The following is a 230,686-nucleotide window of genomic DNA, read 5'->3' as shown; positions in this document are numbered from 1 at the left end:
CCGCTCCCTGCAGCTGCTCGAGCGTCAGGCCCGCGGCCATGGACACCACCACGGCATCCTTGGCTGGTTCAAGGCCTTCGAGCAGATCCAGGATGGCGTAGGGCTTCACACACGCGAAGATATAATCCGCGCCGTCTACCGCCGCCGCATTATCGCTGGTGGTGGCGACGCCATAAGCGTCCTGAAGTTCCTTGCTGCGCGATTCGGTGCGATTGGTAACCGTGATATCCGAGCCCGCAAAGCCCGATGCCACGAGTCCCGAGGTCAAAGCCTCACCGATTTGTCCGCCGCCTAAAATTGCAATCTTTGTCATAGCCTCCACCATGCCAAAAATGCGGAACCCCGGCTACCACGTGGGGTAACCGGGGCGTCGACAAGCGAGGGGCTTAGAGCATAACCAACAGCAGCGGGCCGAAGGTAAGGACGAGGCCGGTAAAGCCGGCCAGGAACATAGAGAACCCGTCGCGCGCGGTGCGCAGGGCGTGCGTCACGCCCACCATAATTGCGGTGACGCACAGCGCCAGGATGGCGACGACCAGGCGTGGGAAGCTATCCCACAGAATCTCAAAGCCCTTGAAGATGACAATCGCCAGCAGGATGCCCGCGACAATCATCAGCAGGATGGAAACTGGGTTGAGCTTCTCGTGCTCTTCCTCGATCCACTCTTCGTCGTCCTCGACCTTGGGCAGGTTGCCGGTTTCCTCGGCATCCTTAGCGACGCCCGCCTTCTTCGACGCCGGCACCGCCGCCGCAGCGGCCGCTCCAGCGCCAGCTGCCGCAGCTCCCGCTCCGGCCACCTTCGCGCCCTTGTCGGCCTTCGGCTTTTCGGCAACGGGCTTCGCGGCAGCTGCCTCAGCCCCGGCAGGCTTGGCGGCAGCAGTCTTGGCATCCTCCTCCTTCGCCTTACCCACGCGCTGGATTACCGCGGTGTCATCCGCAGAAGGCTGATTCTTCTTCGGCGCCTCCTGTGCCGCGGCGGCAGCAGACTTGGCTGCGGGCTTGTCCGCGGATTTAGGAGCAGCCTTTGGTGCTGCCTCTGCGGCGGTCTTTGGTGCAGCCTTGGGTGCAGCCTTCGGCGCGGCAGGCTGAGCGGCGGTCGTGGCTGCGGACTGAGAAGCTGGCTTGTCGGTGGATTTCTTTGCGGCGCCGGCATCGGTCGCGTCGGCGGCCTTGGGGGCGCGGATGACGGGAGCGTCCTCGTCGATGGAGACGGAGGTGTGCTTGGCCTCGGCAGGCGAAGCTTCGACCTTCTTAAGGTTGCCGGTTAGCTCGGCAACGGAGATGCCGCCTTCATCCAAGCTGCGGCGGTGGCGGCGCGAACGCTTTTCGTCCTTGCCGCCCTTCTCGCCGCGGGCCTTTTTATCGCGAGCCAGCAGCTCTGCCACGGTCAACTTGTTCTTGTCAGCCATGATCTCTTCCTATTCCAATCCCTTGTCGGTCCGGCGCAAAATGACGCCCTCACGCAGCGCCCACGGGCAGATTTCCAGCTTCTCGATGTCCAAGGCTCGCATGGATGCCTCGGCCACTAGAGCGCCGGCAACGATTTGGTGCGATCGGTTAGAACTTACACCTTCTAGGTCCGCTCTGTCTGCCGCAGTCATGCGAGAGATGAAGGAAATCAACTGGCGCAGACCCGGTGCAGTCAACGTGCGCTTGACGTATGGGCCGGCAGACGAAGGTGCGGCACCGGTCAGACGCGCCAGCGTACGGAAGGTTTTGGAGGTACCCACGGCAAGGCCAGCGGGGCCCATAGCCTTCATCTGCTGGGCGGCGTCCTCAAGCTCCGCATCAATGAAATCGCGCAGCGCGCTTACCTTTTTCTTCTCTGGCGGGTCGGTGTCGAACCAATTATGGGTCAACCGGCCAGCGCCCAGGTCGAGGGAGAAGGCAAGGTCGGGGTGCTCGTCAGTACCGGTGGACAGCTCTAGCGAGCCGCCGCCGATGTCCAGGTTGGTAATACGGCCGGCGGACCAGCCATACCAGCGACGGGCAGCAAGGAAGGTCAGCTGGGCTTCTTCCACGCCGGAGAGGATCTGCAGGCGTACGCCGGTCTGCTTTTCCACCTCATCGAGCACGGCCTCGGAATTGGGCGCAGAGCGCACCGCCGAGGTTGCAAAAGCAATAAATTCAGCGCAGCCCAGCTTATCGCCTAGCTCGCTCGCCTCCGCCACGGCGCTGACCAGCTTCTTTACACCCTTTTCATGGATGTTGCCCTTCTTGTCCAGCTGTTCTACCAGCCGGAGCGGGGTCTTCCAATCGCTCATCGGAGTGGGCCGCCCGCCCGTCGCGGCATCGACCGCAACGAGGTGGACGGTATTGCTTCCGACGTCTAATACACCTAATCGCACACTAATAGCGTAGTAGGTCTACCGTGGTTAGGTGTGAATCGCCCAAAATCTGACACGGTATACCTAGGTTTTCCCGCGAGCTCGCCCGCGGCGGCGTCGATAAGAGCGGGCCGCGAAGAGGCCCCCGATTTCCCGCGGGAGTGGTTCGAATTTACCAACCCGAACGACCCGCACCACGTCTTTTCCATCGACCTGACATGGGTGGAATCGCACTACAGCTGCCAATTTGGGACGTCGGCATGCCGGGGCATCGATAAGAGCCAGCCCGAGGTGGGCTGCTGCGTGCATGGCGCCTATATGGCCGATGAGGAAGACCGCGATCAGCTTTATGACGCCGTCTCGCGCATGCCCGCCAAGTATTGGCAGCTGCGCCCAGCGGGGGTAGATGAGTTCCTCGCGCAGGACGCTACGGACGAGTTGGAGCCATGGCTGGAGTGGGACGAACTCGACGGCGAGGACGGCGAACCGGAACCGGCCCTAAAGACGCCAATTGTGGATGGCGCGTGCATTTTTGCCAACCGCGCCGGCTGGGCAACGGGTACGGGCTGCGCGCTACACCAGTGGGCTGTCGATACCGGCGAGGAGCTCACGGTGGTAAAACCCGAGGTGTGCTGGCAGCTGCCGCTGCGCCGGTACGAAGACTATGAAGAGCGCCCGGATGGGCAGGAGATTTTGCGCACGCAGATCGGCGAGTATGACCGCCGCGGTTGGGGCAATGGCGGCGAGGACTTTGATTGGTATTGTTCGGCCGATGCTGCCTGCCATGCCAACCCGCTGCCGATGTGGCAGTCGCACGAGGACGAGCTGGTAGCGCTCATGGGCCGAGAGTCTTATGAGATTCTGGCCGCGCACTGCAAGGCCCGCGCCGCGGCGGCCGAGCACGGCGTCCAGCTCACGCAGCATCCGGCCAGCGTGAAGGCCGGGAGCCTACAGGCAGAAAACCAACGGGCGGAGAGCTAGAGCTCGAACTTATAGCCCAGACCGCGCACCGTAACCAAGTGTTTCGGACGGGAGGGCTGTTCCTCAATCTTGGAGCGCAGGCGCTTGACGTGGACATCGAGCGTCTTGGTGTCGCCAACATAATCGGCGCCCCAGATGCGGTCAATGAGCTGGCCGCGGGTAAGTACGCGGCCGGCGTTGCGCAGCAGGTACTCCAGGAGGTCGAATTCCTTGAGGGGCATGGAAACCGGCTCGCCCGCCACGGTAACGGTGTGGCGCTCCACGTCCATCTTGACGCGGCCGCCCTCGAGGAGCTGCTCGGTTACTTCTTCCTCCGCCTCGGTATCGGTACCGGCGCCGGAATCGTGGCCGCGGCGCAGCACCGCGCGGATGCGGGCGATGAGCTCGCGGGAGGAATAAGGCTTGGTCACGTAATCATCGGCGCCCAGCTCGAGGCCGACGACCTTGTCGATCTCGGAATCGCGCGCGGTCACCATGATGACCGGCACGGACGAGGTGGTGCGCAGCTGCTTGCATACCTCGGTGCCGGACATGCCGGGCAGCATGAGGTCTAGAAGGACGATATCGATGTCGTTAGCGGCAAACTTTTCCAACGCGGTGGGGCCATCGTGCGCGATGATCGGCTCGAAGCCCTCCTTGCGGAGGAGGAATGCCAGCGGATCTGCCAGCGACTCTTCATCTTCAACGATGAGGATGGTGGTCATTGTGCTTTATCCTTTCGACGTGCTGCAACGCGTGCCACTGCACGCGGGAGCCCAGGCGCCGCCGCAGTGACGGCATCCTTTTTCTCATTATCCTTCATGCCAGCATCCGGCGCTGGCTTTTCTTCCCTGTAGATAGGCAACTCAATGGTGAATGTGGAACCCGTACCGGGCCGGGACCACAGTTTGATGTTGCCGCCATGGTTGGCCACCACGTGTTTAACAATTGCTAATCCTAGGCCAGTGCCTCCGGTCTGCCGCGACCGGGCTTGGTCTACGCGGAAGAAGCGCTCGAAGACGCGCTTTTGATCATCCGGTGCGATGCCGATGCCGCGGTCCGTGACGCGGATGAGCACGACCCCGCCATCCACCACTTTTTGGGAGACGGACACCGGCATTTTCTCCGGCGAATAGTTAATTGCGTTGGAGACGAGGTTAGACAGGGCGGTAACCAACAGGGACCTATCTCCTTTGACCTGCACGCCAACGGAGGCGCCGCGGTTGAGCTCGATGGAGCGGGCCTCCGCAGCCAGTTGGTTGCGCGAGAGTGCTTCCTCGATGAGGTCATCGACGGCCAACGGTTCCATCTCTGGCAGCGCTTCAGCGCCTTGCAGCTTGGACAAGGAAATAAGCTCGCTGACCATATCGGCCATGCGGTTGGCTTCCTTGTAGACCTTATTGCCAAAGTACTCGACGGTTTCCTGGTCACCGGGGTCTTGGAGCAGGGCCTCGGCCAACAGGGCAATGCCGCCGACGGGGGTCTTGAGCTCATGGGAGACGTTTGCCACGAAGTCGCGGCGGGCGGATTCCATGCGGACGTTTTCGCTCTCATCGGTGCCGTAGATGATGACAAAGCGGCCGTCGTTTAGCGTGAGCGGCTTAATGACCGCCTTGAACTGGGTGACGCGGTGGCCCGTGCGGCGCTTGGGAATGGCCAGGTCGACGGTGCGGGTCTCCTTGTCTTCAAAGACCTCCTGCGCGGTCTGCCACACCTCTGGGTTCACGGCGCGATCATGGACCAGGGACATCTCATGGGCGGCCGGATTGGACATGACGATTTCTTGGTTGCGGTCCAACACCGCCAGGGCCGTCGGTGAGCCCTGCACGGCCAAGTGCAGCACCTGGCTGACCGTCGTGACCTGGTTGGCCTCGGCATCGGTGGCTTGGCGGTAGCGCGCAATGCGCCCGCGCAACCAGGAAATCACCGGCAGCGCCAATCCGCAGGCCACCACGCCGGCGGCAAAGGAAAGAATCAATTCCACGTGTCTACCCTATCCACCACAAAGTCCCCAGGGAATACTCCCCGGGGACTTTAGCGCAGTTTCTTACTTACCGCCCTGCGCAGCAACGGCGGCGGCGCCGGCAGCGGCGGCTTCCGGATCCAGGTAAGTGCCACCTGGGTTTACCACGGAGCCGTCCTCGGTGATCTCATAGACCAGCGGGATGCCGGTCGGAATATTCAGGCCGGCAATATCGTCATCAGAGATATTGTCCAGGTGCTTGACCAGTGCGCGCAGGGAGTTGCCGTGAGCGGCGATAAGTACGGTCTCGCCCTTCTTAGCGCGTGGGAGGATTTCTTCCTCGAAGTACGGCACGAAGCGGGCGACGACGTCCTTCAGGCACTCGGTCTGCGGGACCTTGTCCAGGTCCGCGTAGCGCGGGTCATTGGTCTGGGAGTACTCGGAGTCATCGGCCAACTCTGGCGGGCGCGTGTCATAGGAGCGGCGCCATGCCATGAACTTTTCCTCGCCGTACTCTTCCTTGGTCTCGGCCTTGTTCAGGCCCTGCAGGGCGCCATAGTGGCGCTCGTTGAGGCGCCAATCGCGCACTACTGGGATCCAGTGACGGTCGGCGGCGTTGAGTGCGATATTTGCGGTGCGGATGGCACGGCGCAGAAGAGAGGTATAGAGGACATCGGGCAGAATGCCTTCCTGCGCGAGCAGCTGGCCGCCGCGCTTGGCTTCCGCCTCGCCCTTTTCGGTCAGATCTACGTCAACCCAGCCAGTGAACTGGTTGGACTCGTTCCACTTAGATTGGCCGTGGCGAAGAAGAATCAATTTTCCGTTAGTCATGTTTCCAGCATGCCACGAAATGACTACCGGCGTCAGGGTTTAATCCCCAATCGCGCGCCGTTGGTGACAGTCTGGGACCTCGATGCGGCTGGCCTCGTCATAGATTTCTGCGAGCGCGGCGGCGGAGCTGGCCCAACTAAAGCGCGCGGCGTGGGAGACGGCGGCTTCGCCCATGGCGATGCGCATGGGGTCGTCGTCAAGCAGGCGGGCCAAGGCATCGGCCCAATCGGCCGGATCGTGCGAGTGCACCAGCAGGCCAGTCTCCCCATCGGCCACGGCAATGGGCAGCCCGCCAACGGCGGCCGCAACCACCGGCGTGCCAGAAGCCTGAGCCTCCAGCGATACCAAGCCAAAGGACTCGTTATAGCTGGGCACCGCCACAATATCGGCCGCGCGGTAGACCCCCACCAGCTCCTCGGGCGGGCGGGCGCCCAAAAAGCGCACGCGCTTATCGACGCCCAACTCACGCGCCAACTCCCTATAGGCCTCCGGCGCCGTATTGGCCCCCGACGGACCGCCGCAGATCACCACCCGCAGGTTGCGGGCAGGCTCGCGGCGGAAAAGCTCGGCCGTGGCGCGGATGAGGACCTCTGGCCCCTTGAACTTTTGCAGGCGCCCGACAAAAGCCACCACCTTGGTGTGCAGCGGAATACCCAACTCGCGGCGGGAGCGCTCGGTATTGCGGTCCGTGCCAGGGGTGAAAAGCTCTACGTCGGCGCCGGGCGAAACTACGCGGATGATGTCGCGCTCGGCGTCATAGTGCTCGGCTAAGTCGCGGGCTTCTTGCTCAGTATTGACCACGAGCAGGTCCGCGTTATCCACCAATTGCTGTTCGCAGATGCGGCGTGCCTCGGACTCCAAGGTGTCATCCGCCGTCCGCGAGGCGTTTTTCACCGCGGCCAAGGTATGCGCCGTATGAATGAGCGGAATTCCCCAGAGATCCCGCAGCAGCCAGCCCACCTGACCAGAAAGCCAGTAGTGGGAATGAATAAGGTCATATTTTTTGCCCTGCCACTTGGCAAATTGCACCATGCCGCCGGCGAAGGCGGCCAGCTGGGTGGGCAAATCTTCTTTATCCAGGCCCTCGTATGGCCCGGCGACAATATTAATGACGCGCAGATGCGGCTCGACGTCAATGATTTCGCCCTGGCTAGGCCGGGTGGCGCGGGTGTAGACGTCTACCTCGATTCCCCGGCGGGCCAATTGGCGGGCACTGTTGAGGACGTAGACGTTCATGCCGCCGGCGTCCCCGGAGCCGGGCTGTTCAATCGGCGAGGTATGCATAGAGATCATGGCGATGCGCATGGCGCTCCATTCTAGCGGCGCTATACTGGCCCCTGCCAGAAACCTACGCTACCGAAAGGTCACGTTTTGTCCGCATACGAATCACAGGCTTGGCTCCAGTATTACCCGGAATGGACACCACATACGCTGGACTACGGCGACACCACGTTGCTGGATATCTACGACAACAATCTTGAGGTCAACGCCGATAAACCGGCCACCTACTTCTTCGGACGTACCCAAACGTATGCGGAGCTAGACCGCCAGGTTCGCGCAGCGGCCGCGGGCTTGAAGGCTTTCGGCGTGCGGCCAGGTGACCGCGTAGCCATCGTCGCGCCCAACTCGCCGCAGTACATCGCGGCGTTTTATGCCATCTTGAAGCTCGGTGCGCAGGTGGTACTACATAACCCGCTCTACACCGCCCATGAGCTGGAAGGACTCTTCCAAGATCACGGCGCACGCATCGCCATCGCCTGGGATAAGGCCGCGCCGACCTTGGAGAAGCTGCGCGCGACCACCAACCTGGAAACGGTCGTGTCCATCAACATGATCAACGCCATGCCCACCCTGCAGCGCGCCGCGTTGCGCTTGCCCATCCCGCCGCTCAAATCCAAGCGCGAACAGCTTTCTTCCCCGGCGCCCAATACCGTGCCGTGGGAAGCCTTGGTGGGCAACGCCATCGGTGGCGACGGTAGAGATATCACCACGCCGGAAGACGTGGACAAGGACACCATCGCGCTGATTATGTACACCTCTGGCACCACCGGCACCCCGAAGGGTGCCATGCTTTCTCACGGAAACCTGTTTTCCAACCTGATGCAGGGCAAGGCGTGGGTACCGGGCCTGGGCGATAAGCCCGAGCGCATGCTCGCCGCCCTCCCCTTCTTCCATGCTTATGGCCTGACCATGAACGTCACCCTTGCGCAGTTCATCGGCGGCGAGCTGGTCCTCCTGCCGAAGCCGGATATGTCGCTCATTATGCAGCTGATGAAGAAACACACCCCGACCTGGGTACCGGGCGTGCCGACGCTCTACGAGCGAATCGTCAAAGCCGCCGACGAGCAGCAGATCCCTATCAAGGGCGTGCGCGCAGCCTTTTCCGGCGCTTCTACCTTGCCTTCGGACACGGTCAAGAAGTGGGAGAACTATACCGGTGGCCTCTTGGTGGAAGGCTACGGCCTCACCGAGTGCTCGCCGATTATCGTGGGCAACCCCATGAGCACCGACCGCCGCCCCGGCTACGTGGGTATTCCGTTCCCGGATACCCAGGTGCGCATTGCCAACCCGGATAACCTCGATGAAACCCAGCCCGATGGCACCGAAGGCGAAGTTTTGGCGCGGGGACCACAGATTTTCAAGGGTTACCTCAACAATGAAGAGGCCACCGAGGCCGCATTCCACGGCGAGTGGTTCCGCACCGGAGACATGGGCGTCATGGAAGAAGACGGCTTCATTCGCCTGGTTAGCCGCATCAAAGAGATCATCATCACCGGCGGCTTCAACGTATATCCGGGCGAGGTGGAAGAAATCCTGCGCGAGCACCCAAGCATTGATGACGTCGCCGTGGTAGGCCGACCGCGCGAAGACGGCTCCGAGGACGTCGTGGCCTGCCTCGACCTCGCCGATGGCGCTGCCCTGGACCCGGAGGGACTCAAGGACTACTGCCGCGAGCGCCTGACCCGCTACAAGGTCCCGCGCACCTTCTACCACTTTGAGGAGCTGGCCAAGGACCAGATGGGCAAGATCCGCCGCCGCGAGGTCCAGGCAGACCTCATCCGCCGCCTCGAGGCCGAGCAGAATTAACTTGTTCCGCCTAATCGATAGCCCCCTCGGACCCCTGCGTTTGCAGGCGAGCCCGCGGGGGGTTTCCCGCGTCGAATTCACCGCGGCCAGCACCCTGCAGGAAGCGGTGGGCGGTGTAGAGGAAGGGGGCATCGAAAAGCGCAGCGCGGACGTGCTCGACGCCGCCCAGGCACAGCTCGCGGAGTATTTCGCCGGCCAGCGCCGCGCCTTCGAGCTGCCCCTCGACCCGCCTGCGACGACCGACTTTCGCGCCGCAGTGCATGCGCAACTGGCCGAGATTGGCTATGGGGAGACGGTCACCTACCGCGACGTCGCCAAGCTGCTGGGCCGGCCCGGCGCGACGCGGGCCGTGGGCAGTGCGTGCGGTGCCAATCCCCTGCTCATCGTGCGGCCATGCCACCGGGTGCTGCGCAGCGACGGCGGGCTCGGCGGCTATGCGGGCGGTCTGGAAGCCAAACGTTTTTTGCTGACACTGGAAGAAAACTAGAGGGCTTCTTCACGTTTTCTCTATACTGATTTTTTAAAACTAATTATTTACCCAAACGAAAGGTTTCTGCGTGTCCGCTTCTACCTCCCGAGCTTGGCTCGATCACTACAGCGAATGGACCCCACACACGCTGGACTACGGTAATAAAACCATCGTCGACTACTACCGCGATAACCTGCGGGTCAACGCCAATAAACCCGCCACCTATTTCTTCGGCCGCACGCAGACCTACGCGGAGCTCGACGCCCAAGTGCGCGCCGCCGCGGCCGGGCTCAAGGCTTTTGGTATTCGCCCAGGCGACAAGGTGGCCATCGTCCTGCCCAACTGCCCCCAACACGTCGCGGCCTTCTATGCGGTACAGCTACTTGGTGCCACCGTGGTCGAGCACAACCCGCTTTATACCGCCCACGAATTGGAAGGCCTTTTCCGAGATCATGGTGCCCGCGTAGCAATCTCTTGGGATAAAACCGCCTCCACGCTGGAAAAGCTGCGCTCGACCACCCCGCTAGAAACCATCGTATCCGTCAACATGGTCGATGCCATGCCACCACTCAAGCGCCTCGCGCTCCGCCTGCCTATCCCACCGCTGGCTGCTAAACGAGAGCAGCTCACCGAGCATGCACCAAACACAGTAGCGTGGTCTACCCTGATCGGCTCAGCTATTGGCGGCGACGGCAACGCCCTAGAAATGCCACGCATCAGCCAGGATGACGTCGCGCTCATCCTTTACACTTCCGGCACCACCGGAAAACCCAAAGGCGGAATGCTCTCGCACGGTAATCTCATAGCTAATTGCGTCCAAGGCCAAGCTTGGGTTCCAGAAATGGGAAAGCACAAAGAGCGCTTCCTCGCCGCATTACCGATGTTTCACGCCTACGGCATGACCACACTGTGCATTTTTAGCGTGTACATGGGCGCCGAGCTTATCTTGCTTCCTTCCCCACAAATGCCGCTCATCCTGGACATCGTGAAAAAGCGCACGCCTACCTGGCTGCCAGGGGTTCCCACCCTCTATCAGAAGATCATGGACGCAGCCGAAGACAAAGACGTGGACTTAAGCGGCATCCGCAACGCTTTTTCCGGTGCCGCTACACTGCCCGTAGAAATCGTGGAACGGTGGGAGTTCATGACCGGCGGACGACTCGTAGAAGGCTTTGGCATGACCGAGTGCTCCCCCGTGTTAATTGGCAACCCAATGAACGGAAAGAATCGCCCTGGCTATGTGGGGCTCCCATTCCCAGATGCCGAGGTACGCATTGCCAATCCGAAGAATCTGGATGAAACCCAGCCTGATGGCCAGCCAGGCGAGTTGCTCGCGCGTGGTCCGCAAATTTTCCAAGGCTATTTTGGCAACCAAGAAGCAACAGTGGAGTCCTTCCATAACGGCTGGTTCCGCACCGGAGACATGGCAGTCATGGAAGAAGACGGCTGGGTCCGCCTAGTCAGCCGCATTAAGGAAATCATCATCACCGGCGGCTTCAACGTCTACCCCGCAGAGGTAGAAGAGGCAATTGCAGAGCACCCCGACGTCGTGGATGTCGCCGCCGTGGGCCGCCCGCGCCAGGATGGCTCTGAGGATGTCGTCGGCTGCGTCACCCTGCGCGATGGCGCCGTGCTTGATCCAGAAGGCCTGAAGGAATTCTGCCGCGAGCGCCTGACCCGCTATAAGGTGCCGCGCACCTTCTACCACTTCGAAGATCTGGCGCGCGACCACCTGGGCAAAATCCGCCGCCACCAGGTGCGCAAGGACCTACTCGAGCTGCTGGAGGCAAAGGCCTAAACTTAGCGGCTATGGCTGATATTCATTACGGCGCTACCTTGACGGATTTCCTCGCGACGGCCGTCGCCAGGTTTCCGCAGCGCCCCGCCACCTATTTCGCTGGCCACACGCTGACCTATGGCGAGCTCGACGCCCAGGTGGCGGCCGCGGCCGGCGCCTTGCGCGAGATGGGCGTGCGCCCCGGCGACCGGGTGGCGCTCCTGCTCCCTAATTGCCCGCAACACGTGGTGGCGTTCTTTGCCATCCTGCGCCTGGGCGCGGTGGTGGTCGAGCATAACCCGCGCTATACCGCGCACGAGCTCACCCCGCTGCTCGCCCACCATGACGCCCGCGTGGCCATTGCCTGGGAGGACATTGCCCCCACCGTTTCCGCGCAGGTAGAGACCACTATCTCCGTCTCCCTCACCGAGCCGCTTCCCCTCTCCGGTGCCCCGGTGGAGCCGTACCCAGCCACGCTTGCCGACGCCGCCCTTATCCTCTACACCTCCGGCACCACCGCCCGCCCCAAGGGCGTGGTCTTAACCCACGGCAACCTCGCTGCCAACTGCTTGCAGCTAGAAACCCAGGCCCCACTGCGCCCCGGCCATGAGCGCTTCTTGGCCGCTTTGCCCATGTTCCATTCCTATGGCCTGACGATGAGCGTGCTGCTCGCGGTGCGCTGCGCGGCCGAGATTATCCTGCTTGCCGCCCCACACACCGACGCAGTGACGGAAGCGCTTGCCACCCGCCGCCCCACCTGGATGCCGGGCGTGCCGACCATCTACGAACGCGCCATGAACTACGCTGCCACTGCCGCTGATTCCGAGTCTCCCTCGGATCTCGGCGGGGTGCGCTATTCCATCTCGGGCGCCGCCTCGCTGCCCTCGCGCATTATCGACCCCTGGGAGGCACGCACCGGTGGCATGTTGGTGGAAGGTTATGGGCTTACAGAAACCTCTCCTGTGCTGACCATCAATCCCCTTGATGACACCCGGCGCGCCGGAACCATCGGCCTGCCTTTGCCGGACACACAGCTGCGCATCGGTGATCCTGCCGATCTCAGCCGTACCCAACCGGATGGCGTGGCCGGCGAGATCCTCGCCCGCGGCCCGCAGGTTTTTGGCGGCTACCTTGCCGACGCCCCCGCTAACGCAGCCGCCTTCCATGAAGGTTGGTTCCGCACGGGAGACATGGGCGTGCGCGAGCCCGATGGCCATATCCGGTTGGTGGGTCGCATTAAAGAAATCATCATTACCGGCGGCTTCAATGTTTATCCCGGCGAGGTGGAGGAGGCTTTAACCTCCCACCCCGATATCGCCCAAGCCGCCGTCGTAGGCACTCCCCGCTCCGATGGTTCTGAGGACGTCGCTGCCTGCGTGGTCCTGTCTCCTGGTGCCCGGCTCGACGAAGCTGCCTTGCGCGAGCATTGCCGCGGGCTGCTGGCGCGCTATAAGGTGCCGCAACGATTCTTTGCCATGGATAAGCTCGCCGAAGATCAGCTAGGTAAGCTGCGCCGCCGTGATGTCCGGCGCGATCTCCTCGCCCGCCTTCACCGCGATTAGTCTGCGTCGTTTTCTGCTTTACGCACCGCTTGTTTGTAGATGCGCTCGGACCGCTCTTCCAGGTCATGTTGGGCACGGGCTTGGGATTTGGCGGCGGCATCAGAACGCGGCGGGGCCTGAATATGCCGCGCGGCGTGCAGACCCAGTTGCAGCTCTTTGGCTCGCAATACCTCCGCATCGATTTTTATGCCCAAAATGAGCATCGTATTAGATAGCCACACGGCCATGAATACGGCCATGATGAGGCTGAAGGCGCCGTAGACGCTGGCCCCAGCAAAGCGCTGGGTATACAGCGCAAAGGCACCCCACACCACGACATTGGTGCTAAGCGCCACCACGGAGCCGAGAGTTATCCAGCGGAAGCGCGCTGGCCGCACATTCGGGGAAAAGTGGTACAGGATGGCAATCAACGTCAGCACGACCACCACGGTGAGCGGGAAGCGCAGCCAATTCCACACCGGCATAAAGATGCCGCCCAAAAAGTCCGCGGTGCTTTGCATCTCTAGCTTGCCAGCCAACGGTTCAACCACACCGCTGACAATGGTATCGCGCAGCAGGTTCGCAAAAAGCACGATCACCGCGCCGATGACCAGGACGATAGTAAGCCCCCACATGAGTGCCCAGGTGCGGATTATTCCGCGGCCCTCTACCCGCCCGTAGACGGTATTGGCGGTGCGCGAGAAGGCACGCACATAGGCCGAGGCGGCAAAAAGAGAAACCAGCACGGATACCACCAACGCGAAGGTGCCTTGGGCTGTGGAACCAATGATGGAGCCCACGAGGTGCTCGGCCTGCTCCGTCATCGAACTGGGCACGTAATCCGCAATAAACTGCGCGGTTAATTCGTGTACCTCGGCGCGCCGAGAGGAAAAGATGAGCGTGGCTATCGAATAGGCCGCGAGCACCGTAGGGGCAAAGGCCATGAGCGTGAAATACGTCATCGTGGCGGCGCGATCCATCAAGGCATCGTGGAAGAAGTCCGCCCACACGCGGCGGAGCACCAGCCCCCAGCTTTCCTTGCGCAGGCGGTTGCCGCGGGCCAGCGGATCCACATCTTCGGTGTGGCCTTCAATCTTTACCACGGTGGGCGCGGTACTCGGCACGATTTTATCCGCGCCCTCATAGACGGATTCGCTTACCGGAGTGGCCGGGGCGCTCGGCCATGCAGTGGCGGTCGGCTCGTCGACATACGGGGCGTCGGCCGACAGGTCTTCGCCCGCCGTGCTCGCGGCGCCAGGGACCTTGGCGGAATCGTCCAGTGTGCTCATATTATCCCAGCGTATGCGGTAAAGAATCTATTTCAGGAAGTGACACTCAGCTGTGATTACACTGGAGAAGCATGACTGAACAGAATGATAACAAGCTCAACGTGAAGTCCTTCGAACTCGACCACCGCCTCGTCAGCGCGCCGTATATTCGTGTGGCCGACCGCACGGATTTGGGCGGCGGCGTCGAAATCATTAAGTACGATCTACGCTTCTGCCAGCCCAATCAGGATCACCTTGATACCAAGGCGCTGCATTCGGTGGAGCACATGATGGCCAACTTCATGCGCAATTACACCGATAAGCTCATCGGTTTTGCCCCGATGGGCTGCCGTACCGGCTTCTACGCCATCACTAATGGCATGGAACAAGACGAGCTGCTGCGCGCGGTGGAAGGCGCGCTCAACGATATTCTTAACGCCACCGAGGTACCCGCGGCCAACGAAGAGCAGTGCGGCTGGGGTGCGCACCACAGCTTGGAAGGTGCGCAGGAGGCGGCCCGCGCCTTCCTGGGCGCTAAGGATGAGTGGCTTCAGGTCATGGCGGCCTAATCCAGGAGCCTTCGCGGGCGCGACAGGCGCCACGCCCGCAAAGCGGCCACGATAGACCCGAAAACCGTGTGGTTTAGGGAGCTATCGTGGCCGCTTTATGGGTTTTAGGCCCCGGTGTGAAGGGGCAACCTCGCGCTACTCGTCGAGGGAAAGGCCGATCCACACGGGCTCGGGCACGAGCTCCACGCCGAAGGTTTCCTGGACGCCGTCGCGGATGGTGCGGGCGAGGTCCACGATATCGGCGGCTGTGGCCTCGCCGCGGTTGGTCAGCGCCAGCGTGTGCTTCGTCGAGAGGGTGGCCCGGCCGGAGCCCGGATAGCCCTTGGCAAACCCGGCGCGGTCAATGAGCCAGGCGGCGGAGAGCTTTTCCCGGCCGGTCTCGGCAGAGGGGTGGCGGGGCATGGAGTCTGCGGTGGCGTCGCCAAGCGAGGTACGGACCTTGGCCTGGACGGCGTCGGCAAGAGCGGAGTCCACCACCGGGTTGGTGAAGAAGGAGCCGGCGGACCAGGTGTCATGGTCGGTGGGGTCGATCACCATGCCCTTGCCGCGGCGGAGCTTGAGGACCTCCTCGCGGACCTCGGCCACGGGGCGGCGCTCACCCGGATTCTGGGTGAGCTGGCCAAAGCGCAGCGGGCGGGAAAGACCCTCGGTATCGAGCTGCAGCTCCACCTCCAGCACCACGGCGCGGCCGGTGAATTTCAGGTTGGAATAGCGATAGGCCAGCTCTAGATCGGAGGCGGGGACCCACTCATCGGTATCGGTGCGGCGGTTATAAAGGCGCACGCGGCTAAGGACCTCGGAGATCTCCGCACCATAGGCACCCACATTCTGCACGGGGACCGCGCCCACGGTGCCAGGGATGCCGGAGAGGCACTCGATGCCGCCTAGGCCGAGCTGCACGGAGCGAGCCACCACGTCATCCCAGACGGCGCCCGCCTGTGCACGCACCACGCCGGTTTCGGTGTCCATAGAGACCTCGTCGAAGTCGAGGATCACCGCGACGAGATCCACTGCGCCATCGGCCACCAAGAGGTTGGAGCCGCCGCCAACGACGATGAAATTCACTTCGGCGTGATCAAGGGCACGCACCACGGCAACGGCGGCCTCTGGCTGCGAGCAGCGCAGTGCGGCCTGCGGTTTTCCGCCTACACGCAGCGTAGTCAGGTCCGCGAAGGTGGCGGTGGGGTCCAGTTCTACCCCGTCGATCGCTGTGAGCTGTTGCGTCAAAGATTTATCAAGCACGCCTACCAAGGTAGTCTGTTAGGCATGTCAACCCGTAGTGAAAACACCGTAACCATCAATCAGCCCATCGAAAAGGTTCACAAGGCGCTGCTCACCAAGGAATACTGGGAGTACATCGTGGCCAACCTCTCCCCTGAGGCGGGCCAGGTGCACGACTTCAGCGATAACGTAGCCACCCTCTTCGAGGTTCTGCCGACCACCCTGCTGCCAGAGGCAGTACGCGCCATGGTCTCCCAGGACCTGAAGGTCAAGCGCGTGGTTACCGTGGGCGAGCTCAACGGTGAGGCTGCAGACGTTAACTACACCGCGGACGTCAAGGGCACCCCGGTTGATTTCAAGGGCGATATCTCCCTGGCCGGCGAGGGCGAAATGACCAAGCTGTCCTACGTCAACGAGATTTCCGTCAACATTCCGATGATGGGCGCCGCCATCGAGCCGAAGGTGGGCGAGTCCCTGGGCGAGCTCTTCGATAACGAGGGCAAGCTGACCGAACAGTGGATTTCTGAGAACGCCTAAGTTCTCAAGACCCAAAATCTATGGCCGACCACGCACATAATCTGCGCGCCAGCGCAACTGCGGGTCGGCCTTTTGGCGTTATTACCCGCGGCACCACCAACCACAACCGGCTGCGGCGCTGCGATAGGTGGATGCTCGCGCACCCGGAGATTTCCGCGCTGCTGCGGCATGTGGATACGCCGCTGGCACTCGATGTGGGCTACGGGGCCTCGCATGCGACCACCGTGGAGTGGGCAGGCTGGCTGCGCCGGGCGAATCCACAGGTAGACGTACGCGGACTGGAAATCCACCCGGACCGGGTGCTGCCGCCACGCGATGGCGTGCGCTTCGAACTCGGTGGCTTTGAGCTGGCCGGCTACCGGCCGCAGCTGGTGCGCGCGTTTAATGTGCTGCGCCAGTATGACGTGGACCAGGTGGAAGAGGCCTGGCAGACGGTGTGCTCCCGCCTCGCCCCAGGCGGCTTCTTTGTGGAGGGCACCTGCGATGAGCTCGGCCGGCGTGCGGCCTGGTTGCTGCTCGATGCCCATGGTCCGCGGACGCTCACCCTGGCGTGGGACCCGTTTGATGTGGCGCGCCCTTCCGATATTGCCGAGCGCCTGCCCAAAATCCTCATCCACCGCAACGTGCCCGGCGAGCCCATCCACGAGCTGCTTCAGGCCGCCGACGAGGCCTGGGACCACGCGGCGGGGTGGGCACCCTACGGCCCGCGCGTGCGCTGGCGCATGGCACGAGCCGCGCTTGCCGACGCCCCCTTTAACATCCACCCCGTCCGCCGGCGCCTGCGCGATAATGTGCTCACCGTGGACTGGGAATCGGTGGCGCCGCAAGCTTAAAAATGTGCTGCTAACTTCACCGCAGACTTTGCCCCGCGCCGTCTCATGCGCCACACTGGTACGCATGGCTTCGAAGAAATCGGCGGGTTCACTCGCCTGGAAAATCATCATTGGCATCCTCGTAGCACTCCTCGTGCTCATCTTGCTGGCCGAGTTCGGCCTGCGCTGGTTCATCGGCCACCAGATGACCTCGCAGTTCAACGAGGCCGCTGAGCAAGAGGGCATTCAGGTCAAAGAGGACCCCTCCGTCAGCTTCGGCGGCAGCCCGCTCCTGTTGGGGCTGTTTAAGGGCTCCATTTCCCAGATGGATATGACCACGCCGTCCACCCTGCAAATCGACGGCACCGAGATCAAAGGCCAACCTGCCTCCGAGATCCACGTGGAAGACATGAGCACGGACCAGGACAACCCGGTGGCCGGCAAGCTGCGCGCTTCTACCACCGTGCCGGATGACTACCTGCTGGCCTCCTTCCAGAAGGGCATTTCCGAGCAGGCCGGCAGCGACAAGGTAGGCAATATGGTAGTCACGGAGATTACCGCCAATGAGCAGGACCATGTGCTGGACGTGAAGTTCGCCGGCGGCCTGGCCAACCTCTCGCTGGAGCCCACTGCCCACGATGGAAAGCTCGATATCCGCGCCACCGAGGCCTCCATCTTCGGCCTCGAGCTGCCGGAGCAGGCTACCGAAGCCATCTCCTCCGCGCTGCAAAACGGCATGTCGGACCAGTTCGTGGGCTCGGACATGAACGTCGATTCCGTAGAGGTGCTCGATGGCGAACTCAAGCTCACCATCACCGGCACCGATGTTCCGATGAACGACATGGATAAGCTGGCCGGCGGCGGCGAGGGCGCCACCGGCAATGGCGGCGCCAACAATGTCGCACCGCAGCAGGACGCGCAGAAGGAAGCCGTCTAAACCAAAGCGGCGGGAAATTCGAGGACCGGAAGAGTGGCAGCGGCCAACGCCGGTCCTTTTTTCATGCCTTCTTCACCGGTGCCGGAATCCGCGCGGTCCGCGCCCGCGGCCTCGCTGCTGCGCACAATAAGGCGCTGGTAGCCGGCCTGCTGTGCAGCCGTAACCGCGACATCCGCGGCTTCGGCCGCATCTGCGCCCACAGCCTCCGGCACGATGAGGCCCAAGCGGGCCGGATCGGGGCAAGCCTCACGGATGGCGATGAGCTCGGAGAGCACGGCATTGACATCCGTTAAGGTCTCATCGAGGCTGACCCACACCTCGCTGGCGCCCGATTGGATGGCCAGGCGGCCCTCGGAAGCCTTGATGAGCGTGTGGTGGCGGCCGGTGGGATAGCCGGCGACGGAGATGATATCGGCCGCGCCGGCCCTCGCGGCAATGGAAACATGGTGCGGGGAGACCACGACGGTGTTATCGGCGGCGCGGTCCTTGACCATCGCGGCCGGGGCAGCAAGCAGGTTAAGCATTAGTAGCTGTAATCGCCGTTGATGATGGCCTTGAGCTGCGGGCGCACATCAAACCAGTACACGCCGGTAATGACTGCGCCGATCCAGGACAGGAATGGCATGCCGGTGGCCATCGCTACGGCCGAGCCCGCCAGCAGGCCAACCCACACCCACTTGCCCTGACGGTCGCCGGCGCGGAAGGCATCCTCGCGCGTGGCGGCGGCAAGCACCGCACCGACGATGGCGGTCAGGGTGAGGATTCGGAAGATGTAGCCGTCTAGATTCCAGGCAAGTTCATAAAGGAAATACATGCAGATTAATTCTGTGGGTCGTCGGTGTCGATTACTTCGCCATCGATAATATTATCGCCCTGCGAAGGAGCCGAATTCTGGCCGGGGCGCGGCGCATTCTTCTTTTCCGCGCGGCGGGCCTGGGCGGAATTATAGGCGTCCATGACGCCCCCACGGGTCTCTTGATAGGCGGTGGAGAACTTGCCCTTAGCGTCAGCGAACGACGCGGACTCGCGGGTGCCGTCCGCGGCCTTCTTCAAGGAAGCACCAAATTCCTTCGCGGTGGCGGTGGCCTTGTCCACCAAGCCATCCTTGCCGGTGGCGCCGTAGGGGCTGTGTGCCTGCGCGCCTTGAGCGTGCTGGGTGCGCTCTTCTTGCAGGCGCCCACCGAAGTCCTTGGCTACCTCAAAAGCAGCGCTGCCGGCATCCTTCAGGGAATCGAAAATCTTCTTATTATCGCTCATTGCTCATTACTCCTTGTGTTTAAGCACCAAAGATCAGGTGGTTAATCGCGAATATCACCAATCCTGCCAGGGAACCGACGATAGTGCCGTTCAAACGAATAAACTGCAGGTCCTTGCCCACCATGAGCTCGATATTGTGGGAGGCTTCCTCCGCATCCCAGCGCTTGATGGTCTCCGGGATAATCGCGATAATTTCCGGGGCGAATTTCTCCACCGCGTAGCGCGCGGCCTTATCCACGAGGGCATTGGCCTGGGCTAAGAATTCGGAGTCCTCGAGCAGGCGGTGCGCGAGCTCCTTTACCTTCGCCGTAATCTTCTGGCGCAGGAAGGACTCTGGGTCATTGAGCTGGTCAATGAGCGTGGTGGATACCGTGCGCCACATGGCCGCCGGTGCCTGCTGGGCTTGGTCGGAGGCGAGCATCTCTTGCTTGATGCCCTCGATGCGCCCGCGCATGTCCTCGTCCCATTGCAGATCCGAGGCCAGCTTGGACAGGTTGCGTCGAATGGCCAGACGAGCCTCGTGGTTGCCATTGCGGCGCACCTCATCAGCGAATTCCACGAGCTCGGTATAGACCTTCTCCCCCACCATCTCGCGGGCAAAACGCGGCGCCCATCCCGGCATGCGCTCGTCGATGGCGGTGACCACGGTGGGCTCCATGTTCAGAATCTTGCCGTGTGCCCACTCAATGAGGTCGTCTTCCAGCGGACGAGCCTTGCCGTCAGCAATATAGCCCTCCAGCAACCTACCCAGCGGTGGGCCCCACTCAGGCTCGGCCAGGCGATCCATGACTTGGGTGCGGATGAATTGCTCTGCTTCTTCGGGGTCGAGATCCTCCACCACGCTGGCGGCACGCTCACCAATCCATGCGGAGACCTCCTCCGCCTTGCCGGGTTCCACGCCCTGGCGTGCCAGCCATAGCGGCAGCTCCGCCTCGCGAACCTTGGCGCTGAGCGCATCCGCGGTAAGGAAGTTCTCCTCCACAAAGTCACTTAAGGCATCGCCCACGCGGTCCTTATTATTTGGAATCAGCGCCGTATGCGGGATGGGCAGTCCCATCGGCCGGCGAAATAGCGCGGTCACCGCAAACCAGTCCGCCAGGCCACCCACCATGCCAGCTTCGGCCGCTGCACGCACGTAGCCCACCCATACCGGAGCCCCGCTTTCCGACGCCTGCCACCACGAACACCCCAAAAAGATCACCGCGGCACCAATCAGGAACGACAGCGCAATCGCCTTCCACCGGCGCAGGTCCGCACGCCGAGCCTCCTGATTGCCAGCCTGCGGCACCGGAGCAGCACCCGACGATGCCGATGCCGTAGCCGTTTCTAGGCCTTCGTCCGCGCGGTGCGTCATGAGTTCTCCTTGGGATTGTGAAGATGTATTCAGGCTTCGGCCATTAAGACTAGTGCGTACTTAAAAGCACTCGACCTCTGCCTTCAGTAATTAAGTTTATGGACAACAAAGAATCTGAACTGAAGGGGCCCGGTTTTCTGTTAGATGAAGATAAACACCCACCAGCACAAATACTTACTTCGTTTGTCTAAGCAGGCGGTCTTAATGGGGTTGACCAGGTCGCTTCCGAGGCTAAGGATAAGCTCTTCGATGCTGCCGAGGGTATGAAGGATAAGGCCAACAAGGTTATCGGCGGCCTGAAGGACGACTAATCCTCGGCCTCCTCGTCTCTGTCTCTGCACATCGCTGCGCTGACACTCTGCTGGCGCAGCGAATTTATTGATCAAGACTACGTTCGCATCACGAAACGCGGTGACGTGTCCGAGCAGCAGAAGGCTATCCCCCTCGAAAGCGATTGTTGGATAGAGCCCAACCGTAGTGTCATAACCACATCCCCAATTCCAACTTTCCCGGAAGCAGCGTCAGAGGCTTTTAATGCCCAGAAGTACGCAAAGTAAAAATCCGCCCAGGTTCACCCAGAGACACGCATTATCATGTCGATTTGCCCCTTGCTTTCATCTTCTCTAGGGAAACCAGCAGCTAAAACCACAAAATCAGAACATATGCTTTAGCATATGTTCTGATTTATGGCGGGGTCAAGTCCTGGGTAGTGGTGTATCTGTTTTCGAATCTGGGGTTAGTTTCATGGCGGTGGTTTAGGGGCCATCTCGGGGATAAGGGGTGAGGGTATTCACGCGGCGATCTCCTGGTTGTTGTCGCGGTCCTCGTCGATGACCCCAGCGGCGATGATCTCTTTGGTCTGTGCCAGGCTGGTCAGTGACATATAACGCTTCTGTTGGATCCAGTCATCGTGCTGTTCGGCCAACACCGCCCCAACAAGGCGCACAACAGCGTCTCGGTTTGGGAAGATTCCTACGACATCGGTACGCCGGCGGATCTCCCTATTGAGCCGTTCAGTGGGGTTATTCGACCAGATTTTGGTCCACACCGCTCTCGGCGCAGCGGTAAACGCCAACAGCTCGTCGAGACACTCCTCGAGGTAGGTGGCAACGTGAGGGAATTTCTGCTGGCAGAATTCAATAACCTCACGAGCTTGGGCCCACACACTAGCGGCATCGGGTTGCTGAAAGATTGTGTGAAACATCGCTGACAGAGTCGGCCATTGGGTTTTGGGAACCTGGGCCGAGAGGTTCTTCGCGAAGTGCGTTCGACACCGCTGCCAACTAGCCTGCGGCAGGCAGTCACCCACGGCTGCTTGAATACCAAGATGGGCATCACTAGTAACGAGGAATACCCCGGTCAGGCCACGGGCGATGAGGTCCCGAAAGAACCCGGTCCACGACGCGGTAGATTCCGCGGTGGCAACCTGCATGCCCAAAAGCTCTCGGTAGCCGTCAGCGTTGACACCTGTGGCCAGCAACACGCTGGTCTTTACGACACGTCCTCCTTCCCGCACCTTCATTGTCAGCGCGTCGCAGGAGACAAAGTGGTAGGGGCCTTGGTCAAGCCGGCGGGTGCGGAAGTCATCGACCATGTCATCGAGTTCTTTGGCCATCTGGCTGACCTGAGACTTCGACAAGTTGTTGATCCCAAGGGTGGCCACCAGGTCGTTCATCCTGCGAGTGGAGACTCCTTTCAGGTAACAGGTGGCGATGACTGTGGTCAAGGCACGCTCGGTGCGGCTGCGGCGCTCTAGCAGCCAGTCAGGGAAAAATGCGCCGGTGCGTAGCTTCGGGATTGCCACATCAATGCTGCCGACTCGGGTATCAAGTTGGCGATGACGGTAGCCATTACGTGTGTTGGTGCGCTCGGCTGACACGGTGGCGTAATCAGCCCCGCAGACGGTGTCTGCTTGGGCGGAAAGAATCTGGTTGATGAAGTCAGTGAGCATTTGGCGCATCAAATCTGGGGACGCTTGAGTCAGCAGCTCTTCGAGATACGCGGTCGGATCGATATGATGAGGGTCAGCGGCCATCGCAGGGTACTTCCTTTCGAGGATAGGTAAGAGTTGATTCGAAAGGTACCCGCGATGGTCGCCTTCATGCACACCGGCACAAGACTTACCGCGGGCTACAGATACACCACGTTAGGGGACGCAACCTATGGCGGGCTCGGCGAGTGCGCTGATTTACCCTCACCTTGCGTTGTTTACACGTTTTCAATGCTCATTATAAAGAAGGGTTCAAACGGAATTCGTGTAGGCGCAATCAAGGGCTATAAAATATCGCATTCCTTGCATCCAAACCTGTACATCCAGAGAATTGCCTTGGATTGGCGGTAACAGGTACTAGATATGCGTTAGTAAGATTAGCGCGCGTTAATGTCGCTCCACGAAGGTCTGACTCGCTAAGAATTGCGTTCGTAAAATCTGCGTCGGTGAAATCTGCCGATTTCAAGTTAGCCCATGCCACCATGGAGCCGCGGAACGAGCATCCTTTGCATATGCTTCCTTCGAGATTGATATCCGTCAGGTCATAGTTGGACATATCTTTTCCGGAAATGTCTTTACCAGCGAGTCCCGTGACCCACGTTTGGGGCATTGCTCTATACATCTTTTACGTGGTCCGATCTGTTTCGATTGTGGAACTGGCCTATGGCCAACAATATAAATGCGTTTAAAAATACGTTTACTAGAGACAACAAATCGATGTAACCATGACCTAACCCTAGAAATCCTGATAGACCTAGGACAAACGCTAGACAGGTGCTTAAAGAGGCTGCAATAAAAACCCATTTAGCGGTGGTTGTTCTGTACCTGTATAACGCGCACCAAATAATTAGGGTGATTCCAATTAAAACAAGAACTTTGCTATTTTCCATGTCTACTCACGGTGAAAAGCGAAACTGTATTTCTTGTCTCTAGCATCGAGTTGCATACGGGGGTGCTGTTGCAAAGTTGGGTGGAGAACCGCGAACACTCCTTTCTTCGTCGCCTGGCCAGCATTATGGCCCAGCCTGCTTAGATATTCTGGAAGATGTTGTTGAGGTATTTCACCTGCCGGTGTTCCACTGTTGGCGGGCAGATTCCCTCTGACTTCAACTCGGCGATTGCCCTGGCTAGTGAGGGTGCTTTATCGGTGTTGATCACTCTGGGATACCCGGCTGACGCATTGGATCTGAGGGCCTTGGCCAGGAAACGCTTCGCTGCAGCCACGTTCCGCTTCGGAGAGAGGTAAAAGTCCAGGGTCTGACCACCGGCGGTGATCGCCCGATAGAGATAGCACCACCTGCCACCGACCCGGATATAGGTCTCATCCACCCGCCAGGAACTGGCCTGCCAATCAGGTACCTGCCGGTACCACCGTGTTTGCTTGTCCAGCTCAGGGGCGTATTTCTGGACCCAGCGGTAGATCGTGGTGTGATCGACCGGCACGCCCCGCTCGGTCATCATTTCCTCCAGATCGCGGTAGCTCACCCCGTAGCGGCAGTACCACCGCACTGCCCACAGAATGATGTCACGGGGAAATGACGACCGGAGAAGATACCCATGGCTGTGATTATTTCACGTCGCTCTTCCTACTGCCCCAACTTTGCAACAGCACCCACTGATCCGCCTTCGTTCAACTACGAACGCGGGGAGCACCTCTCGATCGCGATCTGGGGGGGCGTTGAAGCAACGGTATGGAGGGAGGCGTCGGCAAGCGCTGCTTAAAGCAACGCAATGTTGGCGCCGTCTTGGGTCCTGGCGGCAGACAGACAACAACCCCCGCCTCCCTGCATGGCGTGCATGCTGTGGAGATCGGGGGTTGTCGGTGCTTGGCTTAAGAGCGAATACTAGTTAGCGCGGCCGGTTTCCTTGCGGTACTTGCGGTAGTAGCGGCGGCCGTAGTGGACGGTGCCTACTGCGGCGATGGCCACAGCCACCAGAGCGATAATGCCGATGATGATGGTTAGGGAGTAGTTGCCCTCACCGGCAGTGCCCAGCGGGGTATCCCACACGCCAAGGCCCCAGATGAGGATGCCGGCGGCTGGGAGGCAAGACAGGATCAGACCCATGCCCACCCAAGTGGAGGTGCGCAGGAGGGAAGAGTGAGGAGCACCGAAGGATACTGGATCGTAGCCCTCAATGTAGGTGTCCTGAATCTTGCCGGAGAACTCCGGGTAGGTCTCGCTGGCGTAGTCAGCGACTGCGTGGGTGTTATCGCTCATGGCGGAGTCTTTCTGTCTTTCTCTCGTTCCTAGTATTCCTACGGAATAACCTTAGCTTAGTCGTCCTTGCCACGGAAAGCAGCACGTGCACGTTCGCGGGTAACCGCAGAAACTGCGGTCAGCGGAACGCCGGCCGGGCAGACATCGGCGCACTCACCGTAGAGGGAGCAGTGGCCAAAGTTGGCTTCCAGGTCGTCGACCATGTTGCGAGCACGGCGGCCACGCTCTTCCTTGCCCAGCGGCATAAGGGAGAGGTGGACCAGCTTTGCGCCGGTAAACAGGTGAGCCGCACCGTTCGGGCAGGCAGCAACGCAGGCGCCGCAGCCGATGCAGGCAGCGTGGTCCAGCGAGTACTCGGCGGTCTCGTGGTTGAGGTGCATGGTATCCGCATCCGGAGCGGTACCAGCGTCCATGGAGACGTAGCCGCCCTGCTCCATTACGTGATCCAGTGCCGCGCGGTCCACGACCATGTCCTTGATGACCGGGTAGGCAGCGGAACGGAATGGCTCCAGCTTGACGGTCTGGCCATCGGTGAAGTTGAACAGGCGCTGCTGGCAGGCAGGGGTGTTCTGGCCTGGGCCGTGCGGGCGACCATTGACGGTCAAACCACAGGTACCGCAAATGCCCTCACGGCAGTCGGAAGCGAAGGCGAAGGGCTCTTCGCCGCGCTCAATGTAGCCCTCGTTAACGTGGTCCAGCAGCTCCAGGATGGACATCTGCTCAGAGGCGTCATCCACCTGGACGGTCTCGAAGTGGCCTTCTTGGGTCGGTCCGGCTTGACGCCAGATCTCAAGTGTCAGTTTCATTACTTGTAGTTCCTTGTCATCAGCGGGATCGAATCAAAGTACAGCGGCTCGGCGTGGCGGATGAACTCGTTCTTATTTGCGCCCGGCTCCCATGCGGAAACGAAGCACCAGTTCTCATCGTCGCGTTCTGCCTCGCCGTCCTCGGTGAGGTGGTCCTCGCGGAAGTGAGCACCACAGGACTCATCGCGGTCCAGGGCGTCAACACACATCAGCTCACCCAAGTCCAGGTAGTCAGCAACGCGTAGGCCGTACTCCAGCACCTGGTTCATGTCATTGGCCTCACCCGGAATGCGGACGTTAGCCCAGAAGTCCTCGCGCAGCTCGCGGATCTTGGTGATCGCGGTCTTGAGGTCCTCGACGTTACGGGAGACGCCGCAGCCGTGGTAGAGGATATCGCCCAGCTGGCGGTGGTAGTAGGACGGACCGTGCGGGTTCTCACCGCGCACGCCCATGAGGCGGTCGATGCGCTCCTGGGACTGTGCCAGGGTTGCCTGTGCCTCTGGGGAGTCCTCAGCCAGCTTCTCCTCGTTGAGGTGGTCAGCCAAGTAGTTCGGGATGGTAAACGGCAGGGTGAACCAGCCATCGACGGAAGCCGAAAGCAGGGAGTTTGCACCCAGGCGGTTAGCACCGTGGTAGGTCCAGGAGCACTCACCGGCGGCAAAGAGGCCGTCGATAGAGGTCATCTCGTTAAAGTCGGTCCACAGGCCACCCATGGTGAAGTGGCAGGTCGGGGCGATGCGCATCGGGGTCTCATAAGCAGACTCGCCAATGGCTTCTTCGTACATCTCGATGAGGTTGGAGTAGCGCTCGCGGATCTTGTCCTTGCCCAGGCGCTCGATGGCGTCGCGGAAGTCCAGGTACACCGAGTTGTGCAGCGGGCCAACACCCAGGCCGGCGTTGATCTGCTGGGAGATGGCACGGGAAGCAACGTCGCGCGGAACCAGGTTGCCGAATGCCGGGTAGCGGCGCTCCAAGAAGTAGTCGCGCTCTTCTTCCGGAATGGTATTCGGGTCGCGGTCGTCGCCCTCCTTCTTCGGGGACCAAATGCGGCCGTCGTTACGCAGGGACTCCGACATCAGGATGGTCTTGGACTGCCAATCGGAGTTGACCGGCAGGCCCGTCGGGTGGAACTGCACGAAGGCCGGGGAAGCCAGGTAAGCACCGCTGTCGTACGCACGCATCATGGCGCTGGCATTGGAGTTCTTTGCCAGGGTGGACATGTGGTAGACGTTGCCGTAGCCGCCGGTACCCAGCACGACTGCGTGGCCGGTGAAGGCCTTGAGCTCACCGGTAATCAGGTTGCGGGTAACTATGCCGCCGGCGCGCTTCTTACCGTTGTCGTTGTAGACGATGATGTCCTGCAGGTCGTTGTGAGCGAAGAGCTCCACGTTGCCCAGGCCAATCTGGCGGTACAGCGCCGAGGTGGTGGACAGCTGCAGCTGCTGACCTGTTTGGCCACGGGTGTAGTAGGTACGGGAGACCTGCACACCACCGAAGGAACGGGTAGCCAGGGTGCCGCCGTACTCGCGAGCGAATGGGGCGCCGATGGCGTTCATGTGGTCGATGACGCGGACGGACTCGTTTGCCAGGCGCCAGCAGTCGGACTCGCGGCAGCGGTAGTCGCCGCCCTTCACGGTGTCCTTGGTGTGGCGGTAGGCGGAGTCATTGTCCACCTTCTTGGCACGGGAAGCGTTGACACCACCCTGCGCGGCGATGGAGTGCGCGCGGCGCGGGGAGTCGTGGTAGGTGAATACCTTTACCTTGTAGCCCAGCTCGCCCAGTGCGGCCGCAGCGGCGCCGGCGGAGAGGCCGGTACCAACCACGAGGACCTCAAACTTGCGGCGGTTCAGTGGGGAAACCAGCTGCATGTGGTCCTTTTGGTGGGACCACATATCCTTCATCGGCACGCCGTGCGGCTCGTGGGATTCCAGAATGTTGCCGGCAGATACGCCCGGAACGATGGACTGTGGGTGCGAGAACTTAGGGTGCTCGCGCTTGAGTTCAGTATTAGTCATGGGTTTCTAACTCCTTTAGCTGACCAAGCCCAGGGCAACGGACAAAGGCATAACGATGTTGCCGATGCAGACAACGGCCGGGATGACGTACGCCAAGATCAGGAAGGTCTGACGCCACTTCGCACCGGTGATACCCAGGTCAGAGGCGGCAAGGCGAATGCCGTGGGTGAGGTGCAGGAACAGGAAGCACATGGCAATCACGTACACGATGGTGACCGGCCAGCGGCTGAAGGTAGCAATCATGTTGGCCTTCACCGCACCCTCTGCGAAGTCACCTGGGGCGATGGGCTGTACGCCCATGGTCAGGTCCAGCAGGTGGAAGATGATGAACAGCAGCAAAACCAGGCCGGAGACCAGCATGGTCTTGGTGGCGAAGGAATCTAGGCCACCCATAAGGTTGCTGCGGCTGAACTTGCCGCGGGAAGCCTTGGAGCGGGCAGTCAAAGCGATCGCACCGTAGATATGGGCAAGGATGGCAACCAGCAGGACGGCGCGGATGATCCACAATGCGCCCCCGTGCGGGAACAGTGGCTCGCCCATGGAGCGCAGGAATGCGCCGTATTCATCCAGCGCCTCTTCGCCGCCGTGCGCCGGCAAGTACAACTTCAGGTTGCCGGCCATGTGGCCAACAACGAAGAGGGCGAAAAGCAGGCCAGTGACGGCCATGATGAGCTTCAGAACCCAGGAGGGCACTCCCGGCTTCTGGCGGATTGGTTCGTTAGTGATGTGGCCGTGAGCTACTGCCTCACGGTCCGGATTTCTTAAAGTCATGACACCTCCATTGTCGCCCTCACTTTAACTGGGCTTAACCGCTGGTTACTAGTCAATTCCTGCAGCGTTTCACCTAACGGTACGGCGGTACGGTTAAAGTCAGAATTCTTTTAGGCAAGGGTTGCCTTAAAAGCCTCGGGACAAAACGTCACTACCTTGGCAGGTCGGAATTCCGCAATATTGACGTTGCGTAAATGTCCACTTGATTGTGAACTTGGTCACCCGCTGTTACTAGAGTGATCGCCTCACCCCTTTATGCGTCAAACTTTCGCATGAAACCCACATGCACCCCACAGGAACGTGAACATTCTTTGCAAGATCTTTGCGATTAGGGTGCACACCCGCAGGCCAGCCAGTAACCTTGCCGGCATGAGTAAGACGTATGTGGGATCTCGCCTTCGCCAGCTTCGCCGTGAGCGCGATCTCAGTCAGGCTTCCCTTGCTGCGACGCTGGGGCTCTCCGCCAGCTACGTCAATCAGATCGAGCACGACGTCCGCCCGCTCACCGTCCCGGTGCTCCTGCGCATCACGGAGGTCTTCGGCGTCGATGCCACCTTCTTCTCCCGTGATGACGACTCCCGCCTTCTTGCCGAGATCCAGGACGTCATCCAAGACAAGGAGCTCTGCCCCTCCCCTGTCGAGCTGCAGGAGCTCTCCGAGCTGGTCTATAACCATCCCACCGTGGCTCGCACGCTGGTAGACGTCCACCGTCGCTACCGCAATGTGCGTGATAAGCTCTCGCTGGCCACCGATGCCCGCCGCACCACCGAGGCCACCCAGGCCCTATCCATGCCGCACGACGAGGTGCGCGACTTCTTCTACGCTCGCCAAAACTACTTGGACAACCTGGACCACCATGCAGAGCAGCTTGCCGACGCCCTCTCGGTCACCCAATTCGGCATTCGCGACACCGAACATGCCCTGACCCAGCGCCTGCGCGATCGCCACAACGTAGATATCCACATCACTTCCCAGATGGATGGCACGCTACACAGCTTTAACCGCGAGACCGGCGAGTTCCGGCTCGCGTCGCGCCTGAGCGAAGGCCAGCGCGCCTTCCGCATGGCCGCGGAGCTGAGCTTCCTCGAGGCCGGGGAGGACATCGCCGCCCTAGTGGGGGAAGAGGCGTTTACCTCGGATGCTTCGCGCAACCTCGCACAGCGCGGCTTGGCCAGCTACTTCGCCGCCGCCACCGTGATGCCCTATGCACTGATGCATTCCGAAGCCGAGCGCTCCGGCTACGACGTGGAATACCTCTGCCAGGTCTTCGGCGTGGGCTATGAATCCGTGGCCTCCCGCCTGTCCACCCTGCAGCGCGATAACCTCCGCGGCATTCCTTTTACTTTTGTCCGCGTCGACCGCGCAGGCAATATGTCCAAGCGCCAATCCGCCACCGGCGTGCACTTTTCCAATAACGGCGGCACCTGCCCGCTGTGGAATGTCTACGAGACCTTCGCCCAGCCCGGCATTATCTCCCGCCAGCTGGCCCAAATGCCCGATGGCCGCAACTACCTGTGGATTTCGCGCGCCGTCCAGCACCACCAAGGGCGTTTTGGCGATACCGATAAGCTCTTCGCCATCGGACTAGGCTGCGAAGCCCGGCACGCCGACCGCACCGTCTACGCCGAGGGGCTCGATCTCAGCGATCTTTCCTCGGCCACCCCCATCGGCTCCGGCTGCCGCACGTGCCCGCGCGAGAACTGCGCGCAGCGCGCCTTTCCACCCATCAACGAGGTCATCAACGTCGATGCCCACCGCTCCGCCGTGGCACCCTACTAGCGTCTTCGGCGCCAATCGACCTACTCGAAAACTACTCGAAAGCTACTCGAAAGAGTTCGTTACGAGTAAATAACGTTATGACCTGCCGGTTTGGCAGTACTCGAAAACTACTCGAAAGCTACTCGAAAAATTTTCGAGTAGCGGTGAGGGTTGCGCGCGTTATGCACACAAAGAGCATCGGCACCGCTGCTTCCCTCCTGCCCCGTGTGGGCGGAGGAGGATCAGCGGTGCCGATGCTGTTGCCGTTGTGGTGTGCCGAGGTCCTAGCCTCCCGCCGCCGCTAGGGCGGTGGTGGGAGAAAGGCCGACGTCGGCAAGCAGCCCTGCTTAGAGGTTAATCATGTGGCCGCCAATACCCTCGGCAGCTTCTTTCATGGCCTCAGAGAGGGTCGGGTGGGTGTGAACGTTGCGGCCGATTTCCTCAGCGGTGAGGTCGAAGCGCTGCGCCAGGGTCAGCTCTGGCAGCAGCTCGGAAACGTTGGAGCCCACCATGTGCCCGCCGATGAGCTCGCCGTACTCGCCGTCCGCGATGAGCTTGACAAAGCCCGCGGTCTCATTGAGGCCAGCAGCCTTGCCGTTAGCGGAGAACGGGAAGGTAGCGACCTTAATGTCGCGGTCCGCGAACTTCTCCTTTGCGGCCTCTTCGGTGTAGCCGAAGGAAGCGACCTGCGGGTTGCAGAAGGTAGCGCGCGGCATGTTCATGTAGTCGCCCAAAAGCTGGGTCTCCACGCCGGCGATGGTCTCTGCGGCGACAACGCCCTGTGCCTCAGCAACGTGGGCCAGCTGCAGCTTCGCGGTGACGTCACCGATGGCGTAGATGTGGTCAACGTTGGTGCGCATGGTGTCATCGATGGCAATAGCGCCGCGCTCGGTGAGCTCAACGCCGGTGTTCTCTAGGCCGAAGCCCTCGGTGCGCGGGGCGAAGCCGATGGAGATCATGGCACGGTCCACGGTCAGGGTGTCCTGCTTGGAGCCATCCTTGGACTCCACCTCAACGGTGACATTATCGCCGTTGTCCTTCACGGAGGTGGTCTTGTAGCCGGTCAGCAGCTTGACGCCGAGCTTCTTGTACTCCTTGGCAATGGCCTTGGAGACGTCCTTGTCCTCGTTCGGCAGGACGCGGTCCATGAACTCCACGATGGTGACGTCCACGCCATAGTTGGAAAGAACATAAGCAAATTCCATGCCGATGGCGCCGGCGCCGACGATGACCATGGACTTCGGGGCCTCATCGTTGAGGATCTGCTCCTCGTAGGAGACGATGTTGCCGCCGAGTTCTACGCCCGGCAGGGACTTGACCACGGAGCCGGTAGCGATGATGCAGTCATCGAAGGTGACGGTCTTGCCCTTGTCATCACCATCGGTGATTTCGATGGTCTTATCGTCCTTGAAGGAGCCAAGGCCGTTGATCTCGGTGATCTTGTTCTTCTTCATCAGGTAATGGACACCCTTGACGATGCCCGCGGAAACCTTGCGGGAACGCTTGTGGGCAACACCGAAGTCGAAGGAGACATCACCGGAGATGCCGAAGTCCTTGGCCTCGTGGTTGAAGGTGTGGGCAACCTCAGCGTTCTTCAGCAGCGCCTTGGAAGGGATGCAGCCTACGTTGAGGCAGACACCGCCCCAGTACTGCTTCTCGATTACGGCAACTTTCTTACCAAGCTGAGCTGCACGGATGGCGGCCACGTAGCCGCCAGGGCCCGCGCCGAGTACTACTACGTCATAATGTTCATTAGTCACGCCCTTTAGGATACGTAACTTTCCCCTCCATGTCGCGCATTGGGTCACACTCTTGTGCCCGAGTACCCCACGCTTCGGGGGTAAAACACGCAAAGGCCCTGCACGGTGGCGTCGGCAAGCGCGCGACGCCCCCACGCAGGGCTATGGAATCGGTGTTTTAGAACAGGCCGAGAGCCAGTGCAGCGGTGGAGGACATGGAAGAACCGGTATGCAGGAACTGGCCCAGAACTTCGTTGATGGCCACGAGGATGGAATCGAAAACGTTCATTATGCTTCTTTCTGTGTTTTTACTTGCCTAGAGCGAGGGATGGGTCCGCGGTTGGGGACCGCATTATTCACACGTTTAGTACTAGCGGAGATTGTAGCGCCACCGTTACATACGCGCCGCGTTCAGAATTATGGCACACAAACCACATGCGTCACAGGTTTTGCTACATTAAAAGGGCTATTAAGGCATAGAGTCTTGCTAACATTCCCGCTTTGCGGAACGATACCTACTGAGAAGATTCTCTTAACTCGAGGAAGCTAAAATATGCATACTTTGCGCTCTATCGGCTCCAGCGTCGCAGGCATCGCCATCGCGGCTGGAGTCCTCTCCGCCCCTATCGCCTCCGCCGTCGAGCCGGCCGAGATCCAGGGCGACGCCACCCCGTCCACCATCCGCGAGGTAAACCTCACCGACTCGGCGGATGCGGAAAACATCAACTACGCCATCACCACCGAAGGCGAAAACCGCGTGGTGGATATTTCCAAGCTGAAAGATAAGGACAAGTGGAAGGGCTACGCCTTCGGTCACAAGAGCGGCCAGGGCAAGCACTACGGCAACCACGTTAAGGCCCTGACCGCCACCTCCGCCGCCATGGGCGGCCGCGAGGTTCCGCTGGCGGTCATCACCCCGGACGGCAACTTTGATAAGAAGCGCCCCACCCTGTACCTGCTCAACGGCGCCGGCGGTGCCGAGCAGGGCATGGACTGGCTGACCGCCACCGCCAACCACGACATCGACCCTAAGGCCGAGGGCATGCAGGACATGGTGGACTTCTACACGTCCAAGGACGTCAACGTGGTCATCCCGCAGGCCGGCGCCTTCTCCTACTACACCGACTGGGTATCCTCCCCGAATAGCGGCTATCTCAAGGGCCCGCAGAAGTGGGAAACCTTCCTCACCAAGGAGCTGCCGGGCGCATTGGAAGACCACATCGGCGGCAATGGCAAGCGCGCGATTGCCGGCATGTCCATGTCCGCTACCTCCTCTCTACTACTGGCGGAGCACAACCCGGGCTTCTACAACGCCGTGGGCTCCTTCTCTGGCTGCGCTTCCACCTCTCGCCCGCTGCCGCGCCTGTACACCCAGCTGACTGTCAACCGCGGCGGTGGCTCGGCCGATCAGATGTGGGGCGCTATGGGCAGCGAGTACAACGTGTACAACGATGCCTTGGTGAACGCTAATCCGAATAACCTGGGCAAGTCCGAGACTTATGTTTCGGTCAACTCCGGCCTGGGCGGCGCCAATGACTGGGGTGTTCCGGGCTCTTCCACCCTCATCGTTGAGGGCGGCGTCATCGAGGCCGCGATGAACTCCTGCACCCATGACCTCAAGGCCAAGATGGACTCCCAGGGCATGAAGGCGGACTGGAACTTCCGCAATACCGGCACCCACTCCTGGCCGGGCTGGCGCAATGATCTCTTCACCTCCTGGGCAACCTTCGAGCGTGGCTTTGCTAAGGACGCCGCAGAAGCACCGGCCGAGCCGGAGGTAAAGCCCAACGAGCTTTCCATCGATGCGCCGCAGGCCGAGGAAGATGCGCAGGTGAAGGACGCCCCGAGCGCCGCTGACCAGTCCCCGGACAAGGACTTTGTCGAGGGCAAGGACGCAGAGGGTGCAGAGGCCGCTGGAGCCGCAGAGGCTGGCGGCGTCGCGGAATAAGTAGCGCAGAAGTATAATCAGCGAGTTCATAACTATAGGAAAGAAGCACTATGAAGCGTCTTAGCTCCATCCTTGCCGCCACCGCCGTGTGTGCAGGCTTGGCTTGCGCCCCGCTAGCGGGTGCCGCACAGCTCACCCCGCAGCAGGTAGCGGGCAACGCCGCCCAGTCCACCCTGGCCCCACTAGAGGTCACCCCGGAGTTGGAGCAGCTGACCTGGTACCAGAAGTACAAGGACGATCCGCGCGTCGAAAAGCTGCAGGCCACCTCCCCTGCCATGAACGGCCGCAAGATTCCGCTGGCCGTCATTCGCGCGACGGATGAGAACCGCCCGACCATCTACCTGCTCAACGGTGCAGGCGGCGCGGAGCAGGACATGGACTGGCTGAAGCTTTCTGACGCCGTCGATTTCTACCACTCCAAGAACGTCAACGTGGTCGTCCCACAGGCCGGTGCTTTCTCCTACTACACCGACTGGGTCTCCGAACCGAACTCTAAGTACCTCAAGGGCCCGCAGAAGTGGGAAACCTTCCTTAGCAAGGAACTGCCGGGTGCCATCGAGGGCCACATCAAGGCCGATAACCACCGTGCCATCGCGGGCATGTCCATGTCCGCAACCTCCTCCCTGCTGCTGGCGGAGCACAACCAGGGCTTCTACGACGCGGTCGGTTCCTACGCCGGCTGCGCAGCCACCGCTTACCCGGTAGAGCACAAGGCCGTTGAGCTTACCGTCAACCGCGGCGGCGCTACCGCGGAGCAGATGTGGGGCCCGTTCGGCTCCCCCACCAACCGCTATAACGACGCAATGATGAACCACGAGAAGCTGCGCGGCACGGAGCTGTACATCTCTTCCGGTTCCGGGTTGGCCGGCAAGGAGGATACCTTCTCCTATCACGTGGGCAAGGGAAATAACCCTGCTATCGCTGCTGTGGGCTCCGCTCAGCTGCAGGTGGAAGGCGGCGCCATCGAGGCTGGCGTGAACTACTGCACCCACAACTTCAAGGCCAAGCTGGACCAGGCTGGCATCCCGGCGACCTACAACTTCCGCAATACCGGCACCCACTCCTGGCCGCACTGGATTGCGGACCTCAAGGATTCTTGGCCGGTCTTCGAGCGCGCTTTCAATAAATAAGCTCGTTTCTTTCCGCGACTAAAAGGGCGGTAGGCTTGCAGCATTATGAAGTTGCTTCCTACCGCCCTTTCGCGTGCCCACACTGATCCTTATACCGGCGTGGATTTTAACCTCGGTTTCGAGGTTTCCCACTACACGCTGGATTTGACCTACCGCGTGGAGCCCAACCTGCTCCACGGCGAGGCTACTTTGGCCATCCGGGCCGATGAAGATTTGGCGTCCCTGACCCTGGATCTGGGCGGGGCGATGGTGGCCCGGCGCGTGACCGCAAAGGGTGCGCCGCGGGTGGCTAAATTCCGCCAGTCCTCCGGCAAGCTGCGCCTGCGTTTCGCAGAAGAGATTGCGGCCGGCACGGAGTTTGAGCTGGTGATTCGCTATGGCGGCAGCCCGCGGCCGATCCGCACCACCTGGGGCGAGATTGGCTGGGAAGAAACCGAGTCCGGTTCGCTGGTGGCCAGCCAACCCAATGGCGCGCCGAGCTGGTTCCCCTGCGACGATACGCCTTCTGCCAAGGCACTCTATGACATCATCGTTACGGCCGATGACCCCTTCATCGTGGTATCTAATGGTGACCTTGTCTCCCGCCGAGCGGGCGGTTCCACCACGCGCTGGCACTACCGCACCCGCGAGCCCATGGCCACCTATCTGGCGGCGGTGCAGGTAGGAGAGTTCTCTACTTTTGATTTGGGGCCTTCCACGCGCGCTTGGGCGCCGGCCGCGCTGCGCGAGCGCGTGCTGAATGAGTTTGCCCAGCAGCAGGAAATGGTGGACTTCTTCTCTTCCCTCTATGGCCCGTATCCCTTTGCGGATTATCAGGTGGTCATCACGGAAGATGAGCTGGAGATTCCCCTAGAGGCGCAAGGCCTGTCCATCTTTGGCTCCAACCACATCAAGGGCGATCACGCCTTCGAGCGCCTCATCGCTCATGAGCTTTCCCACCAGTGGTTTGGCAATTCCGTGGGCCTAGGCGAGTGGAAGCATATTTGGCTCAACGAGGGTTTTGCCTGCTACAGCGAGTGGCTATGGGGCGAGCACAAGGGCGAGACCACCGCGCGCGAGGCGGCGCGTTCCCACTACAACGTCCTGGGACGCAAGGCGCAGAACCTCACCGTTTCTGATCCGGGTGCGCGCGACATGTTCGATGACCGCGTGTATAAGCGCGGCGCCTTGACCGTGCACGCCATTCACCGGCTGCTTGGCGACGCCTTCTTTACCACCCTCCGCAGCTACCTCACCGAACACCAACACTCGGTAGTAGAGCCTTCCATGCTGCTGGATGACTTCCGCGCCGCCGCTCCTGACGCCGCGCTTTTCGACGCCACCGTAGACGCCTGGCTTAACCAGAAGGCCCTTCCTCCCTTCCCGAATTAGTGGTTTTGGCCCCGCTTTGCGGGGTTTTGACTGCGTTTGTTTGGGGAATGTCTAATCTATTGACCAATCCCTTCTTTCCTGTTGACGGGGTGTTTTATCTGGGTAAGATAGAACATGTAAACGAAAAGGAAGGGAGGGATCATGCATACCACCAAGCACGCGGAGATAGACTCCGCCATCGCACAGGTTGCCACTGGGCTGACCCAGCTGCGCAGCCTCATGCAGGATCCTTCCGATCTGTCCTTCGAGCTTCTTCATTCGCATTTCGAACACTTGGAGCGGGCGCTAGGCAATAAGTCCACCATCGACGCCGCCTTCGCTTTCATCGCAGAGCGGGATGACGCCGGCCGCCGCGTTGGTTCTTCCAAGGCCAAGGACTACCTGACCACGCGCCTCGGACTTACCGATGCCGAGGCCGCCGCCCGCCTCCGCAATGGACGCAACCTCTTCGCCCCCATCCCCGATCCGGAGCCCACTCCCCCTGCGGACCCCGATGCGGACGAGGACGCACGCGCCCGAGCCGAGGAAGAATCCCGCCGCCGCGCTGACCGCGAGCGCCGCGAGGAGGAGAAGCGTCGCAAGAAGCTCTTTGAGGAAGAACCTATCCCCGAGCGCATCCTCAACCTCATCGAGAACGAGTTGCGCAGCCTCAGCAAATACGCCATCCCCGGCCCGAGCGAACTGCGCAACCAGGCTCTCGAGCAGGCCAAGCGTCGTTCCTTCGATTCCCTGCGCGAGTGGCTACGCAAGGCCATCCGCAAAGCGAATAAGCACGCTCTCAACCCAGCCGGCGAGCCCGACCCGCACGCCGCTACCCGCAAGCGCCGCTTTAGCATCTCCCGCCAAGATGCTGACGGCGGTGTGCATATCTCCGGCTACCTCGATGCCTCTGCGGCCGCCATCCTCGCCAGCGCCTTTGCCCCCGCCAAAAATAAGGGCAGCGCGGATCTCAGCGCCGAGGATGATACCCGCACCTATACCCAGCGCATGGCGGACCAACTAACCGCTGCCCTGTCGAGCTACCTTTCCGCCACCCAAAAGAACTCCGACGGACTCGGTTCCTTCTTCGTCGCCACCACCTTGGAGGAACTGGAGGCAATGGGCGGCGATACCCGCTTCGCCACCAGCACCGGCATCGAGCTCACCCCGCTCGACATTCTCCGCCTCGGCGGCGCGCGGCACGATTTCTTCTGTGCCGTGGACGACAAGGGCTTCCCCCTCGAGCTTGGCCGCACCAAGCGCACCGCGTCCCTCTGGCAAAAGCTCGCCCTAGCGGCCTCCGAACTCGTCTGCACGCACCCAGAGTGTCACCGTCCGTGGCAGGACTGCGATGTCCACCATCTCCAAGCCTGGTCTCACGGTGGCGCCACCGACCTCAAGAACCTCACTCTGTTGTGCCGCCGGCACCACGTGGACAATAACGATTACCGCGATGGCCGCAACGGAATGGGACACGCCGAACGAGACCCCGACACGGGCCGGGTAGGATACCGAGCCGCCCACGCCAACGGCTTATCGCCCACCGTGGAGGTCAACGACCACCCCGCCGCGGAACAAGCCCCGGCCCGCAGGCTCACTGATCCGCCTTCGCCACCGCCGTCGCCCCCGGGCGCGGCCTGACCGGGGCCCGCGGCCTGCCACAGCCGCGCGCCCGACTGCCCTACACTGGATAACCATGCAAACGATGCTCGTCACTGGCGGCGCCGGTTTTATCGGCGCCAATTTCGTGCGCCTAATATGCCAGGCGCGCCCCGATACCCGCGTTACGGTGCTCGATAAACTCACCTACGCCGGAAACCGCGCCAACCTCGCCGGCCTCGATATTGACCTCGTGGAGGGGGATATCGCCGATCCCGCCACCGTAGAACCGCTCGTCGCCGCTGCCGATGTAGTGGTTCATTTTGCCGCCGAGTCCCATAACGACAATTCTTTGCGCGACCCCTCGCCCTTCATCCACACGAACCTCGTAGGCACATTCACCCTTCTGGAAGCCTGCCGGAAGCACGATACCCGCCTCCACCATGTCTCCACTGACGAGGTTTTCGGCGATCTGGAAATCGGGGCAGACACCAAGTTTACTGAGGACACCGCCTACGCTCCCTCTAGCCCATACTCAGCCACCAAGGCGGGGTCTGACCACCTCGTGCGAGCATGGGTGCGTTCCTTCGGGCTCCGCGCGACCATCTCAAACTGCTCCAATAATTACGGGCCGTACCAGCACATCGAGAAGTTCATCCCCCGCCAAATCACCAATATCCTCTCCGGACACACGCCCAAGCTCTACGGCACGGGCGAGCAGGTGCGCGATTGGATCCACGTCGATGACCACAACAAAGCAGTGCTCGCCATCCTCGAGCGGGGCCGCATCGGGGAGACCTACAATATCGGGGCAGACCAGGAAGATATAAACAATAAGCAGGTCATTGAGCTGATCTGCGAAATCATGGGCCACACCCGCAATGGGCGCGTACTCTATGAGCACGTGGCGGACCGCCCCGGCCATGACCAGCGTTATGCCATGGACGCCGCCAAGCTGCGTCGCGAGCTGGGATGGACCCCGCGGTTCACGGATATCCGCGCCGGTCTCGAAGCCACCATCGCGTGGTATCGCGATAACGAAGACTGGTGGAAGCCCGAGAAAGAAAACGTGGAAGCCCGCTACAAGCAGCAAGGACAGTAGATATGCGTATTACCGAAACCGCCATCCCGGGGCTGCTCATCATCGACCTCGACGTGCACGGCGATAACCGCGGCTGGTTCAAGGAGAATTGGCAACGCGAAAAATTCACCGGACTCGCACCCGAGCTCGCGAGCTTCCAGCCGGTACAGAACAATATCTCTTTCAACCACGCCGGTGCTACGCGCGGACTGCACGCTGAGCCGTGGGACAAGCTCGTCTCGGTGGCGCAGGGCAAGATTTTCGGCGCATGGTGCGACTTGCGCGAGGGATCGGATAGCTTTGGCGAGGTCGTCACCCACGAGGTGGGGCCGGAGACTGCGGTGTTTGTCCCTCGGGGCGTCGCCAATGGCTTTCAGGCGCTGGAGGAAACCTCCTACTGTTATCTGGTCAATGAGCACTGGTCGGCCGAGGCTCGATACGCCGCGGTGAACCTTAACATCGTGGACTGGCCGCTGGAGCCCACCGAGATTTCGGAAAAGGACAAGCAGCACCCCGATCTTGCAGAGGTGAGCCCAATGCCCGCCCGGCGCATCCTTGTCACGGGCGCGAACGGGCAGTTGGGGCGGGCGTTGAAGCGCCTGCTTGCCGACGCCGAATTCTGCTCCCACGCCGACTTCGACATCACCAATCCGCCGGAACGGAATTGGAAGCAGTACTCGGCCATCATTAATTGCGCGGCGTATAACGATGTCAACGGCGCCGAAAACGACCGCGCCGCCGCCTGGGCCGTCAATGCGGAAGCGCCCGCACGGCTGGCGCGCATCGCCGCAGAAAACCAGATCACGCTGGTGCATGTCTCGAGCGACTATATCTTCGATGGGGCGAACGAGGTCCACTCCGAGGAGGAGCTACCGTCGCCGCTCAGTGCATACGGGGCGTCAAAAGCCGCGGGCGATACCGCCGCGCAGACCGCGCCGCAGCACTACGTCATCCGTACTTCCTGGGTCTTTGGCGATGGCGAGAATTTCATGTCCACCATGCGCCGGCTGGCCACTAAGGGCGTGGAGCCGAAGGTCATCCATGACCAGCGCGGGCGGCCCACGTTTGCTGAGGACTTGGCCAAGGGCATCGTCCACCTGCTCAATTCCGACGCGGACTACGGCGTGTATAACCTCTCCAACTCGGGCGATACCGTGGGCCGCGATGAGATTGCCATGGCCGTGTTCATCGGGCTCGGCCACGACCCGGCCGAGGTCACTCCGGTAAGCACCGAGCAGTACCGCGAAATCGCGGGCCCCGAGGCGCCGCGCCCCAAGGAGTCGACGCTTGCGCTAGATAAAATCGAGGCTACGGGCTTCAAGCCGCAGAACTGGCGCGCGGCCCTTGCCCTGTACTTGGCGCTGTACCCGGAGGATTAAATGAAAGGCATCATCCTGGCCGGCGGTTCCGGCACGCGGCTCTACCCGATTACCAAGGGCATCTCGAAGCAGCTCATGCCCATTTATGACAAGCCGATGATTTATTACCCGCTAACCACGCTCATTCAGGCGGGTATTCGGGAGATTCTCATCATTACCACCCCGGAGGATGCGGGGGCCTTCCAGCGCCTCTTTGGCGATGGATCACAGCTCGGACTCATGATCGATTACGCGGTCCAACCGCGGCCGGAGGGGCTCGCGCAGGCCTTTTTGATTGGCGAGGAGTTTATTGGAGACGACAGCGTCGCGCTGGTGCTCGGCGATAATATCTTCCACGGCTTCGGCGGCGAGCTCGCCCACTGTCAAGATCCGGAGGGCGGCATCATCTTCGCCTACGAGGTCTCGGATCCGCAGCGCTATGGCGTGGTGGAATTCGACGCCGCAGGCCATGCACTGAGCATCGAGGAAAAGCCGGAAGTGCCGCGGTCGAACCACGCGGTGGTGGGCTTGTACTTTTATGACAACTCCGTCGTGGAGATTGCCAAGGGTATCGAGCCCAGCGGCCGCGGTGAACTGGAGATCACGGCGGTAAACGAGGAGTACCTGCGCCGCGGCGAGCTCAATGTCCAGCGCCTGCACCGCGGCAGCGTGTGGCTCGATACGGGAACGGTGGACTCGATGAGCGAGGCCTCCGCCTACGTTGAGGTGATGCAAAAGCGCACCGGCATCGTTATTGGCTCACCAGAAGTGGCCGCCTTCGAAGCCGGCTTCATCGACCGCGCCCAGCTAGAAAAACTCGCCGAGCCGTTGCTTAAGTCCGGCTACGGCGAGTACCTGCGGGCGTACTAGAGGCTAGTAGCCGCGCTCGATGTATTCGTCGATGCGCGCGGCCTCCGCGCCCACCGTGGTGGCGTCGCCATGCCCTGGCAGGACCTTGGTGTCCTCCGGCAGGGTGAAGACGACGTTCTTCAGCGACTCGATGATCACATCGAAGTCGGAGTACTTGCGGCCGGTGGCGCCGGGGCCGCCGTTGAAGAGCGTATCGCCCGACAGCAGCGTCTCGCCCACGTGCAGCACCACGCAGCCCGGCGAGTGCCCCGGGGTGTGGTAGACCGTGATCTTCTCGCCGCCAATATCGAACTGACCGCGGTCCGCCAATGGCGTGTACGGAGCATCGCCATTGGACTCCTGCCACAGCATGTCATCGTCCGGGTGCAGGTAGACCTCGGTATCGAAGCGCTTGGCGGCCTCGGGGGCGAGCTCGCAGTGGTCATTGTGCGCGTGGGTGAGCAAGATGCCTTCCACGCGGCGATCGCCAACGAGCTCTGCTACCGCATCGAGATCGTGGGAGGGATCCACCACGTACACACTGGAGTCATCGCCCACGACGTAGACGTTATTGTCCACGTCCCACTCGCCGCCATCGAGGCGGAACTTGCCAGAAGTAACCGTGCTATCGATACGCATTAGAACTCCACCACGGAACGCAGAACCTTGCCGGACTTCATGGTGGTAAAGGCCTGCTCGACGTCGTCAAGCGCAATGCGCTCGGAGACGAACTTGTCCAGCGGGAAGTTGCCGGCCTTGGACAGCGCTACGTAGGCGGGGAAATCGCGCTCTGGGAGGCAATCGCCGTACCACGCAGGCTTGATGGAGCCGCCGCGGCCGTAGAGGTCGATGGCCGGAATGTCCACGTGGTCGGTGAGGTTCGGCACGCCCACCATGACCATGCGGCCGGCGTGGTCGCGGGAGTAAAAGGCCTGGCGCCAGGTGGGCTGGATGCCCACGGCGTCGATAGACACGTCGGTGCCGAAGCCGCCGGTGAGCTCGCGGACGGCGTCAATAACCTCCTGCTCCGAAAGGTCCTTGGAGCAGATGGTGTCGGTCGCGCCGAACTCGCGGGCAGTCTCCAGCTTGGACTCGTCGATATCCACGGCGATGATCTTCGCCGCGCTCGCCAGCTTGGCGCCCGCAATGGCAGCCATGCCAACGCCGCCGCAGCCGAAGACGGCAACGGACTCGCCGAGCTGGATATCGCCGGTATTCACGGCAGCGCCGAGGCCCGCCATGATGCCGCAGCCCAGCAGGCCAGCGGCGGCTGGGTCGGTGTCTTCCACCTTGGTGCACTGACCCTCGTGGACCAGGGTCTTCTCCGCGAAGGAACCGATGCCCAGCGCAGGGGTAAGTTCGGTGCCATCCTCGAGGGTCATCTTCTTCGAGGCATTGTGGGTGTTGAAGCAGTACTTTGGCTCGCCCTTCTTGCAGGCGCGGCACTCGCCGCACACGGCGCGCCAGTTCAAAATGACGAAGTCGCCTTCCTCCACGTGGGTAACCGCAGAACCTACGGTTTCTACCACGCCTGCGGCCTCGTGGCCGAGCAGGAAGGGGAAGGCGTCTTCGATATCGCCATCGCGGTAGGCAAGGTCGGTGTGGCATACACCGCAGGCCTGGACGCGCACGATGACGTCGTTAGGGCCGGGGTCGGGGACAACGATGTTGACGGTTTCGACTTCCGCGCCCTTGGAGCGGGCAATAACAGCTTTTACAGTCATGCGCCCGAGCGTACTATATTTTCAAAACCGGCGCATTATTGAAAATTCTTTTTAAGAGCGGGCAATGACGTTGGCCGCATGCTCGTGGCCGCGCTGGTTCATATGGATGGGCAGGTTGCCGTCGCCAGCACTAAAGTCCACCAGACCAGCCCACATGCGCTGATTTGCATCGGCACACATGCCGTTATTGCGGGTGGAAGGTTTCATATCCAAGAACTGCACGCCGGTGCGCGCCGCCAGATCCACTTGCATCCACTGTGCCTTATTCTCAAAGTCCTGAATACCCGGCAGGAACGTGGAATCAGCCGGGCGCGGGCCGAAGTGGAAGAGGCAGTAATAAGGGCCGGTGCCGATGGTGGGGTATCCCACGATCTGAACGCGAGCGTTCGGGGCCGCGCGCTTAATGCGCTCGATCTGCGGGGCGGTGCGGTCCGCGAACTGCTTGCGAATCTGCGGCAGGCTCATATCGCGGTGGTTGTAAGTGTCATTAAAGCCAGTGGTGATAACCACGCGGTTAGTGGCTGGGCTCAGCGCGCCGGTACGGATGGCCGCATCCACCTGCTGAGAAACCTGCGGACCCTTGGACATGGACACGGCACCGGAGCAGGAGAAATCCCGCACCGGAAGGCGCAGCTTGGCGCCGGCGCGCTTGGCGTAGTTATTGGAGGTAGGGCAATCAACGCCCACACCCTTAGAGGGATCGAAACGGTGAGCAAAGTAGGAGCCGGCGTCTGGATCCGCAAGGACGGAATCGCCGAAGGCTACCAGGTTGCGCTCCGCGGCGGTGGCCTGCGGCGCGACAGCCACGCCTACGACGGCCAGCGCGGAAGCCACCACGGAGAGGACTTTGAGCTGCAGAGATTTCATGAGATCCTTTTCTAGAAACACCAGTAACTTCTGGTAACTGTAGTCACTTCTGTAACATATTTCGAGTTGGCGGCAACACCGCGCGCCTCTCTCACGATATCGTCCATGGTTACCTTTTTGTTATCTTCGCTTATTTGGAGCTACCCCAACCGTGAATTTTTCTGATTTCACATTCCACGCTGCAGCCCTCGGCCGGTTCGTGCCGGCGCTTCTTAACGCCGGACTCGTCAGCCACCAAGGCGGCGCGAAGGCCCAGCTCAACCTGCTGCCGAACCTGGCCCGCTACCGCTTCACCACCGCGCGCGAGATCGAACAGGGCTACCTCGCCTGCCCGGAGCGCTTGGCGCTTATCGACGACGACGGCACCCTCACCTACCGCCAGCTGCGCACCCACACGCAGGGCTTCGCCCGCTACCTCCGCTCGCTGGACCTGCCCGAGATTCGCCTCGGCGTCATGGCGCGCAACGGCCGCGGCATCATCATTCCGCTCGGCGCCAAGGGCTATGTGGGCGCTTCTATTTACCTGCTCAACGTGGGCTCCTCCCCGGAGCAGCTGGCCGGCTGCATCGAGGAGAATGGCATCAATGTGCTCGTCGTGGATGATGAGTTCATCGACCGCGTGGACACCGATATCCCGGTCATCATCGCGCACGATACCGGGGCAAGCGAGCTGCCGAAGTTAGACAAGATTGTGAAGAACCCACCGGCCGTGGAGCTGCCGCGCTTCCCCAAGCACGGCCCGATTGTGCTCATGTCCTCCGGCACCACCGGCATTCCGAAGGGCATTGTGCGACCGGAGCCGACCCTGCCGGTGGTGCTGGCCTCCATCGTGGATACCATTCCATGGCGCGCCGACCAGCGCCTGCAGCTCACCGCCTCCATTTTTCACACCTGGGGCTGGGCCTGCATCAATATCGCGCTGGGCCTACGCAATACCATCGTCACCCGCCGCGTATTCGACGCGGAGCAGGTGCTTGACGATGTCCAGCGCTACCGCCTCGATGGCATGATTTCCTCCCCCATCTTTTTCAAGCGCTTGGTGGAGCGGGACCCAGCTGGCGAGTTCGATACCTCGAGCCTGCAATTCATCGCCTCGGCCGGCAACGCGCTGACCCCGGAGGTGGTCAAGGAGACCAATGAGCGCTTCGGCGCCATCCTGTGCAACGTGTACGGATCCACCGAGCTCGCACTGGCGACGACCGCCACCATGGATCAGGTGGCCGCCAACCCCACCATCGCCGGGCGCGTAGCCTCGGGCACGAAGCTGCGCATCCTCGATAAGGAGGGCCACCCGGTTCCGCGCGGCGAGGTGGGAGAGATTTACCTGACCAACTCCACTGCAATGACCGGCTATACCAACCCGAATCTGCGGCTCAATAAGGTAGACGGGCTCATCTCCATCGGCGATTTGGGCTACATCGACGAGCATGACTTCCTGCACGTGGTCGGCCGCGCCGATGACATGATCATCGTCGGCGGCGAAAACGTCCACCCGCAGTCCGTTACCGAGGTCCTCGAGGCCATGCCCGGCATCCACGAGGTGCATGCTGGCGGCGTAGAGGATAGCGAGACCTTCCAGCGCATCGCCGTGTGGGCGGTGCCTACTGCCGACGCCGCCGGACAGGCCCTCACCGCCGACGCCATCCGCGACTGGGTCCGCACCAAGCTCGCCGATCACTCCGTACCGCGCGACGTACATTTCCTGGCCAAGCTCCCGCGCAACGCCACCGGCAAGGTGGTCCCGCGCCTGCTTGATAACCACGGCGAAGCTTAGCGCGCCGCCCCCCACAACGCGCTTTCCCCAAAACCGCAAAAGGCCGCAGGCTATACACCTGCGGCCATTGTGGAGCCGCCTGCGAGAATCGAACTCGCGACCTTTTCATTACGAGTGAAATGCTCTACCGACTGAGCTAAGGCGGCGCGCTGCTCGGCATGCGCCAGTGCAGCAAGAGAAAGTTTAACCTAGGGGCGCCGCGGAATAGAAATCGGGCCCCACCTACAGGCACGCGCGGCGCAGGCGGCCCACCAACCCATCGAAGGCAATCTGCGTGCCGACGTTTTGGGTGAGCTGCTCGCGGCACAACGTAATGGCCGCTTGGCACTCCAGCAGGCCTTCTTCGCTCACGCGCTGCGCGATCTCACCAGAAAGTCCAGCGAAATCCGGGTGGGTGAGATCCACCTGCGCGCCCACCTTCTGCATGAGCGCATCGCGGTAGACGCCAGAGAGATCAACAAGCACGAGGTCCAGGTTGTCGATCACGCGGCGCTTCGCCCGCTTTTTGTGCTGGTCCTGCAGATCCTTGATGGCGGAGCGGGCGTCGCGCTGCGCCTTGGCCGCACCTTTGCCCTTCGCACCCACGCCGAGGGTCTGTTCCAGTTTCGCCAGCTCAGCCTCTTCTTGTTCCTTGTGCGACTCCTTCGCCTCTGAGTCCACCAATTTCAGCAGCGAGGTCACCGCCTGGAAGCCCTGGGAGCCGTGGAAGACCTCCTCTGCCAGGTTGATGGCCACCGCGCGGCGTTTTTGCACCGCTGGGTCGTTGACCAGGCGCCGCGCCCGGCCGACGTGGCGGAGGGAGGTGAGGGCGGCCAAGTGGGCGTCGTGATCCGAAGCGCCCTCGCTGACCAACTGGGCGGTAATGCTCTCCACCGACGGGGAGGGAATGTAGAGGTGGCGGCAACGCGAGCGGAGGGTCTGGGAGAAGTCCTCGGGGGCGTCGGAAGGCGCGCACATAATGATCACGGTGCGCGCCGGCGGCTCCTCCACCGTCTTGAGCAGGGCATTCGCACCGTTATTGTTCAGGCGGTCGGCGTTATTGAAGATCACCACGCGCCAGGGCGCCACCGTGGGCAGGCTCGCCGCGCGGCCGATGACCTCGCGCACCGTATCCACGGGAATGATGACCTCCTGTGGATCCACGAGGACCAGATCGGTGTGCTGTTTGGTTTCTAGCACCGCGCGGCAGGCCTCGCACCGGCCGCAGCCCGGCTCCTCTGGGTCCGTGCACATGAGCGCGGCCGCAAAATCGATGGCGGCCAAGGAACGGCCCGAGCCCGGCGGGCCGGTAAATAGCCAGGAATGGCTCATCGCCCGCGGGTCTGCCCCCGGCATCCCCCGAGCTGCCCGGGCGGCGCCCAGGATAGTGCGGGCCACACCTGGGGTATCTGCCAATCTTTGCGCAACGCTTCCGGTATTCACTCGCCCTAGCCTACTGGTCTTACTAAAGTATGAAAGCATGAACAGACTACTGCGCGGCGCACGATGGCTCATGGGTACCCAATGGCCGGTCTACGCCGCCTTAGTCCTTGGCGCGAACCTCATCGGCGCTATCGCGATCATGACCTTTGTCCTTTATTTCCTACCGATGCCGGAGATTAAGGACTTTGCCGCCGAGCTGCCCAGCCTGATGGGCGTCGCCGCGGTGTACCTCATCTTTGCCGTGGTCATCGGCATCGCCGTCACCCTGCTGCTATTCCGCCCGGTGCTGGACTGGCAGCGCAACCCGGACGAGCACGATCCGAATATGGTGCGCAACCTGGTGCTGCGCATCCCCGTCTACCAATCCGTGGTGGCGGCCGCGGTGTGGCTCATCGGCATCATCCTGGCCGTGGTGATTTCCGCCCGGGAAGCTGCCAGCCTCGGGCTCGTCGTGGGCGTGTCCGCCACCCTGGCCGGCCTCGTGGTGGTCATCTTGACCTACCTGCAGGCCGAGCGTCTCGTGCGCCCGGTGGCTGCCCAGGCGGTGGCGCGCCGCTTCGAGGACGCCACCCTGGAGCCGCCCATCAAGTACCGCCTCATTTCGACCTGGCTGATGACCTCCGGCGTGCCTCTGGTGGGCATCTTGCTCGTGCTCATCGCACAGCGCACCGGGCTCTTCTCCGGCACCGCAGGAGACCTGGTTCCCGCCATCACAGCCCTGGCACTTACCGCCCTGGCCACCGGGTTTATCGGTACTAGCTTCGCGGTGATGAGCGTGGTGGACCCGATCGTGGAGCTCCAAGACGCCATTAACCGGGTGCGCCGCGGCGAGAACAATGCCGAGGTCGATATCTATGACGGTTCCGAGCTGGGCGTACTGCAGGCCGGCTTCAACGAGATGATGCGCGGTCTGCGCGAGCGCCAGCGCGTGCGCGATATCTTCGGCCGCTACGTCGGCGCCGAGGTGGCGCAGCGCGCCCTAGAGGAGCGCCCCGAGTTGGGCGGCGAGGACCGCAAGGTCGCTGTGCTCTTCATTGACGTCATCGGTTCTACTACCTTCGCCGTCAACCACTCCCCCGAGGAGGTAGTGGAGGAGCTCAATAAGTTCTTCGAGCATGTCGTCGAGGTGGTGCACCGCAATAAAGGCATCATTAACAAGTTCCAGGGCGATGCCGCCCTCGCCGTTTTTGGCGCGCCGCTCAATGTTTATGATTCCGCCTCCATGGCGCTGCAGGCCGCCCGCGAGCTGCGCGGCGAGTTGCGCGGGCTGGAGCTGCAAGCGGGCATCGGCGTGGCGGCGGGGCACGTCGTCGCCGGGCACATCGGCGGCGCGGACCGCTTCGAATACACCGTCATTGGTGACGCCGTGAACGAGGCCGCGCGCCTAACCGAGCTGGCCAAGGACACCCCGGGCCAGGTGCTCACCAATGCCGCCACGCTCAAGACCGCCAATGAGGCCGAGCAGGCCCGCTGGACTATGATGAAATCCATTGAGCTGCGCGGGCGTCACCGCATGACCCAGCTGGCTCGCCCTATCCGCGCTACCCTGGCAGAACGTTCCGAGGTATAACGAGGTTTTTCAGTGAGCTCAGCTCCCCGGCCCCGCATGATCGTGCCCGATGTGGCGCGCGGCATGGCCCTTCTAGGCATCGCCATGGCCAATATGACCACGGCATGGATCATCACCACCGACCAGCCGGGCAGCTATTTCGGCGGCATCATTGATGGCAGCGCGTGGGATAAGGCGGCCGTCGTCTTCGGTGCCTTCTTTGTCCACAACCGCGGCCTACCCATGTTTTCTACCCTGCTCGGCTTTGGCGTGGGGCTCATTGCGATGAGTCTGTGGCGGCGCGGGTTTCCGGTGCGGGCGGCGCGCTGGGTCATCGCCAAGCGCTATGCCTTCTTGGCAGTGATGGGTGCGGTGCATATGGTGCTGCTGTTTTGGGGCGACATCATGTTCTTCTATGGCGCGGCCGGAATCGTAATTGCATTCCTGCTGCGCAAGCGGGATTCCTCCCTCATGCTCGTGGCCTATATTCTATTCGCACTGTGCGCGCTGGGCGGGATTGTGGCCTTCATTTCCGGCGCTATGGATCCCCGCGGCGTGGTGGCTACGGAAGGCATCGGCACCATCGAGTCCTACCCCGATTTGCTGCTCAGCCAGCTTGTCACCTTAGGCAGCCAGGCTTTGGCCACGCCGATCATTTTATTGATGTACCTGCCCGTCATGCTGGTGGGCTTTGTGTGGGCGCGCCAAGGCGTGCTTGCCGACGTCCCCTCTCACCGCTCCACCCTCCTGCGCTGGGTCGCCGTCGCGGTGGTCATTACCGTGGTTATCGGTACCTTGTGGTCTTTGAGCACGCTTGGGGTCATCGAGCAGCGCTGGGCGAATGCAGCCAATAATGCCAACGCTTTCATCGGCGTCTTCACTGGCCCCGGCATCCTGGCCGGGCTCGCGTTGGTGCTGCAGCCAGTGCAAGAAAGGCTCTCGGCTGGCGCACCGCTGCCCGCGGTACTGTGGCCCTTTGCGGCGCTGGGCAAGCGCTCCATGAGCGGCTACGTAGGGCAGTCCGTTCTCTTTTTCTTCCTCGTGCACCCATTCACACTAAACTTCGGCCACGATCTGGGCGCCTTCGGCCAAGCCGCGCTGGCCTTCGCGGTGTGGCTGGTCACGCTTATCGGGGCCTGCGTGCTGGAAGTCTTCGACCTCCGCGGGCCGTTCGAGGCGGTGCACCGCCGGCTGTCCTACGGTCCGACGATGCAGCCGCAGCTACCGCGTGCGGCACAGGCCATCGAGAAGCAGCAGATGGCCGACCGCTAGGGCGCCCGCCTCGGCCGCGCCCACTAGGCGCGCCCCCTGCTTCCGCTTACCGCGATAGTGCTGCGCGAGCGCCGCGCGCAGGGCCGTCAGCCCCTCGGCCGCAACGAGCAGATTGGCGCCGTGGCTGATGCCCTTGCCGGCATCGGTGCGCAGCGCTGGATCTCCCGCCAATGCCGAGGTCGTGAGCACCGCCGCGCCGCCCACCGCGACCGCAGCGGCCGTCGGCTCCTTGCGAGTCGCGGCAACGCCCGCGCCCCATACGGCCGCGCGCAGGCCCCAACCCAGAGCATCATTGCGCGCGCCGCGGCGATATAGGCTCCACGCATAGGCGGCATGGCTCGCCGTTACGGCCGCCACGCCGAGCACCGAAGGACGGGTCAGGGTGCGGGCCTTTTCCACCTGGCCAATAGCTCCGGCTATAACTCCGGCGCCAACGGCGGGCTTTTCGCGTACCGAGGCCCAAAGCTGCGGCCGCGTTTTGATGGTGAGGGCGCGCCGCAGGGCCGCGGCGCCTTCTTGGGTGCGGGCAAGAAAATCGTTCATGCCCGCCACCTTACGCGGTTACTTCTTGCGCGAGCCGGCCTTTACCACGTTCTTCGTGCCGGGCGAAGGCTTCTTAGTTGCTTTCTTGCCAGCCTTCTTCGTGGACTTTTTGGTGGCCTTCTTGGTTGCCTTCTTCTTCGTCGTCTTCTTAGAGGACTTCTTGGTGGACTTCTTCTTGGTCTCCCCGGAAGCTTCCTTGGCGCGGCGCTCGGAAAGGAGTTCGTTCGCGCGGGCGTCGGTAAGCTGCTCCGGGTCATCGCCGCGGCGCAGGGAGGCGTTGGTGGTGCCATCGGTGACATAGGGACCGAAGCGGCCGTCCTTGACGGTCATGGGCTTGCCGGAGACGTCGTTATCGCCCAGCTGCTTAATCGGCGGCTGGGCCGCTGCGCGGCCGCGACGCTTCGGCTCGGCGTAGATGCGGCGAGCCTCATCCAAGGTGACGGTGAAGATCTGCTCTTCCTTGGCCAGCGAGCGCGAATCGGTACCCTTCTTCAGGTACGGGCCATAGCGGCCGTTCTGCGCGGTGATCATCACGCCGTCGTCCTCGCCCACCTCGCGCGGCAGGGAAAGCAGCTTAAGGGCCTCCTCCAAAGTCACGGTGGAGGGTTCCATGGAGCTAAACAGCGAAGCCGTACCCGGCTTGAGCTTGTTCTCGATGTACTCCTTGACGCGCTTTTCCTTCTGCTTCGCGGCCGTCTTGGTTTCCCAATTCTTGGCGCGCTTGCCTTCTTCGGCGCGTTGCTTGTCTTCCTCGGCGCGCTCCTTAGCGACGACCTCCTCAGCCTCGCCCTCGGCCTTCTCCCGCTCATCCTCACGGACGACCTCGGTGACATACGGACCGAAGCGACCCTCCTTGGCCACAATCATGCGGCCGTTTTCTGGGTTCTCGCCCAGCTCGCGGCCGCCCTGCGGGGTGGCGAAAAGCTTTTCCGCCAGCTCCTCGTTCAGTCCATCCGGGGTGACGGTTTCGGACAGGTTAGCGCGCTGATACTCGATGCTGCCGTCGTCGTTAGTGCCAACGGCGCGCTCGATGTACGGGCCGTAGCGGCCCACGCGGACGAAGACGTCGCGGCCCTCGGTGTCAGTGTAGAGGCGCAGGGAGTTGACCTTGCGGGCGTCGATGGCTTCCAGGTTGACGTCGATAAGCGACTTCAAGCCACCATGACGGGCAATAGAGGCCGCCTTTTGCTCGTTGGCCTCGGCGTTGCCAAAGTAGAAGCCGTTAAGCCAGGCGGTACCGTCCTCGATACCGGTGGCAATCTGGTCTAGCTCGTCTTCCATGGAAGAGGTGAAATCATAGTCCACCAACTCGGTGAAGTTCTCCTCCAACAGGCCCACGACGGCGAAGGCAACCCACGAAGGCACCAGCGCATTGCCGCGCGAGACCACATAACCGCGGTCCTGGATGGTCTTGATGATGGACGCGTAGGTAGACGGGCGGCCGATGCCCAGGTCCTCCATCTTCTTGACCAGGCTGGCCTCGGTATAGCGCGCCGGCGGGTTGGTGGAGTGGCCCTCGGCGGAGACCTCCTTGGCGGTCAGGGCGCGGCCCTCCTCCAAGTGCGGCAGGCGGGTCTCGCCCTTCTTATCACCCTTGGCGTCGTCCGCGCCGTAGGCCTTCAGGAAACCGGGGAAGGTAATGGTGCGGCCGGTGGCGGAAAATTCCACGTCGTAGCTGCCCTTATCGGTGGCGGCGGTGCCGGCCACGGTGACCTTCATGGAGGTTCCCTTGGCATCGGCCATCTGGGAGGCGACGGTGCGCTTCCAAATCAGGTCATAGAGCTTAAACTCCTCCGCATCCAACTGGCCAGAGAGCTGGCCCGGGGTGGCGAAGGACTCGCCGGCCGGGCGGATAGCCTCGTGGGCCTCCTGGGAATTTTTCACCTTGCGGTCATATACGCGCGGGGAATCAGAGACGTATTCTGCACCATAGATGCTGGTAGCGGAATTGCGCGCAGCCGACAGGCCCTGCTGAGAGAGCGAGGTGGAGTCCGTACGCATATAAGTAATGTGGCCGTTTTCGTACAGGCGCTGCGCAATGCGCATGGTGCGCTCGGAAGTAAAGTGCAGGCGGCGGCCGGCCTCCTGCTGCAGCGTCGACGTCATAAACGGCGCATAGGGCTTGCGCGTATAGGGCTTGTGTTCGACCCCAGCGACTTCCATGCCCGCGCCTTGGAGCGCAGACTCCAAGGCCTTGGCCTGCGGCTCGGTGATGACGATGACGTCTTTGCTCTTGACGTTTCCGCGATCATCAAAGTCGCGGCCCAAGGCCACGCGCTTGCTATTGACGGCAGTAAGGCGGGCGTCGAAAGTAGCGGGGTTGTCCGCGTCCGCAGCGCCGGTATCCAAGGTGGCAACCAGATCCCAGTAGTCCGCGGGGATGAACGCCATGCGCTCGCGCTCACGCTCGACGATGACGCGGGTGGCCACCGACTGCACTCGGCCGGCAGAAAGCCGCGGCATAACCTTCTTCCACAGCACCGGGGAGACCTCATAGCCGTAGAGGCGGTCGAGGATGCGGCGAGTTTCCTGGGCGTCGATAAGGTTGTAATCCAGATCGCGGGTATTGTCCGCGGCCTCCAGGATCGCGGACTTGGTGATCTCGTTAAAGACCATGCGGCGCACCGGAACCTTGGGCTTGAGGACCTCAAGCAGGTGCCAGGCGATGGCCTCGCCCTCGCGGTCGGGGTCTGTTGCGAGGTAGAGCTGATCGCACTGCTTCAGCTTGGACTTGAGGTCCGCGACCTTCTTCTTTTTATCGGGGCTCACCACATACAGCGGGGCGAAGTCATCTTCCGGGTTCACGCCGAGGCGCGCCCAGGATTCCTTCTTATACTTAGCCGGCACATCCGCAGCGCCGCGGGGAAGATCGCGGATATGGCCCACGGAGGCCTCCACGATGTAGTTATCTCCGAGGTAAGGCTGAATCTTCTTCGCTTTCGTCGCCGACTCGACGATCACCAAGGTCTTTCCCGGCCCGGCTGCTTCTGCCACTTCGACTTCATCCCTTTCGATGATGCGAACAATAAGGTATGCACGCTTTCAGCAATCGCCCCTAGCGTACACAGTTGATCTGCGTTTCCTTTCTCGCACCATATACGCGGTTCTGCCCAAAGGCCGTTTTCAGGGGCACTATGTACCCCCACGGAACGGGTCTATACTGGCCTACTTAGAACGCCCAGTAGCTGTGAAAGCATTGTGGGGCACGATAGCACACCCAAGACGACGCCCGCGGAGGATTCATGGTTGACACCATCACTATGTGGATCGAAACCGTCATGTCCACAGAGTGGATCTACCCGCTGGTCGGCGCGCTGATCTTTGGTGACTGCTTCTTCCCCGTCCTGCCTTCTGAAATCCCGCTCAATATGGCCGGCGCTTGGTCCGGCTCCCAGGGCTTTCCGCACCTGCCCACCATGTTTTTCGTGGCGCTCATTGCCGCCATGATGGGCGATAATCTCTGTTTCCTACTGGGCACGCGCTTTATGCCCCTGCTCCAGCGCGTACCTAAGGGATCGAAGGCCTACGAGGGGCTCAACTGGGTCAAGCGCAATATGCGTCGCGGCGGCGGTGCGGCCATTATTATTGCCCGCTTCATTCCTTCAGCGCGCCTGTTTATGACCATCCTGCTGGGGTCGATGCGCTTCCCGTGGATCGTCTTTGTCTTCTTCGACACCATCGGCGTCGCGCTCTGGGCGGCCCAGGCGCTCGCCATCGGCTACTTGGGCGGCATGGCCTTTTCCAATTCGCCCGTGCTGGCTGTGGTGGTCAGCATCATCGCCGCGGTCATTATCGGCGTGAGCCTGCAGAAACTGCAGAATAAGTTGACCGAGTGGTGGGATACCCGCCGCGGCTACGCCGAAACTCCGTAGCAGGAAGGCCATAGGGGGAAGGCCATAGCGGAAAGGCCTTAGCGAGGGAACGGGCCGCCTAGATGACGGACACGGACTGGGCCTGTTCGCCCTTCGGTCCGGAGCCTACCTCGAAGGTGACCTGCTGGTTTTCTTCTAGGGTGCGAAAGCCGCTGCCCTGGATCTCGGAGTAGTGGACGAAGATATCGCCTTCGCCGTCCGCACGCTCGATGAAGCCGTAGCCTTTTTCAGAGTTAAACCACTTAACGGTTCCTTGTGCCATGGTGTGCAGTCCTTTTCTTGATTAGCGGTGCGGCGATTCCGCGCCGAGGGGTTCGGTAAATGCGTCCTTTAGCAGTACCTTAAAGTGTAAACACCGCACCAAGACATCATTGGCCTCATATCAGTGTGACACGTTCCACGCCAAAGCGATAGGCCTAACCCACGAGGGGGTAGAAATTGGCTCACCCGGAAACGGATAATCCCCTGGGAGAAGAGCTGCTCGAGTTCATCCAGCGCCGCCTCGATGAGTCCACGCTCACATTTCACACCACTCTGCCGCCGCAGCGTGCGCAGTATGCCGAGTGGCCCGAATGGGTGCTGCCGCAGTTGCGGGAAAAGTTGGTAGAAGGGGGCGTCGGCAAGCTGTATAGCCACCAAGCGGAGCTGGCGCAGGCGGCCTGGGCCGGTGAGGATGCGGTGATTTCTACCGGTACGTCCTCGGGAAAGTCCCTGGGCTACCAGCTGCCCATTTTGAGCCGACTGGCGCAGGATCCGACCGCCTGCGCGCTGTATCTCACCCCCACCAAGGCCCTAGGATCGGACCAGCTGCAGGCGGTGCTCGAGCTGTGCCGGGGCATTCCGGCGCTCAAGGGCGTAGTGCCCTCGCCCTATGACGGCGATACGCCGCAAGAATCCCGCGCGGGCGTGCGTGATCATTCACGGTTCATTTTCTCCAACCCGGATATGGTACATATGTCGCTGCTAGCGGCCCATGCGCGGTGGGCGCGGCTGCTGCGGCACCTGGAGTTCATTGTCATCGATGAATGCCATTCCTACCGGGGCGTGTTTGGCGCGAACGTGGCGCTGGTGCTGCGGCGCCTGCTGCGCTTGTGCGCGCACTATGGCTCGCGGCCGACGGTAATTTATGCCTCGGCCACTATGAAGGACCCGGGCCGGCATGCGCAGCGCCTTACCGGCCGGCCCGCCCGCGCGATTACGGAGGACACCGCCCCCACCGGCGCGCGCACCGTGGCGCTATGGGAACCGGGTTTTATCGAGGGGGCCGAGGGCGAGCACGGGGCGCCGGTGCGCCGCGCCGCCACCACCGAGGCGGCCGAGATGATGGCCTCCTTCATCGCCGAGGGCGCGCGCACCATGACCTTTGTGCGTTCGCGCCGCTCGGCCGAGGTGGTGGCCATGCGCGCGGCCGAGGTGCTCTCCGGCAGCCTCGGCCGGCCCGATTTTGCCCAGCGCATCGCCGCCTACCGCGCCGGTTACCTGGCCGAGGACCGCCGCAAGTTGGAGCGCGCGCTTGACGACGCCTCCTTGCTCGGCGTCGCCACCACCTCCGCCCTCGAGCTGGGCATCGATGTCGGCGGTCTCGATGCCGTGGTCACGGCCGGCTTCCCGGGCACCGTCGCGAGCTTTTGGCAGCAGGCCGGGCGTGCCGGCCGCCGCGGGCAGGGCTCGCTCGTGGTGCTCGTTGCCCGCGATGAGCCGATGGATACCTACCTGGTCCACCACCCCGAGGCCCTGCTGGGCCGGCCGGTGGAGGCCAGCGTTTTCAATCCGGCCAATCCGTATATCCTCTTCGGCCACGTCTATTGCGCCGCAGTGGAAAAGCCGCTGGATGATGCCACGATTGCCGCCTGGGGCGCGCAAGACGTGGTTCACCAGCTGGCCGAATCTGGCTTGCTGCGCCGCCGCGCGCGCGGCTGGTTCGCCGTGCCCATCCCCGCCCATGCGCCGGAAGAGCTCTCCCCGGAGACGGCGCATACCGCGGTGTCGCTGCGCGGCGGCGCGGGCGAAGAAGTCATGATTGTGGATTCCTCCGACGGACGCCTGCTCGGCACCATCGACGCCGCCCGCGCTACCAGCCAAGTCCATCCCGGCGCGGTATACCTGCACCAAGGCGAAAGCTTTGTCATCGAGGAGCTCATCCTCAGCGATTACCTGGCCCTGGCTCGGCCCGAGGCCCCGGACTATTCCACTACTCCGCGCTCCACCACGGATATCCGCATCCTGCGCGAGGCCGATAACCTGGTCAATTACTCCCCAGGGCTGTGGGTGGCGGACGTGGAGGTGGAGGTCACCGACCGCGTCACCGGCTACCAGGTGCGGTTTGCCGACGGCACCATTGGCGATGACATCCCTCTCGATCTCCCCGAACAACGCCTAGTCACCCGGGCGGTGGCCTATACCATCGATCCGATGGCGCTTTCCGCCATGGGTGTGACGGCCTCCGATACGCCCGGCACCCTACACGCGGCCGAGCACGCCGCGATCGGCCTGCTGCCGCTTATCGCCACCTGCGACCGCTGGGACATTGGCGGCGTGTCCACCGCGCTGCACCCCGATACGCAGCTGCCCACCGTCTTTGTCTACGACGGCCACCCCGGCGGCGCCGGTTTTGCCGAGGAAGGCTTCCGCCGCTTCCCCGAATGGATCGCGGCCACTTTCGAGGCCGTGCGCTCTTGTCCGTGCGAATCCGGTTGCCCGTCGTGCGTGCAATCGCCCAAGTGCGGAAACGGGAATAACCCGCTGAGCAAGGACGGCGCCATCAAGCTACTGGGTGCGCTGGTCACCATGACGCAGGGCTAGCCGCAGCTTAAGCGGTTTTGCCTTCTTCTTCATTTACTCGCTGCGCCCGCGCGTATTCATAGTCGGCGCTGCGCTGCAATAGCTCCTCACGCCGATGAGGGAACCGCTCCAATATGATGCGCTGAATTTCCGCCGCTGCACGTGCGCGAGTGCGCCGCACTTCCGGATTCGGCTCATAAAAAGGCGAGCCTTGCGGATGCCTCATGGAGCATCGCCTCTTTCTTCTTTCGGGGCAGATTTGTCGAGCTCACCCTCTTTAAACTCTTGGGCAAAATCCCACAGCGTGTTGATAAAAGGGGAATCTCCTTCAACGTCCGATAATAATCCCAGAATTGTGGGGAGAAAATACCATCCAGTAATTCTTTCGGCGGTATTCCCGCCAAGCGATAAAGCCTGCTACGGCTGCCACTGCGGTGGGGATAAGGCGCACTACTGCTTCCTGCCAGGTCATACCGGCCCGGCCTTCGCTTGAGTGGACCGGCCACGGACTGTGGCGGTGACAATGACGTCGCGGCCGGATTCGGTGCAGGCTTCTAAGGTGGCTCCGTTGAGCGCAGCGGTATCGCGCGCGGCGGCACAAGCATCTTCACCCGTAGCGAGGGCCCAGGCACCGGCAACCGCCGCGAGGTCGGCCGCCACCTGAGCCTCGTGGCGCGCGGCCACCCGCGAGCCCACTGCCGCCACGATAAGCAGCAGGCTCACGATGGCGACGATGATGCCGGCCGCAGCAATGGTGGCATAGCCTTCCTCGCCGCAGCGCTGCGGCCTACTCATTTCCGCCCACCTCGGCCGGAAATACCGCCTCGGAGCGCATGGTGCCGACGGGGGCGTCGACGCTTACCGACGCCCTCACCAATCCACCGCTTTCTTCCACGCTGACCTGGGCATCCTCGCGCGGGGGATGGTATTCGACGCCGATGGCGTGCGAACGCGCGGCCGCGCCCGCCATGTCCACCGCGGCGATATAGGATGCCAGCGTGGCAATGGCACCCACGATTCCCGCCGCGACCAAGACCAGGGAGCTTAAAGCCAAGGCGGCCTCGATGGTCACGGAGCCATCGTCATCAAATACCCTGTGCATCTTTCCTCCTTTCTGCCGGCAGGCTGGGCCCGCCGGCCGTGGTTAAAGAGCGTCGCTAGCTCGGGGTGTTCGAGAGGGCGTCGGTAATGATGCCCTCGATGGCATCGACCACCCCGCCGCCGTTGATGACCATGTAGAGCACCCCGGCAAGCGCGGCGGCCGCCAGAGATCCCATGGCATATTCGATGGTGCTCATCCCCTCGTCATTGCGGATGAGCTGGGAATACTTATTAAGTGCGTGCATGATTAGTGTCCTTTCATGTGAGGTTTAGAGAAGTTGTGCGCCCAAACTGATAACTACGGGCGCAAGTCCTAGAACGATGAATGCTGGCAGGAAGCACACCGCCAGCGGGAGGGCGATAAATACTCCTGCGCGCTCCGCCTGCGCCGTGGCGTGGGCGGATGCTTCCGCGCGCAAAGAAGTACAGATTCGTTGACATCCGGCCGCGATGGTGGCGCCGGATTGGCCCGACATGATGACAAGCTGCGCTAAGTCCTCCAGCCCCGCATGGCTCTTCATGTGGCCCCACGCGGACTGCGCGGGAACGCCCACGCCGAGCAGCGCGGCGACGGTCTCCCACAGCTGCTTGGTCTGGGCATCCGCGGTGCGGGCCACCGCGGTGGTGGCGCCGTGCACGGATAGCCCTGCGGCCAAGCATGCTGCAAAGAGCTCGACGTCGCCGGCAACTGCCAGTGGATCCAGCGGTGCGGCGGGCTTGAGCTTGCTTATCAGTCCCCCGCGCGCGGTCGGGCCATCGCGCGGGGTCTTGGCGGTGGTCTCGGTTGCGCTGGCAGGTGCCAAGCGGGCGGCATGCGGCGGCAGGCCGATAAGGGCGGCGAGGGCGATAAAGATGAGCGGGGTCATGCGGCCGCCTTCCGGATAATGACGCGCGACCAGGCGAATCCGCCGCAGGCCAGCGCCACACCCACCACGAGGAGGATGCCGCCTAATCCGCCGCCTAAAAGGAAGCCGAGGGAGTTGGCACCCATGGCCCCGCCCATGGCGATGCCGGCTATGGGCAGGCACGCGAGCACCGTGGCGGTGGCTTGGGGGCCTTGCAGGCTAGCGGCGGTGGATTGCTGGTGGCGTCGGGAAGCGTCGAGGCGGCTTTGGGCTTGGTCGAGCAAGCTGGCCACCGCAATGCCGTGATAGGTAGAAAGCTCTAATAAGTGACCTAAGCGGTGAAGTTCTGGCAGGGCCTTGCCGCTCTGCGCATCTATCAGCGCCATGTGCGGCGGCGCACCGCGCGCGGCGAGAGCGGCCGTGGACTCTAGTGCTGCGGATACCTCGCGCGGGGTGGTAGCTGGCAGGGATTCCACGCCACGGGCGAGCGCCCCAGCTAGCGTTGCCCCCGCACGCAGGTCCGCGGTGACGACGCCCAGGTAGGCGGCCAGTCCCTCGCGGCCGCGCCGCTCTGCCCGCGCGGCCACTAGGTCTTTGACGTACCAGGACACGCACCACGCGATAATGGCGGCGGCGAAAGCGATGCTGATGCGGCCCACTGAGTAGAAGACCAGGCTGCCGCAAAAGACTGCACCTAGGATAACCACGGAGCTGGTCTGTGCCCGGCGCGTGGCTGAGGCCAAGCGGCCGGCACTCGAGGGCGCGGGTATAAGCAGCGCAGCGGCAAGGATGAAGTAACTAAGCATGGCTGGCCTCCCCGGCAGGCTCTCCCAGCAGCTGCGCGGAGAATTCCGCGAAGCCTTCTGCCGGGCCATCTGCGGCGCTCCAGATGATGCGCGGGGTCACTGGGTTTCCCTCGAGCACACCGATATGGGCGAGGCGGCGGCCCTGTGGGGTGCGCTCCATGGTCAGCACCATGTGCACAGCCGCCGCCAATTGCGAGTGCAGAGCCGCGCGGTCCAAGCCGCCGAGGGCGGCGAGGGCCTCCATGCGGGCTGGTACTTCAAAGAGGGAATTGGCGTGCAGCGTGCCGGCGCCGCCGTCGTGGCCGGTGTTGAGCGCGGCGAGGAGATCCACCACCTCGCGGCCGCGGATCTCGCCCACCACGATGCGGTCTGGCCGCATGCGCAGCGCTTGGCGCAGCAGTTGTGACATCGTGACCTCGCCGCTTCCCTCCGCGTTAGCCCGGCGCGAGACCACGCTGACGCAGTGCGGATGGTGTGGGGAAAGCTCGGCGGTGTCCTCGATAACGAGGATGCGTTCGCGCTCGGAGACGGTTCCCAAAAGCGCGGAGAGCAGGGTGGTTTTGCCGGAACCGGTGCCGCCGATGACGAGGAAGGAAATCCGCTTGTCCACCACGGCGCGCAGCAGCGCCGCGATGTCTTCTGGCAGCGTGCCATTGTCTACCAGCTGGGGCAAGGTGGTCTGCGCTTGGCGCAATACGCGCAGGCTCAGGCAAGTCCCGGCAACCGCGGGCGGGCTTAGCAAGGCGTGGACGCGCAGCACGACACCATCGGGGCGAGTAACGCGGCCATCGGCAAAGGGCTGCGCATCATCGAGGCGCGTGCCTGAGGCTGCCGCAAGCCGACTGGCCAGCTGGCGGACCTCGGCATCATCGCGGAAGGTGATATCGGTACGCTCTAGGCCTTCGCCGCGGTCCATGAATACCGCGTGTGGCCCGTTGACTACGACGTCTGTGACTCCCTCGCGCCCCAGCACCGCATCGAGAGGCCCCATCCCGGTGGCGTCTTGGCGCAGGCGGCGCAGCAGGTCAAGCACCGCGACGTCACTAATCACGCCGGCTTCTGCGCGAATGCGCCGGGCCAGGGCTGCCGCATCATGCACCACGTCAGGCTCAGCGGCGATGATGCGCTGCATCTTTTCCAGCGTTTCTTGTGCTGCTTTATGCTCGCTCATGCGCCGACCTCCTCGAGGACCGCGCGGGCGGCCTTACGCAAGGGTGCGGGGAGGCGCTGCGGCAGGCCGCCGATTTCTACCGCGCGCGTGAGGCCCCGGAGCGTCGGCAATTCTGCCAGCACCGTGCTGTGGACGATGCGTTCTACTTCCGCCGCGCTTAACGACGCCCACTGGCGTTGCCGCAGCACCACCACGCACCTGCGCCGCGCGGCATCGAGACGCACCAGGAGTTGCGCGGCCGACGCGGCCGATCGCACCTCCGCGGCCACCACGATGACCACGTGAGTACAGGCATCCGGGATAGTCTCCGGGGTGCAATCCACCACGCATACCCCTTCGCCCGCATGGGCCGCCCCTACCACCCGGGCAAGCAGGTCCTTGTCCAAGCGGAAGGGATCCGCGACGGTGCTGCGCGCGGCCGAGAGCACCGCTACCCCATCAGGCGTGGATGGCAGCGCGCGGTAGAGATCTGCGGCATCGATGCTGCCATCGCCCACGGTAAGCTCCGGCCAGCGCGCCCCCGGTTCCGCTTCTACGCCGAGCAGGAGGTCGAGGCCACCGGAGTATGGGCGGGCGTCGACAAGCAGGGCGCGACCGTCGGCTGCGCACTGGGTGCGGGCCAGCGCGGCCGCGAAGGTCGAAGTACCCACCCCACCGCTCGCGCCCACCACGGCGATGGTCGCGCTGCCCGGCCGCGCTTCCTGCGGCGCGCCCGCCGCGGCAATGCTCGCCAGCAACTCCTTCACCTGGGCGGGGATAATAAAGGCGCTCTCCGCGTGGCAGGCGAGCGCCGCCTCGTAATCGATCGGCCCGGGGTCCGCGGCCAGGAAAAGCACGGGCGCAGACGCAGTGTGGGTGCGCTGCGCTGCTGCCACCACGCGGGCCATAAGGGAATCAACCAGCACCGCATAGGCGCCGGGCAAGCTGCGCGGGACATCGCGGGGATCGGTTACGGTCAGCACATCGTGGCTGGTCGCAGCCGCGGCGTGAACGGCCTCGGCGCGCAGCGCTTCGTCACCAATGGCGACGATGATGACGGCGGAATCAGGGTGTAATGCGTTCATGCCTCATAGCCTGAAGCATTCGCGCCACCGCAGCGAGGCTCCGGCGGCAGTGCTGTGGATAACCCGCCAGAAGTCACCATGTGGACCTAGTTTGGTTGTCGTTTCAACCAAAAATCTGTGGATAACCCGCTCCGCACGGCGGTAGATATAGGTGACGGCCCGCGCATCGGGGGGGTGTGCGCGCGGGCCGTCAGTAACCCGGCCTCGGGGGGGTGAGCCGGGGCAGGCCGCACGGTATATCGGGGCCTTGCACGCATTATTATGACATGTTCGCCACCCAATCACAACAGCTAACAGCAGATTTCCGCGGCCACGGCGCTGACCTGCACCGAATGCATGTTCACTCAGCGCCACCCCCCACGCGGGTTCCTAATCCCACATTAGTGGCATACAAATCACCGTTAACATCAGTCACTTCTACACCAGTACGCGCTTAGGGCGGCTACACTCGGCAGCACATCATGACTACTTCCCGCGAGCCCCGTCATCCCCGCCGCGCCGCCACCACCCGCGCCGGCGGCGACCCCGCACGCACCGCGGCGTTTTTCGATCTGGACAAGACCATCATCGCCACCTCCTCGGCCTATGCGTTTGGCCGCGAGTTCCTCCACAACGGGCTCATCTCGCCGGCCGAAGCACTGCAGTTATCCCTTGCTAAGGCCAGCTATATGTTCTCCGGCCTGACCAGCGAAGGCATGGATTCCACCCGCGACCAGCTCACCACACTGGTCACGGGCTGGTCCGTGGACGAGGTGCGCGCCATCGCCCGCGACACCATGCATCACGTGGTCACGCCCTCCATTTATGCCGAAGCCCGCGAACTCATCCGCGCCCACCGCTCCGCTGGCCACCACGTGGTCATCGTCTCTGCCTCCGCGGCCGTGCTGGTGGACATCATCGCAGAGGAACTCGGCGTCGAGCACGTCATCGCCACCGAATTGGCAGAGGAAAACGGCCGTTTTACCGGCGAGGTGCTCTTCTACTGCAAGGGCCCCACTAAAGCAGAGGCCCTGGAGCGGACCGCAGCGGCAGAAAACCTCGACCTTGCTGCCAGCTACGCCTACTCGGATTCCGCTACCGATATCCCGATGCTGGAAAAGGTAGGCCACCCCGTCGCCGTCAACCCTGACAAGCAACTAAAGCGCCACGCCCTCGCCCACCACTGGGAGATCCGCTCCTTTAAGGACCCGGTGCCGCTCCTGCCTGCACCAACCGCCAAGGAAATTGGAATCGGCGCCTCCGTTCTGGCAGGAACCGCGGCAGTTATTGGCGCTGGCCTGTGGCTCGCCCAGCACCCGGGCCGCCCTAGCCTGCCCAAGCGGGGCCCACGGCGCGCCTCTTAGGCCGCGCGGGCAATCGCGTCGGCTTCTTTGCCACCGGCGGCCCAGGCGGCGAGGTGGGTTAAGAGGGCGTCGGCAAGCGCGGTGCGATAATTGCCCACCGCGGCGGCATATTCGGCGCGGTGGCGGGTGTAGTAGACCTCGGGCACGGCGAAACCGCGCGGGTCAAAGCCCGTATGCACCGCGGCGAGGCGGGAGGCAACGCGGGCGACGAGGCCACTGCGAGGGCCAAAGAACTCGCCGGCGGCAATCTCGGCATGGACCACACTCGGCAGCAAGAGATCGAAAGCGGGACCGCCACCCTGCGCGATGAGCCGGCCTAACCCTTGCAAGCGCGCACTCTCGCCGGCCGGAATGCCGGTACCGCCGGCCGCGACGTCAATGCGCGCCAGTACCTGCAGCGGTGCCCGGGCAAAGGATCGCACCGTGCCATCTAAGAGTTCCGGGGCGGCCACGGAATAGGCGCTGACAGCGCTGGCCAGCGGCCCTTTTTCCATATCTTCCGGTCCCGGATGTGGGGGATGGCGTGGCCGTCCAGCGCCACGCTGGCACGGGCGCCGCGCATGAGGGACTCCGCAGAGATGACCTCAAACTTGCGCAATCCTGCAGGTCGGCGGTGTGCACGAGCAATGGCAGCGGCGGCCTTTTCTGCACTTTCTTTCACCCCCGGCAGGCGAAACAGCGGGGATAACGCGTCATTTTCTGACATATCCATTAGGATAGCCGTGGAAGTCCCTAAGTATGCGTGGCACCATGGGATAATAGTGATTCCATTATTATTGGGGACATTACAAGGTTTAGATAAACGCGAGGAGAATTAATCGTGAGCAACGATGGACTTTTTACCGACGGTACTGATCAATTTGCACCGAAGGTGAACTCGATCCCTTTGAGTGACGTGGATACGTCCTCGTCCGAGACCTCGGTAGGCCAGCTGGTCTCCAACGCCACCGAGCAAATGTCCCAGCTCGTGCGCTCCGAGGTGGAGCTGGCCAAGACCGAGCTGGCAGAGTCCGCTAAGAAGGGCGGCATCGGTGCAGGCCTCTTCGGCGGCGCAGGCACCATCGCGCTGTATAGCTCCTTCTTCTTTTTCTTCTTCCTGGCCGAGCTTCTCGCCGTCTGGCTGGACCGCTGGGCTGCGTTCCTGATCGTCTTCTTGATCATGATCGTCCTCGCCGGCATCCTGGCTTTCGTTGGCCTGAAGAACGTCAAGCAGGTCAAGGCCCCGCAAAAGACCATTGACTCCACCAAGGAGCTCAAGAACCTGGTTCCGGGCAAGGCGCAGAAGTCCTTGGACCGTAAGAACACCCACGGCCTCTACACCTAAACCGGCAGGCGCCACGCGTACGTGCACCCCTCTATCCGCCCTAGCTAGCCTGGGGCGGATTTTGTGTACTTCCTCCCCCTTTTCTCTACCGTTTCTGCCCCAACTATAGAAAGGCGGCACCATGGCCTTCGCACCCCTGCCTCCCTCAACGGTGGAGCTGGATGGACCTTATGCGCATGAGTTCGTCCACACCCGCGGCATCCGCCTGCACGTCGCCACGGCGGGCGATAGCACGCAACCACTCGTGGTGCTCATCCACGGCGCTTTTGGCGGGTGGTTCGATTATCAGGACGTCATAGCGCCGCTTGCCCAACGCGGCTTCCACGTCGCGGCCGTGGATATGCGAGGCTTTGGTATGTCCGATAAGCCGCCCATTGAGGCGGGGCAGGATATCCGCACTTTGGTGGGCGATATTAGCGGGCTCATTCAGGCCTTGGGCCATGACGATGCCTTTGTGGTGGGCGCCGATACGGGCGGCGCGGTGGCATGGTGTTTGGCCGCAGAACGCCCTGAGCGGGTGCGCGGCCTGGCCTCCATATCCTCCGCCCACCCGGTGGATCTGCGCCGCGCGATTGCCGCCCGGCCGTGGGATTTTGGCTGGATTAATCTGCGCTCGCTGCTGTGCCGCCTGCCGCGCGTTACCCGCGCCCAAAACCTGCTGCTTAGCCCCCGCGCCTACCGCAAGGAGCTGGAGCTGGATACGGGGCCTTTGCTTGCCGACGCCACCCTAGACCGCATCCTCGATCTCCGCCTGCGCGCCTCCCGCATCGGCAGCGTCAGCCGTGGAATCTTGTGGAACCACCGCATGCGCACCGCCGTGGTTCCCTTGACCTGGGTGGAACTGGCAGTAGAGCGTCCCGTTCTCTTCATCCACGCCCAACAGCGACTGTGGAACCCTGTGGTCCGCCGCGCCGCCTCGCGCGCCCGCCGCGGATTCACCGCCACGACCGTCCCCGGCGCGAAGAACCTTCCGCACTTGGAAGCACCGGCGGATTTCGTTTCCATGCTGGCGGCCTGGCTACAAGAACATAACTAGTGCGCCACGCACTCCCCGGTATCAACCGGGTGGGTAAGCTGCGTGATGTCTCCGATCTGGGCGTTGACCTCATCGGCGGTTAAGGCATAGCCCGTCTCGGAATCATCCACCGAGGCGCCGAAGACCACGCCGAGGACCTCGCCGGCCGTGTTGACCAGCGGCCCGCCGGAATTTCCTTGTTGGATCTTGCCGCGCACGGTGTAGGAATCGCGTTCCACGCGACCATGCGAGTAGATATCCGGGCCGGAAATGGTGATGCGATCGCGCACGCGCGCCATCTCGGCGTCGAAAGGCCCGGAGTGCGGGAAGCCCATGACCATGGCATCATCGCCCGTCTGGGCCGGGGCCTGGGCCCATGGCAGTGGATCGATGCCCAGGTCGCGCGAGTGCAGCACCGCCACATCCACATCCGGGTTGTAGTAGACCACGGTCGCGTCCTTGAGGCCCACCTTGGTATCCAAGCGCACGGTCTGCGTGCCGGCCACGACGTGAGCATTGGTGATCACGTAGTCATCGGCCGCCACGAAGCCGGAGCCCATGAGGCGGCGGGAGCACTCTTCGGCGTCGCCAAGCACGTGAATGATGGACGGCCGCATACGCAGCAGGAGATCCGGATCCTCCACGTCTGGGTCCGGCTCTTCTACTTCCTCGGTGCTAATCGAGTTTTGCCACGGCGAGACCAGCGGCGGCAGGCCGGACTCGTTGAGCATCGCCGCCACCCCATTGGGCAGCGACGCTACCCGCGCTGGCGCGGCCGAGTTGAGGTTGCTCAAGATGCGGGAATCGCGCAGGCCCTGGCCGGCCGCACCGCCTAAATTGGTGGCCACGGGGATAGAAATGAGCCACATAACCACCAAGGCGGCAAAGGCCTGGAAAATCGCGCCCACGGCAGAATCGAGGCGCTGCGTCTTGCGCGCCTTCATGCGATCGCGCACGCTGCCGCCCAACGAGGACCCGATAAGCTGCCCGATGCCCACAAAAAGCACCAGGATTCCCACCAATAGCAGCAAGCGCAGCGAGGGCTGATCCACCAAGCGCAGGGCGGCCGGGGCCACGGCAATGCCTAGCACTACCCCAGCGCCCACGCCAATGGAGGCCAATACCGCCGCGAGGGCGCCATTGCGCCACCCGCTCAGGAGCGCTATGAGGACGGCGACCACAATCAGGCCGTCAACGATGAGCGCAGGAGTCATGGCTATGGGTTCTTTCTATCTGGGGTTTAAGACGTATACGTACCGCGGCACCAGCGGTTAGGACATCTTCTCATTATTGCGGGAGTTTGTGAGGGAGTCACGCAGGTCCATGACTGAATTGTTATCCCATGGAACGCTCCACCCGGCGTGTTGCAATAGTGCCGAGAGCACGCCGGCGGTAAAGCCCCAAATGACGTAACCATTGGCGTGAAATGCTGGTCCCTGCCACTTTCTAAAGCCCACCATGAAGCGGTTGCGCGGATCGACCAGCTCCCGGATAGGCACGAGAAACACGTCATCGGTTTCATCGGGGCTGGCGGGATAGACCTCCCCCGGCTGGGTCCAATGCGCCAAAATGGGGCTCACCGGATTGCCGGTGGCGCGGATATGCAGCTGCTCCCACTGCTCCAGCGGGGTCACGGAGTTGCGCTGCAGATCCGTTTCCTCCCAGGCTTCCCGCAGCGCGGTATCCACCAAGGAGGTATCGGCGGGATCCCGGCGTCCGCCGGGAAAGGCAATCTGGCCCGAGTGCGAGCGCATGGACGGCGAGCGATGCGTGAGCAAAATACTGGCCTCCTCCGCGCTCTCGCCGCTCAGCAGCATGAGCACGGCTGCTTCCCGCTTGACCGGCACCTGCACATTAGTGCCATTGAGGGACGAAGCCTGGCGGTTGCCAATGAGCTCTTGCACCTGGCTGGGGTCTACCCCCAGCGCCGGCTTGAGCCATTCTGGCGTGCGCTCGGGAAGGAGTTGACTCATGCCGCAATCGCCTCCTTCACGGCCTTTTCAATCTCCGCTGCGGAGCTAAACGGCTGCGCAAATTGCTTGCGCACCTCACCGTCCTTGAGCACCACGGTCACCGGCACCACGCCCGGCAGGCCCAGCTCACCGGCAAACTTATTATCCGAATCCTGGAAGCTCGGCAATTCCACGCCCAAGTCATTCAAGAAAGCCGCACCATTTCCTGCGTTCTTATCCGCGTGCACGCCTACGACCTGCCAGTCCGAGTGCGCGTCCGCCACATCCTGCAGGTAGGGAAGTTCCGCGCGGCACGGATCGCACCACCACGCCCACACGTTAACCACGGCTACGCCCTGATCGGCGGGCTTTCCGGTGGCCGCACCGCCTAGGCACTCCAGCTCTACCCCAGCCACGGTGCCGGCCGGGCAGTCCGGGCGCTGCGGGACTTCTTGCGAAGGAGCCTCGCTTGGCGACGCCTCCTCGGATCCGTCCCCGCCCCGCAACTGCGAGACCCCAGCTACCGCGATAACGGCAATGAGGATCGCGGCAATCACCGTGCCAAGGACGTAGTTCTTCATACCGTTAGCCTAGCGCCCACGAGCGGCTGGACACATATCCCGCAGAACGCATGCTTCGCATTCCGGCGTGCGCGCATGACATACTTGGCGCCCGTGAAAGATCACGCGGTGTGAAAACATCGTCCACTCTTCCTCCGGCACGAGCTTAGCGATGTCCCGCTCAATCTTGACCGGAGTCTTCTCCCCCGTCAGCCCGAGCCGCTGCATGAGGCGGCCGAAGTGCGTATCCACGGTCAGTCCGGGGATCCCGAAGGCATTTCCGAGCACCACCAGTGCGGTCTTGCGACCAACACCGGGCAAGCTGGTCAGTTCCTTGACCGTGCGCGGGACTTCGCCTTGAAAATCTGCCACCAGCTTCTCCCCGATGCCCAAAAGGTGTCCCGCCTTGGCGCGCTGAAAGCCCAACGGCCGCAGGATTCTCTCCAAGTCCGAGCGCTGCGCAGCCGCATACTCCGCCGCCTCGGGGTAGCGGGCAAAGAGTTCAGGGGTCACCGAATTCACGCGTTCATCCGTGCATTGTGCGGAAAGAACGGTGGCAATGAGCAGCTGCAGCGGGGTGTCATAATCCAAGGCACACCGTGCATCCGGATACTCTTGCGCCAAACGCCGATTTACCTCCGGTGCGCGCAACTCCGGCGCGCTGGCCGCTGACAGTGCTGAATTCATGGGGTTTAGCTTAGTAGACTAGGAAAACATGATTTCACTCGTGATTCTGGTACCACTTGCCATCGCCCTTTTCGCCCTCCTGATGGAAAAGCTCGAGGCAGTCGTTTTCGCTGACTAGGCCGCAAAACTGCTGGCCTGAACCGTGCACTAGCACGAGTAGAGTTTCTATAGTGTGACAAAATTTCACTGAAGTACCAAAAGTGACCAATTACACTGTAAGATGAAACGCGTTACACAGTGACCCCCGCTTGTTCCGCATTGTCGAGTGCATGAAAGACCGCACCCAGATGTGGCGCAGGCTCATCTATGGACTTTCGTAGTCGACATCCAAGGAGTAAAACGTGGAAGGCGTACAGGACATCCTCTCCCGCGCCGGAATCTTCCAAGGCGTTGATCCCGTTGCAGTGCAGCACCTAATCGAGCAGATGGAGACCGTGCGCTACCCGCGCGGAACCACCATCTTCGACGAAGGCGAGCCTGGTGATCGCTTGTACATCATCACCACGGGCAAGATTAAGCTCGCCCGCCACGCCCCGGATGGCCGCGAAAACCTGCTGACGGTCATGGGCCCATCCGATATGTTTGGCGAGCTGTCCATCTTCGATCCGGGCCCACGCACCTCTTCCGCCGTGTGCGTGACCGAGGTTCAGGCCGCCACCATGAACTCCGAGCTGCTCAAGAAGTGGGTTGGTGACCACCCCGAAATCGCCCAGCAGCTGCTGCGCGTGTTGGCACGCCGCCTGCGCCGCACCAACGCCAACTTGGCTGACCTCATCTTCACCGACGTTCCGGGCCGCGTGGCAAAGACCTTGCTGCAGCTGGCTAACCGCTTCGGCGTTCAGGAAGGCAGCGCCCTGCGCGTGAACCACGACCTCACCCAGGAAGAGATTGCCCAGCTGGTGGGCGCTTCCCGTGAGACCGTCAACAAGGCGCTGGCCACCTTCGCACACCGCGGTTGGATCCGCCTCGAGGGCAAGTCCGTGCTCATCGTCGATACCGAGCACCTCGCCCGCCGCGCTCGCTAAGACCGCACCAGCCCGCTACCCCGCTTCGGCGGGGTCTCATTGGTTTTGCCCCATTTAACCAGTTCCGCACCGCACTTGTGGCCGCGGTGCGCTCCACTCCGCACCGCCTACGGGCCCCGCCCCACCGCGGCCGTACGTCGGCCCTGCGCGCCTCCTGCCTCAGCCCACAGCACAATTAAGCCCCTCTTCCCACCAAAGAGGAAGAGGGGCGAATGGAGATAGGCTTATTTAACCTCGCCGTCCAAGTACTTCAACGCGGTGCGCGTGGACTGCTCCGCAGCGTGGCGCAGCACCGGGTCCACATCGTCATACATCTCGTTGACCAGGGTATTCAAATCCACATCATCGCCTAGGCGGGAACGGATCTCTTTAATCTGGTCAAGACGGTAGTGGCGGCGGTCAATATACTTGCGGGCCACCTGAGAGGTGTCATCCAAGTCCGGACCGTGTCCTGGGAACAGCGCAATATCCTTACCACGCTCTTCCAAGGTGTCGAGGGTGTGCAGGTAATCGGCCAAGTTACCGTCCGTCTCCGAAAGGAGAACGGTGTGGCGGCCGGCGATGGTGTCACCAGAGATAATGCCTTCGAGGCGGGAATTTCCTACCTCCTCGCTCCACACAAAGAAGCAGGTGGAATCCGCAGTATGGCCTGGGGTGTGCACGACCTCGAGACTTGGGGTGATGCCATCGAGGGAGATGTGCTCGCCATCTTGGAGGGCCTCGGCACCATTGCAGTAGCTCGGATCGAAGGCGCGGATGGGGGCGCCAGTCATCTGCCGCAAGCGTTGTGCGCCCGAAGCGTGGTCATCATGGCGGTGGGTAATCAAAATCAAAGCCACCTCACCTGCGTTGCGGTGCACAACGTTGAGATGGCCTTCATCCTCGGGACCCGGATCTACGACGATCGCCCGAGAGTCTTCAGCGGCGCGAATAATCCACGTATTCGTACCCTCAAGGGCGGTGTAGCTGGGGTTATCACAAAGGACTACGCCAACGGATTGGCTGACGGGACGCAATTGACTATATGCGGGGTGCTCCATAGTTACTAGCCTATCCGATCAAGCAGTAATTTCTACGATTAGTTCGATTTCTACCGGGGCGTTTTTAGGCAACGCGGCCACGCCCACGGCGGAGCGAGCATGCTTTCCAGCATCCCCAAAGACCTCACCGATGAAATCGGAGGCACCATTGATTACTGCCGGTTGCTCCTCATAGGACGGATCGGAGGCCACAAACCCTACGATCTTTACCACGCGGGAGATATTGTCCAGGCCAACTTCGGCATCGATAGCGGCAAGCGCATTCAGCGCCGCGATGCGTGCCTGTTCCTGGGCTTGTTCCGTGGTGACTTCGGCGCCAACCTTGCCGGTGAGCGGCAGGGCGCCTTCCACGAGGGGAAGCTGGCCAGAGGTCCAGACCTGATCACCCACGCGCACGGCCGGCACATAGGACGCTAGCGGCTTGGCGACGCCCGGTAGCTCATACCCCAGCTCCCGCAAGCGAGCATGAAAGCCCATTTACTCTGCCACCTCGCGCTTGAAGTAGGCCACGACGTTTTCCGGGTTAGGACCCGGGGTGACGGTGACCAGTTCCCAGCCATCTTCACCCCAAGAATCGAGGATCTGCTTGGTGGCGTGGGTAAGAACAGGTGCGGTTGCGTATTCCCATTTAGTCATGGGCCCATTCTAACTATTAAATACGCCCCACGCCGTCTAAATTCTTAAATCCCGACGAGCTCGCCACCTTGGGCCAAGTAGTGAGCCCAATCCGTGATGTGGGGGTTCTTGCGCAGCAGGGCTCGGCGCTGGCGCTCGGTCAGCCCGCCCCACACACCGAACTCGACGCGGTTATCTAGGGCGTCAGCGCGGCATTCGGTCAGTACCGGACAGTGGCGGCAAATGACGGCCGCCTTGCGCTGTTCCGCACCGCGAACGAAGAGGGCATCCGGGTCGCCCTTGCGGCATTTGGCCTGGGTGACCCACTCACCACGCTCGGGATTTCGGGCTGTATTAGACATTCCAGCAGTCTTCACACGAACGGTCATGGGTGAGTGTGCTCCTTCCCAGACGGAATACTATGTAACGCATCTAAGTCTATTCATCCGGGTCGAAGATTGTCTAACACGTCACACTTTAGGGGGTGCGAGTGATCTTCCACCTACCAAGGGCGACCACGTAGGGTATGGGGCGTGACTGTCATCAAATCTTTGGCCAAGATAGCCCTGTCTACGGTCTTGGTAGGCGCGCTCATCGCCCTGGCTCTTGCCCCCTTCGCGGGCATTTCCGGCGTGGCGATTGCCCGTACTAACGAAACCATGCAATCTGACCTGCAAGATCTGACTGCCGGCAATATCCCAGGCGTCACCACGATCAAAGACGCCAAGGGCAAGGACATGGCCTATGTCTTCAGCCAGCGCCGCCACCCGGTGGAGAGCAAGAAGATTTCTAAGGCCATGAAAAATGCCATCGTCTCCATTGAAGACGAGCGTTTTTATGATCACGAAGGCGTGGACTTCCAAGGCAATTTCCGTGCCCTGTGGACCAACCTGACCTCGGGCGGCGTCTCCCAGGGCGCTTCCACCATCGATCAGCAGTACGTCAAGAACTACCTCTTGCTAGTCTCTGCCACCACCGATGAAGAGCGCGCCGCGGCCACCGAACAATCCGTGGCCCGCAAGCTGCGCGAGATGCGCATGGCCACCAAGATGGACGAGGAATTGGAAAAGGATGACATCCTCACCAACTACCTCAACCTGGTCTCTTTTGGTAACCATGCCTATGGCGTCGAGGCGGCGGCCCGCACCTACTTTGGCACGCATGCTTCCGAGCTCACGGTGCCGCAGGCAGCGATGCTGGCCGGCATGGTCCAATCCTCTGAGCGCCTCAATCCCTATACCAATGCCGAGGAAGTGACCGAGCGGCGCAACCTCGTCCTGCAATCCATGGCGGATAACGGCTATATCAAGCAACAGGAAGCGGATAGGTATAAGGGGGAGAAGCTGGGCGTCGGCAAGAAGCCCAAAACGCTGGCCAATGGCTGCATCGGCGCCGGCGACCGCGGTTTCTTCTGTGATTATGTGCTGAAATACCTGGATAAGAAGGGCATTAGCGAGGAGCAGCTGGCGCGCGGTGGCTACACCATCAAAACCACGCTGGACCCAGCGGTGCAGGATAAGGCCCTCGAGTCCGTACAAAGCCATACCAATCCTGATGCCCAAGGCGTGGCTGAAGTCATGAACGTCATCAAGCCCGGCAGGTCGGACCGCAAGGTGCTGGCCATGGTCTCCTCGCGCGATTACGGCCTGGACCTTGATAAGAATGAGACCATCCTGCCGCAGCCCTACTCCTTGGTGGGCAACGGCGCAGGTTCCGTCTTTAAGGTCTTTACCGCCGCGGCCGCGCTCGAAGCGGGCTATGGCATCAAAAACACCGTGGATGTGCCCACCCGCTACGAGGCGGAGGGCCTGGGTCATGGTGGCGCCGCCGGCTGCCCGGCGGACCGCTACTGCGTGGAAAACGCTGGTGCCTATAAGGCCACGATGACGCTGCAGGAAGCGCTGGCACACTCCCCCAATACGCCGTTTATCAAGCTCACGGAGCAGGTAGGCGTGGCACCCATCGTCGATATGGCCGTGCGCTTGGGCCTGCGCTCCTACGAGGACAAGGGCAGCTTTGATAAAGACACCTCGATTGCCCAGCACACCAAGGAGGCCAACTCCGGCTCCTTCACCTTGGGCCCGGACCAGGTCAACCCGCTGGAGCTTTCCAATGTGGGTGCCACGCTGGCCGCGGATGGCAAGTGGTGCGAGCCCAACCCCATCTCCCAGGTCACGGATAAGGAAGGCAACGAGGTCTATCTCAAGGAAACCCCGTGTGAGCAGGCCGTTGATAAGGACGTAGCCCGCGCGATGAGCAATGCCTTGTCTGAGGACGCCAAGCAAGGCACCGCCAAGGATGCCGCCCAAGCGGCCGGTTACTCCAGCCCAATCGCGGCCAAGACCGGTACCACCGAGTCCAACCAGTCCTCCGCATTCTTGGGATTCAACGAGGGTATTTCCGCCGCGCCGTATATCTATAACGATGGCACCTCCACCGTCCCGCTATGTACCGGGCCGGTGCGCCAGTGCGCGGGTTGGGGCAACCTCTACGGCGGCTTGGAGCCGGCGCAGACCTTCTTCAGCATGGCTACGCAGCTGCCGATAGCGACCAAGGCCGGGCTGCCGAATTACAACAAGAAGTACGACAACGGCACCACGGCCGATAAGACCCTTGATAGCCTGCGCGGCAAGTCCGAGGCCGAGGCCCGCCAGACCTTGGAGTCCAAGGGCTACGTGGTCAAGACCTCCCGGGTCATTGGCGGAAATGTTCCTTATGGCCGCGTGGTTCGCGCGATTACCGGCAAGGACGGCAAGAAGAAGGGCGCGGAGATTACGCTGCAGCTTTCCGACGGCGCCGGGGCCTCCCAATCCCCCTCCTCCGGCGTGGCCGACGCCAACTCCACCGGCGCACAAAATAGCACCGGCGGCGGTAATGCCGACGGTGCTACGAGCCCGGGCCGCTCGACTGGCGGCACAGGCGACGAAACGGGCAACGGCGGTGGCGGTGGAGGGTTCTCGCCGGAGGACTTTGGCATCCGCCAAGAGGACATCGATAGCTTTGCCAACGACGTCCGCAGCCTCCTTGGCCGCTAAGCCTCGGCCGTTGCGGTCTGGCCCGCTTTAGCTCAGCTGGGACTTGACCTCAGCGGACAGGCGCTTACCATCCGCCTGGCCGGCGGCCTTGGCATTGGCCACCTTCATTACTGCACCCATCTGCTTCATGGTGGGTGCTTCGCCGTTTTCGGCCTCAACCTCCGCGATAGATTCCTTCACTAGGGCCTTAAGCTCAGACTCGTCCAGCTGGCGGGGTTGGTAGGCTTCGAAGAAGGGGACGTCGGCAAGCTCGGCTTCCGCCAGCTCCGGACGGCTGTTTTCCTCATAGACCTCGGCGGACTCGCGGCGCTTTTTGATTTCACGCGCAATCACCTTGAGGATATCGGCGTCCTCCAGCTCATGCCGGGAGCCATTAGTCTCCTCGGCCTGGATGGCAGCCAGCAAGGCGCGGATGGCGCTGGTGCGCTGCTTCTCCTTGGCCTTCATTGCGGTTTTCAGATCTGCACGGATGGTTTGCTTTAGCTCGCTCATGCCTATCAATGTACGCCAGGTAGTGTGGTAGCCGTGAAACTTTTACGTATTCTTGGCGGCCTCACCGCTGCCGGCCTGGGCGCCGCGGCATGGGGCTATAGCGAACTGACCAAATTCGAGCTCAAGGAATATACGCTCCCCCTCCTGCCCAAGGGCACGCTGCGCGGTAAGTCGGAATTTCGGCTGCTGCATCTGTCCGACCTGCATATGATTCCCGGCCAGGAGACCAAGATTGCCTGGGTTTCTGCCCTCGACGCCCTAGAGCCGGACCTCGTGGTCAACACTGGCGATAATCTCTCCGATCAGCAGGCCGTTCCCGATACGTTGCGTGCCCTCGGCCCGTTGCTGGCCCGCCCCGGACTCTTCGTCTTCGGCACCAATGATTACTGGGCACCGCAGCCGGTCAATCCCTTCAAGTACCTGCTGGGCAAAAAGCGCGAGCCTTCCTATGTGGATTTGCCATGGCGCGGTATGCGCGCCGCCTTCTTGGAGCACGGCTGGCACGATGCCAACCAGGCTCGGTATGAATTCAAGGTAGGCAATGTCCGCCTTGCCGCCGCCGGCGTGGACGATCCGCACCACGATCTGGATGACTACTCCGAAATCGCCGGCCCGCCCAACGAGGACGCCGACTTGTCCCTGGCGCTCCTCCATGCCCCCGAGCCCCGCGTGCTGGAAAAGTTCGCGGCCGATGGCTACCAACTTTCCCTGTCCGGCCACACTCACGGCGGCCAAATCTGCCTGCCCGGCTCCCGGGCGTTGGTTACCAATTGCGGCATCGACCGCGACCGCGTGCAGGGCCTCCACGACTTCGGCGCGATGAAGATGCATGTTTCCAATGGTCTGGGCACCTCCAAATTCGCCCCGGTACGCCTTTTCTGCCGCCCTTCCGCCACTCTGCTGAAAATCACCGAGGTGGACTAAACCCAGCCACCTGCCGTTTTGTTGATTGCGCTCAGCTTGCGTTAAAGTATCCAAGTACCGCTTTTCAAGGCGGAACGCCGGGATATGGCGCAGGTTGGTAGCGCGCTTCGTTCGGGACGAAGAGGTCGCAGGTTCAAATCCTGTTATCCCGACCAACAGCCCGCAGCTTTGCTGCGGGCCTTTTCGTTGTTACGCCAGCATTCCTACTTTTCGGCCTAAACGACAGAATGTGTTGTTTTGCGGCGTGTCAGGCTAAACGACATTTTGTGTTGGTGGGGGTTTAGCGTATGTGGCCTTTGCGTATTCCCATAGAGTGGTTGTAGGCAGTGTCGATGGCACTGTCGTAGGTTGCTGGTCGGCCGTCTTCGTGGCCGCTGGTGGCTTGTTTTTCCTGGTTGGCTAGGGTTTGTGCTTTGGCGAGTGCGTCCTGGCCCCAGTTTTGCTGCCTGGCGATCTCTACAGGGTCGTCAGGTAGCTGCGTGTGGAGGTATAACCACCAGTCGCAGGCGATGCGCTGTTGTTCATCGCGCAGTCCGCGGTGGGTGTGCATAAGTTGCTTAATTTGTGAGTTCACCCCGCCTTCTAGCTTGTTGGTCGTGCGTTCAAACCGTTGGCCTTCTTCGGCTTCGGTGAGATAGGCAAAGAGGTGTCCTTGTTGGCTCATTTTCTTTAGCTGCAGGTAGATTCCGCGGTGAGTGTAGTGGGTGTACCACCACTTTTTGTTCCGGCGCTTGGACTTTGGAATCTGGTCGAAAGGGACGTCTTTGACGTAGGTTTTGGCTTTGAGCTCGGTGCTAAATACGGTGCCGAACTGCTGTAGCTTCACTATCCATTCGGCTGCGTCATCCAGGTTGTCAACGGCGAGTAATTCAAAGGAAAGCCGTTGTAATGCTTTACCCATCGGCGAAGTGGGGTGAAGGCCGGTGGCGCGTTGGATATTGCGCTTGACGTGGACAATGCAGCGTTGAACCGGGGTATCAGGCCACAGGTGGTGTAGTGCTTTAAGGCCTCCGGAATCCCCATCGCAGGTCACCAATTGTGGTGGGGCTAGTGAGTCGAGCAGGCGCGTGTAGGACCACGAGGATTCTTTCGTGCACCAGAACCAATTGATGACATGGCTGGAGTCGGCAGCTACAACAAGGCACTTGGTGTTGAAGTAGGTTCCGTCGATGAAGATTTGGTCGTAGATTCGCTGCTTATCAACGCTTCGGGGAGGTTGGATAAGCCAGAACGGTTTAAAGCGTCGTTGCAAAGTTCGCGTTGAAACACCGCAGGTTTTAGCTGTTTCTTCCAGGCTGTTGCTGGATGTGAGCCAAGAAATGAAAAGGCGGAACCATTTGGCGTGCACGGCATCGTTATTCGGGCGGGTGAAGGTGGCCTTGCAGGTGCGGCATCGCCATCGTTGGCGCCCAGCACTCGTTGTTCCGTGTTTCGTGCATGTCCCGCCGCAGACGGGGCATCGAGGATGATTTTTACTCATCCCCTCATCGTGAACCTAGGTGCCTAGCACACCGGCATTCCTTTGGCGGTATTTCATGGTCGAAGCTGGAATATCCCTCTGGATAAGTGAAATAGTCCTAATATCAGCACGCCAGACCGGCTAACCGTACAACCTCCCCAACACATCCTGTCGTTTAGGCCTACTTTTCCCCGGGGGCTCTTGAGCGCTGAATTTAAACCTCGCTGAAAAGTCAGATTTTTTCACCTAGACCAAATCCACGTATCAAGGCACCAACGACGGGTACCAGCGCCGTAGAAATAACGGGATTTACTCGGCCGCGGATCACAATTCCCACCGCCGCAGAAGTGAGGGTGGGACCCATGTCCGCGAGCCCGAACAGCGCCTCCTTAGTGTCCCTTCACACGCTGACGACCTGCCATGCCCTACGCTACGCGGGCAGGCCAGTATGACGCAGGTTAAGCCCCAACAATTAGCGGCGCTGCGGCTACCCCCAAAGTCAACACCGATTTAAATTGAATTGCCTATAGATAATCGTCACCGCGAAGCAACTTGAGTTCAGAGGGTCGTTGCAACACTTTCCCTTAGGAGGGTGTTGTTGTGTCTGGGGTTGTTGGCCCGTTTCATTCGTTGTCTGAATCGGATCGTCGTGGCTTAGTTGCCTTGGTTGGCAGTGGGCGTAGTGTCCGTTCGGCGGCTGGTGAGCTTGGCTGTCATTACGGGCATGCTTTGAATTTTTGCCATGCCTTTGGATTGCCAGTCGTGTATAAAGCCAAACGAGTTGATCGCCGCGGCAGCCAGGCTGTCCAGCTTGTAGAGCTAGTCCGAAGCGGACTGTCGGTACGCCAAGCTGCTAAAAGATGTGGGATGCATCTTACCGCTGCGTATGCCGTAGCTACGGAAGCTGGGTGCCATATCCGGTTAAGTCAGTATGCTCGGAAAGTCCGCCAGACGCAGTTAAGAGTGGAATACCTGCGCCTTCGGCTGGCGAGCCTGCCTGGTGGTGATGCTGGCGCGGCAGTAGGAATTGATCGTCGACTGCGTTTAGATTTCGAAAAAGGACTCACCAAATCCCAGGGTCGACGAGAAGAGTTCATACCCGTCGGCGAAGACGCCAGCACGTATAACAGACTTATGAAAGCGCTGCGCCAACGCCATGATGTCATCGAATCCGGAAGGCTTGCCCCTCCCGCCTTACCTAGCGGGGTAGATCCGTATAAACGCATCAGCAATCGCTACATTTGCTTCGAAGAACGCGTCATTATCGCCGATCTTCTCCGCGAAGATGTGCCGCTGCGTGAGATTGGGCGCCGTTTAGGGCGAAGTGCATCGTCAATTCAGCGTGAAGTACGCAGAAACCACAGTGCGGAAGGCCCGTATCGTGCAGAAACAGCCCAGTTAAAGGCCTGTGCGCGGAGGTTGCGGCCGAAAATACCGAAACTACTAGCCAACAAAAGACTATGGGACTATGTATGCGCACAATTGCGGGCACAATGGTCACCTGAGGAGATTTCTAATCGCCTGCCCATCGACTACCCCACTGATAAGGACATGCGCATTAGTCACGAAACGATTTATGACGCCTTTTACCTGCAGGCCAAAGGAAGACTCAAAGACCTTGGCCTGGACTTGCCGACCGGTAGAAAGAAACGCAAGAAACGCCAAACCCGCTCCAGCACACCTGCCCAGCAACGCTTCGTCGACGACATGATCCTCATAGACGACCGGCCAGATGAGGTAAGTGAACGTATTTTGCCAGGCCACTGGGAAGGCGACCTCATCCTCGGTAAAAACAACCAATCAGCGGTAATCACGCTAGTAGAACGCGTCAGCCGATTTGTTGTCCTTGGCCACTTACCGGGAAGGCATACCAGCAAAGAAGTATTCACAGCCCTGCACAAGGCAGTTACAGGAATCGATAAAGCTATCTGGTCATCAATTACCTGGGACCAAGGAAGCGAAATGGCTGGTCATAAAGCTTTTACCATGGCCACTGACATTCCCATCTACTTCTGCCATCCAGGATCACCATGGGAACGCGGCAGCAACGAAAACACCAACGGCAGGCTCAGAAGAAACCTTCCCAAAAACAGCGACCTGTCCATCTACAGCGCCGAGGACCTAGAAATGATCGCCAACATTCACAACCACAAACCACGCAAAGCACTCAACTGGCGCACCCCAGCCGAAGTCATGACCAACGCCCTCACACAAACCGGTAGCATCAAACCAAACTAACCATCATCGTTGCAACGACCCCTAGAATCCGCCCAATTCGCACTGCTTGAAAAGTCCCCACCCCAGCAAAAGCATTCATGAAATTGCACGGAAATTTCCGCAAAAATTGCAGCTAGACACCCCACATATGGGAAACGACGCGGTGCCCCTACAGCGCCGCGTCGTCCCTATTCCCTATCACTCACAACGGATTGGAGAAACCGTTCGCCTACCCCCTAAGTAGGCTTTGTGAGCAAGACCAACTGTAGCACTCGCACAATGCAAACGGTAGCGCGAATCAAAATTCCCAGTTTCCACCAATGTTTCTTATTCTTAGGTGTGCTTTTTCAGACCTAATGAACCGTAGGTTTGAATTTTCCTGTGGATGGAGCCCACCACTTTGCACTCAGCCCAATGAGAGTGATGGCGAGCAATACCGCAACGCCGGTCCACAAGACGGCCTGTTCGCCTTCGTTACCCGCCGCCGTGACGGCCGCGGTAGTCCAATTCAGTGGCAAAAGATTAGAAACAATCTGCCAAACCTTAGAAACACCGGCAATTGCCGCGGATTTCCACAGCCACCCCACCAGAGCGGTCTGGCCTATGCCAAAGAGCGCCGCGAGGATGCTGCCGGCAGTAATACCGCATAGCCCGAGTAGGCCACGGGTGATGACCGCCATGGACAGCGCGCCCAGAAGGAGCGCCGCGCCGGCCCACACCGCCGCCACAGGGGTAAATCCGGTGGCAAGCACAAAGAGGAGGATTTCGCCGATGGCGACCGCGGCCAGCGTGCCGCCGAAGACCGTCAGCCATGGGCGGAACCCCACCTGCCAGGCCACACCGGACGCGGCGCCTGCGAGCAGGACCAAAGCGGAGACCAGCATCGCCACGATAGGGCTGAGCAGATGTGCCGGGCCGTCGGTCGCGGTATGCGCCGGCGGCAGGGCGCGCTGAATGTCACCCACGTTGGTCTGGTTTTGGGCTGCCATGGTGGAAAGCCTGCCGGCGCCGTCGTCAAGCTTGTCCACGCCCTCCTGCGCCTCACCGACGCGCTTGTTGAGCTCCGCAATTCCCTCATTGAGCTCCTGCGCACCGGATACGGCCTGATTCACGCCATCGTGATAGGCATAGCCGTTGACCGCCAACTGATTGGATAGATCACGCGAGCCGTCCTTGAGCTTCTTGAGCTGATCGGTCACCGAATTATCCAGGCGGAAATTATTCACCTGCGCACGGAGATCGCCCAGCTGCGAGCGAATTTCCTTCGCTTCCTTGGACTTATTGCCTTCCAGATCGCGCATCGTGCCATCGATGGCCTGCAGAATCTGCCCTTGGACGGCGCCGAGGCCCACCACCTGGTCCACGGCACCGCCGACACCATTGGCCAGCTCCGTTGCACCGCCACCGAGCGTATTAGTTCCGGACTGCAGCTGATTGAGGCCGGCCACCAATTCTTGGGAGCCCGTCGCCAGCTTGTCGATGCCCCCTCCAAGCTCATCCGCCCCCTTATTCAGCTCTCCCGTGCCGTCGTCAAGCTGCGTGGCGCCCGATTTAAGCATGCTCGCCTGTGCCTGCGCGCGACTGGCCGCCTCGGCGGCTTCCTTTACCTCTGGCGAGGCGGAATTTTCCCGCGGCGCGCCAAACGGCTGCGCGGCACTAGACCAGGTGTGGGCGGGTTCCCACTGCGCAAGACCCGCCACCGCAGCGCCGATAATGAGCGGCAGGGCGAGCAGGAGGATCAAGAGAACGCTGCGCCACCGGGAGGGGGACGCAGCGTCTGGGGAGGCAAGGCGTGAGGTCATGGTACTGAACCTATCCGTGCAGGTCACTCCCCTGTTGCAGGCGCGCCGAGCACCCCCGCAATAGCAGTTCCTCTACGATATATGGCATGTCCCACAATTATTCCCTGGCCCCTTCCCGCTACCTCGCCGCCGCGGCCATCGCGCCGCTGTGCTTCAGCCTTATTGCCTGCTCCAACGACGCCGATACGTCCGCAGAACCAGAGTTCTCCGACGCCACCGCCGCAAGCTCGTCGGCCGAGGAGACCTCATCCGAAGAAACCACGAGCGAGCCCGCTACCTCGGAAGCCGAAGACACCGTCACCGAGACCGCAGCGGCCGAGCCCACTTCTGCGGAGGCAGCTCCCGCTGAGGAGACCGCGGAATCCGGCAACGCGGAAAGCGAAGCCCCGGCCGCCGTACCCGCCGACACCGGCCGCGGCGACTGCTCCCCAGAAGCGCTACAGCCCGCAGCTCCCACCATGACCAATATCCGAGTCAATAACTGCGATGGCCAGTGGGCCCACTTTGGCAAAGACAGCACGGACTGGACCGCCTGGGCACGCTATGAGGGCGGCCAGTGGGTAGCCATTGAATCCATTGGCGAGGCAACCTCCGGCATGGCCGCCCCGTGCTACGACGTGGATAAGTGGGCCGCCGAGGGCGCTCCCGCCTTTGTTACGGAAAAGATGCGCCGCTGCGACTAGCCACACAGCAAGAAACCGCCCCCGTACCGTGCAGTAAAGCAACTCGGTACGGGGGCGGCGTCGTTAGCGCACAAGCGCTGCCGGGAAAAGATTACTTCTTCTCGGCGTAGACCTCGCGCACGCGCTGGCCAAGGGCTGGGTGCACGTTGGTCCAGTATTCGTAGACGCGCTCCTCGGTCTCCTCGGATACACCGGCCATCGCGTTGGTGATATTGGTGACCAGGCGCTCCTTGGCGGCATCGTCATAGACGTTCTCGTACAGGTCGCGCGCCTGCACGAAGTCATCGTCCTCGGCGTGGCGAACATACGGTGCACGCACCAAGTCGCTGCCGTGGGACTCCGGATTGATATAGAGCTCCGCCGCGGTGGTGGTCTCGAGCTGGGAGCGGTCGTTTACAGCGGCGTCGTCAAGCACGCCCGTACCCTTCTCATGGCGGTTGGGCGAGTAGACCGGATCCTCCGGAGCATTGAAGAGGAACTGCATGCTGCCCTCGTGCTCGTAGGTATTGACCTCGTCCACATTCTGCGGCTGGTTAACCGGCAGCTGCTTGTAATTCGCGCCGATGCGGTAACGCTGCTGGTCAGCGTAAGCAAAGACGCGGGCCTGCAGCATCTTATCCGGAGACAGGCCAACGCCCGGCACGATATTGGACGGGTCGAGTGCCACCTGCTCAATCTGCGCGAAGAAGTTGCGCGGGTTGCGGTTGAGCACAAAGTAGCCCACATCGTGCAGCGGGTAGTCCTTCTTGGACCAGACCTTGGTCAGGTCGAAGGGGTTAAAGCGGTACTTCTCCGCCTCATCCAGCGGCATGATCTGCACCTTGACGTCCCAGATCGGGTAGTTGCCCTCCTCGATGGCGTTGTAGAGATCCTCGCGGTGGCAATCCGGGTTCTGGCCGGCGGTGGTGGTGGCCTCTTCATCGGTGAAGTTCTCCACGCCCTGGCGGGACTTGAAGTGATACTTGACCCAGAAGGCCTCGCCTTCTTCATTGACCCATTGGAAGGTGTGGGAGCCGTAGCCATTCTGGTGGCGGGTGGACTTCGGGGTGCCGCGGTCACCCATCAGATAGGTGACCTGGTGTGCAGACTCCGGGTTGCGGGTCCAGAAATCCCACTGCATATCGGCATCGCGCAGGCCATTGGTGCCCAGGCGCTTTTGGGAGTGGATGAAGTCTGGGAACTTAATGCCATCGCGGATGAAGAATACCGGGGTGTTATTGCCCACGATGTCGAGGTTGCCCTCCTCGGTGTAGAAGCGCAGGGCAAAGCCGTGCACATCGCGCCAGGTATCCGGGGAGCCCTGCTCGCCGGCCACGGTGGAGAAGCGGCCCATCATCGGGGTGACGGTGCCCTTCTGGAAGACCTTGGCCTTGGTGTAAGCAGAGACATCTTCCGTGATGTGCAGCTCACCAAAGGCGCCGTGGCCCTTAGCGTGCGGCGTGCGCTCCGGCACGCGCTCGCGGTTGAAGTGCGCGAGCTTTTCAATGAGATGGATATCATTGAGCGCCACTGGGCCCTGCTGGCCGGCGGTCACCGAGGTATTTTCGGACGGCACCGGCTGGCCCGAGGGACGAGTGGTATTTCCCTTGCCAGCGGGGCGCTGGCCCTTGTTCAGGATGTCATCAGCGGTAAAGTCACTCATTTTTGCCTCCTGGCAATTCGCGGTCAGTTCTTCCCAGTGTGGCAAAACTTTGCACGGTTGTCAGGGCTCGCCAAAGAGAGTAAAGGGTGCTGGTAGATTCATTCAGGTGACTCACCACTCCGCAGCAGACGACGCCCGCGTCACCGACCTCGCCCTTCGGGCCGGTCGCGGCGACCGCGCGGCGCTGACGGAGTTTATCAAGGCCACCCAGGATGATGTGTGGCGCTTGCTGGCGCACTTGGGCGGGCCCGAGGGGGCCGACGATCTCACTCAGGAGACCTATCTGCGCGTCATCAGCGCCCTGCCGCGCTTTGCGGCGCGGTCCTCCGCGCGCACGTGGCTGCTCTCTTTGGCCCGGCGCGTGTGGGTGGACAATATTCGCCACGATATGGCCCGGCCGCGAAAGTCTGCCACGGAGTATGAGGACGCAATGGGCGCGGCGCCGGAAGAATCCGCGGCGTGGAGCGAGTGGATCGACGCGCGTACGCTTATCGACGCCCTCCCGGCCGACCGCCGCGAAGCCCTCATCCTTACTCAAGTGCTGGGCTATACCTATGAGGAGGCGGCCAAGATTGCCGGCGTGCGCGTGGGCACCATCCGCTCCCGAGTGGCGCGCGCCCGCAAGGATCTCATTGCGGGGACAGGTTAATACCCCCAAATAGTCCCCTGTGATTGCGGAGTTAATTTCACTCCCAAATTGTTACGCTCTGGTTACCTTGTATCCCACGGGCCCCAAAATTTGGCACTTAGCTGCGCTTTGCGTACTACGGCCGGGGTGAACGAGACCACAATTGTGGCGATTCTTGCCCGAAATACCTGTCCGATGTGTGGTTTATTAGATGTGAACACACGTGATAAATCGACCGTCGATCCGGGCCCGCGCGATACCAATGGCGGGCCCGGCGCGTGTGAGTAAGAGAGTTTCTCCCTTTCATGTTAAAACGCGCAATCGGAATTTCCATGGCGTTTATCGGCGTCGTCGTGGGCGCAGGCTTCGCCTCCGGCCAGGAGGCCATGCAGTACTTTGTGGCCTTTGGTAACTGGGGCCTGTGGGGTATCGCCCTAGCCGCTGGTTTGATGATGATCACCGGCATCTCCATCCTGCAGCTCGGCTCGTATTTCCAAGCCGAGGAGCACACCGCTGTCTACGACAAGGTCGCATCGCCATTTACCGCCAAGATTTTGGACTGGTCCACCCTGGTGACCTTGTTCGCCATCGGCTTCGTCATGTTTGCCGGCGGTGGTGCGAATATCAATCAGCAGTTCCCGTCCATCCCCGTGTGGGTGGGCGCCACCGCCATGCTGATTTTGGTGCTGCTCGTCGGCCTCATGGATGTCGACCGCGTAACCGCGGTCATCGGTACCATCACCCCATTCATCATCATCTTTGTGGTGATTGCCACCGGCTATACCATCTTGAACGCAGACGTTGATTTCTCTGCCATGAATGACTGGGCGGTCAACAATGTTGATACCTCGCTGCCTAACTGGTGGCTAGCCGCACTGAACTACACCGGCCTGAACGTGATGACGGCAGTATCCATGTCCATCGTTATTGGCGGTAACTTCCTGGATAACCGTGCAGTTGGCGTCGGTGGCCTCATTGGCGGCCTGCTTTATCTCATCCTGTTGGCACTGTTGGTATTCGCCCTCTTCTTCGAAGCAGAGACCGTCAACGGCCAGGACATGCCGGTACTGAGCCTGATTACCAGCATCCACCCAGTCTTGGGCGTGCTGATGACCTTTGTCATTTATGGCATGGTCTTTAATACCGCCATCGGCATGTTCTACGCGCTGGGCAAGCGCTTGACCCGCAATAACCCCAAGCGCTTCTACCCGGTTTATGCCGGCGCCTGCATCATCGGCTTCATCTTGTCTTTCGTGGGCTTCCAGGCCTTGGTCAGCAACGTCTACCCGATCCTGGGCTACCTCGGACTGCTGATGATCGTGGTGATGGTCTTCAACCGCATCAAGAACGGCAGCAAGCTCTCAGATGAGTCCGACCGCCGCATGCGCGCACACGAGCTGGTGTCCCGCCGCTTGGACCCGCGCAAGCGCTTTACCAAGAAGAACGAGCGCGAGCTGCGCAAGCTGGCTGCAGCATCCAATATGGAAACCACCGAGTTTGTCACCAATATCGCAGAAGAGATCCACGAGGAGCTCGAAAATGATGATGATATTGAGTACGACCGCGAAGATCCGGAGCCGTCCGTGACCTACGTGCAGCACACCAAGCCGGAGGTTCCGTCGTCCACTAGCGACCTCGACTTTGGCAAGAAGAGCACTGGTGCCGACTCCGGCACTGGCACCGCCAAGCCGGTTTCTGAGGACTAGCCCCCTCGTCCACGGCTGATAGGCCAAAAGCTCGGCGCCCTCCTTCCCTTGCTATTAGGAAAGGAGGGCGCCGAGCTTTGTAGTGCAACAGGTGGCGAAGCGGCGCTTGTTTAAACGAGCAGCTCTGCAATCTGGATGGTGTTGAGAGCAGCGCCCTTGCGCAGGTTATCGCCGGCCACGACGAGTACCAGGCCCTTGTTATCGTCCACCGTTTGGTCCTGGCGGATGCGGCCGACCAAGGACTCGTCGATGCCGGTGGCGGCGAGCGGAGTGGGGACGTCGGCAAGCGTAACGCCCGGAGCGCCACCCAAAAGCTCGGTGGCCTGCTCTGGGGTGATGGGCTTATCGAACTCGGCGTGAATGGTCAGAGTGTGGCCGGTGAAGACCGGGATGCGCACGCAGGTGCCCGCTACCTTCAGCTCCGGAATATCCAGGATCTTGCGGGATTCGTTGCGCAGCTTTTGTTCCTCATCGGTTTCCAGGGAGCCGTCATCGACGAGGTTGCCGGCCATCGGCAGGGCGTTATAGGCGATAGGTGCCACGTACGGGCCAAAGTCTTCGTCATTAAGCGCGGAACCATCGTGAACCAAGCCCACATTGTGCTCGCCAACGGAATAGACCTGTGCGGCCAGCGCCTGCACGCCAGCCAAACCGGAGCCGGACACCGCCTGGTAGGAGGACACGTGGAGCTTATTCAGGCCAGCGGCATCGTGGAGGACCTTCAGCACCGGCATGGCCGCCATGGTGGTGCAGTTCGGGTTCGCGATGATGCCCTTCGGGGTGTTCTTGGCTGCCTCGGGGTTGACCTCGGAAACGATGAGGGGAACCTCTGGGTCCTTGCGATAAGCCGAGGAATTATCCACCACGGTCGCGCCGGCCGCGGCGAATACCGGGGCCCACTGCTTAGAGGTGGAGCCGCCGGCGGAGAACAAGGCAATATCGACGTCGGCAACGGATTGCTCGGTGACCTCAGCGAGGTCTTCTACGGTAATCTGCTCGCCGCGAAAATCCAGCTCGGTGCCGGCGGAGCGAGACGAGGCGAAAAAGCGCACCTTATCCGCCGGGAAATTGCGTTCTTCCAAGATGGAGCGCATAACGCGGCCGACCTGGCCGGTAGCGCCTACGACTGCAACAGTGGTCATGACTTAAAAATCCTCTGTAGTTGCTTTTTGGGTATTTAACGTCCGGTTCCAGCATAAACCGTGGCTTCTTCTTCGCCACCGAGCTGGAACTTATCGTGCAGCGCACGAGCTGCCTTATCCAGGTCAGCCTCGCGGGTGAGCACGGATATGCGGATTTCGGAGGTGGAGATGAGCTCCATATTGACGTCGACGTCGCGCAGGGCCTCGGTGAACTCGGCGGTCACGCCTGGGTGGGACTTCATGCCGGCGCCAACGAGGGAGACCTTGCCCACCTGGTCGTCGTAAAGCACATTGGCCCAGCCGCCCTCGGACTTCAGCTTGGTCAACAGCTCCATGGCGCGTGGGCCGTCGGCACGCGGGCAGGTGAAGGTGATATCGGTGGTGCCATCCTCCAGGGAGGAGACGTTTTGCAAGACCATGTCAATATTGATCTCTGCATCAGCAATGACACGGAAAACCTTCGCCGCCTCCCCGGGGCGGTCCGGGATGCCCAGGACAGTGACCTTTGCCTCGGACTTATCGGTTGCTACACCAGTGAGTACTGCTTCTTCCACAGGAATATCCTCCATCGATCCGGTAACTAGGGTGCCGGGGTCATTTGAATAAGACGAGCGAACTCGCAAGGGTACATTGAACGCGCGGGCATATTCCACGCTGCGCAGAACCAAAATCTTGGAACCTACCGCGGCCATCTCCAGCATCTCCTCAAAGGAGAGCTTGTCTAGCTTCTGCGCGTCCGGGACGATGCGCGGGTCTGCGGTATACACGCCATCGACATCGGAGTAAATCTCGCACACGTCCGCATTCAGCGCGGCCGCTAGCGCCACCGCGGTGGTATCGGAACCGCCGCGGCCCAGCGTGGTGACATCGCGCGATTCCTTATTAACTCCCTGGAATCCGGCGACGATGCAGATCTTGCCCTCATCCAGCGCTTCAGTCAGGCGGCCTGGGGTAACGTCCACGATGCGGGCATTGCCGTGGCGCTCGGTGGTAAGCACGCCGGCCTGGGAGCCGGTAAAGGACTGGGCATGGGCACCCAAGGATTCCACGGCCATGGCCACCAGCGCATTGGAGATGCGCTCGCCGGCGGTAAGCAGCATGTCCATTTCGCGCCGTGGCGGAACGGGGTTGACCTGGGCGGCAAGGTCGAGCAGCTCATCGGTGGTATCGCCCATGGCGGAGCACACCACGACGACGTCGTTGCCCTGCTTCTTGGTGGCCACGATGCGCTCCGCAACGGCGCGAATGCGGTCTGCGGATTCGAGGGATGAACCGCCATATTTTTGCACGATCAGGGCCACGGTAAGGATGCCGCCTTTCGTCTTTCAAGGCACCCCTGGCGCGCGTCTGCACACCGCCAGAAATACCTGTCGGTCACTAGTCAAATACCCATGCTACCCCGCAGGGGTCTAGTCCTCATCATAATTCCTAGACAATGCTTGCTTTTTATTCACACGCCCCGAGCATAAAGCGCGCCATGCGCCGGCCGCCTCCAAGGAGAAAAACGCGCGCCCCGCAGCGGAGAATATGCATATAACAGGAATCTTTACTACCGTTGAGCGGGTGTTAAGCAACCTCCTCGCCATCTTTTTCGCGCTCGCATCCGCGCTGACGGTTGCTTGGGGCACGGTCATCCGCCACCGCATTGCCCTCGACGCCGATGATTCGGTCATGCGCGCCGCCATGTCTAATCCCTTGTGGTGGGTGGGCACCGCGGCCGCGATTGGCGCCTATGGCCTGCAGGTTATCGCGCTCGGCTTCGGCACCTTGCTGGTGGTCCAGCCCATCTTGGTACTGTCCTTAATGTTTACCCTGCCGCTATCGGCGTGGTACTCCGGCCGCAAGATGCCCTTCCACGAAGTTTTCTGGTCCATTGCGCTGACCATCGCGGTGGGCATCATGGTCATCTACGGCAGGCCGGTCGCCGGCAATCCCCGCCCAGAATGGAGCGATTGGTGGCCGGCGCTCCTCGTGGGATTGGCCACCCTCGCAATCCTCGGCGCGGCAGCCGCGAAGCTGCCGGATCAGCGTCCCTTGGCATTGGGCACCGCCTGCGGCGTTATCTATGGCTTCGTCGCCCTGCTCTCGAAGGCCGTGGTGGATATTTTCACCCACGAAGGCCTCACCACCCTGCTGGCGAGCTGGCAGTTCTACGGTCTCATCGGCCTCGCGCTCACCGGCACGGTGGTCCAGCAATATTCCTTTAACGCCGGCCCCCTGGCCCATTCCCTGCCGGCCATGACCATCTTTGAGCCCATCGTGGCTTTCGGCTTGGGATACATGGTTCTGGGAGAGAAATTCCTCATCGATACGGCCGTCGGTTGGGCAATTATGCTCATCGCCCTGACCGTCATGGTGCTGTCCACCATCGTGCTCTCCCGCAGCCCGGTAAGCCAGCGCGGCTAGATGGCCCACTCAAATACGCCGAGCATGTAGGCCGAAAACCACGCGCCAAACAGGGCCCAGGCAAAAACCGCGACGCTTGCCGACGCCCCCTTTTTCACCCACGGCAACAACGCGATCACCGCCGGCAGGAGCAGCCGGGGCCGCGAGTGCATAATGCCATCAGAAAGCAGCACATTGGCCATGAGGACGGCAGAAAATAGCCAGGCCGCCAACGGCAGGCGGCGCCACGCCAGCACCAGGCATACCGGGGCAGCGATCATTACGCCGGCGCTGAGCAGGTAGCCGCCATTGGTGGCCCCGGTGAGCGTCTCCCACAGCCAAATGGCCGTGGCTTTGCCGCCATCAAAGCCGGAATTCCAATGTTCCTTCTGAATGCCAAAGTAGCCGCCGACATCTTTCAAGTGGCTGCTCGACCACCACAAATAGCCCACCAGCGGCACGACCGAAAACGCCACCGCGGCCCAGGCTCGCCAGTCCTTTCGGGCCCGCAGCAGCACCATAAGCCCAAAGACCGCAACGAGGTCCACCGCGGTAAGGCGCACGAGCCCGGCCACAAAGATATACGCCGCGGCGGCCCACCAGCGCTCGCCCACCAGCGCCACCACCGCCCAGATAGCCAGTGCCCCGAAAAGCGCCTCGGTATACGGCATAGAAAACACGATGGACATCGGCGCGCTAGTTACCACTACGGCGCTGAGTACCTGGGCCCACTTCCCCATGCCCATCTGCGCGGCCAGGGCCATCACCCCGGCGGCCAGCGCGATGCTAAAGAGCACGTTGAGCGCGATGGCAGTGCCGGCCTCGCCGGTTCCCAGGATGCCGCTTACCGCACGCACCAGGAAGGGAAAGCCTGGAAAGAAGGCCATAGTTGTCTCATGGACCGGCCCATCCGTAGAGATATCCGCACCGAAGTACCCGCCGCGGGCGATTTCTACGTAGTGCTTGGCGTCCCACTTATTAAGCAGCCCCCAGAGCTTGTCGTCCTGCACGGCTGCCACCGCGGCGAGCACGCCCACGCGCAGCGCGGCGCCGATGAGCGCAACGAGTGCGGCAGGCGCCCACAAGGAGCGCAGTAAGGACGGTGAGGTGGGTGCGGCATGGCGGGCTGTAGACACGAAAGGCATAGTACCGTACCGCCGCCGTGTCTCATTGAATGAAATCTCTTGCCACATAGTGAGAGAGCCTGTAGTGTGACCGATATGACACAGCGGATTGACCTACTCCTTATCTGCCGCGGCGGGATTTCGGCCTAAGTACTGGCCAGCGCCCCCGTCGCGGAGTCCGGCTACCCAAGCCCAGCTGGCCGTCTCCCCATAGACACCACAGAAAAGGAAACCGCACCATGTCCCCCACTGACTCTTTTATCAGCGCCCCTCGCGATATCACCACCCCCAACGGCCCACGCCGCGAGGGACAGCCCGCGTGGAATAAGCAGCGCGGCTCCGCCATGCCCCACGAGCGCTACCAGCCCTTCGCCGTCGAAGTGGAAGACATCGACCTGCCGGACCGCACGTGGCCCAGCAAGAAGATCACCCACGCCCCACAGTGGTGCGCGGTGGATCTGCGCGATGGCAACCAAGCGCTGATTGATCCCATGAGCCCAGAGCGCAAGCACCGCATGTTCGACCTGCTGGTCAAGATGGGCTACAAGGAAATCGAGGTCGGCTTCCCGTCCGCCTCCCAAACGGATTTCAGCTTCGTCCGCGAAATCATCGAGGGCAATAAGATTCCCGATGACGTCACCATCCAGGTCCTAGTCCAGGCCCGCGAGCACCTGATCCGCCGCACCTTTGAGGCCTGCGAGGGCGCCAAGAACGTCATCGTGCACTTTTATAACTCCACCTCGAAGCTGCAGCGCCGAGTGGTCTTCCGCAAGGACAAGCCCGCCATCAAGAAGCTGGCTACCGACGCCGCCGCACTCATCAAGTCCATCGCCGCGGACTACCCAGACACCACGTGGCGCTGGGAGTACTCCCCCGAATCCTTCACCGGCACCGAGCTAGACTTCGCCCGCGAGGTCTGCGATGAAGTAGTAGAGATCATGGATCCCTCCCCTGATAACCCAATGATCATCAACCTGCCCTCCACCGTGGAGATGATCTCGCCCAATGTCTACGCCGATTCCATCGAGTGGATGCACCGCAACCTGGCCCGCCGCGAAGACATCTTGCTCTCGCTGCACCCGCACAATGACCGCGGCGAGGGAATCGCCGCCGCCGAGCTGGGCTTTATGGCCGGCGCGGACCGCATCGAAGGGTGCCTGTTTGGCAATGGCGAGCGCACCGGCAACGTTGACCTCATTACCCTGGGCCTGAACATGCTCACCCAGGGCGTGGACCCACAGATCGATTTTTCCGATCTGCCGCAGATCCGCGAGACCGTCGAATACTGCAACCAGCTGCGCGTGCCAGAGCGCCACCCCTACGGCGGCGAGTTGGTCTTTACCGCCTTTTCCGGTTCCCACCAAGACGCCGTCAACAAGGGCCTCGATGCGCTGGCGGCCACCATCCGCCCCGGCGCGAACAATACCGAGGTCTCGTGGGAAGAACTGCGCGAGGCCATCTGGGAGGTTCCCTACCTGCCCATCGATCCCAAGGACGTGGGCCGCGACTACCAGGCGGTCATCCGCGTCAACTCCCAGTCCGGCAAGGGCGGCGTTGCCTACATCATGAAGACCGACCACGGCATCAATATGCCGCGCGCCATGCAAGCGGAATTTTCCACCGTGGTGCAAGAAATCACCGACTCCGAGGGCGGCGAGGTCAATTCCAAGAATATGTGGGACATCTTCGCCACCGAATTCCTTGACCGCGAGACCCCGCTGGCCGTGGAGGCCTTCCACGTAGACAACTCCCCGGCCGCTGACGGCGACGTCGCCGTGACCGCCACGGTGGCCTTCCGCGGGGAAAAGTCCACCGTCTCCGGCACCGGCAACGGCCCCATCGCGGCGTATGCCAACGCGCTGGAATCCCTGGGTATCGACTTCGAGGTCATGGAATACTCCCAGCAGTCCCGCTCCGCTGGCGACGACGCCGAGGCCGCCTGCTATATCGCTGCCGACGTCAACCAGAGCAAGGTGTGGGGCGCCGGAATCGCCGGATCCACCACGCGGGCTTCCATTAACGCGATTAACTCCGCCGTCAACCGCGCCTTGGCCTAAGCCCGCTCGCCGGCACTGCACACCAGTGCCGCGCCCCGGCGTGGTAGAAGGGTGGGTATGCCTTCTTCTACCTACCTCATTCCGCACCGCGGCCTGGGCGCCGTGCAGGCCCTGCCCATCTATGGTGCGCAGACGAAGGAAAACCAGGAGTTCACCGTCACCTTGGCGCCCCGCGAGGACGGCGGCCTGGAGGTGCGCACCGACTCCCCCATCGGGCACATCACCAGCGCCGACCGCGCCGAATACCCCGAGATAGATCTGCTCTTTCGCGCCGGGCTCACCCCTGCAGCCACAGCCGCGCCGCAGCCCGATGGCTCCTTGTCCCTGCTATTGCCCCGGCCGGGCCTCTGCCTGCCGGCCAATAACCCACCGGCCGGCCCGTGGACGATGCTGGGCTATGCCCCGCCCATCAACATCACCGACCTGCCCGCGGATGTGGATATTCCCGCCCACGCGCGCATGCACGTATTGGTGACGCTTTCCCCCAGCCCCAGCGGTTCCGGCGCCGATGCTTATTTGGGCCCGCAGTGGGTGGGGCGGCTGGATGGGGTGGACGTCGCCAAGCAGGGCATAACCCTGGCCCATGCCTACCATGCGCCGCGCAGCACCGGCCGCGTACTCAGCATCTATGCGGGTGCGCCGCTGCCGGATTCAAAGGAAGCCTCGCTTGCCGACGCCACCCCTACCTCCCCCGCCGCCACCGAAACCTTCGAAACCACGAGCTTCCGCGCCGTCAACGTCGATGACTCCGCACCGCGCCGCCAGCAGTGGTGGCCCACCCTCATTGCCCTGCTGGTAATTGCAGCGCTTATCGCCGTGCTTATTTTTATTCTGTAGAAACTTTTGGGGCAAGATAACACCCCTTTCTCGCCGGGTTGGGAAATTGGAAATCGCCCCTAGAGACGCTTAGAATGCAAAATAACTATTGTTTTGCATGGAAAGGCCCCAATGACTTCGCTGGATTCCGCCACCTACGTGGTCCCTGACCACGGTTTTGGCGTGATCCATAACCTGCCCGTCGGGGATGTGTCGCCGGAGATTTTCAGCGGCTTGCTCGAATCCACAGCCACGGAAGATGGTTACCTATCCGCAGAACTCGGCCCCCGTACCGCCGAGGAAGGCTTCGCGGTTCGGATCGATGACTCGCTTGTGGGCCACCTCAGCGCCGCCGATTCCCAGGCCTACGCTCTCTTTGACTGGATTCTCAGCGCCGGCCTGCACCCGCGCGCCACCGCCCATGTGAGCATGACAGATGCCTCCGGCGAAGAATGGCCCACGCTCAACCTGCTCCTGCCGGCGCCGCACCTGTGCATCCCCGCCAATAACCCGCCAGCGCAGCGCTGGACCATGCTGCCCGGCGAGACCACCGCCACGATGACGGAGTTTTCCAAGGACGTCACCGCCTTTCCGCACACCGACGAGCACTACCTCGTTTCTTTGCGCACCCGCGGTTTCCTGCGCCGCAATACCGTCGACGTCTATATCAATAGCACCTTCTTGGGCTCCCTTCCCCGGGAGGCCGCCCGCGAGATCGCCTCTGCCGTGCTCGACTGCACCAAGACCGGCCGCCTCGCCATTGCCCACGGTTACTTCCACTACAACGCCGATGACCGCCCCGCGCTCACCGTCTACGCACACAACGCCGCCAATAGGCACCACGCCGGCCTAGTCTTGGGCGTAGTCGCCGGTGGCGCCGCCATCATGTCCGCAGCCACCGCAGCCCGCGCACAGGCCGCATCCGCTGTTCCCGGCGGCACCACTGCCGGCGCCACTACCGCCGGCGCTTCCGCAACCAGCGGTTTCAGCGTCGCCTCTGCTGCCGGTGCTGCTGGCGCTTCCGGTGCCGTGACCTCGAACCTGCTGGCCGCAGCCGGCGTCGCCGTGCTCGTTGGTGGCGGTGCCACCGTGGCCACCAACCTGCTGAGCGACGACGAAGCCCTTTCGGACACCAACGCGCATTCCACCGCGCCCGCTCCGGAAGGCAATCACTCCTCCCTCGATTCTTCCCACTTCGACGGCAATGGCCCCAAGCGCCCCGCGCACCCCACCACGCCGCGCATCCACGATGCCGGCCCCACCAGCGGTGCCTCGGCTCAGCCCCCGCTTGCCGACGCCCCCTCTTTTCCAGCACCGCACCACCACACCTACCCTTCGCAGACCACGAAAAAGCCCAGCGCGACGCACTCTCCTCACGCTGACCGTGCCCAGGCCCCTGCCGCCGACAACCGACGTGGCTATCACAGCGAACCCCGCGGCGGCCAGCACGTCGAGGATTCCCAGGCAATTTCCCGCGCCGCCTCCGCCGCGGCCGCTGCCGCCAGGGACGCAGCCAATAACGTCGCCTCAGCCCGAACCTCAGCCCCGGCACCGGTACCGGCAACGCCTCAAACCACGTCTGCCGCGGCGCCATCCTCCAGCTCGGCGCCCGCACCCCAGATAGCGGCCAAGGCGCCGACCGCAACCTCCTCGTCCTCCCAGTCTGCAGAGCCTTCCCAGACCACGGAGTCCACGAAGAGCACGACATCTGCGGAGCCTTCCTCTGAGGCATCCTCGCCTGCCGAGCCGTCCAATCTGCCGACCTCAAGCACGTCTACCTCGGAAAAGACAACTTCCAAGAAAACGACAGCTGAAACTACCACCGCAGCCTCGACGGAAAAGCAGACCGCAGAGCCTTCCAGCTCCGCCACCAGCTCCGCCACCAGCTCCGCCACAAGTTCTGCCACGAGCGAGCCAACGTCTAAGCCGACCCAGGCTGCAGAGCCTTCCCAGACCACCGAGTCCACGAAGAGCACGACATCTGCGGAGCCTTCCTCTGAGGCATCCTCGCCTGCCGAGCCGTCCAATCTGCCGACCTCAAGCACGTCTACCTCGGAAAAGACAACTTCCAAGAAAACGACAGCTGAAACTACCACCGCAGCCTCGACGGAAAAGCAGACCGCAGAGCCTTCCAGCTCCGCCACCAGCTCCGCCACCAGCTCCGCCACAAGTTCTGCCACGAGCGAGCCAACGTCTAAGCCGACCCAGGCTGCAGACTCGTCTACGTCTACCTCTACCTCTGCGTCCTCTACGTCCACTTCGGCACAGCCCGAGCCCGAATCTTCAGAGCCTGCGTCCTCGGATTCAAAGCCCTCGGAGTCGACCGCACCTACCACGACGTCTCCGTTGCTGACCTCGGAGTCCGAGCCTGAGCCTAAGCCGGTGCCGGTTACCACCGCGCCAAGCACCACTATCGCAGGTTCCGAGCTCGAGCCGACGCCAGAGCCGGAGACTACTGCTCCTACGACGACGATCCCTGGCTCAGAAATCGACCCCACCCCCGAACCAGAGATCACTGTAGAGCTCGAACCGGAGGTGCCGCTGGTACCGTCCGAGCCGGAAGAGCCGGAAGAACCGGAGAAACCGGCAGAGCCAGCAGAGCCCGCAGAGCCGGAAGCACCGGGGCGACCTGAGGAGCCCGAAGAGCCAACGACTCCGCCGAAGGTCATTGTCGTCGTGGAAAATTAAGCGGCGCGCCCTGTCCCCCTGCACGAAATGCGGGATACTACACTGAGTTTAATGAACAACACACCTGGCTCCTCCCCGCAGCACACGCCGGCGTCGGCCCCAGCGCCGTCGCCCGCGACGGTGGCTTCGCGCCACGCGGCCAGGTCCACAGCGCCCAAACCGGGCACAGAACAGCGACGTACCCGGCCGCGCCGCGCAGTGCGACCGTCCGGCGAACCGGACGCCGCAAAGCCCAAGCCAAAACCGAAGCCGAAGCCGCACCCACCTGCCCGTCACGAGCGGCCTGCCACGCCAAAAGAGGCTAACAAGAAGCCGCAGCAGCCGCAGCAGGCCGACTCATCCACCGATGCGGCCGACTACCCCTACGTGGCGCTGACCCTACAGACCACCGGCATCCACCCCAGCACCGGGCGCATCGTGACTATCGACGCCATCGCATTCAACGACGCCGGCGAACAAGGCCAGCTCTTCCACGCCGTCCTCAAGCCCGATATCGACGCCGGGCCGCGCCACCTCCACGGGCTGAGCACCACCGATATTGAGCAGGCACCGGCTTTTGGCAAGATCCTTAAATCGCTAGACAAGCTTATCGACGGCCGCACGCTCATCGTCCACGATCTCCCCTATACCTGGGGCTTTCTCGTCGCCGAGGCCCGCCGCGCCATGATGGCCGCCGCGCGCCAAAACCGGGCGCGCAACCGCGGCCGCAATAAGGGCCGCCGGCGCCGCCAAAAGGTCGGGCACGTCCCCACGCCGGTTCGCATTATCGATACCTTGGCCACCTCCTACGCGCAGCAGGTGCGGGCAAATGATGTGCGGCTGGGGGGCGTCGCCAAGCAGAGCGGCCTGGACGCCACGCCGCAGGCCTCGGTGGAGCGCGCCGGCCGGCCCGAGCCAGAAACCTCGCGCGAGAACACCGAGCTGCTCATCGCGCTCTACCGCCAGCAAGAAGGCGGCACTGTGCGCAGCTATGCGCCGGAGGACGTGCGCGCCGATCGCTTTGGCCTGCAACGCTCCCACGTGCGCGTCGACGCCGCCGAGGCCCCCGTCCAGCACCACAATCCCGGCAAATATGAACCGGGCAAGGAGCTGCGCCGCGGCATGGAAATCGTCGTCGCACCGGAAATCCTCGAGGACCCAGACACCATCATCGCCGCGCTCATGCGCGAAGAGCTCAATTATTCGGAAAAGCTCACCCGCGAGTCCTCGCTGGTTGTCTGCAATGTCACCACGGATCTGGTGGGAAAGCCCATGCATGCCCACCGCAAAGGCATCCCGCTGATGTCGGACGCCGCGTTTCTTGACGCCCTCACGCGCATCGAAGACGCCGAGCCCGAACCCGAACCCACTAAGCCTGCGCCGCGCGCCCAACGCTCGCCGCAGAACAACAAAAAGGGCGGCGGTAAGAACAACAAGCGGCGCCGGCGCCGCGGTGGCCGCGGTGGTCGCGGCAGAGGCCGCCGAAATTCTGGCGGCTCGGCGGCGAAAAAGAACGACTAAGCCGCCCGCCCGACTACCCTAGGGGACATGAGTTTTAGAGTCCCGGGTGCGCTGAAGAAGTTGCGCACCACCACCGCCACTACCGCCGCGAAGTTGGCCACTACCGCTTCCCGCGCCACCGGCCGTGGCGCCGGCGGAATGATCGGTGGTCTAATCGCCAATGCCATTGACCCTTCGATCATGACCAACCTGGGCGGTGGGCGCCCGGCCGTGCTAGTTACCGGCACCAACGGCAAGTCCACCACCACCCGCATGTTGGCCGCCGCGGTTCGCGCCGAGCACACCGTAGCCACCAACGACGGCGGCGATAACATGGACGCCGGCATCATCTCCGCGCTCATGGCCGGCAAAGACGCCTCGCACCTAGTCCTCGAGGTGGACGAGCTCCACGTGCCCCACGTGGCCGATAACCTCAACCCGCAGGCCCTGGTTCTGCTCAACCTCACCCGCGACCAGCTGGACCGCGTGGGTGAAATCAACAAGATTGAGCGCGCGCTGCGCGGCGCCGTGGAGGCCCACCCGGACATGCTCGTCATCGCCAATTGCGACGATGTGCTCATGACCTCCGTGGCCTACGACGCCAAGAATGTCATTTGGGTCTCGGCCGGCGCCGGCTGGCTCGGCGATTCTGTCACCTGCCCGCGCACCGGCGGGCACGTCGTGCGCACCGAGGATGACTGGTATGCCGTTAAGCCGCTTGCCGACGGCCGCGAATTCCGCCGGCCGCAGCCTACCTGGGGCGTCGATAAGCATGGCATTATCAGCCCCACCGCCAAGCGCCCGCTGAACCTGGCGCTGCCCGGCCGCGCGAACCGGGGCAACGCCGCGCAAGCCATTGCCGCGGCCGTGCAGGGCTTCGGTGTGGACCTCGATAAGGCCATTGCGGCCGCTGAGGGCATCGACGACGTAGCCGGCCGCTACTCCACCATTCATTGGCGCGGCCGCGAGATTCGCTTGCTGCTGGCCAAGAACCCGGCCGGCTGGCAAGAAGCGCTGTCCATGGTGGACCGCAGCGCCGATGGCTTGGTCATCGCCACCAACGGCCAGGTGGCCGATGGCATTGACATGTCCTGGCTGTGGGACGTGAAATTCGAAGGCTTCAATGGCCTCAGCGTGAAGGCCGCCGGCGAGCGCGGCACCGACCTGGCGGTGCGCCTGGTCTACGCCGATATCTCCCACGAGCTCATCCCGGATCCGCTCGATGCGCTCGCCGCCTGCCCGGAGGGTCGCATCGAGGTCCTCGCCAACTACACTGCCTTCCGCGATTTGAAGAAGGCGCTTTCCAAGGAGGCCACCAATGCTTAATATCGGCCTAGTGCTTCCCGACGTCCTCGGTACCTACGGCGACGACGGCAACGCCCTCGTCCTGCGCCAGCGCGCCCGCATGCGCGGCTTCGAAGCGGAGATTCACCCGATCCGCTTGGGCGAGCCCGTGCCCGAAACGCTGGATATCTACACCCTCGGCGGCGGCGAAGATACCGCGCAGATCCTGGCCGCGGACCACCTAATTTCCGATGGCGGCCTTACCCGCGCCGCTAACGCCGGCCGCCCGGTCTTTGCCATTTGCGCCGGCCTGCAGGTCCTCGGCGAATCCTTCCGCGCCTCCGGCCGCATCGTCGACGGCGTCGGGCTGATCGACGCCACCACGGCCGGCATGCAGGACCGCGCCATTGGCGAGGTAGCCTCCGAGCCCACCCGCGCCGGAGTCACCGCGGACCTCACCGAGCCGCTGACCGGCTTCGAAAACCACCTAGGTGCCACCATTCTCGGCCCGTCTGCGCAGCCGCTCGGCACGCTCACCCGCGGCAATGGCAACGCCGACCAGGCTGCCACCGCCGATCTCAGCGACGGCTCCGCCCAGCGCACCTACGAAGGCGCCGTCCAAGGCAGCGTCATCGCCACCTATATGCACGGCCCGGCGCTGGCCCGAAACCCGCAGCTGGCCGATCTCCTCCTCGCCCAAGCGATGGGTGTGGCCCTCGCGGACCTCGAGCCGATTGAGATCCCGGCCGTTGACCGCCTGCGCGTCGAACGTTTCAACGCCTCCGAGCCCCCGCGCTCCCAAAGATAGGCCCGCGCCTGTGGATAACTTCGCCCGGCAGCCCCGGAACCCCCGAGTTATCCACAGGCTCGGCCGCCTGCCCTTGTAGCCGCCTGCCCCCGCCCATAGGCTGCGGGGCATGACGTTATTGGAGCAGCTGGGCGACATCGCTAAGCGCGGCGTGGAACTTCTCGAAGAGGCCCACGCCGCCTCCAGCCTGCCCCTGCCCGCGGACCAAGCGCGCACCGTGCGCCGCACCGCCGCGGCCTTCCTCTCGCCCACCAGCCACTCGCGCTATCAATCCCGCGCCCTGGCCGCCGCGCGCCGCAACCAACACAGCCTGGAAACCCTCGCGCTCATCGCCCGCCGCTCGCGCGGCATTTCTGACCCCACCAAGCGCTGGCAATTCCGCGAGAAGCTATGCGCCACCGCCGGCACCACCGCGCAGGTCTCGCGCGCGGCGACGCGGCTGCTGCGCGAAATCAACCCGCCGCCCGAGCGCGAAGACGGCGGCCGCCGCATCATGCACGGCGAGAAAACCACCCTGAGTTTCACCGGCCCCGCCGCGCAGATGGCCGATATCTGGGCCGCCGCCAAATCCGACCCGCTGGCCTGGCTCACCGGTTCCCGCGCCGCCGCGCCCGCGACCGTGACCACCAATGTCATCATCGAGCTGCCGGATTACCTGAAAATCCTGGCCGGCGACGGCGACGACATCCGCCTCGCTCTCACCAACGGCGCTACCATCACCGGCGCCGAACTCGTCCGCCGCACCCTCGCCGGCGCCGGCCTTTTCACGCTCATCCACCCCGAGCGCGGGCCGGTCAACCTCTACCGCACCCGGCAGGCCTCCGCGAAGCAGCGCCGCATGCTCGAGGCCGAAGGCGCCCGCTGCGCCTGGCCCGCTTGCCGACGCCCCGCCTCCGAATGCCAAGCCCACCACCTCTTCGAATACTCCCGCGGCGGCCTCACCCACCCCGAAAACATGACGCTGCTGTGCCCATATCACAACTCCATCAACGGCCTGCCGGGCCGCGGCCGCATGGCCCGCGTCAATGGCCGAATCGCCTGGCTTCCGCCCGCCAGCCGGCACAACGCTTCGCCAAGCAGCATGCATAGCGGCCACAGCGGTTTACACAGCAGCGCAGATAACGGGACGGCAAGCAAAGCACACGGGCCGCCAGTGTTCACCGGCCGCGGGCGAACCGGGCCCACGGCCGCCGTCCCCTAGTCCGCGCTCGCGCGCTCACCCGCGCTAAATGGTCAGGCGGCCAGAGAGCGCGCGGGACAAGGTGAGTTCGTCCACGAACTCCAGATCGCCTCCGAGCGGCATGCCGGAGGCCAATCTGGTGATCTTCAAATCAGGGAAGTCGCGCAGCAACCGCACCAGGTATGCGGCGGTGGCTTCGCCCTCCGTATTGGGGTCGGTGGCGAGGATGACTTCGTGGATGGTGGGGGTGACGTCGTAAAGCGGGGCTTCAGGAGTGGAATCCGCCAGCTCGCGGTCCGGCAGCACACCACCGAGGCGCTGCAGCAGCGTGGAAATATTCAAATCGCGCGGGCCCACATTCGCCAGTGGATCTAGCGCGCCACCCAAGACGTGGTAGCGGCCCTCATACTCGCCGGTGCGCTCGATGACCTGGATATCCTTCGGCTCTTCCACCACGCAAATGGTCGAGGCGTCGCGCTGCGAGTTAATGCAGATGCGGCAGACATCCTCGCGGGAAATATTGCAGCAGATGCGGCAGAAGGTCACGCCGTCGCGCACCGCGCCCAATGCGTTCTGCAGCCGCTCGATGTCCTCAGGCTCCATGTGCAAAACGTGAAACGCGATGCGCTGCGCCGACTTCGGGCCGATGCCCGGCAGGCGCGAAAACTCGTCGATGAGGTCTTGCAGAGGTCCTTCAAACATCAATTACTCCCAAAATCAGCAAAAGGCCGCGGCCCCAACGCGGGGCAACGGCCTTTTATCGTATCGTGCGGGCTACTGGTTGCCGCCGAAGACATCCTCAAAAGACGGGCCACCCTGGCCGCCCATGCCCTGGGACAGCGGGCCAATCTTCTCCTGTGCCAGGCGGCCGGCCGCAGCGTGGGCCTCCTTGAACGCGCCCATGACCAGGTCCTGCAGGGTGTCGACGTCCTCTGGGTCCACGACGGACTTATCGATCTGCAGGTCCACGAGCTCGGCGCCGCCGGTCATGGTCACCTTAACCAGGCCGTTGCCTGCCTGGCCCTCGACGTTGGTGGCGAGGATTTCTTCCTGCGCCTTCTGCAGGTCCGCCTGCACCTGCGCGGCCTGCGCGATGAGGTCGTTCATGTCATTTGCCTGCTGCATTGGGTCTTGGTCAGCCATGTCGTTTCCTTTCTAATTCAACTGTAAATTTCGCTACCGCCCGAGTGTACCGTGCTTGCCGGTTAGGCACGCCGTGCGCCCAGCTCGCGCTCCAGCAGCTCCATAGCTACCTCGGTAGCGCTGCGATGATCCATCTCGCCGGTCGACTGCGCGGCCTCCATCATGTCCCGCTCCTCGTCGTCGCGGGTGTAGGCCGGCGGTTCCTCCGGCGGAGCGGCAAAGTCCGGCTCAGGCTCGGGCGGCAGCGGCACACCATTGCTGAACTGCGATTCATCGCGCTGCTTAGCGGCCTGCGTCGCCCGTGCGATGCGCGAGCGCCAGCCAGGCTTGCTTTCTGGTTTACTCTCCGCCTCCTGATCGTCGGCCGGCTCGCGCGCCGGCTGATTCGGCGTCCACGCTTCCTTGCGCTGTGGCGGCCGCGGGGCATCGAAACCGGCGGTCTTCGGGTCGGTGCCCACCACGCAGTTCACGGCCACATCGCGCTGGAACTCTTCCTTGAGCACCTCCACAATGACGGCGTTATTGGCGGGCGCGTTGATGCGCTCGGCCAGCGCGCCGGTGGTGTGTCCCAGCGTCAGGGTGCCATCGCGGAAGCCAAGCACGCGGGCTTCGGCCAGCATGATTTCGGCCACCTTATTCCGCTTTCCGACGCTCCCCCTCAACGCCACCCATTTCTCCCTCACGGCCTCTGCGAAGTCACCCGCCGGCTCCTCCGCCGCCTGCGATTGCGCGGCAGGTTCCGGCGCAGTTTCCGTGGCGGATTCCTCTGCACGGGCCGGCACAGGCTTCTCCAGTGGCTCGCGACGCTCCTGCTGGTCCGGTGCCGGCTGCGCCGATTGCTGCTCGGGCACCTCTGCCTGCGGGATTTGCCGCTCACGCTGCCACGGGTCTCCAGCCTCTTGCTGCTGCGGTTGCGGCTGCGACTCTTGGTTCTGAGGCTTCTGCGTGCGTTGCGGCTCAGCGGCCGCCGGCTGCTCGGGTTGCGCCTTCGGCTGCGCATCCGGTTGCGGCTGAGCGGCCGGTGCAGAGGTTGGAGCAGAAGACGGGGCAGAAGCCTGCTGCTCCTGGGACTTGGCGCGGCGGCGAGCGATGATGGCAGCAGCGGCGGACTGGGGGTCTTGGGCACCGGCGACGGCGGAGTTGGCCGCGGGAGCACCGCCCGGGGTCGCAGGGCCAGCCGGCGCGGGCGAGGCCGCGGCAGCATTGACAGCGGAGGCGGGAGCGGGGGCGGAAGCCGCTGCGGGTGCAGGCGCGGCAGCAGCGGGGCCGGTGGACCCGATAAGCAGGTGCGCGCACATGATTTCTAGCAGCAGGCGCGGTGAAGTAGCACCGGTGAGGTCGCTGATGCGGTCATTGACCGTGGATGCCAGGTAGGTCAGCTGCGGCCCGGAAAAGCGCTGCGCCTGGGCGGTAAGCACCGAGGCGCGGTCGGTGGGCGCGGAGACGAGGCCGGCGTCGATGGCGCCGGGCACGGCCTGCAGAATCATCAGATCGCGCAAACGATCGAGCAAATCGACGGCGAAGCGGCGCGGGTCGTGGCCGGCCTCGATGACGTGGTCGACCATCGCGAAGAGGCCGGGTTTGTCCTGGTTGGCGAGGGTTTCGATGGCGTCGTCAAGCAGCGAGACATCGGTGACGCCCAACAGCGGCCGGGCAAGGTCATAGGTCAGGCCATCGGGCCCGGCGCCGGCCAGTAGCTGGTCCAGCAGAGACAAAGTATCGCGCGGGGAACCGCCGCCCGCCTCAATGACCATGGGGTACACGGCGTCCTCGACACGCACACCCTCGGCCGCAACGGTGCGCTGCAGCAAGCCCTTCATGGCCGGCGGGGTCAGCAGGCGGAAGGGATAGTGGTGGGTACGCGAGCGAATGGTGCCGATGATCTTCTCCGGCTCCGTGGTCGCGAAGATGAAAATGACGTGCTCCGGCGGCTCTTCCACCACCTTGAGCAGCGCGTTCGCACCGGAGGGCGAAATCATATGCGCCTCGTCAATGATGAAGATGCGGTAGCGCGATTCGGCCGGCGCGTAGTAGGCGCGGTCGCGCAGCTCGCGCATGTCCTCCACGCCGTTGTGCGAGGCGGCGTCGAGCTCCGTCACGTCCAGGTTGCCGGGGCCGCCGGGAGCGAGGGAGACGCAGGAATCGCATTTGCCGCACGGCGTCGAGGTCGGCCCGTGCTCGCAATTGAGCGAGCGGGCCATAATCCGCGCCGAGGAGGTCTTGCCGCAGCCGCGCGGGCCGGAAAAGAGGTAGGCGTGGTTGATGCGCCCTGCATCAAGGGCGGCGGATAGCGGCGTGGTGACCTGCTCTTGGCCCACGACCTCCGCGAACGTTGCTGGACGATATTTCCGGTATAAAGCCACGGTTAGCCAGTTTACCGGCTAACCCTCGCGCGACCAGTCCAGCAGGTCAATGCCCTGCTCGGCCACCGCTGCCTGCAGCTTGCCGACGCCCTCTTCTACCCCAAACGCATATTCCGAATCCGTCAGCATGACTAGCTGCAGGATGAGGGTCAGGCGGCCCTCCTCGCGAAACTGCGGGGTCTGCCCGCCCCACAGGTACGGCGCGATGAAGAGCCCATGGTGCACGGTGACGTCAGGGACATCGAGGATGGACGGCAGCATCACGCCCGGCTGCGCCGGCAGCAGGCCGCCGGCTTTTTCGAAGGTGTCAGCCGCGGCGTTGATGGCGGCGGCCACCTCGGGCTGCCCGGTGCGCGCCACCGTGAGCAGCTCGCAGCGCACATCGGTGCCGTCGTCCTGGCTTTGCAGGCCGGTATCGATGGTGCTGAAGGTGGTGGTGAGGGCGAGCGATTGGGCGTCGGCAAGCGAGGCAAGGCCTAGCCGGCGCTTATCGACGTAGCGGAACTCCAGCGGCGCCGGGATAATCTCGCTCAGCCACAGGGCAGACTCGTCGGCGTTGATTTTAGGCCCCCAACTTCTCCACGGCGGCGAGCAGCACGCAGGTGGCAACGCCGTCCATCGCGGCCTCGACCTCTTCCTGCGGCGGCAGGGTTGGGGCGAGGCGGATATTGCGGTCATTGTCGTCCTGGCCGTAGGGGAAGGCGGATCCGGCCTGGGTGAGCAGGATGCCGGCATCGCGCGCGAGCTCCCAGACACGGTTGGCGGTGCCGTCGACGACGTCGAGGGAGATGAAGTAGCCGCCCTTCGGATTGGTCCACTGCGCCACCTCGTACTCGCCGAGGCGCTTGTCCAAGATGCGCAGCACGGCATCGAACTTGGGCTTAATCAGCGCGGCGTGGCGGCGCATTACCGCGCGCACGCCCTCGGCAGAGCCGAAGAACTCGTGGTGCGCCAGCTGGTTAATCTTATTGGGGCCGATGCCGCGGATGCCCGCGTGCTCCAGGTACCACTCGAGGTTGTCCTCCGAGGTGCCAAAGAAGCCCACGCCCGCGCCCGCGAAGGTGATCTTCGAGGTAGAGGACATGGCCCAGAAGCGGTTCGGGTTGCCTTCTTCCGCAGCGATATCCAGAATCGGCAGGATTTCCGGGAAGTCCTCGGTCAGGGTGTGCACCGCGTAGGCGTTATCCCACACGATGCGGAAATCCGGCGCGCCGGCCTGCATCCGCGCAAGGCGGCGGGCCTTGTCTTCAGAAATCACGGCGCCGGTGGGGTTAGCGAACATCGGCACTACCCACATGCCCTTGACTGCCGGATCCGCCACCAGCTTTTCGACGGCCTCTACATCCGGCCCGTCTTCCTCCATTGGCACGGTGACCAGCTCGAAGCCGAATTGCTCGGTGATGGCAAAGTGACGGTCGTAGCCCGGCACCGGGCAGATCCACTTAAGCTTTTCTTCTTTGCTCCACGGCTGTGCGGAATCATTGGTACCGAAGAGAAACGCCCAAGAAATCAGGTCGAACATGATATTCAGCGAGGACGAGTCTGCGGCAATCAGCAGCTCTGGGTCCATGTTGGTCAGCTTGCCCCAGATATCGCGCAGCTCTTTGATGCCCTTTTGGTTGCCGTAGTTACGCAAGTCGTTTCCGGCCGCATCGGTGTAATGGCCCGGGCCGGGCAGCGCCAGCAAATCATTGGAGAGGTCCAGCTGTGCCTTGGCCGGCTTTCCGCGGGTCAGGTCCAATTTCAGGCCCTTAGCCTTAAGGTCCTCGTAGTCCTTACGGACCTGGGCGGCGAGCTCCGCGAGTTCGGACGATTCCAAAGTAAGAAGCGACATGCGTATGTCTACCTTCCATGTATAGGGCGACTTTTAGCCCCCAATAGTAACGCACGCCATACAAAAAGGGGACCCCGCGCACCCGCCAGAGCCTCCTGACCCTTGCTGCATTCCTGCCCTGGGGGAGTTCAGAGGATGGACGCCACGCGGAATCCTGCCCCATACTTTAACGCCCGCGCGCCGGTTTAGCCAAATGAGCCTCCGGCCGCATGGGCCGCCACCGCCCACCGGCGCGCAACCCAAGGACCATTCGACGGATAACGGCTTAAGATCGCCGAAAATAGGCCCTGACCTGGCGATTGGTAAAATAATTGCCACGGCTGCTAATGTTTCTTCTCGGAGGATTCGACTAGCGGCCTATGTCACACGCCTGGAACGCGTGCGGGGTTCACGCCCCTCGTGGGTTCAAATCCCACATCCTCCGCCATTATGAAGTCTCGAGACATCGTTACTATTTCGATGTCTCGAGACTTTCTTCGTTTTGGGGATTAGTTTGGGGTTAAGGGGCAGAAAGGGAGGGTTAAGCGACAAAATGTGTGTCTGCTATCGGCGTGTCGCGGGGTTAGATGTGGCCTTTTTGGATGCCGATTGAGTGTGTGTACTCGGTATCGATACCGTTGTCGTAGAGGGCTGGTTGTCCTGTTTCATAGTCGGCTTGGTTCTCGTTTCGGGTCAGGGTTGTAACTTTGGCGAGTTGGTTCTGGCCCCAGTTGGACTGTCTGGCGATTTCTATTGGATCGCCAGGCAGTTCCGTTTTCAGATACAGCCACCAATCCAGCATTTTGCGTTGGTGCTCACCGCGTCTGCCGCGATGAGTTCTTGCAAGGAGCTTCAGCTGGGCGTTGATGCCGCCTTCAAGACTGTTGGTGGTGGATTTGATCCGGTGCGGCTCGAGCACACCTTTCGGGGGCTTGAGGTAGACAAACAGCAGGTCATTGCGCCACAGGTGGTTGAGACTGTTGTAGGCCTTGCGCACGTTGACATGGGTCCACACGAGTGTGTCTTTTGCTGTTTTCGGGTCTTTGACCTGTGTCTTTTCGTTGAGCCAATCCTTGTAGAGCGTGTGAAACTCTTGCAGTTGTGCACCCCATTGTGCAGCCTCGTCCAGGGTGGTGATGCGGGTGAGTTTCAGCGCGAGTCGGTAGATGGTGCGGCCAGCATCAGTGCGTGGTCGTGAGGTGGTGTAGCGGCGTACTCTGCGTTGGGCGTGCACGAGGCAGCGTTGGATTTTGGTGTTTGGCCAGCACGTTTTAATTGCGCTTGTGGCTCCTCGGCCACCGTCGATCACAGCGATCAACGGTGCTTCGATGCGCTCGAGCAGGCGCTTGTAGTCGTGTGTGGTTTCTTGTTTGCACCAGTGCCAGGCGATGACGTGGTCGAGCGTTGCCGCCACGATCAGACAGCCACCTGCGGTGTAGGTGCCGTCGATGAAGATCTGGTCGTAGACCCTGCCTGTATGGCCGATGGTCGGGTCAGGCACGTCAACCAGCCAAAAGGCATCGAATTTGCGCTGCAGCGTACGTGTCGAGCAGCTCATGTTGCCGGCGATCGCCGCAAGACTGGTCCCGGCGGTCAGGTGCTGGATGAACGCACGAAATAGGGCTGCGTTGGTGATATCGCTGCGCTGCTTGGTCAGTGAAGCACCGCAGATTTTGCACCGCCACCGGGTCGTCCCGTTGCTGGTGGTGCCGTTTCGTTTCATATCGCCGCCACAATGGCAGCGTGGTCGGTTCTTTGGCATTGGGCAACCGAACCACCGCTCCGTAGCACACCATGGCAGCCACACCGGGGATTTTCGCAAGAGAGGGCCAATATATGCTTTTGGAGCATATATTTTCCGCAAACGCGGAGTTCAGAGCATGAAAATCAACGATTCCGGACACACATTTTGTCGCTTAACCCGAAAGGGATTAAGCATCAACCAACGCCGACGCAAGCTGCTACTTTCACAATCCTAAAAATGTCGGCACCCCCAGATGTCCCTCAAGCCGGGGAACGAACCCTGCCGAGGGTGTAGAAGTTATAACGACTTTCGCTTCACGGTTTAGAGTATGTGAGTCCCCTATGGCGCGAGCGCCATCCCCTACGTGTACCTTCATTCGAGGAGTTACCCGAACATGCCAAGACCGGTTGATTCACACACCTCCTATGTCCCGGCCATCGACGGCCTTCGGACCGTCGCCGTGCTCGGTGTTTTGATTTACCACCTCAACCCTGCATGGTTGCCAGGTGGCTATTTGGGTGTCGGCATGTTTTTTACGTTGTCGGGCTACCTCATCACCGCAAACTTGATGCGAAGCTACCGCCGTGGCAAAGGCTTGGGCTTGCCCACGTTCTGGTTGCGCCGCTTCCGCCGACTCGTTCCGGCGGTTGCGCTCATGCTGGTAACGGTTTTGCTACTCACTATCTTCTTCGACCTGCCCAAACTGGGCGAAAATGCCAGGTTCTCCTTAAGTTCGCTGTTTTATGTCAATAACTGGCATGTCATCGCAGAAGGCCAATCCTATTTCGACCGCTTTGCTGGACACGCGCCGCTGGACCACATGTGGTCGCTGTCCGTGGAGGAACAGTTCTACCTGTTCTGGCCGCTCGTGTTGTTTGTGCTTCTTAAGCTCACCGGCGGCAAGCGCGCCCCATTGGTCGTCAGCACGCTGGTACTGGCTGCTGTGTCTTTTGGTTGGATGGCCTTCCTCTTCAACACCGGATCCGATGCCACCCGCGTCTATGAGGGCACCGATACCCGCGCTGGCGGGATCCTCTTGGGCGCCGCGTTGGCCATCGCGCTGACTAACGCGCAGGGTTACCGCATTCCGCCGCGCCTGCTCACCATCCCCGCCGCGCTGCTCGGCGTGCTGGGCATCGCCGCCCTCTTCTGGCTGCTGCCAGATTACTCACCGCACCTGTACAACTGGGGCCTTCTAGCCCTCTCAGCGGCCAGCGTCGCAGTGATCACCGCTGCCCTAGACAAGCGGACACTGACGTCCAAGTTCTTTGGCCTCACGCCGCTGCGCTGGATTGGTGAGCGTTCCTACGGCATCTACCTGTGGCACCTGCCCGCCATCGTCTTCATTCCCCAGTGGGAAAACCTGCCGTGGGCTCATCCTGCGCTGGTCACCGTGGTGGCCGTTGCGCTGGCACACATTTCTTGGACGCTGGTGGAGGATCCGGTCCGCCGCTACGGCGTACTCGCGCCCTTGAAGCAATGGTGGGGCAAGCGCCATACGCTGCCGCGCATGGCCCTCGCCATTCCGGCTACGCTGCTTGCCGCGGTGGTATCCATGGGCGTTCCCGCTGCGTGGAATAATTCCCTCAACCAGGCCGAGCAGCCCGGCGCACAGCAGATGGGCGTCCAGATTGGCGGCGACGGCCCGGCCCCGTCCGACTCAGAGGAGAAAGATTCCTCCGCTGAGGCTACCGGACAAGCTTCTCCTTCCGCGGAGAATGCGACCCCAGAGGACGGCAAGACCCGGTGCACCACCGTCATTCACGTCGGCGATTCCACGTCCATCGGAATGTTTGATGATGACTACCTCTCCGATCCCCAGCGCAACGCGCAGGTGACGTACAAGAACGTCGGCGCGCACGAAGTGGTGGCTGATGTCACCGGTGCACGCTCCACTGTGGAGTCTTTGGAGGGCGATCCCTCCATCCGAGATTCCGTCCAGCGTCTTCTGGACCAGGGCTACGGCGAGGACGCCTGCTGGATCATCGGTGCCGGCGTGAACGACGCCGCCAACCGCGCCGTGGGCGGATCCGGCGAGGAGGACTGGCGCGTGGACCAGATCATGGAACTATTGGGGGATGCCCCCGTCCTGTGGCCGACTGCCGCGACCAACCTCAATTCCGGCCCCTACGATAATGCCAACATGGCGCCCTTCAACAAGGCACTCCTTGCCGCCCGGGATCGCTACCCAAACCTTATTGTCTATGACTGGGCTTCCGACGTTCGCCCCGAATGGTTCCTCCCAGGCGATGACGTGCATTACCAGACTGAAGGTAATGAAAAGCGCGCGGAGTACTTCGCCAAGGCACTCACGTTGGCCTTCCCCACGGATGGCTCCGCACCGGACGATCAGATAGTCACGGTAGATAAGTAGGCGTGGCCACGTCAGTTGACGACGGCTTTCATTCCACCAGCATCAAAAGCGTTGAGAACCTGATGGACGCGCTGCCGGGAAATACCGCATTGCTTAGCTACCTTTGACGAACTGCGACCTGGATGGCGTACAGCTTTGACTATGGCCATAGTGCCGTTGCTGTTGCATAGCAACGAAGCCGGTATTTCTGTTGTATACGGGCGCGCGGCCGCGCTTGCCGACGCCCCTCTCCCCTAATCGATGACCGGTGGCTCGTAGCCATCCGCCTTCAGCCAAGCGACGTGCGGCGGCGTATTCATCCCCCATTCGGTGCGCGCCCAGAGGAAAGCCTGGGAGACCTCGGCTTCGGAATAGCCCCCATCGCGCAGGTATTGCCGGAAACCATTCGGGCCTGGGTCTTTGATCCAGAGCCAGACGTAGTCGTCGAGGGAGTCGTCGGCAAGCAGGCCCTCCAGCCCGGCCGGGACATATTCGCGCTCGGCGCGCACGCGGTCCGCTAGGTCCTGGTCGAGGAAGTCGTAGAGGTAATCCAGCGCGTCCTCAAGCTGCGCATAATCGAAGGGATCCATGCCGCCCAGCCTAGTGGCGCTTGGTGCCCAAGACCATGCGGTCAATTTCCTCGAGCACCTCATCCACGATGGCCGGATTATAGGCCCGGTAGCCGCGCATGCGCAGCAGCTCCTCCTGTGCGGCCGCCAGGGCAGTCCGGCGGGCCTCCAACGCCACGTGGCGGGCCTGCCAGGCGCGCTGTACGCGGGAATCATCGGAGACATCCTCGCCATCGCCCAGCCGGTCCTCGAACCACTTGATAACGTTGGCGGAAATTTCGGGGTCGACCTTTTCGGCGTCGGCAGTAATGTGGCCGTCCGGCCGGAAGTGCGACAGGGCCTCGATGCTGGCCGCACGCGCGCGACTCACCACGGCGGCGCGCATCTTATCGCTGGCAATCTGGGAGGCTTCCGTAAGGTCGAGGCGCTCCATCAGCCATGGCAGCAGCAGGCCGGGCACCACCATCGTGACCAGCAAGACGGTCAGCGCGATGACGGCAAGCTCGTGGTGGAAGCTGAACACGCCGGCCGGGATGGACAAAACCAGCGCCAGGGTGACGAGGCCGCGCATGCCGGACCACGTCATCAGCAGCACCTCCTGCAGGCGCAGCGGCGCCACGCGCGGGCGGCCGCGGGAGACGTTGATGCGGTAATAGATGTACATCCACACCAAGCGGACGACGAAGGCCACCAGGGACAAGATGACGCCCACCACCACAGAGTGCCACAGGTCCGAGCCTACTTCGCCGATGGCGGTATTGACCGTCAGGCCAATGAGCCCGAAGGCCACGCCGGTAAAGAGCAGCTCGATGGTCTCCCAGAAGGACTGGCCGGACAGTCGGTCCTCGGCCTGAATATCGGCGCGAGAATTAAGCTCCACGGCCGCAATGACCACGGCGATAACACCGGAGGCGCCGAGTTCCTCCGAGATGAGGTAGACCGCAAACGGCGTCACCCAGGTCAGCGCGTTGCGCGCGGTGACGTCGTGGACGTGGGTGATAAACAGCGCCACCAGCCGGCCGACGACCCACCCCAGGCCGCCCGCGACGAATGCGGAGTAGAAGAAGTTGAGCACGCCACCGCCGAAGGAGAGCTCATCGCCTTGGGTTACGGCCGTCAGCGCGAGATTGAAGGCGACGATGGAGGCGGCGTCGTTAAACAAGCCCTCGGTCTGCAAGGTGGTGATGATGCGGCGCGGGATGCCGGCGGGCTCGGCCACGGCGTCAACGGCGACGGGGTCCGGCGGGGCGATGGCCGCACCGATAAGGATGGCCGCGGCCAGGCTGATGCCGGGCAGGAAGGCATAGGCCGTGAAGCCAACGGCCAGCGTGGTGGCGACCACCAGCAGCACGGACAGGCTCAAGATGGTCACCCATTGCTCGCGGATAACACCCCACGAGGTGCGCCGGGCCAGCGCCCACAGCAGCGGCGGCAGGAAGATGGGCAGGATGAGCTCGGTAGGCGGCTCGAACTGGGGCAGGCCCGGCACGAAAACCGCGCAGGCGGTAATGATCGTCAGCAGGGCCGGCCACGGCAGCCCAATCTTGTCACCGATGGCGACGACGAACACGGTCAGCAGCATGAGCCCAATGAGCACCAGAAGAACATCCATGGGCCCAGATTTTACCCGCGCCAGGTATAGGGCTCAGGGCTTAAGCGGTCGGGCGCGAATTGCGCGAGCAGATCCGCGGCACTGTGAGCTTCGTACCCCAGCGAGGCCGCCAGCTGCTTGACGACGTCGCCCTCCTCCCCCATCTCCCGCATGGTCACCGCGCCATCGCGCTTGGCCAGGCGCTCGCCGGATGCATTGAGCACGAGCGGGACGTGGATATACTCCGGCGGTTCGATGCCGAGCAGCGAGGCGAGGTAAGCCTGCCGCGGCGCGGAGGAGAGCAGATCATCACCGCGGACCACTTGGTCGATGCCTTGGTAGGCATCATCGACGACGACGGCCAGGTTATAAGCCCAGCCAGTGTCTTGGCCGCCGCGGCGCAGGATGAAGTCATCCACGTCGCCCGTATAGGTGCCGTGGAGGGCGTCGTGGATGGTGAATGTGGGGGCGTCGGCAAGCAGGCGAAGAGCAGGCTGGCGATTCTGGGCCGCAAGCTCGGCACGCTTGACCGCGCGCTGGTCTTCGGTGAGGTTGCGGCAGGTGCCCGGGTACTGGCCGGGAATGGCGTGCGGGGCGCGGGAGGCCTCACGGATATCCTTGCGGGAGCAATAGCACTCGTAGGTGGGCAGCTGGGCCAGAGCCTGTTCATAGGCGGCGTCGCGGTCGTGCTGGTAGATGACCTCACCGTCCCAGTCCAGCCCGAGCGCGCGCAGATCCGCCAGCTGGCGCTCGGCCGATTCCTGGGAGGAGCGCTGCTTATCGATGTCCTCCACGCGCACCACAAAGCGCCTGCCCGTCGACCGGGCGAAAAGCCACGCCAGAAGCGCCGTGCGGAGGTTGCCAAAGTGCAGATCGCCCGAGGGGCTTGGCGCGTAGCGGCCGGCGCCGGTGGTCGCGGAATTCATGCCCACAGTCTACGGGCTGGCACAATGGCGGGCATGGAAAAATCAACCGGCGCTGAAGTGCGCTTCATTCCCGTCCGTTCCACCCTCTACCCCTGGCTGGTCACCGTGTTTGTGGTGACCTTCCTCATTTCCAATATCAACGCCACTAAGGGCGTGCAGCTCGGCCCGCTGGTTACCGACGGCGCCTTCTTCCTCTTCCCGCTGGCCTATATCGTCGGCGACGTGCTCTCCGAGTGCTATGGCTTCAAATCCACCCGGCGCGCGGTCTACATCGGCTTCGCGATGGCCATCCTGGCGGCCGTGTGCTTCTATATCGCCATCTGGCTGCCGGCGGCCGATTTCTACGAGGGCCAAGAGGCCTTCGCCGCCACGCTTGGCCTGATGCCGCAGATTCTGCTCGCCTCGCTGGCTGGCTACGTGGTGGGCCAACTGCTGAATGCCTGGACGCTGACCGCGATGAAGAAGCGCTCCGGCGAAAAGGGCCTCTTTGCGCGCCTCATCGCCTCCACCGTGGTGGGCGAGTTCGGCGATACGCTGCTCTTTTGCGCCATCGCCGCGCCGGTTATCGGCGTGGACACCGTGGGCGGGTTCATCAATTACGTCATCGTGGGCTTTGTGTGGAAGACCCTGATGGAGGCCGTCATGCTGCCGGTGACGGCCGCGGTCATTAAATGGGTGAAGAAGCGCGAGGATTACTTGCCGGCGTAGTAGCGGCCGAGGAATTCATCGCGGTAGGCCTCGTAGTAGCCGCCGTCGATGGCGGCGCGGATATTATCCACCAGGCGGATCATGAACTCCACATTGTGGATGGTGCACAGCGTGCCGGCGAGGAATTCCTTCGCCTTGAGCAGGTGGTGCAGGTAGGCGCGGGAGTAATTCTCGGATACGTAGCCGCCGAATTCCTCGTCGACCCCAGCGAAATCGCGCTTGAAGCGCGCATTGGTGAGGTTCATGCGGCCGTCAAGGGTGTAGACGCCGCCGCGGCGCGCTAGGCGGGTCGGCGCCACGCAGTCGAAGGTATCGGCACCGGCCTCGACGGCGGTGAAGATATCGTCCGGCTCGGAGATGCCGAGCAGGTGGCGCGGCTTGTCCTCGGGTAGCTCATCACACACCCATCCGACAATGGTGCCCAGGTTTTCCTTCTCCAGCGCGCCGCCGATGCCGAAGCCGCCGAAGCCGCGCTTGCCGTCTTCGCGGGCGGCGCGGTCGAGGTCGAGCAGGCCGCGAGTGGCCTGGCGGCGCAGGTCCTCGTACTGCGCGCCTTGAACAACGCCCCACAGGGACTGCTTCGGCCGGTGGGTGCGCTCGCGGGTGAGGCGGTCGTGCTCATCCAGGCAGCGCTTGGCCCAGCGGTGCGTGCGCGCGACGGATTCTTCCTGGTAGGTACGCGTATCAACGAGCGTGGTCAGCTCGTCGAAGGCGAACATGATGTCTGCCCCCAGCCCGTGCTGGATCTGCATGGACTTCTCGGGGGTAAAGCGGTGCTTGGAGCCATCGATGACGGATTTGAAATCCACGCCATCCTCGTCCACCTGCGCCATGCGTTCCTTCTTAGCGGCGCGGATGTCCTTATCGCTGAGATCCGCAATATCCATCGCAAGGACCTTTTTGAACCCCACGCCCAGGGACATGACCTGGAATCCGCCGGAGTCGGTGTAGGTCGGGCCATGCCAATTTTCAAACTCGGCCACGCCGCCGGCCTCGTCCACGATGTCGTGGCCCGGCTGCAGGTAGAGGTGGTACGCATTCGACAAGATGGCCTGCGCACCAGTGGAACGAATCTGCTCCGGGGTAAGCGTCTTGACCGTGGCTTTGGTGGCCACCGGGATGAAGGCCGGGGTCTGGATATCACCGTGCGGGGTGTGGATGACACCGCTGCGGCCGTGCTTGCCGGGGCCTTCGGGCAGACGCTTGCCGACGTCGAAACTCAAGTCCATGATTATTCTTCTTCCTTGTGTGCAGGGCTAGGGGTTGGGGCCGGGGTGGCGTGTTTAGCTTCCCATTCTTCTTCCAGGGCGGTGCCTTCGATATCCAGGGTGGGCAGAATCTTCGCCAACCACTTCGGCATCCACCACGTCGCGCGGCCCATGAGGAACATGGTGGCGGGGACGAGGGTCATGCGGATAAAGAAGGCGTCGAAAAGCACGCCGGCGGCCAAGGCAAAGCCGAAAATCTGGATGAAGGGCAGGGGCTGGTTAATAAAGGCCACGAAGACCGAAATCATGATAATGGCCGCGGCCGTTACCACGCGGGCGCCTTGAGTAAAGCCGGTGATGGTGGCCTCGTCGACGGCGCTATACCGCCCGCCGGTGCCCTCCGGGTGGCGAGAAATGTGCTCGCGCATGCGGGTGACGAGGAAGACCTGGTAATCCATCGCAAGGCCGAAGGTCACGCCGATGAGGAAGATCGGCATGAAGGAAATCAGCGGGCCCGGCGCGGGGACTAGGTCCCACAGGCCTTCCTGCCAGACCAGGACGGTCAGGCCGAAGGCGCCGCCGACGGACAGCAGGAAGCCCAGGCCCGCAACCAGCGGCACCAGGATGGAACGGAAGACCAAAAGCAGTAGCACGATGGCCAGGCCTACGACGATGGCCAGGTACGGCGCCATGGCTTCCTCGAGGCGCTCGGTGATATCGAGCTGCACGGCGGTCAGACCGGTCAAGCCGATGTCGGTGCCGGTGGCGTCTTCAATCTCGCCGGTGGCCGAGCGCAGCGCGTGCGCAACGTTGACCGTCGCGGCGTCCGTCGGCGCGGTTTCTGGGGTGACCATTATCTGCGCGGCGCGCTGGTCCTGGCTCAGGCCGACGATCTGTGCGTGCTTCACGCCGCCCAGCCCCTTGAGCTGGTCCGCGGTGTACAGGAAGGACGCGAGCGCGGCCTTATCCTCCGGCGAGGAATTGTCCGCTGCGTCTGCGGAGGTGTCTACTACCTCGGCGGCCGGGGCGATTTCCGGCTCAGCCTCGGGCTGGTCCGGCTGCAGCTGCTCAGGGGCTGCGTCCTGCGGTGCAAAATCCTGCGGCGCACCGTCCTCTGGTGCAGCGCCCTCGGGCGCGGCCTCCGCGTCTGGGGCGGGGGCGGGCGCGGGGGCTGGTTCGGACTGGGATTGGGCGTCGACAAGCGGGGCGAGGGCGCCGGCATCTGCGTTGACCGTATGGGCATCGACCACGGCGAGGAAGGGGCCGTTGACGCCGGGGCCGAAGCCCTCGGACATGATGTCGGCGGCCTTGCGCTGGGTGGTATCGGGATTGGAGGTGGTATCGGCCGGAAGGGCGAGCTCCATGTGGAGCACCGGCGCGGTCATCGCGCCCAGGGAGAGCACAACCAGCGCCATGGCCAGGCCGGGGACCTTCTGGACCAGGCGCACCCAGCGGTTGCCCATGGTGGGACCACGGCGGCGCTTGCCCTTGCGGGTCGGGTTGCCGGCCACGCCGGGGATGCGGCCGTTGAAGGCCTTATCACCCAGCAGACCAAGCATCGCGGGGATGAGCGTAAGCGAGACCAACACGGCGATGGCGACGGTGCCGGCGGCGGCCAAGCCCATGGCCGTCAGGAAGCCAATGCGCGCAATGAGGAGCGCGAAGAGCGCGGTAAAGACCGTCGCGCCGGCAAAGACCACGGAGGAGCCGGCGGTTCCCACCGCCATGCCTGCGGCGTCAGGCCCGTCCATGCGGCGGCGCTCGGCGCGGTAGCGCGAAAGGATAAACAGCGCATAGTCAATGCCCACGGCAAGGCCAATCATGATGGCCAGGACCGGGGTCATATTATTGAGCTCAATCCAGTGGGTGGCAATGAACATGCCCAGCGCGCCTAGTCCCACGCCGATGACGGCGGACACCAAAGGCATACCCGAGGCCACCAGGGAGCCGAAGGTAAAGATGAGCACGATAAAGGCAACGCCGAGGCCGATGATCTCAGAGGTGGAATTGACCGCGATTTCATCGCCGAAGCCGGCACCATTGCCTTCTACCGTGAGGCCGCGGTCGCGGGCAATATTCATTGCCTCGGTAACGGTGTCTTTATCGGCCTGCTCCACGCTATAGGGCGACTCGGCGTCGAAATTGAAGGTGGTATAGGCAATGGTCTCCTCATCATTGACCATGGCGAGGTTGTCCGCGTCCGCGCGGGCGGATGCTTCCGGCAGCCCCATGTCCGTGAACTGGTGGATGACCTGATCCTGCAATCGAGGCGAGACCTCAAGCGGGTTGCCAAAGCGCGTGGTATCGCCCATCTCTAGGTTGTCCTCGAGGTAGGAGATGGTGGCGTCGATGGCCTCGCGGTTTGCGGGATCAGAAAGCTTCTGGCCGTCTGGGGCCTTGAAGACCACGTTGACCGAGGGCGAGTTGGCAGGATTGCCGCCCTCTGGGAAGAGGTCCATGGTCTTGTAGGTGGCGTCGATGGACGGGGTTCCCTTGATGGAGAACTCGCTCGTCATCGGTTTCATCAGCAAGGCGGCGGCACCGCCGACGGCGGCGAGCAGCAGCAGCCATGCCACGATGACCTTCCACTTATGGAGGAAAGACCAGCGCCCAAGACGATAAAGCAGTTTAGCCACGGGTAGATGTACCTTCGCATTCGCGTGGGGGACGGGTTGAACTTTGCCCTAGTGTAGTGGCCTTACCCCACAATCCCCTATCACGAAGCCACCTGCGTCCCAGTTTTCACAGCTGGCGGCCAGCCAGCCGGATTCCCCGCGCCTGCCGGAAAAATGGGCAAAACAAAATCCCGACCTGCGCAAACAGGCCGGGATCCCGGTGCGGTGGCGGCGGGATTTGAACCCGCGGTTGGGGGTTACCCAACAATCGCTTTCGAGGCGATCACCTTCGGCCGCTCGGACACGCCACCGCGTTCCAGATTACGGGAGTGGGCCCGAGCGACAAAATCGCTGCGCCGGCGGGGTGCCAGCGCAGCGATATGAGAAACGGGGACGAGGATTAGTCGTCCTTCAGGCCACCGATAACCTCGTTGGCCTTGTCCTTGATGCCTTCGGCAGCGTCAGACAGCTTGTCCTTAGCCTCGGAGGTGACCTGGTCGGCCTTGCCCTCGTTAGCTACGTCCTTGTTGTCGGTAGCTTCGCCGTAGGCTTCCTTTGCCTTGCCTACAAGGCCATCCTTCTTGTTTTCCAAATCGCCCATGTTCACTCCTTTGAGTAGACGGTTGTTGTATGACAACCAGTGTACGCACGTTTAGCGCAGGCCGTCGAAGAAGTTTCGGAGCAACCCAGCGCATTCGTCTTCGAGCACGCCGCCGCGGACCTGCGGGGTAAAGGGGGCGGTGGGGGCACGCAGGACATCGATAAGCGAGCCGCACGCGCCGGTCTTGGGCTCGAAGGCGCCAAAGACCACGGAAGAAACACGGGCAGCTTGCAAGGCGCCGGCGCACATGGCGCAGGGTTCTAGGGTGACGACGAGTTCGCAGCCGGAAAGCCGCCAGCCATCGCCGTGCACGCGAACGGCCTGGCGAATGGCCTCGACCTCGGCGTGGGCGGTCGGGTCCGCAAGCTCTTCGCGGCGGTTGACGCCGGTGGCAAGTTCGGTTCCGGTGGCGTCGTAAAGCACCGCACCCACGGGGACGTCGCCGGCCGGCGTACGCTTGGCGACGTCGAGGGCGCGGCGCATCCGAGCCTCAGCGCGCAGCAAGGGCTCAGGCGTTATCAATGACGTCTTCTAACTCATCGCCAAAGCCGAGCTCGCCGGCGATGCGCAGCAACATACCGGAAGGCCAGTCCTCATCATTGTCGATGATGTAGCCCACCTGGTCCTCGGATAGGCCAAGGTCGGCGAAGATATCGAAATCGCCCTCGCCATAAGGATCGGCCTCATCGGGGTCCACATCCGGGATTTCATGGTCGTTGATATCCATGAAATCGGCGGCGAAGTCATCGTCCACGCCGTAGGTGGCATCCGAAATGAGCATCTTCACCCCGCCCGGCACCGGGCGCACGGCAATAAAATAGGCATCCTCCACGCACAGCAGCGCGAACGCAGCGCCCTCCGAACGCAGGCTGCGCACCGCATTGATGGAGGTCTGCGGATCCTCAAAGTCATCGTTGAAGCTGCGCACCAGCCATTGGCCCGCGTTGCGGGCGACGGTTACCGCGAAGGAGTAATTTTCGTTGCTCATACCTCGTGAGATTAGTCGTGTTGTGCCACAATTGTCATCGTGAGTTCTCAAGATGTTCAACGCCCCATCTGCATTATTGGCCTCGGCCTCATCGGCGGCTCTTTGCTGCGCGATCTCGCCGGATACAATCACCACGTTTTTGGCTACAACCACTCCACGTCTGGCGCCCGCACTGCAGTAAAGCAGGGTTTTGACGTCACCGATGATCTTCCCGCCATTTTGACCCGCGCGGAAACGGAGAACGCGCTCATTGTCATAGCCGTGCCTATGGGCGCGGTGGGCGAGGTGCTCGACGCCATTCAGGAGCACGCGCCGAGCTGCGGTATTACGGACGTCGTTTCCGTTAAGACGGCCGTACGCCAGCAGGTACTGGAGCGCGGAATGGAGTCGCGCTATGTGGGCGGCCACCCGATGGCGGGCACGTCCCAGTCCGGCTGGGATAACTCGCAGAAGGACCTGTTCCGCCGCGCGGCGTGGGGCATTACCTATGACTACGCCGCCGAGTGTGAGGCGCGCGGGGAAAAGATTCCGAAGCAGTGGATTGAGACCTTCACCGAGGTCGTGCGCATGACCCAGATGGTGCACGCAGAGGCGGTTCCTATCCGCGTGGCTAATCACGATGCCGCGGTGGCGCGCATTTCCCACCTGCCACACGTCTTCGCCGAGATCCTCGCCGTCGTGGGCGATAACGGCGGAATCTTGGCGCAGTCCCTGTCTGCCGGTTCCTTCAAGGACGCTACCCGCGTGGCTGGCACGCACCCGGAGCTGGTGCAGCAGATGTGCGAGACCAATGCGCCGGCGTTGGTGGAAGCATTGGACGAAGCCATGGACCTGCTTCGCGACGCCCGCGAGAAGCTCGACTCCCCCGAGCCTTCCATCGCTGAGCTTACCGACGCCGGCTACCGCGCCCGCACCCGCATCGATGCCCGCTCCGGCGCGCGCAAGGAATCGGTCTCCCCGATCAAGATTTCTTCCCGCCCGGTGCTGCGCCTGCACCCAGGCGGCCCGAAGTGGGTGGCGCAGCTGCGCCAATCCGAGTCCCTGGGCGGACGCATCGAGATTTTCTAGCCCTTGCGGCCGCGGTTGCGCAGGCGGGGAATCCGCGCCAGCACCGCGGCGGCGATAAGGCCGATGGCGGCTATGCCCGCATAGAGCCCCACACGATCTGCACTGGTCTGCGGGGTTTTTGGCGGTTCAGGGGTGGTCTTAGCGGAGAGGACGGCGTCTTTATCGCGGCCGCTCACCACGCCTTTTATCCAGTCCTTGGTGCCGGCCAGCGTGGTGATTGCCGCGCTTGGCGAGGGCAAGTCCGGATCCCCATTCGCCGTGCCCGCGGTGGCCAAACCGGCAAGCTTTCCGTCTACAAAGAAAGGCCCGCCAGAGTCGCCGCCCTGCATGCCGGCCCGGCCGGTGGAGTGTACGTCGAGGATGGCGCTTTCAATTAGTGGCATCGGACCATCTGGCGCCCCACCCGGCATCGCTTCGCCGGCCGGTACGCTTTCTGTCCCCTCTGGTGCACTGAGCCCCGGCATGGCCTCGGCCGCGGGAATGCTTTCTCCGCCAGCGGCATCCTCGGCGCCATCCTCGGCCGCGTCTGCGGCGCCTGGTTCGGTGGAGCTAGCGGGGCCAGCAGGGCCGACGCCGAGGAGCTCAGCCACTTCCATCTCCGCCTGCGGCAGCTGGCCGCGGCGCGCCATGGAGGAACTGCTGCTCCAGCCGTAAAGCGTACCGCGCTGGCCAGGTTCTGGCACGTGAGCGGAAATCTCAGCCGGGGTGGTGTCGGTGACGGGGGTGGTGAGGTGGAGAAGGGCGGCGTCGGAAAGCGGGGATAGCGCCCACGAATCGGCGTCGTAGGTGGTGCCATTGATGCGGGCCTGCGTGCCCTCGTTATTGACGGACTCGAGGCAGTGGCGGGCGGTGAGCACCCACTGGGCGGCCACGAGGGTGCCGGTGCAATCGCCGAAGCTGCCCACGCGTCCTATCTTGAGTTGGGCGACGGTACGGGCTTCCGGGGAGTCCGGAGCTGGTTCGCCGTGTTCGAGTGCAGTGGCCGGGGCGGCAGTCAGTGCCACGATGCTGGCGGCGAGCAAGGCAGGGAAGATTTTGTGCTGCATGATTAGTCCTTCTTTCCGGCAGGAACGGCGATGGCGATAACTTTGGCGACGGCCCATTCGGCCGGCCCCTTCCCTATCAGGCGGCGCCATAGGCTCGCGAAGACGAGGAAGAGGGCGATGAACGCGCAGGCCCAGGCGGTGTTGTGCAGGGAGACGTGGCTCTGCCAGTAGTAAGCGGTGAGTACATGCAGGATGTAGATGCTCAGCGACATTGCCCCCAGCGCAGCAAAGGGATACGCCAGCTTAGGCACCACTCGACCGATAAGCAGGCATAAGTGCAGGACGATCGCGGCGACGGCGATGGATAGGACAATCTCTCCCAGCACGCCGGTGTGGCCGGTAAAGCGCAGCCAGCCAGGCATGTCCGGGGCAAAGCGGAAGTAAAAACCGGCAGCGGCGACCACGGCGGCGATGCCGGTGGACACCCACTGGGCAGCGGCACGGGAGCTGCGGATATAGACCTCATAGAGCAGCATGCCAGCGAGGAAATAGGCGCAATAGGCCAGCAGCGGATAGACCTGCGGCAGGGTCAGCGGCGCATATTTTATGGTCGCGGCGGCGGTGGCAGCGGCGAGGAGCAGGAGCTTCCACCACCAGCGCAGCGGCGGGACCCAGGACACCAGGATCATCGTGATACCGATGACCACGAGGACGATTTGAATCTCTCCGCCCACGGGCAGCAGGACGAGGCCGATAAGCGTAATTATGCAGCCGCGAGCGATGATGCGCAGGAACGTCGTCGCCGTGAAATCGCGGGACATAAGCATCAACGTGACGCCGGCTAGAACGGCGAATAGTGCGGCGGGCAGGCCATTTAAAATGACCTTGGTATGCCACACCAAGGAGGCCATATGCAGAACTATCATGCCGATAATCGCAAGTGAACGGGCTATATCGAGCCCTACAATGCGCGAGGGTGCTAACACCTAGCGTTCTCCTTCAAGACGGAGGGGAACGCGTCGCCGCACTCCCCTTGTTAATAAAGACTTTCTTTTTCTACTAAGTCTGTCTGGAAGGTTGCTGCGAATATTTTATACTTGTCCTGCATTTTATAAGTGGATTGCGTGAGACTTGTGCCTGACTTATGCGGGTGCCGTGAGGAGCGGCGTGGTGCGGACCTAGTCGCGGAAGGAACTATCGCGGCGCTTGCGCGAACGAGAAGGATCGGCGGCCAGTTTTAGGAGCGGGGTTGCAGCGACCCCAATGCCTAGGCCAACCAGGAAGAGCCAGAAAATGCCGGACCCCAGCCATAGCATGAGGCCAAGGATGACACCGGCGATGAGGCCGGAGACGAGGGCGGAAGACTTCATAGATCGAGACCTGGGTGGGACGGGCTGAGATACAAGAAAAGCCGCCCGAAGGCGGCTGATTTTGTGCGCCCGGAGGGATTCGAACCCCCAACCTTCTGATCCGTAGTCAGATGCTCTATCCGTTGAGCTACGGGCGCAGACCGTTGGTAAGCAGTGCGTGTGCTCTGCTGTGCAACGAGAATTTACTATACCCACGGTACGGAAAACTAACAAATCGCCTGTTCACCCGGTGTTTACCTGGCTGGAATGAGGGCGGTTAGGATCGGTTTTCCCGCTATCTAAAAATTCAGCCAGCACAGTAACGGATGTAGCCATTCCCGAATGACGCTGGTGCTCTTTAGGGAATGGCTACGGACTCCGCTCTGGAACTAGATGGACAGGCCGAAGATTGGCACTGCCAGCAAGTACACCGTCAGGGTGATGAGGACGATGCCGATGATATTGAGACCAAGGCCACCCTTGATCATCTCGCCAATCTTGACGTAGCCAGAGCCATAGGCAATGGCGTTCGGCGGGGTGGCAACTGGGAGCATGAATGCGCAAGTTGCCGCGAGGGCCACCGGAATGGTGAGGAGAAGGACGTTGATATCGCCATCGGCAGTAAGCCCCACACCCACGGCGACGCCACCCATAATCGGAATGAACGTAGCCGCCGTCGCCGTATTGGAGGTGATCTCCGTCAGGAAGAGCACCAGCGCAGCCACGGCAGAGACGATGAGGACAACGGGCAGGACGCTAAGCCCCTTGGCCATTTCACCAATCCACAGGGACAGGCCGGAGGAATTAAAGACCGAGGACAGCGACAGGCCACCGCCGAAGAGCAGGAGGACGTCCCACGGCATTTCATTGGCCGTCTTCCAGTCCAGCAAACGGATGCGGCGCTGGTTATCCGCGGGGAGGATAAAGAGCAGGATGCCGGCGGCAATGCCCACGATGGCATCGTCGTAGTTCTCAAATTCCTTGAGCACCAGCGGCAGGGTAACCCAGGCTGCGGCGGCGAGGATGAAGATGATTCCGGTCATGATTTGGGGGCGGGTCCAGGGGCCGAGGGCTTCAATTTCGTCGTTGATAAGCTCGCGGCCGCCTGGAATATCCTTCATCTCCGGCTTGAAAACGGTGATGAGCAGTGCCCAGGCAATCAGCAAGAAGATTGCTGCAAGCGGCACACCGACCGCCATCCACCGCCCGAAGCCAAGGGTAACGCCCCAGGTATCGGCCATATATGCGTTGAGGAAGGCATTCGGCGGGGTGCCGATGAGCGTACCCAGCGAACCGATGGAGGCGGAATACGCGATACCCAGCATCAGTGCCGTGGCAAACTTCTTCTGTTTATCCCAGCCGCCTACAGTTTCCGCGGTCAGTGCCAGCACCGAGGTGCCGATCGGCAGCATCACCACTGCCGTAGCGGTATTAGATACCCACATGGACAAAAAGCCGGTGGCCAGCATGAATCCCAAGATCAGGCGCTTGGGCGAGGTACCGATGATCTTCACCACGTACAGCGCTAGGCGGCGGTGCAAATTCCAGCGCTGCAGGGCAAGCGCAATAAGGAAGCCACCCATGAACAAGAAAATGGTGGCGGACGCGTATGGGGCACCCACCTCTTTAATCGTGCCCACCCCGGCGAGCGGGAAGATGACCAGCGGCAGCAGCGCGGTGGCAGCGAGCGGGATGGCCTCGGTCATCCACCACACGCCCATCAAGATGGTTACGGCGGCCACGGTGCGGATGGCACTGAGCGTGTACTCGGCCTCCGGATCCGCACCCGCGGAGCCCTGTACGGTCTCGATCGCATTCGAGGGGAAGATAAAGAAGACCAGTACGGCCAAACCCAAGCCGATGAAGAGGCCGATGAACTGGCGGCGCCACTCGCTGCGCGGCGCTCCGGGGGCCTCGTCACCTTCGGTGTGGGCGGTAGATTCGTGAGTATGCGGGGTGGTCATACCGCGCGCTCCTTCACATAGAGAGGATTGTGCTGTGGGATATGCTCCGTATTTCCCAGTTTATTAGCTAGGCCGAAGCAGCAGACTGAAAGTTATCCAGTTCACTGCGAAGCATGCACTGACCATACAAAACATGTGACGCAGAAACCATATCCCGCCACACGCAGCCACCCCCGCACCCCCGTAGAGCACACACTACACCTGCCCGAAACCAGAAATGACCCCACCACTTCCCCACCCCCGAACCGTAGGGAGGCGCGCTAGATACCCAGCACGGTCTTGGCAATCAGGAAGTAGATAATCAGGCCCGTGGCATCACAGAAAGTAGAAATGAAGGGGTTGGAAAAGACCGCCGGATCGGCGCCGATGGTCTTAGCCACGATGGGCATAAGCCCGCCCACGGTCGCGGAAATGGAACAGATCAAAAACAGCGTCGAGCCGATGACGAGGCCGATGCTTAGGCCATAAACCAGGGTGGCCAGCGCCAGGCCAGCGAGTCCCAGCACGGCGCCGAGCAGCATGCCGACGCGCAGCTCGCGCCACATGACGGCGAGGAGGTCGCGCGTGCGGACGTCGCCCAGCGCCAAGGCACGCGTCACCGTGGTAGCCGCCTGGTTGCCGGTATTTCCACCGGTACCGGTCAGCAGCGGAATAAAGAGCGACAGGACCACGGCCTTGGCCAGTGTGCCTTCAAAGGAATCCAACACCTGCACCGTCAGCAGCGCAGAGACGGCCAGCACGAGCAGCCACACGATGCGCGAACGCACCAGCTTGAGCAGCGGCGTGGACAGGTACGGCTGCTGGAGGGCCTCGGTACCGCCGGCGCGAGCGGAGTCCTCGCTATCTTCTTCCTCCACGATATCGGTAGCATCATCCCACGTCAGCAGGCCGACAAGGCGGTGCGACTCATCCACAACGGGCAGCGCCAGCATATCCAACGGCAGGAACCAGCGCGCGGTTTCCTCCGCATCATCGCCGGCCTGAGCAAAGACGGGTTCCTGCATGATATCGGCCATGGTGAGAGCGGCATCGGCAGTAAAAATCTCGCGCAGACTGACCACGCCCACCAAGCGCCGATCCTCGCGCGTAATGGGCACGGTATAAATGGTCTCTAGCTCGTGCGCGATTTCCCGCAGCTTGTACAGGGCATCCCGTACGCTCATCTCTGGGTGGATGACGGGAACCTCGGGCGACATGCGGCGGCCCACCGATCCCTTGTCATAACCCAGCACCACGCCCGTGACATCACGCTTGGATTGGGTGAGCGAGCGCAGCAGGCGATCTGCGATTTCCGCGGGAAGCTCATCCAGCAGGGCTACACGGTCTTCCGGGTCGAGCTCATCAAAGAACTCATAGACATCGGCATTGCCCAGCTCATCGATGATATCCGCCTGGTGCTTAGCATCTAAGGCATCAAAGACGGCGATCGATTTTTGGCGCGGCAACAGGCGCAGGGCCAGCGCCGCGCGGATGGCATTTTGCCGCTCGACGACGGCGATGAGATCCTGCAGCGGCACCTTATCCAAAAGTTCTTGCAGGCGCGGGGCCTTTTGTGGATCAATGGCGTCTTCTTGTTTCAGCCACGCCTCGACGATATCGCTAGCCTGCTCGGTGGTCTCCGCCATCGTCCCTGCCCTGCCTTTCTTGCCTCTGGGATTAAGCTCCCTGAGTATTAGTTACAGCCCATTTAGACTACGCCATGCTGCGGGGAATGCCGCTAGCCGGCAACCTGCCGGTGACCGGTTACCGCAAGGTGCGGCGTATCCCCGTCCAGCGTGAGGTTTCCGGTGAATTCTTGGGTGGCGCAGCAGGCCGGGTCATCATCAGCATAGGCACGCCAGGTAACGGTGACCGTGTCCTTGGTCCACTGCAGCTGCTGGATATGCCCACGCGCTGGTGGCATTCCCTCGCGTTCCCAATCATCCACCTTGGTGATGTAGTTCAGGTCGTTGTCATAGATAAGCAAGTTATCCGGCCATCCCGTACCGCCCTTATTGCAAACGTAGGTAATAACGGCTTCGTCCCTGCCATCGCCGTTGATATCCGCGTAGGCGCCCTTCGGCGTATCGTCCTGATTCAACTTCAGGCCCGCCGCGGCGACGTCGAAAAGCATCCCGGTCTTAAGATGCTGTGGCAGCTGGCCACCTTCCAAGTTGCCCGCTTGGTTATCGCACAACGCCGGCACCCACAGGGAATCGAGGGCCTCTACCGGGATGATTTTATTTTCCCCACCACCCTCGGTGCCCTTGTCTGCATCGTTTGCATCTTTAGCCGCTGCGGCTTCGGTGGTGGTTTCTTCTGCTGGGGAGTCCGTGGCCGAGGACTGAGACTCGGCCTCGGTATCGGACGCGGCCGCCGCAGAGGAGCTCGGGGCAGTGCCGGTGAAATTCGGCTTATCCGCAGGCCTAGCGGACTCAGGGGAATTGGAACACCCACCCAAGGCGGCGACGGCGGTCGCCGCGAGGACGACAAGAGGGAGAGATAGGGATTTAGGCATAGGCATAATATACAGCGCCACGGCTCCCTGAGCCGGGAAAAACCTAGAAGAAGAGCCCCCACAATGCGAAAGAGGCCAGCAGGGACACGAGTCCCGCGGTGCTCGCAAGGATGACCGCGTGCGGGAGGGAACGGTGGGTGGATAAGGCGGCGTCGACAAGCGAGGCACGCTGCCACACCGCCAAGGCCAACGTCACAACGCCGGCGGCGAGGAATACCAGCGGCAAAAAGACATGCACGCTTACCGCCCGCATTACGCCCAGCACCACCAAGGACAACGCCAAAAGGGTGCGCTGCCACGATAGGCGGGTGCGTTCGGGCTGCAGGCCGGGATCAAAAAGTGGGTTAGCCAAGGAACTCGCCCACTACGAGCGCGCCCGCTACCACCATGATCGCCACGACGAGCACCGGGATAGCAAAGCTAAAGGGCAACGGGCGTTCCTCGCGCATTGCGCGTTCGGACTGCTTCCAATGCACCCACGCCACCAGCGGCAGAATAATGGCGACGACCAGCATGAATACCGACACCGCAGAACGCAGGCCGGCCGGCAGCGGAACGTCAAAGGCCTCGAGCGCCACGCCGCCAGCAATCAACGCCAAAGACGTGCGGATCCAAGCCAAAAACGTGCGCTCATTAGCGAGCGTGAAACGCGGATCAGGGTCGGTGCCAACCGCAAACACCGAGCGGGGAAACCTCGAGTCACTCATGTCCACCACCTTATATTCATTTTCGGTTTGAGTCCCAATAAAGGCGCACTGCGCAGCATCCTCCCGTATTCTCAACAGTGCAGGCCAGCCCCTACGCGAAGGAGCACCTCGCTATGTACCTGCCCCAAAGCCCCCTGCAATTCGATACCTCGCCGGGCCTGCGCTTCGCGCGTTCCGCCCGCATCGCGGGCGTACACAAACCACACCCACACCCCAAGCGCTCGGCCCTGCGTGAGGCCATTGCCGCCGCCGGTCCGGCGCCCGGACGCAATGCCTCCCTATCCCTCTTTATGGTCGTAGGGATGGTCTTCGGGCTAACTGGCATCCTCACCTCCGCTTTTCCTCTGGTGCTGCTGGCTGCCCGTGCGCCCCTTATTGGATTCTCCTTGCTCGGGATAATCCTTTTTGCAGCTATCTGGGGTATCCGCCGCGCATTGTCGTACCGCAAGCGAATCCAGCAAGCCTGGGATAATAACTGGCTGGTCTTCTACCCGGCCCTAGTAGGAAACCTGGTCAAACGCGGTTCCCAAACCAGCAACGGCAAGACCACCTATATGTACAGCACCTGCCTCATGGTGCTGCGCCCCGATGGCGGCACCGACATAGTAGAAGGCCTGAGCGCCACGGGCCTGCCGAGTCCCGCTCAATTAGAAAGCTCCGGCGCCTGCCTAGCTGGCTACTCGGAGGAGCTACGCGTGGATTTTGAACATAATAATGGCTGGACCCTCTACGCGGTGATAGACGGCGCCCCGATCGATTCCGGCACCATCGGCCATGGCTTAACCCACGAACAGATTGCCGCCGCCCTTACCGTAGCTGAACGCGACTGGGTTCCCCGCTTCATGAATTAAAGAGCACCACCAGGCACCACATCTAAGTTCACCGCCTGCACGCCGCGAGGTTATAGTCGAGCCCATGATTGAAGTTGCCGCCGTAGTTTTCCGTAATTCCTTTGGACATGTCCTCACCGTGCGCAAGGAGTCTTCCACCAAGTTCCAGCTGCCCGGCGGCAAGCTTGAGGCCGGCGAAACCCCAGTACAGGCCGCGGCCCGCGAGGTCGCAGAAGAAATCGGCGTTGACGTCCGTCTTCCTGAGCTTTCCCCACTCGGAACCTTCGATGCGCCGGCCGCCAACGAACCCGGCGAAACCGTGCGCGGACGCATCTTTATCTATCCGCGCCCCGTCCTTGCCCGCGCTGCCGCAGAAATTGCCGAAATCGCGTGGGTAGACCCGACCAACCCGGATCGCGAGCTCGCCCATCTCTTGCGTGACGAGGTCTTTCCTGCCCTAGAATCCTAAGGCCCCGCTTAGTCTCTTGGGAATTTCCTATTGCGGCTCTTAAGAGGGCAACCTAGAGTTATTTTCATCAGAATTGAGTGATGAAAGGACTGACCCCCATGCCGCAGCAATCCACACCGGGACCTATCGTGACGATTACTTTCCTCGCCCTAGGAGTCATTAGCTCTGTTATCGCCATTCTCATGGTGCCTGCCCTCTTCCACGAGGTCACTTCCCTACGCGCTGCGGCTTTTACCGGAAGCTTCATCTTCGGCGTTGGCATGCTCACGCTCTTCCGCCGCTGCGCCAAGTACCAGCGCAAATAGCAGATTTCTCCGCTGCACGGAGCCGACGAGAATAGAAAACGCGAATTAAAAAATCCCGAGCGCGCTCGCTCGGGATTAAATGGCGGAGATGAGAGGATTCGAACCTCCGGACCCCAGAAGGGTCAACTCCTTAGCAGGGAGCCCCATTCGGCCGCTCTGGCACATCTCCACGGTTCTCAAGGAACCTCGTTTGAGAATACCTGCCTGCCCCGCTGCTGCCAAACTAGCCCCCTGCTTTCACGCCCGCAGCAAAGACGCAGGCCCTAAAGTGGGAGGCATGATTCGCCCAGACCTGAAAGCCATCCCCGCCTACGCCGCCGGCGCGCGCAACGATGACGCGCTCAAGCTCTCCTCCAACGAGGCCGCGCACCCGCCGCTGCCGGAGGCGGCCGCGGCCATGGCGGAGGCCGTGACGAAGGCTAACCGTTACCCGGATATTGCGGCCACCGCGCTGCGCGAGGACCTCGCCGCGCACCTAGGTGTGGATCCCGAGCAGGTAGCGGTGGGCACCGGATCGTCGGCGCTGTGCCAACAGTTGGTAGAAATTGCCGCTACCCCTGGTGAAGAAGTCCTCTTCCCGTGGCGCTCCTTCGAGGCCTACCCCATCTTCGCCCAGGTAGTCGGCGCCCACCCCATCCCGGTTCCGCTAGGTGCAGACCAGCGCGTGGATCTGCCGGCCATGGCGCAGAAGATTACGGACAAGACCCGGCTTATCTTCGTGTGCAACCCCAATAACCCGTCCGGCACCACGGTGACCAAGGACGAGTTCGCCGCTTTCATGGATGCCGTGCCTGCCGACGTCCTCGTTGCCCTCGACGAGGCCTATATCGAATACAACCGCGCCACCAACATTCCGCTGGGTACGGAGCTAGTGGGCACCTATCCCAACCTGGTGTGCCTGCGCACCTTCTCAAAGGCTTATGGCCTGGCCGGGGTGCGCATCGGTTATGCCTTTGGCCCGGAAAATATTATTGAGGCCCTCAATAAGGTGGCCATCCCCTTTTCCGCCAGCACCGTGGCGCAGGTTGGCGCCCGCGCAGCCCTGGCAGCGCAGGATTCGCTGCGGGAGCGCACTGATGAGGCCGTCGCCCAGCGCGAGCGCCTAGAAGAAGCCTTGCAGGACTGGGGAGTGCCGCATTCCGAGGCAAACCATGTCTGGCTGCCGGCCGCGAATCTGGCCCGCCTTGGTACCCCGCAGGAAGTGGCCGCTCGCCTGGCCGAACGCGGCGTGCTCGTGCGCGCGTTTAGCGAAGGCATACGCATTACCGTGACCACCGAAGAAGAAACCGACACCCTGCTGCAGGCGTGGAACGCAACCATAGGAGGCTAAATGCGCTCACTCATCAACTTTGCCCTGAATGTCTTTGCCATCGCGGTGGCGCTGTGGGCGGTAGTTGCCGTCATTCCCGGCATCACCATCACCCCAGCAGAGACCGGCAACTTCATCGCCATCGCCATCGTCTTCATCATTATTAATGCCGTGGTCATGCCGGTCCTGCGCGTCCTCGGCGCGCCGCTGACCTGCCTGACGCTCGGACTTTTCTCCCTCGTCATCAACGGCGCCGCGCTCATCATCGTGGAGTGGACGCTCAATTCCCTGGACCTGGGAATCGGCCACCTCGTCATCGACTCCTGGGGCGCCGCGATCATCGGCGCCATCGTGCTGTCCATAGTCAGCAGCGTCATCAACTTCTTTACTAGCCCGCTGCGGCAGCGCGACTAGCCGCCCGCAAACGGCGGCAGGACGTCCACCCGGGTAACACCAGCCAGCGGGGAATCCATGGCGGTGTTCCCGGCGCCGTCGATAAGAAAGCTACAGCGCCCCAAGACCTCTTTCAGGCTCATGCCGGCCTCGGTGGTGCCGGTATGCTCCTCGCTCAGCTGCGCCACCAGATCACCCAAGGTGGCGGGGGCTTCTACCTGCTCAGAAGCCACGCCCGCAGCGGCGCGGGCGGCGGCGAAATAGTGAACGGTCAACATGCCCTCTACTATGCCCCGCACGCCCATGCCATGTCGAGACCGCGGGTAAACTAGCCGCCATGCGCACACCCGAGACTCACGCGCGCGAGGTCGCAGCGGCCCTGCCCGCACGCCAAGCCACCACCGTGCCCCTCACCCAGGCGCAGGATATGGTTCTAGCTGCAGACATACACGCCGGCTTCCCCTCCCCTCGCTTTGATAACTCCCAGATGGATGGCTACGCCCTCCCGCAGTGCGCGGCCGGGACCTACCCGGTGGGCCCCACCATCGCGGCCGGCACGGAGCCCGCCCAGGTACTCGACGGCCCGCTTGCCAGCGCCTGCCCCATCATGACCGGCGCCAAGGTGCCGGATGGAACTGCAGCAATCGTGCCCATCGAGCGCTGCGAACCACAAGAATTCCTCTCCCCGGGCGGCCGCATCACCGTGCCAAAGACGTCGCCAGGCCAATTCATCCGCCGCACCGGCTCGGACCTGGAAGAAAGCGCCCTCCTCGCCGCCCGCGGCGATAAGCTCACGCCGGTGCGCTTGGCCGCCCTCGCTTCCCAAGGAATCGACGAGGTAGAGGTCTACCGCCCCGCCCGCATCCTCATCTGCACCGGCGGCGCGGAAATCGGCCACGGCAGCGCCGCCATTCCGGATGCCAATGCGCCACTCTTAACGGCAATGGCCCGCCGCGCCGGCATCGACGTCGCGGGCTATATCACTACCGACGATGACCCGCAGGCCCTAGAACTAGCCTTCACAGAAGCCATCGCGCAGCACCGCCCGGACGCCATCATTACCTCAGGCGGAATCTCCGCCGGGAAATTTGAAGTAGTCCGCCAGGTGCTCGATGGCTGGTTCGGCCATGTGGACCAGCAACCCGGTGGCCCGCAGGGCATCGCCACTTTCCACAACACCCCAGTGATCTGCTTGCCCGGAAACCCCATTTCCACGTTGGTAAGTTTCCGCCTCTTCGTCGCGCCTGCGCTCGGCTGGGCACCAGAGCCTTTCCACGTCCCCCTGGCCGCGGGCATCGAGGGCCTCCCGCACAAGGACCAATTTCGCCGCGGGCGCGTCGATTCCCACGCCCATATCCTCGGTGGTGCCAGCTCCCACCTGCTCGCCCAAGCGGCAGACGCCACCCATCTCATCCGCATCCCTGCCGGTCAACGCCTTGAAGAAGGCCAGGAAGTGGAGGTTTACCCACTATGAGCGCACAGCGCACCGCCATCGTCATCGTCGCCTCTACTCGCGCCGCCGCGGGCATCTACGACGATCGCTCCGGCCCCATCGCGGTGGATTTCTTGCGCCGCAAGGGCTTTGACTGTCCCGACGCACGCATCGTCCCCGATGCCGAAATCGCCGCCGCCGTTGCCGCCGCCTTCGCCGAAAAGCCCGCGGTCATCCTGACCTCCGGCGGCACCGGGCTGACGCACGATGACCGCACGGTAGAGGCCGTCGCCCCACATATCACCCGCGAGCTGCCCGGCATAGCGGTGGCCTTCTGGCAGAAGGGATTGGAAAGCGTACCCACCGCGGTAGCCTCCCGCGCCATCGCCGGCGTCAATGACTCCACCTTTGCCATGACGCTTCCCGGTTCCACCGGCGGGGTAAAAGACGGCTGCGCGGTTTTGGAAGAATTAATCGTTCCGATCGTCGATATGTTAGAAGGAAAACATGAGCACTGATCCCTCCTATGTGGCCGAGCAAACCGGTTGCACCATTGGCACGCTTCTGAGCGATCAACCCCTTGAATCCCTCCTTGCCGCTGCCAAGGAAGAGGCCGCCACTGCCGCCATGGGTGCCGTCGTCACTTTTGAGGGCATCGTCCGCGATCACGATGGCGGCCGGCCGAATGTCACCCTTCTTTCCTATAGCGCCCACCCATCCGCGCCGGAGAAGCTACAAGAAGTCACCGATTCCGTCGCTGCCAACCACCCAGTGCGCCTGTGGGCCGCCCACCGCACGGGGGATCTCAAGGTCGGCGACCTCGCCTTTGCCGTAGTAGCGGCCGCCGCGCACCGCGGCGATGCCTTCCGGGCCGCCGAGGAATACGCCGATCGGGTCAAGGCGGAAGTCCCCATCTGGAAGGAACAAAGCCACGGCGATGGCTCCACCAATTGGGTGGGTCTGGAATGAGCATCCGCTATGCCCGCCAGGAAGCGCTCTGGGGCGAGGAAGGCCAGCGCAAGCTCAGCGACGCGCACGTAGCGGTCATCGGCGCCGGTGGCCTGGGATCCCCGGCCCTGCTTTACCTCGCCGGCGCGGGGGTGGGCCGCATTTCGCTTTTCGACGACGACGTGGTCTCCCCCTCCAACCTGCACCGCCAAGTCATCCACACCACCGCCGCCATCGGCACACCGAAGACCGATTCCGCCGCGGCCGCCGTCCGCGCACTCAATCCAGAGGTGGACATCACCTGCCACGGCCGCCTCGAATCGGCGACGGCGATGAAACAATTGCGCGGCTGCGATCTCATCCTCGATGGCACCGATAATTTCGACGCCCGCTACCTCAGCTCCTGGACCGCCCACGAGCTCGGCATCCCGCACGTATGGGCCTCCATCCTCGGCTTCGATGCACAGCTCAGCGTTTTCTGGTCCGGCCACGGCCCCGTCTACGAGGATGTCTTTCCTACAGCTCCCGCACCCGGCGAGGTTCCCTCCTGCTCGCAGGCCGGAGTCCTCGGCCCAGTGGTCGGCGTTGTCGGGTCAGCCATGGCGCTCGAAGCCCTCAAACTCATCACCGGCGTAGGCACCCCACTCATCGGCACGCTCGGCTACTTCGACGCCCTATCGGGTACCTGGGAATATATCCCGCTCCAGCCCACCGGCGCGCAGCCTACCCAGCCTGCCGACGCCCCCGAGGTCCGCGAGGTTCCCCCACACGCCCCCCTTATCGACGTCCGCACCTCCCCCGAGCGTGCCCAATCCGCGATCCCCAATTCCACGCATTTTGAGCTCGACCGCATCCTCGCCGGCGAAGACCCCGACATCGAACCAGATGCTGCGGCCGTTATCTATTGCGCCAGCGGCATCCGCTCCGCCCAAGCGGTGGATATCCTCCGCAAACGCGGCTTCCCCCACGTCGTGTCCTTGCGCGGCGGCATCAATTCCTGGCTCGAGCAGCAGTAACCGAATGCCCCTTGGCAAGACCGCAGCCTAACGGTCGATTTTGGTCTTATGTTCCTTATTCCTCGCAAAAAGGAACCATACGAGTGGCCCGAGGAACGGGTAGGCAAACGCCGCCATCGCCAGCAATATCTTGACGCCTCCGCTATATCCCGAACGGATGATGGAAATGAGAGAGGCCACCCAAAAGACCAACAAGGCGATGACGATGACGGCTCCTAGCCCGCTCCATAGCCAGTCATACGATGCCGGTATCTGGTCCTCGGCCAAGTAGGAAATATAATTTGTCATAATCGCCTCAAGGTTAAGGGTGTTTGCAAGTCCGTAACTCAAGGTAGGAGATCAATGTAAACGCTTTATGGCTCCTGACTTAATTTTCACTGTCTCCCGGCACATCCGTCCCAAAACGTGAGTAGGCACCCTACCGAATCGGTAGGGTGCCTCAATACTGCACTCCCTCACTCAGAAGCTAAAAGCTTCTATGCTCCTTTAACTTAGAAAGGAAGCTTAGGCAGCTGCGGCAGCTGCAGGTTCAGCTGCTTGCCCAGGAACGGGAAGATAGCAGCGATTGCGCCCAGCACGCCAACTACGATGCCAGCGATGCCCAGCGGGGACAGCTTGGAGGAGCCTTCCTTGCCCTCGCCCTCGGTCTCGCCCTCGGTCTTACCGCCCTCGGTCTCGGTCTTACCGTTTTCTTCCGGAGCCGGGGTGTTGTCCTTGTTCTTGTTGTTGATAGCTGCGATGAGCTGCTCTAGGAGCTCCTGCTGCTTAGCGGACTCCTCAGCGCGCTTCTCTTCCTGAGCCTTCTGAGCCTCGTCCTGTTCGGACTCCTTCAGCTGCTGCGCGATGATCTTGTCATCCTCGTTGGAGACCTTCTTAACGGCCTCTTCCCAGTCACGCTCAGAGTCGATGGCCTCGTATGCCTTACGCTGTGCGTCTTCCTTCATGGCGTCGTAGACCTTCTCTTCGCCTTCCTTTGCCAGGGAGCCGTCGAAGTTATCCAGGTCGCCGTTCCAGCCCTTCAGAGCCTTGACATCAGCATTCTTCAGGCGAGCGGTGGTGTCGTCAATAGCTACGTTCAGGATGCCCTTAGGACCACCGGTGATGAGTTCAGCGTAAGCGGTACGCAGGGTCTTGGTCTGACCATCGATGACAACGTTCTTGTTCTCTGGGGACTCACGCAGCTCAATCTCGCGGGTGGAGACAGCGAAGCGAGCCTCGAGAGCGCGCAGAACGCGAACCTGAGCGAATGCACGGTTCAGGAAGCCCTGGCGAACCAGAACGTCGGACTTCTGAGCCTCGCGGGTAGCGTCCTTAGCAGCTGCAACAGCCTCGTCGTAAGCAGCCTGAGCTGCCTCTACCTTGCCCAGCTCATCCTTGGTGGTGGAGATCAGGGTCTCCAACAGACCGATGTAGTCGCGCGGAATGAAGTCGCCTGCTGCCTGGTCTGCGTCGCGCTCACCAGCGTGGTCGTATGCGCCTTCGTAGGTCTTGAGTGCAGCCTTGAGGTCAGCAACGGAACCGGTTGCCGGAACCTGCAGGTCCGGCTGGCCGCCCTGCTGGCCCTCAGCGTTGGCAGCCTTTACGGCCGGAGCGATAGCGGAAACAGCAGCAGCCTCAGCAGCGTTCAGCGCAGCCTTCTTGGAATCTGCGTTGTCCCAAGCCTTGTTAGCTGCCTCGTCCTTCTCCAGTGCGTAAGCAACGGAAGCACGTGCGTCCTGAACGTTCTGCTCAGCCTGTGCCAGCTGCTTGCCAGCGTTCTCAGCCTCGCGCTTCAGGTTCTGGAAAGCAGCCTCTTCGGACGGGTCGAGGCCGTCGGTAGCTGCCTGTGCAGCGTTGTGGTACAGGTCGTACCACTGGTTGTGGTTCACGATGTAGTTCGCAGTAGCGTCGGTCTTGTTCAGCAGGTCACGCTCAGTGACGTTGTTAGCAACTACACCCTTAGCAGCGGAGTTGTCAGCCTCGTTGAAGCCGCCACCGATGGTGTTAGAAACAGCGTTGTCTTCTGCGAAAGCGGGAACAGCCAGACCGGAGATACCGGTAGCAACTGCAACAGCGCCGGCAAGAGCGGCGGTACGAACACGGTTCTTGAACATATTTTCCCCTAAAGAGATTTGAGTTTGGGTCAGTGAGAATTATCTTTCGATAACCGTCGTGTAGGGCGACGCGAGCAATGTTCCAACGAATGAACTTCTCATTCTCAACATTCAGTGCAGCTTTTGTCGCTGGAAATGACACTATCCAACAAGCAAGCTCGCTTCCAGCCCAATCCAATCGCGTTGGCAGGTAATTTTCAGGCAATCTAGACGGAAAATCCTCCATTTTTGCTGGTCATTGCACACAGGACTGGAAGGCCCTGGAAAAATTGGAACCGCCACCCGTGCGATAATTGTGAATATTGAGACACAATTTTACCCCCATACGGGGAGTGCATAATTTATTTCTTGTTATACATTTTCGACCAGCTGAAGCCAAGGCGCCCCTCCCGGGAACACACTTCAGACCATCCAGACCGGCCATAAAGATGGGCACTGTAGATCTGTATGCAGGCATTTTATTTCCTGTTTCACTTATGCAGACTTAAAGACTACTTAACTTCACCTCTATTAAAGTTGCATGTTTGCATACCTTCGAGCGCAAACTATGCACTCAATTGCACCTTCACCAGCACCAATGTACCTAGTGGTGCAGGATTTGATTTGACATAGAATCTCACAGGCCTCTTAGGTAGCCGTTTCTCTTTCTAATGCTAAATAGCTAAACGTATTAAAGAACTAATGCATACCGCCGAATAGGTATTCTAATAACACATATCGACGTCGAGTTTGTCTGTTGATAGCTCAACTACCGGGCTCGGATTGATGTAATAGAAAGTCCCATTTGGTAGCGCTATGGCATCGTCACGACCTTAAGCCGGCACGCAATAGAAAAAGCGCAGTCCCTAGCCATCACTGACTAGGGACTGCGCCTGCGGCGGAGACGGCGGGATTTGAACCCGCGGAGGTATTACCTCGCCGGTTTTCAAGACCGGTGCATTCGGCCGCTCTGCCACGTCTCCATGATGTTCTTCGAAAACACCCATCGTGCCTACGAAGCAACTTGGTCAGTGTACTAAATAGATAGCCCGGTTTCCCAAAAAGCCACCTGCAGCACTAGATGTCGTCGCTGGATACTCCGAATTTCGTGGCACAGGACACACCAGGTTCGTTAAATTGGGCCCATGACTACAACACACATGAAGGCCATCGTTCAGACCGATCCACAGGATCGTCGGTCCTTAGAGCTCCGCGAAGTCGCTCTCCCACAGCTGCGTCCAGGCGAAGTGCTTGTGAAGGTGCAGGCGGCCGGCGTTAACCGCGGCGATATCCTGCAGACGATGGGTGCCTATCCGCCGCCACCGGGGGCGTCGGAAATCTTGGGCTTAGAAGCAGCAGGCACCATTGCCGATGCCGGAGATACGAACTGGGAGGTAGGCACCGAGGTGGGCTGCCTGCTTGCCGGTGGTGGCTACGCCGAATACGTCGCGGTTCCGCAGGGCCAGCTGCTTCCCGTGCCCAAGGGGTTGAGCGTCGAGGAAACTGCAGCGGTGGTTGAGGTCGGATGCACCGTGTGGTCCAACCTAGGCATTGAGGCAGGCCTTCACGAGGGCCAGCGCGTCCTCATCCATGGCGGAGGCGGCGGCATTGGCACTTTTGCCATCCAGGTAGCCAAGGCCCTCGGCGCAGAGGTGGCGGTGACGGCTGGCTCGAAGGAAAAGTTGGAGCGTTGCCGCGAGCTAGGCGCCGATATTCTCATCAACTATAAGGAGCACGACTTCGTAGAAGAGTTGAAGGGAAGCTGCGATGTCATTTTGGACATCATCGGCGCGAAATATCTGGAAAAGAATATGAAGTGCCTGGCCAAGGACGGCAAGCTCATCATCATTGGCATGCAGGGTGGCACCAAGGCGGAAATCAACTTGGGCGCCATGCTGCCCAAGCGCCTGACCGTCCAGGGCACGACGCTGCGCGCCCGCGACTTAGAAGACAAGGCACAGATTGTGGCGGGCACGGTAGAAAATGTGTGGCCCATGTTGGAAGACGGCCGCGTAAAGCACGCGCTGCACGCCACTTACCCGCTTGCCGACGCCGCCCAGGCCCACACCGCCCTAGACAGCGGCGAGGTCACCGGCACCTTGGTTCTTACCGTTTAAGCCAGCGAGGCTACGACGCGGATGAGATGCTCAACGTCGTGATAGGTGTTGAAGGGGCCGAGCGCAACAGTAACGGCACCGCCAATTTCTTCCACGCCCATCTCCGTGAGCAACGGGGTCTGCGGGGCAAGCGTGGTAACAAGGCCGTTATCAAAGAGGCGCTTGTGCACGGTCTCGGCCGGAACACCCTTTACTGCGAAGGTGAGGCGCGGCAGGCGATCGTCGGAGGCGCCTGCGGCAGCCTCCCCGGTCACGCCAAGAATATGCACGGCGGGCAGGGTGCTCAAGAAGGAATAGAGGTCAGCGCGCAGATCCTCCAAGTAGACGCTGAGCGCATCCATGGAGGTGCGCAGGCGCTTGCGGCGCGAGCCGCTCTCCCCACCGGCGAGGGCGGCAAGATGGTCCACGAGCGGTCCGACACCGCCGGCCAAGCCAGAGGAAATGGGTGTTTCCAGCTTGCGAGAACCCTTGCCGGTATGCACCGGATCGAGGGCGTCGAGGCGGCGGAACATGCGGGTATCGCGGAAGACAAGCGCCGCTAGCTGCGGTCCGCCCAGCAATCCCAGGTCGAGGCCTAAGATATCGGCGCCGAGATCATCGAAGTTGATGGGGCGGTAGGGAGCGATCGCAGAGACGTCGAGAAGCGTCCAGGCGCGGGAGCGCTCATGGACGGTGTCAATGATCTCAGCGGCCGGGGATACCGTACCCAAAAGCTCGTGCGCGGCGGAGAAGGCAACGAGGCGCGTGGAGCCATCGACAAGCTCGGCAAATTGGAAACCTGGCAGCTCACCCGTGCCCAAGTCTGGCTGGGCCCAGCGGGTTTCTGCCTTGACCTCAGAAAACGCCGAGTACAAAGACGGCGGATCCAGCTTGGAGAGCACTACCGAGGAATTGCTGCCCAATAGCGGGCGGGCTGCGTGCGCCAAGGACTGGTACAACACGGGCAAGGACGGGCCAAGCACTACGCGGTCTGCCTTGGACCCGGTCAGATCCGCTACAGCCATGCGTGCGGCGGTGTAATTACCTTCGCCTTCCAAACGGCCCGGCGCGGGCGTGGCAGAGTGGGCGCCGCCTGGGCCCTCCTGGGTGGCCACTGCAGTGGACATCCGGAAGGATCGCGCCACGCCGGAGGCGACGCGCTCAGAGATCTGGGGGACCACGTGCGCGTTGAGGTAGGTCCAACCATCAGATAGCCCGGTGTATAAACCGCGCACACTGAATACGTCGTAGTGTGCCGAAGCTCCTGCTGGCATTACGGTCCCCTTCTTTATCGCGCTAGGCATCGCCACACAGTGGCGGTCGGTTCCCTACTGTATACGCGTTTGGCCCAAGTTTCCCAAATTTGAATTTTCGCTGGATACCGCTGTTTTCGCAGGCTGGCGGCGTGTAGTTCCCGTTTGCCCAGCCCGCGCGCTAGGGTGTTGAGCGTGCAAGATAACAATCAACTGCGCGCTGATATCGCCCGCATGACCTCCCAGCCAGACGGCGAGGCCACCCCAGCGTCCCAGTCCGAGACCCTCAAGGCCGCCTTCGCGGACCTGGTGCAGGGTGCACAGCAGCGCGAGCTGTGGTTCAAACTGGGCATTCAAGATATTAAGCAGCGCTACCGCCGCTCTGTCCTGGGCCCGTTTTGGATCACCATCGCCACCGGCGTGATGGCCCTCGCCTTGGGCCTGTTGTATTCCATGCTCTTCCAGATTCCCGTCGCGGAGTTCCTCCCCCACGTCACCGTGGGCCTTATTATGTGGACCTTCATTTCGGGCTGCATCAAAGAAGGCTCCACGGTCTTCATTGACAACGAGGGCTTGATTAAACAGCTCCCAGCCCCGCTGTCGGTGCACGTTTACCGCTTGGTGTGGCGCCAGACGCTGTTTTTGGGCCATAACCTCATCATCTGGTTGCTGCTTATCCTTATCTTCCCGCGCAACTTGGGATGGGAGTTCTTCCTCTTCCTCCCCGGCTTGGCCTTGTTGCTGGTCAACGGCGTGTGGGTCACGATGTTCTTTGGCATCATCGCTACCCGCTTCCGTGACGTCGCTCCGCTGCTTGAAGCACTGACCCAGCTGCTGTTCTACGTCACCCCGATTGTGTGGATGACCAATACCTTGAAGGACCAGGGCGGTGCGGTGTCCAGCCGCGCCCGCATCGCGGAAATCAACCCGCTCTACCACTACCTGGAAATCGTCCGTGCGCCCATGATCGGTGAGCCGGTGGCCGCCTACCACTGGTGGATCGTTATTGGCTGCACCGTTCTTGGCCTGCTCATCGCCGGCTTGGTCATGCGCAAGTGGCGCTTCCGCGTCAGCTACTGGGTTTAAGCCCACGCTCTGCACTTCCTGAGATTCCTCGAAAGGATACAGACTGATGGTCTCGATTGATACGTATAACGCGTGCGTGGACTTTCCCATCTTTGATGCCAAATCTCGCTCGCTCAAGAAGGCCATGCTTTCTTCCGCCGGCGGCGCCATTGGCAAAAATGCCCAGAACACCGTCGTGGTGGAGGCGCTGAAGGATATTAACCTGCACCTGCGCGAGGGCGACCGCGTGGGTTTGGTGGGCCATAACGGCGCCGGCAAGTCCACCTTGCTGCGCCTTTTGTCTGGCATTTACGAGCCCACCCGGGGTTCTGCCGATGTGCGCGGCCGCGTGGCCCCCGTCTTTGATTTGGGCGTAGGCATGGACCCGGAGGTCTCTGGCTACGACAACATCATTATCCGTGGCCTCTTTTTGGGCCAGTCCATCAAGCAGATGAAGAAAAAGATGGATGAGATTGCGGAGTTTTCTGAGCTCGGCGATTATCTCTCCATGCCGCTGCGCACCTATTCCACCGGTATGCGCGTGCGCTTGGCGCTCGGCGTGGTGACGTCCATTGAGCCGGAAATCCTGCTGCTGGATGAGGGCATCGGCGCCGTCGACGCCGCTTTCATGGCCAAGGCCCGTGTACGCCTGCAAGAGCTGGTGAAGCGCTCCGGCATCTTGGTCTTTGCCTCCCACTCCAATGACTTTTTGGCCCAGCTGTGTAATACCGCGCTATGGATCGACCACGGCGAAATCCGCTCGGTGGGCGAGGTTTCCGAGGTCGTCGGCGAATACGAAGGCCCCGAGGTGGGCGAGTACGTGCGCGACCTGCGCGAGCGTTTTGAAAATGAGGACACCAGCGGCAACTAGCTGAGCATACACAGCAGCTGGTCGCCCACACCGGTTACCTCCAGCTGCAAGCCATCCGGCCGGTGATAGTCCGCGGCGCTAAGGCGCGCGCTGACCACCGGCCGGTTAATCTTTTCTGGGCCGGCAGGCTCTTCCTTTTTCTCGGTAGTTATGCGGTAGCCCATCTTTTCACTCACCCGGGCCGAGGCAAGATTGGTCTCTATCCAACTGGTGCGCAGCGAATGCGCATCGAGGTGGGTAAAGGAAAACTCGGCCATCGCTTGGCGGATAAGCGTGCCATAGCCTTGGCCTTGGAAGCGGTGCAGTACCCATGATGCGGTCTGCACTTCCCGCGCGGCCGCAAAGTTTTCGGCCGATAGGTCCACCACACCCACCAATTCTTGGGTTTCTGCGTCGCGGGCAATGAAATCCAAGGTCCAATTATTGGCGCGCAGCTGCGCCCGGTGCTCCCACCGGTGCTGCGCCATGGCAGCGGGAGTATTCCTCTTTTCATCAAAGAGCCAGGGAAAAGCATGCTCTGGGATATTCGCGCCATAGATATCTGCCGCACACACAGTGGCCACGCACGCGATGTCTTCATCGCGCATGACGCGCAGGTCGACTCCACGGCCAGTATCATCGCTGGCCCGAATGGTCACCGCAAAAGGCGGCCAGATATTTTCCATACACTTCACAGTATCCACAAAGCTGCGGCCATATCTAGTTTTCGCTTCACCCGCACGGAGTGTTTCTGCGCTGGTCCCCCTACCCCGGTGGCAAGATAGAATCCATGACTGCCTCCCTGACTTCCACCGGTTCCACCGCCGCCGTCATTGTTACCCATCAGCGCGCCGAGCTACTGCGGGCCTCGCTTGAACAGGTAGTCCACCAAACCCACCCCGTGCAGTGGGTAGTCGTGGTGGATAATGGCGCGGAAGATGCGGTGCGCGAACTCGTCGAATCCATGGCGGGTGACCGAGGCGTCTACGTGCCTTCGGAAACCAACCTGGGCGGCGCTGGCGGCTTTGCACTGGGCTTTCTCACCGCCCTTTCCTTGGGCGCCGATGCCGTGTGGTGCGCCGATGATGATGGCCGCCCCGCCGATCACACGGTACTAGCGGAGCTGTATCGAGTGGCCGAAGCCAACCGCCTGCATGAGGTCTCCCCGGCGGTATGCAATATCAACGATCCCGGCCGCCTCGCCTTCCCCTTGCGCCAGGGGCTGGTATGGCGCCGCCGGATGGACGAACTGGAAGGCGATTTCCTGCCCGGCATCGCCTCGCTGTTTAACGGCGCGCTGATTTCCGCCGCGGCCATGGAGATCATTGGTGTGCCGGACTACCGGCTGTTTATCCGCGGCGATGAGGTGGAATACCACCGCCGGCTGGTTAATTCCGGGCTCTCCTTCGGCACGGCGCTGACCACCAGCTACCTGCACCCGGACGGATCGGATGAGTTCAAGCCCATCCTGGGTGGCAAAATGCATACCCAGTACCCAGAAGGTGAGTTCAAGCGCTTTTTCACCTACCGCAATCGCGGCTACCTGCTGTGGCAGCGCGGCATGCGCAAGCTACTGCCCCAGGAATTTGCCCGCTTTGGCTGGTTCTTCTTAGTCCAGCGCCACGACCCGGCCGGCTTTATCGAATGGCTCAAGCTCCACAACCGCGGGCGCCAAGAAGATTTCCGCCGGCCTAACCAGGGCTAGGACGGATCCTGCTTGGCGACGACCCGGACCCCCGCCTTCCTAAAAATAATCCAGCGTTGCACCGCAAAGTTCACCACGGTGGCGGTGCCCTGCGAGACGGCAAAGGCCACCATATTGACCACGAAGGTCACGCCATAGGTGGCAAGTACCCCGGCAAAGCGCACCGCGGTGGCTTTGGCCTGGAAGGTCCAACGGCGATTGAGCAGATAGGCCGCCCAGGTACCGACGATAAAGCCCACCGCCCGCGCCGGATCGGCGCTCAGCAGGCCGAAGCCGATCTGCAGGAGCCAGGTTAAGGAGACGTCGATAAGCGCGGCAAGTGCCCCCGTCACCGCGAACCTGGCGCTTTGCGCGCGCAGGCTGGTCGAGCGCGAAGCCCGCTGGGCCGCGCCGCGCCACGTCCGTGGGGAGGCTGCTGCCATCTATCTTTCCTTAAAGATAAAGGCCCTTTGAATGGCAAAGTTGGTCACCGTGGCCACGCCTTGGGCGATGACGAAGGCGATGGTGTCTTTCACCGCCCCCTCAAAGCCGAGGGCCATAAGCGGCTCATTGAGCACCCAGTACAGGAAGTTTTGGACCGCAAAGGTAGAGGCGTACAAGATGCCCACGGTCGCGGCTGTGCGGCCAGACACCTTGGCCCCAAAGGTCCACCGCGCATTGGCTAGGTAGGCAGCGATGGTGCCAAAGACCCAACCGATGGCCTTGGCGGCGGAACGGTGCAGCCCCAGATAGGTCAATAGCAGCGTGAGACCATAGTCAATGGCGGCGGTAAATACGCCCACGGAAATGAAACGCACCAGCTGGGTGTGCAGCGAGGTGGACGAAGGCTTTACTTCTACGGCGTCGTCAGCGGAATTAGTCACGAGTGAGTAGCCTACCCGCGCAAGAGCGCTCGGTACATGTCCAACCGATCCACCGGCGCGGCGGATTCGGCACCATAGGCGCCTATCCCGGCCAATTGCTGCAACGAGGCCGCACACAATTCCCGCACGTCGGCGCCGGAGAGCGCCGTGCCATCGTCATTGACCCAACCGAGCGCATCCATGGTGGTCTCCACAACGGAATCGGTCAGCTCCGCGCCGCCCATGCAGGATAGGGCGAGCGCCATGGACCAAAAAGCGTCTTTGCCTTCATGGGTCACCTCGCGCGGCAGGCTGGCGAGCACGCGGGAAGTATGCGGTGTGAGGTCGGTTTCCCTGCCCAAGTCCATCGCTTGCAGCAGCGGGACAAAATCATAGAGTTTGGTGCGCTCAATCAAATCGCGCACGGGGGACGATACCGCGGAAAAAACTTCATCGGTAACCTCTTGCCCGGTCAGTTCGCGGTTGACGCTGGTCAGCTCAAAGGGCTGAAAGAGCGATCCGGAGCCGCCCACACACAGCGCCTCTGGGGTGCCATTATCGCGGGGATAAATCTCGGCTACTACCAGCTCGAAGTCCCACAGTCCCCAAGCGAAGTCGATTTGATCGCCCTCGCGCCAGAGGAATTCGGAGGCCTGGCGCTCCGGATCGATGCGCGGGCCACGGGCCTCGGTATGTTCATAAAAGTGCCAGGGAGATTCCTCCTCCGGCAGGCCAAAGCAGATGCGCAGTACGCGGTGCAGCTCGGTGAAGGTCAGGGCATCGCTAAAACCAATCTGTCGGTGCACCTCGCCATCGGCGCGAATATTCGCGGCTTGGCAAATGATGGTGAGGGGCTCGCGCTTGAGGGATACCACGCTATCGGCGCGTTTGGCCCGCGCCTGTGCGATATCGGTGACCCCTGCGTTCATGAGCCCCACCATACGCAAATTTTAGGAAGCTAGTTTTGCAATATCGCGAGCTTCCAGCTCACTAATAAGGAACGTCAGCGCCGCCCCAATGGCGCCCAAGAGGGTCCACGGACGCTTGGCACCGCGCTTGCGCAGGAACTTCACCATGCGGCGGGAAAGGGCAACGTTCATCCAGCCGCCCAGGATGAGCAGCAGCACCACTGCGGCAAAAATGGCCCACGGCTTGAGGCCTTGATCGTCACTATCCTGCGGCGAGCGCGGCTCATCGCCGTCCTGCTCGGCGTGCGCGTTGGTATAGGCCACTAGGGCGCTAAAGCCAAAGAAAGACAAGGTATACGCGGTGATCAAACCGCCCTTGGACTTGATCCAATCCGGATAGGAGGTCGCAATGCCCACGGCGGCGGCCTGGGTGATGCGGCCAGCCAGCGTGTCATCGAGGGCGTAGTTGTCTTGGCGCTGATCATGCGTCTCACGGTTGTTGGTCATAGCGACTACTTTAAGCGGCGGTAAGCTAATGCGCATGTACTCGGAAAAGACAAAGCATATGACGCCGGCGCAGCAAGCGGCACAGGATGTGCGCGCAGAGGACGATAAGCGCAACGGCCACTTCGAGGCCACAGAACATACCGATGTGCCGTTGAGCCCTTTCATGACTCGCCTGATGGCAGAGGAATTGCCCATGCTGGATTCCTCCTCCCGCGCTCGCGTCTATGAGCTTTTGCGGGAGTACGACGGCCCGATTATTGAATCCCAAGAGGAACTGCCGGAGGAGATCCGCGCGCTCATGGATCTGTAAACGGTCACATTCGGGCAGTACAAGCGTCCGTTTTGTTCCGAATATCACTCGCGCCACTCCAGCCACCCTCCTGTGAGCTAGGTAGGCTAGAGAAGCGACATAAATCCGTCGAGCAAAGAGTAAGAGATGGAATTACATACTACTGAAAAGTCCCTGCACGGCTGGGGCCGCACCGCCCCGACGACCGCCCACGTGCTCGCCACCGAAGACGTGGACGTCATCAAGAAGGCCGTGGCCCAGGTTGCAGAAGATAACTCGGATAAGCCCGCCCACCTGCGCCGCGGCGTCATCGCCCGCGGTATGGGCCGCTCCTACGGTGACCCCGCCCAAAATGGCGGCGGCCTGGTCATCGACATGCAAAAACTCAATAAGATCCACTCCATCGACCCAGAGTCCGCTCTGGTGGACGTCGATGGCGGCGTCACCTTGGACCAGCTGATGAAGGCCGCCCTGCCGTATGGCCTGTGGGTTCCGGTTCTGCCGGGTACCCGCCAGGTCACCATCGGTGGCGCAATCGGCCCGGATATTCACGGCAAGAACCACCACTCCGCCGGTTCCTTTGGTGACCACGTGGTCTCCATGGAGCTGCTCGTGGCCGATGGCCGCGTGCTGCACCTGACCCCGGAGGGCTCCGAGGATGACCCGAGCGGCGACCTCTTCTGGGCCACCGTTGGCGGCATGGGCCTGACCGGCATCATCCTGCGCGCCACCATCCGCATGACCAAGACGGAAACCGCCTACTTCATCGCGGATACGGACCGCACCGATAACTTGGATGAAACCATCGCCTTCCACTCCGATGGTTCCGAGCACAACTACACCTATTCTTCCGCCTGGTTCGATGTCATCTCACCAGAACCAAAGCTGGGCCGCTCCACCATTTCCCGCGGCTCGCTGGCCACCCTGGCACAGCTGGAAGAGCTCGCCCCGAAGCTGGCCAAGGATCCACTGAAGTTCAATGCGCCGCAGCTGATGACGGTGCCGGATATCTTCCCGTCCTGGACCATGAATAAGCTCTCCCTCTCCGCCGTGGGCTTGGCGTACTACACCATGGGTGCACCGGCGAAGAACCAGGTCAAGAACCTGACGCAGTTCTACCAGCCGCTGGATCTCATCGGCGAGTGGAACCGCGGCTACGGTTCCAAGGGCTTCCTGCAGTACCAGTTCGTGGTACCGACCGAGGCCGTGGAGCCGTTCAAGGAGATAATCCGCGATATGCAGCGCTCCGGCCACTACTCCGCCCTCAACGTGTTCAAGCTCTTCGGTGAAGGCAACCGCGCACCGCTGTCTTACCCGATGCCGGGCTGGAACGTCTGCGTGGACTTCCCCATCCGTCCGGGCCTGGGCAAGTTCCTGGATGACCTGGACCGCCGCGTGATGGAATTCGGCGGCCGCCTCTACCTGGCCAAGGAATCCCGCACCTCTGCGGAGAACTTCCACAAGATGTACCCGGGCATGGAAGGCTGGCTGAAGACCCGCAACGAGATCGACCCGACCGGCGTCTTTGCTTCCGATATGTCCCGCCGCCTCGAGCTGCACTAATCACTGGAAATAACACCTTTAAGGAGATTTACTGACCATGCTTAATGCAGTAGGCCAAGCACAACACATCCTGCTTCTGGGCGGCACCTCTGAGATCGGCCTCGGCGTCGTCTCCGAGTTCCTGCAGCGCGGCCCGGCCAAGGTCACCCTGGCCGCCCGCCCGGAGTCCCCACGCATCGCCCAGGCCAAGGCTGACCTGGAATCCCGCGGCGCTGACGTAGAGGTCCTGGACTTTGACGCCACCGACTTCGACTCCCACCCAGACGTTATTGATACGGCGTGGGCACGCGGCGACGTCGACGTGGCCATCGTTGCCTTCGGCACCCTGGGCGACCAGGAAGAGCTGTGGCAAAACCACGACAAGGCCGTCGCCTCCGCACAGACCAACTACACCGCACCGGTGTCCGTAGGCGTGCTCTTGGGCGAGAAGTTCAAGCACCAGGGCCACGGCACCATCATCGCTATGTCCTCCGTGGCAGGCATGCGCGTGCGCCGTTCCAACTTTGTCTACGGCGCCTCCAAGGCCGGCGTGGACGGCTTCTACATCAACTTGGGCGAGGCCCTGCGCGGCACCGGAGCCAACGTGCTGGTTGTGCGCCCGGGCCAGGTGCGCACCAAGATGTCCGCCGAGGCTGGCGACGCCCCACTGACCGTCAACGTTTCCGACGTTGCCGAGGCCACCGTCAAGGCCGTGCTCGAGGGCAAGCAGTCCATCTTCGTACACCCACTGTTTGAGTACGTATCTTTGGCATTCAAGTTCATCCCGCAGGCCATCTTCCGCAAGCTGCCGTTCTAAACGCCGCGGCTTTCCGCGTAGGCGTAGCCGCCCCGCCCCCGCTCTTCCACTTCGCCGCACGCCCGCGGCGAGGGAGGTGACGGGGGCGGTGGTGTATCAGGGGGATGCCGCCAAGCAAGTGCTGTCCTGCCCGCGCCAAATCTGGGCTGTGGGGCTTGGGTATGCGAAACTAATGAGCATGACAAGCACCGCTGTACCCGCCCAGTCAACGCCCGTGAGCGAGGATAACCGCACCGAGGCCTACCGCGCCGATGCGCTGACCCCTCGCGCGACCTTGCTGGGTATTGTGCTGGCCGCTCTGGCCGGTGGCGTGGTAACGCTGCTGGGCTGGTTTGCCTTCAAGACGGTCTCGCTGCCGTCCTTTAATACCTCCATGGTCACCCGCGCGTTGACCACGGTGGGGGTGGTGCTCACGCTGGCCTTGGCCGGCGGGCTGTGCGTGTGGTGGCTCTATGACCACTACAAGGATTCCTTTACCCGGCCGCGCTGGCGGGCCTGGCTGACGTATGCGGTCACCTACCTCTCCCCGGCCCTGTTGACCCTGGCCGCCGTGGGCCTGCCACTGTCCGCCTCCCGCTTGTGGCTCGATGGCGTGCAGGTGGACCAGGCCTTCCGCACCCAGTTCCTCACCCGTTCGGTGGATGAGATGGGCTATGCGGACATGAACTACCAGGACATGCCGTCCTTCTATCCGATCGGCTGGTTCTGGTTGGGCGGCCGCTTGGGTGCGCTCATGGGAATTCCGGGCTGGGAGGTCTACCAGCCCTGGGCGCTCATCTCCATTGCCGTGGCCGGCTGTATTTTGGTGCCCATCTGGCAGCGCCTGACCAGTTCCTTGCCGGTCGCCACCGCCATCGCCCTGGTGACCACCGCGATTACGCTCACCATCGCGGCCGAGGAGCCCTATTCCGCGGTCATCGCCATGGGGCTGCCCACCGTTGCGGTGCTCAGCGCCCGCGCGTTCTGCGGCTCCTGGCTGGCCACCCTGGGAGTGACGCTCTACCTGGGCATTTCCGCCACGTTCTATACCCTTTTCACCGGTGCGGCTGCGCTCACCGTGGTCAGCCTCATCGCGCTGTTTACCGCGCTCTATGAGCATACGTGGCGCCCCATCCTGCGCCTGGCGATCATAGCGGTAGGCTCCATTGCCATCGCGCTCATCGCCTGGGGACCTTACGTATGGTCGGTCATGCACTCACCGGTGCCGCTGCAAACCACCGCGCAGCACTACTTGCCGGAGGAAGGCACGCAAATTCCGGTGCCCTTCTTGTCCTTGAGCATTGTGGGCTTCCTCTGCCTCATGGGGCTTATTTACATAGTCATCCGCCTCAATGACGCAGAGGTGCGCGCGCTGGGCATCTCCCTCCTTGGCATCTACCTGTGGACCGTGGTGTCTATGGTGGCAACGCTGGCCGGCACCACGCTGCTCAGCTTCCGCCTCGAGGTCATCGTGGTGCTCCTCTTTGCCACCGCCGGCATCCTGGCCCTGGCAGAGATCCGCCTGCTCAGCGTGCACCGTCTCTACCCTGCGCGTTTCTCCCACACCACCAATAAGCAGATCACCGCGGTCTTTGGCATCATCTTGGCCCTGGCCGGCGTCTTCTATGCGCAGCAGATCCCAGAGGCCAACGAGGACGCCATCGATCACGCCTATAGCGACACCGATGGCTACGGCGAGCGCGCGGACCGCTTCACCAGCGATTCCGCCCACTACTATCTGGATATTCACAACTTCATTCAGGACCAGGGCTTCACGCCGGATGAGACGGTGGTGCTCACGGATGAAAAGACCTTCATGTCTTATTACCCGTACTGGGGCTTTAACGCCTTTACCAGCCACTACGCCAATCCCTTGGGCGAGTTCAGCACCCGCAACGAGCAGATTGAGACCTGGGCCAATGATTCCTGGGATATGCAGCCGGAGGAGTTCCGCAAGGCCTTGGATTCTGCTCCCTGGCGCGGCCCGGATGTGATGATGTTCCGCGGCGACCTGGAAAATAAGGACGACGGCTTCAAGTTCCACCTGGCAGAAGATATCTATCCCAACCAGCCGAATATTCGCTACCGCGCGGTCTTCTTCAATGCGGATGTCTTTGACGAGGGCTGGAAGTTACAGCAAACCGGCCCCTTTGTAACAGCCGTTCGCACCAAGTAAGTTCACCCACACTTCCCGCCCGCGGCAGGGTGTGCCCGCGGGCCGAGGGGGTTATCTGACGTAAACTAATCGCCGTGTCAGATAGCCTCACTACGAATACCACCCAAGCGCGACCTGCCGCTGCCGGCTCCCGCTTCACCGCCGCCCCTGCGGGCCTGCGGTGGACCGCAATCATTGCCGGGCTGATTGGTTTCCTGTGTTTTGTAGCGACCCCGCTACTGCCGGTGACCCAAACCCAGTCCTCTTATGATTGGCCGCAGCATGATTCCGTGCAGTCCATCAACGCGCCGCTCATTTCCGTCGCCCCGGAGGACCTGAAGGCCACCATCCCTATCTCCGCAGTCGATGCACTGCGCGAGGGCCAGTCCATGGTTTACGGCACCGTCCCGCCGGAGTCCAAGAAGGCCTCCAACCGCGGCCTTTTCGTCCGCGCGAATGACGAGGGCCTGTCCGTTGTGTCCTTGGATGAGGTACTGCTTACCCTCAACGCCAAAGAGGTAGCCAAGCTCCCCAAGGACGCCACGATTGAAATTTCCGCTACGGGCGATGGCACCTCCGTGAGCGTGGGCGAGCATGAAAAGACCACCGAGGAGGATCTGCGCCCGCAGGTCACCGGCGTCTATACCGAAATCGACGAGAAGGCTGATGTGCAAGCCCTGCTTGACGACGGCCTCAATGTCCACGTCGATATCAACTCCCGCTTTACCTCGTCCCCGACGTTGCTCAAGACCATTGCCATGTGGCTGGGCATCGCCATGGTGGTCGTGTCCTTGTTCTGCCTGTGGCGCATCGACCGCCTCGATGGCCGCCGCTTCGGCTTCATGCCTGAGACGTGGAAGAAGGTACGCCCGCTCGATGGCGTGGTGGCCGCCATTTTGGGATTCTGGTACATCCTCGGCGCCAATACCTCGGATGATGGCTTCATCTTTTCCATGAGCCGCGTCTTCGATCACGCGACCTACATGGCCAATTACTACCGCTGGTACGGCGTGCCAGAGGCGCCCTTTGGCTCCCCCTATTACGACCTGGTTGCCGTACTCTCCCAGATTTCTACCGCCTCGGTCTTCGTGCGCCTGCCGGGCCTGATTTCCGGGCTCATCATCTGGTTTATCCTTTCCCGCGAGATGCTGCCGCGCTTTGGCCAGCTTGTCGACGGCCGCCGGGTCGCCCACTGGACCGCCGCGCTAATGTTCCTGGCCTTCTGGCTGCCGTATAACAACGGCACTCGCCCAGAGCCCATCGTGGCGCTCGGCGTGATGTTTACTTGGGCTTCCTTCGAGCGCGCCATTGCCACCCGCCGCCTGCTTCCGGCGGCCGTGGGCACCATCGCCGCAACCATCACTCTGGCCGCCGGCCCGACCGGCCTTTTTGCCGTAGGCGTCTTCCTCGTCAGCCTGCCGCACCTCTTCCGCGCCATGGCCGAGCGCGTGCCGTCCATGGGTGGTGGCGCCCTCGGCTGGCTTTCGCTCATTGCGCCATTCCTGAGCGCTGGCACCGCCATCATGGTCGCCGCCTTTGGCGACCAGACGCTGTCTACCGTGCTGGAGTCCACCCGCGTGCGCTCCGAGGTCGGACCCTCCCTGCCGTGGTACGCCGAGTACGCGCGCTACTCCACCCTCTTCCAGGAATCCGTGGATGGCTCGCTCACCCGCCGCTTCGCGGTCTTCACCATGCTCTTCTGCCTGGTGCTCATCGTGGCGGCCTTTATCAAGAACCGTCGCGTCGTCGGCGCTGCCGTCGGCCCGACCCAGCGCCTGCTCATCATCGTGGCGCTGTCCATGTTCTTCCTCATGTTCACCCCCACCAAGTGGACCCACCACTTTGGCATCTACGCCGGCGTGGCCGGTGTCATCGCCGCCCTCGGTGCCGTGGTGCTCTCCCAGTTCGCACTGCGTTCGCCGCGTGCTCGCACCTTCGCTATCGCTGCGGTGGTCTTCTTGCTGGCCATTTCCTTCGCCGGCTGGAACGCCTGGTGGTACGTTTCCTCCTTTGGCATCCCGTGGTGGGATCGTACGGTGCAATTCAAGGCCATCGAGGCCAATAAGGTGCTCCTCGCCATCGCGCTGGTCATCTTCGCCATCGGCATAGTGCAGTCCCTGCGCCATAGCTACCGCAAGTCCCAAGCAGAAGAGGCCGGCACCCTGGCGGAATTTGAGAAAAATGCCGCCGCTAAGGTTTCGCGCTCCGCCGGTATCATGTCCGCGCCCATCGCCTTGGCCTGTGCCATCGTGGTAGCGCTATCGTGTGCTTCCTTTGCCAAGGCCACCGTCTCGCAGGCGGATTCCTACTCCGTGGGCAAGGGAAACGTGGCCTCCCTGCGCGGCAATACCTGCGCTCTGGCGGATCAGACCATGGTGGAGACCAATACCAATGACTCCTTCCTGACCCCGGTCGAAGGCGACTTGGGCGATTCCCTGGTGGACCAGGACGAGACCCACAAGGGCTTCGATCCAAACTTCATCCCTGAATCCATCGAGCCGGAAAACCAGAATTCCGCCTCCGTAGGTGCCATCGCGGATGGCTCCAGCGACTCCTCCTCCGATAGCGCGGAGACCGCTACCTCGGGTGCGGATACCGAATCCGGCGGTAACAGCGATTCCGCTGATTCCCAGGAGACAAAGAATAAGCAAAACAAAAAGGACAAGAAGTCCAAGGAAACCACCAATACCTCGGAGGGTGGAGTACGCGGCACTGAGGGTGTCAATGGCTCTACCATGCACCTGCCGTTCAACCTGGATTACACCAAGGTCCCGGTGCTCGGCTCCTATTCCGAGGCGCAAGACTCCACCTCTGAGGTGACCACCAAGTGGTACAACCTGCCGGAGGCCAAGGACAATACTCCCGTGCTCGCCGTATCTGCAGCCGGCAATATCTACCACCACGACGTCAACGGGGTAGAGCAGGAAGGCATGAAGCTTAGCCTCGAATACGGCACCATCGATGGCTCCGGAAAGGTCACCAATACTGGCGAGGAAGAACTCTCCGCCGTCGGTGCCACGCCAAAGTGGCGCAACCTGCGCCTGCCGCTGGATAAGTTGCCAAAGGATGCCAACGTGGTGCGCCTGGTAGCAACGGATGATTCCACCGATGAGGATGACTGGCTGGCCTTTACCCCGCCGCGCGTGCCGGAGCTGGACACCATCAATAACCAGTTCTCCAAGGACACCCCGGCGCTCTTGGACTGGGCCGTAGCCCTACAGTTCCCGTGCCAGCGCACCTTTGACCACTTCGCCGGCGTCACGGAAATCCCGGAGTATCGCATCCTGCCGGATTCCTCGGCCCAGACCTCGCTGACGGACTTCCAGTCCTTCTCTGGTGGTGGTGCCATGTCCACCGCGGAGGCGGTCAACTACTCCTATGAGATCCCGAGCTACCTCAATAATGATTGGGCACGCGACTGGGGTGCCATCGAAAAGTACGAACTGCGTACCGATTCACAGGGCAATGCCCCAGTCCCAGCCGAGATTGATTATGAGGACATTACCCGTTCCGGACTGTGGAAAGACTCCGAGATGAAGATTCGCCCCGAGGGCGAGGAGTAACCTCCCCAGCGGCCGCGCCCCGATCCCGCTTCGGGGCGCGCAGGCGCCGCACGATCCAATCACCTACGAAAAAGAGCAATAGTGAAACGCCAAAGAGCGGCGCAATGATTGAGTAGGCCACCGCCCCCGCCAGCACGGCGGGGGTAATTTTTAGCTCGGGCAGGCGGCGGCGCGGTTTCTTCCACCACATCCACAGGCCCGCAATGCTCACCACGAGCAGGCCGAGGGCGAGTACCGCCAATGCAACCTGGCTATAGATTCCAAAAAGCGTACCCATGTGCAGCTGGATGAGCCACGAGGTTAGCTGTGCCGCAAGCGGCCAGTCGGCCGAATTGATGCGGTCGATGACCTCCCCGTTCGGAGTAACCGCCACGGCGTCGCTGCGTAACTTGAAGGCCGCACGAGCCTCCCGCACGCCCCACGCATCGCCGGGCTTTTCCGGTGGGGTCATTTCCAGCACTCCGGTCAAACCCTGGCTACGGGCGGTCGATTCTGCAGTTTGGGCTCCGGCGAGTTCTGCGGCACCGTGGTGTCCCGTATGCCCGGCGTGACCCGCGTGCCCGGCGTGACCCGCGTGCCCGGCGTGGTTGGCATGCTCCCCCGCCCCAGTACTAGCCCCCGCTTCTGCAACGGAGGTCGCCACGGACGGTTCCTTCCAATTAAGTTCCTCCCGCACCTTGCCAATACCTGTGCCCGCCACCAGCGACCATGTCAGGCCGGTAACGGTAAGAAAGAGGAAGCCCGGCAACAACCAGGCACCCACGCGGGCGTGCAGCGCCAGTACCGTGGAGCGCTTCTTCTTATTCCTTTGTTTACGCTTGAGCCACAGGTAGAGACCGAGGATGCTCAGCGCGCCGAGCCACGAGGCCGCAAGTTCGGCATAGAGGCGGCCAGGCTCGCCCAACCATAGGGTGCGGTGGCCATTAGAGGCCCACGTACGGAAAGGCAGCGCCCGCGAGCCGCCATATTGTTGTAGTTCGCCAGTGATGTGCAGGTCCACCGGGTCTACAAAGACGGCGTGGGTATAGCTGGAGTTGGGGGCGGTGGGGTCGTCGAAAAGCACGCGGGTGGTCTCCTGCGGGTCTTCGGAAGGCTCGACTCGAACTACGTCCCCGTCTGGGTGCTCGCGTTGGGCGGCGGCAATCTGTTCATCGAGGCTGCGCGGGCTGCCTTGCGCGGTGGCGGTTACCTCATCGTGGTAAATCCACGGTTCAAAGGTGGGTGCCAAGGCATAGAGAAACCCGCTTAATGCTGCGACTATGAGGAAGGGCGCAATGATTACGCCGGCGAATTTATGCAGGCGCGATAGCGCGCCATGAGTGGATATGGTCATGCGGAACTAGTCGCACTCCTATTGAAACTAGTTCCTTTTTAGCATGGAACCTCCAGGGAATTGTTATTTTTCTAGCTCGCCTGCCAGGAACGCGGCCGCATCCCGCACGCGCTGCCGCGCCACCGCCGGGGTGGACACGCGGTGGGTGGAAACATAATCGCGCGCGGCGGCGCCGGGCACGGAAACGCGCGCGGCAATCTCATCCTCGGTGGCGGTCTGCACGAAGGTGTGCGGACCTAACTCAGATAGGTCCGCCGGGATGTCGTATCCGGCGCGCAGCTCCTCCGGCAGATTTGCCAGGGCACCGAAGTCGGGGAAGGTGAGCAGGAGGGCGTCGGCAGGCACGAGCGCCGCCAGCGCCCCGCCGGAAGAATACCCCCAGGTAGTAACGCTAGAAGCGCCCTGCGCGCGGGCATAGTCGATGGCCTGCTGCACGGCAGTGACCATCTCCGCCACGGTGTGCTCGGGGGCGAGCGGATAATCCACGTCAATGATGGTGGTGCCGGATAGCTGCGCGGCGGCGGCTACCTCGGGGCGCCACTGCATCTCCAACGCCTGACCACTGCCGCGCCACCAGCCGCCCGAATGCAGCGAGACCGCCCACCGGCCAGTTGGCTTTGTGGGTTGGAAGATGGCGCCCATCTCAGACTCTTCTACGCTAATGCCCTCCGTGTACGCAGTGCCCGGTAGCGCATGGTCCACCGCAGTACCGAGCACCATCATTGCCGCATGGGTAATGCGATCCGGCAAGAGCGCGCAGTACTGATCCGCCTCAGGGAAGCCGCCCCCGGCCCACGGCGGGCGAAAATCCGGGGTGTCATAGTGGGCATCGATATAGGCAACGAGCTGCTCGAGCTGTTCCTTTTCCTCCATCTGGCGGTCTTGGCCGCCGATGTGCCACTCTTGGCCGGGCTCCAGCGGGCGGTGCGGGTCCTGGTTAGCATCTGCGTTAGTCATGCCACCGAGCCTACGCGCACCGCCTACCGGCTAAAAGGGCTACCAGATGGTGACGCGATCCTCCGGCGCAATATACATGGCAGAATCCTCCGCTACGTCAAAGGCCTCGTAGAACTCCGCAATATTGGCCGCGATGAGGTTGCAGCGGAACTCCGCCGGCGAGTGCGGGTCAATGGCTAGGTACTGCGTGGCCATCTCCGGACGGATGGCGGTACGCCATACGCGGGCCCAGGACAAGAAGAAGCGCTGCAGGCCGGTGTAGGTGTGCTCGGCCAGCTCTGGCTCGGCACCGTCTACCTCGAACTTCTCCTCCTTGCCCTGCAGGTCAATGCCCTTATCGGCGCAGTAGTTCTTAAAAGCCACCACAGCGATACCCAAACCGCCTAGATCACCGATATTTTCACCCAGGGTGAAGCTGCCGTTGACTCCGGTGGAGTCGATGCCGGCCTCCTTGAGCACCGTCGGTACCTGGCCATTGAACTGCTCCACCAGCTTGGCGGTGAGCTTGTCAAAGGCGGCGCGGTCCTCCTCGGACCACCAGGAGTTCAGGTTGCCCTGGCCATCAAATTGCGAGCCCTGGTCATCAAAACCGTGTCCAATCTCGTGGCCGATGACGGCACCGATGGCGCCGAAGTTTTCTGCGGCATCGGCCTCTGGGTTATAAAACGGCGGGCGCAGGATGGCGGCCGGGAAGGTGATGTCATTGACCACCGGGTTATAAAAGGCGTTGACCGTCTGCGGGGTGGTCACCCATTCATCGCGGTCGGCCGGCTTGCCAATCTTGGCCAGCTCAAAGTCGTGAGAAAAGGCGGAGCCGGCACGCGCATTAGCCAGCAGGTCTGCGCCCTGGCCAGAGACCTCGAGCCCGGAGTAATCGCGCCAGGAATCCGGGAAGCCAATCTTGGCCTTGAACTGGGAGAGCTTTTCCAGCGCGCGCTCGCGGGTGGCCGGCGTCATCCACTCCAGCTGGGAGATGCGCTCGCGGTAGGCGGCGATGAGGTAGTCCACCAGCTCATCCATCTCACGCTTGGAGGAGGCCGGGAAGTGCTTTTCCACGAATACTTGGCCAATCTCTTCGCCCACGAGGGATTCGGCCAAGCCCACGGCGCGCTTCCAGCGGTCGCGCTGCTGGGTAGCGCCGGAGAGCTTGGTGCCATAGAACTCGAAGTTCTTCGCGCCTACTTCCTCGGGCAGCATGGCCGCGCGGGAGCGCAGGATGTGCCAGGTGGCCCACAGCTGCCAATCGGCCATGCGCTCGGAGGTAAAGAGGCTCTCGAAGTGCTCGAGGTAGGACGGCATCATATTAACCACGCGGTGCTCTGGCAGGTTGCCGCCGGAGAGCAGAGCGCGGGTCATGGTGGGCAGCTCGCTAAATTCGCAGGGGTTATAGGTCTTAACCGCATCGCGGGTGGAGACCACGTCCCAATGGCCAGCGGCCAGCTCCTTTTCCAAGGCGACGATGCGATGGGCGGCTACCTCGGCGCCCAGGCCAAAGAGGCGGGCTGGGTCGAGGAATTCCAGCATCTCGGCCACGTGCTTTTCATAAGCGCTCAGCGTTTCCGCGTGGGCTTCCTCGCGGTAATAAGCCTCATCCGGCAGACCCAAGCCGGATTGGATGACATAAGCAATGGCGTCCTCGGAACCGGAGTCCTTGGACACCCAGAAGGTCACCGGGGAGCCAACGCCGGTGCGCTCAAGCTCACCCAGGCGCTGCGCCAGTTCTTCCGGGTCGGCCGCGCTCAGGCGGTCCAGATCCGCGTCCAATGGAGCCATGCCGGCCGCGTTGACTCCCTCGGTATCCATAAAGGAGGCATAGAGCTTGCCCGGGCGGCCGGTGTCCTTTTCCACGATCTCATGGACGAGTTCTTCGGCTTCGTCGCGCAGCGTGTGGAAGGTGCCATCCACGCCGCGATCATCGGGAATGACGTGGCTTTCCAGCCAGGGTCCATTGACTAGTTGATAAAGATCTTTCATGCTTGCCACTCTAGGTCAAAGCAGCAAGATAAGGTGTGGGCTATGGAATTTTATCGCTTTCCTCCAGCGCATCCGCGGCGCCTTTTCCTCGCCGTCATTGCGTTCGTGGCGGTGGTTCTCGCTCTGCCCACAATTGTGCAGGCGGCGCTGGCGGATTCCTCCGCGGACGTCGAGCAGGTCACCCTGACCGAGCCCAGCCAGGATTGGGAGATTGACGTTCCCGATCTCTACTGCGAGCGCGATTATGAATCCCTCGCCAGCATCGGCTGGACTTGCGGCGATGTCAGCGTACAGGCCACTCTCACCGAGGATGCCAAGGACGATGCCACCACCTTGCGTCGCATGGTCCGCGCCCTCGCCATGGCTTCCCTGCCGGCCGACGCCCCTATCTTCGACGGCACGAATGGAGCACTCCTGCTTGCCGACGCCCCCTCCTCCACCGCCGCCCTCTCCCTCGACGGCACCGGCGAAGACGAAAACAAGGATTGGGTGGTCACCGTGACCGGCAAGGGCGATCAGGCCCGGGCCACCGCCTCGCGCATCTGGCGCGCCTTCGGCCAAGAGGAACTGCCCGCCGATGCTAATGCAGAATTCGCTGACTTCTCCGGGGAGTTGATGTACTAGATGTCCAAGCTCTTTCGCACCACGCTGTGGATCCTCTCCGGCATTGGACTCATCGCGTTCTTGGTCCAGACGCTGAGCACTTTTTTGATCTCTCCCATGATGGGCCTGCTCAGCCTGCTCATCGCCGCCGTGCTCGTAGCGCTGGTCATCTACCTATTGCAACGCAGCCCCATGTGGGCACGCCCGGCGCGCCTGTGGGCCCTACTGGCTTTCCTTTGGGGCGGCGGTGTGGCCGTAGCCCTGGCGCTTATCAGCTCCGGTCCCGTCATGCAGCTCGCCATCGGCACCGGCTGGGTCGATGCCATGATGTCTTGGAGCGGCGCCTACCCAGAGGAAATCTCCAAGGCTACCGGCGTTATCTTCGTGCTCATGTCCTTCCGCCAGCTCAACCGCCCGTGGCATGGCTGGATGGTGGGCGCAGTGGTAGGCCTTGGTTTTGAAGCTTGCGAGAATATCCTCTACGGCGCCATGGGCGCTACCATGCACCCTGATAGCGATATCCAGGGGCTTTTTGAGATGTGGGGTCTGCGCCTAATCGCCGGCCCTGGCCTGCACGTATTGCTCACCGCACTGGCTGGTTGGGGCATCGGCTGGGCGCTCTATGCCGCCGCCAAACCGCTGTGGTGGCGCCTCGGTGTCTTCCTCGGCTGCCTAGCCGCCGCTTTCCTCCTGCACTTTTGCTGGAATTACCTGCACGATTCCGAGGTGGCCGCCATCATCCAGGCCGTCACGGTAGCGCTTATCCTCTACCCGCTGAGCATGTGGCTGGTGCTGCGCGGCAATAAGCTCGCCAGGTCCGATGAGAGCTATAGCCACAGCACTGCCGACGACGCCCTCGCCTTCGTGGACTAAAGCCACCGTTTCTCCTAGTTGCACACACGCATCGGCGTTACCTGCGCCAATGCCTGGTTCGCGCTCGCGCAGGCTTGACGCTCGTAGCTCGCTGCCGTGCGGGTGGCCTCTCGGATAGCCTGTCGCGCTGGGCCTTGCAGATGCAGATCATGCTCGATACGAGCTCCAATGGCTTGGCTAGAACCACCCGGTGCGGGAAGTGCGCTTGGGGAATTATGTACGGCGCGGGTGACATCTGCGGTATGAGTACCCGCATCACCGTAGGTATTGGCAGCGACGGTAAAACCAGGGGCGGTGGATACCGAGGCGTGGATGCGGCGATTGTCTGACCAGCCAAACTTGGTACCAATAACCCCGGGAATCCGGGAGGTACCAAAATCTTGGCGGTAGCCATCGGCAGCCACAGGGGCGGCATTAGCCATGCCGGTCATAATGGGTGCGGCAAGGGGATCGTGCTGGATACGCGAGGTAAAACGCGCTACGTCCTCGGTGGACGTAGTGGTCGTTCCCCAATACCCGGTGTAATGAGTTTCGCGCAGGCCAAACTCGTGGATGGTACTGGGGATGGCCTGCGGGTAGCGGCGATCCAAGTCGGTAGCCACATTGTCATCGCTCACACGAATCATATGCTCCACGCGGGCCTTGTCAGCCGGTGCACCGTATTTGAGGACCCAATAGCCCAAGTAGAGCTTGCTCAAAGACAGCGCGGGACGAGACTCATGGGCATTAGCGGTGGAGACAGTCGCACCAGAATCATGTCGGACGGTGATCTGGGTGCGCGCGGGCACAGCGTGCGGGTCGAGCGTGACAGCCTGGGCGGCGGGGGTGGTAACGAAGGAGAGTGCGGTGACCAAGGAACCTACCGCCAGCTTTTCATCATGAAAGTATCGTAGCCTCCCCGTGGACGCTACGCACCGGATTCTACGAGCAGCACTCCCCCGACAATGAGCACCACGCCGAGGGATTTTAGCCAGGTGAATGGCTCCTTGAACAGGAGGTATGAGGCGATAGCAGTAAGCGCAACGCCGGTAGCCGCCCAAATGCCGTAGGCTACACCCAAATCCATGCCGGCCTTGAGCACGAGCGCCAAGAACCCATAGGCGCTGACATAACACAGGGCGACGAGTACTACCCAGAAGCGACGGCCGGTTACCGCGGACATGCGCAGGCACAGCGTGCCGGAAACCTCGATAGCGGTGGCGAGGAAAAGAAGGAACCAGATCATTGCGGTGCCACCTCCACCGTTCGGTCTTCCTCCTCGTGCGGTTTCGCGCCCATTTCCACGCAGAATACGCCGGCCATAATGAGCGCGATGCCAGCGAGTTTTACTGCACCGAGCGGCTCGTCAAATAGCGCGGCGGAAAGCAGCGCGGTAGAGATGACTCCACCGGATGCCCAGAGGCCGTAGGCCACGCCCACGTTGACGCCTTCTTGCATCACGCGGTGCAGGAGCACGAAGGCGAGGATGAAGCAGAAGGCCGCCACGCCGTAGATCCAGAAATGGTCCACTGCATATTTCAGCGCGACGGTACCCACGACTTCGCTCGCGATCGCGAGAAAAAGGATGACCCAGGCCCTCACTCCATCAACTCCTGTAATTCGCGGGCGTCGATTCCGTGCTCGTGCATTTTAACGCGGCCGTTGGCGTGCGCGATGGCCTCGCGATCCCACAGTTCTGCAGCGCGGGCGGGATCGTGGGACGCGCCATCGGCGCGGACCACGCGCCACCAGGCGGTACCGGCGCCGTGGCGTTTTAACACGGTACCGACATTGCGCGCGCCGCAGCCAGCGACCTTAGCCACCTCACCATAGGAGGTGACGTTGCCGGGTGGGATTACGGCAACGACCGCCAATACGCACTTGACCAGCGGCGACTCACTCATCGCAATTACTGCGGGTCGAAGCCCAGCACGTCATCCGCTTCGGTTGGCTCCTCTTCAGGGGCGTCTTCGACCTCCGTGAGGGTGATGGTCGCACCGGTGGAATCGGCCAAGAGGCACATGCGGCCGAAGGGCGAATCCCATGGTTCACGGATGACCTCGCCGCCTAATTCCACGGCCTTCTTCGCAGCGGCGTCGATATCGCGCACACCCAAGTAGGTCTGCCAAAAGCTCGGCACCTGCGGCGGGAACTGGCCTTCGGCGTTCCACAGGCCTGCAAACGGCGCACCGTCTTCTTCCGCAGTGGCGTAAATGAAGTTCTCATCCTCGGACTGCATGGCGCGAATTTCCCAGTTGAATAGCTCGCCATAAAAGTCCATGGCGCGCTGGAAACCCGAGGTAGCGGTGAGCTCGTGCCATACCGGGGTACCGGGCTCACCAGCGGCCACAAAGTGTTCTGGGCCGGCGGGTTGGATGAGGCCGAACATGCCTCCGGCGGCGTCGGCAAGCAGGGCCATATGACCTAGCTGCACCTGCTGTGGCTGCACCAGGATGCGCCCACCCAGGCTCTCGACGCGCTGGCAATCACCCGCGATGTCCTTGGATAAGAAGTAGGTCACCCACGTATCCGGCATGGGTGCCTCTTCCGGCTGCGGAATAAGCCCGGCGATGGGCAGGCCCTGCAGGCGCGCCATCTGATAGGGCTTTTCCTCTGCGGACTCGGCGGAAACCTCCCAGCCCAGTACCTGCTCGTAAAAGTGTGCGGACTTGCGCGGATCCGAGGTGGTCAGGTCAATCCAGTAGGGCATGCCCACTTCAGCTTCGAATGCTGGCATCTACATATTCCTCCACTTTTCCGGGTCGAAGTCATCGTCGGCCGTTGCTTCATCGAAGTAATCATCGTCATCGTCCGGCTCGCCCACCCGCGCGCAGGCATCCTCAATGCACACCTCATCGCCCGGGTGGAGCATGGCACCCCGGCGCGTCTCGGGCTCGCCATTGACAGTAACCACGCCTGCCGCGATGAGTTCCTTGGCCTCGCCGCCGGTAGCCACCAAGCTGGCCAGCTTGATGAACTGGCCCAATTTGATGGAGTCGCCGTTGATAGGAATGTCTAGCATGCCGCCCAGCTTACCCAGCCCGCGCGCGGCTATAGCTACGGGTGGGCGATATGGAAGAAATCCAGGACCGTATCGGTAGTCCACTCCGCCCTGACCAGGCCGGAATGGTCCGTGGCCCCGCCATTCCACGTGTGCGTGCCGCCGTGGATGGTGTATTGCTCGGTGCGCGCATCACATACCCGCCAGGTGAAGTGCTCTACTGCTTCTTTCCGACGCCTCTTTGGAAACGGATTACACCCATTCTCCCTGGCAATCCCGCGCAGCGATTGTTTGACCGAGTGGTAATGCGCACCATGCTGGCGCCCACCGCTATATTTCATCAACACGTCCTCGGTGCCGTGGATATCCAGGTAATCGGTAGGCTCGCTGGCGCAGTCTTTTTCCACGCGGTCATACTTGGCCGCCGAGACCGTGGCCACCGCATCAAATAACCCCGGCCGCTTGCAGGTCACCGCGCGAGCGAATCCACCACCATTGGAAAAGCCCACGCCGTAGGTGGTGTCCGTGGCAGGATAGTGGCGCCGGACGAAATCGATGGTGTCATCGACGTATTTGAGGTCATCTTCCAAGCTGGTTACCGCATACGGCGCCGGTGCCCACGCCTTACCCGCACCCTGGACGAACACGGTAATGGCATCGCCCTGGGATAAGTCAGTGCCTTTAAACATATTGCCGGCATCCATTTCATAGCCGTGCATAGCCACGACCACGGGCAAGCGATGGTGCTTGTCGGCATTAAACGGCACATGCACCACAAAACTGCGGTTATTTTGCAGGTTAATGATCTGGTAGCGGCCATTGGCCGTTGTGCCTTGGTCCGGCAACGTAGTGATATAACCATCGGCCGCACCTTGGGATTCATTCGGCACGCTTCCCGGCAGCGGCGGCTCGTCCTCGCACCCGGCCATGAGCCCGGCGGCCGCGCATAGCCCAGCGCACAGGGCCAATGTCTTCTTGCCTACCTTAATCACTAGCGCGCAGCTTCACCGCCGTGCCGGTAGCCGTGACCATCAGCATGTCATTCGACGTCCCCATGGGCGAATAATCGAAGGCGATGCCCACCACACCATCGGCCCCGAGCTCCTGCCCGCGGCGCCACAGCTCATCAAGTGCCGCCTCGCGCGCCTTGATGGCCTCGCTCTCGTACCCGGCGGAGCGCCCACCGGTGATATTGCGGATGGATGCCCCGAAATCCTTTAGCATATTGATACCGATGACCGTTTCCCCGGCAATAATGCGGATATAATCCGTAATCTCATAGCCGTCGACGGTACTGGTAGTGGTAAAAATCATGGCCCCAGATTACATGGCTATAAGCCCACGCACTCCCTCGAAAAGAATGATGACACCCAGCAGAAGGAAGACCACGCCGCTGACAATATCCACCCAGGCGGAGTTCTTAGCCATCCACTTCGATACCGCGCGGGTACTCAAGGCCACGCCGACAAAAAGCACGAGGCTTTCCAGAATCAATACGGCACCCACCATGAGATTGGCGCCGATGCCCATGCCGGGATCAATGAAATTGGCAAAGATGGCGCCGAAAAAAATGACCACCTTCGGGTTCGAAAGATCGCAGATAAACCCCATGCGATAGGCGGTGCCCGCCTTGATGATGCCGTCCGGCGTAAACCCGCGCGGCTGCGGGGCGCGGGTTTCGGTGCCCACGACGGTTGCGGGCGCGCGACGCTCCTTGATGCCACCGGTAATGGCAGTATAGGCCATCCACAGCAGGTAACAGCCACCGAGAACCTGCAGCGCCACGAGGATGCCAGGGTGCGCGGAAATCAGCGCGGACAGTCCCGCCAAGGAGGCCACAGTCCAAATGGTAAGGCCGGTGGTACTACCAAGCGCCGCCCATACGGCTGCGCGCGTAGAACGCGCACCTAAGCGAATGATTTGCACTACGTCTGGCCCCGGCGAGGCCATCGCCGCGAACCACACGCCCATCAAGGTCACGAGGGCGCTAATAGCCACCTAACACCTCCATACTCGCATGCTATTGGATTAACGCATGCCACTATAAGGGCCCTCTCACCTGCAGCGAAACAGGTAAGTTCTGTGATTTAGGTAGCTCCTATATCAGTTCTTTTATGGAAATCCGCCACCTGCACTAACCGAAGAGCTCGATAGCGCCCTCGACGGCCATAACGAGTCCCAGCACCGCAAAGATGAGACCGGAAACGATATCGATGGCCGCGGAATGATGCGCAATCCAGCGCGATGCCGCGCGCACAATGAGCGCAAAGGTAGAAAACCACACCAAGGACATCACCAGCAGGATGGCCGCCACCGCGATGGTCCATGCGGCCGACATATCGGGGCGAATAAACTGCGCGAAAACCGCACCAAAAAAGACGAGTGCTTTCGGATTGGACAGGTTCGTGACCACCCCGAGCTTATAAGCGCGCCACACGGTCATGTCATCGATGCTGCCGGCCGCAATGGCCTGTTCCGTGTAATTCTCAGTGCCCGCCACCACGGTAGGTACGCGGCGGACGTAAAGCCGGAACGAATCTAAGACACGCCCGTATAGACAAGAAAAGCCCGCCAATGAGTTGCAGCGCACCCAACACACTAGGCCGTGCAGTGATCACCGCGGAGCGCCAGCCAAGGATGCCGTCACCCAAAACTCTGTGCCGCTGCACACCCCAACGCACACATCAACCCGGCGCGGGTCGCCCGCGGGGTCACACGGATGACTTGAACCAAGTGGAATTTCGTTTCAATGCAACGTCTGGGGGTAGGAAATGAATTCTGCAACCGCGACCCGCAAGTCCCAGCGTTCGACGATTGTAGAGGTATTATTGACGCGCTTACGAGAGGCGCGGGAGTTGGCGGGGTAGTTCGCAGAAGAGTTTAAGTGAGTTAATTCTGGCGCTGGTTGGGTGTCCAGCTTCGAGGTGAATGTGAAGATCATACCCGACCAGGCTCACTGTGAATTTCTCATTCTGAATGCCTCCATTGATGCCGGAGGGCGCAGCACTGAGGATAGCGCGTTTGTGGGGGGTCGGTGTACTCGGCTGTGGGATTCTCCCCAATTTCGACACAATTATTTAGCCACTGCCCTAAGCAGTACCGGTGACAATTGCACCTCGGCTGTCAACAACAAAAATTCCGGTCTCGGACTTTTATGGCAGGAACCAGGCCCACCGACTCAGTTATGAACGTCGTACCTGTGTACTCCTTGCTCTTTACAGCCTCGAAGTCCCTATCAACCTGGAGTTCCCACCCTTGGTTACGACGGAGTGGACGCGGGATGCGCCGGAGACGTGACTGGTGACAGCGTGGCCGTAGGGAGGGTCGTCGATCAACGTCAGACCACGTGTGTCGGCCCCTCGGGGATCTCTGCGACTATGCGTCAGATGCAACTATGGCCCCCACTCCCCTCGGTCGCCTTGCGTGGTCCTGATAGCCCTGCGAAGGTGCGATGCAATGTCTTTCGTGTTCGAGCGTAGCCAGTAGAAATGCAACGTCACCAATGGTGGCAAATCGCGAATAGATTACAGGTGAACACGCTAGTTCCGATTCCCCCGTCAAGTAACCATCCTTAGTGCTATTTCCAGTAATGTGACATTCAGGAGTTGAGTTTTTGAATAGTGCAGCTTTGAGGCTGCAGCCGCTTGACCGAAACTCATGGACTAAGGAGATAACTACCGGATGGTTGCTGAGCAGAGAGACCTGATGGATGCTGAGCAGAGAGAAGTGTTCCGCGCGATCGCCCGATGCCCAATTGCCGACGAGATTTTAAACCATCTTCTGGACCCCAAGTCTGGTAACGACGGCCTAAGTAAGGAAGCCCGCGCCTGTCGCGATATCTGTAGCTATCAGCAGAATGAAATTAGCAAAATTACAGAAAAATATGGTTCTGAATATCAAGTTGAGTTCAGCAAGGAAACGTTCCATATGCCTGAGCCGTGGAACGGAAATCTAGGAGAGGCTGAAATTCTATTCGTCAGCTCAAACCCGAGCTTCGACATTCTCGAGACGACAGGGGCGCTTGCTAAGAAGAAACCAGAAATCACGGGGAGTTCAGAAGAGGCCGAGGTCGTTCCGAAGTTCCAGAGTAAAGACTGGCCCGACGACCGCGTTGAGGATTTTTTCGTCGAACGCTTCTCTCGAAAGCAATATAGGAACAATTATTGGCGCAATATCCTCAAGTACGCTGGGTACATCCTCGGCAAGACCGACTCCGTCAAATTGATTGAAGACGAAGCTATAAAGAATGAGATCGCCAAAAAGATTGCGATCACAGAAGTTGTGCATTGCAAGTCTCCGGGGGAAGAAGGGGTAGAAGAAGCCAGAAGTACGTGCTTTGATGAGCACACTAAGAAGGTCATTGACGCGTATTTGGTGGCAAGGTCGCGCGCTGGGAAACCCGGGACAGTCGTGTTTGTTGGGAAACATAGTCGTGATATTGTCTGCGGCACAAGCTTTCGAGACGAATTAAACAAATGGCTTGAAAAGGCGTCTCTTTTATTTATACCGGGCCCCAACGGAAGAACCTGGAAATTGCCGAAAGCGCCTGATTGGAAAGTAGACAAAGGTGTGCTCTACCCCAAAAGCAAAACCCAAAATGTTCTAAAAGACACAGACCGTCAGGAGTTGATCGACGACCAACGCATTCAGCATGTTTAAAGGGGAGCGGTGCTGGAAGTATTGGAGACGCAGTGGAGAGTTGTCGGGCATCAACTGTCTCCTAGCGACCCTGATTCGCTTTACATAAGCGAAGCAGCAACCTAAACATGACGCAAGTAGCAAACGCATCGAGGAATCGAAACCAAGGCAAAGCTCGCGCTGCGGGTGCTCCTCGTCAAGGTGTGCTTTGTAAACGCACCCCGTAGTGGCTGTCGTAATTGAGTCCTCCGGTTCGATGCCGTGTTTTCAGCGCTTCGTCGGACCTCGATGTCAGACGGCATTTCTGGGGGCCTCGCGGATCGCACGCGAACGTGCCCACCCGTGAGAGGCGGCGTACGCATCAAGGTTTGAGATTTCGCTTGGGGAGAGACGAATAGAGATAACTTGCGCTGCTTCCTCATCTCGTGGTTTCCGTCCGCGCTTTCGCAATACGTCCACGTCGTAGCCCGCTTCGGCCTCAGTTACCCATGCATCGATTTGATCTCCGCTTACCGGCTATCCATTTATCGTCTTCATGCGTTCATCGTAATACGGAATTAGAAATTGTCCTTCGGCAATACGTCACCCGCCACTTGAACTCGGTGGAGTTCAAATTAAACGTGTAACGCGGGGCGTTGATGACGCTTCGCGTTATTGGGGGTAGGTTGAAGCGCGGCCTGTTCGTTCGCCGACGCGGCCGCCGCCGGATTCTCGGCGGCGATTCCGGCCCGAACCTCGGGGACATCCCCCATCTTCGATAGCTTTAGTGAGCACGACCATCTGATCTGGTGCGCTGGTTTTCGTTCGGCTCTCGGTCTATTCCGCCACCTCATGCGCGGCCGCGAAACCGCGGTGAAGAATCTGCATCTAGTCGGTTACGGCAACTGGAACGGCGAGGGCTCGTCAATGCTGATGAGGGTGGGGTCCTTTGTCAAACACACTCCCCAGGTAGTCACGGGCTGTGTCGATGAGACTCGGCAGCACTCCGAATGGATGTCCGCGGTATCAAGGCCGCTGAACTATTCAAGTTGCGGGACGAAAAGAGTCTCGCAGTGACGCTTGGTCCCTGCGCAAGTTCGATCCTTCCGCGATCTGCGCTGGAGACGCCGAGCACTCGGGGGCTCTTGACCGGCTGGGGCACGTGTCGGGTGGTGGCTCGCCCACAGCTCCCGTGCCCACCCGCACCGAGAAGGGACAGGTCACCGAGTACGATCCCGATTCCACGGAGACGGACCGTGAACTCGAATGACGTGCCTGGCCCAAGGTGTGTCCGCTCGGCGTGTGGTTTAACCCTTATGAGACTTGCCGGTCACAGCCTCAGCGCTTCGCTTGCGCAGCCCGCAGGCCGTTCAAGATCACGATCACTTCGGCGACCTCGTGAACCAACACGACGGCGGCCAGGCCTAGCACGCCGCTGATCGCCAGTGGCATCAACACGATGATGATGGCCAGAGACAGCACGATGTTCTGGTTGATGATCCGGCTTCCTCGGCGGGCGTGCTGCAGCGCCTTCGGGATTAGCCGGAGGTCGTGGCCGGTGAAGGCGACGTCAGCGGACTCGATCGCGGCGTCAGAGCCGGTCGCTCCCATCGCTATGCCCACCGTCGCGCCCGCCAGTGCCGGCGCGTCGTTGATGCCGTCGCCGATCATCGCCGTCGGCGTCTTGGAGGAGAAATCGGCGACGATGCTTGCCTTGTCCTCAGGGCGCAGCTCGGCGCGCACGTCGTCGATTCCGGCGATTCCAGCCAGCGCCCGGGCGGTGCGAGTGTTGTCGCCGGTGAGCATGCTTACTTCCACGTCGTTGGCGTGCAGGGCCTGCACGGCTTCGGGCACCTCGGGCCGCAACTCGTCGCGGACCCCGATCGCCCCGGCGAGAGCGTCATCGACGGTGACCAGGACGCAGGTCTGGCCCTCGGACTCCATGCGCTCAACGTCCGCTTTCAGTGGCCCGGCGTCGATCCATCGGGGGCTGCCCACCAGCACCCGTCGGCCTTCGACGGTGCCGCCGATGCCATGCCCAGCTTCCTCACTGATGTCCGAGGCAGTGGGCGCTTCGGACCCCGCTGCCGCGATCGCCGCGGCGAGGGGGTGCGTCGATTGCTGCTCAACTGCTGCCGCGAAGGAAAGCACCTGCGTCCGATCGAATCCGTCTGCCGGGACCACTCCGGTAACCTCAGGCTGGTTGCGGGTAAGGGTTCCGGTTTTGTCCACTGCCAGGTGACGGATACTGCCGAGTCGCTCGAACACCGCGCCGGACTTGATGACCACTCCGAACTGGCTGGCCGCGCCGATCGCGGCCACGACCGTCAGCGGCACGGAGATTGCCAGCGCGCACGGCGACGCTGCGACCAGGACTACCAGCGCACGGGTGATCCACGTCTCAGGGTCGCCCAGCAGTGAGCCGATAACGCCGACCAGCACCGCCAGGATCATCACCCCGGGCACTAGGGGTTGGGCAATCCGGTCGGCGATCCGGGCGCGGTCGCCCTTTTCCGCCTGCGCTTGCTCGACTAGGTCCACGAGTGTGGTCAGCGAGTTGTCCGTCCCAGCTGCGGTCGTCTCGACCTCCAGCACCCCGGCGGAGTTGATCGCTCCCGCAGGCACTTCGTCGCCGGGCGCAACCTCCTCCGGAATGGATTCTCCGGTGATCGCTGAGGTGTCAAGGCTGGAGCGCCCGGATCGAATGATGCCGTCCGTGGCGATCCGCTCCCCGGGGCGCACGAGCATTAGCTCGCCAACCTCGAGGTCCTTCGCTACGACCTCGGCCGCTGTGCCGTCGCGCAGCACCGTCGCGGTCTGCGGTACCAGCTTCAACAGTGCCCGCAGTCCGCCTTGGGCCCGATCCATCGCCTTGTCTTCCAGTGCCTCGGCGATCGAGTACAGGAACGCTAGCGCCGCGGCCTCTCCGACGAATCCGAGGATCACCGCGCCGACCGCGCTGATCGTCATTAGCAAGCCAATGCCGAGCTTGCGCTTCGTGACAAGGTTCCGGATCGCTCCAGGCGCGAACGTGTAAGCGCCCAACAGCAGGCCAACCCAATACAGTACCGTCGCGGGCGTCTCCAAGTCGGACCAGTCCAGCGCCAGTCCTGTTATGAGGGCTACCCCGGAGAAGATCGGCAGCAGTAGCTCAGGGTCCTTCCACCATGGCCGATCGAGCTCGTCAATCTCCGTGACGGGTTCGTGTTCGCATCCACATGCTGAACTCATGCGTCCGCTCCTTTCTCGCCGCAGTCGGGCACCGAGCACTCAGTGTCGATGCAGGGGGCATTCTCGTCGACGGCCAGCGTCGCGTGGACCAGCGCTTCGAGCGCTGCCGCGAGGTGGGGATCGGCGATTTCGTAGCGGGTCTTGCGGCCCTCCGGCTCAGCGACGACAATGCCACAATCGCGCAGGCAGGACAGGTGGTTCGAGACGTTCGAGCGGGTCAGATCCAAGCTTTGCGCGAGCACGGCCGGGTAGCTCGGACCGTCTAGTAGGGTTAGCAGGATTCGGGAGCGCGTCGGATCAGCCATGGCCCGGCCGAGCCGGTTCATGACGTCGAGGCGCGAAGCAATAGTCAGCATGCGCTGAATTATACAGTATGCGATGAACTATTTAAAAGGGGCTGAACTAACAGTCACGCGAAAGTCCTGCCACCTGCAAGAATTAGTCGATGGGATAGCCGATGACTGGTCTTTCGCGGTTCGGCTGCCAACCCAACGCCGGGGGCGACGCGGGCGGCGAAGTTCTCCAGAATCTTCACGTGGATGTCCACACCCACCCCTGTGGGGATGGTGATGAACAGGGTGTCGGCGGACATGACGGCGGCGTAGGTGCGGCCAGCGACACTGACACCAGGTTCTCCATCAAGGGCTAGACACTCACGGACATTGCGTACGAGTCGAACCACACGTAGCGAAGCTTTCTAATAGCCAAATGACTAACTTTTTTCGCTGGTATCCAGGAATGATACTTCCTTGAAGTCGGCAGTGTTGGCTACCCCGCGTACGAAGTACTGGAACTGCTGCTTGGAAACCACTTTGCTCCATGAAGCCATAGCCTTCAAGCTACATCGCAGGAAAATTCCATTTCACGGTCGGTATGGGCCTTTTGCAGTTGGTTAATTCGAAATTCGTCCACCATCTCCTTAGCCACCCGCACGATTAACGCGGTGTTTCGCCATCTTCTCTCGAAGCGAGCAGCTCCTTTAGGTGCTTATCTATGTCGTCGAGTTTTTTAATAACGGCCAAGGCAGCAATGACCATCGCGATAAGAATTAGCATCCACAGGCTCCTTTTCTCTGACGCTTCGATTCACTGGGGCAATCGCTTGCCAGGGTATTAAACCATGGCTCTTACCTAGACGTTAGGGAGACGGTGGGAACAAGGGGACGTCGGCAAGCAAAAGCGCCGCGCCCCAGGGAAGGGAAACGCGGCGCTAGAGCAATCCGGCGGGAGGCTGCTTAGTGGTCAGCGCCCTGGATGGAGTGCTTGTGATCGCGGACTGCCTCGCCCTCAGCGTAGAGCGGCATATCCTGCTTAGCCTTGTACCACTCGGCGTGGTTTGGCTCGAGCGGGGTACGGCCGGCGATGAGGTCAGCGGCCTTCTCGCCCACCATCATGGTTGGGGCGTAGATATTGCCGTTGGTCACGGATGGGAAGACGGAGGCATCCGCAATGTAGAGGCCTTCGACGCCCCACACGCCCATGGTGTCTGGGTTAACCACGGCCATCGGGTCAGACTCTGCGCCCATCTTGGCGGTGCAGGATGGGTGCAGCGCGGTCTCGCCATCGTTGCGGACCCACTCCAGGATCTCCTCGTCGGTCTGGACATCCGGGCCCGGGCTGAACTCGCGGGCGCCTATCTCTTCCATGGCCTTGGTATCCAGCAGGGAGCGGGCAACGCGTACGGCCTCAACCCACTCGCGGCGGTCCTGGTCGGTCTTCAGGTAGTTGAAGAGGATGGACGGCTTGTCGTGGATATCGGCGCTCTTGATGTGAACGTGGCCCTTGGTATCGGAGAACATCGGGCCCACGTGCCACTGGAAGCCGTGCTTGACGTCCGCCTTCTGGCCGTCGTAACGCACGGCCATCGGCAAGAAGTGGAACATGAGGTTCGGGTAGTCCTCGTTCTCATTGGAGCGCACGAAGCCGCCACCTTCAAAGTGGGAGGTAGCAACTGGACCCTTGTGGGTCAGCAGCCACTGCAGACCCATGAACGGCCAGCGCCACTTATCCAGGTAAGGCTGGGAGGAAGCGGTGGACTTGGTGGTCTCATACTGGATGTAGACCTCGAGGTGGTCCTGCAGGTTCTCGCCCACACCTGGCAGGTGCTTGACGACGTCGATGCCGTGCTTCTCCAGAATCTCGCGGTCACCAATGCCGGAGATTTCCAGCAGCTGCGGGGTGTTAATGGCACCGGCGGACAGCACGATCTTCTCGGCGTAGACGCGGTGAACGCCGCCCTGCCACTCGTACTCGACGCCGACGGCCTTCTGGCCCTCGAAGAGGATCTTGGTGGTGAAAGCGCGGGTGCGGATCTCGAGGTTCTCGCGATCCATGTTGGGGTACAGGTAGGCGCGGGCAGCGGACCAACGCTTGCCGTTCTTAATATTGCGATCGAACGGAGCGAAGCCTTCCTGGCGGTAACCATTGACGTCATTGGTCAGGTTGTAGCCGGCTTCCTGCACAGACTTGAACAGGGCCTGGAAAAGCTCGGAGGTAGCCGGACCGCGGGAGAGGTACAGCGGGCCATCGTGGCCACGGCGAGGATCGTTTGGCTCAGCCGCAGCGGCGGTTTCCATGCGGTTGAAGTACGGCAGGCAGTGGGCGAAGTCCCAGTTCTCCATGCCCGGGTTCTGACCCCACTTCTCATAGTCCATCGGGTTACCGCGCTGGTAGATCATGCCGTTGATGGAGGAAGATCCGCCAAGAACCTTGCCGCGAGCATGGTAGACACGGCGGCCGTTCATCTCTGGCTCTGGATCGGACTCATACATCCAGTCATAGTTCTTTGCGCCGATTGGGAAAGAGAAGCCGGATGGCATGTGAATGAACAGATCCCACAGGGAATCTGGGCGGCCAGCCTCAAGGACCAGCACGCGGGTGTTCTTGTCTTCGGTCAGGCGTGCGGCGATGACGGAGCCTGCGGAGCCACCGCCAACGACGACTACGTCGCTTACTTCATCGGTGACCTTTTTAGCGGAACGCTTCTTGGTCAGCTTGTCCATAAAACCCATAAATCCCCTTCTTTCTGTGAAATATTTCACACGTCAAGATTGCCCCACCGGAAGTGAAAATATTGTAATTTATACAAAAGTCTGTAATTATTCACATCGCCTTATGTGCGGGCACCGCCTCCAGAGTACACATCCCGCTAGAAGTTTGCCCATCTTAATGTATATTTACCTTGTCCGGATGGATTTCTCTGGAGATGAAATCCGCAGTCTTTGCGCATAGTTCGCCCGAATATGATTCATTTCACTCACCTATCTCTCCCTGCGATCTTGTGAGACTTTTGGGGCACCCGTGCGAAAGATTCGGCCCAAACCAACCAACACTAGGAGAAGTAGATGGCTAACTTTGACCCTCACGATCCTGAGGAGTCCCACACTTCACGTAAAGACCCCCAACAAGGGGGTAAAAACACCTCTCTCGCAACCCCCTCTGGGGAGACCAAAAAGCGCAGCCCGCGCTACCAGGTCCGCGCCCTCGTCGGCAGCTATAAGGCAGAAACCGGCGATGCCGTAGGCGCAGATCAGGTCCCTGCTCCCAAGACCAACTGGCCGGTATTTATCATCTCCGGCGTGCTCATCGTAGCCATGGCACTCTACGCCGGGTTTGGCCGTGATTCCGCGGCAGAAACTTTGGCCAATGTCACCGGCTGGATCGGCACTAATCTCGGCTGGTTCTACGTTCTCACCGCCACCATCGCTGTGGTCTTCGTCCTTTATATTGCCATCTCCAATGCCGGCAATATTCGCTTAGGCCCGGACCACTCGCGGCCTAAATTCAATACTTTCTCCTGGGTATCCATGCTCTTTGCCGCTGGCATCGGCGTGGACCTTATGTTCTTCGCCGTCGCCGAACCGGTCACCATGTACATGGCGCCGCCCGTGGGCGAGGGCGAGACCATGCAGGCCGCCAAGGAAGCCGTGGTCTACGCCATGTTCCACTATGGCCTGACCGGCTGGGCCCTCTACGCCCTCATGGGCATGGCTTTCGGATACTTCGCCTACCGCCTCAATATGCCGCTGGCGATTCGCTCCGCGCTCTACCCGCTCATCGGCAAGCGCGTGCACGGCCCTATCGGCTCCGCAGTAGACGTCGCGGCCATGCTGGGCACCGTCTTCGGTGTCACCGCCTCCCTGGGCATCGGCGTGGTGCAGCTATCCTATGGCTTCCACCTCATTTTCGGCTTTGAGCAGGGCCTCGGATTGCAATCTGCGCTCATCATTATCGCCGTGGCCATTGCCACGCTATCTGCTGTATCCGGCGTCGATAAGGGCATTCGCTTCCTCTCCGAGCTGAACGTCTATCTGGCCATCGCGTTGATGATTTACGTCGTCGTCTTTGGCAAAACCGTCTACCTCTTCGATGCCATCGTGACCAATATCGGCGACTATGTCTCGAAGTTCCCGTCCTGGACCATGGAAACCTTTGCCTTCGCCGAGGACCAGGCTGCCGCCGATACCTGGATGCAGTCCTGGACCCTCTTCTTCTGGGCATGGTGGATTGCTTGGGCAACCTTCGTTGGCCTCTTCCTGGCCCGCATCTCCCGCGGCCGCACCCTGCGCCAATTCATCTTTGGCACCCTGACCTTCCCGTTCCTGTTCATCCTCATGTGGATGTCCTTCTTCGGCAACACCGCCTTGGACATGGTCCGCTCCGGTGACTACCCCGAATTCGCCGAGAACGCGATCAACGTCCCTGAGCAGGGCTTCTATGACATGCTGCACGAGTTCCCGGGCTCTGGCATCGTCATCTTCTTGACCACTTTTATCGGCCTGCTGCTCTACATCACCTCGGCCGATTCCGGCGCGTTGGTGATGTCCAACTTCACCTCCCGCATCACCGATAACCGCCAGGATGGTTCCCGCTGGCTGCGCATCTTCTGGTCCGTAACCGTAGGCGCGCTGACCTTGGCCCTGCTGCAGATCGATGGCATCGCTACCGTGCAGTCCGCGACCGTCGTCATGGGTCTGCCTTTCGCGTTCGTGGTTTACCTCATCATGTTCTCGCTGTGGAAGTCTCTGCGCCTGGAAAATATCCAGCGCGAGGCCCGCACCACCGCTATGCATGGCGTGATTTCTTCCCGCACCGAGCGCGAACCGGCCAACGCCGACCTCTGGAAGAGCCGCCTCGACCGTGCCAATACCTTCCCCTCCAAGCAGGAGATGGATACCTACCTGCGCGAGACCGCTACCTACGCCCTCCAGCAGGTGGCAACGCACATGCGCAGCCGCGGCTACGATGCCCTCTTGCTCACCAGTGAGCTTCCCGACGTCGAACTTCCCCAGCTCGACCTCGAAGTTAGGCTGCACAATGAGCGCATGTTCCGCTATCAGCTCTTCCCGGTTGCGGCCGAGCGCCCCGACTTCAGCACGGGCGAAGGAGACGAATACTACCGCCTCGAGGTCTATGACATGACTGGCTCCTTGGGCTATGACGTCTACGGTTACTCCGAGAACCAAATCATCAATAACGTGCTGGACCTTTATGAGCGCCACCTGGCATTCCTGCACATGCAGCAGACCCAGCCGGGCGAGTCCGATGTCTCCGATGGCGCCGAGCCCGAGCGCACCTGGCGCGAAGATAGCTAAGCTGGCCAGTACAACTACCTCTATGAGAGAAAGGTTGCTTTTCACTTGAGCACCCAGAACACTCTGTTCGACCCCACCCAGACCGATTTGCTGAAGGGCGTGCATGCCGACGGCGCCCCGAAGTCTCTGTTCATCAACGGTAAGTGGGAAGCCGCCCAGAGCGGCGAGACCCGCACCATCATCTGCCCGGCCGATGGCTCCACCGTGGGCCTGGTGTCCGAGGCATCCGATGAGGACACCGAGCGCGCCATCAAGGTTGCACGTGAAACCTTTGACAACGGCGAGTGGGCTAATACCCCGTCCGCCGAGCGCGGCAAGCTCGTCATCCGCGTGGCCGATTTCATCCGCGAGCACAAGGAACTTTTCGCTCAGGCCGAGTCTGCCGATACCGGCAAGCGCTACGAGGAATCCCTGGGCGATATGGATGACATCGCCAATGCCTTCGAGTTCTTCGGCACCCTGGCCCAGCACCAGGCCGGCCGCGTAGTAGACCCGCAGGATCCCAACCTGCGCTCGCGCATCGACGCCGAGCCTGTTGGCGTCTGCGGCCTGATTACCCCGTGGAACTACCCGCTGCTGCAGGTCTCTTGGAAGGTTGGCCCGGCCCTGGCCGCCGGCAATACCTTCGTCCTCAAGCAGGCGGAGCTCACCCCGCACACCGCCATGCTGCTCATGGCCGCCCTCAAGGAGTGCGGCCTGCCGGACGGCGTAGGCAACCTCATCACCGGTGCTGGCGCTAACTGCGGCAACCCGCTCTCCCAGCACCCGGACGTGGACATGGTCTCCTTCACCGGCGGCCTGGTCACCGGCAAGATCATCGCCAAGAATGCGGCTGAGACCGTCAAGCGCACCGCGCTCGAGCTCGGCGGCAAGAACCCGAACGTCATCTTCGCCGATGCCGATTTCGACGTCGCCGTGGACAACGCCCTCAATGGCGCCTTCTTCCACTCCGGCCAGGTTTGCTCCGCCGGCTCCCGCATCGTCGTAGAAGAGTCCCTGCACGATAAGTTCGTCGACGCCCTGGTAGAGCGCGCCAATAAGATCAAGATCGGCGGCCCGACCGATGACAAGGCAGAGACCGGCCCGCTCATCTCCGCCGAGCACCGCGAGAAGGTTGCCGCCTACGTGGACAAGGCTCGCGAGCAGGGCGCCAAGATCCTCACCGGTGGCCGCGCCGCTACCAGCGAGGACACCAATGGCCAGCATGGCACCGGCGCCACCGACCTAGGCGCTGGTGTGTACTACCTGCCAACCATCATTGACGGAGCTACCCGCGAGATGGACTGCGTCCACGACGAGGCCTTCGGCCCGACCGTGACCATCGAGACCTTCACCAACGAGGAGGAGGCCATCGCCATCGCGAATGACACCGAATATGGTCTGGCAGGTGCCGTCTACACTTCCGACGCCGGCCGCGCCGAGCGCGTTGCCCGCGCCCTGCGCCATGGCACCATCTGGATCAACGACTTCCACCCGTACCTGCCGCAGGCAGAGTGGGGCGGCTTCAAGCAATCCGGCAACGGCCGCGAGCTTGGCCCCACCGGCTTGGCCGAGTACCAGGAGCACAAGCACGTGTACCAGAACCTCTCCCCTGCCGCTTGGGATCAGTTCGGCCTGCAGTAACTAAGCCGGCCACATAAAAGCCAGTCCCCGCTGCTCGGAAAGAGCGCGGGGGCTGAAGTGTATCTGGCCAACGTGCGGCCACGCTATCGGTCTCGTTCGTCTATTGCGGGGCCAGAACGTGGCCGCTGTGCGAACTGATTATGCAGTGACGGAGTCTTCCAGTTCGGCCAGCAAGGAATTGGTACGTTCCACCTTGGCATCCACGGGGCGGAATTCGCCGTCGGTCCAGTCAGTAAAGAAGCCGAAGTCGAGCTGATTGCGCAGCTGCGGCATGGAGAAGTTGACCACGATGGTGCGCCATGCTTCCACGCCGCGGATTGCGCCTGCCGGACCGTAACCGGCGAACGCAACCGGCTTAGCGGTCCACTCCCCGGCCAAGCAGTCGAAGGCATTCTTGAATGGACCCGGCACCGAGCGGTTGTACTCCGGGGTAACAAATACGAAACCATCGCAGGCATCCACTGCATCGGACCACGCCTGCACCTTTTCATCCGCATACTGCTTATTGGCGGTGGCAGGAATGACGTCAGTGGTCAGCAGCGGAACATCAAACTCCTTGAGGTCCAGCAGGGTGTACTCCACCCCATCCTGGCGCCCCTGGGCAAGATCATAAATCCACTCACCTACTACCTTGCCGGCCGAGTTATCGCGGGTAGTGCCGATGATGATGCCGATGCGAGACATAAGAGAACCTTCTTTCCTTCAAGCTTTATGTAACATCCCTAGCTTACCGCTCGTGCAGATACTTGTCTGATAGTGATGTTGATACGTCCTTCACTCAACCCGCACCCCTCCGGCAACGTGCCGTCATTAACGCGCACCACCCCGTGGTAGGCAAAGCGCTTTGGCCCACCGAAGACCACCAAATCCCCACTACACAGGGTGATATCATCCCACGGCCGCGTGCGCGACTCGGTATGCCCCATGCGGAAAAGAGCCTCATCCCCAATAGATAGCGAAATCACCGGGGCGGGTGACTCCTCCGAATCATCCACGTGCATGCCCATGGCCGAGCCCGGCGGATAGTAATTAACTAGCGCCATTTCCGGCACGAAGTTCTCCACCCACGGCTCTAGCTCGGGCGCTACCTCAGCCGCGGCGCGCAGCGCTCCCGGAGCAATCTGCCGCAGGCTCTCCGGCACCGGCGGAACCCGCGTGCCATCCATATTGTCCACATACCGATAGCTGGGATAATGCCAATACCTGCCCAGATGCAGCTGAAATACGCTCATTTGCCCGCCGGATTTCAGCCGCGGCCGCACCATCGCCATCGGCGTACCCGCATACTCGCGCGCAATGCCGCGCATCTCTTCTACCAAAGCCTTTTGCTTTTCGACGCCCACCCATTCCGGCACATGCCCCACCCCCGGAGCCACACGCACACTCGGTCGCGGCAGCGAATCAAAAAGCATGACCTCAGCCTAAACCCCCTAACCACCTAGAATTAAACTAGCCCAGCCTTCGGGAGCTAGTTCAGTAGAGTTATGCCCACCTTGGATTTAGGACAATGCCATTACGCCCAAAAGATCATTTCGATTTAAAAGACGCTGCATTCTATTTGGCAGAAATCCTCACTGAGGATGCCTTGAGTGAGAATAGGTTCAGAATGGAACCTGCCGCTTCCTTGCCGAAATTTCATGGCGTTGCCACGTGGATTAATAAATTCCTATACATCGTTCTGAAAATGGAAACACCTAGTGGAACGGCCTTTGTAGGCTTTGAAGCCGTCTTTCAGCCTAGGGGAACTTTTCACAAATACTCGGTCGAGTATGAAAATGTCCATGACTTATGGGCATACGACATTGCCGGAGAATCGCTCCTCAAGAACCTTGATTTTGATGATCCGGATCGAATTATTTGGTTCAAAACTGATAGCAAACATTTCGTTCCATCTACATGGAGCGATGTGCTGGATCTGGAACACGCCTCAACACGAATATGGATACGGGATTAAAGGACTACGAGGTTACCCACACATCGTGGATACGTAGCGACACTTCTTCGCGGTAGGACAGCTGCTTCAATTTCATAAATACTTGAGTTCAGAGGGTCGTTGCAACACTTTCCCTTAGGAGGGTGTTGTTGTGTCTGGGGTTGTTGGCCCGTTTCATTCGTTGTCTGAATCGGATCGTCGTGGCTTAGTTGCCTTGGTTGGCAGTGGGCGTAGTGTCCGTTCGGCGGCTGGTGAGCTTGGCTGTCATTACGGGCATGCTTTGAATTTTTGCCATGCCTTTGGATTGCCAGTCGTGTATAAAGCCAAACGAGTTGATCGCCGCGGCAGCCAGGCTGTCCAGCTTGTAGAGCTAGTCCGAAGCGGACTGTCGGTACGCCAAGCTGCTAAAAGATGTGGGATGCATCTTACCGCTGCGTATGCCGTAGCTACGGAAGCTGGGTGCCATATCCGGTTAAGTCAGTATGCTCGGAAAGTCCGCCAGACGCAGTTAAGAGTGGAATACCTGCGCCTTCGGCTGGCGAGCCTGCCTGGTGGTGATGCTGGCACGGCAGTAGGAATTGATCGTCGACTGCGTTTAGATTTCGAAAAAGGACTCACCAAATCCCAGGGTCGACGAGAAGAGTTCATACCCGTCGGCGAAGACGCCAGCACGTATAACAGACTTATGAAAGCGCTGCGCCAACGCCATGATGTCGTCGAATCCGGAAGGCTTGCCCCTCCCGCCTTACCTAGCGGGGTAGATCCGTATAAACGCATCAGCAATCGCTACATTTGCTTCGAAGAACGCGTCATTATCGCCGATCTTCTCCGCGAAGATGTGCCGCTGCGTGAGATTGGGCGCCGTTTAGGGCGAAGTGCATCGTCAATTCAGCGTGAAGTACGCAGAAACCACAGTGCTCAAGGCCCGTATCGTGCAGAAACAGCCCAGTTAAAGGCCTGTGCGCGGAGGTTGCGGCCGAAAATACCGAAACTACTAGCCAACAAAAGACTATGGGACTATGTATGCGCACAATTGCGGGCACAATGGTCACCTGAGGAGATTTCTAATCGCCTGCCCATCGACTACCCCACTGATAAGGACATGCGCATTAGTCACGAAACGATTTATGACGCCTTTTACCTGCAGGCCAAAGGAAGACTCAAAGACCTTGGCTTGGACTTGCCGACCGGTAGAAAGAAACGCAAGAAACGCCAAACCCGCTCCAGCACACCTGCCCAGCAACGCTTCGTCGACGACATGATCCTCATAGACGACCGGCCAGATGAGGTAAGTGAACGTATTTTGCCAGGCCACTGGGAAGGCGACCTCATCCTCGGTAAAAACAACCAATCAGCGGTAATCACGCTAGTAGAACGTGTTAGCCGATTTGTTGTCCTTGGCCACTTACCGGGAAGGCATACCAGCAAAGAAGTATTCACAGCCCTGCACAAGGCAGTTACAGGAATCGATAAAGCTATCTGGTCATCAATTACCTGGGACCAAGGAAGCGAAATGGCTGGTCATAAAGCTTTTACCATGGCCACTGACATTCCCATCTACTTCTGCCATCCAGGATCACCATGGGAACGCGGCAGCAACGAAAACACCAACGGCAGGCTCAGAAGAAACCTTCCCAAAAACAGCGACCTGTCCATCTACAGCGCCGAGGACCTAGAAATGATCGCCAACATTCACAACCACAAACCACGCAAAGCACTCAACTGGCGCACCCCAGCCGAAGTCATGACCAACGCCCTCACACAAACCGGTAGCATCAAACCAAACTAACCATCATCGTTGCAACGACCCCTAGAATCCGCCATACGGCGGGTCATATAGAAATCCCCTCCAGCGTGTGCGTTCACACGCTGGAGGGGATTCGCAGTGATTAAGTCGCGTCAGCGATACAGGCTACTTAATGTAGCTCTGCATGCCCGGCTCAAGCTCAGTTGCGCCGGAAGGTACGGACTTAATGTCGGCACGCGGGGCGTCGGCAGGCAGTGCATTGCCAACCTCTCCAGGTTCTTGACCCTCAGCATCGCCGCTGCCGTTGTCATGGCCGGAGTTTTCACCCTCAGGAGCATCCTGGTGGTTAGGCTGGTGGCCCTTGCCACCATGGCTATCATTCGGATTTTCCTCTTGGTGGCCGACCTCATCGAAGTGGTCCTTGATGATCTTGCCCAGGCCAATGCCCGGAATCAGGATGAGCCACCATGGGGTCTTTCCGCCATCCTTCTTAGAGGTGACAGTCTGATCCTTGTCGTTGATGTCCTTGTGGTCAGCGATGTGGTTCGGCTTCTCCGAAGTAGTACCCGGAGTCTCCTCGCCCTTGTCATTGACTTCGGTGGAGGTGAGCTCTTCGAAGGCAACCGCAGCCTGTACAGGCTCCTTCACATCATCGTTCACGGTGATGGTCACAGGAACCATGCCGTGGGACTTCTCCGGCGTGAAGGTCTTCTCACCAGTACCCAGAACAGACTTGCCGTCCTCCTTGTTAATGAGCTCAGCCTTCAAGGTGTATTCCTTACCCGGAACCAGACCCTCATAGGTCACATCATCAACAATCTTGGCACCAGCAATAACCTCGTGGGAACCCTTCTCGAAGTCAGCGTTAGTGGTGATCTTCGGGGTCTTCTCAGAAGCCTCCTTCGGAACAGTCTGATCCTTGTCGTTGATGTCCTTGTGCTCACCAACGTGGTTCGGGTTGTCCTTATCGGTCGGCTTCTCCTCACCGTGCTTATCCACCTGGGTGGAAGTCAGCGTCTCGAAAGCAACCGCAGCCTCAACAGGCTCAGTTACCTTCTCATCGACAACGATGGTGACAGCCTCAGTACCATTAGCGCTCTCCGGAACGAAGGTGTGACCCTTGGTCTCACCAAGAACGGTCTTACCGTCCTCCTTGGAAATCAGCTGCGCATCCAGAGTGTACTGCTTACCCGGAACCAGACCCTCATAGGAAACCTGGTCCACAACCTTGGCACCAGCAACAACCTCACGCAGGCCGCCCTCGAAGTCCGCATTAGTGGACACCTTCGGGCCTTCCTCAGAAGTTACAGTCTGATCCTTGTCGTTGATGTCCTTGTGATCAGCAATCTCATTCGGGGTCTTAGAATCGGCAGGCTTATCCTTACCGTTCTCATCAACCTCGGTAGAGGTCAACTCCTCGAATGCAACCGCAGCCTCAACCGGCTCCTTCACATCATCGTTCACGGTGATGGTCACAGGAACCATGCCGTGGGACTTCTCCGGCGTGAAGGTCTTCTCACCAGTACCCAGAACAGACTTGCCGTCCTCCTTGTTAATGAGCTCAGCCTTCAAGGTGTATTCCTTACCCGGAACCAGACCCTCATAGGTCACCTCATCGACAATCTTGGCACCAGCAACAACCTCGTGAGAACCATCCTCGAAGTCAGCATTAGTGCTGATCTTCGGAGTCTTCTCCTCGTCACCCTCACCAGGGGTACCCGGCTCCTCCGGCTTATCCGGAGTCGTCGACCCGCACTCCGAAGGCTCCTCAGTCTTAGAAGTCTCGGAAGCTGCAGAGGACGTGGTCTCTACAGACTCGGTTCCAGAAGGCTCACTGGATTCAGACGAAGACGGTTCCTCAGACTCAGAAGGGTTCTCGCTCTCAGAGTCACCCGGCTCCTCAGACTCGCAGGTCTCACTGGTCTTCGAGGTAGAAGATTTCTCCGAGGAAGAAGACGCAGAGGTCTCACCCTCGCCACCATCACCAGGCGTACCTGGAACCTTTTCGGTAGTGGTGGTGGTCTGCGGAGTGGTGGTCTCGGAAGGCTTCTCAGACTTTACAGTCTGAGCCTCGTCCTTGATATCCGTGTGCTCAGCAATCTTATTCTCATCGCCAGACTCGGAATCCTTACCAGACTTATCCACCGCAGTAGAAGTCAAGTACTCAAAGGCAACACCCTGGTCTACAGAACCAGCCTTAACATCCTCGTTAACAGTGATCTTGACATCAACATCACCCGAAGCAGACTCCGGAGTGAACTTCACCGGCTCCTCGGACTTACCAATAACAGACTCATCAGCCTTGTTACGCAGCTCAGCATTCAGAATGTATTCCTTATTCGGAACCAAACCCTCATAGTGAACATGGTCAGTCACAACCGTGCCACCCTTCAGAGCCTCATGCTCACCAAGCTGCTCAACCTTCGTACTAATCGAAGGCTTCAACTCCTCATGAGAATCAACAGTCTGAGCCTCGTCCTTGATATCCGTGTGCTCAGCAATCTTATTCTCATCGCCAGACTCGGAATCCTTACCAGACTTATCCACCGCAGTAGAAGTCAAGTACTCAAAGGCAACACCCTGGTCTACAGAACCAGCCTTAACATCCTCGTTAACAGTGATCTTGACATCAACATCACCCGAAGCAGACTCCGGAGTGAACTTCACCGGCTCCTCGGACTTACCAATAACAGACTCATCAGCCTTGTTACGCAGCTCAGCATTCAGAATGTATTCCTTATTCGGAACCAAACCCTCATAGTGAACATGGTCAGTCACAACCGTGCCACCCTTCAGAGCCTCATGCTCACCAAGCTGCTCAACCTTCGTACTAATCGAAGGCTTCAACTCCTCATGAGAATCAACAGTCTGAGCCTCGTCCTTGATATCCGTGTGCTCAGCAATCTTATTCTCATCGCCAGACTCGGAATCCTTACCAGACTTATCCACCGCAGTAGAAGTCAAGTACTCAAAGGCAACACCCTGGTCTACAGAACCAGCCTTAACATCCTCGTTAACAGTGATCTTGACATCAACATCACCCGAAGCAGACTCCGGAGTGAACTTCACCGGCTCCTCGGACTTACCAATAACAGACTCATCAGCCTTGTTACGCAGCTCAGCATTCAGAATGTATTCCTTATTCGGAACCAAACCCTCATAGTGAACATGGTCAGTCACAACCGTGCCACCCTTCAGAGCCTCATGCTCACCAAGCTGCTCAACCTTCGTACTAATCGAAGGCTTCAACTCCTCATGAGAATCAACAGTCTGAGCCTCGTCCTTGATATCCGTGTGCTCAGCAATCTTATTCTCATCGCCAGACTCGGAATCCTTACCAGACTTATCCACCGCAGTAGAAGTCAAGTACTCAAAGGCAACACCCTGGTCTACAGAACCAGCCTTAACATCCTCGTTAACAGTGATCTTGACATCAACATCACCCGAAGCAGACTCCGGAGTGAACTTCACCGGCTCCTCGGACTTACCAATAACAGACTCATCAGCCTTGTTACGCAGCTCAGCATTCAGAATGTATTCCTTATTCGGAACCAAACCCTCATAGTGAACATGGTCAGTCACAACCGTGCCACCCTTCAGAGCCTCATGCTCACCAAGCTGCTCAACCTTCGTACTAATCGAAGGCTTCAACTCCTCATGAGAATCAACAGTCTGAGCCTCGTCCTTGATATCCGTGTGCTCAGCAATCTTATTCTCATCGCCAGACTCGGAATCCTTACCAGACTTATCCACCGCAGTAGAAGTCAAGTACTCAAAGGCAACACCCTGGTCTACAGAACCAGCCTTAACATCCTCGTTAACAGTGATCTTGACATCAACATCACCCGAAGCAGACTCCGGAGTGAACTTCACCGGCTCCTCGGACTTACCAATAACAGACTCATCAGCCTTGTTACGCAGCTCAGCATTCAGAATGTATTCCTTATTCGGAACCAAACCCTCATAGTGAACATGGTCAGTCACAACCGTGCCACCCTTCAGAGCCTCATGCTCACCAAGCTGCTCAACCTTCGTACTAATCGAAGGCTTCAACTCCTCATGAGAATCAACAGTCTGAGCCTCGTCCTTGATATCCGTGTGCTCAGCAATCTTATTCTCATCGCCAGACTCGGAATCCTTACCAGACTTATCCACCGCAGTAGAAGTCAAGTACTCAAAGGCAACACCCTGGTCTACAGAACCAGCCTTAACATCCTCGTTAACAGTGATCTTGACATCAACATCACCCGAAGCAGACTCCGGAGTGAACTTCACCGGCTCCTCGGACTTACCAATAACAGACTCATCAGCCTTGTTACGCAGCTCAGCATTCAGAATGTATTCCTTATTCGGAACCAAACCCTCATAGTGAACATGGTCAGTCACAACCGTGCCACCCTTCAGAGCCTCATGCTCACCAAGCTGCTCAACCTTCGTACTAATCGAAGGCTTCAACTCCTCATGAGAATCAACAGTCTGAGCCTCGTCCTTGATATCCGTGTGCTCAGCAATCTTATTCTCATCGCCAGACTCGGAATCCTTACCAGACTTATCCACCGCAGTAGAAGTCAAGTACTCAAAGGCAACACCCTGGTCTACAGAACCAGCCTTAACATCCTCGTTAACAGTGATCTTGACATCAACATCACCCGAAGCAGACTCCGGAGTGAACTTCACCGGCTCCTCGGACTTACCAATAACAGACTCATCAGCCTTGTTACGCAGCTCAGCATTCAGAATGTATTCCTTATTCGGAACCAAACCCTCATAGTGAACATGGTCAGTCACAACCGTGCCACCCTTCAGAGCCTCATGCTCACCAAGCTGCTCAACCTTCGTACTAATCGAAGGCTTCAACTCCTCATGAGAATCAACAGTCTGAGCCTCGTCCTTGATATCCGTGTGCTCAGCAATCTTATTCTCATCGCCAGACTCGGAATCCTTACCAGACTTATCCACCGCAGTAGAAGTCAAGTACTCAAAGGCAACACCCTGGTCTACAGAACCAGCCTTAACATCCTCGTTAACAGTGATCTTGACATCAACATCACCCGAAGCAGACTCCGGAGTGAACTTCACCGGCTCCTCGGACTTACCAATAACAGACTCATCAGCCTTGTTACGCAGCTCAGCATTCAGAATGTATTCCTTATTCGGAACCAAACCCTCATAGTGAACATGGTCAGTCACAACCGTGCCACCCTTCAGAGCCTCATGCTCACCAAGCTGCTCAACCTTCGTACTAATCGAAGGCTTCAACTCCTCATGAGAATCAACAGTCTGAGCCTCGTCCTTGATATCCGTGTGCTCAGCAATCTTATTCTCATCGCCAGACTCGGAATCCTTACCAGACTTATCCACCGCAGTAGAAGTCAAGTACTCAAAGGCAACACCCTGGTCTACAGAACCAGCCTTAACATCCTCGTTAACAGTGATCTTGACATCAACATCACCCGAAGCAGACTCCGGAGTGAACTTCACCGGCTCCTCGGACTTACCAATAACAGACTCATCAGCCTTGTTACGCAGCTCAGCATTCAGAATGTATTCCTTATTCGGAACCAAACCCTCATAGTGAACATGGTCAGTCACAACCGTGCCACCCTTCAGAGCCTCATGCTCACCAAGCTGCTCAACCTTCGTACTAATCGAAGGCTTCAACTCCTCATGAGAATCAACAGTCTGAGCCTCGTCCTTGATATCCGTGTGCTCAGCAATCTTATTCTCATCGCCAGACTCGGAATCCTTACCAGACTTATCCACCGCAGTAGAAGTCAAGTACTCAAAGGCAACACCCTGGTCTACAGAACCAGCCTTAACATCCTCGTTAACAGTGATCTTGACATCAACATCACCCGAAGCAGACTCCGGAGTGAACTTCACCGGCTCCTCGGACTTACCAATAACAGACTCATCAGCCTTGTTACGCAGCTCAGCATTCAGAATGTATTCCTTATTCGGAACCAAACCCTCATAGTGAACATGGTCAGTCACAACCGTGCCACCCTTCAGAGCCTCATGCTCACCAAGCTGCTCAACCTTCGTACTAATCGAAGGCTTCAACTCCTCATGAGAATCAACAGTCTGAGCCTCGTCCTTGATATCCGTGTGCTCAGCAATCTTATTCTCATCGCCAGACTCGGAATCCTTACCAGACTTATCCACCGCAGTAGAAGTCAAGTACTCAAAGGCAACACCCTGGTCTACAGAACCAGCCTTAACATCCTCGTTAACAGTGATCTTGACATCAACATCACCCGAAGCAGACTCCGGAGTGAACTTCACCGGCTCCTCGGACTTACCAATAACAGACTCATCAGCCTTGTTACGCAGCTCAGCATTCAGAATGTATTCCTTATTCGGAACCAAACCCTCATAGTGAACATGGTCAGTCACAACCGTGCCACCCTTCAGAGCCTCATGCTCACCAAGCTGCTCAACCTTCGTACTAATCGAAGGCTTCAACTCCTCATGAGAATCAACAGTCTGAGCCTCGTCCTTGATATCCGTGTGCTCAGCAATCTTATTCTCATCGCCAGACTCGGAATCCTTACCAGACTTATCCACCGCAGTAGAAGTCAAGTACTCAAAGGCAACACCCTGGTCTACAGAACCAGCCTTAACATCCTCGTTAACAGTGATCTTGACATCAACATCACCCGAAGCAGACTCCGGAGTGAACTTCACCGGCTCCTCGGACTTACCAATAACAGACTCATCAGCCTTGTTACGCAGCTCAGCATTCAGAATGTATTCCTTATTCGGAACCAAACCCTCATAGTGAACATGGTCAGTCACAACCGTGCCACCCTTCAGAGCCTCATGCTCACCAAGCTGCTCAACCTTCGTACTAATCGAAGGCTTCAACTCCTCATGAGAATCAACAGTCTGAGCCTCGTCCTTGATATCCGTGTGCTCAGCAATCTTATTCTCATCGCCAGACTCGGAATCCTTACCAGACTTATCCACCGCAGTAGAAGTCAAGTACTCAAAGGCAACACCCTGGTCTACAGAACCAGCCTTAACATCCTCGTTAACAGTGATCTTGACATCAACATCACCCGAAGCAGACTCCGGAGTGAACTTCACCGGCTCCTCGGACTTACCAATAACAGACTCATCAGCCTTGTTACGCAGCTCAGCATTCAGAATGTATTCCTTATTCGGAACCAAACCCTCATAGTGAACATGGTCAGTCACAACCGTGCCACCCTTCAGAGCCTCATGCTCACCAAGCTGCTCAACCTTCGTACTAATCGAAGGCTTCAACTCCTCATGAGAATCAACAGTCTGAGCCTCGTCCTTGATATCCGTGTGCTCAGCAATCTTATTCTCATCGCCAGACTCGGAATCCTTACCAGACTTATCCACCGCAGTAGAAGTCAAGTACTCAAAGGCAACACCCTGGTCTACAGAACCAGCCTTAACATCCTCGTTAACAGTGATCTTGACATCAACATCACCCGAAGCAGACTCCGGAGTGAACTTCACCGGCTCCTCGGACTTACCAATAACAGACTCATCAGCCTTGTTACGCAGCTCAGCATTCAGAATGTATTCCTTATTCGGAACCAAACCCTCATAGTGAACATGGTCAGTCACAACCGTGCCACCCTTCAGAGCCTCATGCTCACCAAGCTGCTCAACCTTCGTACTAATCGAAGGCGTCTTAGTAGACGGATTGGAGCCGCTTCCGCCATTCTCATCCGGTAGACCCGGCTGATCCACCGGCATAACAGTTTGATCACGGGAATGGGGATTGTTGTTGGGATGTACAACGGTTATATATGCATCTGTAGGCTGCTTTGCAATCTCCACCGTCGAATCTTTTACAAGCTTCGGAACATCGACGGAACCTTCAATTTTATAGCCCGTAAGTTCCGTAAATTCTTCGTGCGATCCGGTAAAGTTCGGGAATTTGCTCTTATCACCCGTCGTGATTGCGCCGGCGGGCCAGCTCTTTGGGTTCGCCGACGAATCAAGAAACATCAGTAGGTAAACGTAATAGTTAGCAGCCGAACTGCTGTCCCCCCGATCAACTGCACTTTCCATCTTCCGCGCGAGATTAATTACAGCATCATGATAGGACTCGTCAAACTTGAGCTTCGTAGCGTTCTTTTTTTCATACTTTTCGAACGTTTGAAGTGGGGGCTTAGCATGTGGCTCAATGCACCACGCCCAGCCGACGTCATTTTTTTCATTTGGGCCTGTCCCGGTACCTCTCCCAACTGGTGCTCCGGCCCAAACTAGCAGACCCCAGTTATAATCCGCGGCGATATGACCTTCTTTCTCGCCTGTATCGTCCCGGCTTTTTTCTTCCTTTTTATCCTCGTTACCCAGTGTTGTGTTGGGCACAAAGTCGGTAGGCTCCGCCGCGCTGGCCTTATTCAATGGCACAGTAAGCAGGGCCGCGATCACCGCAATTGTTGCGAGAATTGCAGTTAAGAGCGTCCACCCCTTTCGAGGCATGCTTCTTGATATACTCATTTTTCCTCTTAGATTGGCAAAATATATCTTCCTGATCAGCAGTAAATCTCACTGTTGACAGCCAGTTTCCATGCTGAACGCACCGCACCTGATCACGGCCCTGAAGCCAAACTATCGATCAGTCTTTTAGTACAGCTTGTACATTATCACCATTTAAGTAGCTGTGCATAGGTCATTTTTCAGCATCGACACAGCTACAGGGCATGTTGTTGACATTTTCATAGACAACCTTCAAGAGGTTGTCATGCCGCCGTCGGTCAGTTGCAAAACCTTTTGAAACGGTTTCCATTTGTACATCGGGCGTCCCCAAAAGGCCGATATCCCGCCTGTCTTGATTCCGCAGGATTTGGCTCTTGTTAGAACGGCACGACTGAAGCGTCCTGGGTTTAGTTCCTACCTCAGCTAAGGAAGGATTGAACTATGCCTAGAAAGTATTCCGTCGAGTTCAAGGAGAAGGCGGTCCATCAGATCATCGAAATGGTCCGCCTGGAGTCTTGCTCACTGCAACGCGCCTACACAGAGGTCGGTGAGCTGCTTGGAGTATCTCACCACACGTTGCGGGCCTGGTACCGTGACAGCGCCTCAGTACGCGATAATTCTGACGCTTCAGGCGGCGAAACAATGGAAGAAGAACTCAGGCGTCTGCGCCGCGAAAACCGCGAACTGAAACGAGCAAACGGGATTCTTAAAACTGCTTCGGCTTTTTTCGCAGCGGAACTCGACCGACCCACGACCAAATGATCTCCTACATCGACGCGTACAAAGATCAATTTGGGGTCGAGGCCATCTGCCGAGTCCTTAAACAAGCAGATCGTGGATTCATTACTTCACGCGGCTACCGCAAAGCCACCACACGTGTTCCCAGCGCAAGAGCCTTAAGCGATAGCCTGCTCATCCCAGAGATACAGCGTGTGCATGCGGAGAATTTCTCGGTCTACGGCATCCGCAAAATGTGGCACGCGATGAACCGCGAAGGCTTTCATATTGGTCGCGACAAGACCGCACGTCTGATGAAACTTGCAGGTGTTTCTGGCCGCAGACGTGGGCGAACCCCAATAACAACGGTAAGCCCGAAGACACCGGATCATCGCCCGGACCTAGTGCGCCGAAACTTCCGTGCGCAGGCACCAGGCAGGCTTTGGGTTGCCGACATTACCTACGTTCGCACCCTGTCAGGATTCGCCTACACCGCGTTTGTCGTGGATGTCTTCAGCCGAAAAATTGTTGGTGTTGCTACACGCTCGACAATGCGCACCGATGCGCTGCCCATGGAGGCATTGGAACATGCGTTAACGACTGCAGGACGAATCCATGGAAACCAACTAATTCACCACAGCGATCGGGGCAGCCAGTACGTGTCACTGAAGTATTCCACCGCGCTAGCTGAGTCAGGAATCCGCCCGAGTGTGGGAACAATCGGCGATTCTTACGACAATGCACTAGCCGAAACAGTCAACGGTCTCTACAAGGCGGAACTGATTCATGCCCAGGGCCCGTGGACGTCGGTCGGAGAAGTCGAACTGGCCACCTTGCGGTGGGTGCATTGGTGGAACACTAAGCGACTTCACGAAGCATTGGACTACGCCACCCCACAGGAAGTAGAAACCGAGTACTATCTCACCCAGCCCATCAACACAGGGCCGTAAAAGAAGCGGAACTAAACCCAGGACGCTTCACGACTGCCTAATGCAGCTGTATATCCGGAGCGTGTCCGTTAATGCCGGAGGGAGGGCATCACGGGTCGTGGGCGGTAATGCCATTCCAGTCCCTCCTCGCTCTTGGTTTATAACTCCAACACTGCGGGCGTCACTTAGCCCAAATTTGTGGTGTTCAGTAAGGATCCTCCCCCCTGGATCTTCGCGCCGTAGGTGTTGCAGTTGTCGTGGATAAATGGAGGGCCTGCCAGGGTCCCCACCGATGCTTCTGTCATGTTCAGCAACTTGCTCGAGACTATCCATGCTCTTCCTACCCTAGAGCTGCACTCAGTCTGAGCCACCAGAAGCGTTAACGATGGAAGCATCACCCCGTTTCTAATGCCACAACGATCCTCGTCAGGGGTAACGGTTTAGGTTTCTTCCCTATTGTTTCGCATGTGCAACATCCCAGATTTTCCCAAGCTAATGACGTGCGCTGCGTTGTGTTCCTAGGTATCGGTATTTGCTTTCAGTTCTGAAAGGTTTTGGTTTGTAGCTTTAGAACTCTGAATAAGCTTCAGCAGGGTGCAGCAGCTTAGGGACTGCGAAGCTTGGAATCTTCGGCCATTTCATCTATTCAAACGTCGCGAATTTTTCGCTAACGACGCTGTACATCGGGGCATCAACGGACCATTGGCCACAGCAGTGGCATTTCAGGTACCGGGTGTCCGTCGGTAAAAGCGGCGGTGCGGTGCTCAGCAAGCTTTCCATTGTAAGCAGTACTGACGTACTGCTTCCCGCGATCCGAATGTTGAAAAGAACCTGCGGTTTTCTTGGTCTACATAATGGCTTGGTTGAGTTGCTGTGGTGGCCAAGGTAAAGAGCATATCGGATCCCTGATAGTGCCCAGCCGGCAATCTTGCGAGGATAACAGGCGGTGTATGCGATTCCTTTCCTCATCTGTAATATGTATTGTCCACTTCCCACAAGTCTCCTGCTCCCGATACTGTGAATTCATCATTGGCAAGGCCGAGTCATATCTCCGTTTCCTCTTTATTTACTGTGTGGTGCCAGGTGGACCGCCCTCTGCCTGCGACGACCAGACACCGGTCATACACAGCGGCATAACAGAATCTGTATGAGCCGATACCAATACTTTTCACTGGCTAAGGGGATGCCGTATTGGCCGCACACCATAAACACCGGAATCTGCGTGGTTGACCAGGCGACTATGTTCCAGAGGGTTTCCTCCTACCAAGAGCGCGGAAACTATGCCCGCAGGAAAGTATTTAAGTAATTTTTCCTTTGCGGCAGGCTTTCTGTGGCTAGTGCCAGGGTGCGGTCTAGGAGTTTTCCCGGTTTCGGTGCGGCTCCGTGGCATGTGGGCTGCCTTGAAGACGCGTCTACCTCGCCACGATCCCCCACCAGGCGGATACGGTTTCCTTGCATCCTGATCACGCTTGTTGGACATAGTCGCAATGGCCCCAAGATCTTAGGGAAAACTAGGGGCGCCTCACCCTCTACAATGACACCCATGGATGAACAGGGGCGGCAGGACTTGGAACGCTACGGCTCATGGGAGCGGATGACCGGTGGGCAGTGGTTCCTGCCGAGCATGCCGGAGGCTAAGGACGAACATCAGCGTACCTTCGGCTTGGTTAAGCAGCTCAACGAACTACAGAATACGGACCAAGAGCGTGCCAAAGGCATCCTGCGCGAGATACTGCCGGAAGAATCAGCGGTGCCGGGCCTGCACGTGCCGTTGAATTTGGAATATGGCTGCAATCTGGTGTGCGGCGAGCGCGTCTTCATTAATTTTGGCGCTACGATCTTGGCCCAGGCCAAGGTGACGCTGGGTGATGGCGTCATGGTGGGCCCCAATTGCTCCCTGATTACGGTGGGGCATCCGGTCAACGATCATGAGATGCGCGCCGGCGGCTGGGAGATAGCCAAGCCCATCGTCATCGGTAATAACACCTGGTTCGGTGCCAATGTCACCGTGCTGCCGGGCATCACGATTGGAAAGAACTGCGTCGTCGGCGCGGGCACGCTTATTACCACCGATATTCCGGATAATTCGCTGGTCCTCGGCACGCCCGGCCGCGTGGTGCGCAAGCTGGAGAATAACGAGGACGCCTGGGAGCGCCAGGATCTCAACGGTCCTGTCGAAGGTTTTGGAGCCGCCAAGTAAATGTTTGATCTCGCTCGCATCGGCGCGGGACTGCCCGTAGCCGAGACCATCGATTCGCTGCCTAGGACCGGAAACGTTGTCATCCAGGCCCCGCCCGGCACGGGTAAGACCACGCTCGTGCCGCCGGCGTTGGCCAATCATGCGGCAGGACGCGGAAAAGTTATTGTCACCGCCCCGCGGCGTGTGGCCGTGCGTGCGGCCGCACACCGCTTGAGCACGCTCAGCGGCACCCCGGACAAGGTCGGCTTTGCCATCCGGGGCGAGTCCCGCAAGGGCAGCGAGGTCGAGTTCGTCACGCCGGGCGTGCTGCTGCGCCGCTTGCTGAAGGATCCGGAGCTCGAGGGCGTTGCCGCCGTTGCCATTGATGAGGTCCACGAGCGCCAGCTCGATACGGATCTGATGCTGGGCATGTGCCTGGAACTAGCCGAGCTACGCGAGGACTTTCGCGTCATCGCCATGTCCGCGACCGTGGATGCGCAGCGCTTTTCCCAGCTCATGGATGCGCCCGTCCACGTGACCGAGGCGGTCACCCATCCGCTCGATATCCACTACGCCCCCATGCTGGGCAGGGCGGCGGGAACGAGGGAGTTTTACGGGGACGTCGCCAAGCAGGCAGCTCGCCAGCAGGAATCCACGCTGGTCTTTGTGCCCGGCGTGCGCGAAGTCAACCTCGTGTGCGATGCCTTAGCAGGCCATAATGTATTTCCCCTGCATGGCAAGCAAACCACCGCGGAGCAAGACGCCGCGCTGTATACCGAGGAACAGCGCATCGTCGTGGCTACCTCTATCGCGGAGTCCTCGCTTACCGTGCCGGGTGTGCGCGTGGTGGTCGATGCCGGGCTCTCCCGCGTTCCCCGGCGCGACGCCCAACGCGGCATGTCCGGGCTAGTGACGGTGTCAACCTCAAAATCGAGTGCCGATCAGCGCGCTGGTCGTGCCGGCCGTGAGGCGCCCGGCACCGTAATCCGCTGCTACTCGCAGGATGATTACCAGCACTTTTCCCCGCATACCACCCCGGAGATTCTGTCCGCGGATCTGACCCAGGCCGCGTTGTTTTTGGACTGTTGGGGCGCGGGCCCGGACTTCCCGTTGCTCGATCCGCCGCCGGCCCAGGCTCTTGCGGCCGCACAGGCGACGCTTCAGCGCATTGGTGCCACGCAGGAGCTCGCCCTCCTGCCCACCGATCCGCGCCTCGGCGCCTCCTTGCTCCGCCACGGCAGCCAGGCCGCGCCCATTATTGCCTCGCTTGCCGACGCCCCCTTAACCCCCAACCTCACCCGTCACCGCCCACCCCACAGGGAGGTCAAGCGGCTCGCCCGCCTCGTCGAGGATCTTGGCCCCGCCGATCCCGGCGAGGTCGTCGCCACTGCCTTTCCCGAGCAGGTGGCCAAGCGCGTGGGCGAGGATTACCTGCTGGCCAGCGGCACCCGCGCCCGCCTGCTCGATAACTCGGGCCTCACCGGCGCCCCGTGGCTCGCCATCGCGGAGGTCTCCCTGTCCAATGCGGGCAATGCCATCATCCGCTCGGCCGCGCGCATCGAGGAGACCGCAGCGCTGGACACTATCGGCGTCACCGAGGAGACCCGCGCCTTCCTGCGCGATGGCCGTGTGCGCGGCGTCAAGGTCAAGGCCGCGGGCGCCATCACCCTTTCTGAAACCCCAGTCAAGGTCACCGGCCCCGCAGCCGAGGAAGCCCTTGCCGCCGGCATCCGCGAGGAAGGTTTGGGGCTTTTCACCTTCAGCGAGAAAGCCCAAAGCTTAAAAGACCGCCTGCGCCACCTGCACGCCCACTACGGTGAGCCGTGGCCCGATGTCGATTCCGCGGATCCCGCCGAGTGGCTCGGGCCCGAATTACATCGCATCGCCGAGGGCACTCCCGCCGCGAAGCTAGACATGTACCCCGCGCTGCAACGCCTACTTCCCTGGCCGGAAGCCACCCACCTGGACGAGCTCGCCCCCGAGCGCCTCCCAGTCCCCTCCGGCCGCGATGCCATAATCGACTGGTCCGGCGATCGCCCCGTGGTCCACATCAAGCTGCAGGAATGCTTTGGACTGGCCGAATCCCCCGAATACTGCGGCCACCGCGTGCAATTCCACCTGCTCTCTCCCGCCGGCCGCCCGCTCGCGGTGACCGATGATCTCGCCAGCTTCTGGTCTGGCCCTTATGCCGGCGTGCGCGCCGATATGCGCGGCCGTTACCCCAAGCACCCCTGGCCCGAGGACCCGTGGAATGCGATTGCTACCGCGCGCACCAAGAATCGGATGTAATTAGCCCCACTGCTGCCAGCCCAGGTAGCAGCTCATGACCACGACCAGGGTAAGCAACGCGTAGCGGATGAATTTGGCCCCGCCACCGAGTACGGTACGTGCACCGAGGAGCGCGCCGGCGATATTGGCTACGCCGAGCACGATGCCGAGCGTCCACCACACGTGCCCGCCAATAATGAACACGACGAGCGCACCGAAGTTGGTAGCTGTATTGACTACCTTGGCCATAGCTGCAGAAGTCAGGAAGTTCTGCGCAAAAATAGAGGTAAAGGCCATGATCAAAAACATTCCGGTACCCGGACCGAAGATGCCATCATAAAAGGAAATGATGCCGGAGAGCACCAAGACCACGACGGTCCGCCACCCACCACGGGTACCGGCCGAATCGCTGCTGCCAAAATCTGGCTTGAAGGCCACGAAGATGCCCACGGCCACCATGAGCACGATGATGATGGGGCGCATGACGTCCTTATCGAGGCTCGAGGCCACGCTGGCCCCCAAGCCGGAGCAGACCAGCGCGATGAGGAGGAACCGCGCCATTTCTGCTTTATCCAGCTTCACCTTGCGCGCAAGCGTTACGGCCGCAGAACCAGTGCCGGTCACCGCGGCAAGCTTGCTGGTACCCAGGGCCGCCGCGGGCGCGAGGCCGGGCAGAACCGCCAGCAGCATCGGAATCAGGATCAATCCGCCACCGCCAATGACCGCATCAACCCACCCCGCGGCCGCGGTACCGAAGAAAAGAATCACCCACTGCGCTACATCGATTTCCATGCCCACGATCATAAATCTTGAACGATGTAAGGTGATAACCCGCCTATCGCCCTCTCCGTAGTAGAGCAGAAAGAGGCACTATACTTTTGTCGCAGCAGAACTAGGAGGCTCGCATGGCCGCACAGCAGGAAGGCGCTGGGCTCAGTGCTCATACCGTGGCACGGTGGGCCATTGTCGTTCCGGCATCGGTCGTACTGGGCTGGCTCTTTAGCCTGTGGCACGTACCCGCGGCCTGGATCTTGGCAGCGATCCTCTCCTCCGGCGCCATGGCGCTTTTTACTGGGGAAGATCTGCGCGTGAACCGCAGTTTTTATAGCATGTCGCGTGGTTTTATCGGCATGATGGCTGCCATTCCGCTGACCGTTGTACCGGTGGGCCACTTGCTTGGCTTCCTGCCTGCCGCCCTGACAATCTCCTTTGTCACACTGATGGTGGGAGTTATCGGCGGCCAACTCTTACACCGCGCGCAGCCAGACGATGTCTCCTCCGAAACCGGTATTTTATCCATGCTGCCGGGTGGTGCTTCGATCATGCCCGCGCTTGCCGACGAACTCGGTGCCGACTTCCGCTACGTCGCCCTTACTCAATACCTGCGCCTATTGGTGGTTTCGGTATCGCTACCGGCCGTGGTCGCCTTATTGGATACGCCCGCCGGCGAGGGAGCGGATCTTTCGGTCGACGGCGAAACCACCTGGTGGATAGTTGCCCTAGTGATCGTTATTGCGTTCTTAGGAGAAAAGGTAGGCAAGTTCCTCCATCTCCCTGCCGCCGCGGTGCTCGGCCCCTTGCTGCTGACGGTCCTAGCCTCCTTCCTGCTGCCGGAGGGCCACACGCTCGAGCCGCTCTACGTCTTTAAGGTGATGGCGTTTTTGTCCATTGGCTGGGTCTGTGGCGGCGGGCTTTCGCTGCCCGCACTCAAGGCCTTTGCCAAGCAATTGCCCGCGACAGTGCTTTTCATCGTGGCCATCATCGGCATCTGCGCGGCCACCGCCTGGCCGCTAACCAAGTGGCTGCATATCACCTACTTCGAGGCCTACCTGGCCACCAGCCCCGGCGCGCTGGAGACCGTTCTCGCGCTCTCAGCCGAGGGCGGAGCCGGGCCCGCGGTCATCGCAGTCCAGCTCACCCGACTCATCGCGGTCCTGGTCGTAGCGGGCTACCTGCCGCAGCTGCTGCGGCTGGCGAAGCGCCTGCTGCGCCGCTAGTTGCCCAGCACGGCCTCACGCAGGACGGACATCGGCACGGAGCCCAGGGCGAGGGCCTCCGAGTGGAACTCGCGCGCGCTCATGCCCTGCTTCTCGGCCTCGGCGCGGGTTTCCTGCCACAGGCGCTGGCCCAGCGCATAGGACGGCGCCTGGCCCGGCCAGCCCAGGTAACGGTTGACCTCAAAGTTGAGGTTGGCATCATCCATAGCGGTGTTTTCACGCATGAAGGTCTTCACGTGCGCCTTGTCCCACACGCCGGAGGTCGAGCAATCCGGCAACTGCTTGCCCAAGTGCAATCCGATGTCCACGACCACGCGGGCAGCGCGCAGGCGCTGCGCATCCAACATGCCCATGCGGAAGCCCGGATCATCCATGTATCCCAGCTCGGCCATGAGCTGCTCGGCGTAGAGCGCCCAGCCTTCGCCGTGGCCGGAGTTCCACGTCACGGCGCGGCGCCACAGATTGAGATCCTCCTGCACCAGCGCGGAGCCGAGCTGCAGGTGGTGTCCCGGCACACCCTCGTGGTGGACGGTGGTCAGTTCCTGCCAGGTGTGGAAGGTGTCCTGGCCTTCCGGCACGGACCACCACATGCGGCCCGGGCGGGAGAAGTCATCGCTCGGCGGGGTATAGAAGATGCCGCCGGTGCCGGCCGGATCGATGCAGCACTCGATCTCTTCTACTTCCTCCGGAATATCGAATTCCTTGCCGTTGAGCTCAGCAATGACGCCATCGGCGGTGGACTGCATCCACTCCACCAGCGCATCGGTGCCGCGCAGGGTATAGCGATCCTCGTGGTTGAGCTTGCGCATCGCCGAACGCACCGAGCACTCAGAGCCGTAGAGCTCGTGGGCAATCTTTTCCTGCTCCGCGCGCAGGCTGCGCACCTGGTCCAGGCCCCATTCATAGGCCTCGTCGAGGTTGACGGCATCGCCGACAAAGAGCTTGGAAAAGCGCTCGTAGCGCTCGCGACCCACGGCGTCCTTGGTGGGTGCCTGGGGCTGCAGGTCATTGGAGAGCCAATCGGAGAACTCGCCAAAGGCTTCCTTGGCCTGCTGCACCTCGGCGCAGTCGGCGTCGAGGCCGAGGGACTCGAGCATCGAGTCGGCGTCGGCAAGCCGCTCGCACTGCACAATAACCTCGGAGATCTGGCGGTGTGGTGCCACCATGCCGTGGGAGGCTGCCTCTTCCAGGGAGCTGCGGTAGCCGGCCAGGGAGGTCTTCACCTTGGACAGGCGGGAGCGAATGGCATCGCGGTCCTCGTCCGTGTCCTGCGGCATAAGCAGCAGGGTATCGCGGATGGTCTGGACCGGGGAGGCGATGTTATTCAGGCAGCGCACATCCTCGCTGTGGTGGTGCAGATCTAGTTCAAGGCAAAGGCGATCGCGCAGGACGGCCGCGGTGACATAGTCCACGTCATCAAAGTCATCCTCATCATCAGACTCATCGGTGGTGTCATCCAGGGCATCCAAGTCCGCCACCATTTCACGGGTGCGGTCTGCAATGGCGGTAAAGTACTCGGGGGAGAAATCCTGCAATTCGCCCTCGTAGCCGTCAATGCCCCACGCGGTGGCATCGGTGGGGGAAAGCTCGGCTAGGTCGTGAACGAAGTTATCGCACGAAGCGTCCAGTAGAGAGGGCTGGCGCTTAGCGGTCTGCTCAGAACTCATAACGAGGAAGTCTATCCCTAAGTATCGCCTATAGGCCACCCAGGCGGGCCGAAGTTGCGAACTTGTTAACTAATCGTTGTCCCACTTTGTTCCGGGGTAGCTCCAGCTGCTGAATTTATCCAGGATATCCTGCGGTTTCTCTTCCATCACCAAGGCATCGACAAAACGCGGCAAGATGAAGCCGGACTCGGCCATGGCGGCGTACATGGCATGGAACGGGCGCCAAAAGTCCTCCGTATTAACTAGGCCTACCGGGCCGCGGATGTGGCCCAGCTGCTGCAGGGTGAGCACCTCGGTGAGCTCTTCGAGGGTGCCGACGCCGCCGGGGAGGCAAATATAGGCGTCGGCAAGCTGCTCCATGCGGGTCTTGCGCTCGGCCATGGAGCCGACCACCTCGAGGGTGGTCAGGCCGGGGTGGGAAATCTCCAGATCCACCAGGGACTGCGGCATCACGCCGGTGACGGTACCGCCGGCGGCCAGGCAGGCCTCTGCCACCTCGCGCATCAAGCCGATATTGCCGCCGCCGTAGACCAAGGTGAGACCGCGTCGGGCCAGCTCCGTACCCAATTCCTGTGCCGCCTGCGTATAGGCCGGGGAGTTTCCTGTTGCTGAACCACAATAAACCGCTACTGACTGCATGCTCTCCAGCATAGATATCTGCGCGCCCACCACCACCGTTAGACCATTCGGTACACGGTGAGTTTATGAGATTAGACAAAGCAGTCTGGAATATTTATACTTCTTTTTATGATCAAACCTGGCCCAGTGTTCACGCGTCCCCGCACACCGGCCGCAAAGTGCCTTCATTTGGTGCGCCTGAACCCGATCATCACCCGGAGCGAGCTGGTGGAAGCCACCGGACTTTCCCAGCCCACCATCACGCGCGCTACTACTTCCCTACTCAACGCGGGCCTCATCCAGGAACGCACCGACCTCACCCAGTCCCGCGGGCGCGGCCGGCCCACCGTGCCGCTTGAGGCGGCCGATAATGACTGGGCGCTCGGCGGCATCGCCGTGGGCACCAAACAGACCTACATCGGCCTCTATGACACCAAAGGCCGCACCCTGAGCGAAGAGGAATTGACCACGCCGGTGGCAAACCTCAGCGAAGATGACTTCCTCGAGCACATCATGGCCGGCATCAACCGCATGATGACCAGCCTGAACCACCGCTTGGTCTCCCTCGGCGTGACCACCTCCGGCACGGTGGATGATAACGGCCTGGTCACCGCGGAAAACCTCAATTGGCACGGCGTGGACATTGCCGAGCGCCTGCGCTTCCAGTTCGGCGTACCCGTGGTGGTCTCCTCCGCCATCCCGGCCATCCTCGGCTCCGAAACCCAAGCGGCCGAGATTGGCACCAGCGAGCGCGTCCTGGTGCTCTTCGCGGACGATTCCATCGGCTCCGCCCTCTCCGTGGAGGACGAGGTCAGCCCCATTATTCCCGTGCCTGCGACTCACTCCGAGCTGCTGGGCCACGGCACCTCCGAGCACCTGCTGGCCACCCAGCACATCCTGGAGGCGGTACGCCACGAGGGCGTGGAGGCAGCCTCGCTTGCCGACGCCGCCCAGGTAGCCAACTCCCACCCCGCCGTCCGTGCCATTTTGGACGAGCGCGCCCGCCAGTTGGGCGCCATCGCTACGGAACTGGTCAAGGCTCACTCCCCGGCCACCGTGGTCATCGCCGGCGGCGCGTTTACTGATGACCCACAGGCCCCCAAGCAATTCGCCGCGACCGTCCGCGCCTCCGCGGGCGATGAGCTGCAGCTGCGCATGATTCCCGGCCATAAGGAGATTGTCCGCGCGGTAGCCCGCACCGTGGCCACCGATCAGCTCCTGCGCCAACCGCTGGAGCTGGGCCGCTCACTCCAGTGTGCTTAGCACCTCGCGTACCGAGTCGATGCCGCGAAAGAGATGCGCATTGAGCCCGCAGTAGCTAGCGCCCTCCACGTAGTCGACGCGGTCATCAAAAAAGTGCGTATCCTTCGGCTGCGCGGAGAGCGCATCCACGGCTACGCGATAGGCCTCCGGGTGCGGCTTGGCCACGCCAATATCGCAGCTAAAAGTCACCGCCGCACAGTCCTCTAGCCACGTCTGCTTCTTTCGCACCTGGCCCGCCAGCGTGGTGGGGATATTGGATAAGATGCCCACACTATAGCCTTCCCCGATAAGCCCCTTGACCAGCGCCACCATCTCCGGATCCGCCTCCAGGAGGCCACTGTTTTCGCACGCTACCGCCTCCGCGACGGGAACCTCCCCCAGCCCGGCGCGGGCCGCTACCTCGTTCCAATAGTGACTATCACTAAAGATGCCGGCATCGTAGTCCGGCCGATAAAACCCGTAGGCCTCCCGCATCGCCTCCACATCTGGCGGCGCGAGGAGGCGCTCCAAGTCCGCATGGCTTTCTGGGGTGGCCGGGCGCATGAGCACGCCGTACATATCAAAGAGGAGTTTGGGCATAACAGGTGCCAGTTTATGCGCGCTTCGGCGCTTGGGTCAGCACGGCCACGATTCCCACGCCCGCACCAGCGACAAAGAGAGGCAGCATCGCAGGAGCCTGGTCCATGGACAAAGCGAAGATGCCGCCGATGGCGCCGAGGAGCAGCATGCCGCCGAGGCTATAGAGCGAGCGTGTGACTACCCCACGCTTGCCGGCGACGCCATAAACCAGCAGCGCGAGCCCGGCGAATGGGCCGAGCATCAGCGCCGCGGTGGTCAAAAATACCCCCAAGGCCACGTGCGTGGACATGATTGCCGCTCCTACGATGAGAAAGAGCGCCAGAACTAACAGGCTTATGGCGCACAAAGCCTTGCGTTGCGTTGACATAGAAACAATCCTCCCACCGCACCGCAGTGCCGTGGGAGGATTGCTCTAAATCTTGATGGGTTTGTTATTCACCCACGCGGGCTTAAGCGCCGCCTTCGGTGCGACCAGCCAGGCGCTCATCGATGCGCAGTAGGCCAGAACCATCATTGCCCACCAGCTTGATCTGGTCCAGAATCTCAGAAACGGTAGCCTCTTCTTCCACCTGCTCGCTCAGGAACCAGTCAACGAGCTGGCGGGATTCCAGATCCTGTGCGTCTAGCGCCGCGCGAGCGATGGTGCGGATCTCCTCGGAGACCTTCTGCTCGTGCTCCAGGGAAGCCTGGAAAGCATCCTGCGGGTTAGCAGCCTTCACGGAACCAACCGGGATGTCAGTGAGCTCTACGCGATAACCGCGGGAGAGCAAGTGGTCCGCAATCTTCTCGGCATGCACGCGCTCTTCAGCGGCTTGGCCCATAAACCAATCGCGCATACCCGGGAAGGAGAGGTTGTCCATCTCGAAGGCCAGCTGGGTATAGACCATGGAAGCGCCGTACTCGCTAATGACCTGGTTATTCAGGAGGGTTTGCAGTTTCTCGTCCATCGTAAAAACCTTTCTGTGCAGGGAAATCAATAAGTGCTAAACACTACACTACCGAAGATTCTCCCGTGATCCAGCAAGGCCTACTTAAGTAAACTTGCACGTCATTATGCTTTTTTAGATTGGATAACCTAAGTTAGCCAAGACAAAGCTAGCCCCCAAGCGCGGGCAAAGTTCCCCTAAGAACTCGAGGTCATCGCGGATACTCTGCTTTTATCCCGACGCGAGTCCGCGGCCAGTTCGGCATCTACTACTTGAGCCTTCGCACCCTAGGCTAAAAATGTGATGTTAATCACCCAAGCGGCCGCTCAGGCGATTCAGGCGCTGCGCGCTCGCCCCTTCCAGGCCACGGAACTCTACTTCGATGCCACGCTCGGCGTATTTCTTCTGCACCGCATCCAGCGTCGCCACGGTGGAGGCGTCCCATACCTCGGCCTTGCTCATATCAATCACCACGCGCTGGGTATCCAGCGTGTAATCAAAGGCATAGACCAAATCATTGGAGGAGGCGAAGAAGAGCTGGCCGCGCACCGCATACTCGGCATCGCCTACGTGCTCCACCTCCACCAGGTGGGCCACGCGGCGGGCAAAGCCGATCGAGGCTGCCACCACGCCGAGCACCACGCCCACCGCCAAGTTATGCGTGGCCAGCGTGCCTACCACCGTCACCAGCATCACGAGCGTTTCTGATAGCGGCATGAGCTTCAGAGTGCGAGGGCTAACCGAATGCCAATCCACCGTCGTTGCGGCCACGATGATCATCACCGCCACCAGGGCGGCCATCGGAATGCGACCGACGGTCTCGCCAAAGAGCAGGCAGAGGATGAGGAGGAAGACGCCCGCGAGGAACGTCGACAAGCGCGTGCGCGCCTGGGATGCCTTCACGCCGATCATGGTCTGGCCAATCATGGCGCACACGCCCATGCCGCCAATGGCCGCGGCGAGGATATTGCCCACGCCCTGGCCAAAGGACTCGCGCGTCTTATCGGAGTGGGTATCCGTAATGTCATCGACCAGCTTAGCCGTCAGCAGCGATTCCATCAGGCCCACCAATGCCATGCCAAAGGCATAGGGCGCAATCAGCTGCAGGGTATCTAGATTCCACGGAATATCCGGCACGAAAAGCCCCGGCAGCGAGGTAGGCAGCTCGCCCTGGTCCGCCACATCGGGCACCTTCCACCCGGCCGCCACCGCAATAATGCTGACCACCAGAATGGTAATCAGCGGGGCGGGAATCACCGTGGTCAGCCGCGGCAGCCCCAGCATGATGGCCAGGCCAATAGCCACCAGCAGATACACCATCCACGGCACATCAATAAGGTGCGGCAACTGCGTAGTAAACATCATGATGCCCAGCGCATTGACGAACCCCGTCATCACCGAGCGCGGGATAAAGCGCATGAGCTTAGCGACGCCCACCGCGGCCAACACCACCTGCATAATTCCCGCCAACAACACTGCGGCGACCACATAATCATGCCCATGCTCATGCGCGAGCGGTGAGACAACGAGTGCCACCGCACCGGCCGCGGCGGAAATCATCGCCGGCCTGCCGCCAGTAAAGGCGATAGCTATGGCCATCACCACGGAGGAAAACAATCCCACCCGCGGGTCCAAGCCCGCAAGGATGGAAAAGCTTAAGACCTCCGGGATCAAAGCAAGCGCCACCGCGAGTCCGCCAAAGACTTCCTTGCGCAGCCGCGCAGGCGAGGAAAATGCATAACGGAAACTGGCGATGACGCCGGTAGGAGCAGGCTGTTCTTTAATCACGCCTGCACATCCTAGTAGACTTTAGGAGCCTTCCTTAAAGGAGCCGTCCGCAGTGATGACCGGCAGCACGGACCAGGCGAAGTTGATCCACTGATCGGTCTTCTTCCACGAAAAGTCCGGTTCAAAGATGGTCTTCGGCTTGGTATAAATGACGGCCGAGCGCACCTCGTCTGCGGTTTCCTTAAGCAGATTTACCACCAGATCCAGGGTCTTTCCGGAATCCGCGACGTCATCGACGACCAATACCTTCTTGCCCTTCAGCGAATCCGTGTCCAGTTGCGGGGACAAGATGATCGGCTCCTCCAGGGTCTGTCCGATATCGGTATAGAACTCCACATTGATAGCACCCATGGCCTTGACACCGATGGCATAACCAATAGCACCGGCTGGGATCAGGCCGCCGCGGGCGACGCCCACGATGAGGTCAGGGAACCAACCAGATTCCACAATCTGTTCCGACAGGTTACGGCTCGCCTCGCCGAAGACCTCCCAGGTGAGGTTTTCCCGGTCCGGGTGGATCCAATTTTCAGTCACGATTGTGTGGCTCCTTTTGCGTCATGGGATTTCTTTGTAGTTTAACGAGCATTGCCTGCCAAAGAAAAGGCACCTACCGGAATGGAACCTCACCCAAAGTCCGGCGCAGCTTGCGCGTGCGCAGGCGCTCCGGATTTTCGGCTAGATGCTCCATCGCACGCACCGCGCACATCACGTGAGCTTCCTTCGAGTTGGAGTAGAAGGCCTGTGCCTGGGCCGGCAGCTTCGGCACCGCGTGCAGCGGCAGGTCAGAGACCGAAAGGAGTGTGCCGTAGGGAACGCGGTAGCGATAGCCATTGGCCGCGAGCGTGCAGGATTCCATATCTACAGCCACCGCGGTGGAGGTACGCAGCCACTCCCACAGATCCCGGTTAGTGCGCCACTCCCAATTGCGATCATCGGTGGAGAGCACCGTACCGGTTCGCATGAGCGAATTATCGTCGCCGTAAACCGCCTTCACCGCAGACTCGAGCATGCGCTGTACCTCCGGAATCGCCGGGATGGGAGAGGTCGCCGCAACCTTTTGGTCCAAGATGTGGTCATTGCGCTGGTAGGCATTGCCCAAAATCAAATCCCCGATGCGCATGCGCCCATCCATGCCAGCGCAGTGGCCGATCATGATCCAGGCCTCCGGCCGCAGCACCGCCAAGCAATCCGTAATGGTTTTGGCATTCGAGGGGCCTACGCCGATATTGATCATCGTGATGCCATCACCACCGGCAGTAATCAGATCAAAGCGCGGCATTTGGTACCGAGAGGTCAAGGTCAGACCATCCACATCGAGGTCCACCGCATCGTTGGGGTGGATGGTCTCCCCATTGGGCAGCACCAAGGCGGTATAGCGCGAGTCTTCCCTGGTTAGCTCGCGCAAACCAAATTTCACAAACTCGGTGGTGTGCATCGCGTAGTTAGTAAACAAAATGTATTTCTGCACCGTATCGACCTCGATGCCGGTGTAATGCTCAATGCGTGCACACGCGATATCAAAGCGCTGGGCGCCAAAATGAAAAAGCGGCTTTTCCGCACCGTGGAAGGCATCCCATTCGCCATCAATGATTGCATCATTGACCTCATCCAGCGTCGGACGCGGAATAGGCCCGCGTTCCTGCGGGGCTTTCCTTGTGTCCTTGATGTACTCCGGTGGAATGCGCTGGTCGGATTGGCCAACAAAGATATCGCACGGATAATTCCCCGCCAAACGAGTCAGCTGCTCGTGCAGGTAGTCCCGAATGATGTGCGGCTTGGAGATTACCGCCGAGTACTTGCCGGCCTCGTTAACGTAGCCGAAGGGCTCGGAACGATCGATCGGCTGCCATTTGCGGATATCCACCGTGACCTTGGGATAAACCACATAGCGATAGTCATCAAGGTTTCCTGATTCCAAAGTCTTGCGCGCGAGCTCGCAGGAATTCTCGTAAATCTCGATCAGGCGGTTTACCGCCTCATCAACGGAGTGGACATGCTGCAGATCGGTCATAAGCGCGAGTGTAGCGGGGACTTCGCAGCGCGGCAGCGGTCCGCGCATTTCATTATTCTTTTCCGCGGTAACTTCAGTGATACCAATACTGACATGATTTACTGCGAGAAAATCAAAGACCTAGGATCAGCCCTTTTAGCTGCTAAGAGTGTCAAAGCAAAGGTCTCAAAGGGAATGCGACGAAGAGCTCGACTATGTCAATTCGGGCATCGTCCCATCAATCCGAAGTATTCCTAATTCACATTGTCCCCAGTATGAGAGCGAGAAGAGGCACTAGCCCCAATACTGCAGACGATTCCTACTAGGACTGCACCTAATGCTCCTAACAGGATTCCCGTGGAGGAGGGCAACAGTAATCCACCCGCTGCGGAGCCGACTGCCGAGCCAAGGTAGTTCGCAGATGCATTAGCAGCAACAGCAGTCGCCCCTTCATCAGGGTTTGCACTGAGCATCGAATGCTGCTGCGGTGCCATAGACGACCACCCCAAAAGCCCCCAAGCAAAAAGACACACCACTGCCACCACGTGGCTCGAAGGGAAGAGCAGCAGTAGAGCGAAATCAGTCACGAGTAATGCAATGATAGTGACCGTTAGTTTGCGTGAACTATTAACCTTGTCAAGCACCCTCCCAATCCCAAAAGCACCCACTGCCCCGCCGATACCCCAGACCCACATGCCAGCAATGGTGTCTACCTGCACACGATCAAGCACTACAAGAATATAGGTGTACAACCCCAGCGAACCCACTCCCACAAAGAAAGTAACTAAGGTCGTCAGGAAGTTATCCACTCGGCCGATGACTCGGAGTCGCTGCCCCAACGAGGAGGAGGGCACAGCTGGTACCACACTCGCTTTGCGCAATGCTAGACCCGCTAACGCCACTATTCCAATGGCCGAGACCAAACCGATGGTAGCCCTCCAGCCTAGCTGTTTAGCTACCCCCAATCCCACCGGTACGCCCACGACAGTTCCCACCGCTAAGCCAGCCAGCACCATAGACAGTGCGCGCCCGCGATACTTTGCTGGGACAGACATCCCCGCTACGGCTGAGGACAACGGCGAGTAAATTCCCGCTGCCGCACCTGCGATTAAGCGCGACACGAGAAAAACGCTCACTGTAGGCGAGACTGCAGTCACGACATTCGCCAAAGAAAACACAGCAACAGCTCCAAGCAGACCACTCCGCGGATCTTTGCCTGCCCTACCCGAGAACAGCGGACCAGATATTGCGTACGCGCCGGTGAAGGCGGTAACGCCCAAGCCGATCACACTGCCACTTGTACCCAAGTCGTTTGCAATCTGTGATAGCAGCCCAGCGATAACATATGCGTCCAATCCGAGCGCTACACTGCCCAAAACTAACGGCCACAGCTGTTTAAGCATTCGAAATCACCATATCGAGCAAACCAGGGAACCGTTCGTCTAGATCGCCTCTGCGCAAAGAGATAACACAAGTTCGTCCCTGGCTTCTTGTCCACGTCACACCGGCTTCACGCAGCTGCCGAGTGTGGTAGGTCAGGGTAGATCGAGGCAGGTCATCAGCGAGCGTCAAACTATCGTGCTCCTGACCGTCTGCCAGGCGCCTAACCATCTCTAACCGGATGGGATCACTTACCGCAGCCAGAACACGGACGAATTCAAGGTCCTCGGTGGCCGGATGCTCATACTTTCGTGGGCTCATCACAACTCCAATCGTGCAAGAATTCCTGAACGATCGACCACAGTAAGCTACCCGAGAGATTCGTGCAAGATTTCTTGCACGAATGCAGGTGCGCAGATAAAGCCCCACCCAGACAGCGATAAATGAACACCGGAGTCTTGAGGAGCTCTATTTTTAGATACCAAGCTTTCAACCCCAGACGTCTCTAATTCATAACCTTCAACGTTGGCACAATAAATCGAGCCAAGTTTATGAAAGTAGAGAGCCCTATTCCTTCTTCTAACGGTGCGTACAACGTAGCTTGATTTAATAGACCCTTCTACCCAAAAATATGCTCGAAGGTTCTTTGGTCAGGAAAGCATGACAGACACCGTCACCCCTTCAGGGAAAAGCAACTAATCTGCAGCACCAGAAATGATTTAGAGAACGAACAATCGCTGGTGACCAGTTGAAATATTTAGTTCTCACGCGCTTGCAGTTGGTTAAATGCGCAGGGCACACCGAAGCCCTCGACGCATAAGCGTTATGGATACCAACTCGCACCCCTCCACTGCACAGAATTGCCACTGCAAGAGTAGTTCCCTGCAGAAAATGACGTCAGCTACTCCTAGACTCCTGGGGAGGTAACAAAGCGGTATCCCAATCCAGGTTCAGTAAGCAGATATTGGGGATCAGAGGGATCGGTTTCCAGTTTGCGGCGCAGCTGCGAGGTGTAGATGCGCAGGTAGTGGCTTTGCCCTTCGAAGCCCGGGCCCCAAATCTCTGCGAGCAGATCTTCTTTGCGCACCAAACCGCCGTGGGCACGCAGCAGCGTCGTAAGCACGCCCCACTCAGTGGGGGTCAGGTGAAGGGGCTTTCCTGCCTTGGTGATGGAGTGTCGAGGGACGTCGATAAGCACATCGCCCGCCCGCACCATCGTGGCTTCCCGCTGGGCAGATGGATGCTGGGGGCTGCCATGCCGCAAAGCCACGCGCACACGGGCCAAGAGCTCTTCCATGGAAAAGGGTTTGGTCACATAATCGTCAGCACCGCGATCTAGAGCCGAGGCACTAAAAAGGGGATCGGACCGGGCCGTAAGAATCAGAACGGGGATTGCTGACCATCCACGAATCCCATCGAGGACCTCCCGCCCATCCATATCCGGCAGACCCATATCCAAAATCACCACATCGGGCTGGTGCAGGGAAACCACCTGCAGACCCTCCGCCCCAGTGCTGGATGCATACACCTCGTATCCTCGCGCCTTAAAGTTAATGCTCAAGGTGGTGAGCAAACGCGGATCATCATCCACAATGACAATCGTGGCCTTTTTATCAGTCATGGCTTTTCTCCTCCCGCAGCGGGAAACTCAGGATAAAGGTCGCTCCTGGGGTGGCCTCTACGGTGATAGTACCGGCCATGGCCTCCACAAATCCGCGAACGACGGAGAGGCCTAAACCTACCCCGTTGTCATTGCTGGTATCTCCCAAACGCTGAAAAGCTTGGAAAAGCTCTCGCTGCTTTTCCGGTGAAATTCCCGGCCCCTCATCACTCACGCTCAGCTCCACGCGCTCATCCCTAACCTGCGCATCAACGTTGACTGGTCCGCTCGGCGCGTAACGTAAAGCGTTATCGAATAGATTCGCCAGCACACGTTCAAGCAAAACGCTATCCGCGCAACAGGTGCAGCCGCGGAGTCCAGAACCAATATGAATGCGACCAAGTTGGTCCTTGCTATGTCCAAAGGCACAGGAGGCAATAGCTCGATTGGCTACCTCATATAGTTCCACAGTATCCCGGCGTGCGGTTACTGCTCCTGCGCTCAAGCGCGAGTGGTCCAATAGGTTGGTCACGAGCAACGTGAGTTGATCGATGCTAGCCGCAGTTTCCGCCAGCAGTACTTGTTGGTCCTCTGGACTGAATTCGATTTCGGAGTTCTGCAAAGATGACACAGCCAGCTTGGCCGTTGCTAGGGGCGTGCGCAGATCGTGGCTCACGCTCGATAGCAACGCACGACGCAATTCATCAGCGGCAGCAATGGCATCGGCACGTGCGGCCTCAGCCGAAAGCTTGTCGCGGCGCACGATGCCGGCTAGGTAGCCGGCCACAACTGCCACCAAAGCACGGTCGCGGGCGGACAACGCTGGGCCCTCCATCACAATCTGCACCGTAGTGTCCTCGCTGGAGACCAACGTTTCTACCTCACGTTTATGAGTCTTAGCGGGGATATGCAGGTGTTTACTCTGCCGGGGCGAGGCCGCCGAAGCGTGCCAGGTAGACAGTACGTCCCCGGAGGCGTCAAGAAGCACAGCCTTATGGCAGCCGAAAGTTTCTCCTAGCTTGCGAAGCACTACATCGATGGGAGATACGTCCGCACGGCGGTTAAGGGCTGCGCGGGAAAAGACCGTCAAGAGCTCAGCATCGCGCGTGGCAATGGCCGCATTATGGCGCTCTATCTTGGTGCGTCGCACCTGTAGGCCAACGGCCAGGGCAATGGCTACCATGACCACGAGGATGACAGCGTTAGCTGGCTCAGCAATATCGAAGGTGTACAGGGGTTCGGTAAAGAACCAATTGACCGCCAAGCCTGAGGCACACGCAATAATTACCGCGGGCCACAGGCCAGCGAGCATGCTTACGAGAAGGATCAGCGCAAAGTAAAAAGCGGAACACGTGCCTGTTCCCAAAGCTGAGCCGTCGATGCCTTGCAACAGTGCGGTCAAAGCGACGAAAGCGACAGCCGCGCCCACCCAAGACACCGCCCGGCGCGGAAGGGAATGCAATGGTCGCAGCAGTGGTGAAAGAGGCGAGGGCTTATCAGACGGAAGATTAACAATGTGACAATCAATCTTGCCTGAATCCCGCAACACGGCCTCAGCAACGGTGCCGCGCCAGTGCAGGCCTAAGCGACGCCGTGGTGAAACCCCCAGGACCAACTGGGTGGCGTTAACGCTGCGGGCAAAATTAAGCAGCGCTTCTGGCACCGAGTCACCGGTGACCTGATGCAAACGGGCACCCACGTCCTGAGCCAAGGATTGTAATTTGGACAGTTGTTGAGCGGAACCTGCAACAGAAGATTCACCGGAAGAAAAGGAGTCCCCAAAAATTACGTGGACGACATGTAGCTCGGCTGAGGATTTGGATGCGATGCGGCGCCCGCGGCGAATGAGCAGTTCTGCGTGCGCGACGTTCTGAATGGCCACAACCACCCGTTCCCGCGCTTCCCAGGTATCGGTAATGTCCTGCTCAGAACGGTAGGATGCGAGAGCCTCATCAACCTGGTCCGCCAACCACAACAGGGCAAGCTCCCGCAATGCAGTCAGATTGCCCACCCTAAAATAATTATTCAAGGCTGGGGCAATGCGCGCTTCTTTATAGACTTGGCCATCCCTCAAGCGGGTGCGTAAGAGCTGCGGGGATACATCCACCAACTCGATCTCGTTCGCCGCACGCACCACCTCGTCTGGCACCGTCTCCTGCGGGGAAATACCGGTGATCTGGTTTATTACGTCATTGAGGCTTTCAAGGTGCTGGATGTTCAGGGTAGAAATCACATCGATTCCTGCGGCTAGGAGTTCCTCTACGTCCTCCCAGCGCTTAGCGTGTTCCTCACCGCGCGGATTGGAATGGGCAAATTCATCGACCAGAACGGTTTCCGGCTGGCGCGAGATGATGGCTGCAGTATCGAGTTCTCCGGTAGATAGCCCGGCGGCGTAGCGCCGCGGGATGGTCTCAAGGCCATCACACAGCGCCCGAGTGAATTCGCGCCCATGATCTTCCACGATGCCAATGACCACATCGCGGCCGGCCAGCACAAGGCCGTGCGCCTCGTTGAGCATTGCACAGGTCTTACCAGACCCAGGCGCCGCGCCGAGGTAGATCTTCAAAGCGCCACGCTTGGTGCGCGCCGGAACTTTCTTGTCGTTCATATGGCACTCATCTTATGAGCAGGACGGGGGATTGGGCAGCGCTCGGTTGAGAGTAGTGACGTTGACTGCGTCTTCGCCCAGGAACCCGAGGCTGGCATGCTCCGTGTTGTCCTCGATGAGGCTTCGCACCTCTTCGGTGCTCATCCCCTGCTCTCGTGCGACACGCGGAGCCTGTAGTTCAGCGTACGCAGGGCTAATGCCAGAGTCGACACCAGAGCCGGAACCGGTTACCGCATCGGTGGGAACATCTTCTGGGGCGGCGCCTTCGCGCTTGGCGATGTCCCCGCGCCGCTCCTGCACGGCTTTTTCTAGCTCGGAGCTACTAGCGCCGTAATTGCTCATGCCTTCGGAACGGGGGAAGAAGTACGGGCCTTCGGTCTGGCCATCTTGGAGCTGGGTCGAGCCAGCTAGGCACTCACCTTGGTAAATGAGGTTGCCCTCGGCGGAGTCCGGCTTGATGCGGGAGATTCCCCACACGGCAGCGGGATAGATCATTCCTAGTGCGACAACGCACAATAGTACGGCTACGAATCCAGCGGCGAGGTTACGAAAATAGACACGCATTTTTGGTCCTTCTTTTTCTATATACCTGGAAGCAGGTTGACTACCTGGTCAATGAGCCAGATGCCTAGGAATGGGGTGATAACGCCGCCCAGGCCCCAGATGCCCAGGTTACGGCGGAGCAGGGACGAAGCAGAGGCCGGCTTATAGGCCACGCCCTTGAGCGCCAATGGGATAAGAGCAACGATGATGAGCGCGTTGAATACGACTGCAGACACAATGGCGGATTGCGGCGAGTGCAGGTGCATCACGTTGAGGCGCTCAAGGTGCGGAAGCTGGGTAGAAAACAGGGCCGGCAAGATGGCGAAGTACTTCGCTAAGTCATTGGCCAAAGAGAAGGTGGTGAGCGCCCCACGGGTGATGAGCAACTGCTTGCCAATGCGCACGACATCGATAAGTTTGGTCGGATCAGAATCCAAGTCCACCATGTTGGCGGCTTCTTTCGCTGCAGAGGTACCAGTATTCATGGCCACGCCCACGTCCGCCTGCGCCAGCGCCGGCGCATCGTTGGTACCGTCACCGGTCATAGCGACCATGCGGCCGTGCGCCTGCTCCTCGCGGATCCTGGCCAGCTTGTCTTCTGGGGTGGCCTCCGCGATGTAATCGTCGACGCCTGCCTCTTGAGCAATGGCCGCTGCCGTCAACGGGTTATCGCCGGTCACCATGATGGTTTTGATGCCCATCTGGCGCAGTTCGGCGAAGCGCTCCGCCATGCCCGGCTTGACGACGTCACTGAGCTGCACCACCGCAATAACCCTGCGGGTGCCGTCGGATTCTTCCACAGCAACGGGCAGCGGGGTTCCACCACCTTCAGCAATCTGGGTCACGGAGTCTTCAATTTCTTGCGGCCAGTGGCCACCCGCCTCGGTTACCCACCGGCGTACAGCATCGCCGGCGCCTTTACGCAGCTTTCGGCCTCTGAGGTCAAGCCCAGACATGCGGGTAGAAGCGCTAAATGGAATGACCTCAGCGGTCTTTTCTTCCTCTCCTGCTGCGGTAGAAAGGTGGTAGTTTTCAGTCAACCACGACACGATGGAGCGCCCCTCCGGGGTCTCATCGGCAACCGAAGCAACGCGGGCTATCTCCGCAGCTTCCTGCTCATCGACACCGCGCGCAACGATAAGCCCGGTAGCCTGCCGGTTGCCATAGGTGATGGTGCCGGTTTTATCCATGAGTAGGGTCGCTACGTCTCCCGCCGCCTCCACCGCGCGTCCGGACGTAGCCAGAACATTGTGGTGCACGAGGCGGTTCATTCCCGCGATTCCCACTGCGGATAGCAGGGCAGCGATGGTGGTTGGGATGAGGCAGACCAACAGGGCCACCAGCGAGAGCGGGGAGAGCTCCGCGCCGGTAAACAACCCCATTGGGGCCAGTGCGGTAACCGCAATGAGGAAGAGGATAGTCAAGGTAGACAGGAGGATGCTCAGCGCGATCTCATTCGGGGTCTTGCGGCGCTCCGCCCCCTCCACCAAGGCAATCATCGTATCGACGAAGGTTGATCCCGGCTCCGAGGTGATCTGTACCAGGATGGAATCAGACAAGACCACGGTACCGCCGGTCACAGCACAGCGATCTCCACCGGCCTCGCGAACCACGGGAGCAGACTCGCCGGTAATGGCAGATTCATCGACGGTTGCCGCGCCTTCAATGACGTCACCGTCGCCTGGGATAGTCTCTCCGGCTTCCACGCGCACGATAGCGCCCTTGGTGAGCTCAGAAGCGGCGATGACCTCGATGCCGCCATCGGTGACTAGGTTCGCGGTGGCGTCATCGCGCACGGCGCGCAAGCTATCCGCTTGGGCTTTACCGCGGCCTTCGGCATATGCCTCAGCAAACGCGGCGAACGCAATGGTAAACCACAACCATACGGTCACCACCCAGCCATAAACGCTGGGGCTAAAGATGGACCACAGGGTAGTCAGCGCGGCGCCTACCCACACCACGAACATGACGGGGTTGCGGGCTTGGGCGAGCGGGGACATCTTGTGCGGCAACGATTTAAACGCTGCCGCAGCCAACCCACTGTTTTTGGTGGCAGAGCGCTGAGGAGTGCGTTGCTCAGTGGTCATAGTTGATGTTGTCATGAGAGTGCCTCCGAAATGGGACCCAAGGTAAGAACGGGGAAGAAGGTAAGGGCGGCGACCAACACAATGACGCCGATGGTAAGCAGCGCGAAGGTCACGCCGGACGTCGGCAAGCTGCCGGCGGTAGTGGCCTGCCGGCGTTGACCGGCTAGGCTGCCCGCCAAGTACAGGGTGAAAACGATGGGGAGGAAGCGGCCCAGCAGCATGGCGATACCGAGGGTGACTTGCCACCAGGGCTCGGTTACCGTCAGGCCCGCGAAGGCCGAGCCGTTATTATTCGACGCCGAGGTAAAGGCATAGAGCACCTCGGAGAGACCGTGCGCGTTATCCGGGGTTCCCGGCGCGCCGTAGTTGGTCGCGGAAAGCTCTACCAGCTTGCGCTGAGCCACCGATGCGCCCACGCCTACCAGGACGAGGACCGGCATGGTGAGGATGTACAGGCTCACCGCGGAGATTTCCTTGCGGCCGACCTTATTGCCCATGAACTCCGGTGTGCGCCCAACGAGCAGGCCGCCGATAAATACGGCGAGAATTGCTACCATCAGCAGACCGTAGAGACCCGTGCCCACGCCGCCTGGTGCAATTTCGCCCAGGAGCATATTGAGGATCAACAAGCCACCACCCAATGGTGAGTAGCTATCGTGCATCGAATCGACCGCGCCGGTAGAAGTGCCCGTGGTAGACACCGCAAAGAGTGCGGAAGCGTCAATACCTAGGCGCTGTTCGATGCCCTCCAAGTTGCCGCCAGCTGCCTGAGCTGCCGCACCGGTGGTAGTGTGCTGTGCCCATACCACCAAGGCAACCATAATGGTCCAAATGCCGCCGATGACGCCAAGCAGGGTCCAGGCATGCTTCTGCGATTTCAGCATTACCCCATAGGCACGGATAAAGCAGAAAGAGATAACCAGCAAGGAAAAAATTTCTACCAGGTTGGTAAAACCAGTGGGGTTCTCAAAAGGGTGCGCCGAGTTGGCACCGAAGATGCCACCACCATTGGTTCCCAGCAGTTTAATTGCCTCCTGGCTAGCTACCGGAGCGCGCGGAATATCCACGCCCGCGGAGCTCACCAGGTTGGACCCGAAGGTTTGCATGGTTCCGCCCAAGATGAGGACGAAGGAAATCAGTAAAGAAAGCGGTAAGAGAATGCGCACCAAACCGCGGGTGAGGTCAACCCAGAAATTTCCGATGAGGCGCTGTCCGCTCTCAGAGCCCAGCTTGTCACGGCTATATCCCAAGTGACCGATACCGCGAATGAGCGCAACCGCCACACACATGCCGACAGCCGCGGAGGCAAAGTTCTGGACGGTCAGGCCAAGCATCTGCGCAGCATTGGTCAGAGTTTCTTCGCCCGAATAGGACTGCCAGTTGGTATTGGACACGAATGACGCCGCGGTATTAAACGCCATCCACGGTTCCACCGCTGCGGAGCGGGAATTGCCAAAGCTAGGCACAACGGTTTGTAGGCGCTGCACCGCGTAAAGAACGAGTACGGATGCCAAGCTGAAACCAAGCAATGCACGGCTGTAATTCTTGCTGTTATGCCCGCGGTTTGGGTCAACGCGCAGGACCTTATACACCGCACGCTCTATCGCCCAGTCCTTGTCAGAGGTGTAGCTGCGTGCGATCCAATTGCCCAAAGGAACATATGCCGCCGCGAGCAAGACGACGAGGGCGAGGAACTGCGGTAACACCGCCCCAATGCCGGCGATCATGCGAAACGCTCCGGATCAACTAAGGAAATGATGAGGTAGGTCACCAACGCCACAACAATGACGAGGCCAATGACCGCTGTAATGGTGTTCATGGTTATGCATCACCGTCCAGAAGCTCGTTGAGGACGGAGGGACAGCCAACCGTCAGGATGGCTATCAGGATTGCCACAATGTCTAACATGTGGGAAACCCCCTTGTGCGAGTGAAACTTTCCTGTGCCTGACAGGTATGCCTGCCAGGTGCCGGTACCAAGGCAGCACCTGCTAAGCACAAACGTTAGGACCACAGCCCCGCTGCCCTAGGCAATCTTTGCGCTATCTTTACGCCTCCCGCTCGCAATTTTTATATTTCCTTTACACCCCTTTTTGCGCCACCTTTTCTTCAGGCCGGGAACCGCCCTTTATCCACAACGAAGGCCCGCCGACAGCACATCGGCGGGCCTTCTCCCCATGACTAATCTCTCGGTGCCCAAGGAGGGAGTGGAGCGCACCCTCCTGCAAGCACCGCCCGTGATTAGGCAAGCCTAAGTTTATAAACCTTTCGTAGGATGGTCAAGGGTTTGCCCATAAATTTCTTCACCGCTGATAAAAACACAGTTAACCTGCAATAACGAGTACAATCCGGAACCATGGCTGAGTTGAAATCCACCATTTCCGAGCAACTCCGCAAATTCTGGCGTGCCAATGAGAAGGAATTGACCGATTCCCCGCGTCGCGGCATCGCCTCCCCTGCCGAGGCCACGGCACTGCGCGAGGAGGTCGCGGCCGAGATTGCGGACCTCATCAAAGCGCAGAAGGTCAAGACCAGCCCCGGCGATACCGCCCTCGACGCCGATGCCGCCGCTACCCTTCCCCTTGGTGCCCGCATTAAACCGCGCGGCGTCTTTGAAGATGACTGGGGCGCGCGTCCCACTGCGGAGCGGCCCTGGCCGGTCATCCTCATCCACGGCACCTGCGATACCAAAGGCGTATGGCAGCTCCTAGGTAATGAACTGCGCCAAGACGGCTGGGCCGTCTTCGCCCCCGATTATGGACACCGCGCCACCCAACCCCTTGCAGAATCCGCCCAGCAACTCGATGCTTATATCCGCACCGTGCGCATGGCCACCGGCGCGGACAAGGTCATCCTCATCGGCCACTCGCAAGGCGGGCTGCTTGCCCGCTATTGGATGCGGATGATTGGCGGCGCCGAAAACGTCCTGCACCTGATGTGCATTAGCGCGCCGAATCATGGGACCACCTATGGTGGCATCGTCAGCCGCCTCATTCGTACCCCGCGCCAAGAGGCGGTAATGCGCTCCGTCATCGATGGCTGGTTTGGACCAGCGGGAATGGACCAAATTGTCGGCAGCGAAGCCCTACGCGAGGCCAATCGCGATGGCGACTTGGAATCAGGAGTGAGCTATACCTGCATTGCCACCCGGTCTGATGCCGTCGTGGTTCCACCCGAAACCTGCTTCCTCGACCCCCGCGGCGTCGCAGAGGGCACCGTGCGAAATATTTACGTCCAAGACTTCGACCGCCGAGCAGTGGTCATGCACGAGGATATGCCGATGGACAAGCGCGTCCACGCCATCGTGCGCACCATCTTGGAATTAGTAGAGACTATCCCACGCTAGTTAGAGCTCCAGCTCATCAAGCACCGCGTCAAAAGCCGAACCCACCTGCGTGCGCCACAGCGTATCCACTTTCTTATCACCCCGGCCGGGCCCGCCATTGATGACGGCCACGCGCTTGCCCTGTTTCTTTGCCTCCAGCACAAAGCGATACCCGCTCATTACCGCCAGCGAAGACCCAGCAACCAGCAGCGAGCGCGCCTGTCCTAACACGGCGAAAGCGGCATCGCGGCGCTCGAGCGGCACGGGCTCGCCAAAGTAGACCACGTCCGGCTTCAACAATTCAGAACCACACCGCTCGCATCCGGCCATGCGAAACGCCGCCACGTCGGATTCATCCAGGGTCACGTCACCGTCCGGGTTCACTTGGTCCGCCTCCACGACGAGGCGCTCCAAGTACCCCGGGTTCGCTGCGGCTAGGCGCGCATCGAAGTGCGGCCGCGCCTCCCGCTGCCCGCACATTAAGCACACGACGGTTTCCATATCGCCATGCAGCGCAACCAGGTTCATGGTTCCTGCCTGTTTATGCAGGCCGTCTACGTTTTGCGTGACCACACCATTGACCAGCCCGGCGCGCTCTAATTCCACGAGCGCATAGTGCGTGCGGTTCGGCACCGCGGAATCCATGACCCGCCACCCCACAAAGCTACGGGCCCAATACCTATGGCTCGCGGCCGGGTCGTGGCGAAACTCCTGATAGGTCATCGGCCGGTGCCTACTAAGCGAGCCGCGCGGGCCCCGATAATCCGGCACGCCCGACTCCGTCGACACTCCGGCCCCCGTTAGCACCATTACCGGACCCTCGCGCAGCTGCTTGACGACGTCCCCTAAAGCCCGCCCTGGCTCCGTATGCGGCGCCGATTCCTCTACCACTCGGGTGATCGAGCGCAGCGCGGACTGGTGAGCAAGGGAGACGGCTGGATCCATGCTCCCGATGCTAGCTTTCGGGCAAGTGCTCTACGTATAGCCACTCCGAATCCAGCTCCCCGTGGCGCGAGCACTTGGTATGCCAGCCATCGGGGCGTACCTGGGCCACCATGCGCCGGCCACAAATTTGGCAGTAGCGCGGCACATCGAGGCCAGCGGCAGCAGCGGGGTGCAGCGTGAAGGCCTCTTCGATCGGCTTGCCGGTATTCGGATGGAAAATCGGCTCATCCCCAGCCAGGACGGCAGCAGCCAACTCGGACGTCGGCTCGCATAAGCCAGGCACTACAGGGCCTTAATAGGCAGATCGATGCGGTTCAACATGTCCACATCCTTTTCAATCTGCTGGCCCAGGGTGGTCAGGTAGTTGCCGGCAATGATGGCGTTGATGCCGCCGAGCAGGCCGCGCTCCGTGCCGTCGTCGCCAAGCGAAAGCTCGCGGCCGCCAGCAAAGCGCAAAGTGGTAGACGGCATAGCCAAGCGGAATGCCGCCACGGCGCGCAGGCCCTCACCCAGCGGAACCAGCGGGCGATCCGCAAATGGGGTGCCCGGGCGCGGATCCAGGAAGTTCATCGGCACCTCGCAGGGATCAATTTCTGCCAGCTGCGCGGCGAACTCGGCGCGCTGCTCCAAGGACTCGCCCATGCCGATGATGCCGCCGCAGCAAACCTCCATGCCTACCTCGCGTACATAGTCGAGGGTCTGCTTGCGTTCCTCCCAGGTGTGGGTGGTGACCACATTGGGGAAGAAGGAACGGGACGTCTCCAGGTTGTGGTTATAACGCTGCGCGCCCATGTCCTTTAGGCGCTGCGCCTGCTCGCGGGTCAGGGTGCCCAGGGAGCAGGAAATCTCGATATCGACGGCGTCATTAATCGCGGCAATCGCCTCGCCTACCTGGTCCAGCAAGCGATCATCCGGGGACTTCACCGCAGCGACGATGCAGAACTCAGTAGCACCGGTCTTGGCGGTCTTCTGCGCCGCCTCCACCAACTCCGGGATGTTGAGGCGCACGGCGCGCACTGGGGACTCGAAGAGGCCGGACTGAGAACAGAAGTGGCAATCCTCTGGGCAACCACCGGTCTTAATGGAGATAATGCCTTCCACCGATACGTCTGGACCACACCACTTTAGGCGGGTCTGGTGGGCGATATCGGCGATTTCCTCCAATTGGGAATCCGGGACCTGTAGTACCTGCAGTAGTTCTTCCTGGTTGAGGCCCTTGCCTTGCTCCAGGGCTTTCTCACGGGCGATGTCAACAATGCTCATAGTGTGAACCATACTTGAACAGCGTTCAGCTTTGGTTAAAATCACATAAAATTTTTCCCAGCGTTAGGCTCGGTAGCATGACGCTTTATGATGACACCCTCTCCCTCCTCCAAGAGCTGATCCGCAATGCCTGCGTTAATGACCTCACGCCAGACTCCGGCCACGAGGTACGCAATGCGGATAGCCTGGAAAAATTCTTCGCAGGTGAAGACGTGCAGATTGAGCGCTTCGAGTCCCACCCGGGCCGTGTTTCCATCGTGGTGACCGTCCCCGGCGATCCGGACAAGGAACCGCTGACCCTCATGGGACATACCGACGTCGTCCCCGTGGACGAGCCGAAGTGGACCAAGCCGCCTTTCGAGGCGCTTATCGAGGACGGCAAGCTCTACGGCCGCGGTTCCGTAGACATGCTCTTTATTACCGCCACCATGGCCGCCGTCACGCGAGAGGTCGCCCGCGCCGGTAACACGGGCGGTACCCTCGCCTTTGTTGGCATGGCCGATGAAGAGGCCCGCGGCGGGCTTGGCGTGCGCTTTATGTCCGAGAACCACCCCGATGCCTTTTCGTGGAAGAACTGCCTGTCTGAGACCGGCGGCAGCCACCTGCCCGGCGCGGTGGGCTTCAACGTGGGCGAAAAGGGCGCCGGCCAGCGCCGCCTGCACGTGCATGGCGATGCCGGCCATGGCTCTACCCCTTATGGCAAGGACTTTGCCATCGTAAAGATCGGTGAGGTGGCCCGCCGCATCGCCGCCGCTGAGCCGCCCACGGCCTCCAATGAGATCTGGGAGGGCTTTGTGCGCACCTTCAAGTTTGACCCCCAGACGGAGCAGGAGCTTATCGACGGCACCGGTGACTACTCCAAGTTCGGCAACCTCGACGCCTACGCCCACGCCTTTAGCCACACCACCATCGCCGAGACCGTCCTGCGCGCCGGCGGCGCCATCAACGTGCTGCCTTCGCATGCCTACCTGGAAATGGATGTGCGCCCCTTCCCCGGCCAGACCCAGGAGGATCTGGATGACTTCCTGCGCAGCGCACTCGGGGACATGGCCGATGAGGTAGAAATCGAACACCTCATCACCGAAGATGCCACGCAATCCTCCACCGATACCGAGCTATGGCGGGCGATTGAGGCCACCTCCAAGGAATTCTTCCCCGACAAAGCCGTTGTCCCAGTTCACGCCACCGGCGGCTCGGACCTGCGCTTCGCCCGCCGCAAGGGTGGCAATGCCTATGGCTTTGCCATGCACGCCGAGGGCCGCGATATGGCCAGCGCCAATTCGCAGCTGCACAGCCACGACGAGCACCTCTACCTAGAAGACCTCGAACTGACCGTGCGCGCTTACCACAGCTTGGTCAATCGCTTCCTAGGCCTGTCACAGGAGTAACATTTATGGCAAGATGTCTGGCATGAGCTTTGCACGTAAGTCCGCGCTGCTATCTGCAGCTACCGCCCTGACCGTAACCCTCGCCGCCCCTGCCGCTGCCCATGCCGACGCCGTCGACACCCTCCTCGACAAGATGCCCGCCGGCCAGATTTCCTGCTCCCAGGCCAAGCAGTACTGGACCAACTCCGCTGACTACAACCAGAAGAAGTCCCAGGCCCTGGCCGTTGCCACCGTGCACCCACGCGGCAACGAAGTCCGCGGCGCCATCGGCCGCATGGATGAGGCTATTGCCCGCTGCGGCCTAAACGGCACCACTGGCCAGGGCAAGCCGGTCAACACCGGCGGCCAGCGCGGCAATGCCCCCGCACCAAAGCCAGCTCCGGCACCGGCACCGGCACCGGCACCAGCCAAGAATGCCAAGGTCATCGAGCTGGGCACCATCCCGGGCCAGCCAACTGTTGACGTCCCATTCCTGGGCCAGACCTTCCGCATCCCGGACGCGGCCAAGATTGCCCAGAACGCCGTATCCCAGTTCCAGCTGCCACAGATCCCGCAGATCCAGCAGCTGCAGCAGCTGTCTTCCTTCTAAGACTCTCACTTGGCCGGACCGCTTAGCGGTCTAGCTGAAAATAGATCCCGGCATGCGCACTGCAGCCGGGATTAAATTTATGCCCACAGTGGGGACACGCAGGCGCGGCGGAGTAGGCATGATAGTTCATTTCGGTGCGGCAAGCGCCGCAGAGTACTGAGGGGGCGTCGACAAGCATGGGCCCAAACTCATGCTCAGTGAACTCGGCGTGGCACAGCGCGCAGGCAAAATACTCGCCACAGGTGGCGCACTTATTGGCCACCACATCCAGCGGCGAATGCCAATGCTTGCACCGGCCCTCCGCATCAATCGCGCCGTGAATCTTCATGGCCGTCAGCATACGCGCCGCCCTGCTGCCACTGCTGCTTCTTTTCTTCAGACTTTTTGGCATTGCGCACTGCCTGAATGCCCACCACGATGGCGATGATGAGTGGTACCCACACCTTGCTGTAATCCATGAGGAATACGAGCCAGTCGGGCAGATCGATGTCGATGTTGAAGTCGAGATTCGGCACCGGAAGCTCTATCTGCGGAAACTCCGGCACCGGGAGCGCGATATCCGGCAGGTTAATCTCCGGCAGCTCCCAATCCGGCAACAACCGGGACAAGATGCGGCTGATGATCGGGCCAAGCACGATCACGCCAATGGCCCAGCCGGACTTTCCCAAGCCACCCAAAAGCGGATACAGCACCCGCTTGAAGGAGCTTTCCTCCATGGCCTTGCGGCGCTTTTCTCCCAGTGAGCCGGCCGGCGGATCGAAGGCGACTGCCTCCTCCCCATTGCGGTAGTAGACGTCTAAAAGCTCGCCAAAGGGAGAGGCTTGGATATCCAGATATGGTTTGCTGCGCGGGGCGGAGTTCTCGAGCAGGGTGAGGTCTTTTTCTATCTTCTTCTTGAGCGAATACCGGCCCGCGCGGGGCCGATCGTGGCGGCTGCGTACCTGACCGTTGACCACAATCTGCAGGCGCGGGCTGGGATTCTTCCGCCAGAGCCGGAGGCGTTCCTGCAGGGTGGCATCGCCTGGAACCGGGGTGAAGTCCTTCGCTTTCTTTGGCCACTCTCCCAGTTCAGCGAACTCGGCATCATACCCGCGCTGCACCTCAATGGTGCCCACCTCGGGGTGCTCTAGGCGCCACGTCTCCATTAGCTCTTCCCTGCCTTAGAGCCCACCACGGCACCCAGCTTGCTCGCGGCCCATGCCAGGAAAACAAACACTGGGAGGTAAATCCACGTTCCTTCATTGAAATACAGTGACATGGCGGCAAAATAGGCCAGCCCAGCCACACAGAAGATGGTCCAGGAGGCGCGGAAAGTGGCGCCGTCGACAAGAGCAATGATCACCGTCAGCACGGCCATGAGGATGAGCAGGGCAAGGCCGGGGACAAGGTGGTAGACAGCGGGCGGAATAACGATGAAAACAGCAGCGATGGCGATGGGTGCCCACCATTGCCACCAGACGCGGCTGGGCTCGTCTTTTGCTTCTGCTTCTGCCTCTAGCTCCTCAAACACGCACCCAACCTATCACAGGGCTTAAGGAAACTTATGGGGAAGAAATCCTCCCTGCGACCGGCCTAATCCTCCCCGCGGAGGATACCGCGCTGAGCAGTGCGTACCTAGCGTTGAAGGCATGAAAAGCACACCACTCATCCTCGCGGCGGGCGTAGTATTTGGCGCCATCTACGGCACCAATGCGCTCCTGCCAGACATGTATGACAACCCCACTTCTGAAGTGGAGGCCGGAAAGGCCCGCATCCCCGGATTATCCTGCACGGAAGAAGATGGCTCTACCAGCAGTGAACCACGCTGGGACTGTGACGGCACCCAGATCCGCGCTAAAGAAGTCGGTGTACAGGACAAAGACCAAGCCACTCGGCGCTACCTCCGGGCAATGGGTGAGAGCACGGCCATGCCAGAAGGAGACATCGACCGCGACGGGGATAAGCGCACGCTTAGCGATGGCGACCTCGTAGCCATCAGCATTGAGGGCGATGGCCTCACCACGTTCCTCTCCTTGCACGGACCGCGGGCTGAAGAACTTGCCCAGGAGGTAGAAAAAGCATGAAGAATCTGTACTGGCTATCTATCGCTTTCGGCCTGGTAGTTTCCGGCTTTTTCTTTGTTGATCGCCGTTTTACCGAGGTCGGACTCCTCGGCGCGCTCATCTGTGCGGGCCTGACGCTTGGACTGGGATTCTGGTGGTTTAGGCCGCGGCCAATGTGGCAGGGCATCCTATGGGGCGCGCTCGCCCAGCCGGTAGTGGTAAGCCTCAACGACCAGATGGTGGGGATTTCAGACAAGCTGGGGCTCACCTACCTGGACGGGGCCTTTTACTCGCCGCTTCCGGAGGAAACCATCAAGCTCCTTGGCGTCGTCATTATTATTGCGGCCTTTGGGAACGTGCGGCATCCGTACCAGGCCGCCGCGATCGGCATGGCGGTAGGCCTGGGCTTCGATGCCATGGAAAACGTGCCGTTCATCCTCAACGCGGCCATCGATGACCTGGATGGCGATCTCTGGGGCGTACTCATTACCGGTACCGGGCGAATCTTCACCGGCGCCTTTGGCCATGCGCTGTATACGGGGGTTGCGGCGTGGGGCGTCGGCAAGCTCTATGCGGGTGCGCGCCACGGCTACTGGCAGGTGGCCGGATTCTGGCTGGCCGCCATCGCCCTGCATACCCTATTCAATGCCTCGACCATCATTGCGGGTGATTGGCCGGTGACCATTCTCCTTATCGCCCTCATCACGTGGACACTGGTCATTTGGGGCCTGCGATTCATGCGCAAGCAGGACAAGAAACACGCGGCACAAAGCAGCGAAAATTCCCTCCCAACTAAAGATCCGGAATATAGCTCCTGAGCTGGTTCAATGCGGAGAAAAAGGCTCGTGTCCGAGGGGTGTTATAAGGTGTGAATCGTACACAAGTTCACACGATAATTTAGGTACGATGCGCCATGGAAGAACCCTACTTTTCCACGACCAACACCACCGACCCCACCACACGCTTAGCCTTTGAGATGCGAAAGACGGAGTACGAGTTCTGGGTGAGCCAAGTCCCGGATCTCGACTCTGATTTCGAATTAGTCACCCAGTCCCTCTACCGCACTACCGGCGTTAATGAAAGCCGGATCGGCCATATCCTCATGGCGCTGCACCGCTTGGAAGAGCTACCCGAGCTCCAGGCGCTGCAGCACCGCCTCTATCACTTGGACCTCGACCGCATTATTGCCATCAATAAGTCCCTCAACCGCTTGGGCAACCCGACGCCGGAGGTGGTGGCGCGCATCGATGAGCAGCTCACCGCCTACCTCACCCCTACCCGGCCGAACCAGGCCATGCGCACGCAGGCGCAGATCAAGCGCAAGCTCAACGAGCTCATCAACCTCGCCGATGACACGCTGGCCGTCACCCAGGGCCCTACCCAGCCGCGCTACACCATGGAAAACTGGGGCGATAACACCTCGGCGGTGACTTTGAGTGCGGACCCGGCGGTTATCGCGAGCGTCGATAAATGCATCCGGCAGACCGCGCTGGAGCTAGATTGCTCGCTTGCCGACGCCGCCGTTGCGCTCCTTACCGGCCGCACCCAAGCCCCCGAGATCATCCTCAACGCCTACAAGGCCACCGATGTGCCCAATTCCCCGGCCTTTATCGAGTCCGTGGGCTGGCTCGACCCGGCGCGCTCCAACGCGCTGCCCTACACCAAAATCCGGGAGATGGACCCTAACCACGAGGTCAAGGGTTATGTTACTCCCGCCGCCATGACTGCGTACCTGGAAGGCGTCGATGGCACCTGCCGCTACCCCGGCTGCAACCGCCCGGCATCTGCCTGCCAGAAGGATCACCGCATCAACCACGCGGACGGCGGGCCGACCACGTCTTCAAACCTCGCCTGCCTGTGCCAGCACCACCACAACATAAAGACCGATGGACGCGTCTTTTATGTCATGGATCCACACACGCGCGACATCATCTGGCTTTTTGAGGACGGCACCTGGACCACCACCGAGCCCTCCGGCCCGCTGGCGCCCAAGAACAAGAATTGGGTGCAGACATTTGCTCAAACCATGACTGCCCACCGCGCCCGAGCATATGAGGAGGCGCAAGAACTCATGCGCCAGCAGAAAACCACCCCTAGGGAGGAGGAATAAAACCAGCAGCTTCCCTACAGTGGCTGGTATGACGCAAAATTTATTCACACTTGACGAGCTCGTAATTACTCAGACCAAGTCCTTCCTCAACGATCAGTTCATGATCACCGATCTAGACGGCACCCCTGTGGGCACTATCCTGCAATCCACCAGTCTCAAAGACATGGTGTTTAAATCCTCCCGCAGCTTGGAGGTTGCCATCACGGATGCTGAAGGCAACCCGCTACAGACGGTCATGACGATTTCGGACCCGCCGAATTTTCTGCGGGATACCTATGAGGTGCACTTGCCGGGAATCGAAAAGCCCATGGCCGTCATTACCAAGCGTTTCTCCATGCTCAAGACAAAGTTGGACTTGACCATGGAGGGCTTTGCCGACGTCGAAATTCACGGCGACTTCTGGGATTGGAATCTTTCCATCACTTCAGAAGATCGCCTGCTTGCTGACGTCTCTAGCGAATGGACTGGCATGGGTAATTTCTTCATGGGCAAAAACACGTATCGCCTGCGCATCACGCCGGGCCTCAATGAGCAACATCACGCCGCCATCATCGGCGCCGTGATGAGCATGGATATGCTGCGCACTAAGCAGAAGAACAGCGACTAGAAGGTGTTGTTGCAAAGTTGGGCGGAGAGCAGCGAAGACTCAGTTTCGCATTCCCTGACGGCCGCTACGTGTGGGCATTGTTAGGCCGTCTCAAAGACCCGGTTGACGATCACCGCGTCCGGGGTCGGTTGCCCGTAGGCAAACATCACGCCTTGCCCTTTCCGCAATGAGTGCATCGCCTCCATCCCTTTCAACGTCCGATATGCAGATGTCCGGTTCTTAAACGCGCCTTTCGGCCCGAGGATCCGCTTCAGCCGACCATGGTCGCCTTCCAGGATGTTGTTGAGGTATTTCACCTGACGGTGTTCCACTGTTGGCGGGCAGATTCCCTCTGACTTCAACTCGGCGATTGCCCTGGCTAGTGAGGGTGCTTTATCGGTGTTGATCACTCTGGGATACCCGGCTGACGCATTGGATCTGACGGCCTTGGCCAGGAAACGCTTCGCTGCGGCCACGTTCCGCTTCGGAGAGAGGTAAAAGTCCAGGGTCTGACCACCGGCGGTGATCGCCCGATAGAGGTAGCACCACCTGCCGCCGACCCGGATATAGGTCTCATCCACCCGCCAGGAACTGGCCTGCCAGTCAGGTACCTGCCGGTACCACCGTGTTTGCTCGTCCAGCTCAGGGGCGTATTTCTGGACCCAGCGGTAGATCGTGGTGTGATCGACCGGTACGCCGCGTTCGGTCATCATTTCTTCCAGATCGCGGTAGCTGAGCCCGTAGCGGCAGTACCACCTACCGCTCACAGAATGATGTCACGGGGGAAATGACGACCGGAGAAGACACCCATGGCTGTGACTATTTCACGTCGCCCTTCCTACTGCCCCAACTTTGCAACAGCACCTTTCAGGGTCATATGGGGGCAGTGGAGAGAAGTGGTGGATCAGTGGACGGCGGTGGATGCCGGAGTAGGCGTGGCGTGTTCCTCCTTCGACTCGGCCGGAGCCAGGTGAGCCGGATCCAGATCAATGCGGCGCAGCAGCTGGGCGTTCAGGGCCACCACGATGGTCGAGGCAGACATCAAGATCGCGCCCACGGCCGGAGACAGCACGAACCCGATCGAGGCGAGCACTCCGGCGGCCAGCGGCACAGCGAGGATGTTGTAGCCAGAGGCCCAGATCAGGTTCTGGATCATCTTGCGGTAGCTGGCCTGGGACAGCTCAATCATCGACAGCACTGCCCGCGGGTCATCACTGGCTAGGACCACCCCGGCAGATTCCATGGCCACATCCGTGCCGGCACCGATGGCGATACCGACGTCCGCGCGGGTCAGAGCGGGGGCGTCATTGACACCGTCACCGACCATGGCCACGCTCAAACCCCGGTCCTGCAGCTGCGTGACCTTGGTGTCTTTGTCCTGGGGCAGGACCTCGGCGAAGACCTCATCGATCCCCAGGTCCTGACCAACCGCCTGGGCCACCTGCTGCGCGTCGCCGGTGATCATCGCGACCTTCACCCCGCGGTCCTGCAGGGCTTTCACAGCGGCGCGGGATTCGGGGCGGATCTTGTCCTCGACGGCCACCGCACCGATGATCTGACCGTCGCGGACAATATGGAGCACACCGGCCCCACGCCCGGTCCAGGCGCTGATGGTGTCAGTGAGCTCGGCCGGGGTGGTGAGGTTGAACTCGCGCAGCATGTTCGGCCCGCCCACGAGGATCTCAGCGCCATCGACAGTGGCTCGGACCCCCCGCCCGGAGGCGGCGTTGAAACCAGTTGCAGGGATTTGCCGACGGGCGGCCTCGGGATGGGCGGCCGCGGCCGCCACGATGGCGCGGGCCACGGGGTGCTCGCTGTCGGCCTCCGCGGCGGCGGCCAGGGCCAGCAGCTCTCCCTCGGTGACGCCGACAGCTGCCGCGACACCGGTGACCGCGTGCGCACCCTCGGTCAGGGTGCCGGTTTTGTCGAAGAGCACCACGTCGATGGTGCGCATCCGCTCGAGCGCCATACGGTCCTTGATGAGCACCCCGGATTTCGCGGCCCGCTCGCTGGAGATCGCAATGACCAGCGGAATCGCCAGGCCCAGGGCATGCGGGCAGGCGATGACCAGCACCGTGACCGTGCGCACGACGGCATCGTCCGGGCTGCCGATAATGGTCCACACCACCGCGGTGATCAGAGCGGAGATCAGCGCGAACCAGAACAACAACGCCGCCGCCCGATCCGCCAGGGCCTGGGCCCGGGAGGAGGACTCCTGGGCGTCGGCAACCATGCGTTGGATCCCGGCCAAGGCTGTGTCACCGCCGGTAGCCTCCACCCGGATGCGGACGGTGTTGTCGGTGGCCACGGTACCAGCGACCACCTTGTCACCGGTGTCGCGGAAGACGGGACGGGATTCGCCGGTGATCATCGCCTCATCGAATTCGGCGGCTCCATCGAGGATGG

At 60.9% G+C, this 230,686-nt stretch carries 206 protein-coding genes, 7 tRNA genes, 1 other RNA gene and 3 pseudogenes (2 of these 217 running past the window's edge); 83 read left to right on the top strand and 134 right to left on the bottom strand.

Annotated elements, in window-relative coordinates; genetic code table 11:
• From proC to ACKFRX_RS01875, 3 genes are all read right to left on the bottom strand, one after another.
• Positions 1-313: the 5' end (the start) of a pyrroline-5-carboxylate reductase gene (gene proC, locus ACKFRX_RS01885; RefSeq protein ID WP_005327218.1), read on the bottom strand. Its footprint begins 479 nt before the window's first position; the window shows 313 of its 792 coding nt (coding positions 1-313); it begins with the start codon at positions 311-313; the stop codon falls past the left edge of the window.
• A gap of 73 nt (positions 314-386) precedes the next feature.
• Positions 387-1,409: a tripartite tricarboxylate transporter TctB family protein gene (locus ACKFRX_RS01880; RefSeq protein WP_408919287.1), complete on the bottom strand. Its 1,023-nt coding sequence runs from the start codon at positions 1,407-1,409 to the stop codon at positions 387-389.
• Positions 1,410-1,418: 9 nt separating this feature from the next.
• On the bottom strand, positions 1,419-2,348 hold the full coding sequence (locus tag ACKFRX_RS01875) for a Ppx/GppA phosphatase family protein (RefSeq protein ID WP_005327216.1): 930 nt from the start codon (positions 2,346-2,348) through the stop codon (positions 1,419-1,421).
• A gap of 33 nt (positions 2,349-2,381) precedes the next feature.
• Between ACKFRX_RS01875 and ACKFRX_RS01870 the strand changes: the two genes are divergently transcribed.
• A complete protein-coding gene (locus tag ACKFRX_RS01870) occupies positions 2,382-3,308 on the top strand; it encodes a hypothetical protein (RefSeq protein ID WP_005323012.1) in 927 nt (308 codons plus the stop codon).
• Here ACKFRX_RS01870 and ACKFRX_RS01865 read toward each other — a convergent pair.
• The 4 genes from ACKFRX_RS01865 to mshA form a co-directional block, all read right to left on the bottom strand.
• Positions 3,305-4,012: a response regulator transcription factor gene (locus ACKFRX_RS01865; RefSeq protein ID WP_408919288.1), complete on the bottom strand. Its 708-nt coding sequence runs from the start codon at positions 4,010-4,012 to the stop codon at positions 3,305-3,307. The genes ACKFRX_RS01870 and ACKFRX_RS01865 overlap by 4 nt on opposite strands.
• Positions 4,009-5,271 carry an ATP-binding protein gene (locus tag ACKFRX_RS01860; protein WP_250409486.1) on the bottom strand — a complete coding sequence of 421 codons (1,263 nt, stop codon included), beginning with the start codon at positions 5,269-5,271 and terminating at the stop codon, positions 4,009-4,011. The genes ACKFRX_RS01865 and ACKFRX_RS01860 overlap by 4 nt, the downstream gene beginning before the upstream one ends.
• A 63-nt stretch (positions 5,272-5,334) precedes the next feature.
• A complete protein-coding gene (locus ACKFRX_RS01855; RefSeq protein WP_250409487.1) occupies positions 5,335-6,081 on the bottom strand; it encodes a phosphoglyceromutase in 747 nt (248 codons plus the stop codon).
• A 39-nt stretch (positions 6,082-6,120) separates the two neighbouring features.
• A complete protein-coding gene (gene mshA / locus ACKFRX_RS01850; protein ID WP_408919289.1) occupies positions 6,121-7,386 on the bottom strand; it encodes a D-inositol-3-phosphate glycosyltransferase in 1,266 nt (421 codons plus the stop codon).
• A 66-nt stretch (positions 7,387-7,452) separates the two neighbouring features.
• Here mshA and ACKFRX_RS01845 point away from each other — a divergent pair, with 66 nt between their 5' ends.
• The 4 genes from ACKFRX_RS01845 (at position 7,453) to ACKFRX_RS01830 (ending at position 12,976) form a co-directional block, all read left to right on the top strand.
• Complete coding sequence (locus tag ACKFRX_RS01845; protein WP_408919290.1) at positions 7,453-9,168, top strand: long-chain-fatty-acid--CoA ligase; 1,716 nt, start codon at positions 7,453-7,455, stop codon at positions 9,166-9,168.
• Position 9,169: 1 nt separating this feature from the next.
• Positions 9,170-9,655, top strand: coding sequence for a methylated-DNA--[protein]-cysteine S-methyltransferase (locus tag ACKFRX_RS01840; RefSeq protein ID WP_023020466.1), 486 nt, complete (start codon positions 9,170-9,172; stop codon positions 9,653-9,655).
• A gap of 70 nt (positions 9,656-9,725) precedes the next feature.
• Entirely contained in the window at positions 9,726-11,435 is a 1,710-nt protein-coding gene (locus ACKFRX_RS01835; RefSeq protein ID WP_408919291.1) for a long-chain-fatty-acid--CoA ligase, read from the top strand.
• Between the two features lie 11 nt (positions 11,436-11,446).
• Positions 11,447-12,976: an AMP-binding protein gene (locus ACKFRX_RS01830; protein ID WP_408919292.1), complete on the top strand. Its 1,530-nt coding sequence runs from the start codon at positions 11,447-11,449 to the stop codon at positions 12,974-12,976.
• Here ACKFRX_RS01830 and ACKFRX_RS01825 read toward each other — a convergent pair.
• Entirely contained in the window at positions 12,973-14,244 is a 1,272-nt protein-coding gene (locus ACKFRX_RS01825; RefSeq protein WP_408919293.1) for a YihY/virulence factor BrkB family protein, read from the bottom strand. The two genes, ACKFRX_RS01830 and ACKFRX_RS01825, sit on opposite strands and share 4 nt — an antisense overlap.
• A 71-nt stretch (positions 14,245-14,315) precedes the next feature.
• Between ACKFRX_RS01825 and ACKFRX_RS01820 the strand changes: the two genes are divergently transcribed.
• Positions 14,316-14,792: an S-ribosylhomocysteine lyase gene (locus ACKFRX_RS01820; protein WP_408919294.1), complete on the top strand. Its 477-nt coding sequence runs from the start codon at positions 14,316-14,318 to the stop codon at positions 14,790-14,792.
• A gap of 135 nt (positions 14,793-14,927) precedes the next feature.
• On the opposite strand, the gene ACKFRX_RS01815 is transcribed toward ACKFRX_RS01820, so the two are convergent.
• Positions 14,928-16,034, bottom strand: coding sequence for a UDP-N-acetylmuramate dehydrogenase (locus ACKFRX_RS01815; protein ID WP_408928037.1), 1,107 nt, complete (start codon positions 16,032-16,034; stop codon positions 14,928-14,930).
• A 24-nt stretch (positions 16,035-16,058) separates the two neighbouring features.
• Here ACKFRX_RS01815 and ACKFRX_RS01810 point away from each other — a divergent pair, with 24 nt between their 5' ends.
• From ACKFRX_RS01810 to ACKFRX_RS01800, 3 genes are all read left to right on the top strand, one after another.
• The gene (locus ACKFRX_RS01810) at positions 16,059-16,550 is read left to right on the top strand and encodes a DUF2505 domain-containing protein (RefSeq protein ID WP_179387320.1); all 492 of its coding nucleotides are present in this window, start codon (positions 16,059-16,061) and stop codon (positions 16,548-16,550) included.
• A 20-nt stretch (positions 16,551-16,570) separates the two neighbouring features.
• Complete coding sequence (locus tag ACKFRX_RS01805; RefSeq protein WP_408928036.1) at positions 16,571-17,383, top strand: class I SAM-dependent methyltransferase; 813 nt, start codon at positions 16,571-16,573, stop codon at positions 17,381-17,383.
• Between the two features lie 64 nt (positions 17,384-17,447).
• Entirely contained in the window at positions 17,448-18,299 is an 852-nt protein-coding gene (locus ACKFRX_RS01800; protein WP_408928035.1) for a DUF2993 domain-containing protein, read from the top strand.
• Here the strand turns inward: ACKFRX_RS01800 and ACKFRX_RS01795 are convergent.
• From ACKFRX_RS01795 to ACKFRX_RS01745, 11 genes and pseudogenes are all read right to left on the bottom strand, one after another.
• On the bottom strand, positions 18,296-18,823 hold the full coding sequence (locus ACKFRX_RS01795) for a deoxyribose-phosphate aldolase (protein WP_408928034.1): 528 nt from the start codon (positions 18,821-18,823) through the stop codon (positions 18,296-18,298). The two genes, ACKFRX_RS01800 and ACKFRX_RS01795, sit on opposite strands and share 4 nt — an antisense overlap.
• Complete coding sequence (locus ACKFRX_RS01790; protein ID WP_408919299.1) at positions 18,823-19,113, bottom strand: DUF2516 family protein; 291 nt, start codon at positions 19,111-19,113, stop codon at positions 18,823-18,825. The genes ACKFRX_RS01795 and ACKFRX_RS01790 overlap by 1 nt, the downstream gene beginning before the upstream one ends.
• 5 nt (positions 19,114-19,118) lie before the next feature.
• Positions 19,119-19,556: a CGLAU_01105 family protein gene (locus ACKFRX_RS01785; protein WP_408919300.1), complete on the bottom strand. Its 438-nt coding sequence runs from the start codon at positions 19,554-19,556 to the stop codon at positions 19,119-19,121.
• 19 nt (positions 19,557-19,575) lie between these two features.
• The gene (locus ACKFRX_RS01780; RefSeq protein WP_408919301.1) at positions 19,576-20,910 is read right to left on the bottom strand and encodes a DUF445 domain-containing protein; all 1,335 of its coding nucleotides are present in this window, start codon (positions 20,908-20,910) and stop codon (positions 19,576-19,578) included.
• A 790-nt stretch (positions 20,911-21,700) separates the two neighbouring features.
• Complete coding sequence (locus ACKFRX_RS01775) at positions 21,701-22,945, bottom strand: IS256 family transposase (protein WP_049377104.1); 1,245 nt, start codon at positions 22,943-22,945, stop codon at positions 21,701-21,703.
• Between the two features lie 232 nt (positions 22,946-23,177).
• Positions 23,178-23,456 carry a pentapeptide repeat-containing protein gene (locus ACKFRX_RS01770; RefSeq protein ID WP_367239367.1) on the bottom strand — a complete coding sequence of 93 codons (279 nt, stop codon included), beginning with the start codon at positions 23,454-23,456 and terminating at the stop codon, positions 23,178-23,180.
• Between the two features lie 482 nt (positions 23,457-23,938).
• Positions 23,939-24,459: pseudogene (locus ACKFRX_RS01765) on the bottom strand (IS6 family transposase); the annotation flags it as partial.
• 285 nt (positions 24,460-24,744) lie between these two features.
• Complete coding sequence (locus ACKFRX_RS01760; RefSeq protein WP_250409501.1) at positions 24,745-25,119, bottom strand: hypothetical protein; 375 nt, start codon at positions 25,117-25,119, stop codon at positions 24,745-24,747.
• A gap of 56 nt (positions 25,120-25,175) precedes the next feature.
• Positions 25,176-25,925 carry a succinate dehydrogenase/fumarate reductase iron-sulfur subunit gene (locus ACKFRX_RS01755; protein WP_005323073.1) on the bottom strand — a complete coding sequence of 250 codons (750 nt, stop codon included), beginning with the start codon at positions 25,923-25,925 and terminating at the stop codon, positions 25,176-25,178.
• A complete protein-coding gene (locus ACKFRX_RS01750; protein ID WP_005327184.1) occupies positions 25,925-27,940 on the bottom strand; it encodes a fumarate reductase/succinate dehydrogenase flavoprotein subunit in 2,016 nt (671 codons plus the stop codon). The genes ACKFRX_RS01755 and ACKFRX_RS01750 overlap by 1 nt, the downstream gene beginning before the upstream one ends.
• Positions 27,941-27,955: 15 nt before the next feature.
• A complete protein-coding gene (locus ACKFRX_RS01745) occupies positions 27,956-28,711 on the bottom strand; it encodes a succinate dehydrogenase cytochrome b subunit (RefSeq protein ID WP_408919303.1) in 756 nt (251 codons plus the stop codon).
• A 369-nt stretch (positions 28,712-29,080) separates the two neighbouring features.
• Here ACKFRX_RS01745 and ramB point away from each other — a divergent pair, with 369 nt between their 5' ends.
• Together ramB and ACKFRX_RS01735 are read left to right on the top strand one after the other, a co-directional pair.
• On the top strand, positions 29,081-30,490 hold the full coding sequence (gene ramB / locus ACKFRX_RS01740; protein ID WP_408919304.1) for an acetate metabolism transcriptional regulator RamB: 1,410 nt from the start codon (positions 29,081-29,083) through the stop codon (positions 30,488-30,490).
• Positions 30,491-30,651: 161 nt separating this feature from the next.
• Positions 30,652-30,774 (top strand): hypothetical protein, encoded by a 123-nt coding sequence (locus ACKFRX_RS01735; RefSeq protein ID WP_005327178.1) that lies wholly within the window; start codon positions 30,652-30,654, stop codon positions 30,772-30,774.
• 42 nt (positions 30,775-30,816) lie between these two features.
• Here the strand turns inward: ACKFRX_RS01735 and lpdA are convergent, their stop codons facing one another.
• Positions 30,817-32,229 (bottom strand): dihydrolipoyl dehydrogenase, encoded by a 1,413-nt coding sequence (gene lpdA, locus ACKFRX_RS01730; RefSeq protein WP_005327177.1) that lies wholly within the window; start codon positions 32,227-32,229, stop codon positions 30,817-30,819.
• Positions 32,230-32,761: 532 nt separating this feature from the next.
• On the opposite strand from lpdA, the gene ACKFRX_RS01725 reads away from it, so the two are divergent.
• The 7 genes from ACKFRX_RS01725 (at position 32,762) to rfbA (ending at position 41,544) form a co-directional block, all read left to right on the top strand.
• Positions 32,762-34,156 carry an alpha/beta hydrolase gene (locus ACKFRX_RS01725; RefSeq protein ID WP_408919305.1) on the top strand — a complete coding sequence of 465 codons (1,395 nt, stop codon included), beginning with the start codon at positions 32,762-32,764 and terminating at the stop codon, positions 34,154-34,156.
• A gap of 50 nt (positions 34,157-34,206) precedes the next feature.
• Positions 34,207-35,286: an alpha/beta hydrolase gene (locus ACKFRX_RS01720; protein WP_408919306.1), complete on the top strand. Its 1,080-nt coding sequence runs from the start codon at positions 34,207-34,209 to the stop codon at positions 35,284-35,286.
• A gap of 45 nt (positions 35,287-35,331) precedes the next feature.
• Complete coding sequence (locus tag ACKFRX_RS01715) at positions 35,332-36,657, top strand: M1 family metallopeptidase (protein WP_408919307.1); 1,326 nt, start codon at positions 35,332-35,334, stop codon at positions 36,655-36,657.
• Positions 36,658-36,798: 141 nt separating this feature from the next.
• Positions 36,799-38,277, top strand: coding sequence for a DUF222 domain-containing protein (locus ACKFRX_RS01710; RefSeq protein ID WP_408919308.1), 1,479 nt, complete (start codon positions 36,799-36,801; stop codon positions 38,275-38,277).
• A gap of 64 nt (positions 38,278-38,341) precedes the next feature.
• Positions 38,342-39,337, top strand: a complete 996-nt coding sequence (gene rfbB, locus ACKFRX_RS01705; RefSeq protein WP_408928262.1) for a dTDP-glucose 4,6-dehydratase — start codon at positions 38,342-38,344, stop codon at positions 39,335-39,337.
• 2 nt (positions 39,338-39,339) lie between these two features.
• Positions 39,340-40,695: a dTDP-4-dehydrorhamnose reductase gene (gene rfbD, locus ACKFRX_RS01700; RefSeq protein ID WP_408928033.1), complete on the top strand. Its 1,356-nt coding sequence runs from the start codon at positions 39,340-39,342 to the stop codon at positions 40,693-40,695.
• Complete coding sequence (gene rfbA / locus ACKFRX_RS01695) at positions 40,696-41,544, top strand: glucose-1-phosphate thymidylyltransferase RfbA (RefSeq protein ID WP_200435941.1); 849 nt, start codon at positions 40,696-40,698, stop codon at positions 41,542-41,544.
• A 3-nt stretch (positions 41,545-41,547) separates the two neighbouring features.
• On the opposite strand, the gene ACKFRX_RS01690 is transcribed toward rfbA, so the two are convergent.
• From ACKFRX_RS01690 to ACKFRX_RS01680, 3 genes are read right to left on the bottom strand one after another with little or no spacing between them, the layout of a single operon-like run.
• Positions 41,548-42,162: an MBL fold metallo-hydrolase gene (locus tag ACKFRX_RS01690; protein WP_005323087.1), complete on the bottom strand. Its 615-nt coding sequence runs from the start codon at positions 42,160-42,162 to the stop codon at positions 41,548-41,550.
• On the bottom strand, positions 42,162-43,247 hold the full coding sequence (locus ACKFRX_RS01685) for an S-(hydroxymethyl)mycothiol dehydrogenase (protein ID WP_200435940.1): 1,086 nt from the start codon (positions 43,245-43,247) through the stop codon (positions 42,162-42,164). Before ACKFRX_RS01685 ends, ACKFRX_RS01690 begins: the two co-directional genes overlap by 1 nt.
• Before the next feature lie 51 nt (positions 43,248-43,298).
• The gene (locus tag ACKFRX_RS01680; protein WP_040424914.1) at positions 43,299-44,114 is read right to left on the bottom strand and encodes a GDSL-type esterase/lipase family protein; all 816 of its coding nucleotides are present in this window, start codon (positions 44,112-44,114) and stop codon (positions 43,299-43,301) included.
• 151 nt (positions 44,115-44,265) lie between these two features.
• On the opposite strand from ACKFRX_RS01680, the gene ACKFRX_RS01675 reads away from it, so the two are divergent.
• Positions 44,266-45,888 carry an AMP-binding protein gene (locus ACKFRX_RS01675; protein ID WP_408928032.1) on the top strand — a complete coding sequence of 541 codons (1,623 nt, stop codon included), beginning with the start codon at positions 44,266-44,268 and terminating at the stop codon, positions 45,886-45,888.
• 70 nt (positions 45,889-45,958) lie between these two features.
• Here the strand turns inward: ACKFRX_RS01675 and ACKFRX_RS01670 are convergent.
• Positions 45,959-46,034 (bottom strand) — tRNA-Thr (locus tag ACKFRX_RS01670).
• A 76-nt stretch (positions 46,035-46,110) separates the two neighbouring features.
• Positions 46,111-47,349, bottom strand: coding sequence for a DNA polymerase III subunit delta' (locus ACKFRX_RS01665; protein ID WP_250409513.1), 1,239 nt, complete (start codon positions 47,347-47,349; stop codon positions 46,111-46,113).
• Here ACKFRX_RS01665 and ACKFRX_RS01660 point away from each other — a divergent pair.
• Positions 47,348-48,880, top strand: coding sequence for an adenylate/guanylate cyclase domain-containing protein (locus ACKFRX_RS01660; RefSeq protein WP_408919312.1), 1,533 nt, complete (start codon positions 47,348-47,350; stop codon positions 48,878-48,880). The two genes, ACKFRX_RS01665 and ACKFRX_RS01660, sit on opposite strands and share 2 nt — an antisense overlap.
• 12 nt (positions 48,881-48,892) lie before the next feature.
• Positions 48,893-50,131: a DUF418 domain-containing protein gene (locus ACKFRX_RS01655; RefSeq protein WP_408919313.1), complete on the top strand. Its 1,239-nt coding sequence runs from the start codon at positions 48,893-48,895 to the stop codon at positions 50,129-50,131.
• Here ACKFRX_RS01655 and ACKFRX_RS01650 read toward each other — a convergent pair.
• Together ACKFRX_RS01650 and topA are read right to left on the bottom strand one after the other, a co-directional pair.
• The gene (locus ACKFRX_RS01650) at positions 50,081-50,674 is read right to left on the bottom strand and encodes a hypothetical protein (protein ID WP_408919314.1); all 594 of its coding nucleotides are present in this window, start codon (positions 50,672-50,674) and stop codon (positions 50,081-50,083) included. The genes ACKFRX_RS01655 and ACKFRX_RS01650 overlap by 51 nt on opposite strands.
• Positions 50,675-50,692: 18 nt before the next feature.
• A complete protein-coding gene (gene topA / locus ACKFRX_RS01645; RefSeq protein ID WP_408919315.1) occupies positions 50,693-53,668 on the bottom strand; it encodes a type I DNA topoisomerase in 2,976 nt (991 codons plus the stop codon).
• Positions 53,669-53,916: 248 nt separating this feature from the next.
• Here topA and ACKFRX_RS01640 point away from each other — a divergent pair, with 248 nt between their 5' ends.
• Complete coding sequence (locus ACKFRX_RS01640) at positions 53,917-54,546, top strand: DedA family protein (RefSeq protein WP_408919316.1); 630 nt, start codon at positions 53,917-53,919, stop codon at positions 54,544-54,546.
• Between the two features lie 58 nt (positions 54,547-54,604).
• On the opposite strand, the gene ACKFRX_RS01635 is transcribed toward ACKFRX_RS01640, so the two are convergent.
• Positions 54,605-54,808: a cold-shock protein gene (locus tag ACKFRX_RS01635; protein ID WP_005323097.1), complete on the bottom strand. Its 204-nt coding sequence runs from the start codon at positions 54,806-54,808 to the stop codon at positions 54,605-54,607.
• A gap of 176 nt (positions 54,809-54,984) precedes the next feature.
• Between ACKFRX_RS01635 and ACKFRX_RS01630 the strand changes: the two genes are divergently transcribed.
• A complete protein-coding gene (locus ACKFRX_RS01630) occupies positions 54,985-57,348 on the top strand; it encodes a Zn-binding domain-containing protein (RefSeq protein WP_408919317.1) in 2,364 nt (787 codons plus the stop codon).
• 7 nt (positions 57,349-57,355) lie between these two features.
• Here ACKFRX_RS01630 and ACKFRX_RS01625 read toward each other — a convergent pair whose 3' ends face one another.
• From ACKFRX_RS01625 to ssd, 8 genes are all read right to left on the bottom strand, one after another.
• Positions 57,356-57,553, bottom strand: a complete 198-nt coding sequence (locus ACKFRX_RS01625; RefSeq protein ID WP_005327148.1) for a hypothetical protein — start codon at positions 57,551-57,553, stop codon at positions 57,356-57,358.
• A 242-nt stretch (positions 57,554-57,795) separates the two neighbouring features.
• Positions 57,796-58,122, bottom strand: a complete 327-nt coding sequence (locus ACKFRX_RS01620) for an Rv3654c family TadE-like protein (protein ID WP_408919318.1) — start codon at positions 58,120-58,122, stop codon at positions 57,796-57,798.
• Positions 58,115-58,429, bottom strand: coding sequence for a hypothetical protein (locus tag ACKFRX_RS01615; RefSeq protein WP_005323101.1), 315 nt, complete (start codon positions 58,427-58,429; stop codon positions 58,115-58,117). Before ACKFRX_RS01615 ends, ACKFRX_RS01620 begins: the two co-directional genes overlap by 8 nt.
• 55 nt (positions 58,430-58,484) lie before the next feature.
• Complete coding sequence (locus ACKFRX_RS01610) at positions 58,485-58,673, bottom strand: DUF4244 domain-containing protein (RefSeq protein WP_005327144.1); 189 nt, start codon at positions 58,671-58,673, stop codon at positions 58,485-58,487.
• Positions 58,674-58,697: 24 nt separating this feature from the next.
• Positions 58,698-59,294 (bottom strand): type II secretion system F family protein, encoded by a 597-nt coding sequence (locus ACKFRX_RS01605; RefSeq protein WP_408919319.1) that lies wholly within the window; start codon positions 59,292-59,294, stop codon positions 58,698-58,700.
• Positions 59,291-60,079: a type II secretion protein F gene (locus ACKFRX_RS01600; protein ID WP_408919320.1), complete on the bottom strand. Its 789-nt coding sequence runs from the start codon at positions 60,077-60,079 to the stop codon at positions 59,291-59,293. The genes ACKFRX_RS01605 and ACKFRX_RS01600 overlap by 4 nt, the downstream gene beginning before the upstream one ends.
• Complete coding sequence (locus tag ACKFRX_RS01595; RefSeq protein WP_408919321.1) at positions 60,072-61,250, bottom strand: TadA family conjugal transfer-associated ATPase; 1,179 nt, start codon at positions 61,248-61,250, stop codon at positions 60,072-60,074. Before ACKFRX_RS01595 ends, ACKFRX_RS01600 begins: the two co-directional genes overlap by 8 nt.
• Positions 61,247-62,314, bottom strand: coding sequence for a septum site-determining protein Ssd (gene ssd / locus ACKFRX_RS01590; RefSeq protein WP_408928031.1), 1,068 nt, complete (start codon positions 62,312-62,314; stop codon positions 61,247-61,249). The genes ACKFRX_RS01595 and ssd overlap by 4 nt, the downstream gene beginning before the upstream one ends.
• Positions 62,315-62,775: 461 nt before the next feature.
• Here ssd and ACKFRX_RS01585 point away from each other — a divergent pair, with 461 nt between their 5' ends.
• Complete coding sequence (locus tag ACKFRX_RS01585) at positions 62,776-63,657, top strand: HAD family hydrolase (protein WP_408919323.1); 882 nt, start codon at positions 62,776-62,778, stop codon at positions 63,655-63,657.
• Here ACKFRX_RS01585 and ACKFRX_RS01580 read toward each other — a convergent pair.
• Positions 63,654-64,369 (bottom strand): annotated as a pseudogene (locus ACKFRX_RS01580) (oxidoreductase). The gene ACKFRX_RS01585 and the pseudogene ACKFRX_RS01580 sit on opposite strands and share 4 nt — an antisense overlap.
• Before the next feature lie 108 nt (positions 64,370-64,477).
• Between ACKFRX_RS01580 and ACKFRX_RS01575 the strand changes: the two are divergent.
• Both ACKFRX_RS01575 and ACKFRX_RS01570 read left to right on the top strand, forming a co-directional pair.
• Positions 64,478-64,981: a phage holin family protein gene (locus ACKFRX_RS01575; protein ID WP_005323120.1), complete on the top strand. Its 504-nt coding sequence runs from the start codon at positions 64,478-64,480 to the stop codon at positions 64,979-64,981.
• Between the two features lie 121 nt (positions 64,982-65,102).
• Positions 65,103-66,017, top strand: a complete 915-nt coding sequence (locus ACKFRX_RS01570; RefSeq protein ID WP_408919324.1) for an alpha/beta fold hydrolase — start codon at positions 65,103-65,105, stop codon at positions 66,015-66,017.
• On the opposite strand, the gene ACKFRX_RS01565 is transcribed toward ACKFRX_RS01570, so the two are convergent.
• From ACKFRX_RS01565 to nth, 4 genes are read right to left on the bottom strand one after another with little or no spacing between them, the layout of a single operon-like run.
• A complete protein-coding gene (locus ACKFRX_RS01565) occupies positions 66,014-67,210 on the bottom strand; it encodes a MarP family serine protease (protein WP_408919325.1) in 1,197 nt (398 codons plus the stop codon). The genes ACKFRX_RS01570 and ACKFRX_RS01565 overlap by 4 nt on opposite strands.
• 57 nt (positions 67,211-67,267) lie before the next feature.
• On the bottom strand, positions 67,268-67,969 hold the full coding sequence (locus ACKFRX_RS01560) for a CoA pyrophosphatase (RefSeq protein WP_200435925.1): 702 nt from the start codon (positions 67,967-67,969) through the stop codon (positions 67,268-67,270).
• Positions 67,966-68,529, bottom strand: coding sequence for a TlpA family protein disulfide reductase (locus ACKFRX_RS01555; RefSeq protein WP_408919326.1), 564 nt, complete (start codon positions 68,527-68,529; stop codon positions 67,966-67,968). Before ACKFRX_RS01555 ends, ACKFRX_RS01560 begins: the two co-directional genes overlap by 4 nt.
• Before the next feature lie 9 nt (positions 68,530-68,538).
• On the bottom strand, positions 68,539-69,195 hold the full coding sequence (nth, locus tag ACKFRX_RS01550; RefSeq protein WP_408919327.1) for an endonuclease III: 657 nt from the start codon (positions 69,193-69,195) through the stop codon (positions 68,539-68,541).
• 341 nt (positions 69,196-69,536) lie between these two features.
• On the opposite strand from nth, the gene glxR reads away from it, so the two are divergent.
• A complete protein-coding gene (gene glxR, locus ACKFRX_RS01545; RefSeq protein WP_408919328.1) occupies positions 69,537-70,220 on the top strand; it encodes a CRP-like cAMP-activated global transcriptional regulator GlxR in 684 nt (227 codons plus the stop codon).
• 224 nt (positions 70,221-70,444) lie between these two features.
• Here the strand turns inward: glxR and ACKFRX_RS01540 are convergent, their stop codons facing one another.
• From ACKFRX_RS01540 to ACKFRX_RS01525, 4 genes are read right to left on the bottom strand one after another with little or no spacing between them, the layout of a single operon-like run.
• A complete protein-coding gene (locus ACKFRX_RS01540; protein ID WP_005327120.1) occupies positions 70,445-71,260 on the bottom strand; it encodes an MBL fold metallo-hydrolase in 816 nt (271 codons plus the stop codon).
• Between the two features lie 18 nt (positions 71,261-71,278).
• Positions 71,279-71,737, bottom strand: a complete 459-nt coding sequence (locus ACKFRX_RS01535) for a RidA family protein (protein WP_005327119.1) — start codon at positions 71,735-71,737, stop codon at positions 71,279-71,281.
• Positions 71,738-71,896 (bottom strand): DUF4177 domain-containing protein, encoded by a 159-nt coding sequence (locus ACKFRX_RS01530; protein WP_005323131.1) that lies wholly within the window; start codon positions 71,894-71,896, stop codon positions 71,738-71,740.
• Between the two features lie 44 nt (positions 71,897-71,940).
• Positions 71,941-72,264: a WhiB family transcriptional regulator gene (locus ACKFRX_RS01525; RefSeq protein ID WP_005323132.1), complete on the bottom strand. Its 324-nt coding sequence runs from the start codon at positions 72,262-72,264 to the stop codon at positions 71,941-71,943.
• A gap of 144 nt (positions 72,265-72,408) precedes the next feature.
• Here ACKFRX_RS01525 and ACKFRX_RS01520 point away from each other — a divergent pair, with 144 nt between their 5' ends.
• Positions 72,409-74,910, top strand: a complete 2,502-nt coding sequence (locus ACKFRX_RS01520; protein WP_408928030.1) for a transglycosylase domain-containing protein — start codon at positions 72,409-72,411, stop codon at positions 74,908-74,910.
• Between the two features lie 27 nt (positions 74,911-74,937).
• Here the strand turns inward: ACKFRX_RS01520 and ACKFRX_RS01515 are convergent, their stop codons facing one another.
• Positions 74,938-75,402: a GatB/YqeY domain-containing protein gene (locus ACKFRX_RS01515; protein WP_005323134.1), complete on the bottom strand. Its 465-nt coding sequence runs from the start codon at positions 75,400-75,402 to the stop codon at positions 74,938-74,940.
• Between the two features lie 33 nt (positions 75,403-75,435).
• Between ACKFRX_RS01515 and ACKFRX_RS01510 the strand changes: the two genes are divergently transcribed.
• Positions 75,436-76,326, top strand: a complete 891-nt coding sequence (locus ACKFRX_RS01510) for a metallophosphoesterase (protein ID WP_408919331.1) — start codon at positions 75,436-75,438, stop codon at positions 76,324-76,326.
• A 78-nt stretch (positions 76,327-76,404) separates the two neighbouring features.
• Positions 76,405-76,481 (top strand) — tRNA-Pro (locus tag ACKFRX_RS01505).
• Between the two features lie 125 nt (positions 76,482-76,606).
• Here ACKFRX_RS01505 and ACKFRX_RS01500 read toward each other — a convergent pair.
• A complete protein-coding gene (locus ACKFRX_RS01500; RefSeq protein WP_408919332.1) occupies positions 76,607-77,806 on the bottom strand; it encodes an IS1249 family transposase in 1,200 nt (399 codons plus the stop codon).
• Positions 77,807-78,748: 942 nt separating this feature from the next.
• Between ACKFRX_RS01500 and ACKFRX_RS01495 the strand changes: the two genes are divergently transcribed.
• The gene (locus tag ACKFRX_RS01495) at positions 78,749-80,023 is read left to right on the top strand and encodes an IS30 family transposase (protein ID WP_408928029.1); all 1,275 of its coding nucleotides are present in this window, start codon (positions 78,749-78,751) and stop codon (positions 80,021-80,023) included.
• Positions 80,024-80,355: 332 nt separating this feature from the next.
• Here the strand turns inward: ACKFRX_RS01495 and ACKFRX_RS01490 are convergent, their stop codons facing one another.
• Positions 80,356-81,804 (bottom strand): hypothetical protein, encoded by a 1,449-nt coding sequence (locus ACKFRX_RS01490; protein ID WP_408919333.1) that lies wholly within the window; start codon positions 81,802-81,804, stop codon positions 80,356-80,358.
• An 86-nt stretch (positions 81,805-81,890) separates the two neighbouring features.
• Between ACKFRX_RS01490 and ACKFRX_RS01485 the strand changes: the two genes are divergently transcribed.
• Positions 81,891-82,487, top strand: coding sequence for a hypothetical protein (locus ACKFRX_RS01485; RefSeq protein WP_408919334.1), 597 nt, complete (start codon positions 81,891-81,893; stop codon positions 82,485-82,487).
• A 91-nt stretch (positions 82,488-82,578) separates the two neighbouring features.
• Here the strand turns inward: ACKFRX_RS01485 and ACKFRX_RS01480 are convergent, their stop codons facing one another.
• Positions 82,579-84,129: a catalase gene (locus ACKFRX_RS01480; protein ID WP_408919335.1), complete on the bottom strand. Its 1,551-nt coding sequence runs from the start codon at positions 84,127-84,129 to the stop codon at positions 82,579-82,581.
• A 106-nt stretch (positions 84,130-84,235) separates the two neighbouring features.
• On the opposite strand from ACKFRX_RS01480, the gene ACKFRX_RS01475 reads away from it, so the two are divergent.
• Both ACKFRX_RS01475 and ACKFRX_RS01470 read left to right on the top strand, forming a co-directional pair.
• Positions 84,236-84,778, top strand: coding sequence for an RNA polymerase sigma factor (locus ACKFRX_RS01475; protein WP_005323148.1), 543 nt, complete (start codon positions 84,236-84,238; stop codon positions 84,776-84,778).
• Positions 84,779-85,062: 284 nt separating this feature from the next.
• Positions 85,063-86,463, top strand: a complete 1,401-nt coding sequence (locus tag ACKFRX_RS01470; RefSeq protein WP_250409876.1) for a hypothetical protein — start codon at positions 85,063-85,065, stop codon at positions 86,461-86,463.
• A 110-nt stretch (positions 86,464-86,573) separates the two neighbouring features.
• Here the strand turns inward: ACKFRX_RS01470 and ACKFRX_RS01465 are convergent, their stop codons facing one another.
• Together ACKFRX_RS01465 and ACKFRX_RS01460 are read right to left on the bottom strand one after the other, a co-directional pair.
• Positions 86,574-87,605: an aspartate-semialdehyde dehydrogenase gene (locus ACKFRX_RS01465; RefSeq protein WP_005327109.1), complete on the bottom strand. Its 1,032-nt coding sequence runs from the start codon at positions 87,603-87,605 to the stop codon at positions 86,574-86,576.
• A 35-nt stretch (positions 87,606-87,640) separates the two neighbouring features.
• A complete protein-coding gene (locus ACKFRX_RS01460) occupies positions 87,641-88,906 on the bottom strand; it encodes an aspartate kinase (protein WP_005323151.1) in 1,266 nt (421 codons plus the stop codon).
• 226 nt (positions 88,907-89,132) lie between these two features.
• Here ACKFRX_RS01460 and ACKFRX_RS01455 point away from each other — a divergent pair, with 226 nt between their 5' ends.
• Positions 89,133-90,011, top strand: coding sequence for a DMT family transporter (locus tag ACKFRX_RS01455; RefSeq protein WP_005323152.1), 879 nt, complete (start codon positions 89,133-89,135; stop codon positions 90,009-90,011).
• On the opposite strand, the gene ACKFRX_RS01450 is transcribed toward ACKFRX_RS01455, so the two are convergent.
• Positions 90,008-91,135 carry a mannosyltransferase family protein gene (locus ACKFRX_RS01450; protein WP_408928028.1) on the bottom strand — a complete coding sequence of 376 codons (1,128 nt, stop codon included), beginning with the start codon at positions 91,133-91,135 and terminating at the stop codon, positions 90,008-90,010. The two genes, ACKFRX_RS01455 and ACKFRX_RS01450, sit on opposite strands and share 4 nt — an antisense overlap.
• 218 nt (positions 91,136-91,353) lie before the next feature.
• Here ACKFRX_RS01450 and leuA point away from each other — a divergent pair, with 218 nt between their 5' ends.
• The 7 genes from leuA to ACKFRX_RS01415 all read left to right on the top strand — a co-directional run bounded on the left by leuA (position 91,354) and on the right by ACKFRX_RS01415 (position 101,447).
• Positions 91,354-93,171, top strand: coding sequence for a 2-isopropylmalate synthase (gene leuA, locus ACKFRX_RS01445; RefSeq protein WP_408919337.1), 1,818 nt, complete (start codon positions 91,354-91,356; stop codon positions 93,169-93,171).
• A 57-nt stretch (positions 93,172-93,228) separates the two neighbouring features.
• Positions 93,229-94,008: a hypothetical protein gene (locus tag ACKFRX_RS01440; protein WP_408919338.1), complete on the top strand. Its 780-nt coding sequence runs from the start codon at positions 93,229-93,231 to the stop codon at positions 94,006-94,008.
• Between the two features lie 111 nt (positions 94,009-94,119).
• Positions 94,120-96,675, top strand: coding sequence for a hypothetical protein (locus ACKFRX_RS01435; RefSeq protein ID WP_408928027.1), 2,556 nt, complete (start codon positions 94,120-94,122; stop codon positions 96,673-96,675).
• Between the two features lie 198 nt (positions 96,676-96,873).
• On the top strand, positions 96,874-98,175 hold the full coding sequence (locus tag ACKFRX_RS01430) for a DNA polymerase III subunit epsilon (protein ID WP_408928261.1): 1,302 nt from the start codon (positions 96,874-96,876) through the stop codon (positions 98,173-98,175).
• Positions 98,176-98,202: 27 nt separating this feature from the next.
• A complete protein-coding gene (locus ACKFRX_RS01425; RefSeq protein ID WP_408928026.1) occupies positions 98,203-99,480 on the top strand; it encodes a MurT ligase domain-containing protein in 1,278 nt (425 codons plus the stop codon).
• Positions 99,473-100,246, top strand: a complete 774-nt coding sequence (locus ACKFRX_RS01420) for a type 1 glutamine amidotransferase (RefSeq protein WP_408928025.1) — start codon at positions 99,473-99,475, stop codon at positions 100,244-100,246. The genes ACKFRX_RS01425 and ACKFRX_RS01420 overlap by 8 nt, the downstream gene beginning before the upstream one ends.
• Before the next feature lie 109 nt (positions 100,247-100,355).
• Positions 100,356-101,447 (top strand): HNH endonuclease signature motif containing protein, encoded by a 1,092-nt coding sequence (locus ACKFRX_RS01415; RefSeq protein ID WP_200436062.1) that lies wholly within the window; start codon positions 100,356-100,358, stop codon positions 101,445-101,447.
• Positions 101,448-101,471: 24 nt separating this feature from the next.
• Here the strand turns inward: ACKFRX_RS01415 and recR are convergent, their stop codons facing one another.
• From recR to ffs, 6 genes are all read right to left on the bottom strand, one after another.
• Positions 101,472-102,128 carry a recombination mediator RecR gene (gene recR, locus ACKFRX_RS01410; protein WP_408928024.1) on the bottom strand — a complete coding sequence of 219 codons (657 nt, stop codon included), beginning with the start codon at positions 102,126-102,128 and terminating at the stop codon, positions 101,472-101,474.
• A 72-nt stretch (positions 102,129-102,200) separates the two neighbouring features.
• Complete coding sequence (locus tag ACKFRX_RS01405; protein ID WP_005327377.1) at positions 102,201-102,569, bottom strand: YbaB/EbfC family nucleoid-associated protein; 369 nt, start codon at positions 102,567-102,569, stop codon at positions 102,201-102,203.
• A 62-nt stretch (positions 102,570-102,631) separates the two neighbouring features.
• Entirely contained in the window at positions 102,632-104,932 is a 2,301-nt protein-coding gene (locus ACKFRX_RS01400; RefSeq protein ID WP_408928023.1) for a DNA polymerase III subunit gamma and tau, read from the bottom strand.
• An 18-nt stretch (positions 104,933-104,950) separates the two neighbouring features.
• Complete coding sequence (locus ACKFRX_RS01395; RefSeq protein WP_005323164.1) at positions 104,951-105,541, bottom strand: suppressor of fused domain protein; 591 nt, start codon at positions 105,539-105,541, stop codon at positions 104,951-104,953.
• Positions 105,495-106,766 carry an aminotransferase class I/II-fold pyridoxal phosphate-dependent enzyme gene (locus ACKFRX_RS01390; RefSeq protein ID WP_408928022.1) on the bottom strand — a complete coding sequence of 424 codons (1,272 nt, stop codon included), beginning with the start codon at positions 106,764-106,766 and terminating at the stop codon, positions 105,495-105,497. The genes ACKFRX_RS01395 and ACKFRX_RS01390 overlap by 47 nt, the downstream gene beginning before the upstream one ends.
• 60 nt (positions 106,767-106,826) lie before the next feature.
• Positions 106,827-106,925: signal recognition particle sRNA small type (gene ffs, locus ACKFRX_RS01385), an RNA gene on the bottom strand.
• 179 nt (positions 106,926-107,104) lie between these two features.
• Here ffs and ACKFRX_RS01380 point away from each other — a divergent pair.
• Positions 107,105-107,193: transfer RNA gene (locus tag ACKFRX_RS01380), tRNA-Ser, on the top strand.
• A 135-nt stretch (positions 107,194-107,328) separates the two neighbouring features.
• Here the strand turns inward: ACKFRX_RS01380 and ACKFRX_RS01375 are convergent.
• Positions 107,329-108,507, bottom strand: coding sequence for an IS256-like element ISCre1 family transposase (locus ACKFRX_RS01375; RefSeq protein WP_013887464.1), 1,179 nt, complete (start codon positions 108,505-108,507; stop codon positions 107,329-107,331).
• Positions 108,508-108,883: 376 nt separating this feature from the next.
• Here ACKFRX_RS01375 and ACKFRX_RS01370 point away from each other — a divergent pair, with 376 nt between their 5' ends.
• A complete protein-coding gene (locus ACKFRX_RS01370) occupies positions 108,884-110,863 on the top strand; it encodes an acyltransferase family protein (RefSeq protein WP_408928021.1) in 1,980 nt (659 codons plus the stop codon).
• 11 nt (positions 110,864-110,874) lie between these two features.
• Here ACKFRX_RS01370 and ACKFRX_RS01365 read toward each other — a convergent pair whose 3' ends face one another.
• The 4 genes from ACKFRX_RS01365 to gluQRS form a co-directional block, all read right to left on the bottom strand.
• A complete protein-coding gene (locus tag ACKFRX_RS01365) occupies positions 110,875-111,012 on the bottom strand; it encodes a helix-turn-helix domain-containing protein (protein ID WP_408923072.1) in 138 nt (45 codons plus the stop codon).
• A gap of 84 nt (positions 111,013-111,096) precedes the next feature.
• Positions 111,097-111,432 (bottom strand): hypothetical protein, encoded by a 336-nt coding sequence (locus ACKFRX_RS01360; RefSeq protein ID WP_005323168.1) that lies wholly within the window; start codon positions 111,430-111,432, stop codon positions 111,097-111,099.
• Positions 111,433-111,442: 10 nt separating this feature from the next.
• Complete coding sequence (locus ACKFRX_RS01355; RefSeq protein ID WP_408919344.1) at positions 111,443-113,023, bottom strand: cation:proton antiporter; 1,581 nt, start codon at positions 113,021-113,023, stop codon at positions 111,443-111,445.
• 11 nt (positions 113,024-113,034) lie between these two features.
• Positions 113,035-113,928: a tRNA glutamyl-Q(34) synthetase GluQRS gene (gluQRS, locus tag ACKFRX_RS01350; protein ID WP_408919345.1), complete on the bottom strand. Its 894-nt coding sequence runs from the start codon at positions 113,926-113,928 to the stop codon at positions 113,035-113,037.
• Positions 113,929-113,961: 33 nt separating this feature from the next.
• On the opposite strand from gluQRS, the gene ACKFRX_RS01345 reads away from it, so the two are divergent.
• Positions 113,962-114,636: a queuosine precursor transporter gene (locus tag ACKFRX_RS01345; protein WP_005327386.1), complete on the top strand. Its 675-nt coding sequence runs from the start codon at positions 113,962-113,964 to the stop codon at positions 114,634-114,636.
• On the opposite strand, the gene tgt is transcribed toward ACKFRX_RS01345, so the two are convergent.
• The 6 genes from tgt to ACKFRX_RS01315 all read right to left on the bottom strand — a co-directional run bounded on the left by tgt (position 114,621) and on the right by ACKFRX_RS01315 (position 120,048).
• Complete coding sequence (gene tgt, locus ACKFRX_RS01340; protein WP_200436056.1) at positions 114,621-115,865, bottom strand: tRNA guanosine(34) transglycosylase Tgt; 1,245 nt, start codon at positions 115,863-115,865, stop codon at positions 114,621-114,623. The two genes, ACKFRX_RS01345 and tgt, sit on opposite strands and share 16 nt — an antisense overlap.
• Before the next feature lie 2 nt (positions 115,866-115,867).
• Positions 115,868-118,480: an MMPL family transporter gene (locus ACKFRX_RS01335; RefSeq protein ID WP_408919346.1), complete on the bottom strand. Its 2,613-nt coding sequence runs from the start codon at positions 118,478-118,480 to the stop codon at positions 115,868-115,870.
• A gap of 202 nt (positions 118,481-118,682) precedes the next feature.
• Positions 118,683-118,770, bottom strand: a tRNA-Ser gene (locus tag ACKFRX_RS01330).
• A gap of 89 nt (positions 118,771-118,859) precedes the next feature.
• Positions 118,860-119,060 (bottom strand): CsbD family protein, encoded by a 201-nt coding sequence (locus tag ACKFRX_RS01325; RefSeq protein ID WP_005323174.1) that lies wholly within the window; start codon positions 119,058-119,060, stop codon positions 118,860-118,862.
• Between the two features lie 51 nt (positions 119,061-119,111).
• Complete coding sequence (locus ACKFRX_RS01320; protein WP_284766170.1) at positions 119,112-119,543, bottom strand: nucleoside deaminase; 432 nt, start codon at positions 119,541-119,543, stop codon at positions 119,112-119,114.
• Positions 119,544-119,568: 25 nt separating this feature from the next.
• Entirely contained in the window at positions 119,569-120,048 is a 480-nt protein-coding gene (locus tag ACKFRX_RS01315; RefSeq protein ID WP_408919347.1) for a tRNA adenosine deaminase-associated protein, read from the bottom strand.
• Positions 120,049-120,087: 39 nt separating this feature from the next.
• Here ACKFRX_RS01315 and ACKFRX_RS01310 point away from each other — a divergent pair, with 39 nt between their 5' ends.
• Positions 120,088-121,116 (top strand): prephenate dehydrogenase, encoded by a 1,029-nt coding sequence (locus ACKFRX_RS01310; protein ID WP_408928020.1) that lies wholly within the window; start codon positions 120,088-120,090, stop codon positions 121,114-121,116.
• Here the strand turns inward: ACKFRX_RS01310 and ACKFRX_RS01305 are convergent.
• The 9 genes from ACKFRX_RS01305 to ACKFRX_RS01265 all read right to left on the bottom strand — a co-directional run bounded on the left by ACKFRX_RS01305 (position 121,113) and on the right by ACKFRX_RS01265 (position 128,619).
• Positions 121,113-122,162, bottom strand: coding sequence for a trypsin-like serine protease (locus ACKFRX_RS01305; protein ID WP_408928019.1), 1,050 nt, complete (start codon positions 122,160-122,162; stop codon positions 121,113-121,115). The two genes, ACKFRX_RS01310 and ACKFRX_RS01305, sit on opposite strands and share 4 nt — an antisense overlap.
• 2 nt (positions 122,163-122,164) lie before the next feature.
• Positions 122,165-123,028: a DUF418 domain-containing protein gene (locus tag ACKFRX_RS01300; protein WP_218840705.1), complete on the bottom strand. Its 864-nt coding sequence runs from the start codon at positions 123,026-123,028 to the stop codon at positions 122,165-122,167.
• Positions 123,029-123,280: 252 nt separating this feature from the next.
• Positions 123,281-123,472 carry a hypothetical protein gene (locus ACKFRX_RS01295; protein WP_005323180.1) on the bottom strand — a complete coding sequence of 64 codons (192 nt, stop codon included), beginning with the start codon at positions 123,470-123,472 and terminating at the stop codon, positions 123,281-123,283.
• A gap of 64 nt (positions 123,473-123,536) precedes the next feature.
• Positions 123,537-123,609, bottom strand: a tRNA-Arg gene (locus ACKFRX_RS01290).
• A 231-nt stretch (positions 123,610-123,840) separates the two neighbouring features.
• Entirely contained in the window at positions 123,841-125,415 is a 1,575-nt protein-coding gene (locus ACKFRX_RS01285; protein ID WP_005323181.1) for a DASS family sodium-coupled anion symporter, read from the bottom strand.
• A gap of 260 nt (positions 125,416-125,675) precedes the next feature.
• A complete protein-coding gene (mgtE, locus tag ACKFRX_RS01280) occupies positions 125,676-127,040 on the bottom strand; it encodes a magnesium transporter (RefSeq protein WP_408919349.1) in 1,365 nt (454 codons plus the stop codon).
• Positions 127,041-127,132: 92 nt separating this feature from the next.
• Entirely contained in the window at positions 127,133-127,912 is a 780-nt protein-coding gene (locus tag ACKFRX_RS01275; protein WP_408919350.1) for a hypothetical protein, read from the bottom strand.
• Positions 127,913-127,955: 43 nt separating this feature from the next.
• Positions 127,956-128,264, bottom strand: a complete 309-nt coding sequence (locus ACKFRX_RS01270) for a DUF202 domain-containing protein (protein ID WP_408919351.1) — start codon at positions 128,262-128,264, stop codon at positions 127,956-127,958.
• A complete protein-coding gene (locus tag ACKFRX_RS01265) occupies positions 128,257-128,619 on the bottom strand; it encodes a YidH family protein (RefSeq protein WP_408919352.1) in 363 nt (120 codons plus the stop codon). Before ACKFRX_RS01265 ends, ACKFRX_RS01270 begins: the two co-directional genes overlap by 8 nt.
• 113 nt (positions 128,620-128,732) lie before the next feature.
• Between ACKFRX_RS01265 and ACKFRX_RS01260 the strand changes: the two genes are divergently transcribed.
• The 3 genes from ACKFRX_RS01260 to ACKFRX_RS01250 all read left to right on the top strand — a co-directional run bounded on the left by ACKFRX_RS01260 (position 128,733) and on the right by ACKFRX_RS01250 (position 130,223).
• Positions 128,733-129,470, top strand: a complete 738-nt coding sequence (locus ACKFRX_RS01260; RefSeq protein ID WP_408919353.1) for a hypothetical protein — start codon at positions 128,733-128,735, stop codon at positions 129,468-129,470.
• A 64-nt stretch (positions 129,471-129,534) separates the two neighbouring features.
• The gene (locus ACKFRX_RS01255) at positions 129,535-129,918 is read left to right on the top strand and encodes an NUDIX hydrolase (RefSeq protein ID WP_408928018.1); all 384 of its coding nucleotides are present in this window, start codon (positions 129,535-129,537) and stop codon (positions 129,916-129,918) included.
• An 80-nt stretch (positions 129,919-129,998) separates the two neighbouring features.
• Positions 129,999-130,223 carry a hypothetical protein gene (locus ACKFRX_RS01250; RefSeq protein WP_034668758.1) on the top strand — a complete coding sequence of 75 codons (225 nt, stop codon included), beginning with the start codon at positions 129,999-130,001 and terminating at the stop codon, positions 130,221-130,223.
• Between the two features lie 80 nt (positions 130,224-130,303).
• On the opposite strand, the gene ACKFRX_RS01245 is transcribed toward ACKFRX_RS01250, so the two are convergent.
• Positions 130,304-130,392, bottom strand: a tRNA-Ser gene (locus ACKFRX_RS01245).
• Positions 130,393-130,500: 108 nt separating this feature from the next.
• Here ACKFRX_RS01245 and hisC point away from each other — a divergent pair.
• Together hisC and ACKFRX_RS01235 are read left to right on the top strand one after the other, a co-directional pair.
• Positions 130,501-131,553 (top strand): histidinol-phosphate transaminase, encoded by a 1,053-nt coding sequence (gene hisC, locus ACKFRX_RS01240; RefSeq protein ID WP_005329730.1) that lies wholly within the window; start codon positions 130,501-130,503, stop codon positions 131,551-131,553.
• A complete protein-coding gene (locus ACKFRX_RS01235; protein ID WP_005323193.1) occupies positions 131,554-131,946 on the top strand; it encodes a phage holin family protein in 393 nt (130 codons plus the stop codon).
• Here ACKFRX_RS01235 and ACKFRX_RS01230 read toward each other — a convergent pair.
• On the bottom strand, positions 131,943-132,203 hold the full coding sequence (locus ACKFRX_RS01230) for a MoaD/ThiS family protein (RefSeq protein WP_005329732.1): 261 nt from the start codon (positions 132,201-132,203) through the stop codon (positions 131,943-131,945). The two genes, ACKFRX_RS01235 and ACKFRX_RS01230, sit on opposite strands and share 4 nt — an antisense overlap.
• Positions 132,204-132,262: 59 nt before the next feature.
• On the opposite strand from ACKFRX_RS01230, the gene ACKFRX_RS01225 reads away from it, so the two are divergent.
• The 4 genes from ACKFRX_RS01225 to ACKFRX_RS01210 are packed head-to-tail and all read left to right on the top strand — an operon-like array spanning position 132,263 to position 135,321.
• A complete protein-coding gene (locus ACKFRX_RS01225) occupies positions 132,263-133,399 on the top strand; it encodes a molybdopterin molybdotransferase MoeA (RefSeq protein ID WP_005329733.1) in 1,137 nt (378 codons plus the stop codon).
• Positions 133,396-133,875 carry a MogA/MoaB family molybdenum cofactor biosynthesis protein gene (locus ACKFRX_RS01220; protein WP_005323196.1) on the top strand — a complete coding sequence of 160 codons (480 nt, stop codon included), beginning with the start codon at positions 133,396-133,398 and terminating at the stop codon, positions 133,873-133,875. The genes ACKFRX_RS01225 and ACKFRX_RS01220 overlap by 4 nt, the downstream gene beginning before the upstream one ends.
• Positions 133,865-134,326: a molybdenum cofactor biosynthesis protein MoaE gene (locus ACKFRX_RS01215; RefSeq protein WP_408928017.1), complete on the top strand. Its 462-nt coding sequence runs from the start codon at positions 133,865-133,867 to the stop codon at positions 134,324-134,326. Before ACKFRX_RS01220 ends, ACKFRX_RS01215 begins: the two co-directional genes overlap by 11 nt.
• On the top strand, positions 134,323-135,321 hold the full coding sequence (locus ACKFRX_RS01210; RefSeq protein ID WP_408928016.1) for a ThiF family adenylyltransferase: 999 nt from the start codon (positions 134,323-134,325) through the stop codon (positions 135,319-135,321). Before ACKFRX_RS01215 ends, ACKFRX_RS01210 begins: the two co-directional genes overlap by 4 nt.
• Positions 135,322-135,348: 27 nt before the next feature.
• Here the strand turns inward: ACKFRX_RS01210 and ACKFRX_RS01205 are convergent, their stop codons facing one another.
• The 3 genes from ACKFRX_RS01205 to ACKFRX_RS01195 all read right to left on the bottom strand — a co-directional run bounded on the left by ACKFRX_RS01205 (position 135,349) and on the right by ACKFRX_RS01195 (position 138,376).
• Entirely contained in the window at positions 135,349-135,609 is a 261-nt protein-coding gene (locus ACKFRX_RS01205) for a hypothetical protein (RefSeq protein ID WP_408923079.1), read from the bottom strand.
• 203 nt (positions 135,610-135,812) lie between these two features.
• Entirely contained in the window at positions 135,813-137,414 is a 1,602-nt protein-coding gene (locus ACKFRX_RS01200; protein WP_408928015.1) for a hypothetical protein, read from the bottom strand.
• Positions 137,415-138,292: 878 nt separating this feature from the next.
• Positions 138,293-138,376, bottom strand: a tRNA-Ser gene (locus ACKFRX_RS01195).
• Positions 138,377-138,553: 177 nt separating this feature from the next.
• Between ACKFRX_RS01195 and ACKFRX_RS01190 the strand changes: the two genes are divergently transcribed.
• Positions 138,554-139,510: an NAD(P)H-quinone oxidoreductase gene (locus ACKFRX_RS01190; protein WP_179387610.1), complete on the top strand. Its 957-nt coding sequence runs from the start codon at positions 138,554-138,556 to the stop codon at positions 139,508-139,510.
• Here ACKFRX_RS01190 and ACKFRX_RS01185 read toward each other — a convergent pair.
• Complete coding sequence (locus ACKFRX_RS01185) at positions 139,507-140,763, bottom strand: aminotransferase class V-fold PLP-dependent enzyme (RefSeq protein WP_408928014.1); 1,257 nt, start codon at positions 140,761-140,763, stop codon at positions 139,507-139,509. The two genes, ACKFRX_RS01190 and ACKFRX_RS01185, sit on opposite strands and share 4 nt — an antisense overlap.
• Before the next feature lie 213 nt (positions 140,764-140,976).
• On the opposite strand from ACKFRX_RS01185, the gene ACKFRX_RS01180 reads away from it, so the two are divergent.
• Positions 140,977-141,828: an ABC transporter permease gene (locus tag ACKFRX_RS01180; RefSeq protein WP_179387609.1), complete on the top strand. Its 852-nt coding sequence runs from the start codon at positions 140,977-140,979 to the stop codon at positions 141,826-141,828.
• A gap of 46 nt (positions 141,829-141,874) precedes the next feature.
• On the top strand, positions 141,875-142,678 hold the full coding sequence (locus tag ACKFRX_RS01175) for an ABC transporter ATP-binding protein (protein WP_005323203.1): 804 nt from the start codon (positions 141,875-141,877) through the stop codon (positions 142,676-142,678).
• Here the strand turns inward: ACKFRX_RS01175 and ACKFRX_RS01170 are convergent.
• Positions 142,675-143,343: a GNAT family N-acetyltransferase gene (locus ACKFRX_RS01170; RefSeq protein ID WP_408928013.1), complete on the bottom strand. Its 669-nt coding sequence runs from the start codon at positions 143,341-143,343 to the stop codon at positions 142,675-142,677. The two genes, ACKFRX_RS01175 and ACKFRX_RS01170, sit on opposite strands and share 4 nt — an antisense overlap.
• Positions 143,344-143,447: 104 nt before the next feature.
• Between ACKFRX_RS01170 and ACKFRX_RS01165 the strand changes: the two genes are divergently transcribed.
• Positions 143,448-144,362, top strand: coding sequence for a glycosyltransferase family 2 protein (locus tag ACKFRX_RS01165; protein WP_250411508.1), 915 nt, complete (start codon positions 143,448-143,450; stop codon positions 144,360-144,362).
• On the opposite strand, the gene ACKFRX_RS01160 is transcribed toward ACKFRX_RS01165, so the two are convergent.
• From ACKFRX_RS01160 to ACKFRX_RS01145, 4 genes are all read right to left on the bottom strand, one after another.
• Positions 144,359-144,694, bottom strand: coding sequence for a GtrA family protein (locus tag ACKFRX_RS01160; protein WP_408928012.1), 336 nt, complete (start codon positions 144,692-144,694; stop codon positions 144,359-144,361). The two genes, ACKFRX_RS01165 and ACKFRX_RS01160, sit on opposite strands and share 4 nt — an antisense overlap.
• Before the next feature lie 90 nt (positions 144,695-144,784).
• Positions 144,785-145,225, bottom strand: coding sequence for a GtrA family protein (locus ACKFRX_RS01155; protein WP_005329747.1), 441 nt, complete (start codon positions 145,223-145,225; stop codon positions 144,785-144,787).
• Positions 145,226-145,236: 11 nt separating this feature from the next.
• The gene (locus tag ACKFRX_RS01150; RefSeq protein ID WP_084771687.1) at positions 145,237-146,145 is read right to left on the bottom strand and encodes a hypothetical protein; all 909 of its coding nucleotides are present in this window, start codon (positions 146,143-146,145) and stop codon (positions 145,237-145,239) included.
• Between the two features lie 9 nt (positions 146,146-146,154).
• Positions 146,155-146,619 carry a hypothetical protein gene (locus ACKFRX_RS01145; protein WP_005329751.1) on the bottom strand — a complete coding sequence of 155 codons (465 nt, stop codon included), beginning with the start codon at positions 146,617-146,619 and terminating at the stop codon, positions 146,155-146,157.
• A gap of 34 nt (positions 146,620-146,653) precedes the next feature.
• Here ACKFRX_RS01145 and ACKFRX_RS01140 point away from each other — a divergent pair, with 34 nt between their 5' ends.
• The 5 genes from ACKFRX_RS01140 to ACKFRX_RS01120 all read left to right on the top strand — a co-directional run bounded on the left by ACKFRX_RS01140 (position 146,654) and on the right by ACKFRX_RS01120 (position 154,964).
• The gene (locus tag ACKFRX_RS01140; protein WP_179387256.1) at positions 146,654-146,929 is read left to right on the top strand and encodes a hypothetical protein; all 276 of its coding nucleotides are present in this window, start codon (positions 146,654-146,656) and stop codon (positions 146,927-146,929) included.
• A gap of 126 nt (positions 146,930-147,055) precedes the next feature.
• Positions 147,056-148,471 carry an FAD-binding oxidoreductase gene (locus ACKFRX_RS01135; protein WP_005329755.1) on the top strand — a complete coding sequence of 472 codons (1,416 nt, stop codon included), beginning with the start codon at positions 147,056-147,058 and terminating at the stop codon, positions 148,469-148,471.
• Positions 148,472-148,508: 37 nt separating this feature from the next.
• Positions 148,509-149,267: a decaprenylphospho-beta-D-erythro-pentofuranosid-2-ulose 2-reductase gene (locus ACKFRX_RS01130; RefSeq protein WP_408928011.1), complete on the top strand. Its 759-nt coding sequence runs from the start codon at positions 148,509-148,511 to the stop codon at positions 149,265-149,267.
• 178 nt (positions 149,268-149,445) lie between these two features.
• Complete coding sequence (locus tag ACKFRX_RS01125; RefSeq protein WP_408928010.1) at positions 149,446-151,422, top strand: galactan 5-O-arabinofuranosyltransferase; 1,977 nt, start codon at positions 149,446-149,448, stop codon at positions 151,420-151,422.
• Between the two features lie 74 nt (positions 151,423-151,496).
• Positions 151,497-154,964: an arabinosyltransferase domain-containing protein gene (locus tag ACKFRX_RS01120; protein ID WP_408928009.1), complete on the top strand. Its 3,468-nt coding sequence runs from the start codon at positions 151,497-151,499 to the stop codon at positions 154,962-154,964.
• Here the strand turns inward: ACKFRX_RS01120 and ACKFRX_RS01115 are convergent.
• From ACKFRX_RS01115 to ACKFRX_RS01105, 3 genes are all read right to left on the bottom strand, one after another.
• Positions 154,903-156,297 carry a PepSY-associated TM helix domain-containing protein gene (locus tag ACKFRX_RS01115; protein ID WP_408928008.1) on the bottom strand — a complete coding sequence of 465 codons (1,395 nt, stop codon included), beginning with the start codon at positions 156,295-156,297 and terminating at the stop codon, positions 154,903-154,905. The two genes, ACKFRX_RS01120 and ACKFRX_RS01115, sit on opposite strands and share 62 nt — an antisense overlap.
• Positions 156,298-156,360: 63 nt before the next feature.
• Positions 156,361-157,254, bottom strand: a complete 894-nt coding sequence (locus tag ACKFRX_RS01110) for an alpha/beta hydrolase (RefSeq protein WP_408928007.1) — start codon at positions 157,252-157,254, stop codon at positions 156,361-156,363.
• A gap of 39 nt (positions 157,255-157,293) precedes the next feature.
• Positions 157,294-159,228 carry a M13 family metallopeptidase gene (locus ACKFRX_RS01105; protein WP_408928006.1) on the bottom strand — a complete coding sequence of 645 codons (1,935 nt, stop codon included), beginning with the start codon at positions 159,226-159,228 and terminating at the stop codon, positions 157,294-157,296.
• 42 nt (positions 159,229-159,270) lie between these two features.
• Here ACKFRX_RS01105 and ACKFRX_RS01100 point away from each other — a divergent pair, with 42 nt between their 5' ends.
• Both ACKFRX_RS01100 and ACKFRX_RS01095 read left to right on the top strand, forming a co-directional pair.
• The gene (locus ACKFRX_RS01100; protein ID WP_408928005.1) at positions 159,271-159,852 is read left to right on the top strand and encodes a hypothetical protein; all 582 of its coding nucleotides are present in this window, start codon (positions 159,271-159,273) and stop codon (positions 159,850-159,852) included.
• Entirely contained in the window at positions 159,853-160,704 is an 852-nt protein-coding gene (locus tag ACKFRX_RS01095) for a PrsW family intramembrane metalloprotease (RefSeq protein ID WP_408928004.1), read from the top strand.
• A 14-nt stretch (positions 160,705-160,718) separates the two neighbouring features.
• Here ACKFRX_RS01095 and ACKFRX_RS01090 read toward each other — a convergent pair whose 3' ends face one another.
• The 10 genes from ACKFRX_RS01090 to ACKFRX_RS01045 form a co-directional block, all read right to left on the bottom strand.
• Positions 160,719-161,558: a hypothetical protein gene (locus ACKFRX_RS01090; protein ID WP_408928003.1), complete on the bottom strand. Its 840-nt coding sequence runs from the start codon at positions 161,556-161,558 to the stop codon at positions 160,719-160,721.
• Positions 161,559-161,611: 53 nt separating this feature from the next.
• Positions 161,612-161,929: a DMT family transporter gene (locus ACKFRX_RS01085; protein WP_408928002.1), complete on the bottom strand. Its 318-nt coding sequence runs from the start codon at positions 161,927-161,929 to the stop codon at positions 161,612-161,614.
• On the bottom strand, positions 161,926-162,285 hold the full coding sequence (locus ACKFRX_RS01080) for a DMT family transporter (protein ID WP_408928001.1): 360 nt from the start codon (positions 162,283-162,285) through the stop codon (positions 161,926-161,928). Before ACKFRX_RS01080 ends, ACKFRX_RS01085 begins: the two co-directional genes overlap by 4 nt.
• Entirely contained in the window at positions 162,282-162,587 is a 306-nt protein-coding gene (locus ACKFRX_RS01075) for an MGMT family protein (protein ID WP_394286946.1), read from the bottom strand. The genes ACKFRX_RS01080 and ACKFRX_RS01075 overlap by 4 nt, the downstream gene beginning before the upstream one ends.
• Positions 162,588-162,592: 5 nt before the next feature.
• Entirely contained in the window at positions 162,593-163,420 is an 828-nt protein-coding gene (locus ACKFRX_RS01070; RefSeq protein ID WP_408928000.1) for a VOC family protein, read from the bottom strand.
• Entirely contained in the window at positions 163,421-163,705 is a 285-nt protein-coding gene (locus ACKFRX_RS01065) for an RNA-binding S4 domain-containing protein (RefSeq protein ID WP_408927999.1), read from the bottom strand.
• 35 nt (positions 163,706-163,740) lie between these two features.
• Entirely contained in the window at positions 163,741-164,676 is a 936-nt protein-coding gene (locus ACKFRX_RS01060; RefSeq protein WP_408927998.1) for an alpha/beta hydrolase family esterase, read from the bottom strand.
• Positions 164,669-164,998 carry a YbjQ family protein gene (locus tag ACKFRX_RS01055; RefSeq protein ID WP_408927997.1) on the bottom strand — a complete coding sequence of 110 codons (330 nt, stop codon included), beginning with the start codon at positions 164,996-164,998 and terminating at the stop codon, positions 164,669-164,671. Before ACKFRX_RS01055 ends, ACKFRX_RS01060 begins: the two co-directional genes overlap by 8 nt.
• A 9-nt stretch (positions 164,999-165,007) precedes the next feature.
• Positions 165,008-165,682, bottom strand: coding sequence for a LysE family translocator (locus ACKFRX_RS01050; RefSeq protein WP_005323229.1), 675 nt, complete (start codon positions 165,680-165,682; stop codon positions 165,008-165,010).
• A 136-nt stretch (positions 165,683-165,818) separates the two neighbouring features.
• Positions 165,819-166,187: a LysE family translocator gene (locus ACKFRX_RS01045; protein WP_408927996.1), complete on the bottom strand. Its 369-nt coding sequence runs from the start codon at positions 166,185-166,187 to the stop codon at positions 165,819-165,821.
• Positions 166,188-167,365: 1,178 nt separating this feature from the next.
• On the opposite strand from ACKFRX_RS01045, the gene ACKFRX_RS01040 reads away from it, so the two are divergent.
• Positions 167,366-168,343, top strand: a complete 978-nt coding sequence (locus tag ACKFRX_RS01040) for a hypothetical protein (protein WP_408927995.1) — start codon at positions 167,366-167,368, stop codon at positions 168,341-168,343.
• 1,296 nt (positions 168,344-169,639) lie between these two features.
• Here the strand turns inward: ACKFRX_RS01040 and ACKFRX_RS01035 are convergent.
• From ACKFRX_RS01035 to betA, 4 genes are all read right to left on the bottom strand, one after another.
• Complete coding sequence (locus ACKFRX_RS01035; protein WP_408927994.1) at positions 169,640-171,532, bottom strand: heavy metal translocating P-type ATPase; 1,893 nt, start codon at positions 171,530-171,532, stop codon at positions 169,640-169,642.
• Positions 171,529-171,888 carry a helix-turn-helix transcriptional regulator gene (locus ACKFRX_RS01030; protein ID WP_086588587.1) on the bottom strand — a complete coding sequence of 120 codons (360 nt, stop codon included), beginning with the start codon at positions 171,886-171,888 and terminating at the stop codon, positions 171,529-171,531. Before ACKFRX_RS01030 ends, ACKFRX_RS01035 begins: the two co-directional genes overlap by 4 nt.
• Before the next feature lie 579 nt (positions 171,889-172,467).
• Positions 172,468-172,587, bottom strand: coding sequence for a chemotaxis protein (locus ACKFRX_RS01025; protein ID WP_086588586.1), 120 nt, complete (start codon positions 172,585-172,587; stop codon positions 172,468-172,470).
• A 179-nt stretch (positions 172,588-172,766) separates the two neighbouring features.
• The gene (gene betA / locus ACKFRX_RS01020; protein WP_284788328.1) at positions 172,767-174,542 is read right to left on the bottom strand and encodes a choline dehydrogenase; all 1,776 of its coding nucleotides are present in this window, start codon (positions 174,540-174,542) and stop codon (positions 172,767-172,769) included.
• Between the two features lie 333 nt (positions 174,543-174,875).
• Here betA and betT point away from each other — a divergent pair, with 333 nt between their 5' ends.
• Positions 174,876-177,125: a choline BCCT transporter BetT gene (gene betT / locus ACKFRX_RS01015; RefSeq protein ID WP_408919387.1), complete on the top strand. Its 2,250-nt coding sequence runs from the start codon at positions 174,876-174,878 to the stop codon at positions 177,123-177,125.
• Positions 177,126-177,170: 45 nt separating this feature from the next.
• On the top strand, positions 177,171-178,748 hold the full coding sequence (locus ACKFRX_RS01010) for an aldehyde dehydrogenase family protein (protein ID WP_408927993.1): 1,578 nt from the start codon (positions 177,171-177,173) through the stop codon (positions 178,746-178,748).
• Positions 178,749-178,886: 138 nt separating this feature from the next.
• Here the strand turns inward: ACKFRX_RS01010 and ACKFRX_RS01005 are convergent, their stop codons facing one another.
• Entirely contained in the window at positions 178,887-179,432 is a 546-nt protein-coding gene (locus tag ACKFRX_RS01005) for an NADPH-dependent FMN reductase (RefSeq protein WP_005329792.1), read from the bottom strand.
• A 38-nt stretch (positions 179,433-179,470) separates the two neighbouring features.
• Entirely contained in the window at positions 179,471-180,160 is a 690-nt protein-coding gene (locus tag ACKFRX_RS01000; RefSeq protein WP_005329805.1) for an alpha-ketoglutarate-dependent dioxygenase AlkB, read from the bottom strand.
• 95 nt (positions 180,161-180,255) lie between these two features.
• On the opposite strand from ACKFRX_RS01000, the gene ACKFRX_RS00995 reads away from it, so the two are divergent.
• Both ACKFRX_RS00995 and ACKFRX_RS00990 read left to right on the top strand, forming a co-directional pair.
• Positions 180,256-180,702: a hypothetical protein gene (locus ACKFRX_RS00995; protein ID WP_034668701.1), complete on the top strand. Its 447-nt coding sequence runs from the start codon at positions 180,256-180,258 to the stop codon at positions 180,700-180,702.
• A 493-nt stretch (positions 180,703-181,195) separates the two neighbouring features.
• Complete coding sequence (locus ACKFRX_RS00990; RefSeq protein WP_408927992.1) at positions 181,196-182,470, top strand: IS30 family transposase; 1,275 nt, start codon at positions 181,196-181,198, stop codon at positions 182,468-182,470.
• Between the two features lie 123 nt (positions 182,471-182,593).
• Here the strand turns inward: ACKFRX_RS00990 and ACKFRX_RS00985 are convergent, their stop codons facing one another.
• Positions 182,594-190,162: a VaFE repeat-containing surface-anchored protein gene (locus tag ACKFRX_RS00985; RefSeq protein ID WP_408927991.1), complete on the bottom strand. Its 7,569-nt coding sequence runs from the start codon at positions 190,160-190,162 to the stop codon at positions 182,594-182,596.
• A 1,173-nt stretch (positions 190,163-191,335) separates the two neighbouring features.
• On the opposite strand from ACKFRX_RS00985, the gene ACKFRX_RS00980 reads away from it, so the two are divergent.
• From ACKFRX_RS00980 to ACKFRX_RS00970, 3 genes are all read left to right on the top strand, one after another.
• Positions 191,336-192,561 (top strand): IS3 family transposase gene (locus ACKFRX_RS00980; protein WP_100619247.1). Its coding sequence is split into 2 segments (ribosomal slippage): positions 191,336-191,615 and positions 191,615-192,561, totalling 1,227 coding nucleotides; the frame shifts between segments, so codons are not numbered across the junction.
• Between the two features lie 1,513 nt (positions 192,562-194,074).
• On the top strand, positions 194,075-194,740 hold the full coding sequence (locus ACKFRX_RS00975) for a sugar O-acetyltransferase (RefSeq protein WP_408927990.1): 666 nt from the start codon (positions 194,075-194,077) through the stop codon (positions 194,738-194,740).
• Entirely contained in the window at positions 194,741-197,008 is a 2,268-nt protein-coding gene (locus tag ACKFRX_RS00970; protein ID WP_408927989.1) for an ATP-dependent RNA helicase, read from the top strand. It abuts the gene before it with no gap.
• On the opposite strand, the gene ACKFRX_RS00965 is transcribed toward ACKFRX_RS00970, so the two are convergent.
• Entirely contained in the window at positions 197,009-197,779 is a 771-nt protein-coding gene (locus tag ACKFRX_RS00965) for a TSUP family transporter (RefSeq protein ID WP_408919402.1), read from the bottom strand.
• Positions 197,780-197,892: 113 nt separating this feature from the next.
• Here ACKFRX_RS00965 and ACKFRX_RS00960 point away from each other — a divergent pair, with 113 nt between their 5' ends.
• Positions 197,893-198,984 carry an AbrB family transcriptional regulator gene (locus tag ACKFRX_RS00960; RefSeq protein WP_408919403.1) on the top strand — a complete coding sequence of 364 codons (1,092 nt, stop codon included), beginning with the start codon at positions 197,893-197,895 and terminating at the stop codon, positions 198,982-198,984.
• Here the strand turns inward: ACKFRX_RS00960 and ACKFRX_RS00955 are convergent.
• Both ACKFRX_RS00955 and ACKFRX_RS00950 read right to left on the bottom strand, forming a co-directional pair.
• On the bottom strand, positions 198,981-200,651 hold the full coding sequence (locus ACKFRX_RS00955) for a DUF885 domain-containing protein (RefSeq protein WP_408919404.1): 1,671 nt from the start codon (positions 200,649-200,651) through the stop codon (positions 198,981-198,983). The two genes, ACKFRX_RS00960 and ACKFRX_RS00955, sit on opposite strands and share 4 nt — an antisense overlap.
• A 69-nt stretch (positions 200,652-200,720) precedes the next feature.
• Positions 200,721-201,290, bottom strand: a complete 570-nt coding sequence (locus ACKFRX_RS00950) for a TIGR00730 family Rossman fold protein (protein WP_408919405.1) — start codon at positions 201,288-201,290, stop codon at positions 200,721-200,723.
• Between the two features lie 108 nt (positions 201,291-201,398).
• Between ACKFRX_RS00950 and ACKFRX_RS00945 the strand changes: the two genes are divergently transcribed.
• Positions 201,399-202,532: an ROK family transcriptional regulator gene (locus tag ACKFRX_RS00945; protein ID WP_408919406.1), complete on the top strand. Its 1,134-nt coding sequence runs from the start codon at positions 201,399-201,401 to the stop codon at positions 202,530-202,532.
• Here the strand turns inward: ACKFRX_RS00945 and ACKFRX_RS00940 are convergent.
• From ACKFRX_RS00940 to kdpF, 13 genes are all read right to left on the bottom strand, one after another.
• Positions 202,515-203,111, bottom strand: coding sequence for an HAD-IA family hydrolase (locus ACKFRX_RS00940; RefSeq protein WP_408919407.1), 597 nt, complete (start codon positions 203,109-203,111; stop codon positions 202,515-202,517). The two genes, ACKFRX_RS00945 and ACKFRX_RS00940, sit on opposite strands and share 18 nt — an antisense overlap.
• Positions 203,112-203,124: 13 nt before the next feature.
• Positions 203,125-203,478, bottom strand: a complete 354-nt coding sequence (locus ACKFRX_RS00935) for a hypothetical protein (protein WP_408919408.1) — start codon at positions 203,476-203,478, stop codon at positions 203,125-203,127.
• A gap of 82 nt (positions 203,479-203,560) precedes the next feature.
• The gene (locus ACKFRX_RS00930; RefSeq protein ID WP_250409660.1) at positions 203,561-204,058 is read right to left on the bottom strand and encodes a ferritin; all 498 of its coding nucleotides are present in this window, start codon (positions 204,056-204,058) and stop codon (positions 203,561-203,563) included.
• Between the two features lie 285 nt (positions 204,059-204,343).
• On the bottom strand, positions 204,344-205,825 hold the full coding sequence (locus ACKFRX_RS00925) for a SulP family inorganic anion transporter (protein ID WP_408919409.1): 1,482 nt from the start codon (positions 205,823-205,825) through the stop codon (positions 204,344-204,346).
• A 21-nt stretch (positions 205,826-205,846) separates the two neighbouring features.
• The gene (locus tag ACKFRX_RS00920) at positions 205,847-206,359 is read right to left on the bottom strand and encodes a phosphoribosyltransferase (protein ID WP_005326355.1); all 513 of its coding nucleotides are present in this window, start codon (positions 206,357-206,359) and stop codon (positions 205,847-205,849) included.
• A gap of 73 nt (positions 206,360-206,432) precedes the next feature.
• Entirely contained in the window at positions 206,433-207,836 is a 1,404-nt protein-coding gene (gene amn, locus ACKFRX_RS00915) for an AMP nucleosidase (RefSeq protein WP_040425539.1), read from the bottom strand.
• Positions 207,837-208,069: 233 nt separating this feature from the next.
• Entirely contained in the window at positions 208,070-209,218 is a 1,149-nt protein-coding gene (locus ACKFRX_RS00910; protein WP_408927988.1) for an MFS transporter, read from the bottom strand.
• An 884-nt stretch (positions 209,219-210,102) separates the two neighbouring features.
• A complete protein-coding gene (locus ACKFRX_RS00905) occupies positions 210,103-210,816 on the bottom strand; it encodes a response regulator (RefSeq protein WP_408927987.1) in 714 nt (237 codons plus the stop codon).
• A complete protein-coding gene (locus tag ACKFRX_RS00900) occupies positions 210,809-213,403 on the bottom strand; it encodes an ATP-binding protein (protein ID WP_408927986.1) in 2,595 nt (864 codons plus the stop codon). The genes ACKFRX_RS00905 and ACKFRX_RS00900 overlap by 8 nt, the downstream gene beginning before the upstream one ends.
• Positions 213,404-213,415: 12 nt before the next feature.
• Complete coding sequence (locus ACKFRX_RS00895; protein WP_049358996.1) at positions 213,416-213,967, bottom strand: potassium-transporting ATPase subunit C; 552 nt, start codon at positions 213,965-213,967, stop codon at positions 213,416-213,418.
• Between the two features lie 17 nt (positions 213,968-213,984).
• Positions 213,985-216,033: a potassium-transporting ATPase subunit KdpB gene (gene kdpB / locus ACKFRX_RS00890; protein ID WP_408927985.1), complete on the bottom strand. Its 2,049-nt coding sequence runs from the start codon at positions 216,031-216,033 to the stop codon at positions 213,985-213,987.
• Positions 216,034-216,044: 11 nt separating this feature from the next.
• Positions 216,045-217,760: a potassium-transporting ATPase subunit KdpA gene (kdpA, locus tag ACKFRX_RS00885; RefSeq protein ID WP_408927984.1), complete on the bottom strand. Its 1,716-nt coding sequence runs from the start codon at positions 217,758-217,760 to the stop codon at positions 216,045-216,047.
• Positions 217,757-217,852 carry a K(+)-transporting ATPase subunit F gene (kdpF, locus tag ACKFRX_RS00880; protein ID WP_005328272.1) on the bottom strand — a complete coding sequence of 32 codons (96 nt, stop codon included), beginning with the start codon at positions 217,850-217,852 and terminating at the stop codon, positions 217,757-217,759. The genes kdpA and kdpF overlap by 4 nt, the downstream gene beginning before the upstream one ends.
• A 536-nt stretch (positions 217,853-218,388) precedes the next feature.
• Here kdpF and ACKFRX_RS00875 point away from each other — a divergent pair.
• Positions 218,389-219,378, top strand: coding sequence for a lipase family alpha/beta hydrolase (locus tag ACKFRX_RS00875; protein WP_408927983.1), 990 nt, complete (start codon positions 218,389-218,391; stop codon positions 219,376-219,378).
• On the opposite strand, the gene ACKFRX_RS00870 is transcribed toward ACKFRX_RS00875, so the two are convergent.
• Genes ACKFRX_RS00870 through bioB form a run of 3 tightly spaced genes read right to left on the bottom strand, consistent with a single transcriptional unit; the run spans position 219,379 to position 221,565 of the window.
• Positions 219,379-220,302 carry a Sir2 family NAD-dependent protein deacetylase gene (locus tag ACKFRX_RS00870; RefSeq protein WP_408927982.1) on the bottom strand — a complete coding sequence of 308 codons (924 nt, stop codon included), beginning with the start codon at positions 220,300-220,302 and terminating at the stop codon, positions 219,379-219,381.
• Between the two features lie 10 nt (positions 220,303-220,312).
• Positions 220,313-220,585 (bottom strand): hypothetical protein, encoded by a 273-nt coding sequence (locus ACKFRX_RS00865; protein WP_408927981.1) that lies wholly within the window; start codon positions 220,583-220,585, stop codon positions 220,313-220,315.
• Positions 220,585-221,565, bottom strand: a complete 981-nt coding sequence (bioB, locus tag ACKFRX_RS00860; RefSeq protein ID WP_239236566.1) for a biotin synthase BioB — start codon at positions 221,563-221,565, stop codon at positions 220,585-220,587. The genes ACKFRX_RS00865 and bioB overlap by 1 nt, the downstream gene beginning before the upstream one ends.
• A 77-nt stretch (positions 221,566-221,642) precedes the next feature.
• Between bioB and ACKFRX_RS00855 the strand changes: the two genes are divergently transcribed.
• Both ACKFRX_RS00855 and ACKFRX_RS00850 read left to right on the top strand, forming a co-directional pair.
• Positions 221,643-222,953 carry a M20/M25/M40 family metallo-hydrolase gene (locus ACKFRX_RS00855; RefSeq protein ID WP_408927980.1) on the top strand — a complete coding sequence of 437 codons (1,311 nt, stop codon included), beginning with the start codon at positions 221,643-221,645 and terminating at the stop codon, positions 222,951-222,953.
• 22 nt (positions 222,954-222,975) lie between these two features.
• Entirely contained in the window at positions 222,976-223,542 is a 567-nt protein-coding gene (locus ACKFRX_RS00850) for a hypothetical protein (RefSeq protein ID WP_408927979.1), read from the top strand.
• 22 nt (positions 223,543-223,564) lie between these two features.
• On the opposite strand, the gene ACKFRX_RS00845 is transcribed toward ACKFRX_RS00850, so the two are convergent.
• From ACKFRX_RS00845 to ACKFRX_RS00835, 3 genes are read right to left on the bottom strand one after another with little or no spacing between them, the layout of a single operon-like run.
• Entirely contained in the window at positions 223,565-223,870 is a 306-nt protein-coding gene (locus ACKFRX_RS00845; RefSeq protein WP_408927978.1) for a CHY zinc finger protein, read from the bottom strand.
• Complete coding sequence (locus tag ACKFRX_RS00840) at positions 223,848-224,687, bottom strand: hypothetical protein (protein WP_408927977.1); 840 nt, start codon at positions 224,685-224,687, stop codon at positions 223,848-223,850. Before ACKFRX_RS00840 ends, ACKFRX_RS00845 begins: the two co-directional genes overlap by 23 nt.
• Positions 224,687-225,052 (bottom strand): heme transporter, encoded by a 366-nt coding sequence (locus tag ACKFRX_RS00835; RefSeq protein WP_179387218.1) that lies wholly within the window; start codon positions 225,050-225,052, stop codon positions 224,687-224,689. Before ACKFRX_RS00835 ends, ACKFRX_RS00840 begins: the two co-directional genes overlap by 1 nt.
• 118 nt (positions 225,053-225,170) lie before the next feature.
• Between ACKFRX_RS00835 and ACKFRX_RS00830 the strand changes: the two genes are divergently transcribed.
• The 4 genes from ACKFRX_RS00830 (at position 225,171) to ACKFRX_RS00815 (ending at position 228,301) form a co-directional block, all read left to right on the top strand.
• Positions 225,171-225,605 (top strand): hypothetical protein, encoded by a 435-nt coding sequence (locus ACKFRX_RS00830; protein WP_408927976.1) that lies wholly within the window; start codon positions 225,171-225,173, stop codon positions 225,603-225,605.
• A complete protein-coding gene (locus ACKFRX_RS00825) occupies positions 225,602-226,402 on the top strand; it encodes a PrsW family intramembrane metalloprotease (protein WP_239279313.1) in 801 nt (266 codons plus the stop codon). Before ACKFRX_RS00830 ends, ACKFRX_RS00825 begins: the two co-directional genes overlap by 4 nt.
• A gap of 95 nt (positions 226,403-226,497) precedes the next feature.
• The gene (locus tag ACKFRX_RS00820; protein WP_408927975.1) at positions 226,498-227,694 is read left to right on the top strand and encodes an HNH endonuclease signature motif containing protein; all 1,197 of its coding nucleotides are present in this window, start codon (positions 226,498-226,500) and stop codon (positions 227,692-227,694) included.
• Positions 227,695-227,722: 28 nt separating this feature from the next.
• On the top strand, positions 227,723-228,301 hold the full coding sequence (locus ACKFRX_RS00815) for an LURP-one-related/scramblase family protein (RefSeq protein ID WP_005328290.1): 579 nt from the start codon (positions 227,723-227,725) through the stop codon (positions 228,299-228,301).
• An 80-nt stretch (positions 228,302-228,381) separates the two neighbouring features.
• On the opposite strand, the pseudogene ACKFRX_RS00810 reads toward ACKFRX_RS00815, so the two are convergent.
• Positions 228,382-229,091, bottom strand: a pseudogene (locus ACKFRX_RS00810) (IS6 family transposase).
• 93 nt (positions 229,092-229,184) lie between these two features.
• A protein-coding gene (locus tag ACKFRX_RS00805; RefSeq protein WP_034668361.1) for a copper-translocating P-type ATPase crosses the window boundary here: on the bottom strand, positions 229,185-230,686 show its 3' portion. Its footprint extends 733 nt past the window's final position; 1,502 of the gene's 2,235 nt are visible here — the last part of the coding sequence; its start codon lies beyond the right edge, outside the window; it ends in the stop codon at positions 229,185-229,187.

The sequence above is a fragment of the Corynebacterium tuberculostearicum genome, from assembly GCF_046097465.1.
Lineage (GTDB): Bacteria > Actinomycetota > Actinomycetes > Mycobacteriales > Mycobacteriaceae > Corynebacterium > Corynebacterium tuberculostearicum_I.
This window is presented reverse-complemented; position numbering and strand designations above follow the sequence as displayed.

Coding starts and splice junctions, on each gene's coding strand:
- ACKFRX_RS01880 (WP_408919287.1), bottom strand. CDS start 1,409: ATGGCTGACAAGAACAAGTTGACCGTGGCAGAGCTGCTGGCTCGCGAT.
- ACKFRX_RS01865 (WP_408919288.1), bottom strand. CDS start 4,012: ATGACCACCATCCTCATCGTTGAAGATGAAGAGTCGCTGGCAGATCCG.
- ACKFRX_RS01855 (WP_250409487.1), bottom strand. CDS start 6,081: ATGACTAACGGAAAATTGATTCTTCTTCGCCACGGCCAATCTAAGTGG.
- mshA (WP_408919289.1), bottom strand. CDS start 7,386: ATGCGCATCGCCATGATCTCTATGCATACCTCGCCGATTGAACAGCCC.
- ACKFRX_RS01830 (WP_408919292.1), top strand. CDS start 11,447: ATGGCTGATATTCATTACGGCGCTACCTTGACGGATTTCCTCGCGACG.
- ACKFRX_RS01825 (WP_408919293.1), bottom strand. CDS start 14,244: ATGAGCACACTGGACGATTCCGCCAAGGTCCCTGGCGCCGCGAGCACG.
- ACKFRX_RS01820 (WP_408919294.1), top strand. CDS start 14,316: ATGACTGAACAGAATGATAACAAGCTCAACGTGAAGTCCTTCGAACTC.
- ACKFRX_RS01810 (WP_179387320.1), top strand. CDS start 16,059: ATGTCAACCCGTAGTGAAAACACCGTAACCATCAATCAGCCCATCGAA.
- ACKFRX_RS01805 (WP_408928036.1), top strand. CDS start 16,571: ATGGCCGACCACGCACATAATCTGCGCGCCAGCGCAACTGCGGGTCGG.
- ACKFRX_RS01800 (WP_408928035.1), top strand. CDS start 17,448: ATGGCTTCGAAGAAATCGGCGGGTTCACTCGCCTGGAAAATCATCATT.
- ACKFRX_RS01795 (WP_408928034.1), bottom strand. CDS start 18,823: ATGCTTAACCTGCTTGCTGCCCCGGCCGCGATGGTCAAGGACCGCGCC.
- ACKFRX_RS01790 (WP_408919299.1), bottom strand. CDS start 19,113: ATGTATTTCCTTTATGAACTTGCCTGGAATCTAGACGGCTACATCTTC.
- ACKFRX_RS01785 (WP_408919300.1), bottom strand. CDS start 19,556: ATGAGCGATAATAAGAAGATTTTCGATTCCCTGAAGGATGCCGGCAGC.
- ACKFRX_RS01780 (WP_408919301.1), bottom strand. CDS start 20,910: ATGACGCACCGCGCGGACGAAGGCCTAGAAACGGCTACGGCATCGGCA.
- ACKFRX_RS01775 (WP_049377104.1), bottom strand. CDS start 22,945: ATGGCCGCTGACCCTCATCATATCGATCCGACCGCGTATCTCGAAGAG.
- ACKFRX_RS01770 (WP_367239367.1), bottom strand. CDS start 23,456: ATGTCCAACTATGACCTGACGGATATCAATCTCGAAGGAAGCATATGC.
- ACKFRX_RS01760 (WP_250409501.1), bottom strand. CDS start 25,119: ATGAGCGATAACACCCACGCAGTCGCTGACTACGCCAGCGAGACCTAC.
- ACKFRX_RS01755 (WP_005323073.1), bottom strand. CDS start 25,925: ATGAAACTGACACTTGAGATCTGGCGTCAAGCCGGACCGACCCAAGAA.
- ACKFRX_RS01750 (WP_005327184.1), bottom strand. CDS start 27,940: ATGACTAATACTGAACTCAAGCGCGAGCACCCTAAGTTCTCGCACCCA.
- ACKFRX_RS01745 (WP_408919303.1), bottom strand. CDS start 28,711: ATGACTTTAAGAAATCCGGACCGTGAGGCAGTAGCTCACGGCCACATC.
- ramB (WP_408919304.1), top strand. CDS start 29,081: ATGAGTAAGACGTATGTGGGATCTCGCCTTCGCCAGCTTCGCCGTGAG.
- ACKFRX_RS01735 (WP_005327178.1), top strand. CDS start 30,652: ATGCACACAAAGAGCATCGGCACCGCTGCTTCCCTCCTGCCCCGTGTG.
- ACKFRX_RS01725 (WP_408919305.1), top strand. CDS start 32,762: ATGCATACTTTGCGCTCTATCGGCTCCAGCGTCGCAGGCATCGCCATC.
- ACKFRX_RS01720 (WP_408919306.1), top strand. CDS start 34,207: ATGAAGCGTCTTAGCTCCATCCTTGCCGCCACCGCCGTGTGTGCAGGC.
- ACKFRX_RS01715 (WP_408919307.1), top strand. CDS start 35,332: ATGAAGTTGCTTCCTACCGCCCTTTCGCGTGCCCACACTGATCCTTAT.
- ACKFRX_RS01710 (WP_408919308.1), top strand. CDS start 36,799: ATGCATACCACCAAGCACGCGGAGATAGACTCCGCCATCGCACAGGTT.
- rfbB (WP_408928262.1), top strand. CDS start 38,342: ATGCTCGTCACTGGCGGCGCCGGTTTTATCGGCGCCAATTTCGTGCGC.
- rfbD (WP_408928033.1), top strand. CDS start 39,340: ATGCGTATTACCGAAACCGCCATCCCGGGGCTGCTCATCATCGACCTC.
- rfbA (WP_200435941.1), top strand. CDS start 40,696: ATGAAAGGCATCATCCTGGCCGGCGGTTCCGGCACGCGGCTCTACCCG.
- ACKFRX_RS01690 (WP_005323087.1), bottom strand. CDS start 42,162: ATGCGTATCGATAGCACGGTTACTTCTGGCAAGTTCCGCCTCGATGGC.
- ACKFRX_RS01685 (WP_200435940.1), bottom strand. CDS start 43,247: ATGACTGTAAAAGCTGTTATTGCCCGCTCCAAGGGCGCGGAAGTCGAA.
- ACKFRX_RS01680 (WP_040424914.1), bottom strand. CDS start 44,114: ATGAAATCTCTGCAGCTCAAAGTCCTCTCCGTGGTGGCTTCCGCGCTG.
- ACKFRX_RS01660 (WP_408919312.1), top strand. CDS start 47,348: ATGAACAGACTACTGCGCGGCGCACGATGGCTCATGGGTACCCAATGG.
- ACKFRX_RS01665 (WP_250409513.1), bottom strand. CDS start 47,349: ATGCTTTCATACTTTAGTAAGACCAGTAGGCTAGGGCGAGTGAATACC.
- ACKFRX_RS01650 (WP_408919314.1), bottom strand. CDS start 50,674: ATGAACGATTTTCTTGCCCGCACCCAAGAAGGCGCCGCGGCCCTGCGG.
- ACKFRX_RS01640 (WP_408919316.1), top strand. CDS start 53,917: ATGGTTGACACCATCACTATGTGGATCGAAACCGTCATGTCCACAGAG.
- ACKFRX_RS01635 (WP_005323097.1), bottom strand. CDS start 54,808: ATGGCACAAGGAACCGTTAAGTGGTTTAACTCTGAAAAAGGCTACGGC.
- ACKFRX_RS01625 (WP_005327148.1), bottom strand. CDS start 57,553: ATGAGGCATCCGCAAGGCTCGCCTTTTTATGAGCCGAATCCGGAAGTG.
- ACKFRX_RS01620 (WP_408919318.1), bottom strand. CDS start 58,122: ATGAGTAGGCCGCAGCGCTGCGGCGAGGAAGGCTATGCCACCATTGCT.
- ACKFRX_RS01615 (WP_005323101.1), bottom strand. CDS start 58,429: ATGCACAGGGTATTTGATGACGATGGCTCCGTGACCATCGAGGCCGCC.
- ACKFRX_RS01610 (WP_005327144.1), bottom strand. CDS start 58,673: ATGCACGCACTTAATAAGTATTCCCAGCTCATCCGCAATGACGAGGGG.
- ACKFRX_RS01605 (WP_408919319.1), bottom strand. CDS start 59,294: ATGACCCCGCTCATCTTTATCGCCCTCGCCGCCCTTATCGGCCTGCCG.
- ACKFRX_RS01600 (WP_408919320.1), bottom strand. CDS start 60,079: ATGCTTAGTTACTTCATCCTTGCCGCTGCGCTGCTTATACCCGCGCCC.
- ACKFRX_RS01595 (WP_408919321.1), bottom strand. CDS start 61,250: ATGAGCGAGCATAAAGCAGCACAAGAAACGCTGGAAAAGATGCAGCGC.
- ssd (WP_408928031.1), bottom strand. CDS start 62,314: ATGAACGCATTACACCCTGATTCCGCCGTCATCATCGTCGCCATTGGT.
- ACKFRX_RS01585 (WP_408919323.1), top strand. CDS start 62,776: ATGACTACTTCCCGCGAGCCCCGTCATCCCCGCCGCGCCGCCACCACC.
- ACKFRX_RS01570 (WP_408919324.1), top strand. CDS start 65,103: ATGGCCTTCGCACCCCTGCCTCCCTCAACGGTGGAGCTGGATGGACCT.
- ACKFRX_RS01565 (WP_408919325.1), bottom strand. CDS start 67,210: ATGACTCCTGCGCTCATCGTTGACGGCCTGATTGTGGTCGCCGTCCTC.
- ACKFRX_RS01560 (WP_200435925.1), bottom strand. CDS start 67,969: ATGAGTCAACTCCTTCCCGAGCGCACGCCAGAATGGCTCAAGCCGGCG.
- ACKFRX_RS01555 (WP_408919326.1), bottom strand. CDS start 68,529: ATGAAGAACTACGTCCTTGGCACGGTGATTGCCGCGATCCTCATTGCC.
- nth (WP_408919327.1), bottom strand. CDS start 69,195: ATGAATTCAGCACTGTCAGCGGCCAGCGCGCCGGAGTTGCGCGCACCG.
- ACKFRX_RS01540 (WP_005327120.1), bottom strand. CDS start 71,260: ATGGAGCACCCCGCATATAGTCAATTGCGTCCCGTCAGCCAATCCGTT.
- ACKFRX_RS01535 (WP_005327119.1), bottom strand. CDS start 71,737: ATGGGCTTTCATGCTCGCTTGCGGGAGCTGGGGTATGAGCTACCGGGC.
- ACKFRX_RS01530 (WP_005323131.1), bottom strand. CDS start 71,896: ATGACTAAATGGGAATACGCAACCGCACCTGTTCTTACCCACGCCACC.
- ACKFRX_RS01525 (WP_005323132.1), bottom strand. CDS start 72,264: ATGACCGTTCGTGTGAAGACTGCTGGAATGTCTAATACAGCCCGAAAT.
- ACKFRX_RS01515 (WP_005323134.1), bottom strand. CDS start 75,402: ATGAGCGAGCTAAAGCAAACCATCCGTGCAGATCTGAAAACCGCAATG.
- ACKFRX_RS01500 (WP_408919332.1), bottom strand. CDS start 77,806: ATGAGTAAAAATCATCCTCGATGCCCCGTCTGCGGCGGGACATGCACG.
- ACKFRX_RS01490 (WP_408919333.1), bottom strand. CDS start 81,804: ATGACCTCACGCCTTGCCTCCCCAGACGCTGCGTCCCCCTCCCGGTGG.
- ACKFRX_RS01485 (WP_408919334.1), top strand. CDS start 81,891: ATGTCCCACAATTATTCCCTGGCCCCTTCCCGCTACCTCGCCGCCGCG.
- ACKFRX_RS01480 (WP_408919335.1), bottom strand. CDS start 84,129: ATGAGTGACTTTACCGCTGATGACATCCTGAACAAGGGCCAGCGCCCC.
- ACKFRX_RS01470 (WP_250409876.1), top strand. CDS start 85,063: ATGTTAAAACGCGCAATCGGAATTTCCATGGCGTTTATCGGCGTCGTC.
- ACKFRX_RS01465 (WP_005327109.1), bottom strand. CDS start 87,605: ATGACCACTGTTGCAGTCGTAGGCGCTACCGGCCAGGTCGGCCGCGTT.
- ACKFRX_RS01455 (WP_005323152.1), top strand. CDS start 89,133: ATGCATATAACAGGAATCTTTACTACCGTTGAGCGGGTGTTAAGCAAC.
- ACKFRX_RS01450 (WP_408928028.1), bottom strand. CDS start 91,135: ATGCCTTTCGTGTCTACAGCCCGCCATGCCGCACCCACCTCACCGTCC.
- leuA (WP_408919337.1), top strand. CDS start 91,354: ATGTCCCCCACTGACTCTTTTATCAGCGCCCCTCGCGATATCACCACC.
- ACKFRX_RS01440 (WP_408919338.1), top strand. CDS start 93,229: ATGCCTTCTTCTACCTACCTCATTCCGCACCGCGGCCTGGGCGCCGTG.
- ACKFRX_RS01435 (WP_408928027.1), top strand. CDS start 94,120: ATGACTTCGCTGGATTCCGCCACCTACGTGGTCCCTGACCACGGTTTT.
- ACKFRX_RS01425 (WP_408928026.1), top strand. CDS start 98,203: ATGAGTTTTAGAGTCCCGGGTGCGCTGAAGAAGTTGCGCACCACCACC.
- ACKFRX_RS01420 (WP_408928025.1), top strand. CDS start 99,473: ATGCTTAATATCGGCCTAGTGCTTCCCGACGTCCTCGGTACCTACGGC.
- ACKFRX_RS01415 (WP_200436062.1), top strand. CDS start 100,356: ATGACGTTATTGGAGCAGCTGGGCGACATCGCTAAGCGCGGCGTGGAA.
- recR (WP_408928024.1), bottom strand. CDS start 102,128: ATGTTTGAAGGACCTCTGCAAGACCTCATCGACGAGTTTTCGCGCCTG.
- ACKFRX_RS01405 (WP_005327377.1), bottom strand. CDS start 102,569: ATGGCTGACCAAGACCCAATGCAGCAGGCAAATGACATGAACGACCTC.
- ACKFRX_RS01390 (WP_408928022.1), bottom strand. CDS start 106,766: ATGTCGCTTCTTACTTTGGAATCGTCCGAACTCGCGGAGCTCGCCGCC.
- ACKFRX_RS01375 (WP_013887464.1), bottom strand. CDS start 108,507: ATGCCAAAGAACCGACCACGCTGCCATTGTGGCGGCGATATGAAACGA.
- ACKFRX_RS01370 (WP_408928021.1), top strand. CDS start 108,884: ATGCCAAGACCGGTTGATTCACACACCTCCTATGTCCCGGCCATCGAC.
- ACKFRX_RS01365 (WP_408923072.1), bottom strand. CDS start 111,012: ATGGCCATAGTCAAAGCTGTACGCCATCCAGGTCGCAGTTCGTCAAAG.
- ACKFRX_RS01360 (WP_005323168.1), bottom strand. CDS start 111,432: ATGGATCCCTTCGATTATGCGCAGCTTGAGGACGCGCTGGATTACCTC.
- ACKFRX_RS01355 (WP_408919344.1), bottom strand. CDS start 113,023: ATGGATGTTCTTCTGGTGCTCATTGGGCTCATGCTGCTGACCGTGTTC.
- gluQRS (WP_408919345.1), bottom strand. CDS start 113,928: ATGAATTCCGCGACCACCGGCGCCGGCCGCTACGCGCCAAGCCCCTCG.
- ACKFRX_RS01345 (WP_005327386.1), top strand. CDS start 113,962: ATGGAAAAATCAACCGGCGCTGAAGTGCGCTTCATTCCCGTCCGTTCC.
- tgt (WP_200436056.1), bottom strand. CDS start 115,865: ATGGACTTGAGTTTCGACGTCGGCAAGCGTCTGCCCGAAGGCCCCGGC.
- ACKFRX_RS01325 (WP_005323174.1), bottom strand. CDS start 119,060: ATGGGCGATTTGGAAAACAAGAAGGATGGCCTTGTAGGCAAGGCAAAG.
- ACKFRX_RS01320 (WP_284766170.1), bottom strand. CDS start 119,543: ATGCGCCGCGCCCTCGACGTCGCCAAGCGTACGCCGGCCGGCGACGTC.
- ACKFRX_RS01315 (WP_408919347.1), bottom strand. CDS start 120,048: ATGAGCAACGAAAATTACTCCTTCGCGGTAACCGTCGCCCGCAACGCG.
- ACKFRX_RS01305 (WP_408928019.1), bottom strand. CDS start 122,162: ATGCAGCACAAAATCTTCCCTGCCTTGCTCGCCGCCAGCATCGTGGCA.
- ACKFRX_RS01300 (WP_218840705.1), bottom strand. CDS start 123,028: ATGATAGTTCTGCATATGGCCTCCTTGGTGTGGCATACCAAGGTCATT.
- ACKFRX_RS01295 (WP_005323180.1), bottom strand. CDS start 123,472: ATGAAGTCTTCCGCCCTCGTCTCCGGCCTCATCGCCGGTGTCATCCTT.
- ACKFRX_RS01285 (WP_005323181.1), bottom strand. CDS start 125,415: ATGACCACCCCGCATACTCACGAATCTACCGCCCACACCGAAGGTGAC.
- mgtE (WP_408919349.1), bottom strand. CDS start 127,040: ATGGCGGAGACCACCGAGCAGGCTAGCGATATCGTCGAGGCGTGGCTG.
- ACKFRX_RS01275 (WP_408919350.1), bottom strand. CDS start 127,912: ATGCCTAAATCCCTATCTCTCCCTCTTGTCGTCCTCGCGGCGACCGCC.
- ACKFRX_RS01265 (WP_408919352.1), bottom strand. CDS start 128,619: ATGAGTGACTCGAGGTTTCCCCGCTCGGTGTTTGCGGTTGGCACCGAC.
- ACKFRX_RS01260 (WP_408919353.1), top strand. CDS start 128,733: ATGTACCTGCCCCAAAGCCCCCTGCAATTCGATACCTCGCCGGGCCTG.
- ACKFRX_RS01255 (WP_408928018.1), top strand. CDS start 129,535: ATGATTGAAGTTGCCGCCGTAGTTTTCCGTAATTCCTTTGGACATGTC.
- ACKFRX_RS01250 (WP_034668758.1), top strand. CDS start 129,999: ATGAAAGGACTGACCCCCATGCCGCAGCAATCCACACCGGGACCTATC.
- hisC (WP_005329730.1), top strand. CDS start 130,501: ATGATTCGCCCAGACCTGAAAGCCATCCCCGCCTACGCCGCCGGCGCG.
- ACKFRX_RS01235 (WP_005323193.1), top strand. CDS start 131,554: ATGCGCTCACTCATCAACTTTGCCCTGAATGTCTTTGCCATCGCGGTG.
- ACKFRX_RS01230 (WP_005329732.1), bottom strand. CDS start 132,203: ATGTTGACCGTTCACTATTTCGCCGCCGCCCGCGCCGCTGCGGGCGTG.
- ACKFRX_RS01225 (WP_005329733.1), top strand. CDS start 132,263: ATGCGCACACCCGAGACTCACGCGCGCGAGGTCGCAGCGGCCCTGCCC.
- ACKFRX_RS01220 (WP_005323196.1), top strand. CDS start 133,396: ATGAGCGCACAGCGCACCGCCATCGTCATCGTCGCCTCTACTCGCGCC.
- ACKFRX_RS01215 (WP_408928017.1), top strand. CDS start 133,865: ATGAGCACTGATCCCTCCTATGTGGCCGAGCAAACCGGTTGCACCATT.
- ACKFRX_RS01210 (WP_408928016.1), top strand. CDS start 134,323: ATGAGCATCCGCTATGCCCGCCAGGAAGCGCTCTGGGGCGAGGAAGGC.
- ACKFRX_RS01205 (WP_408923079.1), bottom strand. CDS start 135,609: ATGACAAATTATATTTCCTACTTGGCCGAGGACCAGATACCGGCATCG.
- ACKFRX_RS01200 (WP_408928015.1), bottom strand. CDS start 137,414: ATGTTCAAGAACCGTGTTCGTACCGCCGCTCTTGCCGGCGCTGTTGCA.
- ACKFRX_RS01190 (WP_179387610.1), top strand. CDS start 138,554: ATGAAGGCCATCGTTCAGACCGATCCACAGGATCGTCGGTCCTTAGAG.
- ACKFRX_RS01185 (WP_408928014.1), bottom strand. CDS start 140,763: ATGCCAGCAGGAGCTTCGGCACACTACGACGTATTCAGTGTGCGCGGT.
- ACKFRX_RS01180 (WP_179387609.1), top strand. CDS start 140,977: ATGACCTCCCAGCCAGACGGCGAGGCCACCCCAGCGTCCCAGTCCGAG.
- ACKFRX_RS01175 (WP_005323203.1), top strand. CDS start 141,875: ATGGTCTCGATTGATACGTATAACGCGTGCGTGGACTTTCCCATCTTT.
- ACKFRX_RS01170 (WP_408928013.1), bottom strand. CDS start 143,343: ATGGAAAATATCTGGCCGCCTTTTGCGGTGACCATTCGGGCCAGCGAT.
- ACKFRX_RS01165 (WP_250411508.1), top strand. CDS start 143,448: ATGACTGCCTCCCTGACTTCCACCGGTTCCACCGCCGCCGTCATTGTT.
- ACKFRX_RS01150 (WP_084771687.1), bottom strand. CDS start 146,145: ATGGTGGGGCTCATGAACGCAGGGGTCACCGATATCGCACAGGCGCGG.
- ACKFRX_RS01145 (WP_005329751.1), bottom strand. CDS start 146,619: ATGACCAACAACCGTGAGACGCATGATCAGCGCCAAGACAACTACGCC.
- ACKFRX_RS01140 (WP_179387256.1), top strand. CDS start 146,654: ATGTACTCGGAAAAGACAAAGCATATGACGCCGGCGCAGCAAGCGGCA.
- ACKFRX_RS01135 (WP_005329755.1), top strand. CDS start 147,056: ATGGAATTACATACTACTGAAAAGTCCCTGCACGGCTGGGGCCGCACC.
- ACKFRX_RS01130 (WP_408928011.1), top strand. CDS start 148,509: ATGCTTAATGCAGTAGGCCAAGCACAACACATCCTGCTTCTGGGCGGC.
- ACKFRX_RS01125 (WP_408928010.1), top strand. CDS start 149,446: ATGACAAGCACCGCTGTACCCGCCCAGTCAACGCCCGTGAGCGAGGAT.
- ACKFRX_RS01115 (WP_408928008.1), bottom strand. CDS start 156,297: ATGACCATATCCACTCATGGCGCGCTATCGCGCCTGCATAAATTCGCC.
- ACKFRX_RS01110 (WP_408928007.1), bottom strand. CDS start 157,254: ATGACTAACGCAGATGCTAACCAGGACCCGCACCGCCCGCTGGAGCCC.
- ACKFRX_RS01105 (WP_408928006.1), bottom strand. CDS start 159,228: ATGAAAGATCTTTATCAACTAGTCAATGGACCCTGGCTGGAAAGCCAC.
- ACKFRX_RS01100 (WP_408928005.1), top strand. CDS start 159,271: ATGGAATTTTATCGCTTTCCTCCAGCGCATCCGCGGCGCCTTTTCCTC.
- ACKFRX_RS01095 (WP_408928004.1), top strand. CDS start 159,853: ATGTCCAAGCTCTTTCGCACCACGCTGTGGATCCTCTCCGGCATTGGA.
- ACKFRX_RS01085 (WP_408928002.1), bottom strand. CDS start 161,929: ATGATCTGGTTCCTTCTTTTCCTCGCCACCGCTATCGAGGTTTCCGGC.
- ACKFRX_RS01075 (WP_394286946.1), bottom strand. CDS start 162,587: ATGAGTGAGTCGCCGCTGGTCAAGTGCGTATTGGCGGTCGTTGCCGTA.
- ACKFRX_RS01070 (WP_408928000.1), bottom strand. CDS start 163,420: ATGCCAGCATTCGAAGCTGAAGTGGGCATGCCCTACTGGATTGACCTG.
- ACKFRX_RS01065 (WP_408927999.1), bottom strand. CDS start 163,705: ATGCTAGACATTCCTATCAACGGCGACTCCATCAAATTGGGCCAGTTC.
- ACKFRX_RS01055 (WP_408927997.1), bottom strand. CDS start 164,998: ATGATTTTTACCACTACCAGTACCGTCGACGGCTATGAGATTACGGAT.
- ACKFRX_RS01040 (WP_408927995.1), top strand. CDS start 167,366: ATGGTTGCTGAGCAGAGAGACCTGATGGATGCTGAGCAGAGAGAAGTG.
- ACKFRX_RS01035 (WP_408927994.1), bottom strand. CDS start 171,532: ATGAGTTCAGCATGTGGATGCGAACACGAACCCGTCACGGAGATTGAC.
- ACKFRX_RS01030 (WP_086588587.1), bottom strand. CDS start 171,888: ATGCTGACTATTGCTTCGCGCCTCGACGTCATGAACCGGCTCGGCCGG.
- ACKFRX_RS01025 (WP_086588586.1), bottom strand. CDS start 172,587: ATGCTAATTCTTATCGCGATGGTCATTGCTGCCTTGGCCGTTATTAAA.
- betA (WP_284788328.1), bottom strand. CDS start 174,542: ATGGGTTTTATGGACAAGCTGACCAAGAAGCGTTCCGCTAAAAAGGTC.
- betT (WP_408919387.1), top strand. CDS start 174,876: ATGGCTAACTTTGACCCTCACGATCCTGAGGAGTCCCACACTTCACGT.
- ACKFRX_RS01005 (WP_005329792.1), bottom strand. CDS start 179,432: ATGTCTCGCATCGGCATCATCATCGGCACTACCCGCGATAACTCGGCC.
- ACKFRX_RS01000 (WP_005329805.1), bottom strand. CDS start 180,160: ATGCTTTTTGATTCGCTGCCGCGACCGAGTGTGCGTGTGGCTCCGGGG.
- ACKFRX_RS00995 (WP_034668701.1), top strand. CDS start 180,256: ATGCCATTACGCCCAAAAGATCATTTCGATTTAAAAGACGCTGCATTC.
- ACKFRX_RS00985 (WP_408927991.1), bottom strand. CDS start 190,162: ATGCCGGTGGATCAGCCGGGTCTACCGGATGAGAATGGCGGAAGCGGC.
- ACKFRX_RS00975 (WP_408927990.1), top strand. CDS start 194,075: ATGACACCCATGGATGAACAGGGGCGGCAGGACTTGGAACGCTACGGC.
- ACKFRX_RS00970 (WP_408927989.1), top strand. CDS start 194,741: ATGTTTGATCTCGCTCGCATCGGCGCGGGACTGCCCGTAGCCGAGACC.
- ACKFRX_RS00965 (WP_408919402.1), bottom strand. CDS start 197,779: ATGGAAATCGATGTAGCGCAGTGGGTGATTCTTTTCTTCGGTACCGCG.
- ACKFRX_RS00960 (WP_408919403.1), top strand. CDS start 197,893: ATGGCCGCACAGCAGGAAGGCGCTGGGCTCAGTGCTCATACCGTGGCA.
- ACKFRX_RS00955 (WP_408919404.1), bottom strand. CDS start 200,651: ATGAGTTCTGAGCAGACCGCTAAGCGCCAGCCCTCTCTACTGGACGCT.
- ACKFRX_RS00950 (WP_408919405.1), bottom strand. CDS start 201,290: ATGCAGTCAGTAGCGGTTTATTGTGGTTCAGCAACAGGAAACTCCCCG.
- ACKFRX_RS00945 (WP_408919406.1), top strand. CDS start 201,399: ATGATCAAACCTGGCCCAGTGTTCACGCGTCCCCGCACACCGGCCGCA.
- ACKFRX_RS00940 (WP_408919407.1), bottom strand. CDS start 203,111: ATGCCCAAACTCCTCTTTGATATGTACGGCGTGCTCATGCGCCCGGCC.
- ACKFRX_RS00935 (WP_408919408.1), bottom strand. CDS start 203,478: ATGTCAACGCAACGCAAGGCTTTGTGCGCCATAAGCCTGTTAGTTCTG.
- ACKFRX_RS00930 (WP_250409660.1), bottom strand. CDS start 204,058: ATGGACGAGAAACTGCAAACCCTCCTGAATAACCAGGTCATTAGCGAG.
- amn (WP_040425539.1), bottom strand. CDS start 207,836: ATGACCGATCTGCAGCATGTCCACTCCGTTGATGAGGCGGTAAACCGC.
- ACKFRX_RS00910 (WP_408927988.1), bottom strand. CDS start 209,218: ATGCTTAAACAGCTGTGGCCGTTAGTTTTGGGCAGTGTAGCGCTCGGA.
- ACKFRX_RS00905 (WP_408927987.1), bottom strand. CDS start 210,816: ATGACTGATAAAAAGGCCACGATTGTCATTGTGGATGATGATCCGCGT.
- ACKFRX_RS00900 (WP_408927986.1), bottom strand. CDS start 213,403: ATGAACGACAAGAAAGTTCCGGCGCGCACCAAGCGTGGCGCTTTGAAG.
- ACKFRX_RS00895 (WP_049358996.1), bottom strand. CDS start 213,967: ATGCGTGTCTATTTTCGTAACCTCGCCGCTGGATTCGTAGCCGTACTA.
- kdpB (WP_408927985.1), bottom strand. CDS start 216,033: ATGACCACTGAGCAACGCACTCCTCAGCGCTCTGCCACCAAAAACAGT.
- kdpA (WP_408927984.1), bottom strand. CDS start 217,760: ATGATCGCCGGCATTGGGGCGGTGTTACCGCAGTTCCTCGCCCTCGTC.
- kdpF (WP_005328272.1), bottom strand. CDS start 217,852: ATGAACACCATTACAGCGGTCATTGGCCTCGTCATTGTTGTGGCGTTG.
- ACKFRX_RS00875 (WP_408927983.1), top strand. CDS start 218,389: ATGGCTGAGTTGAAATCCACCATTTCCGAGCAACTCCGCAAATTCTGG.
- ACKFRX_RS00870 (WP_408927982.1), bottom strand. CDS start 220,302: ATGGATCCAGCCGTCTCCCTTGCTCACCAGTCCGCGCTGCGCTCGATC.
- bioB (WP_239236566.1), bottom strand. CDS start 221,565: ATGAGCATTGTTGACATCGCCCGTGAGAAAGCCCTGGAGCAAGGCAAG.
- ACKFRX_RS00855 (WP_408927980.1), top strand. CDS start 221,643: ATGACGCTTTATGATGACACCCTCTCCCTCCTCCAAGAGCTGATCCGC.
- ACKFRX_RS00850 (WP_408927979.1), top strand. CDS start 222,976: ATGAGCTTTGCACGTAAGTCCGCGCTGCTATCTGCAGCTACCGCCCTG.
- ACKFRX_RS00845 (WP_408927978.1), bottom strand. CDS start 223,870: ATGAAGATTCACGGCGCGATTGATGCGGAGGGCCGGTGCAAGCATTGG.
- ACKFRX_RS00840 (WP_408927977.1), bottom strand. CDS start 224,687: ATGGAGACGTGGCGCCTAGAGCACCCCGAGGTGGGCACCATTGAGGTG.
- ACKFRX_RS00830 (WP_408927976.1), top strand. CDS start 225,171: ATGAAAAGCACACCACTCATCCTCGCGGCGGGCGTAGTATTTGGCGCC.
- ACKFRX_RS00825 (WP_239279313.1), top strand. CDS start 225,602: ATGAAGAATCTGTACTGGCTATCTATCGCTTTCGGCCTGGTAGTTTCC.
- ACKFRX_RS00820 (WP_408927975.1), top strand. CDS start 226,498: ATGGAAGAACCCTACTTTTCCACGACCAACACCACCGACCCCACCACA.
- ACKFRX_RS00815 (WP_005328290.1), top strand. CDS start 227,723: ATGACGCAAAATTTATTCACACTTGACGAGCTCGTAATTACTCAGACC.